Source organism: Thioclava sp. DLFJ4-1, assembly GCF_002020145.1.
In the GTDB taxonomy this organism is placed as follows: Bacteria; Pseudomonadota; Alphaproteobacteria; order Rhodobacterales; family Rhodobacteraceae; genus Thioclava; species Thioclava sediminum.
The window spans coordinates 669,871-892,648 of sequence record NZ_MPZT01000002.1 but is presented as its reverse complement, the minus strand read 5'-3'; the positions used below and the strand labels follow the sequence as shown (position 1 = coordinate 892,648).

221 protein-coding genes and 1 tRNA gene (1 of these 222 cut by a window edge) are annotated in these 222,778 nt (G+C 64.6%); 135 read left to right on the top strand and 87 right to left on the bottom strand.

All coding sequences use genetic code 11. The features are described from left to right. A protein-coding gene (locus BMI85_RS09490; RefSeq protein ID WP_078542496.1) for a glutathione S-transferase family protein crosses the window boundary here: on the top strand, positions 1–305 show its 3' portion. The gene continues 292 nt to the left of window position 1, outside the view; only the last 305 of its 597 coding nucleotides appear in the window; its start codon lies off the left edge, out of view; the stop codon is at positions 303–305. A gap of 52 nt (positions 306–357) precedes the next feature. Here BMI85_RS09490 and BMI85_RS09485 read toward each other — a convergent pair whose 3' ends face one another. The 7 genes from BMI85_RS09485 to BMI85_RS09460 all read right to left on the bottom strand — a co-directional run bounded on the left by BMI85_RS09485 (position 358) and on the right by BMI85_RS09460 (position 9,621). Then, the gene (locus BMI85_RS09485; RefSeq protein ID WP_210402329.1) at positions 358–1,716 is read right to left on the bottom strand and encodes a cytochrome c peroxidase; all 1,359 of its coding nucleotides are present in this window, start codon (positions 1,714–1,716) and stop codon (positions 358–360) included. A gap of 25 nt (positions 1,717–1,741) precedes the next feature. Further along, the gene (locus tag BMI85_RS09480) at positions 1,742–3,376 is read right to left on the bottom strand and encodes an alkaline phosphatase family protein (RefSeq protein ID WP_078600943.1); all 1,635 of its coding nucleotides are present in this window, start codon (positions 3,374–3,376) and stop codon (positions 1,742–1,744) included. A gap of 297 nt (positions 3,377–3,673) precedes the next feature. Beyond that, on the bottom strand, positions 3,674–4,861 hold the full coding sequence (locus tag BMI85_RS09475; protein WP_168174761.1) for a TIGR03862 family flavoprotein: 1,188 nt from the start codon (positions 4,859–4,861) through the stop codon (positions 3,674–3,676). Continuing rightward, positions 4,858–5,880 carry a DNA polymerase III subunit delta gene (gene holA / locus BMI85_RS21130; protein WP_093477030.1) on the bottom strand — a complete coding sequence of 341 codons (1,023 nt, stop codon included), beginning with the start codon at positions 5,878–5,880 and terminating at the stop codon, positions 4,858–4,860. Before holA ends, BMI85_RS09475 begins: the two co-directional genes overlap by 4 nt. After that, positions 5,877–6,374: an LPS assembly lipoprotein LptE gene (gene lptE, locus BMI85_RS09470; protein WP_078549513.1), complete on the bottom strand. Its 498-nt coding sequence runs from the start codon at positions 6,372–6,374 to the stop codon at positions 5,877–5,879. The genes holA and lptE overlap by 4 nt, the downstream gene beginning before the upstream one ends. Next, positions 6,361–8,919, bottom strand: a complete 2,559-nt coding sequence (gene leuS, locus BMI85_RS09465; protein ID WP_078600939.1) for a leucine--tRNA ligase — start codon at positions 8,917–8,919, stop codon at positions 6,361–6,363. The genes lptE and leuS overlap by 14 nt, the downstream gene beginning before the upstream one ends. Before the next feature lie 153 nt (positions 8,920–9,072). Next, entirely contained in the window at positions 9,073–9,621 is a 549-nt protein-coding gene (locus BMI85_RS09460) for a DUF3576 domain-containing protein (RefSeq protein WP_078600937.1), read from the bottom strand. A 350-nt stretch (positions 9,622–9,971) separates the two neighbouring features. Between BMI85_RS09460 and BMI85_RS09455 the strand changes: the two genes are divergently transcribed. Further along, positions 9,972–10,994, top strand: coding sequence for a porin (locus BMI85_RS09455; RefSeq protein ID WP_078600935.1), 1,023 nt, complete (start codon positions 9,972–9,974; stop codon positions 10,992–10,994). A gap of 99 nt (positions 10,995–11,093) precedes the next feature. After that, entirely contained in the window at positions 11,094–11,747 is a 654-nt protein-coding gene (locus tag BMI85_RS09450) for a YggS family pyridoxal phosphate-dependent enzyme (protein ID WP_078600933.1), read from the top strand. On the opposite strand, the gene BMI85_RS09445 is transcribed toward BMI85_RS09450, so the two are convergent. Then, the gene (locus tag BMI85_RS09445) at positions 11,744–12,298 is read right to left on the bottom strand and encodes a L,D-transpeptidase family protein (protein WP_078600931.1); all 555 of its coding nucleotides are present in this window, start codon (positions 12,296–12,298) and stop codon (positions 11,744–11,746) included. The two genes, BMI85_RS09450 and BMI85_RS09445, sit on opposite strands and share 4 nt — an antisense overlap. Continuing rightward, positions 12,298–13,374 (bottom strand): GTP cyclohydrolase II, encoded by a 1,077-nt coding sequence (gene ribA / locus BMI85_RS09440; protein WP_078600929.1) that lies wholly within the window; start codon positions 13,372–13,374, stop codon positions 12,298–12,300. The genes BMI85_RS09445 and ribA overlap by 1 nt, the downstream gene beginning before the upstream one ends. A 142-nt stretch (positions 13,375–13,516) precedes the next feature. Here ribA and BMI85_RS09435 point away from each other — a divergent pair, with 142 nt between their 5' ends. Next, positions 13,517–14,203 carry a response regulator transcription factor gene (locus tag BMI85_RS09435; protein ID WP_078521549.1) on the top strand — a complete coding sequence of 229 codons (687 nt, stop codon included), beginning with the start codon at positions 13,517–13,519 and terminating at the stop codon, positions 14,201–14,203. Between the two features lie 112 nt (positions 14,204–14,315). Here BMI85_RS09435 and BMI85_RS09430 read toward each other — a convergent pair whose 3' ends face one another. The 12 genes from BMI85_RS09430 to BMI85_RS09375 form a co-directional block, all read right to left on the bottom strand. Beyond that, positions 14,316–14,660, bottom strand: a complete 345-nt coding sequence (locus BMI85_RS09430) for a DUF3775 domain-containing protein (RefSeq protein WP_078549499.1) — start codon at positions 14,658–14,660, stop codon at positions 14,316–14,318. Between the two features lie 67 nt (positions 14,661–14,727). Further along, on the bottom strand, positions 14,728–15,345 hold the full coding sequence (locus tag BMI85_RS09425; protein WP_078600928.1) for an aminotransferase class IV family protein: 618 nt from the start codon (positions 15,343–15,345) through the stop codon (positions 14,728–14,730). Further along, positions 15,318–16,430, bottom strand: a complete 1,113-nt coding sequence (locus BMI85_RS09420; protein ID WP_078600926.1) for an aminodeoxychorismate synthase component I — start codon at positions 16,428–16,430, stop codon at positions 15,318–15,320. Before BMI85_RS09420 ends, BMI85_RS09425 begins: the two co-directional genes overlap by 28 nt. A 61-nt stretch (positions 16,431–16,491) precedes the next feature. After that, positions 16,492–17,670: a DNA recombination protein RmuC gene (gene rmuC, locus BMI85_RS09415; RefSeq protein WP_078600924.1), complete on the bottom strand. Its 1,179-nt coding sequence runs from the start codon at positions 17,668–17,670 to the stop codon at positions 16,492–16,494. After that, the gene (mutL, locus tag BMI85_RS09410; protein WP_078600922.1) at positions 17,667–19,565 is read right to left on the bottom strand and encodes a DNA mismatch repair endonuclease MutL; all 1,899 of its coding nucleotides are present in this window, start codon (positions 19,563–19,565) and stop codon (positions 17,667–17,669) included. The genes rmuC and mutL overlap by 4 nt, the downstream gene beginning before the upstream one ends. Before the next feature lie 65 nt (positions 19,566–19,630). Next, positions 19,631–20,956: a pitrilysin family protein gene (locus BMI85_RS09405; protein ID WP_078600920.1), complete on the bottom strand. Its 1,326-nt coding sequence runs from the start codon at positions 20,954–20,956 to the stop codon at positions 19,631–19,633. Beyond that, a complete protein-coding gene (locus BMI85_RS09400; RefSeq protein WP_078542513.1) occupies positions 20,953–22,335 on the bottom strand; it encodes a pitrilysin family protein in 1,383 nt (460 codons plus the stop codon). The genes BMI85_RS09405 and BMI85_RS09400 overlap by 4 nt, the downstream gene beginning before the upstream one ends. Positions 22,336–22,428: 93 nt before the next feature. Beyond that, positions 22,429–22,980, bottom strand: a complete 552-nt coding sequence (locus BMI85_RS09395; protein ID WP_078542514.1) for a DUF3035 domain-containing protein — start codon at positions 22,978–22,980, stop codon at positions 22,429–22,431. A gap of 71 nt (positions 22,981–23,051) precedes the next feature. Next, the gene (gene lspA, locus BMI85_RS09390) at positions 23,052–23,531 is read right to left on the bottom strand and encodes a signal peptidase II (RefSeq protein ID WP_078600918.1); all 480 of its coding nucleotides are present in this window, start codon (positions 23,529–23,531) and stop codon (positions 23,052–23,054) included. 84 nt (positions 23,532–23,615) lie between these two features. Next, on the bottom strand, positions 23,616–25,202 hold the full coding sequence (gene purH, locus BMI85_RS09385; protein WP_078600916.1) for a bifunctional phosphoribosylaminoimidazolecarboxamide formyltransferase/IMP cyclohydrolase: 1,587 nt from the start codon (positions 25,200–25,202) through the stop codon (positions 23,616–23,618). A gap of 64 nt (positions 25,203–25,266) precedes the next feature. After that, positions 25,267–26,988 carry a heparinase II/III family protein gene (locus tag BMI85_RS09380; protein ID WP_078600914.1) on the bottom strand — a complete coding sequence of 574 codons (1,722 nt, stop codon included), beginning with the start codon at positions 26,986–26,988 and terminating at the stop codon, positions 25,267–25,269. A gap of 86 nt (positions 26,989–27,074) precedes the next feature. Then, positions 27,075–28,346 carry a transcription antitermination factor NusB gene (locus tag BMI85_RS09375; protein ID WP_078600912.1) on the bottom strand — a complete coding sequence of 424 codons (1,272 nt, stop codon included), beginning with the start codon at positions 28,344–28,346 and terminating at the stop codon, positions 27,075–27,077. An 80-nt stretch (positions 28,347–28,426) separates the two neighbouring features. Between BMI85_RS09375 and BMI85_RS09370 the strand changes: the two genes are divergently transcribed. Further along, on the top strand, positions 28,427–28,612 hold the full coding sequence (locus BMI85_RS09370; protein ID WP_078542519.1) for a DUF1674 domain-containing protein: 186 nt from the start codon (positions 28,427–28,429) through the stop codon (positions 28,610–28,612). A gap of 78 nt (positions 28,613–28,690) precedes the next feature. Here the strand turns inward: BMI85_RS09370 and dapB are convergent, their stop codons facing one another. Further along, entirely contained in the window at positions 28,691–29,500 is an 810-nt protein-coding gene (gene dapB / locus BMI85_RS09365; protein WP_078600910.1) for a 4-hydroxy-tetrahydrodipicolinate reductase, read from the bottom strand. A 97-nt stretch (positions 29,501–29,597) separates the two neighbouring features. On the opposite strand from dapB, the gene rbfA reads away from it, so the two are divergent. From rbfA to putP, 7 genes are all read left to right on the top strand, one after another. Then, a complete protein-coding gene (gene rbfA, locus BMI85_RS09360; RefSeq protein ID WP_078521678.1) occupies positions 29,598–30,029 on the top strand; it encodes a 30S ribosome-binding factor RbfA in 432 nt (143 codons plus the stop codon). Further along, positions 29,998–30,759 (top strand): phosphodiester glycosidase family protein, encoded by a 762-nt coding sequence (locus BMI85_RS09355; RefSeq protein WP_078600908.1) that lies wholly within the window; start codon positions 29,998–30,000, stop codon positions 30,757–30,759. The genes rbfA and BMI85_RS09355 overlap by 32 nt, the downstream gene beginning before the upstream one ends. 51 nt (positions 30,760–30,810) lie before the next feature. Next, the gene (gene truB, locus BMI85_RS09350; RefSeq protein ID WP_078600906.1) at positions 30,811–31,713 is read left to right on the top strand and encodes a tRNA pseudouridine(55) synthase TruB; all 903 of its coding nucleotides are present in this window, start codon (positions 30,811–30,813) and stop codon (positions 31,711–31,713) included. A gap of 79 nt (positions 31,714–31,792) precedes the next feature. After that, a complete protein-coding gene (locus BMI85_RS09345) occupies positions 31,793–32,323 on the top strand; it encodes a DUF1643 domain-containing protein (protein WP_078600904.1) in 531 nt (176 codons plus the stop codon). A gap of 87 nt (positions 32,324–32,410) precedes the next feature. After that, positions 32,411–33,433 carry a calcium-binding protein gene (locus BMI85_RS09340; RefSeq protein ID WP_078600902.1) on the top strand — a complete coding sequence of 341 codons (1,023 nt, stop codon included), beginning with the start codon at positions 32,411–32,413 and terminating at the stop codon, positions 33,431–33,433. Between the two features lie 125 nt (positions 33,434–33,558). Continuing rightward, the gene (gene rpsO, locus BMI85_RS09335; protein WP_075776826.1) at positions 33,559–33,828 is read left to right on the top strand and encodes a 30S ribosomal protein S15; all 270 of its coding nucleotides are present in this window, start codon (positions 33,559–33,561) and stop codon (positions 33,826–33,828) included. 254 nt (positions 33,829–34,082) lie between these two features. Further along, positions 34,083–35,528, top strand: coding sequence for a sodium/proline symporter PutP (gene putP, locus BMI85_RS09330; RefSeq protein WP_078600900.1), 1,446 nt, complete (start codon positions 34,083–34,085; stop codon positions 35,526–35,528). 61 nt (positions 35,529–35,589) lie between these two features. Here the strand turns inward: putP and BMI85_RS09325 are convergent, their stop codons facing one another. Further along, positions 35,590–36,273: an NYN domain-containing protein gene (locus tag BMI85_RS09325; RefSeq protein WP_078601133.1), complete on the bottom strand. Its 684-nt coding sequence runs from the start codon at positions 36,271–36,273 to the stop codon at positions 35,590–35,592. A 264-nt stretch (positions 36,274–36,537) separates the two neighbouring features. Between BMI85_RS09325 and pnp the strand changes: the two genes are divergently transcribed. Further along, positions 36,538–38,682, top strand: coding sequence for a polyribonucleotide nucleotidyltransferase (pnp, locus tag BMI85_RS09320; RefSeq protein WP_078542526.1), 2,145 nt, complete (start codon positions 36,538–36,540; stop codon positions 38,680–38,682). Between the two features lie 139 nt (positions 38,683–38,821). Here the strand turns inward: pnp and BMI85_RS09315 are convergent, their stop codons facing one another. After that, a complete protein-coding gene (locus tag BMI85_RS09315; RefSeq protein ID WP_078521505.1) occupies positions 38,822–39,475 on the bottom strand; it encodes a peroxiredoxin in 654 nt (217 codons plus the stop codon). Between the two features lie 179 nt (positions 39,476–39,654). On the opposite strand from BMI85_RS09315, the gene BMI85_RS09310 reads away from it, so the two are divergent. From BMI85_RS09310 to BMI85_RS09290, 5 genes are all read left to right on the top strand, one after another. Continuing rightward, complete coding sequence (locus BMI85_RS09310) at positions 39,655–41,091, top strand: aldehyde dehydrogenase family protein (protein WP_078600898.1); 1,437 nt, start codon at positions 39,655–39,657, stop codon at positions 41,089–41,091. A 129-nt stretch (positions 41,092–41,220) separates the two neighbouring features. After that, entirely contained in the window at positions 41,221–42,009 is a 789-nt protein-coding gene (locus BMI85_RS09305; RefSeq protein WP_078601131.1) for an exodeoxyribonuclease III, read from the top strand. A gap of 96 nt (positions 42,010–42,105) precedes the next feature. Further along, positions 42,106–43,023 carry a co-chaperone YbbN gene (locus tag BMI85_RS09300; protein ID WP_078600896.1) on the top strand — a complete coding sequence of 306 codons (918 nt, stop codon included), beginning with the start codon at positions 42,106–42,108 and terminating at the stop codon, positions 43,021–43,023. Between the two features lie 27 nt (positions 43,024–43,050). After that, positions 43,051–43,689: an LON peptidase substrate-binding domain-containing protein gene (locus BMI85_RS09295; protein ID WP_078571183.1), complete on the top strand. Its 639-nt coding sequence runs from the start codon at positions 43,051–43,053 to the stop codon at positions 43,687–43,689. Then, complete coding sequence (locus BMI85_RS09290) at positions 43,686–43,910, top strand: Trm112 family protein (protein WP_078521497.1); 225 nt, start codon at positions 43,686–43,688, stop codon at positions 43,908–43,910. The genes BMI85_RS09295 and BMI85_RS09290 overlap by 4 nt, the downstream gene beginning before the upstream one ends. A 10-nt stretch (positions 43,911–43,920) precedes the next feature. On the opposite strand, the gene BMI85_RS09285 is transcribed toward BMI85_RS09290, so the two are convergent. Next, positions 43,921–45,147 carry an FAD-dependent monooxygenase gene (locus tag BMI85_RS09285; protein ID WP_078600894.1) on the bottom strand — a complete coding sequence of 409 codons (1,227 nt, stop codon included), beginning with the start codon at positions 45,145–45,147 and terminating at the stop codon, positions 43,921–43,923. An 82-nt stretch (positions 45,148–45,229) separates the two neighbouring features. Between BMI85_RS09285 and BMI85_RS09280 the strand changes: the two genes are divergently transcribed. From BMI85_RS09280 to BMI85_RS09265, 4 genes are all read left to right on the top strand, one after another. Next, entirely contained in the window at positions 45,230–46,546 is a 1,317-nt protein-coding gene (locus tag BMI85_RS09280) for an amidase family protein (protein WP_078600892.1), read from the top strand. A 120-nt stretch (positions 46,547–46,666) separates the two neighbouring features. Then, positions 46,667–47,845: an aminotransferase class I/II-fold pyridoxal phosphate-dependent enzyme gene (locus BMI85_RS09275; RefSeq protein ID WP_078600890.1), complete on the top strand. Its 1,179-nt coding sequence runs from the start codon at positions 46,667–46,669 to the stop codon at positions 47,843–47,845. A 12-nt stretch (positions 47,846–47,857) separates the two neighbouring features. After that, positions 47,858–51,022: a DNA translocase FtsK gene (locus tag BMI85_RS09270; protein WP_078600888.1), complete on the top strand. Its 3,165-nt coding sequence runs from the start codon at positions 47,858–47,860 to the stop codon at positions 51,020–51,022. A 229-nt stretch (positions 51,023–51,251) separates the two neighbouring features. Next, positions 51,252–51,848, top strand: a complete 597-nt coding sequence (locus BMI85_RS09265; protein WP_078542610.1) for an outer membrane lipoprotein carrier protein LolA — start codon at positions 51,252–51,254, stop codon at positions 51,846–51,848. Between the two features lie 4 nt (positions 51,849–51,852). Here the strand turns inward: BMI85_RS09265 and BMI85_RS09260 are convergent, their stop codons facing one another. Next, positions 51,853–52,431, bottom strand: a complete 579-nt coding sequence (locus tag BMI85_RS09260) for a lytic transglycosylase (RefSeq protein ID WP_078600886.1) — start codon at positions 52,429–52,431, stop codon at positions 51,853–51,855. A gap of 190 nt (positions 52,432–52,621) precedes the next feature. Here BMI85_RS09260 and hspQ point away from each other — a divergent pair, with 190 nt between their 5' ends. Then, a complete protein-coding gene (hspQ, locus tag BMI85_RS09255) occupies positions 52,622–52,948 on the top strand; it encodes a heat shock protein HspQ (RefSeq protein WP_078542537.1) in 327 nt (108 codons plus the stop codon). Positions 52,949–52,991: 43 nt separating this feature from the next. On the opposite strand, the gene BMI85_RS09250 is transcribed toward hspQ, so the two are convergent. Then, the gene (locus BMI85_RS09250) at positions 52,992–53,507 is read right to left on the bottom strand and encodes an ATP-binding protein (RefSeq protein ID WP_078600884.1); all 516 of its coding nucleotides are present in this window, start codon (positions 53,505–53,507) and stop codon (positions 52,992–52,994) included. Further along, on the bottom strand, positions 53,500–53,844 hold the full coding sequence (locus BMI85_RS09245) for an STAS domain-containing protein (RefSeq protein WP_078600881.1): 345 nt from the start codon (positions 53,842–53,844) through the stop codon (positions 53,500–53,502). Before BMI85_RS09245 ends, BMI85_RS09250 begins: the two co-directional genes overlap by 8 nt. Before the next feature lie 87 nt (positions 53,845–53,931). Here BMI85_RS09245 and BMI85_RS09240 point away from each other — a divergent pair, with 87 nt between their 5' ends. The 11 genes from BMI85_RS09240 (at position 53,932) to BMI85_RS09190 (ending at position 61,348) form a co-directional block, all read left to right on the top strand. Then, positions 53,932–55,110 (top strand): acetyl-CoA C-acyltransferase, encoded by a 1,179-nt coding sequence (locus BMI85_RS09240; protein ID WP_078600879.1) that lies wholly within the window; start codon positions 53,932–53,934, stop codon positions 55,108–55,110. Next, a complete protein-coding gene (locus tag BMI85_RS09235) occupies positions 55,107–55,559 on the top strand; it encodes a GAF domain-containing protein (protein WP_078600876.1) in 453 nt (150 codons plus the stop codon). The genes BMI85_RS09240 and BMI85_RS09235 overlap by 4 nt, the downstream gene beginning before the upstream one ends. A gap of 7 nt (positions 55,560–55,566) precedes the next feature. Further along, entirely contained in the window at positions 55,567–55,947 is a 381-nt protein-coding gene (locus BMI85_RS09230) for a GFA family protein (RefSeq protein ID WP_078600874.1), read from the top strand. 39 nt (positions 55,948–55,986) lie between these two features. After that, complete coding sequence (locus BMI85_RS09225) at positions 55,987–56,634, top strand: pseudouridine synthase (protein ID WP_078601129.1); 648 nt, start codon at positions 55,987–55,989, stop codon at positions 56,632–56,634. 76 nt (positions 56,635–56,710) lie between these two features. Next, positions 56,711–57,454, top strand: coding sequence for a pyridoxine 5'-phosphate synthase (locus BMI85_RS09220; RefSeq protein WP_078600872.1), 744 nt, complete (start codon positions 56,711–56,713; stop codon positions 57,452–57,454). Beyond that, positions 57,451–57,909: a hypothetical protein gene (locus BMI85_RS09215; protein ID WP_246832523.1), complete on the top strand. Its 459-nt coding sequence runs from the start codon at positions 57,451–57,453 to the stop codon at positions 57,907–57,909. Before BMI85_RS09220 ends, BMI85_RS09215 begins: the two co-directional genes overlap by 4 nt. Further along, positions 57,906–58,307 (top strand): holo-ACP synthase, encoded by a 402-nt coding sequence (acpS, locus tag BMI85_RS09210; RefSeq protein WP_078521475.1) that lies wholly within the window; start codon positions 57,906–57,908, stop codon positions 58,305–58,307. The genes BMI85_RS09215 and acpS overlap by 4 nt, the downstream gene beginning before the upstream one ends. Before the next feature lie 53 nt (positions 58,308–58,360). After that, positions 58,361–59,149 (top strand): signal peptidase I, encoded by a 789-nt coding sequence (gene lepB, locus BMI85_RS09205; protein WP_078549435.1) that lies wholly within the window; start codon positions 58,361–58,363, stop codon positions 59,147–59,149. Beyond that, positions 59,146–59,838, top strand: a complete 693-nt coding sequence (gene rnc, locus BMI85_RS09200) for a ribonuclease III (RefSeq protein ID WP_078600870.1) — start codon at positions 59,146–59,148, stop codon at positions 59,836–59,838. The genes lepB and rnc overlap by 4 nt, the downstream gene beginning before the upstream one ends. 266 nt (positions 59,839–60,104) lie before the next feature. After that, the gene (gene era, locus BMI85_RS09195) at positions 60,105–61,010 is read left to right on the top strand and encodes a GTPase Era (RefSeq protein WP_078600868.1); all 906 of its coding nucleotides are present in this window, start codon (positions 60,105–60,107) and stop codon (positions 61,008–61,010) included. After that, a complete protein-coding gene (locus BMI85_RS09190) occupies positions 61,010–61,348 on the top strand; it encodes a DUF1491 family protein (RefSeq protein WP_078600866.1) in 339 nt (112 codons plus the stop codon). The genes era and BMI85_RS09190 overlap by 1 nt, the downstream gene beginning before the upstream one ends. Here the strand turns inward: BMI85_RS09190 and BMI85_RS09185 are convergent. Then, entirely contained in the window at positions 61,338–61,961 is a 624-nt protein-coding gene (locus BMI85_RS09185; RefSeq protein WP_078600864.1) for a Pr6Pr family membrane protein, read from the bottom strand. The genes BMI85_RS09190 and BMI85_RS09185 overlap by 11 nt on opposite strands. Positions 61,962–62,047: 86 nt before the next feature. On the opposite strand from BMI85_RS09185, the gene recO reads away from it, so the two are divergent. Then, the gene (gene recO / locus BMI85_RS09180; protein ID WP_078549424.1) at positions 62,048–62,773 is read left to right on the top strand and encodes a DNA repair protein RecO; all 726 of its coding nucleotides are present in this window, start codon (positions 62,048–62,050) and stop codon (positions 62,771–62,773) included. Positions 62,774–62,956: 183 nt separating this feature from the next. Here the strand turns inward: recO and BMI85_RS09175 are convergent, their stop codons facing one another. From BMI85_RS09175 to BMI85_RS09165, 3 genes are all read right to left on the bottom strand, one after another. Further along, positions 62,957–63,460: a GNAT family N-acetyltransferase gene (locus BMI85_RS09175; RefSeq protein ID WP_078521463.1), complete on the bottom strand. Its 504-nt coding sequence runs from the start codon at positions 63,458–63,460 to the stop codon at positions 62,957–62,959. Between the two features lie 57 nt (positions 63,461–63,517). Further along, the gene (locus BMI85_RS09170; RefSeq protein WP_168174760.1) at positions 63,518–64,516 is read right to left on the bottom strand and encodes an NAD-dependent epimerase/dehydratase family protein; all 999 of its coding nucleotides are present in this window, start codon (positions 64,514–64,516) and stop codon (positions 63,518–63,520) included. 120 nt (positions 64,517–64,636) lie between these two features. Then, positions 64,637–66,301, bottom strand: coding sequence for an acyl-CoA dehydrogenase family protein (locus BMI85_RS09165; RefSeq protein WP_078600859.1), 1,665 nt, complete (start codon positions 66,299–66,301; stop codon positions 64,637–64,639). A 217-nt stretch (positions 66,302–66,518) separates the two neighbouring features. Between BMI85_RS09165 and BMI85_RS09160 the strand changes: the two genes are divergently transcribed. Then, positions 66,519–67,268 (top strand): sulfite exporter TauE/SafE family protein, encoded by a 750-nt coding sequence (locus BMI85_RS09160; protein ID WP_244176613.1) that lies wholly within the window; start codon positions 66,519–66,521, stop codon positions 67,266–67,268. On the opposite strand, the gene BMI85_RS09155 is transcribed toward BMI85_RS09160, so the two are convergent. After that, a complete protein-coding gene (locus BMI85_RS09155) occupies positions 67,265–68,365 on the bottom strand; it encodes a Hint domain-containing protein (RefSeq protein WP_078600854.1) in 1,101 nt (366 codons plus the stop codon). The two genes, BMI85_RS09160 and BMI85_RS09155, sit on opposite strands and share 4 nt — an antisense overlap. A gap of 296 nt (positions 68,366–68,661) precedes the next feature. Here BMI85_RS09155 and dapE point away from each other — a divergent pair, with 296 nt between their 5' ends. The 3 genes from dapE (at position 68,662) to rnr (ending at position 72,688) form a co-directional block, all read left to right on the top strand. Then, a complete protein-coding gene (gene dapE, locus BMI85_RS09150) occupies positions 68,662–69,804 on the top strand; it encodes a succinyl-diaminopimelate desuccinylase (RefSeq protein ID WP_078600852.1) in 1,143 nt (380 codons plus the stop codon). After that, complete coding sequence (locus tag BMI85_RS09145; RefSeq protein WP_078600850.1) at positions 69,801–70,217, top strand: GNAT family N-acetyltransferase; 417 nt, start codon at positions 69,801–69,803, stop codon at positions 70,215–70,217. Before dapE ends, BMI85_RS09145 begins: the two co-directional genes overlap by 4 nt. 164 nt (positions 70,218–70,381) lie before the next feature. Further along, positions 70,382–72,688: a ribonuclease R gene (gene rnr, locus BMI85_RS09140; protein WP_078600848.1), complete on the top strand. Its 2,307-nt coding sequence runs from the start codon at positions 70,382–70,384 to the stop codon at positions 72,686–72,688. Between the two features lie 3 nt (positions 72,689–72,691). Here rnr and BMI85_RS09135 read toward each other — a convergent pair whose 3' ends face one another. Next, the gene (locus BMI85_RS09135; RefSeq protein WP_168174759.1) at positions 72,692–74,290 is read right to left on the bottom strand and encodes a phospholipase D family protein; all 1,599 of its coding nucleotides are present in this window, start codon (positions 74,288–74,290) and stop codon (positions 72,692–72,694) included. Between the two features lie 111 nt (positions 74,291–74,401). Then, positions 74,402–76,000: a phosphoenolpyruvate carboxykinase gene (locus BMI85_RS09130; protein ID WP_078542557.1), complete on the bottom strand. Its 1,599-nt coding sequence runs from the start codon at positions 75,998–76,000 to the stop codon at positions 74,402–74,404. 347 nt (positions 76,001–76,347) lie between these two features. Here BMI85_RS09130 and BMI85_RS09125 point away from each other — a divergent pair, with 347 nt between their 5' ends. From BMI85_RS09125 to BMI85_RS09095, 7 genes are read left to right on the top strand one after another with little or no spacing between them, the layout of a single operon-like run. Next, positions 76,348–77,049, top strand: coding sequence for a response regulator transcription factor (locus tag BMI85_RS09125; protein ID WP_078600844.1), 702 nt, complete (start codon positions 76,348–76,350; stop codon positions 77,047–77,049). A gap of 10 nt (positions 77,050–77,059) precedes the next feature. Then, entirely contained in the window at positions 77,060–78,808 is a 1,749-nt protein-coding gene (locus tag BMI85_RS09120; protein WP_078549402.1) for a sensor histidine kinase, read from the top strand. Next, on the top strand, positions 78,809–79,246 hold the full coding sequence (locus tag BMI85_RS09115; RefSeq protein WP_078600842.1) for a serine kinase: 438 nt from the start codon (positions 78,809–78,811) through the stop codon (positions 79,244–79,246). Beyond that, entirely contained in the window at positions 79,237–80,166 is a 930-nt protein-coding gene (gene rapZ / locus BMI85_RS09110; protein WP_078521438.1) for an RNase adapter RapZ, read from the top strand. The genes BMI85_RS09115 and rapZ overlap by 10 nt, the downstream gene beginning before the upstream one ends. After that, entirely contained in the window at positions 80,163–80,570 is a 408-nt protein-coding gene (locus tag BMI85_RS09105) for a PTS fructose transporter subunit IIA (RefSeq protein ID WP_075776867.1), read from the top strand. Before rapZ ends, BMI85_RS09105 begins: the two co-directional genes overlap by 4 nt. Next, the gene (locus BMI85_RS09100; protein WP_075776868.1) at positions 80,561–80,833 is read left to right on the top strand and encodes an HPr family phosphocarrier protein; all 273 of its coding nucleotides are present in this window, start codon (positions 80,561–80,563) and stop codon (positions 80,831–80,833) included. The genes BMI85_RS09105 and BMI85_RS09100 overlap by 10 nt, the downstream gene beginning before the upstream one ends. A gap of 32 nt (positions 80,834–80,865) precedes the next feature. Beyond that, positions 80,866–81,726, top strand: a complete 861-nt coding sequence (locus tag BMI85_RS09095; protein ID WP_078549398.1) for a lysophospholipid acyltransferase family protein — start codon at positions 80,866–80,868, stop codon at positions 81,724–81,726. Between the two features lie 267 nt (positions 81,727–81,993). Here BMI85_RS09095 and BMI85_RS09090 read toward each other — a convergent pair whose 3' ends face one another. After that, positions 81,994–82,869 carry a 3-hydroxybutyryl-CoA dehydrogenase gene (locus tag BMI85_RS09090; protein ID WP_078600840.1) on the bottom strand — a complete coding sequence of 292 codons (876 nt, stop codon included), beginning with the start codon at positions 82,867–82,869 and terminating at the stop codon, positions 81,994–81,996. Between the two features lie 155 nt (positions 82,870–83,024). On the opposite strand from BMI85_RS09090, the gene BMI85_RS09085 reads away from it, so the two are divergent. Beyond that, a complete protein-coding gene (locus BMI85_RS09085) occupies positions 83,025–83,846 on the top strand; it encodes a DUF6473 family protein (protein ID WP_078600838.1) in 822 nt (273 codons plus the stop codon). Between the two features lie 77 nt (positions 83,847–83,923). Here the strand turns inward: BMI85_RS09085 and BMI85_RS09080 are convergent, their stop codons facing one another. The 8 genes from BMI85_RS09080 to BMI85_RS09045 all read right to left on the bottom strand — a co-directional run bounded on the left by BMI85_RS09080 (position 83,924) and on the right by BMI85_RS09045 (position 92,770). Beyond that, positions 83,924–84,850 (bottom strand): electron transfer flavoprotein subunit alpha/FixB family protein, encoded by a 927-nt coding sequence (locus tag BMI85_RS09080; RefSeq protein WP_078600836.1) that lies wholly within the window; start codon positions 84,848–84,850, stop codon positions 83,924–83,926. Beyond that, a complete protein-coding gene (locus BMI85_RS09075) occupies positions 84,850–85,608 on the bottom strand; it encodes an electron transfer flavoprotein subunit beta/FixA family protein (RefSeq protein WP_078600834.1) in 759 nt (252 codons plus the stop codon). Before BMI85_RS09075 ends, BMI85_RS09080 begins: the two co-directional genes overlap by 1 nt. Before the next feature lie 244 nt (positions 85,609–85,852). After that, positions 85,853–85,972, bottom strand: coding sequence for a cytochrome bd-I oxidase subunit CydX (cydX, locus tag BMI85_RS09070; RefSeq protein WP_078521427.1), 120 nt, complete (start codon positions 85,970–85,972; stop codon positions 85,853–85,855). 12 nt (positions 85,973–85,984) lie between these two features. Then, positions 85,985–87,148, bottom strand: a complete 1,164-nt coding sequence (gene cydB, locus BMI85_RS09065) for a cytochrome d ubiquinol oxidase subunit II (RefSeq protein ID WP_078600832.1) — start codon at positions 87,146–87,148, stop codon at positions 85,985–85,987. A 6-nt stretch (positions 87,149–87,154) separates the two neighbouring features. Next, complete coding sequence (locus BMI85_RS09060; RefSeq protein ID WP_078549389.1) at positions 87,155–88,765, bottom strand: cytochrome ubiquinol oxidase subunit I; 1,611 nt, start codon at positions 88,763–88,765, stop codon at positions 87,155–87,157. Between the two features lie 206 nt (positions 88,766–88,971). Next, complete coding sequence (locus tag BMI85_RS09055) at positions 88,972–90,633, bottom strand: ATP-binding cassette domain-containing protein (RefSeq protein WP_078600831.1); 1,662 nt, start codon at positions 90,631–90,633, stop codon at positions 88,972–88,974. Next, positions 90,630–92,318, bottom strand: a complete 1,689-nt coding sequence (gene cydD / locus BMI85_RS09050) for a thiol reductant ABC exporter subunit CydD (RefSeq protein ID WP_078600830.1) — start codon at positions 92,316–92,318, stop codon at positions 90,630–90,632. Before cydD ends, BMI85_RS09055 begins: the two co-directional genes overlap by 4 nt. A 182-nt stretch (positions 92,319–92,500) precedes the next feature. Then, positions 92,501–92,770 (bottom strand): YMGG-like glycine zipper-containing protein, encoded by a 270-nt coding sequence (locus tag BMI85_RS09045; RefSeq protein ID WP_075776878.1) that lies wholly within the window; start codon positions 92,768–92,770, stop codon positions 92,501–92,503. Positions 92,771–92,957: 187 nt separating this feature from the next. On the opposite strand from BMI85_RS09045, the gene BMI85_RS09040 reads away from it, so the two are divergent. Continuing rightward, positions 92,958–94,592, top strand: coding sequence for a glycosyltransferase family 39 protein (locus tag BMI85_RS09040; RefSeq protein WP_168174758.1), 1,635 nt, complete (start codon positions 92,958–92,960; stop codon positions 94,590–94,592). 70 nt (positions 94,593–94,662) lie between these two features. Here BMI85_RS09040 and BMI85_RS09035 read toward each other — a convergent pair whose 3' ends face one another. Continuing rightward, positions 94,663–95,823 carry a Do family serine endopeptidase gene (locus BMI85_RS09035; protein ID WP_078600826.1) on the bottom strand — a complete coding sequence of 387 codons (1,161 nt, stop codon included), beginning with the start codon at positions 95,821–95,823 and terminating at the stop codon, positions 94,663–94,665. Positions 95,824–95,988: 165 nt separating this feature from the next. On the opposite strand from BMI85_RS09035, the gene BMI85_RS09030 reads away from it, so the two are divergent. Together BMI85_RS09030 and BMI85_RS09025 are read left to right on the top strand one after the other, a co-directional pair. Next, a complete protein-coding gene (locus tag BMI85_RS09030; protein WP_075776881.1) occupies positions 95,989–96,660 on the top strand; it encodes a response regulator transcription factor in 672 nt (223 codons plus the stop codon). Beyond that, positions 96,660–98,039 carry a HAMP domain-containing sensor histidine kinase gene (locus BMI85_RS09025; RefSeq protein WP_078600824.1) on the top strand — a complete coding sequence of 460 codons (1,380 nt, stop codon included), beginning with the start codon at positions 96,660–96,662 and terminating at the stop codon, positions 98,037–98,039. Before BMI85_RS09030 ends, BMI85_RS09025 begins: the two co-directional genes overlap by 1 nt. On the opposite strand, the gene BMI85_RS09020 is transcribed toward BMI85_RS09025, so the two are convergent. Next, positions 98,027–99,241, bottom strand: a complete 1,215-nt coding sequence (locus tag BMI85_RS09020; RefSeq protein ID WP_348638971.1) for an ROK family protein — start codon at positions 99,239–99,241, stop codon at positions 98,027–98,029. The two genes, BMI85_RS09025 and BMI85_RS09020, sit on opposite strands and share 13 nt — an antisense overlap. A 186-nt stretch (positions 99,242–99,427) precedes the next feature. Between BMI85_RS09020 and BMI85_RS09015 the strand changes: the two genes are divergently transcribed. The 3 genes from BMI85_RS09015 to BMI85_RS09005 all read left to right on the top strand — a co-directional run bounded on the left by BMI85_RS09015 (position 99,428) and on the right by BMI85_RS09005 (position 102,395). Next, a complete protein-coding gene (locus BMI85_RS09015; RefSeq protein ID WP_078521667.1) occupies positions 99,428–100,438 on the top strand; it encodes a sugar ABC transporter substrate-binding protein in 1,011 nt (336 codons plus the stop codon). Positions 100,439–100,539: 101 nt separating this feature from the next. Beyond that, positions 100,540–101,616 (top strand): ABC transporter permease, encoded by a 1,077-nt coding sequence (locus BMI85_RS09010; RefSeq protein WP_078521410.1) that lies wholly within the window; start codon positions 100,540–100,542, stop codon positions 101,614–101,616. Continuing rightward, complete coding sequence (locus tag BMI85_RS09005) at positions 101,613–102,395, top strand: ATP-binding cassette domain-containing protein (RefSeq protein WP_078521408.1); 783 nt, start codon at positions 101,613–101,615, stop codon at positions 102,393–102,395. The genes BMI85_RS09010 and BMI85_RS09005 overlap by 4 nt, the downstream gene beginning before the upstream one ends. A 302-nt stretch (positions 102,396–102,697) precedes the next feature. Here BMI85_RS09005 and ccrA read toward each other — a convergent pair whose 3' ends face one another. Continuing rightward, complete coding sequence (gene ccrA, locus BMI85_RS09000; RefSeq protein WP_078600820.1) at positions 102,698–103,990, bottom strand: crotonyl-CoA carboxylase/reductase; 1,293 nt, start codon at positions 103,988–103,990, stop codon at positions 102,698–102,700. A 294-nt stretch (positions 103,991–104,284) separates the two neighbouring features. Here ccrA and BMI85_RS08995 point away from each other — a divergent pair, with 294 nt between their 5' ends. The 3 genes from BMI85_RS08995 to BMI85_RS08985 all read left to right on the top strand — a co-directional run bounded on the left by BMI85_RS08995 (position 104,285) and on the right by BMI85_RS08985 (position 108,712). Next, complete coding sequence (locus tag BMI85_RS08995; RefSeq protein WP_281480657.1) at positions 104,285–106,255, top strand: protein meaA; 1,971 nt, start codon at positions 104,285–104,287, stop codon at positions 106,253–106,255. A gap of 145 nt (positions 106,256–106,400) precedes the next feature. After that, positions 106,401–107,945, top strand: a complete 1,545-nt coding sequence (locus BMI85_RS08990; RefSeq protein ID WP_078549375.1) for an AAA family ATPase — start codon at positions 106,401–106,403, stop codon at positions 107,943–107,945. Between the two features lie 50 nt (positions 107,946–107,995). Further along, the gene (locus tag BMI85_RS08985) at positions 107,996–108,712 is read left to right on the top strand and encodes an SDR family oxidoreductase (protein WP_078600818.1); all 717 of its coding nucleotides are present in this window, start codon (positions 107,996–107,998) and stop codon (positions 108,710–108,712) included. On the opposite strand, the gene BMI85_RS08980 is transcribed toward BMI85_RS08985, so the two are convergent. The 13 genes from BMI85_RS08980 to BMI85_RS08920 form a co-directional block, all read right to left on the bottom strand. Further along, a complete protein-coding gene (locus tag BMI85_RS08980; RefSeq protein WP_168174757.1) occupies positions 108,709–109,533 on the bottom strand; it encodes a TIGR02186 family protein in 825 nt (274 codons plus the stop codon). The genes BMI85_RS08985 and BMI85_RS08980 overlap by 4 nt on opposite strands. Then, positions 109,533–110,450: a sulfite exporter TauE/SafE family protein gene (locus BMI85_RS08975; RefSeq protein ID WP_078542579.1), complete on the bottom strand. Its 918-nt coding sequence runs from the start codon at positions 110,448–110,450 to the stop codon at positions 109,533–109,535. The genes BMI85_RS08980 and BMI85_RS08975 overlap by 1 nt, the downstream gene beginning before the upstream one ends. A gap of 78 nt (positions 110,451–110,528) precedes the next feature. Further along, on the bottom strand, positions 110,529–111,329 hold the full coding sequence (locus BMI85_RS08970; RefSeq protein WP_078600814.1) for a purine-nucleoside phosphorylase: 801 nt from the start codon (positions 111,327–111,329) through the stop codon (positions 110,529–110,531). Continuing rightward, on the bottom strand, positions 111,313–112,278 hold the full coding sequence (locus BMI85_RS08965) for an ABC transporter permease (protein WP_078549367.1): 966 nt from the start codon (positions 112,276–112,278) through the stop codon (positions 111,313–111,315). The genes BMI85_RS08970 and BMI85_RS08965 overlap by 17 nt, the downstream gene beginning before the upstream one ends. Before the next feature lies 1 nt (position 112,279). Continuing rightward, entirely contained in the window at positions 112,280–113,377 is a 1,098-nt protein-coding gene (locus BMI85_RS08960; protein WP_078600812.1) for an ABC transporter permease, read from the bottom strand. Further along, entirely contained in the window at positions 113,377–115,059 is a 1,683-nt protein-coding gene (locus BMI85_RS08955; RefSeq protein ID WP_078600810.1) for an ABC transporter ATP-binding protein, read from the bottom strand. Before BMI85_RS08955 ends, BMI85_RS08960 begins: the two co-directional genes overlap by 1 nt. After that, on the bottom strand, positions 115,059–116,048 hold the full coding sequence (locus tag BMI85_RS08950) for a BMP family ABC transporter substrate-binding protein (RefSeq protein ID WP_078521388.1): 990 nt from the start codon (positions 116,046–116,048) through the stop codon (positions 115,059–115,061). The genes BMI85_RS08955 and BMI85_RS08950 overlap by 1 nt, the downstream gene beginning before the upstream one ends. A gap of 152 nt (positions 116,049–116,200) precedes the next feature. After that, the gene (rimI, locus tag BMI85_RS08945; RefSeq protein ID WP_078600808.1) at positions 116,201–116,626 is read right to left on the bottom strand and encodes a ribosomal protein S18-alanine N-acetyltransferase; all 426 of its coding nucleotides are present in this window, start codon (positions 116,624–116,626) and stop codon (positions 116,201–116,203) included. Further along, positions 116,626–117,276 (bottom strand): tRNA (adenosine(37)-N6)-threonylcarbamoyltransferase complex dimerization subunit type 1 TsaB, encoded by a 651-nt coding sequence (tsaB, locus tag BMI85_RS08940; protein ID WP_078600806.1) that lies wholly within the window; start codon positions 117,274–117,276, stop codon positions 116,626–116,628. Before tsaB ends, rimI begins: the two co-directional genes overlap by 1 nt. Then, a complete protein-coding gene (locus BMI85_RS08935; RefSeq protein ID WP_078571230.1) occupies positions 117,269–117,829 on the bottom strand; it encodes a NifU family protein in 561 nt (186 codons plus the stop codon). The genes tsaB and BMI85_RS08935 overlap by 8 nt, the downstream gene beginning before the upstream one ends. A gap of 70 nt (positions 117,830–117,899) precedes the next feature. Further along, positions 117,900–118,358, bottom strand: coding sequence for a DUF2267 domain-containing protein (locus BMI85_RS08930; protein WP_078600804.1), 459 nt, complete (start codon positions 118,356–118,358; stop codon positions 117,900–117,902). Between the two features lie 3 nt (positions 118,359–118,361). Then, positions 118,362–118,817: a universal stress protein gene (locus tag BMI85_RS08925; protein WP_078521378.1), complete on the bottom strand. Its 456-nt coding sequence runs from the start codon at positions 118,815–118,817 to the stop codon at positions 118,362–118,364. A gap of 74 nt (positions 118,818–118,891) precedes the next feature. After that, the gene (locus BMI85_RS08920; protein ID WP_078600802.1) at positions 118,892–119,758 is read right to left on the bottom strand and encodes a branched-chain amino acid aminotransferase; all 867 of its coding nucleotides are present in this window, start codon (positions 119,756–119,758) and stop codon (positions 118,892–118,894) included. Between the two features lie 192 nt (positions 119,759–119,950). Here BMI85_RS08920 and BMI85_RS08915 point away from each other — a divergent pair, with 192 nt between their 5' ends. Then, positions 119,951–120,568: a sugar transferase gene (locus BMI85_RS08915; protein ID WP_078521375.1), complete on the top strand. Its 618-nt coding sequence runs from the start codon at positions 119,951–119,953 to the stop codon at positions 120,566–120,568. Continuing rightward, positions 120,565–122,685, top strand: coding sequence for a polysaccharide biosynthesis protein (locus BMI85_RS08910; protein ID WP_078600800.1), 2,121 nt, complete (start codon positions 120,565–120,567; stop codon positions 122,683–122,685). The genes BMI85_RS08915 and BMI85_RS08910 overlap by 4 nt, the downstream gene beginning before the upstream one ends. On the opposite strand, the gene truA is transcribed toward BMI85_RS08910, so the two are convergent. Continuing rightward, positions 122,647–123,414, bottom strand: a complete 768-nt coding sequence (gene truA / locus BMI85_RS08905; protein WP_078600798.1) for a tRNA pseudouridine(38-40) synthase TruA — start codon at positions 123,412–123,414, stop codon at positions 122,647–122,649. The two genes, BMI85_RS08910 and truA, sit on opposite strands and share 39 nt — an antisense overlap. 142 nt (positions 123,415–123,556) lie before the next feature. On the opposite strand from truA, the gene BMI85_RS08900 reads away from it, so the two are divergent. Further along, on the top strand, positions 123,557–124,393 hold the full coding sequence (locus BMI85_RS08900) for a DMT family transporter (RefSeq protein WP_078601123.1): 837 nt from the start codon (positions 123,557–123,559) through the stop codon (positions 124,391–124,393). Between the two features lie 4 nt (positions 124,394–124,397). Here the strand turns inward: BMI85_RS08900 and BMI85_RS08895 are convergent, their stop codons facing one another. The 5 genes from BMI85_RS08895 to fsa all read right to left on the bottom strand — a co-directional run bounded on the left by BMI85_RS08895 (position 124,398) and on the right by fsa (position 128,092). After that, the gene (locus BMI85_RS08895; protein ID WP_078600796.1) at positions 124,398–124,880 is read right to left on the bottom strand and encodes a hypothetical protein; all 483 of its coding nucleotides are present in this window, start codon (positions 124,878–124,880) and stop codon (positions 124,398–124,400) included. Between the two features lie 59 nt (positions 124,881–124,939). Further along, positions 124,940–125,632 carry a CDP-alcohol phosphatidyltransferase family protein gene (locus BMI85_RS08890; protein ID WP_108722379.1) on the bottom strand — a complete coding sequence of 231 codons (693 nt, stop codon included), beginning with the start codon at positions 125,630–125,632 and terminating at the stop codon, positions 124,940–124,942. A gap of 42 nt (positions 125,633–125,674) precedes the next feature. After that, on the bottom strand, positions 125,675–126,595 hold the full coding sequence (locus BMI85_RS08885; RefSeq protein WP_078600794.1) for a tyrosine recombinase XerC: 921 nt from the start codon (positions 126,593–126,595) through the stop codon (positions 125,675–125,677). Then, positions 126,595–127,299 carry a DUF484 family protein gene (locus tag BMI85_RS08880; RefSeq protein ID WP_078521366.1) on the bottom strand — a complete coding sequence of 235 codons (705 nt, stop codon included), beginning with the start codon at positions 127,297–127,299 and terminating at the stop codon, positions 126,595–126,597. The genes BMI85_RS08885 and BMI85_RS08880 overlap by 1 nt, the downstream gene beginning before the upstream one ends. Positions 127,300–127,441: 142 nt before the next feature. After that, on the bottom strand, positions 127,442–128,092 hold the full coding sequence (fsa, locus tag BMI85_RS08875) for a fructose-6-phosphate aldolase (RefSeq protein WP_078542596.1): 651 nt from the start codon (positions 128,090–128,092) through the stop codon (positions 127,442–127,444). A gap of 137 nt (positions 128,093–128,229) precedes the next feature. Between fsa and BMI85_RS08870 the strand changes: the two genes are divergently transcribed. Next, on the top strand, positions 128,230–130,419 hold the full coding sequence (locus tag BMI85_RS08870; protein ID WP_078601120.1) for a primosomal protein N': 2,190 nt from the start codon (positions 128,230–128,232) through the stop codon (positions 130,417–130,419). 6 nt (positions 130,420–130,425) lie between these two features. Here the strand turns inward: BMI85_RS08870 and BMI85_RS08865 are convergent, their stop codons facing one another. From BMI85_RS08865 to BMI85_RS08850, 4 genes are all read right to left on the bottom strand, one after another. Beyond that, complete coding sequence (locus BMI85_RS08865) at positions 130,426–130,998, bottom strand: cob(I)yrinic acid a,c-diamide adenosyltransferase (protein WP_078600792.1); 573 nt, start codon at positions 130,996–130,998, stop codon at positions 130,426–130,428. After that, a complete protein-coding gene (locus BMI85_RS08860; protein ID WP_078600790.1) occupies positions 130,998–131,201 on the bottom strand; it encodes a twin transmembrane helix small protein in 204 nt (67 codons plus the stop codon). The genes BMI85_RS08865 and BMI85_RS08860 overlap by 1 nt, the downstream gene beginning before the upstream one ends. Positions 131,202–131,262: 61 nt before the next feature. Continuing rightward, positions 131,263–132,102 (bottom strand): SDR family NAD(P)-dependent oxidoreductase, encoded by an 840-nt coding sequence (locus BMI85_RS08855; protein WP_078521360.1) that lies wholly within the window; start codon positions 132,100–132,102, stop codon positions 131,263–131,265. Between the two features lie 121 nt (positions 132,103–132,223). Then, positions 132,224–132,748 (bottom strand): SH3 domain-containing protein, encoded by a 525-nt coding sequence (locus tag BMI85_RS08850; protein WP_078549337.1) that lies wholly within the window; start codon positions 132,746–132,748, stop codon positions 132,224–132,226. A gap of 168 nt (positions 132,749–132,916) precedes the next feature. Here BMI85_RS08850 and parC point away from each other — a divergent pair, with 168 nt between their 5' ends. Continuing rightward, the gene (gene parC / locus BMI85_RS08845; protein WP_078600786.1) at positions 132,917–135,145 is read left to right on the top strand and encodes a DNA topoisomerase IV subunit A; all 2,229 of its coding nucleotides are present in this window, start codon (positions 132,917–132,919) and stop codon (positions 135,143–135,145) included. A gap of 132 nt (positions 135,146–135,277) precedes the next feature. Here parC and BMI85_RS08840 read toward each other — a convergent pair whose 3' ends face one another. Then, positions 135,278–136,651 carry a cytochrome P450 gene (locus tag BMI85_RS08840; protein ID WP_078601118.1) on the bottom strand — a complete coding sequence of 458 codons (1,374 nt, stop codon included), beginning with the start codon at positions 136,649–136,651 and terminating at the stop codon, positions 135,278–135,280. Between the two features lie 167 nt (positions 136,652–136,818). Between BMI85_RS08840 and tuf (BMI85_RS08835) the strand changes: the two genes are divergently transcribed. The 4 genes from tuf (BMI85_RS08835) (at position 136,819) to BMI85_RS08820 (ending at position 140,862) form a co-directional block, all read left to right on the top strand. Then, a complete protein-coding gene (gene tuf / locus BMI85_RS08835) occupies positions 136,819–137,994 on the top strand; it encodes an elongation factor Tu (protein ID WP_078600785.1) in 1,176 nt (391 codons plus the stop codon). A gap of 143 nt (positions 137,995–138,137) precedes the next feature. After that, the gene (locus tag BMI85_RS08830) at positions 138,138–139,013 is read left to right on the top strand and encodes an alpha/beta fold hydrolase (protein ID WP_143595030.1); all 876 of its coding nucleotides are present in this window, start codon (positions 138,138–138,140) and stop codon (positions 139,011–139,013) included. 123 nt (positions 139,014–139,136) lie between these two features. Continuing rightward, entirely contained in the window at positions 139,137–139,805 is a 669-nt protein-coding gene (locus BMI85_RS08825) for a CatB-related O-acetyltransferase (protein WP_078600781.1), read from the top strand. Between the two features lie 70 nt (positions 139,806–139,875). Continuing rightward, a complete protein-coding gene (locus BMI85_RS08820) occupies positions 139,876–140,862 on the top strand; it encodes a zinc transporter ZntB (protein ID WP_078600779.1) in 987 nt (328 codons plus the stop codon). 10 nt (positions 140,863–140,872) lie between these two features. On the opposite strand, the gene BMI85_RS08815 is transcribed toward BMI85_RS08820, so the two are convergent. After that, complete coding sequence (locus BMI85_RS08815) at positions 140,873–141,433, bottom strand: type 1 glutamine amidotransferase domain-containing protein (protein ID WP_078600777.1); 561 nt, start codon at positions 141,431–141,433, stop codon at positions 140,873–140,875. Between the two features lie 163 nt (positions 141,434–141,596). On the opposite strand from BMI85_RS08815, the gene BMI85_RS08810 reads away from it, so the two are divergent. From BMI85_RS08810 to BMI85_RS08800, 3 genes are all read left to right on the top strand, one after another. After that, a tRNA-Trp gene (locus BMI85_RS08810) sits at positions 141,597–141,672 on the top strand. Between the two features lie 127 nt (positions 141,673–141,799). After that, positions 141,800–144,250 (top strand): glycosyltransferase, encoded by a 2,451-nt coding sequence (locus BMI85_RS08805; RefSeq protein ID WP_210402328.1) that lies wholly within the window; start codon positions 141,800–141,802, stop codon positions 144,248–144,250. Further along, positions 144,247–145,416 (top strand): hypothetical protein, encoded by a 1,170-nt coding sequence (locus BMI85_RS08800; RefSeq protein WP_078600773.1) that lies wholly within the window; start codon positions 144,247–144,249, stop codon positions 145,414–145,416. Before BMI85_RS08805 ends, BMI85_RS08800 begins: the two co-directional genes overlap by 4 nt. On the opposite strand, the gene BMI85_RS08795 is transcribed toward BMI85_RS08800, so the two are convergent. Beyond that, positions 145,382–146,179, bottom strand: a complete 798-nt coding sequence (locus BMI85_RS08795) for an ABC transporter permease (protein ID WP_078600771.1) — start codon at positions 146,177–146,179, stop codon at positions 145,382–145,384. The genes BMI85_RS08800 and BMI85_RS08795 overlap by 35 nt on opposite strands. On the opposite strand from BMI85_RS08795, the gene BMI85_RS08790 reads away from it, so the two are divergent. The 4 genes from BMI85_RS08790 to BMI85_RS08775 all read left to right on the top strand — a co-directional run bounded on the left by BMI85_RS08790 (position 146,156) and on the right by BMI85_RS08775 (position 151,004). Further along, a complete protein-coding gene (locus tag BMI85_RS08790) occupies positions 146,156–147,238 on the top strand; it encodes a hypothetical protein (protein ID WP_143595029.1) in 1,083 nt (360 codons plus the stop codon). The two genes, BMI85_RS08795 and BMI85_RS08790, sit on opposite strands and share 24 nt — an antisense overlap. A 9-nt stretch (positions 147,239–147,247) precedes the next feature. Further along, entirely contained in the window at positions 147,248–147,484 is a 237-nt protein-coding gene (locus tag BMI85_RS08785; RefSeq protein WP_078600767.1) for a hypothetical protein, read from the top strand. 5 nt (positions 147,485–147,489) lie between these two features. Beyond that, positions 147,490–148,143, top strand: a complete 654-nt coding sequence (locus BMI85_RS08780; protein ID WP_078600765.1) for an ABC transporter ATP-binding protein — start codon at positions 147,490–147,492, stop codon at positions 148,141–148,143. Positions 148,144–148,277: 134 nt separating this feature from the next. After that, the gene (locus tag BMI85_RS08775) at positions 148,278–151,004 is read left to right on the top strand and encodes a DUF4214 domain-containing protein (RefSeq protein ID WP_078600762.1); all 2,727 of its coding nucleotides are present in this window, start codon (positions 148,278–148,280) and stop codon (positions 151,002–151,004) included. Here the strand turns inward: BMI85_RS08775 and BMI85_RS08770 are convergent. Beyond that, positions 151,001–152,398, bottom strand: coding sequence for a phosphomannomutase (locus tag BMI85_RS08770; RefSeq protein WP_078600760.1), 1,398 nt, complete (start codon positions 152,396–152,398; stop codon positions 151,001–151,003). The two genes, BMI85_RS08775 and BMI85_RS08770, sit on opposite strands and share 4 nt — an antisense overlap. A 145-nt stretch (positions 152,399–152,543) precedes the next feature. Here BMI85_RS08770 and BMI85_RS08765 point away from each other — a divergent pair, with 145 nt between their 5' ends. After that, the gene (locus BMI85_RS08765; RefSeq protein WP_078600758.1) at positions 152,544–153,611 is read left to right on the top strand and encodes a DUF2793 domain-containing protein; all 1,068 of its coding nucleotides are present in this window, start codon (positions 152,544–152,546) and stop codon (positions 153,609–153,611) included. 3 nt (positions 153,612–153,614) lie between these two features. On the opposite strand, the gene BMI85_RS08760 is transcribed toward BMI85_RS08765, so the two are convergent. Together BMI85_RS08760 and BMI85_RS08755 are read right to left on the bottom strand one after the other, a co-directional pair. Beyond that, positions 153,615–155,981 carry a glycosyltransferase gene (locus BMI85_RS08760; protein ID WP_078600756.1) on the bottom strand — a complete coding sequence of 789 codons (2,367 nt, stop codon included), beginning with the start codon at positions 155,979–155,981 and terminating at the stop codon, positions 153,615–153,617. Between the two features lie 108 nt (positions 155,982–156,089). Continuing rightward, positions 156,090–156,584: a DUF4405 domain-containing protein gene (locus BMI85_RS08755; RefSeq protein ID WP_078542968.1), complete on the bottom strand. Its 495-nt coding sequence runs from the start codon at positions 156,582–156,584 to the stop codon at positions 156,090–156,092. A gap of 249 nt (positions 156,585–156,833) precedes the next feature. Between BMI85_RS08755 and secE the strand changes: the two genes are divergently transcribed. From secE to BMI85_RS08650, 21 genes are all read left to right on the top strand, one after another. Beyond that, positions 156,834–157,019, top strand: coding sequence for a preprotein translocase subunit SecE (secE, locus tag BMI85_RS08750; RefSeq protein ID WP_075773824.1), 186 nt, complete (start codon positions 156,834–156,836; stop codon positions 157,017–157,019). 242 nt (positions 157,020–157,261) lie between these two features. Continuing rightward, the gene (gene nusG, locus BMI85_RS08745) at positions 157,262–157,801 is read left to right on the top strand and encodes a transcription termination/antitermination protein NusG (protein ID WP_075773825.1); all 540 of its coding nucleotides are present in this window, start codon (positions 157,262–157,264) and stop codon (positions 157,799–157,801) included. 106 nt (positions 157,802–157,907) lie between these two features. Continuing rightward, complete coding sequence (rplK, locus tag BMI85_RS08740) at positions 157,908–158,360, top strand: 50S ribosomal protein L11 (protein WP_078521322.1); 453 nt, start codon at positions 157,908–157,910, stop codon at positions 158,358–158,360. 3 nt (positions 158,361–158,363) lie between these two features. Next, complete coding sequence (gene rplA / locus BMI85_RS08735; protein ID WP_075773827.1) at positions 158,364–159,062, top strand: 50S ribosomal protein L1; 699 nt, start codon at positions 158,364–158,366, stop codon at positions 159,060–159,062. Positions 159,063–159,320: 258 nt separating this feature from the next. After that, a complete protein-coding gene (rplJ, locus tag BMI85_RS08730; RefSeq protein WP_078521320.1) occupies positions 159,321–159,833 on the top strand; it encodes a 50S ribosomal protein L10 in 513 nt (170 codons plus the stop codon). A 66-nt stretch (positions 159,834–159,899) separates the two neighbouring features. Further along, a complete protein-coding gene (gene rplL / locus BMI85_RS08725; RefSeq protein ID WP_078521318.1) occupies positions 159,900–160,274 on the top strand; it encodes a 50S ribosomal protein L7/L12 in 375 nt (124 codons plus the stop codon). 248 nt (positions 160,275–160,522) lie between these two features. After that, on the top strand, positions 160,523–164,659 hold the full coding sequence (gene rpoB, locus BMI85_RS08720; RefSeq protein WP_078549304.1) for a DNA-directed RNA polymerase subunit beta: 4,137 nt from the start codon (positions 160,523–160,525) through the stop codon (positions 164,657–164,659). A 50-nt stretch (positions 164,660–164,709) separates the two neighbouring features. Further along, a complete protein-coding gene (gene rpoC / locus BMI85_RS08715; protein WP_078571258.1) occupies positions 164,710–168,936 on the top strand; it encodes a DNA-directed RNA polymerase subunit beta' in 4,227 nt (1,408 codons plus the stop codon). A 138-nt stretch (positions 168,937–169,074) separates the two neighbouring features. After that, on the top strand, positions 169,075–169,785 hold the full coding sequence (locus tag BMI85_RS08710; protein ID WP_078600754.1) for a hypothetical protein: 711 nt from the start codon (positions 169,075–169,077) through the stop codon (positions 169,783–169,785). Positions 169,786–169,902: 117 nt separating this feature from the next. Continuing rightward, positions 169,903–170,652, top strand: coding sequence for a glycosyltransferase family 2 protein (locus tag BMI85_RS08705; protein ID WP_078600752.1), 750 nt, complete (start codon positions 169,903–169,905; stop codon positions 170,650–170,652). A 5-nt stretch (positions 170,653–170,657) separates the two neighbouring features. Continuing rightward, the gene (locus BMI85_RS08700) at positions 170,658–170,963 is read left to right on the top strand and encodes a lipid-A-disaccharide synthase N-terminal domain-containing protein (RefSeq protein ID WP_078521308.1); all 306 of its coding nucleotides are present in this window, start codon (positions 170,658–170,660) and stop codon (positions 170,961–170,963) included. Further along, positions 170,938–172,386, top strand: coding sequence for a glycosyltransferase family 39 protein (locus BMI85_RS08695; protein ID WP_078600749.1), 1,449 nt, complete (start codon positions 170,938–170,940; stop codon positions 172,384–172,386). The genes BMI85_RS08700 and BMI85_RS08695 overlap by 26 nt, the downstream gene beginning before the upstream one ends. Next, positions 172,367–173,104, top strand: a complete 738-nt coding sequence (locus BMI85_RS08690) for a phosphatase PAP2 family protein (protein ID WP_168174755.1) — start codon at positions 172,367–172,369, stop codon at positions 173,102–173,104. The genes BMI85_RS08695 and BMI85_RS08690 overlap by 20 nt, the downstream gene beginning before the upstream one ends. A gap of 244 nt (positions 173,105–173,348) precedes the next feature. Beyond that, on the top strand, positions 173,349–173,720 hold the full coding sequence (rpsL, locus tag BMI85_RS08685) for a 30S ribosomal protein S12 (protein WP_038074720.1): 372 nt from the start codon (positions 173,349–173,351) through the stop codon (positions 173,718–173,720). Between the two features lie 12 nt (positions 173,721–173,732). Continuing rightward, positions 173,733–174,203 carry a 30S ribosomal protein S7 gene (gene rpsG, locus BMI85_RS08680; RefSeq protein ID WP_075773836.1) on the top strand — a complete coding sequence of 157 codons (471 nt, stop codon included), beginning with the start codon at positions 173,733–173,735 and terminating at the stop codon, positions 174,201–174,203. Positions 174,204–174,221: 18 nt separating this feature from the next. Then, positions 174,222–176,345, top strand: a complete 2,124-nt coding sequence (gene fusA, locus BMI85_RS08675; protein ID WP_078600745.1) for an elongation factor G — start codon at positions 174,222–174,224, stop codon at positions 176,343–176,345. A 60-nt stretch (positions 176,346–176,405) separates the two neighbouring features. Beyond that, complete coding sequence (tuf, locus tag BMI85_RS08670; protein ID WP_078549290.1) at positions 176,406–177,581, top strand: elongation factor Tu; 1,176 nt, start codon at positions 176,406–176,408, stop codon at positions 177,579–177,581. Positions 177,582–177,794: 213 nt separating this feature from the next. Further along, complete coding sequence (gene rpsJ / locus BMI85_RS08665; protein ID WP_036639457.1) at positions 177,795–178,103, top strand: 30S ribosomal protein S10; 309 nt, start codon at positions 177,795–177,797, stop codon at positions 178,101–178,103. Positions 178,104–178,113: 10 nt separating this feature from the next. Beyond that, positions 178,114–178,980 carry a 50S ribosomal protein L3 gene (rplC, locus tag BMI85_RS08660; RefSeq protein ID WP_078542383.1) on the top strand — a complete coding sequence of 289 codons (867 nt, stop codon included), beginning with the start codon at positions 178,114–178,116 and terminating at the stop codon, positions 178,978–178,980. After that, positions 178,977–179,597, top strand: coding sequence for a 50S ribosomal protein L4 (rplD, locus tag BMI85_RS08655; protein WP_075773839.1), 621 nt, complete (start codon positions 178,977–178,979; stop codon positions 179,595–179,597). The genes rplC and rplD overlap by 4 nt, the downstream gene beginning before the upstream one ends. Next, positions 179,594–179,890, top strand: coding sequence for a 50S ribosomal protein L23 (locus BMI85_RS08650; RefSeq protein WP_078521296.1), 297 nt, complete (start codon positions 179,594–179,596; stop codon positions 179,888–179,890). The genes rplD and BMI85_RS08650 overlap by 4 nt, the downstream gene beginning before the upstream one ends. Positions 179,891–180,005: 115 nt before the next feature. Here the strand turns inward: BMI85_RS08650 and BMI85_RS08645 are convergent, their stop codons facing one another. Beyond that, complete coding sequence (locus BMI85_RS08645; RefSeq protein WP_078600742.1) at positions 180,006–180,311, bottom strand: SH3 domain-containing protein; 306 nt, start codon at positions 180,309–180,311, stop codon at positions 180,006–180,008. A gap of 255 nt (positions 180,312–180,566) precedes the next feature. On the opposite strand from BMI85_RS08645, the gene rplB reads away from it, so the two are divergent. Genes rplB through rplP form a run of 5 tightly spaced genes read left to right on the top strand, consistent with a single transcriptional unit; the run spans position 180,567 to position 183,209 of the window. Continuing rightward, positions 180,567–181,406 (top strand): 50S ribosomal protein L2, encoded by an 840-nt coding sequence (rplB, locus tag BMI85_RS08640; protein ID WP_078521293.1) that lies wholly within the window; start codon positions 180,567–180,569, stop codon positions 181,404–181,406. A 3-nt stretch (positions 181,407–181,409) separates the two neighbouring features. Next, on the top strand, positions 181,410–181,688 hold the full coding sequence (rpsS, locus tag BMI85_RS08635; RefSeq protein WP_078521291.1) for a 30S ribosomal protein S19: 279 nt from the start codon (positions 181,410–181,412) through the stop codon (positions 181,686–181,688). Between the two features lie 5 nt (positions 181,689–181,693). Beyond that, on the top strand, positions 181,694–182,074 hold the full coding sequence (rplV, locus tag BMI85_RS08630) for a 50S ribosomal protein L22 (RefSeq protein WP_078521290.1): 381 nt from the start codon (positions 181,694–181,696) through the stop codon (positions 182,072–182,074). Continuing rightward, complete coding sequence (gene rpsC / locus BMI85_RS08625) at positions 182,074–182,781, top strand: 30S ribosomal protein S3 (protein WP_078521288.1); 708 nt, start codon at positions 182,074–182,076, stop codon at positions 182,779–182,781. Before rplV ends, rpsC begins: the two co-directional genes overlap by 1 nt. Before the next feature lie 14 nt (positions 182,782–182,795). Continuing rightward, positions 182,796–183,209: a 50S ribosomal protein L16 gene (gene rplP / locus BMI85_RS08620; protein WP_078542381.1), complete on the top strand. Its 414-nt coding sequence runs from the start codon at positions 182,796–182,798 to the stop codon at positions 183,207–183,209. Between the two features lie 74 nt (positions 183,210–183,283). Here rplP and BMI85_RS08615 read toward each other — a convergent pair whose 3' ends face one another. Beyond that, positions 183,284–183,817: a flavodoxin domain-containing protein gene (locus BMI85_RS08615; RefSeq protein WP_078600740.1), complete on the bottom strand. Its 534-nt coding sequence runs from the start codon at positions 183,815–183,817 to the stop codon at positions 183,284–183,286. Positions 183,818–183,899: 82 nt separating this feature from the next. Next, positions 183,900–184,535 carry a 2OG-Fe(II) oxygenase family protein gene (locus tag BMI85_RS08610; protein WP_078549284.1) on the bottom strand — a complete coding sequence of 212 codons (636 nt, stop codon included), beginning with the start codon at positions 184,533–184,535 and terminating at the stop codon, positions 183,900–183,902. A gap of 188 nt (positions 184,536–184,723) precedes the next feature. On the opposite strand from BMI85_RS08610, the gene rpmC reads away from it, so the two are divergent. From rpmC to rpmD, 11 genes are all read left to right on the top strand, one after another. Then, positions 184,724–184,924 carry a 50S ribosomal protein L29 gene (gene rpmC, locus BMI85_RS08605; RefSeq protein ID WP_075773849.1) on the top strand — a complete coding sequence of 67 codons (201 nt, stop codon included), beginning with the start codon at positions 184,724–184,726 and terminating at the stop codon, positions 184,922–184,924. A 12-nt stretch (positions 184,925–184,936) separates the two neighbouring features. Continuing rightward, entirely contained in the window at positions 184,937–185,170 is a 234-nt protein-coding gene (gene rpsQ / locus BMI85_RS08600) for a 30S ribosomal protein S17 (RefSeq protein ID WP_078521280.1), read from the top strand. 76 nt (positions 185,171–185,246) lie between these two features. After that, positions 185,247–185,615, top strand: coding sequence for a 50S ribosomal protein L14 (rplN, locus tag BMI85_RS08595; protein WP_075773851.1), 369 nt, complete (start codon positions 185,247–185,249; stop codon positions 185,613–185,615). Further along, a complete protein-coding gene (gene rplX, locus BMI85_RS08590) occupies positions 185,615–185,920 on the top strand; it encodes a 50S ribosomal protein L24 (RefSeq protein WP_078521279.1) in 306 nt (101 codons plus the stop codon). The genes rplN and rplX overlap by 1 nt, the downstream gene beginning before the upstream one ends. After that, a complete protein-coding gene (gene rplE, locus BMI85_RS08585) occupies positions 185,920–186,477 on the top strand; it encodes a 50S ribosomal protein L5 (protein WP_078549282.1) in 558 nt (185 codons plus the stop codon). Before rplX ends, rplE begins: the two co-directional genes overlap by 1 nt. Before the next feature lie 19 nt (positions 186,478–186,496). Further along, positions 186,497–186,802: a 30S ribosomal protein S14 gene (rpsN, locus tag BMI85_RS08580; protein ID WP_075773854.1), complete on the top strand. Its 306-nt coding sequence runs from the start codon at positions 186,497–186,499 to the stop codon at positions 186,800–186,802. Between the two features lie 10 nt (positions 186,803–186,812). After that, on the top strand, positions 186,813–187,211 hold the full coding sequence (rpsH, locus tag BMI85_RS08575; protein WP_152845393.1) for a 30S ribosomal protein S8: 399 nt from the start codon (positions 186,813–186,815) through the stop codon (positions 187,209–187,211). Positions 187,212–187,221: 10 nt separating this feature from the next. Then, the gene (gene rplF, locus BMI85_RS08570; protein WP_078521275.1) at positions 187,222–187,755 is read left to right on the top strand and encodes a 50S ribosomal protein L6; all 534 of its coding nucleotides are present in this window, start codon (positions 187,222–187,224) and stop codon (positions 187,753–187,755) included. Positions 187,756–187,766: 11 nt separating this feature from the next. Continuing rightward, positions 187,767–188,126: a 50S ribosomal protein L18 gene (rplR, locus tag BMI85_RS08565; RefSeq protein WP_075773856.1), complete on the top strand. Its 360-nt coding sequence runs from the start codon at positions 187,767–187,769 to the stop codon at positions 188,124–188,126. A 114-nt stretch (positions 188,127–188,240) separates the two neighbouring features. Further along, a complete protein-coding gene (gene rpsE, locus BMI85_RS08560; RefSeq protein ID WP_075773857.1) occupies positions 188,241–188,810 on the top strand; it encodes a 30S ribosomal protein S5 in 570 nt (189 codons plus the stop codon). 12 nt (positions 188,811–188,822) lie between these two features. Then, positions 188,823–189,008 (top strand): 50S ribosomal protein L30, encoded by a 186-nt coding sequence (gene rpmD / locus BMI85_RS08555; RefSeq protein ID WP_075773858.1) that lies wholly within the window; start codon positions 188,823–188,825, stop codon positions 189,006–189,008. Between the two features lie 90 nt (positions 189,009–189,098). On the opposite strand, the gene BMI85_RS08550 is transcribed toward rpmD, so the two are convergent. After that, positions 189,099–189,638 (bottom strand): hypothetical protein, encoded by a 540-nt coding sequence (locus tag BMI85_RS08550; protein WP_078600738.1) that lies wholly within the window; start codon positions 189,636–189,638, stop codon positions 189,099–189,101. A 254-nt stretch (positions 189,639–189,892) separates the two neighbouring features. Here BMI85_RS08550 and BMI85_RS08545 point away from each other — a divergent pair, with 254 nt between their 5' ends. The 15 genes from BMI85_RS08545 (at position 189,893) to BMI85_RS08475 (ending at position 203,295) form a co-directional block, all read left to right on the top strand. Beyond that, positions 189,893–190,309: a universal stress protein gene (locus BMI85_RS08545; protein WP_078521656.1), complete on the top strand. Its 417-nt coding sequence runs from the start codon at positions 189,893–189,895 to the stop codon at positions 190,307–190,309. A 39-nt stretch (positions 190,310–190,348) separates the two neighbouring features. Next, on the top strand, positions 190,349–191,989 hold the full coding sequence (locus BMI85_RS08540) for a BCCT family transporter (RefSeq protein ID WP_078521273.1): 1,641 nt from the start codon (positions 190,349–190,351) through the stop codon (positions 191,987–191,989). Between the two features lie 105 nt (positions 191,990–192,094). Beyond that, complete coding sequence (locus BMI85_RS08535; protein WP_246832521.1) at positions 192,095–192,841, top strand: ABC transporter ATP-binding protein; 747 nt, start codon at positions 192,095–192,097, stop codon at positions 192,839–192,841. Further along, positions 192,816–193,430, top strand: coding sequence for an energy-coupling factor transporter transmembrane protein EcfT (locus BMI85_RS08530; protein ID WP_078600734.1), 615 nt, complete (start codon positions 192,816–192,818; stop codon positions 193,428–193,430). The genes BMI85_RS08535 and BMI85_RS08530 overlap by 26 nt, the downstream gene beginning before the upstream one ends. 1 nt (position 193,431) lies before the next feature. Next, on the top strand, positions 193,432–193,977 hold the full coding sequence (locus BMI85_RS08525) for a biotin transporter BioY (protein WP_078600732.1): 546 nt from the start codon (positions 193,432–193,434) through the stop codon (positions 193,975–193,977). 10 nt (positions 193,978–193,987) lie between these two features. Next, positions 193,988–194,923 carry an asparaginase gene (locus tag BMI85_RS08520; protein WP_078600730.1) on the top strand — a complete coding sequence of 312 codons (936 nt, stop codon included), beginning with the start codon at positions 193,988–193,990 and terminating at the stop codon, positions 194,921–194,923. Positions 194,924–195,006: 83 nt separating this feature from the next. Continuing rightward, the gene (locus tag BMI85_RS08515; protein WP_078600729.1) at positions 195,007–196,455 is read left to right on the top strand and encodes a DUF2252 family protein; all 1,449 of its coding nucleotides are present in this window, start codon (positions 195,007–195,009) and stop codon (positions 196,453–196,455) included. 79 nt (positions 196,456–196,534) lie between these two features. Beyond that, positions 196,535–197,548, top strand: coding sequence for a LacI family DNA-binding transcriptional regulator (locus BMI85_RS08510; RefSeq protein WP_078542372.1), 1,014 nt, complete (start codon positions 196,535–196,537; stop codon positions 197,546–197,548). Between the two features lie 135 nt (positions 197,549–197,683). After that, positions 197,684–198,352 carry an amino acid ABC transporter permease gene (locus BMI85_RS08505; protein ID WP_078600727.1) on the top strand — a complete coding sequence of 223 codons (669 nt, stop codon included), beginning with the start codon at positions 197,684–197,686 and terminating at the stop codon, positions 198,350–198,352. A 1-nt stretch (position 198,353) separates the two neighbouring features. Next, the gene (locus BMI85_RS08500) at positions 198,354–199,010 is read left to right on the top strand and encodes an amino acid ABC transporter permease (protein WP_078521256.1); all 657 of its coding nucleotides are present in this window, start codon (positions 198,354–198,356) and stop codon (positions 199,008–199,010) included. Between the two features lie 35 nt (positions 199,011–199,045). Next, a complete protein-coding gene (locus tag BMI85_RS08495) occupies positions 199,046–199,873 on the top strand; it encodes a transporter substrate-binding domain-containing protein (protein WP_078600725.1) in 828 nt (275 codons plus the stop codon). Positions 199,874–199,932: 59 nt separating this feature from the next. After that, complete coding sequence (locus BMI85_RS08490; RefSeq protein ID WP_078542369.1) at positions 199,933–200,676, top strand: amino acid ABC transporter ATP-binding protein; 744 nt, start codon at positions 199,933–199,935, stop codon at positions 200,674–200,676. Then, positions 200,673–201,623 (top strand): NAD(P)-dependent oxidoreductase, encoded by a 951-nt coding sequence (locus tag BMI85_RS08485; RefSeq protein ID WP_078600723.1) that lies wholly within the window; start codon positions 200,673–200,675, stop codon positions 201,621–201,623. The genes BMI85_RS08490 and BMI85_RS08485 overlap by 4 nt, the downstream gene beginning before the upstream one ends. A 12-nt stretch (positions 201,624–201,635) precedes the next feature. Continuing rightward, positions 201,636–202,574 (top strand): sugar kinase, encoded by a 939-nt coding sequence (locus BMI85_RS08480; RefSeq protein ID WP_246832520.1) that lies wholly within the window; start codon positions 201,636–201,638, stop codon positions 202,572–202,574. Next, complete coding sequence (locus BMI85_RS08475) at positions 202,564–203,295, top strand: hypothetical protein (protein WP_078600721.1); 732 nt, start codon at positions 202,564–202,566, stop codon at positions 203,293–203,295. The genes BMI85_RS08480 and BMI85_RS08475 overlap by 11 nt, the downstream gene beginning before the upstream one ends. A 114-nt stretch (positions 203,296–203,409) precedes the next feature. Here the strand turns inward: BMI85_RS08475 and tkt are convergent, their stop codons facing one another. Next, a complete protein-coding gene (gene tkt / locus BMI85_RS08470) occupies positions 203,410–205,416 on the bottom strand; it encodes a transketolase (protein WP_078600719.1) in 2,007 nt (668 codons plus the stop codon). 134 nt (positions 205,417–205,550) lie between these two features. Between tkt and BMI85_RS08465 the strand changes: the two genes are divergently transcribed. The 4 genes from BMI85_RS08465 to fba all read left to right on the top strand — a co-directional run bounded on the left by BMI85_RS08465 (position 205,551) and on the right by fba (position 208,862). After that, the gene (locus BMI85_RS08465; protein WP_078600717.1) at positions 205,551–206,336 is read left to right on the top strand and encodes a triose-phosphate isomerase; all 786 of its coding nucleotides are present in this window, start codon (positions 205,551–205,553) and stop codon (positions 206,334–206,336) included. Next, positions 206,333–206,797: an RpiB/LacA/LacB family sugar-phosphate isomerase gene (locus tag BMI85_RS08460; RefSeq protein ID WP_075777653.1), complete on the top strand. Its 465-nt coding sequence runs from the start codon at positions 206,333–206,335 to the stop codon at positions 206,795–206,797. The genes BMI85_RS08465 and BMI85_RS08460 overlap by 4 nt, the downstream gene beginning before the upstream one ends. Before the next feature lie 61 nt (positions 206,798–206,858). Beyond that, positions 206,859–207,827 (top strand): class 1 fructose-bisphosphatase, encoded by a 969-nt coding sequence (locus tag BMI85_RS08455; protein WP_078600715.1) that lies wholly within the window; start codon positions 206,859–206,861, stop codon positions 207,825–207,827. Positions 207,828–207,830: 3 nt separating this feature from the next. Next, a complete protein-coding gene (fba, locus tag BMI85_RS08450; protein WP_078521238.1) occupies positions 207,831–208,862 on the top strand; it encodes a class II fructose-bisphosphate aldolase in 1,032 nt (343 codons plus the stop codon). Positions 208,863–209,023: 161 nt separating this feature from the next. On the opposite strand, the gene BMI85_RS08445 is transcribed toward fba, so the two are convergent. From BMI85_RS08445 to BMI85_RS08430, 4 genes are all read right to left on the bottom strand, one after another. Then, positions 209,024–209,974, bottom strand: a complete 951-nt coding sequence (locus BMI85_RS08445; RefSeq protein WP_078571281.1) for a D-ribose ABC transporter substrate-binding protein — start codon at positions 209,972–209,974, stop codon at positions 209,024–209,026. A gap of 92 nt (positions 209,975–210,066) precedes the next feature. Next, complete coding sequence (locus BMI85_RS08440; protein WP_078521234.1) at positions 210,067–211,101, bottom strand: ABC transporter permease; 1,035 nt, start codon at positions 211,099–211,101, stop codon at positions 210,067–210,069. Positions 211,102–211,112: 11 nt separating this feature from the next. Further along, positions 211,113–212,663, bottom strand: a complete 1,551-nt coding sequence (locus tag BMI85_RS08435; RefSeq protein ID WP_078571283.1) for a sugar ABC transporter ATP-binding protein — start codon at positions 212,661–212,663, stop codon at positions 211,113–211,115. Continuing rightward, positions 212,660–213,301, bottom strand: a complete 642-nt coding sequence (locus tag BMI85_RS08430; protein WP_078549250.1) for a DUF2291 domain-containing protein — start codon at positions 213,299–213,301, stop codon at positions 212,660–212,662. Before BMI85_RS08430 ends, BMI85_RS08435 begins: the two co-directional genes overlap by 4 nt. Positions 213,302–213,830: 529 nt before the next feature. Between BMI85_RS08430 and BMI85_RS08425 the strand changes: the two genes are divergently transcribed. The 6 genes from BMI85_RS08425 to BMI85_RS08400 all read left to right on the top strand — a co-directional run bounded on the left by BMI85_RS08425 (position 213,831) and on the right by BMI85_RS08400 (position 220,897). Continuing rightward, positions 213,831–215,432 carry an FGGY-family carbohydrate kinase gene (locus BMI85_RS08425; protein ID WP_078600713.1) on the top strand — a complete coding sequence of 534 codons (1,602 nt, stop codon included), beginning with the start codon at positions 213,831–213,833 and terminating at the stop codon, positions 215,430–215,432. A 1-nt stretch (position 215,433) separates the two neighbouring features. Further along, on the top strand, positions 215,434–216,942 hold the full coding sequence (locus BMI85_RS08420) for a glycerol-3-phosphate dehydrogenase (protein ID WP_078600711.1): 1,509 nt from the start codon (positions 215,434–215,436) through the stop codon (positions 216,940–216,942). After that, positions 216,942–217,874, top strand: a complete 933-nt coding sequence (locus BMI85_RS08415; RefSeq protein ID WP_078600709.1) for a TIM barrel protein — start codon at positions 216,942–216,944, stop codon at positions 217,872–217,874. The genes BMI85_RS08420 and BMI85_RS08415 overlap by 1 nt, the downstream gene beginning before the upstream one ends. 95 nt (positions 217,875–217,969) lie before the next feature. Then, on the top strand, positions 217,970–218,905 hold the full coding sequence (locus BMI85_RS08410; protein ID WP_078521221.1) for a sugar-binding transcriptional regulator: 936 nt from the start codon (positions 217,970–217,972) through the stop codon (positions 218,903–218,905). 22 nt (positions 218,906–218,927) lie between these two features. Then, positions 218,928–219,695 carry a DeoR/GlpR family DNA-binding transcription regulator gene (locus BMI85_RS08405; protein ID WP_078600707.1) on the top strand — a complete coding sequence of 256 codons (768 nt, stop codon included), beginning with the start codon at positions 218,928–218,930 and terminating at the stop codon, positions 219,693–219,695. Positions 219,696–219,838: 143 nt separating this feature from the next. Next, complete coding sequence (locus tag BMI85_RS08400) at positions 219,839–220,897, top strand: LysR family transcriptional regulator (protein ID WP_246832519.1); 1,059 nt, start codon at positions 219,839–219,841, stop codon at positions 220,895–220,897. 56 nt (positions 220,898–220,953) lie between these two features. On the opposite strand, the gene BMI85_RS08395 is transcribed toward BMI85_RS08400, so the two are convergent. Both BMI85_RS08395 and BMI85_RS08390 read right to left on the bottom strand, forming a co-directional pair. Next, on the bottom strand, positions 220,954–222,210 hold the full coding sequence (locus BMI85_RS08395; RefSeq protein ID WP_078600705.1) for a TRAP transporter large permease: 1,257 nt from the start codon (positions 222,208–222,210) through the stop codon (positions 220,954–220,956). 11 nt (positions 222,211–222,221) lie between these two features. Beyond that, positions 222,222–222,746: a TRAP transporter small permease subunit gene (locus BMI85_RS08390; RefSeq protein ID WP_232621666.1), complete on the bottom strand. Its 525-nt coding sequence runs from the start codon at positions 222,744–222,746 to the stop codon at positions 222,222–222,224. Positions 222,747–222,778 lie beyond the last annotated feature (32 nt).

The following is a 222,778-nucleotide window of genomic DNA, read 5'->3' as shown; positions in this document are numbered from 1 at the left end:
ACGCGAATCTTTGGACCGCGGCGCGGCACAGCTTCATCCTGCCCGAGGAATTGCGGCTGTCGGGCATAAAGAATTCCCTGCGCTGGGAGTTCGAGCGGTCGCAGCGCACGCTGATCCATCGGATGGGCGAGGGAGAGTTCGTGATGGGCGAGGAAATGACCGTGCCCGATATCATTCTGGCGCATTGCCTCGACTGGGCGCTGATGGCGAAATTTCCGATCGTCGAGCATCGGCTGAGCGAATATCACGACCGGATGCGGGCGCGCCCCGCCTACAAACGCGCGGTGGCGATGCGCGACGGGTGAGGGGGCGGCCTACGAGCCCCCACTCCGCACCGGCAATCAGCCTTGACCCAAGTCATTCATCTGAAGGCGAGTAGCCGTCGGTGAGGGTTTGCAGGAAGGCGATGATATCCGCCTGATCGGCCTCGGTCAGCGCGTCGCCATCCTCGGGCGCGCGTCCGAACGGCGCATCGGCGCGGTCGATATTTCCCTGATAGCGGGCGGGCAGATCGTCGAACCGCTCAACCTGACCGTCGCGTATGGGATAGATCGCGCGCGGGTCGCTGTCGCGCTTGGCGTAGAAACGCAGCACCTGTTTCAGGCTCGTATAGACCCCGTTGTGAAAGAAGACGTGCCGGGTCGCGACATTGCGCAGGCTCGGGGTCTTGAACATCCCGCAATTGCCGGGCTGCGTCGAAATCGCATCATGGCGCAGCGGGCCGCAGAGGCCGAGATCGACATAATGCGGATCGGCATTGGCCGGGATCGCCGGGTTGCGCGGCACGCCGAGCGCCTCGTATTCGTAATCGGTGAATTGCGGCGGACGACCGTCGGCGGACCGCGTGTCGAGATGACAGGCCGCGCAATTGCCTTTCCTCGGATCGTCGAAAAGCGCACGCCCGCGGGCCTCTGGGGGCGACAGCTGCGCCTCACCCGCGAGAACGGCATCGTATTTGCTGGTATAGGGGTGAAATTCCACCGCCTCGGTCTGGTAGCGCGACAGCGCGAAGGCAGCCTCGTCGATCAGCATCTTGTCGTCGTCACGCACGGACCCGCCGAAGAGCTGCGCGAAGCGGTCGCCGTAGCGCGCTCGCAGGGTCGCGGCGAGAGTTGCGCGGTCGGGCTCTGCCATCTCGAAATGGGTGAAGAGGACAGCCAGCGCCTGCTCTTGCAGCGTGTCCGCGCGCCCGTCCCAGAACAGACCGCCGCGCGGCACCGGGCTCGCAGCAGGGGGCGCGCCAGCGGTTTTTCGCGGCGCGGGCTGGGTGGAGGCGCTTGGCGCTGCAGTCTCTTTCGCGCCCGTCCCCTGCTGTGCGACCGCCAGCGGCGCGGCCTCGCCCGCCTCCGAGGTCGGGTCGAGCACGCCGAAGGTGAAGGGCGGCGTCTGGCGCTTATAAGTGAGCGAGGGCACCGCGCGCAGCCCCGGCAGGTCGAGATGCGGCCCGCCAAGCTGCACTGCGCGGGCGTTGGCGGGGGCGAAGTGATTTTTCGGGTCGTGGCAGCTCGCGCAGCTCATCTGGCCACTGGCTGACAGCGTGGGGTCGGAAAACAGCGCCTTGCCGATCGCGGCCACGGCGCTCAGATCGACATCGCCCTGAGGGCGCGCACCCGGCGCGGGATCGGTCGCCGCCCCGACGGAGGCGGCCGAAAGGAAAGCCGCGAGCGTGATGCTCGCGGCCCCCTCTGCCGAACGGATCGTCTTGGGAGTGATCAATCGTAGGTTCGGCAATCTCATCGCCTCAACCCTTCGGGGTGCCGGTGGCAGGGTCGAGGATCAGCTTACCATTGGCCGCTTTCGAGAAGTCGAACATGCCGTTGAGCGTGCCCGCCTGTGCGTCGAAGGAGCCCTGACCGATGCGCTGCCCGTTCAGCCAGTTATCCTCGATGAACTTGGTGACCGAGGATTGATCGACCAGCGTGTGATCCACCGCGTTCTTCTTCGCATAGGGCGAGATCACCAGCATCGGGATGCGGGTGCCGTAGCCGCAGCGGCCCTGCGCCGGCTTGCCGTCGAGACCGGGCAGCGTCTTGTCGCTGGCGCAGTTGCTGCCATTGAGCACGTCATAGCCCGCGACCGGGATGTTCGAGCCGTTCACCACCGCCATCGCGTGGTCATACCAGCCATCGGAGTCGTCATAGGTCACGACGATCGCCGTGTCCTTCCAGCCCTTCGATTGCTGCAGCGCGTTGACCGCGTTGACGATGAACTCCTGCCCGTCGAGCGGGTCGGAATAGCCCGCATGGCCGTCCTGATAGGCGGACGCTTTCAGGAACGTCACCGCCGGCAGGTTGCCGTTCTTCAGCGCAGCGTAGAAATCCTTGCTGTCATATTGGTGGTTCGCGCCGCCATCGTCCGAGGTGCCGATTGCATCGACCGAGGCGGGCCGGGTGTGATCGAGGTTCTGGGTCGATTTGTAATACTGGAAGGGCTCGTGGTGGGGGATGTAGTCCTTCGAGGTCTCGCCGGTCACCTGCGAGAGCGAGGAGCGGTCGCAGCCGGTGGTGCCGTTGCCGTTCACCGCGGTCAGATCGAAGCCGCCCTCGAACCAGCCCCAAGTGACGTTCTTCGCGTTCAGAAGATCGCCGATATTCTTGCCGCCCATCAGTGTCGTCGGGTATTTCGGGTTCGAGCAGACATCGCCGGTCGGGTCGAGATCCGAGATCATGGTCCAGCCGCCATTGCCGTCGGGCACGACGCGGCCCTTGTCATAGGTGCCATCGGCCGCGAGTTTGTAGCCCTTGGGCAGCACCGCGCCATTGGTCTGGCCCGAGACGAGGTTGATCGCGCCGGGCGTCGAGGGGCCGAAGGTGCTCGAGAAGGCGTTGTCGTTCATCGTGTAGGCCTGCGCGTAGTTCCACAGCGCGGTGACGGTGTTGCCGTCATAATAGCCCATCACCTGACCCTTGGTGCCGAAGGCGCCCGTGCCGCCCTTGGTGCCCTTGCCGGTATTGGCCGGGAAGGCATCCATCTTGCCGCCGTGGAACGCGGCCTGCTCGGCGGTGTAGCCGTGGTTCTGGTCCGCAGTCGCGGCCTGCGTCCGGTCGAGCCGGAACGGGGCGGCGGCATTCGCGCCATTCGCGGCATTGGTCTTGTTGGGGTTGTTCTTCAGCAGACCGGCGCTTGCGAGCGTATCGGCCTTGGGCGTGTCCTTCGCGGCGGTGAATTGCGGCTCGCCCTTGGGGTTCGCAGCGTTCGGATAGGTCGCGAAGTAATGGTCGAAGGAGACGTTCTCCTGAAAGATCACCACGAGGTGCTTGATCGGGGTGGCGGTCTGGGTGTCGGCGGCGGCGGAGGTGCCCGCTTGGGCGGTCGCGGCGGCGCAAGCCAGCGCGAGTGCGCTGACGGCACCGGTGAGGCGGAGCGTGTCGGTCATCTAAAGTCCCTCATTCAAATGGCAGCTTCCCCGTGAGCTACGGGGCGCGTGGCATCTCGCTAGGAACGGCGTTTGGCAATTTGGTGACAGTCCCGCTCACGCACCATCACCACTGGGTGAGACCCCCGCGGATGCACGCGGATGGGATGCGGCGTGAGCGTTCGGTGATCGGCCTGGGCGGTGGCGATGCGCGACGGGTGAGGGGGGCGCTGCCCCCGGTCGCCGGAGGGCGACAAGCAATGCGGAAAGAGGGGGCTCTGCCCCCGGTCCTACGGACCTCCCCCCGGGATATTTACATCAAGGGGAAGAGAGCCGTTGGGCCGCGGCGCGCCCGGCATGGCGGCCTGAAGCGAGGCAGGCGGTCAGCAGGTAGCCGCCCGTCGGGGCCTCCCAGTCGAGCATCTCGCCCGCGGCGAAGACGCCGGGCAGGGCTGTCAGTTCCAGATCGTCGGTGAGGCTGTCCCATGCGATGCCGCCCGCGCTGGAGATCGCCTCGGCGATCGGGCGCGGCGGGCCGAGCGGGATACGCAGAGATTTGAGCGTTGCTGCAAGCTGCGCCGGGTCCTTGGGCAGCGGGCGGCCCCATTCCAGCGCAAGCGCGAGTTTCACCGGATCCAGCTTCGCGCCTTTGCGCAGGCGGTTCGTCAGGCTCTGTTTCGGCGGGATTTTCGCAAGCCGCGCGGCGAGGTCTTCGGCGCTTTGATCCGGGGCGAGATCGAGGCTCAACGGCGCGCCCTCGCGCAACTCGGTGGAGAGTTCATAGATGCCGCCGCCTTCGAGCCCGCGCTCCGAGATCACGAATTCTCCGCGCGTGCGCCGCGTCGGCGTAATCAGCGCCGCACCTTTCACGGGCTGGCCAAGCTGGTTTGTCATATGCGCCGACCAGTCGATCTCGAAGCCCATATTGGCGGGGGTGAATAGGGTGATCTCCACGCCTTTCGCGCTCAGCCACGGCACCCAGGCCGCATCCGAGCCAAGCCGCGGCCAGCTTGCGCCGCCGAGCGCGAGGATCGTAGCGTCGGGCCTCAGGCTCTGACGGCCTTCGGGCGTGTCGAAGATCAGCGCTGCGCCGTCGAAGCCTTGCCAGCGCCAGCGGGTGTGGATCGTGACGCCGAGGGATTCGAGCCGCGCGATCCAGGCGCGCAGCATCGGCGAGGCTTTCATCACGGTCGGGAAGACCCGACCGGTGGAGCCGGTAAACAGCTCGATCCCAAGATCGCGGGCGAAGCTCTGCGCCGCCTCGGGGCCGAAATCGCGGGTGATCGCGGTGATCTGCGGGTGGGAATAGTGGGACAGGAAGGCGTCGAGCGGCTCGTCCCTCGTCAGGTTCAGTCCGGATTTTCCCGCCATCAGGAATTTGCGCGCGAGCGTCGGTTTGGCCTCTGCCAGTGTGACGGAGACGCCGGCCCGCGCCAGTTCCTCGGCTGCCATCAGGCCCGCCGGGCCGCCACCGATGACGAGCGCGGATTTCGCCGCCGCGCTCACCGCCGGGCCAGCATCGCGAGCCGCATCAGCGCGCGCTCCATCACCGCCATTTGCGGCGCGCGGCTGGCGGAGCGCAACGTCAGATCGGTCTCGACCAGTTCCTTCAGCGCGGTCTCGAGCTTGTACATGCCCCAGCTTTGCGCCTGCCGCTGCATCCTGTCGCGGCGCGGGCCGAAGATCGGCGGGCGCATCCGGGCGATGCCGGCACCCGGGCCCTGCGGGTCGGAAGCGGCGGCATGCAGCGCGCGGAAATGGCGCATCGCGGCGATGGCGAGTTGCACGGGCTGCACCCCTTGGCTTTCCAGCCGCCGCATCACCGGGCCAAGCTCTGGTGCGCGGCCCTCGGCCACGATGGAGAGCACATCATCGACGCCCGCCTCGACCGAAGACGGCGCGCAGGCGGCCACGTCGGCGGGGCCAAGTGGCGTGGTGTCGCCGAATTTGTAGAGCGAGATCTTCTCGACGGTCTGGCGGAAATCGCCCGGATCGAGCGCGCGCGACAGCGCCACGAGGTCGGTCATCGCGTCGTTCGAGATGTCGCGCAGACCGGCGCGGCGCAGGATATCCTCGATCTCCTCGCGGCTCGGCGGGTCGTCGTAAATCCCGACGGAATAGGCGTTGTTGTGGCCCTCGAAGGCTTTGCGCAGCTTCGATTTCGCGGCGAGCGAGCCTGCGGTGACCACGATCTGCGCGTCGCCCTCGCGCCATTCGTCGAGCGCGGTCTTCACCGCGTCCGAGACCGCATCGGTCGCATCCTCGACGAAAGCCACGCGCGGGCCGGGGAAGAAGCCGACCTCCTTAATCGCATCGAGCAGCAGCGAGGGTTGCTTGCGCAGATCGCCGCCCGCGATCCGGCTCAGGCGCATCTCTTCTTCGCCCTTCGGGCCGATCAGTGCGGCGATGACTTCCTGCCGCCGCAGCGCCACGCGCATCGCATCGCCCCCGAAGATCAGCAGGCCGGTGCGCTCGGGCTCGGGTTTGGCGAAATAGCGGGTCGCTGCTACGCCGGTCAGCTTCATTCCGGCAGACCCGGCGCTTGTGACAGCAGGCGCGTCACGATCTGATCGGCGAGGATCACCATCAGACGGCGATGCGCGTCTTCCTGCGCGGCCTGCGAGGCGACCACGGTGCCGGTTGCGGACCACGAGGTGAAGGAGGTCACGCGCCCGGTCAGTAGCACGGCATTATCCGCCGCATCGCGCAGCGTGTAATCCACCGTGCCGTTGAGCTGGTAGCGTGTCGTCGCGTTGTCGGGCGAGATGCCCTGACCGAGCGACTCGGTGTCGATCTTGTAGTCGAGCCGGTAGCGGGTGACCTGCGAGGCCCCCAACCGCGCGTTCAGCTGCTGAACGAGGGCGAAGGCGTCGCGTGTCGTGGGCGCAGCCGGTTCGACCCCTTCGAGCAGCTTCGCAGCCCCGCCCTGAGGCCCGTAGGCCGGGGTGAAGCCGCAGCCCGCGAGCAGGCCTGCGGCCCCCGCGAGTCCCAGAAATCCGCGTCTGTCAGATGACCACATTGACGATCCGCCCCGGCACAACGATCAGCTTCTTGGGCTGGCCACCGGCCAGCGCCTTCACGACAGCTTCGTCGGCCAGAACCAGCTTTTCAACCTCTTCCTTCGGCATGTCCTTGGGTACCGAGATTTCGGCGCGGCGCTTGCCGTTGATCTGGATCGGCAGCGTCACCGAATCCTCGACCAGCAGCGCCGGGTCGGCCTCGGGCCAACGCGCCGCGATCACGAAGCCCTCGCCGCCCAGCATCGACCAGACCTCTTCGGCGAGGTGCGGGACCATCGGTGCCAGCAGTTGCGCCATAAGCTTCATCGCGTCGTGCTTGGTCTCGGCTCCGGCCTGCGATTTCGACATCGTGTTGGTCAGGCCATAAAGCGTGGCGACCGCCTTGTTGAAGGTGAAGCCCTCGATCGACTTGGTGACTTCGTCGATCGCCTTATGGGTGGCCTTCAGGAGCGCCGTGTCCTCCGCCTCATTCGCGGGCGCATCCGAATTGGCGATATCGTCGGCAATGCGGTGCACGCGGGCGAGGAATTTCGAGGTCGCTTCGGCGCCGGCGGCGGTCCATTCGACGTCCCGCTCGGGCGGGCTGTCGGACATCACGAAGAAGCGGGCGGTATCGGCCCCGAACTCGGCGATGATGTTCATCGGATCGACGACGTTCTTCTTCGATTTCGACATCTTGGCCGAGGGGATGGTCTCGACCGCTTCGCCCGTCGCCTTCAGCTTGCCGTCCTCGACCTCTTCGGGGAGGTGGTAGACAGGGCGATTCTTGGCGTCGCGCGTGAGGTAGATCTCATGCGTCACCATGCCTTGCGTGAACAGCGCATCGAAAGGCTCGATCGCTTTCGCGGGCAGGTGGCCGGTCTTGTGCATCGCGCGGGCATAGAAGCGCGAATAGAGCAGGTGCAGAATCGCATGCTCGATACCGCCGATATATTGATCGACGTTCATCCAGTACTCGGCCTCGGCCGGATCGGTCGGCGTGGCGGCACCCGGCGAGGTGAAGCGCGCGTAATACCAGCTCGAATCGACGAACGTGTCCATCGTATCGGTCTCGCGCTGACCGGGCCCGCCGCAATTCGGACAGGTGCAGTCGCGCCAGCTCGGATGGCGATCCAGCGGGTTGCCGGGAATCGAGAAGTCGATCTTCTGGCCGTCCTCATCGTAGGGAAGCTCGACGGGGAGGTTTTCCTTCTTCTCCGGCACCACGCCGCAGGTCTCGCAATGCACGACCGGGATCGGGCAGCCCCAGTAGCGCTGGCGGCTCAGGCCCCAGTCGCGCAGGCGGAACTTGGTCACGCCCTGACCGATGCCGTTTTCCTCGCAGAAGGCGATGGCACTCGCGACGCCCTCTTCGCCGGTCTGCACCTCGTCGCCCGCGAAGCCGCGGATGTAGCTGACTTTCTCGGATTTCAGCGGAACGTATTCGGCCTCGGGGTAGTCGCCCTCGACCGGCTCGAAGACGGGCGTGATCGGCAGCTCGTATTTCGTCGCGAATTCGAAGTCGCGCGCGTCATGCGCCGGGCAGCCGAAGATCGCGCCGGTGCCGTAATCCATCAGGATGAAGTTGGCGATATAGACCGGCAGCTCCCAGCTCGTGTCGAGCGGGTGGCGGACCTTGATGCCGGTATCCATCCCCAGCTTCTCGGCGGTCTCGATGGCTTCTTCCGTCGTGCCGCCCGCGCGGCATTTCGCGACGAATTCCGCGACCTTGGGATCGTGCCGCTCCAGATGCTTGGCGAGCGGGTGATCGGGCGAGATCGCCGCAAAGCTCGCGCCGCGTAGCGTGTCGGGGCGGGTGGTGTAGACTTCCAGCCGGTCGAAGCCTTCCGGCGCATCGACGGTCGAGAAGGCGAATTGCAGGCCGCGCGACTTGCCGATCCAGTTGGCCTGCATCAGGCGCACCTTCTCGGGCCAGTCCTTGAGGTTGTCGAGCGCGTCGAGCAATTCCTCGGCGTAGTCGGAGATCTTGAAGAACCACTGCGTCAGCTCTCGGCGTTCGACTTCCGCGCCCGAGCGCCAGCCCTTGCCGTCGATCACCTGCTCATTGGCGAGCACGGTCATGTCGACCGGGTCCCAGTTCACCACCGCGTTCTTGCGATAGACGAGACCGGCCTCGAGCATGTCGATGAACATCGCCTGCTGCTGACCGTAATAGTCCGGGTCGCAGGTCGCGAATTCGCGCGACCAGTCGATCGAGAGGCCGAGCGGCTTCATCTGGTCCTTCATCACGGCGATATTGCCGTAGGTCCAGTCCTTCGGGTGGCCGTTATTGTCCATCGCGGCGTTCTCGGCGGGCATCCCGAAGGCGTCCCAGCCCATCGGATGCAGCACGGAAAAGCCCTTGGCCATCTTATAGCGCGCGACGACGTCGCCCATCGTGTAGTTGCGCACGTGGCCCATATGGATGCGGCCCGACGGGTAGGGGAACATCTCGAGGACGTAATATTTCGGTTTGGCCGGGTCACGGCGCGCGGCGAAGAGATCCGCCTTGTTCCAAGCCTCTTGCCATTTCGTCTCGCTCTGGCTCGGTTCGTAGCGTGCCATGTCGGGCCCCTCATCACGTCAAATTCTGCGCGAGCTTGCTACACTGGCCTTGGGGGCGAGGTCCAGCCGCCGCGCTCATTTGGACAGAAATATCCCCGCCGGAGGCTGGCTCGGGCGGGGATCTGAATGCGTCCTGCGGTCGCCTTGCGGGAATCAGAGTTGCGAGTCGCGGACCCGCAGCTGACGTGCACGGGTGAGAATCGCGTTCTCCACGGCGCGCTGCGTATCGGCGGAAACTGCGCCACCCCGGGTGCGGATCGACACTTTGAGCGAACGCGCATCGAGCGCCGGGTCGGTCACGTAAACCGTGGCCTTGTAGGCGCGACCGCCGCCCGGCGGGGTGCCGTAGCCGGTCATGATGACACCGGAGAAGGGGTCAACCTCTTGAATCGGCAGGAAGTCGAGCACTTCGAGCGAAGCCTGCCAGAGATACTTGTTCACCTCGACGGTGATGTTCGGATCGCCATTTCCGCCGAAAATATCCCAAACGGTCGATTTCTTCTGAACGCGGCGCGTCGGGCCGTCGATCACGGCTTCGTTCGAGCCGGGGGTGTGGTCGAGCTGATTGGCTTCGCGCTGTGAAGCGGTAGCCCCGCTGCCACCCGAGAAGATGTTGCCGCTCGAGATACCCTTGCCGCAGCCTGCGAGCACGAGGCACACGCCCAGAATTGCCGTGCGTTTCAAAAGGGTTCTGGAAGTCATGCGAAGCTGTCCCCGTCGGCCTGCGTCATTGATTGCCTTTTCTCTAGCTCATGGCCCCCAGCCCGACAAGGTTTTTCCCCTTTGCCCCCGGATTTCGACCGACCGGCGCCTCGGGGGAATGCCGCCCGATGCCGCTATACGCGCGTGTAAGGGGCATTGTAGGGCGGTGTCAGAGGCCAACCGCAATTGCACGCTGACGTTACTGTGACATGTCTGCACCATCAAACACCCTATTCGACCCGGGCGGGCGCTTTGAGTTGCAATGAAAGGGGTGGGGAGAGAAAACACCGTCATACCCAACTTCGGATTCCCCAGGTTGGGGGTTACCTGTAAGACAATGAGGGAAAACGATGAAAAAGGTTCTCTTCGCGACGACCGCGCTCGTGTTCTCGGCTGGCATCGCTGCCGCTGAGGTCTCGGTTGGCGGCGACGGCCGCATGGGTGTCGTCTACAACGGCGACGACTGGAATTTCTCGAGCCGCATCCGCGTCTCGTTCACCGCTTCGGGCACCACCGACGGTGGCCTCGAGTTCGGCGGCTCCGTCCGTGCTGACCAAGCTATCGCTGCTACCCGCGGCACCTCGGCTTCGGTCTACATCTCGGGCGCGTTCGGCAAGCTCTCGATGGGCGACGTTGTCGGCGCTCCGGAAGCTCTGTTCGGCGACTTCTATGAAGTTGGCTACACCGACCTGTCGTCGGCTGGCGGTTCGAACGACATCGGCTACCTGACGGCTGACAACGGCGGCAACGTCGACTGCACCAGCGTCGGTCCGGGCATCAGCGCTTGCGCCAACTCCGGCCCGAACCTGCTGTACACCGGCACCTTCGGTGCGTTCTCGGTCGCAGCCTCGATGTCGGACGGCAAGCTGAACGGCGCAACCATCGGCGGTCTCGGCGTTCCGGTCGCGGTCGGCAACAGCACCGTTGCTACGCTCACCACCGAGACCTCGGTCACCCAAGAGTACGCCATCGCTGGCGCTTACACCTTCGGCAACTACACCGTTGGCATGGGCTACGAGTACTCGAACGGCCGCAACCAGCTCTCGGGCACCGACATGGACGTCGACATGATCTCGCTCGCTGGCGTCGGTCAGTTCGGCAACACCTCGGTCAAAGCCGTGATCGCTCACCGCGGTCAGGATGCTGACGTTGATTGGTACGGCATCGGTGCTTCGTCGGTCTTCGGCGCAACCACCGTTGGCGGCTACATCCAGTACGCTGAAGACAACAACGCCAACACCGACGTGACCTGGTACGGTCTCGGCGCTGAGTACGACCTCGGCGGCGGCGCGTCGATCAAAGGCGGTATCGCTGACTCCGACGTTTCGGGTTCGGACGCGGTTGCTGACCTCGGCGTGAAGTTCTCGTTCTAATCCTTCGGGACAGAACGATGGGAAGAGCGGGCCTTGCGCCCGCTCTTTTCTTTTTTGGCCCGGCGGTGTTTCTTGGGCGCGCTGACGAGGGAGGGCCAGATGGGACTGAGCGAGATTCAGGCGCGGATCGCGAAAGCGGAAGCAGAGGCAGGGCGCGAGACGGGATCGGTGAAACTGATCGCCGTGTCCAAGGTTCAGCCCGCCGAGCGAGTCGAGGCGGTTCTGCGCGAAGGCCATCGGCTGTTCGGCGAAAACTATGTGCAGGAAGCGCAGGGCAAGTGGCCCGCCTGGCGCGAGGAATTTCCCGGCTGCGAAGTTCATATGATCGGGCCGCTGCAATCGAACAAGGCGAAGCTGGCGGTGGAGCTGTTCGAGGCGATTCACACGCTCGACCGGCCCTCGCTGGGCAAGAAGCTGGCCAATCTGGCGCAGACGCGCGGGGCTTCGCCGGACCTTTTCATTCAGGTCAATACCGGGTGCGAGCCGCAAAAGGCGGGCGTGCTGCCCGATGATCTCGACGCTTTCGTCGCGGATATGCGCGGGAAGGACCTGCCGGTCGTCGGTCTGATGTGCATCCCGCCCGAATCCGAGGACCCCGCGCCGCATTTCGCGATGCTGGGCGAGATGGCCGGGCGCAACGGGCTCGACGGTCTGTCGATGGGGATGAGTTCCGATTTCGAGAAAGCGATCGCGGCGGGCGCGACCCATGTGCGTGTGGGTTCGGCGATCTTCGGCGCGCGCGACTATTCCTAAGCTTTGTCGCGGGCGTTGAGCGCCGGGGGCTTTCCGCCCCCGGACCCCCGGAGGATATTTCCGCCAAGCCGAAGGGGAATCTCCAGCGGCTCGCCCGGTGCGATGCGCTGTGCGATCCAGATCAGGTGATCGCGGCGGAAGGCGAGGCAGCCCGCAGTCGGGTAGCCCGCCCGGCGGCGCTGATGCAGGAAGATGGCCGAGCCTTTGCCTGCCTCTGCGGTCGGATAGTTCCAATCGGTCACCAGAACGATGTCGTAGAGGGGATCGGCGCGCCGCATCGCCTCATGCGAAGCGGGGTAGGGGGCGCGAACCAAGTGGTTATAGGCCGAATCCCCGGTCGCGTCGCACCACAGATCGCGCGGACCGACCGGTTCGGCCCAGTCCTGAGGCGCGACGATCCGATCCGCGCGGTAGAACATGCGCAGGATATGCAGCCGTCCCGAGGGGGTCGCGCCGTCGCCCTCCTGCTTGGTACCGGTGACGCCGCCGCGGCCGATCTCGACTGGGAAGCGGCGGCCGCGGAACAGCAGGCCCGTGGGCGTTAGGCGCATCACAGGATATGCCCCGATTTCGCGGCTTTCGTGGCGAGGTAGTTCTCGTTGTGGCGGCTCATGCCGACCTTCAGCGGCACGCGTTCGGTCACGTCGATGCCGTTGGCTTCCAGCATCGCCACCTTGGCGGGGTTGTTGGTCAACAGCCGCACCTGCGAAAACCCGAGCTTGCGCAGCAGCGCGGCGCCGATGCGGAAATCGCGTTCGTCATCCTCGAAACCGAGCCGGTGGTTCGCTTCGACCGTGTCGAAACCCTGATCCTGCAGCGAATAGGCGCGCATCTTGTTGGCAAGCCCGATCCCGCGCCCTTCCTGATTGAGATAGAGCAGGATGCCCGCGCCCTCATGGCCCATCAGCGTCAGCGCCGCGTCCAGCTGCGGGCCGCAATCGCATTTCAGCGAGCCCAGCACGTCGCCGGTGAAGCAGGCCGAATGCAGCCGCGCGAGCACAGGTTTGGAGCGATCCGGACGACCGATCTCGATCGCGTAATGCTCCTCTGCGCCATTATCGGGGCGGAAGATATGCAGCCGACCGGCTTCTGCGGCGCGCATCGGCACGCGCGCGGCGGAGACCGGCGCGAAAGCCTGCGGGATGTCGGCAGCGGCAAGCGCCTCTTCGGCGGTGATGCAGGTCAGATCCGTCGGCGCAGGGTCGGGCGCTGCGACCATCAGCGCTGCGGGCAGAAGCTGCGCCGATTTCGCCAGCCGGATCGCGGCGCGGGCGAGGTCCGCATCGCCGCCGCGGAGCGCCTTGAGCGGTCCTTTCATCGGCACGCGCAGATCGTCTGCCGGATCGGCGAGCGCGCGCAGCCAGAGCAGATCGGCGTCAGAGGGCACCTCGATTCGCGCGATATCGGCGTCGTAGACGCGCGCTTTCAGCGTCTCGGCCCGGCGCGCGGTCAGGACCAGCGTCAGCGGCCCCAGCGCGCGCAACGCCGCCAGCCGCTCGGGCGAGAGCGTCTCGACCGCCACGGTGAGGTGATCGGACAGCAAAACGGGCAGCCCCATGCGCAGATCGGCGCGGGCGCGATTCAGTCGTTCAGCCGGGCTCGGCCCGAGGGAAAAATTGCCGGTCATGCGCTCTGAGATAGCCTCGACTGTAACAAATTGAAATATCTCCCGGTGATTCGACACGTCAGCGTGAGATAGGTTTCACCACCCTTGCCATCGCTGTGAAAGGGCAACAGCTATTCGTCGAACACATATGGAGGCTCAGGACATGGCATCATTGAAGAAGGTCCTTTTGGTTGACGATGACAACGATCTGCGCGAGGCGCTCGCCGAGCAGCTCGTCGCGACCGACGATTTCGAGGTCTTCGAGGCCAGCAACGGTCACGAAGCGGTAGATAAGGCGAAATCGACGCTTTACGACCTCGTCGTGCTGGATGTGGGCCTTCCCGATACAGATGGCCGCGAGCTGTGCAAGAAGCTGCGCAAGAGCGGCGTGAAATGCCCGGTCGTGATGCTGACCGGCCATGACACCGATGCCGACACGATCCTCGGCCTCGATTCCGGCGCCAACGACTACGTTACCAAGCCCTTCAAGTTCCCGGTGCTTCTGGCCCGTCTGCGCGCCCAGCTTCGCACCCATGAACAGTCCGAAGACGCCGTCTTCCAGCTCGGCCCGTATACGTTCAAGCCCGCGATGAAGATGCTGGTGGACGACAAGGACCGCAAGGTGCGCCTGACGGAGAAGGAAACCAACATCCTCAAGTTCCTTTACCGTGCGACCGACGGCGTGGTGCCGCGCGATGTGCTGCTGCACGAGGTCTGGGGCTACAATGCGGGCGTCACCACCCACACGCTCGAGACGCATATCTATCGCCTGCGTCAGAAGATCGAGCCCGATCCCTCGAATGCGCGCCTGCTGGTGACGGAATCGGGCGGCTATCGTCTGGTGGCCTGAACTGAAGCGTTTCGCGCGGCATGGGCTGCGTGACGCGCGCCAAGGTTGGAAATGAGGAAGGCGGCTCCTGCGGGGGCCGCCTTTTTCCTGTCCGGCGCTTGGGATGCGTGGCTCAGACCGTGGGGTAGATGTCTTCCTCGGCCTCTTCGAGCGAGATGCCGAGCGCATTCAGCCCGTCTTCGAGATGATCGGCCAGCATCGGATTGCCCAGCAGATAATCCTCGGTCGGCGCGGTCGCCTCGGCCTTGGCGGTGGCGATCGCCTCGTCGAGTTCCGACGCGTCATAGGTGTCGCGCCCGATCCACATCACCGCGGTCAGCGATGCCTTTTCATCCTCGTTCAGCGCCGCGATGAAGGCGCGCAGCTCGCGGGCCTGACCCGAGCCGGGCACGTCCGCGTCGAACTTGCGGGCGCGGATGATGACATGGGCGATTTTCGCCGGGCTGATGGTGAGCATGGCTGCCTCCGTTCTTGGGCTCATCATCTCGCCATTGCACGACCTGCGCAAGCGTTTGCGTGTCGCATCATAACTGCGCGGGGATCAGGCCGCGCAGGGAGTTACCCATGAAGACCTCGCCTTGCGCCAGATCTTCGGGCCGCAGGACGGCTTCGCGGGCGGCCCCTGTCTCCAGCATCTCCTCGCGCAGGATGCCCGGCAGCAAGCCGCAGGCGCGTGGCGGGGTCAGGTAGATTCCACCGCGTTTCAGGAAGAGATTGGTGATCGTGCCTTCGCAGAGCTCGCCCCGCTCGTTGAGCAGGATCGCCTCGTCCACGCCCTCGGGTAGGGCGGCGCGGGCGGCATCGTAGGGCGCGCGCGCCGTGGTCTTGAGGCGCAGCATCGGGTCCTGGCTGTCGAGGGTGACGCCCGAGATATGGAGGCGCCAGGCGGTGGTTGGCGTCAGGGGGGCGGAGGCGATCTCGATCGCGCCCTGGGCGTCGAGGGTCAGGCGCACCCGCAGCGGGCTCTCGCCGGAAACTGCCGAGAGGGCTGCCGTCAGTTTCTCTCGGTCGAGCGGATAGCCAAGCTGCTCGGCGCTGCGCGTCAGCCGCGCGATATGCCGGGCGCGGCGGCGGATGCCTTCGCCGGGATGCCAGCCGAAGGTCTCGATCAGCTTCAGATCTTCAGGAACCGGGTTTTCCAAAGCGCTTCCTCATATTCGCCATGGGCGGTGGAATCATAGACCAGCCCGCCGCCGACATTCACTCGCCATTGGCCGGGGCCGGTCTGCATCAGCGTGCGGATCGCGACGTTGAACTCCATCCGGCCATCGGGCGCGGCCCAGCCGATCGCGCCGCAATAGATGCCGCGCGGCTCGGGTTCCAGCTCGTGGATGATCTCCATCGCGCGGATCTTCGGCGCGCCGGTGACAGAGCCGCAGGGGAACATCGCGCGCAGGATCTCGGGCAGGCCGGTGCCGGGGACCAGTTCGCCCTCGATCTCCGAGATCATCTGGTGAACCGAGCGATAGGTCTCGACCTCGAACAGGCGCGGCACCTTGACCGAGCCCGGCGCGCAAATCCGCGAGATGTCGTTGCGCAGCAGATCGACGATCATCAGGTTCTCGGCGCGGTCTTTCTCGGCCCCCATCAGATCGGATTTCAGCGCGGCGTCCTCATCGGGCGTCGCCCCGCGCGGGCGGGTCCCCTTCATCGGCCGGGTGACGATCTTGCCTCCCTCGACGCGGAAGAACAGTTCGGGCGAGCGCGACAGCAACCGCACCCCGGCCAGCGCGACATCGGCCCCGTGCGGCACTTGGCCCGCGCTGGACAGGGCCGCGTATAGCGCATCGGGCGCGGCGTCGCTTATCACGGGGATCGGGAAAGTCAGGTTCACCTGATAGCAGTCGCCCGCGCCGATATAGTCGTGGACGGCCTCGAACGCCTCGGCATAACGCGCCTCCGACCAGAGCGGCTCGCCCAGTTCGATCTGCGGCGTGTTCTCCGAGACCGGCGGCGGCAGACCCTCGGGCGCGTCGTAAACCCCGAAGGCCAGCAGCGGCAAATCCCGGTTCTCGGGTAGGAGCGGTGCGAGGCGTTCGCTCAGACAATAGCCCAGCTCGTAGGACGCGAACCCCGCCAGCCATCGCCCGTCGTCCTGCGCGCGCGTGATCGCCGCGAAAGCTGCGGGCAGATCCTCCGGCGCATCGGCGCGGATGACCTCATGGGGCTCGCGGAAGCGGCAGGGCCGACCGTCCGGCCCCCTGTCGAAACGGACCTCGTCACTCATGGGCGCACTCTATGCCAGTCTCCGAAGGGTCACGCAGCCGAAAAGCGACGCTTGGCGCCGCTTAGGCCTTCTTTTCGGCGGTCGAGACAAGCAGCGGCTGTGCGGCCGTATCGGGGGCCAGCTCCTCGAAATCGAAATTGTCGAGCCGACGCGCGCGTTTCCCGGCCTTCTCGGCGGAGATCTTGATCTCGGAGATGTCTTTCGCCGCCTGCCCGAAATGCCGGTCGAGGTTTTCGACACGGGTGCCGAGCCGGTCGACATCGGAATAAAGCGCGGCCAGTTCTTTCCGGATCGCGCCCGCCTGTTCGCGCATCCGCGCATCTTTCAGCACGGCGCGCATCGTGTTCAGCGTCGCCATGCAGGTCGTGGGCGAGACGATCCAGACCTTCGCGGCAAAGCCTTCGCGCACCAGCTCGGGGAAATTCGCGTGCAGCTCGGCATAGACGGCTTCGGAGGGCAGGAACATCAGCGCGCCGTCCGCCGTCTCGCCTTCGAGGATGTATTTCTCCGAGATCGCCTTGATATGGGCGCGCACCGCCGTTTTCATCGCGCGGGTGGCCTCTTGGCGCTCCCATTGCGTGTCGGCGCGGCGCAGCGCCTCATAGGCTTCCAGCGGGAATTTGCTATCGATCACGATGGGGCCGGGCGGGTTCGGCAGATGGATCAGGCAATCCGCGCGCTTCCCGTTCGAGAGCGTCGCCTGCATCGTGAAACTGTCCGAGGGCAGCGCCTTGCCGACGATATCGTGCAGCTGAATCTCTCCGAAAGCGCCACGGGTCTGCTTGTTCGACAGGATGTCCTGCAGGCCCAGCACATTGCCGGAAAGCTTCTCGATATTGGCCTGCGCCTTGTCGATCGCTTCCAGTCGCTGATGCAGGTCTCCCAGCGAGCGCGCCGTGCGGGTCGCGGTGCCATGCAGGCTTTCCGACATGCCGCGCGAGACCTCGGCCAGGCGCTGTTCCATCAGAGCGAGCACCTTGGTCTGGCTCGCGGCCTGCGCCTCGGAGACGTGATGCAGCCCGCCGGACAGCTGCTGCTGTCCGTCCGAGAGGCTTTGCACCCGCTGAGCGAGAAGGTTCATCTGGCCAACCATCGGGTCCATAGCACGGGTCTGACGGCCCGCAGCACGCAGCATGGCGACCATCAAGATTAGCAGGATAACAAGCGCCGCGCTGCCGAGCAGAAGGCCGAGCGTCAGCGGGTCGTTCAGGGTCAGGGTCATATCGCCAAGCTGGATCATGTGCGGCCAAACAGTCTTTCAATATCGCTGAGCTTCAATTCGACATACGTCGGACGCCCATGGTTGCACTGGCCGGAATGGGGCGTGGCCTCCATCTGGCGCAGCAGCGCGTTCATTTCGTCGGCGCGCATCTGGCGGCCCGAGCGGATCGAGCCGTGGCAGGCCATGCGGCTGAGCACCGCTTCGATCTTGGCCTGCACCAACTGGCTGTCGCCGAGATCGGACAGCTCGTCGAGCACGTCGCGCAGCAGCCCTTCGGCATTGATCTCGCCCAGAACGGCGGGGGTTTCGCGCACCGCGATCGCGCTGCCGCCGAAGGGTTCGATGGTGAGGCCAAGGCGGGCGAGCGCGTCGGCATGTTCCAAAAGCAGCGCGGCGTCGCCTTGGCTGAGTTCGACGATCTCGGGGATCAGCAGCGCCTGCGCGGGCACCCCATTCTCGGCCATCTGGCCTTTCAGCTTCTCATAGACGAGCCGCTCATGCGCGGCGTGCTGATCGACGATGACGATGCCGCGCTCGGTCTGGGCGATGATGTAATTCTCATGCACCTGCGCACGCGCCGCGCCCAAGGGCCTCTCGGTCAGCGCGGGTTCGGCGGGGGCCGGGGCCTCGGCGCGGGCCGAGGGCGCATAGTCGAAGCTCGGCGCGGGGGCCTCCTGGAAGGACGGCTGCTGGTAGGAGGGGGGCTGGTAGCCCGGATCGGGCAGCGGCGCCTGCGCGGAGTAGGACGACCGCATCGCGCCGAGGCTCGGGCGATCCATCTGATAGATGCGCGGCGGCTGATCGGCGGTGGGTTCGGGGCGCATCGCGCCAAGCGTCGCATCCGAGACGGTCGAGGACGCCCGGTGCCCGGCTTGCGCCAGCGCATGGCGCAGCCCGGTCACGATCAGCCCGCGCACGGTCGCGGCCTCGCGGAAGCGGACCTCGGCCTTGGCGGGGTGGACGTTGACGTCGACGCGATCGGGCTCGCTGGTCAGGAACAGGCAGGCGGCGGGGTGACGCTCGCGGCTGAGGAAATCCATGTAGGCCGCGCGCAGCGCCCCGGTCAGCTGTTTGTCGCGCACCGGGCGGCCATTGACGAAGAGGAACTGCTCCACCGCCGCGCCACGCGAATAGGTGGGCAGCGCCGCGTAGCCGGTCAGGCGGATATCTTCGCGCTCGGCGTCGATCCGCACCGCGTTATCCGAGAAGGCGCGCCCGATCACCCGGGCCAGACGTTCCGAGAGCGCGTCGAACAGCTCGCCCTGCTCGCCATCGGCGCGGAAAATCTCGCGCGATTTGCCGTTCGAGACATCGGTGAGGGTGAAGCTGACATAGGGCTCGGCCATCGCCAGCCGCCTCATCACATCGGCGATCGCCTGCGCCTCGGCCCGGTCGGTGCGCATGAACTTCAGCCGCGCGGGCGTGGCGAAAAACAGGTCGCGCAGTTCGACCACGGTGCCGCGGTTCAGCGCCGCCGGTTTGACCGGTCCGATCTGGCCGCCCGCCACGCTGATCTGGAAGGCGTCGAGACCATCGACACGCGAGGTGATCGTCAGCCGTCCGACCGCGCCGAGCGAGGGCAGCGCCTCGCCGCGAAAGCCGAAAGTGTGGATGTTGAGAAGGTCCGAGCCGTCGATCTTCGAGGTGGCATGGCGCGAGAGCGCCAGCGGCAGATCCTCGGCGGTCATCCCGCAGCCGTCATCGGTCACGCGGATCAGCGTCTTGCCACCATCGCAATATTCCACCGCGACCCGCGAGGCGCCCGCATCCAGCGCGTTCTCCACCAGTTCCTTCACGGCAGAGGCCGGGCGCTCAACCACCTCGCCTGCCGCGATGCGGTTTGCCGCAGCGTCATCGAGCTGCCGGATCACGGGGCGCTCGGTCGCGCCGATATTGCGGTTGTGCTGGTTCATTCCACTAGGGATAGCATGGCGCGGCGCTCATCTAAAGAGATTCGCGCCAGCTATCCCCAGCCAAATCAGTTCAGCCCCTGCGGGCGTCCGACAACCACGAAGGTCAGGTTGTCGGGGTTCAGGATCCGCTTGGCCACGCGCTGGACATCGTCTTTCGTGACCGCGTTCACCTTGTCGTTGCGGGTGTCGATATAGCTCGGCGCCATCTCGTTGAGCTGCATCCCCGTGAGGATGCCCGCGATCGTGCCATTGCCGTCGAAACGCAACGGATAGGCGCCGGTGAGGTAGGTCTTGGCGTCCTCCAGCTCCTTGTCGGTGACCTGGCCGGTCGCCGCTTTCTTCCACTGTTCTTTGACGACCGAGATCGCCTCGGCGACCTTCTCATTGGCGGAGGCGAAGCTGCCCTGCCACGTCTTCGCCAAATCCTTGTCGACGATATAGGAGGCGATGCCATAGGTCAGGCCGCGCTTCTCGCGCACCTCGTCCATCAGCCGCGACGAGAACCCGCCCGCGCCGACGATCTGGTTGAGCACATAGGCCGCGAAGAAATCCGGGTCTTTCAGCCCGATCCCCTTCTGGCCGAACATCACCACCGATTGCGGGCTGTCGAAATCGACCGTGGTCACGCCGCCCTTGAAGGAGGGGTCGGCGGGGGGCGGCATGTCGGCGCCCTTGGCGGGCAGGTCGCCCAGCAGCTTGTCGAGCATCGGCCCGAGCTCTTCCGGGGTGATGTCGCCCACGGCGGAGACTACCAAGTGATCGCGGCTCATCACGCGGTCCTTGGCCTCGAACAGGTCCTCGCGCGTGAGGCCCTTCACGCTGTCGACGGTGCCGTTGAGCGAGCTGCCATAGGGGTGATCGCCATAGGTGATCTCGCGGAATTTCTCGGCCGCGATGTCGTTGGGATTTTGCTTGTCAGACGCGATCACGGCCAGCACCTGCTGGCGCACGCGTTCGATCGCGCTTTGATCGAAGCGCGGATTGACCAGCGCCTCGCGCAGAAGGTCGACGGATTTGTCGCGGTTCTCGGTCAGCATCCGGGCCGAGATATCGAGCGAGTCGTCGCCCACGTCGAAGCCGAATTGCGCGGCCAGCGCCTCCTCGGCCTCGGCGAATTGCTGCGAATTCTTCTCGCCCGCGCCCTCTTCGAGCGTGGCGGTCATCAGGTTGATCGCGCCGCGCTTGCCTTCGGCATCTAGGCTCGCGCCGCCGCGAAAGGCGATGTCGAGCGCGGTGAAGGGGATGTCGTGATTCTCCACCAGCCACGCCTTGATGCCGCCGGGCGAGGTGACCTGCTGAATGTCGATCGCACGGGCGGGCAGGGCCAGCACGAAGGCGAAGAGCGACGCCATCACGAGGCGCGCTGTGATCGGGAAACGGGTGTGGATCATTGGGTGATCTCCTGCGCAGGCGCGGGCGGTGCGGCGGGGGCCGCAGCTTCGGTGGGGGCGTCATCGGGGCGCTTGGCATAGCCCGTCACCGAGTCCTTGTTCTGGAACAGGTCGCGGGCGGCGGCCATCACGTCCTCTTCCGTCACCGAGGTCAGAACATCCGGCCAATCCTCGACATCTTTCACCGAGAAGCCGGAGGCCAGCGCCTCGCCATAGCGCCGCGCGAGCCCTTGCGTGTTGTCGCGCGAATAGATTTCGGCGGCCTTCACCTGCGTCTTGATGCGGGCGAATTGCTCGGGGTCGATGCCTTCCTTCAGGAATTGCTTCAGCGCCGTGTCGAGCGCCTTTTCGGCCTCGGGGAGGCTCACATCCTTGGCGGGCATCACCGAGAGATTGAAGGTCGTCGCATCGATCGACATGCCGTCATAATAGCTCGACGCATAGATCGCGGTGCCGTCGCCGTAGATCAGCTTGCGGCCCAGCACGGAGGTCGCCTGATTGCCGCCGAGAATCTCGGACAGCACAGTCAGGGCGGCGGCGCGCTTCTGGTCGCCCGGATTGCGTTCGGGGGCGAGGTAGCTGCGTACCAGATAGGGCTGGGCGATCTGCGGGTCCTCGAAGGTCAGGTGCCGCGAGGCGCGTTGCGGCGGCTCCTGCGGGCGGGCGCGGGGGCTGAGGTCCTCGGTCGGTTTCAGCTTGCCGTAATACTTCTCGGCCAGCGCCTTCACCTCGTCGGGCTTCACATCGCCCGCGACCACGAGGATCGCGTTATTGGGGGCGTAATATTCGTGATACCAGTTGAGCGCGTCCTGCCGGGTCAGCCCTTCCATCTCCTTGCGCCAGCCGATGACCGGCGTGCCGTAGGGCGAATTGAGGAACTGGGCGGCGCGCTCCTGCTCGTTGAACAGCGCCCGCGGGTTGGAATCGGTGCGTTGCGCGCGTTCTTCGAGGATAACCTGCAGTTCGGTCTTCGCGTCATCGGGCGAGATCCGCAGATTGCGCATCCGGTCCGCTTCCATCTTCATCACCAGCGGCAGCCGGTCGGCCGCGATGCGCTGGAAATAGGCGGTGTAGTCGTAGCTGGTAAAGGCGTTGTCCGAGCCGCCATTGGCCGCGACCGTCTTCGACAGCTCACCGGGCGCCATCGTGTCGGTGCCCTTGAACATCAGGTGTTCGAGGTAATGGGCGATGCCGGATTTACCGCGCTTCTCGTCGGCCGATCCGGCCTTGTACCAGACCATATGGACCACGACCGGAGCGCGGTGATCCTCGATCACGACGCCTTTCAGGCCATTTTCCAACTCGAAGGTAGAGACGTCACCGGCCACCGCCGGGCTCAGACCTGCTAATGTCAGCAGGGCGAACAGGAATGCACGCAATGCCCAACTCCTCACAAGACACAGTTTGGGCGAAGATAAGCACTCTCGCCCGACGTGCAAACGCCGGTGACGTTCTCGTGATGATTTTTCGGATTACTTGACCGCGCGCTGCGCTTCGCCCGAGGGCGGTGCGCCGGGCGTGACGACGCCGAGACGACGCCAGCGCTCGAGCTCTGCCGACTGGTCGAGCTCCATCGGCTTGTAGGCTTTGTAATAGACCGAGACCTGGAACAGACGCTCCAGCAGGCGGCCGTCGTGATCCTTGCGCCACTGGTAATCCTCGGCGGCGAGGGTCTGGCGGATGCCCGACTGGCTGCCGTAGCGCGACGCGGCGGAGACCAGCGCGCGATCCGAGGTCGGGACCTGACCGGTTTCGTCAAGGCGGCGCGGATTGCCACCAAGAGCGGCGACGGCATCGGCCTCGGGCGTGGGATCGGTGATGTTCTTGCCGCCCGGCGTGGGCGGCGGCAGCGCATCGAGGTTCTCCGGCATCTCCAACGGCTTCGTCGGAATCACGCCGAATTCGTCCGGGCCTTGGTGCGAAGAGCGCAGATTCATAAGGCTGGGGTCGCGGGAATTGCCGCAGGCAGCCAGCGTCAGTACCGCTGTAAACGCGAGTCCGAGCGTGCCGATCTTCGCCTGCATGAACCACTCCCTTGCCAGTTCCGCCCCCGTCTTAACGCAACATTGGAGCGTCGTCACCTGCGAAAAACAGGCTAGCCGTCGTTGGCGCGATGGTCCTTGCCGGTGAACAGCACCAGACCGACCGCGCCGAGGAAAATCGCCACATCGGCGACGTTGAAAGAATAGGGGTTCTGCCAACCCGGTAGCGACATGTTCAGAAAGTCCGCCACCGCGCCATAGACGAGCCTGTCGACCACGTTGCCAAGCGCACCGCCGACCAGCAGCCCTGCCGAGATATTCACCCGCGCCGAATGCGGCTCACGCGCGATCCAGGCCCAGACCCAGAGCGAAATCACAAGCGCCACGATAATCAGTACCCAGCGCATCCAGTCGGTTTCGCCGGAGAACAGGCCGAAATTCACGCCGCGATTCCATGCCATGCGAAAGTTGAGATAGGGCGGCACCACGTCGATCGCGCCGCGCTGATCGAGATGCATCCCCTGCACGACGATATATTTCGACACTTGGTCGAGGAGCAGGACGCCCGCTGTCACTTTCGCTGCTAGCCGCATCTGGCCCTCGTTTGTTTCTCGTCACGTCTTCATGCCAGAAGGCGCAGCCCGGTATCTACCGGGCTACGCAAAGATACCGGCAGATCAGTGGCGGAAATGGCGCATTCCGGTGAAGACCATCGCGAGCCCGCGCTCGTTCGCCGCGTCGATCACTTCCTGATCGCGCATCGAGCCGCCGGGCTGGATGATCGCGGTGGCGCCGGCCTCAGCCGCGGTGATCAGACCGTCTGCGAAGGGGAAGAAGGCGTCGGACGCCACGACCGATCCCTTGGTGGGCGTCTCGGTCAGGCCAGCGGCTTCCATCATGTCTTCAGCCTTGCGCGCCGCGATCCGGGTCGAGTCGACACGGCTCATCTGGCCCGCGCCCACGCCGACGGTCGCGCCGTCCTTGACGTAGATGATCGCGTTCGACTTGACGTGTTTCGCGACTTTCCACGCGAAGAGCAGGTCTTTGAGTTCCCGCTCGGAGGGCTGGCGCTCGGTCACGACTTTCAGATCGTCGAGCGTGATCACGCCGTTGTCCTTGTCCTGCACGAGGAAGCCGCCCGCGACCTGACGATAGGTCGTGATCGGTGCGGTGATGTCGGGAAGGCCGCCGGTTTCCAGCAGGCGCACGTTCTTCTTCTTCGCGATGACTTCTTTCGCGGCGTTGTCCACGGAGGGCGCGATGATGACTTCGGAGAAGATCTTGGTGATCTCTTCGGCGGTCGCCGCGTCGAGCGTCTGGTTCAGCGCGATGATGCCGCCGAAGGCCGAGGTCCGGTCGCAGTCGAAGGCGCGCTTATAGGCCTCGATCACCGTCTCGCCGGTCGCCACGCCGCAGGGGTTCGCGTGCTTGATGATCGCGACGGCGGGTTTTTCGGTGCCGAATTCCGAAACCAGCTCATAGGCGGCATCGGTGTCGTTGATGTTGTTGTAGCTCAGTTCCTTGCCCTGAAGCTGCTTGGCGGTCGCGACGCCCGGACGGTTCGTGCCGTCGAGATAGAAGGCAGCCTGCTGGTGCGGGTTCTCGCCATAGCGCAGGGTCTGCGCGAGCGTACCAGCGAAAGCGCGGCGGCGCGGGGTCTCTTCGCCGATCGCGCCAGCCATCCAGGTCGAGACGGCGGCGTCATAGGCCGCGGTGCGCGCATAGGCGATCTGGGCGAGGCGCTGGCGGAACGGGTAGGAGGTCGCGCCGTCATTCGCGTCGAGCTCTTCCAGAACGGCGGCGTAATCTTCGACATCCACGACGGTCGAGACGAAGGCATGGTTCTTCGCCGCGGCCCGGATCATCGCCGGGCCACCGATATCGATATTCTCGATGCAGGTGTCGTAATCGGCGCCCTTCGCGACCGTTTCCTCGAACGGGTAGAGGTTCACCACCAGCAGGTCGATCGCCTCGATCTGGTGCGCTTCCATCGCGGCCAGATGCTCTTCGTTGTCACGCAGCGCCAGCAGACCGCCATGCACTTTCGGGTGCAGCGTCTTCACGCGGCCGTCCATCATCTCCGGGAAGCCCGTCAGATCGGCGACGTCGCGCACGCTGAGGCCAGCTTCGCGCAGGGTCTTGGCGGTGCCGCCAGTCGAGAGAAGTTCGACGCCGCGCGCGGCAAGAGCCTGGGCGAAGTCGACCAGTCCGGTCTTGTCGGAAACGGAAATCAGCGCACGGGTCAGGGGGATCGGGCGGGTCACGGGCAGCTCCTCGCAAGGCTCAGGTCAGGGGCGCCCAGGGCCATCCTCGGGATCTGCCCCAAGGTCAGGGCGCGTCGATGGCCGTGGAGTTATCGCGTGCTTGCGAAAAGGTCCAGCCAATCTGGCAAGCCCGGTCCAGAACCTTGCTCGAAAGCACGATCTGTTGTGCAGGACGCGGGCGGATACGCCCTTTTTCGAGGTAAACGGAGGGTTCCAGCGCCAGATCGGCGACCCCGTCATGGCGGAAAATCCAGATTTCCCCGGTGCGCAGCGCAACTGAGACGGCGGTACCGCCCAGATCGAGCGCCGCGTCGCAATCGGGATGCAGGTGGAAGCGGATGTCGAAGGGAATGCCGCGCAGGCCTTCGCGCTCGAAAATCTGGTCGAAGCGCTCGATGTCGTCAGGGGTCATCGCGCCCAGCGTGTCGCGGCCGCGCAATTCGCGCCCGTCGACGGAGAGGTCCAGTTCGCGGATATGCGACATGCCGTGGGTCTCGGCATAGCCGTCATGGCCGAAGATCATCCCGGTCTCCGACAGATCGTCCTGCTTGAACCAGACGGTTTTCGGCGTCTTGTCGAGATAGGCGCGCGGGGCCCGCCCGAACAGACGCTCGGGGCCGAGGCGGGACGAGGAATAGCCGTAGATCGAGAGGGTCGAATGGCTGGCAGTGGCGCGGCCTGCGCGGTGCCAGTCAGATCCGAACTGCGCACCCGAGCCGCAATTGACGATCAGCGGGCGACGTCCCGAGGTCAGCTCGAAGGCCAGCGTCGAGGCATGGGCATTGGCCGAGGCCTCGCCCTGCGGCGGCCGTGCCGCGTCGATGATCAGCGAGCCGCGCCCGCCCTGCATCCGCACGAAACCCATCGCGATTGGCTCGCGCCGGACGCTGCGGATGCCGGTCGCCGAAAGCGCCGTGTCGAGCCGCCCTTCGGGTCCGCGCCCGCCACCGTGAAACCGCGCCAGTGCCCCATCGGAGTGGCGCAGCGCGCGCAGGGTCGGCGCGATCCGCGCGATCGCATCGAGGATCGGACCGGGCGGCGTGCGTCCTGCCGTCTGCAACGCCTCCGCTGCCCAGTTCAACAGCGTCAGAATTTCCAGCAATTCCTCGGGATTTCGGGTCGCGATCCCGCCCTCGGGGTCGATCTCCGCCGCGCAATCGCGCGACAGGGCCTCCAGCGCGGGGTCGGCATGGCGCTCCATCCCGGTCAGCGCGAGCCCCGCATAGACAAGCCCGGTTAGCGCCTCAAACCGCGGAAGCCCGCAGGCCGCGCCCGCCCAGCGTTTCGATAGGAAGATCGTCTGTTGCCCCAGCGCGCGGAAGAAACGGTCGGCATCCTCGCGTTCGCGTCCGTTCAGCAGCAGGATCGCATGGTTGATCCAGCGGATCAGGCGGCGCCCCGTCAGATCGGGCGTCCAGCCCGGACCGCTGCCGTCGCCGAAGCGGTCGATCCAGCCGAAGACCCAATCCTGTGCGCGCAGGCGCGCCTCGCGGGTGCCCAGCGCCGCGAGATCGTCGAGCCAGCCGCAGCCCTGCAGCGCATCCTCGAAAGCCGGGCCGGGTATCGGCAGGTCCCAGATATTGACCCCGGGGCCTTCGATCAGAGAGCCCGCAAACAGGAAGTTGCCCTGAACGAGTTGCCGTCCCTTGGCGTAAGAGCCGATCGTGCGCGGCTCGGGCTGGCTGACGAATCCGGTCGCCGTCTGCGCACGGCCTGCGCGCGCAGCAGCAAGGCGGTTCAGCGCCGTGCCGAGTTTTGCCGATGATCGGGTTCTGTCCTTACCCATTCCGTTGCCGCTTGCATGCCCTTCTGTCGGGGAATGCGGTCACGTTACTGGGAGGCAGGCGCGCTGTCACCGCCTCGGCGGTCGGTTCACGCAGAGCGTTGCAGTCGCGCCATGTAGAACCCGTCCATCCCCCCGAGATCAGGCCAGAAATCGGGCCGCAGCCGCAGCCCGCCCTCCTCGGTGATCCAGTCCGGCGCGATGCCGGGCAGGTCCGGACGGATCACGGTGAGGTCCGGATGCCGGGCAAGCGCGGCCTTGATCTGCGCCTCGCCCTCTTCGGGCAGAAGCGAGCAGGTCGCATAGACCAGCGTGCCGCCGGGTTTGAGCCATTTCAGCGCGCGGTCCAGAAGCTGTTCCTGCAACGCGAAGAGCGGCTTGATCGACGCGCCGTCCTTGATGAAGGGCAGGTCGGGATGGCGGCGGATCGTGCCGGTGGCCGAGCAGGGCGCATCGAGCAGGATCGCGTCGAAGGGCGCGTTAGGATCCCATTCGAGCGCATCGGCGGCGATGATCTCGGCCTCCATCTGCGTCCGGTCGAGGTTTTCCGCCAGCCGCTCCAGCCGCGCCTCGGAAATATCGAGCGCGGTGACATCGGCCCCCATCGCAGCGAGTTGCAGCGTCTTGCCGCCGGGGGCCGCACACAGGTCGAGCACGCGTGCGCCAGATGCCGGGGCCAGCAGCTTCGCGGGCAGCGCGGCGGCAGCATCCTGCACCCACCAAGCGCCGTCTTCGAAACCGGCCAGCTCGGACACCTTGCCCGGATCGGTCAGCCGCAGCGATCCCGTCGGTAGAAGCGTCGCCCCCAGCGTCTCGGCCCAACCGGCGGCATCGTCCTTTACGCTCAGATCGAGCGGCGCGCCCGCCAGATGCGCAACCTCCATCGCTTGCGCGGCCTTCTTGCCGAAAGACGACATGACGCGCCCGCGCAGCCAGCCCGGCATTTCGGGCGCGGGCGTCGCGGCCCATTTCTCGCCTTCCTCGGAGACCTTGCGCAGCACGGCATTCACCAGCCCCGAGAAGCTTTGCAGCTTCGGCCCGGCCGATTTCACCAGCGTCACGGCAGCATCGACCACGCCATGCGGGGCTTGTTTTTCCTCCAGCAGTTCGACCGTGGCCAGCCGCAGGATCGCCATTACATCCGTTGGCGTGCGGCGGCGCAGATGCGGTTTGATGATCCGGTCGGCGCGGCCCAGATGGCGCAGCGTCGTCGTCGCGAGGCGCTGGGCGCGGGCACGCTGTGCAGGCTCCAGCCCGTCGAGCGCCTCCGCACCGATCTGCTCGGCGAGGCTCTCATGATCCTCGAGAACGCCCACGATCAGGCCAAGGGCTGCGCGGCGCGCGGGGTCGGGTCTGGACATGGGCTGCGGCTTCCTGGCTTGTTGCGGCTTAAGCACGGGCCTATATCATGCCCCGATCCACAGACAAGAAAGGACGCGCCATGTCCGATCAGCCCAAAGAGACCCGCGACCTGCCGCCCGCCGCGATCCGCGCGCTCGCCGAAGCCGAAGAGCGCCGCAGGAACGCGCAGGCGGCGGAACTGCCGACCGAGCTTGGCGGTCGCGACGGACCCGAGCCCGTGCGTTATGGCGATTGGGAGAAGAAAGGCCTCGCGATCGACTTCTGATCGCGGTGGGGTCTCAGAGGCCGGGGGCGCTGCCCCCGGACCCCCGGGATATTTGAACCAAGAGGAAGGGGGCGCCTTTTAGAGCCCCAGCACGTCGAGCATGTCGTATTCGCCCGGCCGCTTGTCCTGACCCCAGAGCGCGGCCTTGAGCGCGCCGCGTGCGAAGATGGCCCGGTCGGTGGCGACATGGCGCAGGATGATCCGCTCGCCCATGCCGGCAAACAGCACGTCATGCTCGCCCACGATATCGCCGCCACGAATGGCCGAGAAGCCGATCGCGCCATGCTTGCGCGCACCGGTGATACCGTCGCGGCCCGACTCGCGATTGTCTTCGAGCGAGATGCCACGGCCTTCCGCCGCCGCCTCGCCCAGCATCAGCGCGGTGCCCGAGGGCGCATCGACCTTCTTGTTGTGATGCGCTTCGATCACCTCGATATCCCAATCGGTATCGAGCGCGGCTGCGACTTTCTTCGTCAGCTGCGTGAGAAGGTTCACCCCAAGGCTCATATTCCCCGCCCGCACGATCACGGCGTGCCGCGCGCAAGGTGCGAGCGCCGCGATGTCGTCCTCGTCCATGCCGGTCGTGCCGATCACATGGGTCAGGCGTGCCTGCGCCGCGATCTTGGCGAATTCGCGGGTAGCGGCGGGCGCGGTGAAGTCGATCACCGCCTGCGCGCCGGAAAACGCCTCGAGCGGATCGTCGGTCACGATCACCCCGTTCGGCGCGCCGCCCATCGCCTCGCCCAGATCCTTGCCGACCCAGTCATGGCCCGTGCGTTCGACGGCGCCCACAAGGCGCGCCTTGTCGCTCTCGCTCACGGTGCGGATCAGCATCTGGCCCATCCGGCCCGACGCTCCGGTGATCACGATGCCCGGCAGGTCGCTCATGTCTTTCTCCTTCACGGTTTCGCGCTATCTAGCTTGCACAGGCGGGCTTGGCAAAGCCCCCGTTGCGCAAAACCCGCAGACGCCCTATGTGAGCGCCATGGCAAAGAACCGTTTCTCCTCGGGCGATGGCCCTTCGCAACGTCAGCTTCGCATGGGCGAGTTGATCCGACGCACGCTGTCGGACCTCCTGATGCGGGGCGATGTGCATGATCCCGATCTCAACCGCGTCTCGGTGACGGTGGGCGAGGTGCGCTGCTCTCCCGACCTGAAGGTCGCGACCGCCTATGTCACGCCCTTGGGCGGCGAAGGCGGCAAAGAGCTGATCGCGGCGCTTGCGCGCAACAAGGGCGAGCTGCGCCGCTTGCTCGGCAAGGAAATGACTGCGAAGTACAGCCCCGATCTGCGCTTCCGGCTGGACGAGACCTATGACCGTCTCGATGAGACGCGTCGGATTTTCTCGGACGAGACGGTGCAGCGCGATATCGCTGCGCGCGACGATGACGAAGACGATGAAGACGATCGCGACTAATGCTGCCGCGCTGATGCTGCTGGCCGCGCCTGCGCTGGCCGACGCACCCTGCGCAGATCGCAGCTTCGACGGAACGACCTACACGGTTTGCGAAGCGCAGCTCGGGCAGGACCTAAAGTTGTTCCTCGACGACCCCGACGGCAATCTGATCGGCACGCCCGAGCGGCTCTCGGAAGTCGTGCCCAAGGGTGACCGTGTCGTCTTCGCGATGAATGCGGGGATGTACCATCCTGATCGCAAGCCGGTGGGTCTGTTCATCGAGAACGGCAAAGAGCTGCATTCGATCGTCACCTCGGAAGGGCCGGGCAATTTCGGCCTGCTGCCCAACGGGGTCTTCTGCATCGGCGAGACGTTCTCGGTGACGGAATCGCGCGCTTTTGCCGCCGATCCGAAGGACTGCACCTATGCGACGCAATCGGGGCCGATGCTGGTGATCGACGGCGCGCTGCATCCGAAATTCCTCGCCGATGGCACGTCGAAGAATATCCGTAACGGGGTCGGGGTCTCGGCCGATGGCAAGACCGCCTATTTCGCGATCTCCGATGCGCCGGTGAGCTTTCACGAATTCGGCCGCTTCTTCCGTGACGAGATACAGGTGCCGAATGCGCTCTATCTCGACGGCAAGATCTCGCGGCTGACCGTGCCCGGTCAGGGGCGCGAGGATATGGGCCTGCCGATGGGACCGATCGTCGCGCTGATCGCGCCTGCCGCCCCCACCGCTGGAGATTGACGGTTCGCGCCGCTTGGGCTAGCAGGCGCACCCTTGGAATATGGAGGCCTCATGGCACGCAAGAAGGGTCGCGACATTTCCGGCTGGCTGATCGTGGATAAGCCCGCGGACATCACCTCCACCTCGGTGGTGAACAAGGTGCGCTGGGCGCTGGGCGCCAAGAAGGCGGGCCATGCGGGCACGCTCGACCCGGCGGCGACCGGGGTTCTGGCGGTCGCGCTGGGCGAGGCCACGAAGACCGTGCCGTTCATCACCGATGCGCTGAAATGCTACCGGTTTCAAGTGCGGCTGGGCGCTGCGACCAAGACCGACGATGCCGAGGGCGAGGTGATCGAGACATCCGATCTACGCCCCACGGATGAAGAGATCGCCACTGCGCTGACCGCCTTCGAAGGCGATATCGAACAGGTGCCGCCGCAGTTTTCCGCCGTGAAGGTCGATGGCGAGCGCGCCTATGCGCTGGCCCGTGCGGGCGAGGAAATGGAACTGGCCGCGCGGCCTCTCTATGTCGAAAGCCTCGTGATGCTGGGCCGTCCCGATGCCGACACGGTCGAGCTGGAGCTGGTCTGCGGCAAGGGCGGCTATGTGCGCTCCATCGCGCGCGATCTGGGGCAGAAGCTGGGCTGCCTCGGCCACGTGCTCTGGCTGCGCCGCGAATGGTCGGGGCCCTTCGAGGCGAGCGACGGGATCACGCTTGCGGAGATCGACGAGCTCGCCAAGACGCCCGAGCTCGATGAGAAACTGCTGCCCGTGGAACTGGGCCTTGATGATTTGCCGCAGCTGAAAGCGACGCCTGAAGGCGCGGTGCGGCTGAAGAACGGCAATCCGGGGATGGTGCTGCCGGGCGAGGTCGAATGGGGCGAAGAAGTCTGGGTCAGCCATGAGGGCAAGCCGCTTGCCGTCGGTATCTATAAATCCGGCGAGGTCCATCCGAGCCGCGTCTTCAACCTTTGACGCGCCCCTTCCCCTTGGTCCAAATATCCCCGCCGGAGGCATCCGCCCTCTGTCACGCACATAACGGTCAGGACGAGAGATGATCACCCGCGAGCATATCAAAGGCGACGCCCCCTCCATCGCGGTCTATTCGGATTGCGAGAATTACCGCTATCTGCTCACGAGGGTTTGGGATGACAGCAAACCGCGGGCGCTGTTCATCATGCTCAACCCCTCGACCGCGACCGAGGTGCAGAACGACCCGACCGTGGAGCGCTGCGAGCGCCGCGCGCGGGCGCTGGGCTTCGGGGCGTTCCGGGTGACCAATATCTTCGCCTATCGTGCGACCGATCCGAAGGTGATGCGGGCGCAGCCGGACCCGGTCGGGCCCGAGAACGATGCGGCGATCCGCGAGAGCGTCGACTGGGCGGGCGGTCCCGAGGACCGGATCATCTGCGCCTGGGGCGCGCATGGCGCGCATCTCGCGCGGGGCGCTGCGGTGGAAGACCTGCTGCGCGAAAGCGGTCGGGCGCTGCATCACCTCGGGCTGACCAAGGCGGGCGCGCCGAAGCATCCGCTCTATATCGCCTATGAGCATCAGCCCGAGCTGTGGTTCACCCGCGAAGACTGAGCGAACCGTTAAGCATTTAACGCTTGTTTCCTAGGGTATCCGCGCCGGCAGCGGTAGATTTCTCGCATCTTCACGGGGGTGAGAGAGATGTTGTTTCTGTCGGGTGTTCTGGGCCTGCTGATGGCGGGCGCCACGGCGGGTCTCATGGTGGCTTCCTCCGAACCCGAGGAGGAGACGCCGGACGATCTCGAGACCGCTGATGCCGAGGCTGGGGAGGTCTCTCTGCTGGCCGAGGTCAGTGCTGGAGAAATCGCACCCGAGCCGCTCGCAGCGTCCGAGCCGGGGCCGGGCGATGACATCACTTGGGGCGATGCGTCCGACGATGCGATCGCCGGGGAGGCGGGTGACGATCAGATCAACGGCTATGATGGCGATGACAGCCTTTGGGGCGGGGACGGCGACGACCAGATCCTCGGTGCGTCCGGCAACGATACGCTCTGGGGCGATGCGGGGACCGACACGCTGATCGGCGGCGACGGCGAGGATGAACTCGTCGGCGGCATGGAGGCGGATCTCCTATCCGGCGAGTTCGGATCGGATCGGCTCTTTGGCGAGGCCGGGGAGGACACGCTGATCGGGGGCGCGGGCGACGATATGCTCGCGGGCGGCGCCGACGACGACACGCTAATCGGGGCCGAAGGCGCGGATGTGCTGAGCGGGGATGCCGGGCGCGACGAGCTGAACGGCGATGCCGGGAACGATGTGCTGTTCGGCGTCACGCCGGAGACGCGCGATGCGGGGGCGGCCGATGCCGATACGCTCAATGGCGGGGCAGGGGAGGACGTGCTGCTAGGCGGCTCGGGCGATTGGCTGCATGGCGGCGAAGGGGGCGATAGCTTCGCGCTGGGCGATTGGATCGATCCGAACGCCCCTGCGACAATCGCAGATTACACGGCCGGGCAGGACCGGCTGGCGGTCATCTACGATCCGCAGGGCACCGCCACGCCGCAGATCAGTATCGAGCCTTCCGAGGCGCATCCCGGTGCGGCGTGGATCCTGCTCGACGGCATCCGGCTGGCCGAGGTGCTGGACGCGGCGGGGCTGAACGCGCAGGACGTGGCGCTGCTCACGCCCGCGCAATTCGCGGCGCAGCAGGCCATAGCGCTTTGAAATAAGGCTTTTCAACAAGACGATTCGCGTCTATACGCGCGCATCTGTTCCGAAAGGGGCAGTCTATGGACCTTGCTGGACGACATCCCGGCTTGCGCCCGAACCCTCAATGTAAGGAGATCCCGATGTCGATCACTGTCGAAGACAAGAACGCGCTTATCAAGGAATACGGCACCAAAGAAGGTGACACCGGTTCCCCGGAAGTTCAGGTCGCAGTTCTGACCAAGCGCATCGCGAACCTGACCGAGCACTTCAAGGAGCACAAGAAAGACAACCACTCGCGTCGTGGTCTTCTGATGCTCGTCGCGCAGCGCCGCAAGCTGCTCGACTACCTGAAGGCGAAAGACGTCGCACGTTACCAGTCGCTGATCGAGCGTCTCGGCCTGCGCCGCTAATCCGCCTCGGATTGGAATTCGAAACGCCCGTGCCTTTGGTGCGGGCGTTTTCATTTGCACTATTCCGACTGAATTGCGCAAATTGGCAATAACAGCCCTTCTGCCTGCAAAATTTAAAACTTTTGGGTGAATGGTCTTCCCGCTAAAAAACTTTGGTCGGTTCGACTTCTTGTCCTCCTGTATCGTCCGCTCCAAACGGGAAAACGCGAGCACCTGCCCTACCTTGCAGGTGCGTTAACAGGGAGGATTGAGATATGCAGATCGGAGTCTGGATCAGCTTGGCACTGTATTTCGTGCTGATGCTGGCCATCGGGGTCTATGCGTGGCGGAAGTCCACGTCGAGTTCCGAGGAATATATGCTGGGCGGACGTAACCTGCCGCCCGCGGTTGCCGCCCTGTCGGCAGGCGCATCGGACATGTCGGGCTGGCTGCTTCTTGGCCTGCCGGGCGCGCTCTTCGTGTCGGGCCTGACGCAAAGCTGGATCGGCATCGGCCTTTTCGTCGGCGCTTTCGTGAACTGGATCGTCGTGGCGCCGCGCCTGCGCGAGCAGACCGAGCGCTATGACAACGCTCTGACCATCCCCGGCTTCCTCGCCAATCGCTTCCCGAGCCACGCGACATTGCTGCGGATGGTTTCGGCGGTGATCATCGTGGTGTTCTTCGCGGTCTACACCGCGTCGGGCCTCGTCGGCGGCGGCAAGCTCTTCGCCAGCGCCTTCGGTGGCAGCTACATGACCGGTGTGATCCTGACGCTGGGTGTCGTTCTGGTCTACACCGTGATCGGCGGCTTCCTCGCCGTGTCGCTCACCGATTTCGTGCAGGGCTGCATCATGATGCTCGCGCTCGTCATCATGCCGATCGTGATCCTCACGACCGGTCAGGGCGACGGGGTGGACGCGGCTGCGAGCCGGCTGAGCAATATCGACCCGAATTTCCTGTCGATGACGAACGGGCTGACCTTCGCGGGCTGGCTCTCGGCGGTCGCCTGGGGTCTGGGCTATTTCGGCCAGCCGCATATCATCGTGCGCTTCATGGCCGTGCGCTCGGTCGCCGATGTGCCGAAAGCGCGGAATATCGGTATGGGCTGGATGGCGATCTCGCTGATCGGCGCGATCTCGGTCGGTATCTTCGGCCGCGCCTATGCGCAGCGTAACGGGCTCGACGTGCAGGATCCGGAGACGATCTTCATCATCCTGTCGAACCTGCTGTTCCATCCGCTGGTGACCGGCTTCCTCTATGCTGCGCTTCTGGCAGCGATCATGTCGACCGTGTCGAGCCAGCTTCTGGTGTCGTCCTCGTCGCTGACCGAAGACTTCTACAAGATCGTCTTCAACAAGGACGCCTCGGACCGCACGTTGGTGAATGTCGGCCGTCTTGCCGTGCTGGCAGTGGGGATCGCGGCGATCATCATCGCGTCGAACCCCGACAGCAAAGTGCTCGGCCTCGTGTCGAACGCATGGGCCGGTTTCGGTGCCGCTTTCGGTCCGCTGATCATCCTGTCGCTGACCTGGAAGCGGATGACGGGTCTGGGCGGCGTGGCTGGCCTCGTCGTCGGTGCGCTGACCGTGATCGTCTGGATTTCGCTGGGTTGGGGCTCGTTCCTCTACGAGATCATCCCGGGCTTCATCGCGGCCTTCATCGCCATCGTGGTGGTGAGCCTAGCGTCCGAAGACAGAGGCGAGTTCCGTCCGATCGAATGATCGAAGAGCTTACGAGCATCATTGCGCCCGTCCCGAAAGGGGCGGGCGTTTTGCATTCTGGCTATTTCGCTGCGGCGGAAAGTTGAGAAAATCCATTAGGACGGCATCGCACGCGTGCCTTGGGCCCCTTTGGATCAAGCGCGAAGAGGTTCGGACGGTTCGAAAAATAGGGGCGCCACTTTTTATCTGGCAAGTTCCCGATCAAGACCCCGTGGTCTTTCTTCATGATCGTCGCCAGTTCCGCGAGGGGCACTCCAGCGCCGTCCTTGCTGTGTGCCTCGATCGCTGCGCGAATTTTTTCATCGAGACTGGCAGATTTCTTGACTGCTGGCGGTCGTGCCGGAGCTGCGGTCGTTTTTGACTTCAGCAGATGAAACACTGAACAGCTTTCACGAAATGCCTTCGGCGCTTTCTCCTGTCCGACGCCGAGCACTTCCATCCCTTTTTCGCGGAGCCTGGTCGCGAGGTGGGTGAAGTCACCATCGGAGCTTGCGATGACGAACCGTTCGGCGCGTCGTTCCAAAGCGAGCTCGAGTGCGTCGAGGGCGAGCAACACGTCTCCTGCGTTCTTGCCGCTTCCGGAATGCACCAGCCGGATCGAAGGGCTGTCGCCCCACGATCTAATCTGCGCAACATCACCGTAGGCACGCCGGATGAAAGCGCCTGGCGCGAACTTGAGGATCTGGGAAGCAAAAGTGGCGGAGATATTCTCGCCGTCGATGAAAAGGGCGGTGGGTTTGTTCATGGGGTCACAATAATCAATGTTAATAACTACCGGCTGAGGATGGCGCGCCAATCTGGCCAGAATTGGGCGTTGGCCGTTTCTTTCCCTAAGGACTCTTCGCTTCCCAAACCCCTTCATTTCCTGTATTGGCAGGCCCATCTGAGACGTGACGCCTCGAGCCCCCGGGCGCGTGCAACAGGATAAGGGGGCGGCGGCAATGGGGCCGCCATTCAAATCGGGAGACACGGGATACGCCCGTGAGAGCTCCCAGACAGGATACGCTGAATGTTCAATGTTGTGAAAAAATCCATCCAGTGGGGCGAAGAAGAGCTCACGCTGGAAACCGGCAAGGTTGCCCGTCAGGCTGACGGTTCGGTCATCGCCACTCTGGGCGAAACCTCCGTCATGGCCAACGTGACCTTTGCCAAGGAACCGAAGCCGGGCCAGGACTTCTTCCCGCTCACGGTTCATTACCAAGAGAAATACTATGCCGCCGGTAAAGTGCCGGGCGGCTTCTTCAAGCGTGAGGCTCGTCCGTCCGAAAAAGAGACGCTCACCTCGCGCCTGATCGACCGCCCGTGCCGTCCGCTCTTCGTGGAAGGCTTCAAGCATGAAGTGCTCGTGATGTGCACCGTGCTGTCGCATGACCTCGTCAACGAGCCCGACATCGTCGCGATGATCGCCGCTTCGGCCGCGCTGACGATCTCGGGCGTGCCGTTCATGGGCCCGATCGCCGCTGCGCGCGTCGGTTTCTCGGATGGCGAATACATCCTGAACCCCGAAGTCGACGACATGCAGAAGCTGCGGGAGAACCCCGAGCAGCGTCTGGACCTCGTCGTCGCGGGCACCAAGGACGCCGTGATGATGGTGGAATCGGAAGCTTACGAGCTGTCCGAAGCCGAGATGCTGGGCGCGGTCAAGTTCGGCCATGACGCGATGCAGCCGGTGATCGACATGATCATCGATCTCGCCGAAGCCGCCGCGAAAGAGCCCTTCGACTTCAAAGCGCCGGACTACTCGGCGATGCTCGAGACCGTCAAAGGTCTGGGCGAAGAGAAGATGCGTGCCGCTTACGCGATCTCGGACAAGCAAGAGCGCGTCGCCGCCGTCAACGCCGCCAAGGAAGAGATCAAAGCGCAGCTCACCGAAGAGCAGCTCGAAGATCCGACCCTCGGCACCGCGATGAAGAAGCTGGAATCGGCTGTTCTGCGTGGTGACGTCGTGAAGAACGGTCGCCGCATCGACGGTCGTGCGCTGGACGAGGTTCGCCCGATCGTGGCGGAAACCGGTCTGCTGCCGCGCACCCACGGTTCGTCGCTGTTCACCCGCGGCGAGACGCAGGCGCTGGTCGTGACCACGCTGGGCACCGGCGACGATGAGCAGATCATCGACGCGCTGCATGGCAACTCGCGCTCGAACTTCCTGCTGCACTACAACTTCCCGCCCTACTCGGTCGGCGAAGTGGGCCGCGTCGGTTCGCCCGGTCGTCGCGAGATCGGCCACGGCAAGCTCGCATGGCGCGCGCTGCAGGCGGTTCTCCCGGCTGCGACCGACTTCCCCTACACGATCCGCCTCGTCTCCGAGATCACCGAGTCCAACGGCTCGTCCTCGATGGCGTCGGTCTGTGGTGGCTCGCTGGCAATGATGGATGCGGGCGTTCCGCTGAAATCGGCCGTGGCGGGTGTCGCGATGGGTCTGGTGCTGGAAGAGGATGGCTCCTGGGCCGTTCTGACCGACATCCTTGGCGACGAGGATCACCTCGGCGACATGGACTTCAAGGTCGCAGGCACCGAAGAGGGCATCACCTCGCTGCAGATGGACATCAAGGTCGCCGGCATCACCGCCGAGATCATGGAGAAAGCTCTGGAGCAGGCACGCGCTGGCCGCATGCACATCCTCGGCGAGATGAACAAGGCGCTCTCCGCGGGCCGCACGGAATTCTCCGCCCACGCTCCGCGCATCGAGACGATGACCGTTCCCACCGACAAGATCCGTGAAGTGATCGGTTCGGGCGGCAAGGTCATCCGCGAGATCGTGGAAGTTTCGGGTGCCAAGGTCGACATCAACGACGACGGCGTGATCAAGATTGCTTCGGCCAATGCCGAGGCCATCAAGAAAGCGCATGACATGATCCACGCCATCGTGGCTGAGCCCGAAGAGGGCCAGATCTACACCGGCAAGGTCGTGAAGCTCGTCGATTTCGGCGCCTTCGTGAACTTCTTCGGCAAGCGTGACGGTCTCGTCCACGTGTCCCAGATCGCCAACAAGCGCCTGAACCACCCGAGCGATCTGCTCAAGGAAGGTCAGGAAGTGAAGGTGAAACTTCTGGGCTTCGACGATCGCGGCAAGGTGCGCCTTGGCATGAAGATGGTCGATCAGGAAACCGGCGAAGAAATCGCGCCGGAAAAGCGTGAAGAGAAAGCCGACTGATCGGTTTGATCCGCTGGAAGATTGAGAAAGGCCCCGGAGCGATCCGGGGCCTTTTGCTTCTTGCGCTTCGGGTGGGGCGCGCGGATATGAAAAAGCCCCGGACGCTGCCGGGGCTCTCTCGTAAACGGGTAAGCTGGGCTCAGCCCTGCGACTTGACGGTGCGCAGGTAGGGCAGCTTGACGTCGACTTCGCCGAACTTCTCTTTCGCCTCGTCGGTCGAGACCGAGAGCGCGACGATCACGTCCTGACCCGGCACCCAGTTCGCGGGGGTCGCGAAGGGCTTGCCGTCGGTCGCCTGAACGGCGTCCAGCGCGCGGATGATCTCGGCGAAGTTGCGGCCGACCGACATCGGATAGGACATGGTCAGGCGGACTTTCTTGTCCGGGCCGATGATGAAGACGGTGCGCACGGAGGCCGAATCCGCGGCGGTGCGACCGTCGGGCATGTAGGCATCGGCGGGCAGCATGTCATAGAGCTTCGACACGTTCAGCGAGGTGTCGTCGATGATCGGGAAGTTCGCGGGCGCGCCGGCGACCTGCTCGATGTCCGATTTCCACTTCACGTGCTCTTCGACGCTATCGACCGAGACACCCATGACCTTGGTGTTGCGCTTCTCGAACTCGGGGGCGAGCTGCGCCACGGCGCCGAATTCGGTGGTGCAAACCGGGGTGAAGTCTTTCGGGTGCGAGAACAGGATGGCGTAGCTGTCGCCGATCCAGTCGTGGAACTTGATCTCGCCAGCGGTCGAGTCGGCGGTGAAATCGGGAGCGGTGTCATTGATACGCAGGCCCATGAAAAACCTCCTGTGTTTGCGTAAAATCACGTCTTTCCGGGATATAAGCCCTCGCCGGGGTCCGTTCCAGCCAGTTTAGAACCTTTTTAAACTCGGAGCCTGCGACCTTTCGTCAGGCCTTGCGCAGGACGGGGAGTGGTGAAACGCTCGCGCGCAACATCTGTGTGCCGGAGGCTGATATGATCGAGAAACGGAATTTCTACATCGACGGGGCGTGGGTCGCTCCCAAGGCGGCGCGCGAGTACGAGGTGATCGACCCGTCCACTGAGGATCCCTGCGCGGTGATCTCGCTGGGTGACCAAGCCGATACGGATGCGGCGGTCGCCGCGGCGAAGGCCGCGCTGCCCGGCTGGAAGGCCACGGACCCGGCAGAGCGGATCGCGGCGGTCGAGCGGATCGCGAAGGTCTATGCCGAGCGCGCCGAGGACATGGCGCAGGCGATGAGCCTCGAGATGGGCGCGCCGATCGATCTGGCGCGCAAGAACCAGTGGGGCGCGGGCGCCTATCACATCAAGAACTTCATCGACGCGGCGAAAGCGTTCGACTGGGTGCATCCTCTGGGCGACGGCACGCCGGGCGCGATGATCGCTTATGAGGCCGTGGGCGTCGTCGGTCTGATCACGCCGTGGAACTGGCCGATGAATCAGGTGACGCTTAAGGTGATCCCGGCGATCCTCGCAGGCTGCACGATGGTGCTGAAACCGTCCGAGGAAGCGCCGCTGTCCTCGCTGCTGTTTGCGGAAATCCTCGACGCGGCGGGTCTGCCCAAGGGCGTGTTCAACCTCGTGAACGGTGACGGCGTTGGCGTCGGCACGCAGCTTTCGACCCATCCCGATGTCGAGATGATTTCCTTCACCGGCTCGACCCGGGCCGGCAAGGCCATCTCGAAGGCGGCGGCCGATACGCTCAAGCGGGTGACGCTGGAGCTGGGCGGCAAGGGCGCCAACCTGATCTTCGCCGATGCGGATGAAGATGCGGTGGCGCGCGGCGTAAAGCACTGCTTCCAGAACTCGGGCCAAAGCTGCAACGCGCCGACGCGGATGCTGGTCGAGCGTTCGGCCTATGACAAGGCCGTGGAAATCGCGCGCCAGACCGCCGAGGCGACGCAGGTGGCCAGCCCGCGCGAGGAAGGCAAGCATATCGGGCCGGTCGTGAACAAAGCGCAGTTCGACAAGATCCAGGGCCTGATCGAGACAGGCATCGCGGAAGGTGCGAAGCTCGTCGCGGGTGGTCCCGGACGGCCCGAGCATCTCAATCGCGGCTTCTATGTCCGTCCGACGGTCTTTGCCGATTGCGATCCCTCGATGACGATCATGAACGAGGAAATCTTCGGCCCCGTCCTGTCGATCATGCCGTTTGACAGCGAAGAGCAGGCAATCGAAGTGGCCAATGCTACGCCTTATGGTCTGACCAATTACCTGCAATCGGGCGATGGCGCGCGGCGCAACCGTCTGGCGCGGCAGCTGCGCTCGGGGATGGTCGAGATGAACGGCCAGGACCGAGGCGCAGGCGCGCCGTTCGGCGGCGTGGGTTCCTCTGGCCGGGCGCGCGAGGGTGGCCGCTGGGGCATCGAGGAATTCTGCGACGTGAAGTCGATCTCGGGCTGGGCGGAGTAAAAGGGGGCGCTGCCCCTCTTGGCCTATCGGCCAATTCACCCCGGGATATTTTGAAAGAGCGAAGAGGGGCGGTTGCGCAAGCGGCCGCCCTTCGACATGATCGCGCGGCTTTTGGAACGGGAGAATGAGATGAGCTTCACGCTGGCGACCTGGAACATCAACTCGGTGCGGCTGCGCGAGGGGCTGGTGCGCAAGCTGATGGAGGAAGAGGCGCCCGACGTGCTCTGCCTGCAGGAGTGCAAGAGCCCCGTCGAGAAGATCCCGCTCGAGGGATTCAAAGAGCTCGGCTACACCCACATGGTTGCGCGCGGCCAGAAGGGCTATAACGGCGTCGCGATCTTCTCGAAAATCCCGATGGAAGAGAACTGCGCCCATGATTTCGCCGATCTCGGCCATGCGCGTCACGTCGCGGGCACGCTCGAGAATGGCGTGACGATCCACAACTTCTATGTCCCCGCAGGCGGCGACGTGCCGGACCGCGAGGTGAATGAGAAGTTCGGGCAGAAGCTCGATTACCTCACTCAGATGCGCGATTACTTCAAAGCGGAAACGCCGCAGAAATCGATCCTCGTGGGCGATCTGAATATTGCTCCGCGCGAGGATGACGTCTGGAGCCACAAGCAGCTTCTGAAGATCGTCAGCCACACGCCGATCGAGGTCGAGCATCTGCACGACACGATGGAAGCGGGCAAATGGGTGGACATCACCCGGCAGGACATTCCCGAGGGGCTTTTGTATTCGTGGTGGTCCTATCGGGCGCGCGACTGGGATGCCGCCGACAAGGGGCGCAGGCTCGATCACATCTGGGCGACGCCGGATATTTCGAACGCGGCCCATGGCAGTCGTGTGCTGCGGGCTGCGCGCGGTTGGGAGAAGCCCTCCGATCACGCGCCGGTTTTTGCGACCTTCGATCTGTAATCGCTTGCGGCAGCGCGCCGCGGTCAAACGGGTTTGCGTTCGGCCCATCCGAGGCCATATAGGAAAGCAAATCCTCCGCAATTTCGGGAGACGGACATGCTGGAACTGGGTGGCGGCGCCAAGGCCGCAGGCAAGAGCGAATACGTCAAGGACGTGACCGAAGCCAACTTCATGGCCGAGGTGATCGAGAAATCGCAGACCGTGCCGGTCATCGTCGACTTCTGGGCGCCGTGGTGCGGCCCGTGCAAGCAGCTCGGCCCGGCGCTGGAGGCCGAGGTCGAAGCTGCGAAAGGCGCGGTCGTGATGGCCAAGGTCAATGTCGACGAAAACCAGATGATCGCAGGCCAGATGCGGGTGCAGTCGATCCCGACAGTCTACGCCTTCTGGCAGGGCCAGCCGATCGACGGTTTCCAGGGCGCGCTGCCGCCTTCCGAGATCAAGAGCTTCGTGGCCAAGCTGATCGAAGCGTCCGGCGGTGAGGCCGGCAACGGTCTGGGCGACGCGGTCGAGGCGGCGGAAGCGATGCTGGCCGAAGGCGCGGCGGAAGACGCTGCGGAGACCTTCGCAGCGATCCTCGAAGAAGATGGCGAGCTGGCGGAGGCCCATGGCGGCCTGATCCGCGCGCGCATCGCGCTGGATCAACTGGACGCGGCAGGCGCGGCTTTGGCGGCTGTGCCCCCGAAACTGTCCGACAGCGCCCCGGTGGAGGCTGCGCGCGCGCAGCTCGATCTGGCGAAACAGGCGCAATCGGCGGGGCCGCTCGACGATCTCAAAGCCAAGGTCGAGGCCAATCCCGACGATCATCAGGAGCGCTTCGACTATGCGCAGGCGCTTTATGCGGCCGGCAATGCCGAGGAAGCCGTGGACCAGCTGCTCGAGTTGTTCCGCCGCGATCGCGAATGGGACAACGAGGCCGCGAAGACGCAGCTTTTCACCATTTTCGACGCGCTCAAGCCGAACGATCCGATCGTGGCGAAAGGCCGCCGTCGTCTGTCGTCGATGATATTTGCCTGAGGGCATGGGCGCGCTAGTTTCATCCGCATGATGAAGAAAGGCGACTTGCCCGAAATCCTTCCGCTTTTTCCGCTGCCCGGTGCGCTGCTGCTGCCCCGGGCGCGGCTTCCGCTGCATATCTTCGAGCCGCGCTATCTGCAGATGATCGAAGATTGCATGAAGACCAAGTCTCGGCTGATCGGGATGATCCAGCCGATCAAGGGGCCGGAGGGGCAAAACCACCTCAACGCGATCGGCTGCGCGGGCCGTCTGACCGGGTTCTCTGAGACCGAGGACGGGCGCTACATGATCACCCTGTCGGGGATCTCGCGCTATCGCATCGTGAAACAGATCGAGGGCTTCACCCCCTATATTCGCGCCGAGGTCAGCTGGGCCGGGTTCGAGCGGGATCTTGGTGCGGCCGAGCATGACAACGGCTTCGACCGCGACGAGTTTCTCGACCTGCTGGCGAAGTTTTTCCATGCGCAGGGGCTGGATACCGATTGGGAAACCTTGAAAGATGCCGATGACGAGTTGCTGATCAACTCGCTCGGGATGCTGTTGCCGCTGGAGCCGGAGGATAAGCAGGCGCTGCTGGAGGCGCCCTGTCTGGCCACCCGGCGCGAGACCTTGGTGACCCTGATCGAATATGCGCTGCATGGCGGCGGAGAGGAGCGGTTGCAATGAGCGACGAGACTGAGAGCGCACCGGCGCCCGAGACGGCTCGCGAGAAGCCGCTGTTCGACCGGCACATGCTGGAGGCGCTCGTGTGCCCTCTGACCCATGCGGTGCTGAAATACGATGCCGAGAAGCAGGAGCTGGTTTCGCAGCCCGCGAAGCTGGCCTTCCCGATCCGAGGCGGCATTCCGATCCTGCTGGCAGACGAGGCTCGCCGGATCGACGAGTAAGGCGCGTCGCTTACAGCGCGCGGCCCTGTAACAGGCGGGGCAGGGAGCCTGACAGGCCCGCCGCTTGCTGCATGAATCCGCGCCGCAGCCCCGGGATCGCCTGCACCAGACCCATCCCCAGATCGCGCCCCGCTTTCAGCAGCGGATTGTCGTTCGAGAACAGCTTGTTCACGGTATCCATGCCGAGCGCGAGCGAGGTCGAGTCGAAGCGCCGCCAGCCCTGATAGCGCTCCAGCACGTCCTCGGCGCCGATATCCTCGCCGCGGCGCATCGCTTCCACGACGATCTCCGCCAGCGCCGCCACATCGCGCAGCCCGAGGTTCAGACCTTGCCCGGCGATCGGATGCACGCCATGCGCCGCATCGCCCACCAGCGCCACGCGCGGCGCGACATAGGCTTTCGCAAGCGTCAGGTTCAGCGGGTAGGAGAAGCGCGGCCCGGCCAGTTTGATCTCGCCCAGGAAATCCCCGAAGCGCGGGCGCAGCACGGCGAGGAAATCCTCGTCATCCAGCGCCGAGATTGTCTTCGCGTTTTCTTCGGTCTCGCTCCAGACGATCGACGACCGGTTGCCCTTCAGCGGCAGGATCGCCAGCGGCCCGGTCGGCATGAAGAACTGCTGCGCGATGCCGTTATGGGGCTTCTCGTGCTCGACCGCCGCGACCAGCGCAGTCTGGCCGTAGCCCCAGCCCTCGCGGGTGATCCCGGCGCGTTCTGCCACGCCTGAGCGGCGACCATCGGCCCCGATCAGCAGCTTCGCGGTCAGGGTCTTGCCGGTGGACAGGCTCACTTCTACGCCGCCCGGCACGACCTGCTGCCCTGTCACCTGCGTCTCGTGCAGCAGCGTGATCTTGTCGCTCGCCTCCATCGCATCGAGGAAGGCGCGATAGAGGTAGCGGTCCTCCAGCATGTAGCCGACCGGCGCCTGATCCAGCTCGCGCGCGTCGAAATGCAGGAAGAAAGGGGCCGCACCTTCGCCTGCGTGACCGTCGGCGGCTTTTACTTCCATCATCGGCTGCGCCTGATCGGCCAGACCGTCCCAGACGCCGATCGCGCGCAGCAGTTTCTGCGACGCGATCGCCAGCGCATAGGCGCGGCCGTCGAACGTGTCGGTCGCACGTTGGCGCGCCGGAGCGGCGTCGACAAGGGTCACGGAAAGGCCGGCGGAGGCCAGTGCAAGCGCCAAGGCGGGGCCGTTGAGCCCGCCGCCCGCGATGATGACGTCTGAATCGTGTTTCATGGCGCTTACTATGGCGCTGGAAGCGGGATTGTCCATGCGCGGGACTGTCGCTAGCGTGGCGGAAAGAACGAAGGAGGCGGGCATGGAATGGCGGTTGGCAGGGGCTGCGGAACAGGGGCGGGCGATTGCCGCCGGTCAGCTCGATCCGGTGGAGCAGACCGAGGCCTATCTGGAGGCGGCTGAAGCCTCGGAGGACATCTATGCGCGTCTCACGCCGCAGCGGGCGCGCGACGAGGCGATGGCCGCGCATCAACGCGCCAAGCAGGGAACCAGACGCGGGATGCTCGACGGGGTCGCGCTGTCTTGGAAGGATCTCTACGACACCGCCGGGGTCGCGACCGAGGCGGGCTCGCGGCTGCTGGCCGGGCGCGTGCCCGAGCGCGATGCGGATGTGCTGACCGAAGCCACGCTGGGCGGCTCGGTCTGTCTGGGCAAAACGCACATGACCGAGCTGGCCTTCTCCGGGCTTGGCGTGAACCCGATGACGGCGACGCCGCCGAATATTCATGATCCCGAACTCGCGCCGGGCGGTTCGTCCTCGGGTGCGGCGCTGTCGGTGGCACGCGGCTTGGCGGCGGCGGCGATTGGCTCGGACACGGGCGGCTCGGTGCGTATTCCGGCGGCGTGGAACGATCTCGTGGGGCTCAAGACGACGCATGGCCGGATCACGACGAAAGGTGTCGTGCCGCTGTGCCGGACCTTCGACACGGTCGGGCCGATCACGCGCAATGTCGAGGATGCCGCGCATGTCTTTGCGCTGCTCGAAGGGCGCAGCGCGCCCGATCTGCGTGACGCGAGCCTCAAGGGCAAACGGCTGCTGGTGCTGGAAGGGCTGCCCTTTGAGGGCACCCGCGAAAAGCCGGTGCAGGGCTTCGAGCGGGCCGTCGAGGTCTTCGCCAAGGCGGGCGCGGTGATCGAGCGCCGGGGCCTGCCGATGGTGCGCCCGGCGATGGACCTTTCCGGTGTTCTCTTCGCCCCCGAAGCCTATGGCGAATGGAAGCACGAGATCGAAGCCGCGCCCGAGAAGATGTTCGCGGCGATCCTCGAACGGTTCCGCAGCGGGCGCGACGCGCTGGCCTCGGATTACGCGAAAGGCTGGCATGAACTGGCGGGCTATCGCGCCGCCTATCTGGAGGCGACCGCGGAATATGATGCCGTTCTGGTGCCGACCTCGCCGATCCTGCCGCCCGATGTCCGCCGCCTTCTCAGCGACAAGGCCTATTTCCAGGAAGAGAACGTGCTCGCGCTGCGCAACACCCGGATCGGCAACGTGTTGGGGCTATGCGCGCTCAACCTTCCGACGGGCATCCCAAGCTGCGGGATTTCGCTGATGGCGCCGCCGATGACGGAGGATCGGTTGCTGCGTTTGGGCATGGCCGCCGAATCGTCGCTGGCCTGAAAACCACATTTCTTGTGGTCAACCCGCTCTGGAGCTTGTCTTTTTCTGGACGAAACGGCGGAGCTTTTGTAACCTCGTCGGCAATAAGGGGCGACATAGACCCCATTCGATGAGGCACAGATGGACTTTCCCGAGCGGTTTTCGAACCTGCCCGAATACGCATTTCCGCGTTTGCGCGCGCTGCTCGATTCGCATGAACCGGGCGGCGACGTCTTGGCTATGTCCATCGGTGAGCCGCGCCATCCCATGCCCGAGTTCGTCGGCGATGTGATCGCGCAAAGCCTTGGAGAGTTTGGGAAATATCCCGCCAATGACGGCACGCCCGAATTGCTGGACGCGATCTCTGGCTGGCTGAAACGGCGCTATTCGGTCGAGATCGGACCCGAGCGGATCATGGCGCTCAACGGCACCCGCGAGGGTCTCTACAACGCCGCGATGGCGCTTTCGCCCGAGACGAAACGCGGCAAAACGCCCGTGATCGCGATCCCGAACCCGTTCTATCAGGTCTACGCGGTGGCGGCGGCAGCGGTCGGCGCGGAGCCGATTTTCGTGCCTGCAGGCGCTGATACGGGGTTTTTGCCTAATTATTCGGCACTTGCGCCCGAGGTGCTGGACCGCATCACCGTGGCCTATCTGTGCTCGCCCTCGAACCCGCAGGGTGCAGTCGCGAGCCGCGATTATCTGGCCGATCTGCTGCATCTGGCCGAGAAGCACGATTTCATCGTTTTCGCCGACGAGTGCTATTCCGAGATCTGGCGCGAGGCCCCGCCGCCCGGTGCGGCACAGGTCGCCGCCGAGGAGGGCATCGACCCCGAGCGCGTGGTGATCTTCCATTCGCTGTCGAAGCGGTCGAACCTGCCGGGTCTGCGCTCGGGCTTCCTCGCCGCCGGGCCGCAAAGCATCAAACATATCCGTCGCCTGCGCGCCTATGCCGGCGCGCCGCTGCCGCAGCCGCTGCAGCGCGTGGCCGAGCGCGCTTGGGCGGATGAGGCCCATGTCACGGAAAATCGTCGCCTCTACGCCGAGAAATACGAGATCGCGGGACAGATCTTCGACGGCGTCGATGGCTTCCAGCTGCCGCAGGGCGGCTTCTTCCTCTGGCTTCCCGTCGAAGACGGGGAGGCGGCGGCGCTCAAGCTTTGGACAGAGACCGGCATTCGCGTGCTGCCGGGCGCCTATCTCGCGCGCGAGGTGAACGGGGAAAACCCCGGCCAGAAATATATCAGAGTGGCTCTGGTCGCTCCAAAAGCAGAAACGCAGCGCGGGCTGATGCAGCTCCGTGACTGCCTATACGGTTGAGGACGGTAGGTTATGGCATCTTATCAGGTTCGACAGCGCGATCCGCTTTTCGATCAGGACACGCAAGCCGTTCTGGAACGGCGTGGCAAGGAATTGGTGGGGGGGCTGCTGGTCGTCTTCGGCCTGCTCGCCGCGATGATGCTGTTCTCCTATCACCCCGAAGATCCAAGCTGGATGGCGTCCTCGGATGAACCGGTGCAGAACTGGCTGGGCCGGATCGGTGCCGGGATCGCCTCGCCGCTCTTCGTGATCGTCGGGCATGGCGCGTGGCTGCTGCCCGCGGCGCTGGTGGCCTGGGGCCTGCGCATGATCACCCATCGCGGCGAGGAGCGCCTCGTATCGAGGATGATCTTCTTCCCGATCGCCGTGGCCGTCGCCGCCGTTTACGCAGCCCTTCTGGTGCCGGGCGACCAATGGGGTCAGGCCTTTGGCCTCGGCGGGCATTTCGGCGACATGATCGCGGGCGCGATGCTGGGGATCGTTCCGATCTCGGGCGTGGTCGGTCTGAAGCTTCTGTCGCTGGTCCTCGCCGCGGCAATGCTGGCCATGGCGACCTTCGTTCTCGGCTTCACCAAGCCCGAGCTGCAGGCGATCACGCGCTTCATGTGGCTGGGCACGGTCGCGATCTATGTCGGCGCGATGAACATTCTGGGCCGTGGGGCGTCGGCCTCGGTCACGGGGGCTCGCTCGGCCGCAGAGCGTGCGCGTCAGCGCCGCGCCGAAGCGGCCGAACGCGCCGCAGAGCTGGCAGCTTGGGAAGAGCAGCAGGCCTATGCCGCACATGACTGGGCGCCCGAGGTCGAAGCGGCACCGGCGGCACGCCCGTCCTTCCTGTCGCGCATCCGTCGCCCGGTGGAACCCGATTACGATCCCTATGATGCCTCGCCCGAACTGTTCGAGACCGAGCCCTATTGGGACGACCAGCCGCAGCCTGCGGCGCCGACCGAGGACCGCATTCGCGCCCGGATCAGCCAGGCGGTGCAGAACCGCAAGTCGGCGCCGATCGTGACCGATTACGCGCCCGAGCCCGAGGCTCCGCTGCATCACGATATGCCCGAGACCTTCGCCGACCCCGAGCCGGAGCCGCCGCGTCCTTCGGCCTCGGTGCTGGCGGCCGTCGCCAAGCGCCTCGCGCGCGCGCCGCGTCAGCCGCAGGTCGTGCATCAGGAACCGCCGCTGCGGGCCGAGCCGCAACTGCGCGCCGAGCCGCCGCTCAAGGCCAAACCGCGCTTCATGCCGGGCTTTGGCGCACCTGCCGCTGCCGCCGAGCATGCGCCCGAAATGGCCTATGCCGGTGCCGACGAGCCGCAGATGACGGCGGCTGAGCAGGTCGCGCAGGGTTATGACTACACGGACGATGACAGCCGCGACTGGACCCACCCGGATTACGAAGGCTTCGAGGCCGATCCCCGCGACATGCGCACCGAGCATTTCTACGCAGGCGAGCCGCACTCCTTCGACGAGTCGGGCGCTGCGCAATGGATCGAGGAAGACGTCGTGCCGGAGATCCCGGCCTCCGCGCGTGGTCTCGACCGTCAGGTCATCAAGCAGCCCGAGCCGAAGCGCGTCGTGCAGCCTGCGGCGAAACCCGCAGCCCCCTCGCGTCGTGCGATCGAAGAGGCGCAGCCGAAGATGGCTTTCGAGAAGCCGAAAACCGCGCCCTTCGAGATGCCGCCGCTGTCGCTGCTGACCAACCCCACGACGATCCAGCGTCACCAGCTTTCCGACGAGGCGTTGGAAGAGAACGCGCGGATGCTCGAGACCGTGCTCGACGATTACGGCGTGAAGGGCGAGATCGTCTCGGTCCGCCCCGGCCCCGTCGTCACGATGTATGAGCTCGAGCCCGCGCCGGGTCTGAAAGCCAGCCGTGTGATCGGTCTGGCCGACGATATCGCCCGCTCGATGTCGGCGCTGTCGGCGCGCGTTTCGACCGTGCCGGGCCGCTCGGTGATCGGCATCGAACTGCCCAACGATCACCGCGAGAAGGTCGTGCTGCGCGAGATCCTCTCGGCGCGCGATTTCGACGACAAGAACATCAAGCTGCCGCTGGCTCTGGGCAAGACCATCGGCGGCGAGCCGATCGTCACCAACCTCGCCAAGATGCCTCACCTGCTGATCGCGGGGACGACCGGCTCGGGTAAATCGGTGGCGATCAACACGATGATCCTGTCGCTGCTCTACCGCCTGACGCCGGAAGAGTGCCGCTTGATCATGATCGACCCGAAGATGCTCGAACTCTCCGTCTATGACGGCATTCCGCATCTGCTGTCGCCGGTTGTGACCGACCCGAAGAAGGCGGTCGTCGCCCTGAAATGGGTCGTCTCGGAGATGGAAGAGCGTTACCGCAAGATGTCCAAGATGGGCGTGCGGAACATCGAGGGCTACAACGGGCGCGTGAAGGAAAGCCTCGACAAGGGCGAGATGTTCAAGCGGACCGTGCAGACCGGCTTCGACGAGGAAACCGGCGAGCCGATCTTCGAGACGGATGAATTCCAGCCCGAGCCCTTCCCCTATATCGTCGTCATCGTCGACGAGATGGCCGACCTGATGATGGTCGCGGGCAAGGAGATCGAAGCCTGCATTCAGCGTCTGGCGCAGATGGCGCGGGCCTCGGGGATCCACCTGATCATGGCCACGCAGCGCCCCTCGGTCGATGTCATCACCGGCACGATCAAGGCGAACTTCCCGACCCGGATCTCCTTCCAGGTTACCTCGAAGATCGACTCGCGGACCATTCTGGGCGAGCAGGGCGCCGAGCAGCTTCTGGGCATGGGCGACATGCTCTACATGGCGGGGGGCGGCAAAATCACCCGTTGCCACGGGCCCTTCGTGTCCGACGAGGAAGTCGAGGAAATCGTCAACCACCTCAAGAGCTTCGGTCCGCCGGAATACATGTCGGGCGTGGTCGAAGGCCCCGATGACGACACAGCGAGCGATATCGACGCGGTGCTCGGCCTCAACACCGGCGGCAATACCGGCGGCGAGGATGCGCTCTACGATCAGGCGGTGGGCATCGTGATAAAGGATCGCAAATGCTCGACCTCCTATATCCAGCGCAAGCTGGGCATCGGCTATAACAAGGCCGCGCGCCTCGTGGAGCAGATGGAAGATCAGGGCATCGTGTCCTCGGCCAACCATGTCGGGAAGCGCGAAATCCTCGTGCCCGAGCAGCAGTAAGCCGGTCACAGTCAGAAATTCGACGCGCCCCGGGGGAGACCTCGGGGCGCTTTGCATTTTAGGGGGCTCTTACTCGGGACGACCGCCGGGCGCAGTGATCGGATACGGGGGCGCTGTTATTGAATGACATCCCCTGTTAGGCGCAAATGCGCTCAAGACGGACCCGCAGCGCGATTGGCGCGTTACGGCGGGACTTCCGCTTTCGCAAGGAGTGCCTAAATCTATGGTCATGAAACAGATCCGCATCCTGCTCGCCGCGATCTTCACGCTGGCGCTCGCCCTTCCGGCTTCGGCCGGGAAAGTCTCGCTGAATCAGATATCGTCCTATCTGAACTCGCTGACCTCCGCCTCGGCGGATTTCACGCAGGTCAATTCGGACGGGTCTATCTCGACCGGCAAGCTGTTCATCAAGCGGCCTGGTCGGGCGCGCTTCCAGTACAATAACGACAAGACGCTGGTGCTGGCCTCGGCCAACCGGGTCGCGGTGTTCGATCCGAAATCGAACCAGCCGCCGGAGCAATATCCGCTGGTGAAGACGCCGCTGAACCTGATCCTCGGGCGCAATATCGACCTGAACCGCAACGGTATGGTCGTGGGCTACACGACGGACGGGCCGAAGACGATCGTGACCGCACAGGATCCGCAGCATCCCGAATACGGGAATATTCAGCTGGTCTTCACCGACGGGCCGGTCGAGCTGCGCCAATGGGTGATCACCAACCAGTCGGGCGAGAAGACCACGACGATCCTGAACAACCTGCAAAAGGGCGGCAACTTCGCCACGTCGATGTTCTCCATCGATCAGGCATTGGCCCAGCGGCGCTGATTTCTCAGCGCCGGCAGGATTGCAGTTGGATTTCGTACATCTGCGCGCGGGATGCGACGCGGTCGGCCACGGCGAGAAGCCAGGATTTCGACCGGTGTGACCCGCGCGAGTAGCCGCCGCGCCCTTCGTGATAGGCCAGATACTGGTTGCGCGCGTCGGCCTTGGAGATGCCAAGCTTCTTCTGCGTGCCGTCCATGTACCAACCCATGAAATCGGTGGCGTCGGCGATGCGGTTGCGCCTTGCGCCGAAGCGATGGGTGTCTTCGCGATACTCGTCCCAGGTGCCGTCCAGGGCCTGGCTGTAGCCATAGGCGGAGCTCTGGCGGCCAAGCGGGATGATCCCGAGCGCGAAGCGCTGCGGCGTCTTCGCATTGCCGTCGAACTTGCTTTCCTGGTGGATCGTGGCCATCTGCACGGCGACCGGCACGCCCCAGCGGGCCTCCGTCCGGCGCATGGCGTTGAAGTATTGCGGGCGTTCTTTGATGATCGCGCAGGCGTCATCAAGATTGCGCGGGGGCTTGGACGGTCCGCCTCCGCAGGCGGCCACCGCAAGCACTACGCCGAGGGCGAGGTATTTCTTCATAGCTGCTCTTCTTTGCTCTGACGGCCTTGTTTTTTGTCAGTCTATGCGTAATTGGCCCGTTCGAAAACCGGGAAACGCACAGGATCAGCGGACTGTCGCGACGAATCGGACAATCTGTTTCCGGCGGAAATGAGGCGAAAACGTGGACCTGAGCGGTTTCACGATTTAGAATTAAGGTATGAGGATAGATATGCATACCACGCACGCGAAATATCACATCGGCCAAGTGGTGCGGCATCGCAACCACCCGTTCCGCGGGGTGGTGTTCGATGTCGATGCGATCTTCTCCAACTCGCAGGAATGGTATGACGCGATCCCCGAGGAATCGCGCCCGTCCAAGGATCAGCCCTATTACCACCTGCTCGCCGAGAACGACGAAAGCTATTACGTGGCCTATGTGTCCGAGCAGAACCTCGTCGCGGATTTCTCCGGCGAGCCGGTAAGCCATCCCGATCTCGAGGACCTCTTCGGCGAATTCGGTAACGGGTCGTATCAGCTGCAATTCCAACTGAACTGAACCGCGCCGGGCATGGCGCAAAGCCACAAGTCGGGCAGGGGGCTTATCCCGCCTGTCGCATCTCGATCGGGTCTAGCGGCATGCGGAAGGCGAGTAGATTGCGCCCCTCCTCGCGGTGGTATCCCAGATCGGTCGCAAGATCGCGGATCAGGAACCAGCCGAAACCGCCTTCGGGCAGGCTGGTCGGGTCGGGCCGCTCCGGGTCGCGGTCTTCCAGGTCGAGGCAGGCCGGAGGCAGCGCGACCCCATCGTCGCTGACCGAGCAGGTGAGCCCCTTTCTGTCGCGCGCGATGGAGAGCGAGATCGTGCCTTTGCCGCTATCGCCGTAGCCATGCTCGACGATGTTGTTGAGGATTTCCGCGAGAATCAATTCGAGCGTCCCGGCCTCTTCCTCGGTCATCAGACGGATGAAACGCGCCACGGCGGCCCGCAGCGCGTCGCGCACCGCGATCGGTGTCGCCGCGAAGCTGAGGTTGAAGACCCGCACTTCCGCCTGCTGCGGGTGCGGGCTTGGGCGCGGGGTGCTGGGCGGCGATTTCGGTCTCACACGCTCACGCATATTTCCGGCCCTCCCCCAGCGCGGCTTCGAGGTCGGCGTGGATCGGCAGCACCGAATCCATGCGGGTCAGGCGGAACACCTTCGCGACATTCGGCGTCAGCCCGCAAAGCTCCAGCTGTCGGTTTGGCGCGAGCGATTTCATCACCGCCACCACCGCACCCAGCCCGGAACTGTCGAGAAACTCCACCCTGGAGAGGTCCAGCAGCACCCGCGCCGCCGGTTGCACGGTCACATCGCGCATTCTTTCCTTGAACCGGATCGCGATGGCAGCATCCAGCCGCGCCTCGGCCAGATGGACGACAAGCGCGCCTTCCAGCGCTTCGGCAGTGAGGTTCATGTCCGACTCCCACGGTTGATCTGACGGGAAGGCTAGACGGCAATGCTTACCATTCGGTATCCGTGGGACAGAATTTTGGAGGGTATCATGGAAAACGTGGTGATCGTCGGAGCCTCGCGCACGCCGATGGGCGGAATGCAGGGCGTGTTTGCAGCTGTGCCTGCGTCGGAACTGGGTGGGGCCGCCATCAAGGCGGCGATGGAAGGTGCGGGCGTTGCGCCTGCGCGGATCGAGGAAGTGCTGATGGGCTGCGTGCTGCCCGCAGGTCAGGGGCAGGCGCCCGCACGGCAGGCAGGCTTCGCGGCGGGTCTTGGCGAAGAGGTGCCCGCGACGACGCTGAACAAGATGTGTGGCTCGGGCATGAAAGCGGCGATGGTGGCCTATGACCAGATCGCGCTCGGCCAGACCGGGGTGATGGTCGCGGGCGGCATGGAGAGCATGACCAACGCGCCCTACATGCTGCCGAAGATGCGCGCAGGGGCGCGGCTCGGGCATGCTCAGGCGCTCGATCATATGTTCCTCGACGGGCTGGAGGACGCCTATGACAAGGGGCGTCTGATGGGGACCTTTGCCGAGGATTGCGCGCAGGCGATCCAGTTCACGCGTGAGGCGCAGGACGATTACGCGATGGCGTCGCTGAACCGGGCCGTTGCAGCGGAGAAATCCGGGGCCTTCGCCGACGAGATCGCGCCGGTGACCGTGAAAACCCGTAAGGGCGAGACCGTGGTCGCGATCGACGAGCAGCCGGGCAATGCGCGCCCCGACAAGATCCCGCATCTCAAGCCCGCCTTCCGCAAGGACGGCACGGTGACGGCGGCGAATTCGTCCTCGATCTCGGACGGGGCGGCTGCGCTGGTGCTGGCCTCGGAGGCTGCGGCGAAGGCCGAGGGCCTGCCGATCCGCGCCCGCATTCTGGGCCATGCGAGCCATGCGCAGGCGCCCGCCGATTTCCCGACGGCGCCGGTTCCGGCGGCGGAGAAGCTGCTGAAGAAGCTCGGCTGGACGGTCGATGACGTCGATCTGTGGGAGGTCAACGAGGCCTTCGCGGTCGTGCCGATGGCCTTCATGCATAAGCTGGGCATTTCGCATGACAAGGTGAATGTGAATGGCGGCGCCTGTGCGCTTGGCCATCCGATCGGGGCGTCGGGCGCGCGGATCATCGTGACGCTGCTCAATGCGCTGGAAAAGGCCGATCTCAAGCGCGGCGTGGCCGCGATCTGTATCGGTGGGGGCGAGGGCACGGCCATCGCGATCGAACGGGTATGAGCGTGGATTACGACGATCTGGCGAAACGCATCGCCGCGCTGACCGAAGGCGAGACCGACGAGGTCGCGTTGATGGCGACGCTGGCCTGCGAAATCCATCATGCGGATGACCGCTTCGACTGGACCGGGTTCTACCGGGTCACCGAGCCGGAACTGCTGAAGATCGGCCCCTATCAGGGTGGGCATGGCTGCCTCGTGATCCCGTTTTCGCGCGGGGTCTGCGGGGCGGCTGCCCGCGAGGGAGCTACCCAACTGGTGCCCGACGTCGAGGCCTTCCCCGGTCATATCGCCTGCGCCAGCTCCACCCGCTCGGAACTGGTGATCCCGGTCCATGCGCAGTGTGGTATCATCGCGGTGCTCGATATCGACAGCGACCAGCCGGATGCCTTCACCGAAGAGGATGCCGCGGCGCTGGAAGCAATCCTGAAAGACGTGTTCGGACATTTGTGAGGAAGCCATGAAACATACCGGCGCGTGCCTTTGCGGGGCGGTCAGCTACGAGGTCGAGGGCGACATGCGGCCTGTGGTGGCCTGCCATTGCTCCCAGTGCCGCAAGACCTCCGGCCATATCTGGGCCTCCTCGCAGATCGATGACCATCAGCTTGTGCTGATCAACCGCGACGGGCTGCGCTGGTATCGTTCGTCAGAGACGGCGGAGCGGGGCTTTTGCGCGGTCTGCGGCAGCTCCGTGTTCTGGCGGCTGGACGGGGAGGGGCGCATCTCGATCGCGGCGGGCACGCTCAACCTGCCGACGGGGCTTTCGATGGCGGAGCATATCTTCGTGGCCGATAAGGGCGATTACTACGAAATCGAGCCGGGGCCGCCGCAATCGCCCTGAGGCTTGACCCGACAGGCGGCGCAGTGCATCTCGCAGCGCATGAGTTACGTCTATGACCCGCCACAGGATGCCCCGCGCATCCTTCATGCCGATCACGAAATTCTCGTGGTCGACAAGCAGGCGGGGTTGCTGTCCGTGCCGGGCAAAGGGCCGGACAAGGCGGATTGCCTGATTGCGCGGCTGCGTGCGCTTCACCCCGAGGTGCTGCTGGTTCACCGGCTCGATACCGATACCTCGGGCGTGATGGTCTTCGCGCTGACGCCCCACGCGCAGCGCCACCTTGGCCTGCAATTCGAGAAACGCCAGACGAAGAAAGCCTATCAGGCGCGGCTCTGGGGTGAGCTGGCCGAGAAGGAGGGGCGGGTCGATCTGCCGCTGTGTGTCGACTGGCCGAACCGTCCGCGCCAGCATGTCGATCACGAGAACGGCCGCCCCGCCCAGACCGACTGGCGGGTGATGCGCCATGAGGACGGCACGACGCGGGTGCGGCTGATGCCGATCACCGGGCGTAGCCACCAGCTGCGGGTGCATATGGCCGAGCTTGGCCACCCGATCCTCGGCGATCCGCTTTATGCCGAAGGCCCGGCGCAGGCGTTCGAGCGCCTGATGCTCCATGCCGAGACCCTGCGCTTTCGGCATCCCGATGGCGGGATGCATATGACCTTCACCGCGCCCGTTCCGTTCTGAAACCGATACAATCGCAGGTCTTTTCCCCGCCTGCGCGCGCAGGCATACTCCTGCGAGACTTATTGCGGAGAGCCCGATGCCCAAACCCTTGCGCCTTGGTGTCAATATCGATCACGTGGCCACCGTGCGGAATGCCCGCGGCGCGGCCTATCCCGACCCGCTGCGCGCCGCGCGTCTGGCCGAGCAGGCCGGGGCCGACGGAATCACCGCGCATCTGCGCGAAGACCGCCGCCATATCCGCGACGCGGATATCGACGCGCTGCGCGGCGGGCTCGACATCCCGCTGAATTTCGAGATGGCCGCAACGCCCGAGATGCAGGAGATCGCGCTGCGCCATCTGCCCCATGCCTGCTGCATCGTGCCGGAAAAGCGCGAAGAGGTGACGACCGAAGGCGGTCTCGACGTCGCGGGCGATCTGTCGCGGCTGACCGATTACGTGGGGCCGCTCGTCGAGGCGGGCATCCGCGTGTCGATGTTCATCGGCCACGACCCGGCGCAGATCGAAGCCTCCGCCAAGATCGGCGCGCAGGTGATCGAACTACATACGGGCCATTTCTGCGACATGCATTACGCGGGCGATTTCGCCGCCCGCGATGCCGAGCTGGAGGCGCTGAAAGCAGGGGCGGCCTATGCCGACAGTCTCGGGCTGGAGGTGCATGCGGGCCACGGTCTGACCTATGAGACGGTCGAGCCGATCGCCGAGATGAAGCAGATCCGCGAGTTGAACATCGGCCATTTCCTGATCTCCGAGGCAATCTTCGTGGGGCTCGGGCCCGCGATCGTGCATATGCGCAAGCTGATGGACGCGGCGCGGGGATGAAGCTGCGCGGCGTCATGCTGACCGGTGCGTTGCTTGGCGCGGCTTGCGCGGCGCAGGCAGGTCCGGCCTATGTCGGGCCCTGCGATTTCACTGCGCGCGCCGATAATATCGTCGAGCCTTGGTCGGAGAATACCGCGACTTTCGCCAAGGGCGCGGTGCGGCTGGCGCTGATGGATACGATCGAGCCGGCTGCGGCGGCGTTCCATATTCTCGTCCTGTCGCCCCCCTATGACGAGGTCGGCGGGCGGCAATGCCGGGTCATCTCGGCTGCAGAGGGCACCGGCTTCGGCGGGGTCGATTTCGCGGCGCTCTCGGCCAGCTACGATCCCGCGACCGGGTTGAGCCTCACCCTGCCGGTCTCCACCTATGACGGCACGGGTGACGCAATGTCGCATCAGTTGCACATGACGCTCAATCAGGCGACGGGCGCGATCACCACCGAGGTCACCCCATGATCCTCGGTATCGGCACCGATCTCGCGAATATCGAGCGGATCGAGCGCACGCTCGAACGCTTTGGCGACCGCTTCCGCAATCGGGTCTTCACCGAGACCGAGCAGCGCAAGGCCGAGCGCCGCAAGGATGTGGCCGGCACCTATGCCAAACGCTGGGCGGCGAAAGAGGCCTGTTCCAAAGCGCTTGGGACCGGGTTGCGCATGGGCATCGCATGGAAGGATATGGCGGTCACGAATCTGCCAACGGGGCAGCCGGTGATGCAGGTCACGGGCTGGGCGGCGGACCGGCTTAAGGAAATGACACCAGAGGGTTACGAGTCCGTCATCCATGTGACGCTGACCGATGACCACCCCTGGGCGCAGGCCTTCGTCGTGATCGAGGCCCGCAAGCTTTCTTGACTCGGGCGCGAGGCCGCGTATTGAGGCCAAGGAATTTTGAGGCAGGGTAAGAGATAATGGCGAAGAACAAGGCCGAGGGCGGTATCCTCGACACGATCAAGACGATTGTCTGGGCACTGGTGATCGCGGGGGTGTTCCGCACGCTGTTCTTCCAGCCCTTCTGGATTCCCTCCGGCTCGATGAAGGACACGCTGCTGATCGGCGACTTCCTCTTCGTGAACAAGATGGCCTACGGCTATTCGCGTTACTCCTGCCCGTTCTCGGCCTGCCCCTTCGACGGGCGCTTGCTGGCCAGCGACCCCGAGCGCGGCGACGTGGTGGTGTTCCGTCACCCGACCAAGAACGTCGATTTCATCAAGCGTCTGATCGGCCTGCCGGGCGACAAGATCCAGATGATCAACGGCGTGCTGCAGATCAACGGCAAGGCCGTCGAGATGAAGCCCGAGCCCGATTTCGAGGAAGTCATGCAACCGCAGGGTCCGCAGGGGCTGCTGCCGCGCTGCTCGAACTCGCCGGTGGGCATGGGCGATACCTGCATCAAGAAACGCTATGCCGAGACGCTGCCCAATGGCGTCACGCATGACATTCTGCAGATCAACAATGACGGCCCCGTGGACAACACGCCCGTCTACACCGTGCCCGAGGGCATGTATTTCTTCATGGGCGACAACCGCGACAACTCCGAGGACAGCCGCTTCCCGCAATCGGTGGGCGGTCTCGGCTTCGTTCCGAAAGAGAACCTGATCGGCCGGGCCGACCGGGTGATGTTCTCCTCGGCGGGTCGCTCGCTGTTCTACTTCTGGACCTGGCGTCCGGATCGGTTCTTCAAGGCGATCAATTGAAGCTAAGCGCGGAGATCAAGGCATTCGAGCAGCGCCTCGGGCACAAGTTCAAACGGCCCGAGCTGCTCGCGCGCGCGCTGACGCATAGTTCGATCTCCACGCCGACCCGGCCCGACAACCAGCGGCTGGAATTTCTGGGCGACCGCGTTTTGGGCCTCGTGATGGCCGAAGCGCTGTTCCTGGGCGACCGCGCCGCTTCCGAGGGCCAGATGGCGCCGCGCTTCAATGCGCTCGTGCGCAAGGAAGCCTGCGCCGATATCGCCCGCAAGATCGACCTCGGTGCGGTGCTCAAGTTAGGTCGGTCCGAGATGATGACCGGCGGGCGGCGCAAGCTGGCCCTGCTGGGCGACGCGATGGAGGCGGTGATCGCCGCGGTTTATCTCGATGGCGGGTTCGACGCGGCGAAGGTGCTGATCCTGCGGCTTTGGGAAGACCGGCTCGACAGTGTCGCGGAAGACGCGCGCGACCCGAAAACCGCGCTGCAGGAATGGGCGCAGGCCCGCGGCCTGCCGCCGCCGCGCTACGAGATCATCCATCGCGACGGTCCCGATCACGCCCCCAATTTCACCATCGAGGTGCGTCTGGAAAACGGCGCGCGCGAAACGGCGAAGGCCGGATCGAAGCGTCAGGGCGAGATGACGGCGGCGAAGACGCTGCTGAAACGTCTGGAAGAGGGCACCGAGGGCTGAGCCAATGCCTTGGCGCGGGGCGACTAGCCCCGGGCCGCGCCCGACCCTCCCCATGGGAGGGCGCATTGGCGATGTCGTCGCGGGCATATCCGCCACTCGAGCTTGAAAGATAAACTGCCCGGCCACGAACGGGGCGAAGCGCCCACCCAAGGATCGGGCGCGGCCCTCGTCGCACAAGCGACATGACAAGATGACTGGCAACGCGCGCCGTTATAAGCTACCCCGCGCCCCGTATCGCTTTCGCGTATCGCCAAAAAGGAACACCCATGACCACACGCGCCGGTTTCGTCGCCCTGATCGGAGAGCCCAATGCGGGCAAATCCACGCTGCTCAACGCGATGGTTGGCGCGAAGGTCTCGATCGTCACCCATAAGGTGCAAACGACCCGCGCCCGCATCCGTGGCGTCGCGATGGAAGGCCAGAGCCAGATCGTCTTCGTCGACACGCCCGGCATCTTCCGCCCGCGCCGTCGTCTGGATCGCGCAATGGTCAACGCGGCTTGGGGCGGGGCGGCCGATGCCGACATGATCGTCCTGCTGGTCGAGGCGCATCGCGGACTGACGCCGGGTGTCGAGAGCATCCTTGAAGCCCTGCGCGGTCGCGAAGGCACGCAGCCGGTGGCGCTTGCGATCAACAAGATCGACAAGGTGAAATCCGAGGAGCTTCTGGGTCTGACCGCGAAGCTCAACGAGGCGTATCAGTTCACCAAGACCTTCATGATCTCCGCCGAGCGCGGCTACGGTGTACAGGACCTCAAGGAATGGCTTGCTGGCGAGATGCCCGAGGGGCCGTGGCTTTATCCCGAAGACCAGATCGCCGATCTGCCGATGCGCATGATCGCGGCCGAGATCACCCGCGAGAAGCTGACCCTGCGCCTGCACGAAGAGCTGCCCTATCAGCTCACCGTCGAGACCGAGAGCTGGGAAGAGCGCAAGGACGGCTCCGCCCGGATCGATCAGGTGATCTACGTCGCGCGCGACGGTCACAAGGGGATCATCCTCGGCAAGGGCGGCGAGACGATCAAGGCGATCTCGAAAGCCGCGCGCGAGGAGCTGATCGAATTTCTCGACCGGCCCGTGCATCTGTTCCTGCAGGTGAAGGTGCGCCCGAACTGGCTGGAAGAGGCCGAGCGCTATTCCGAGATGGGTCTCGATTTCAAGGACTCGAAGTGATGAGCGAGGGGCGTCTGACCACGGATTTCTGGGTCCGCGCCTATCTCAAGCGGCTGGAGCTGGCGAATATCCCCGCCTACGTCACCGCGCATGGGCAGGCGTCTTCGGGGGCCGTGCTGGTGAAATGCGCGCGGCTCGACGGGACCGCGCAAAGCTACGAGCGGCGCGCGGACCTGATGACTGGCAAAAGCGCGTGGATGCTTTTGCATGATGGTCCCGAGGCCGAAGTCGATGCCAGTATCCGCAAGCAACGCGGCTTCGACCCCGACCTTTGGGTGATCGAAATCGAGAGCCGCGAGGGGCGCACGATGCTTGAGGAGGACGGCCTCAGCGGCTGATCCCGAGCCGGTTGAGCCCGCGGCCCAAGGTCACGATCACCAGCCCGCCGATCCAGAAGGCCACGAGGAACTTCACGCACCACAGGCCCAGCCCGCCCCATCCGAGCTTGTCGAGGTTGAGGAAGAAATACGGGTAGAACCCGGTTTCCAGCCCCCGGATCACCGCATAGACCAGATAGACCAGCGGCCAGGCCAGCCAGATCACGGCGTGATGGCTCGTCAGCCCGCCTTTCGGCGCGAAGGCCAGCCACCAGACCGGCACGAGGATCGGCGCTGCGGTGTGGTAGAGCAGGTTCGAGACGTAATCGAGCCCGTGCAGCGGCGTATCTCCCGCCAGCAGCAGGTGATAGACCACGCCGACGATCAGGATCCACAGCACCAGCGCCGCGAGGAACGGCTTGGCCAGTGCCCGCTTGCGCCACGCCATCCAGCCGAAGGCGAGGCCCACCAGCGTGTTCGTCCAGATCGTGAAATAGCGAAACATCAGCCACAGGATGCCCAGCGGCACGGCGGCATGGGGGTGTTCGGCCATGTTGTTGACGAAGCTCGCGCCGAAGGCCGCCAACTCGACGAGGGCGATCAGGACGGCGAAAAGGATCGAGGCGCGTTTCATGGGTGTGAAGCTAGTGCGGCGCGCGACGTCTGCGCAATTCACGAAGCCGCTTGCGCCGCAACGTCACGGCAAGGATAGTCCCTCGCATGGACTGGCAAGACCTCGGCACGATCCTCTCGGCACGACCGCATGGCGAAAGCTCGATGATCGTCGAGCTGTTCACTTCGGCGCATGGGCGACATGCGGGCGTCGTGCGCGGTGGGGCGTCGCGCAAGATGACGGGGATCTTGCAGCCGGGAAACCGGGTCACGGCGACGTGGCGCGCGCGGCTGGAAGATCACCTTGGCAGCTACACGATCGAGCCATTGCAGAGCCGCGCGGTGATCCTGTCGGACCGGCAGGCGCTGGCCGGGCTGAACGCGGCGACGGCGCTTCTGAGGTTCACGCTGCCCGAACGTGAGGCGCATGACGCGTTGTTCATGGCCTCCGAGGCGCTGTTCGATGCGATGGCCGAGGGCGGCGACTGGGTGCCGACCTATCTGCGCTGGGAGCTGGGGTTGCTGGAGGAGATGGGCTACGGGCTCGACCTGTCGCGGTGTGCGGTCACCGGGTCGCGCGACGATCTGGCCTATGTGAGCCCGCGGTCGGGGCGTGCGGTGAGCCGTCAGGGCGCCGGGGAATGGGCGCCCAGACTTCTGCCGCTGCCGCTCTGCCTGTTGGGGCAGGGGCCTGCGAGCCTTGGCGAGATCGTGCAGGGGCTGCGGCTGACCGGGTTCTTCCTTGGCGAACGGATGGCGCCCGATCTGGGGGATCGGCCCTTGCCCGAGGCGCGGCAGCGTTTCGTGGATTTGCTGGGGCGAAGTGCGCGCTGACGGAGGCCCGCGCCCGAGCCTCGGGTGGGCGCTTTGTTCGGCTCGTGGCTGGGGGCTTTATCTCGCAAGCCCGTAGGTCGGTCGTGCCTGCGCTGTCTTCGCCAATGCGCCCTCCCGGGGGGAGGGTCGGGCGCGGCCCGGGGCTGGTCGCCCCGTGCTATAGCTAGAAAACCGCAGTGGTGCTCAAGGCCGCTCGCGATCGTCCAGCAACAACGTCAGCAGCGCCAGATCCAGCCAGCGCCCGAACTTCTTGCCGACCTGCGGCATCAAGCCGACCTGCGTGAAGCCCAGCCGCTCATGCAGCCGGATCGAGCCCTCATTCGCGGCGTCGATCGCGCCGACCATGACGTGGAAGCCGCCCTCTTTGGCGCGCGCGATCAGCGCTTCCATAAGCTTCGCGCCCTTGCCGCCCGCGCGGTGGTCGCGGTGGACGTATACGGAATGTTCGACGCTTAGGTGATAGCCGTCATGGGGGCGGAACGGGCCGAAGCTCGCATAGCCCACGGCGCGCCCGTCTTCCTCCCAGACCAGCACCGGATAACCCGCCGCCTGCCGATCCGCGATATAGGCGCGGCGGTTCTCGGGGCCGACCTCGATCTCGTTCCAGATCGCGGTCGTGTTGCGCACCGCGTCATTGTAAATCTCGGTAATCGCCTCTGCGTCTTGCGGTCTTGCGTCGCGGATCATCTGTGCCCCTCCAGTCTGTCGCGCCAGATTTGGCCGCGAAACCGGGCGAGCGCAACGCTATTTCTGCACGATGAAATGTCCGGTGCGGCGCACGGCCTCGGCGGCGGACACGAACTCCACCCCAAGATCGCGGGTCGCGGCCTCGTGGCTGAGGTGCATCTTCATCCCGAGCATCGGCTTGATCAGCGCGATCTGCTCATCGAACAGCGCGAGGATGGAGACGATCCAGTTCGGTGCCTTCCGCGTCGGGATCTTGCGGTCGGGGAACTCGGCCTTCAGCACCTTCGCCATCTCGAGGAAGGACATGAAGCTTTCCGCACAGATGTAGCGACGGCCGATGCTCTCGGACCGGTCGAGCGCCGCGACATGACAGGCGGAGACATCGGCGACATCGACCACCGGAATATCGAATTCCGGCGCCATCGGGTCCTTGCCCGCCATCAGCCGCTCGATCACCGCGACCGACGATCCGGTGTGACGATCCATCGGGGTGCCGCAGACGAGGCCGGGATTGATCACGGTCAGCCGCATCTCGTGATGATCCTCGATGAATTCCCACGCCGCTTCCTCGGCGAAAATCTTCGAGCGCGTATAGGGGCTGCAGGTCGGCGCGCGCGGGTTCGACCAATCGCGCTCGGTCATTGGGTCAGAGGTCACGCCATGCATCACCGCCTCCATCGAGGAGGTCTGGATCACCCGGTTCACACCGGCGGCCTGTGCCGCAGCCAGCACCCGCTTGGTGCCCTCGACCGCAGGCTGGATCACCTCGGCCTCGTTCTTGGGCTTGCTGAGCGGGAAGGGGGAGGCGGTGTGGATCACGGCGTCGACCCCCGCCATCGCCGCGTCCCAGCCCTTGTCCGCCATCAGATCGGCCTCGACGAAGCTCAGCCGTTCCAGCGCTTCGGGGCCGAGGTCACTCAAGGCGGCTTTCACCTCCTCGCCGCGGCTGGCCTTGCGCAGCGTGCCGCGCACGATCTCGCCCTGCGCCAGAAGGTCATAGGCAATGCGTTTGGCGATGAAGCCGGTGATGCCTGTGACCAGAATTGTGCGAGCCATGCGCCCTCCATTGTGCTGAACCTCGTCGTTCAGCTTGCGGGGGCGTTGGGCGGGTGTCAAATCAGAACGGGGCGATGCGAGGTTCGCCCGCATCGCCCCGTTGAATAGAGTTTCTCTGGCTCAGCCGAGGAGACGCCGCGCGATCACCTGCGCCTGAATCTCGGCGGCACCCTCGAAGATGTTCAGGATACGCGCGTCGCAGAGGATGCGGCTGATCTGGTATTCCAGCGCGAAACCGTTGCCGCCATGGATCTGCAGCGCGTTGTCGGCAGCGGCCCACGCCACCCGCGCACCCAGCAGTTTCGCCATACCGGCTTCCAGATCGCAGCGATGGCCGTGATCCTTTTCCCAGGCCGAGAAATAGGTCAGCTGGCGGGCGATCATCGTCTCCACCGCCATCATCGCGAGCTTCGACGACACGCGCGGGAATTCGATCAGCGACTTGCCGAATTGCTTGCGGTCGATCGCGTATTGCATCCCGATCTCCAGAGCCGACTGCGCCACGCCCACGGCGCGGGCGGCGGTCTGGATGCGGGCGGATTCGAACGTCTCCATGAGTTGCTTGAAGCCCTTGCCCTCTTCGCCGCCCAGAAGGTTCTCGCCCTTCACGCGGAAATTATCGAAGCCGAGCTCGTATTCCTTCATGCCGCGATAGCCGAGCACTTCGATCTCGCCGCCGGTCATGCCCTCGGTGGGGAAGGGGTTGTCATCGGTGCCCGGCGTCTTCTCGGCCAGGAACATCGACAGACCTTTGTAATTGTCGGTTGCGGGATCGGTGCGCGCGAGCAGCGTCATCACATGGGTGCGCTGCGCATGGGTGATCCACGTCTTGTTGCCGGTCACCAGCCAGTCGTCGCCATCCTTGACCGCGCGGGTGCGCAAGGAGCCCAGATCCGAGCCGGTATTGGGCTCGGTGAAGACGGCGGTCGACAGGATTTCACCCGACGACAGGCCCGGAAGCCATTTCTGCTTCTGCTCCTCGGTGCCGCCGCAGATGATCAGCTCGGCTGCGATCTCGGAACGGGTGCCGAGCGAGCCCACGCCGATATAGCCGCGCGAAAGCTCCTCGGTCACGACAACCATCGAGGCTTTCGACAGGCCGAGCCCGCCATATTCTTCCGGAATGGTCAGGCCGAAGACGCCCAGTTCGGCCAGTTCCTCGATGATTTCCATCGGGATCAGCTCGTCCTTGAGGTGCCATTCATGCGCATTCGGCTTCACGCGGTCCTCAGCATAGCGGTAGAACTGCTCTCGGATCATTTCGAGGTCTTCGTCGAGACCCGAATTGCCGAAGATCGAGCGGCCCTGAACGTCGCGCATCAGCTCGACCAGACGCATCCGGGCGGCGTTGGAATTGCCCTCGGCGATCAGTTTCGCGGCGGCCTCGGACGGGGTCCAGCTGACGTCCATATCGGCCAGGCGCACCATCTCGCCCTGGTTCATCTGGATGCCGCCCGCGATCTGCGCGAGATATTCGCCGAAGCCGATCTGCACGATCAGCTTCTCCATCTCGCCCAGCTTGCCGTCTTCGGCCAGACGCGTAGCCCAGCCGTGCAGCTGCTTGAGCGACTGCTGATAGGTGGTCAGCCAGGCAAGGCCGTGGGCGCGATATTGGTTCGCCTCGAGAGCGGCGCCGGAAATGCGGCCGTCTTTCTCGGTCGCGGCGCGCAGGCTCGCGGTCGCGTCGGAGACCAGCGTCTCCAGTTCGGGCAGGCTCGCCTCCGCAAGGCCCATCAGGTCGTCCAGAATGATCGTCGTCGGCATATCGGCCCCGTCATGTGCCATGAGTCGGCTCCTTATTCTGCAGTTGCAGCCTGTCTAGTTACTTCGCAACCGCAGCGCAATAAAAATTCGCCAGTAGCGACAATTGCGACGGATAATGTCGCGGAGGTTGTCGGCGCGGTCGGGTATCCGCCTGATTTCACGTCGCTTCACGGCTGCATCCCGCCGCGTAACCCGGTAGAAGCGACGCGGGACAGGAAAGGGAACGCGCATGTTCGGGATGGAAGTTTGGCAAATATTCGCGGCGCTTGGCGTCACGCTTTTCGCAGGTTTCGTGAAAGGCGCGGTCGGTTTCGCGATGCCGATGATCATGCTGTCGAGCTTCGCGTCCTTCCTGCCGCCGCATCAGGCGCTGGCGCTTTTGATCCTGCCGACGCTGGTGACCAACGTGATGCAGGCCTTCCGTCAAGGGGTCGGCGCGGCGGTGGGGTCGATCAAGAATTACCGGCTGTTCATCGCGATGATCATCGTCTTCATCCCGATTAGCGCGACCCTCGTCGACGTGATCCCGCAGCCGGTGATGTACGCGCTCTTGGGCGGGCCGATCGTCGCCTTCTCTATCTGGCAGATCTCGGGGCGGCAGATCCCGATGCCGACCCGCCACCGGGCGGTGACCGAGACGGGTCTGGGCATCGTCGCGGGGCTCTATGGCGGGATTTCCGGGATTTGGGGGCCGCCGCTGATCATCTACCTGATCTCGATCGACGCGCCGAAACAGGAGGCCGTGCGCATCCTTGGCGTCGTCTTCCTGACCGGGGCGATCATCCTGACCGGCTCGCATCTGGTCTCGGGCGTGCTGAACGCGCAGACGATCCCGCTGTCGCTTTTGATGATCCTGCCCGCGCTGGCAGGGATGAGGCTGGGCTTCAAGGCGCAGGACCGGCTCGACCCGGTGCGGTTCCGGTGGTGGACGCTGATCCTGCTGGGCGTGGCCGGGCTGAACCTGCTGCGCCGTGCGCTGATGGGTTAAGCCACGAAGGGGCGCAGCCCCTGACGGCGGGCGGAGGCCAGCGTCTTCGCCTCATAGCCCGAGACGATCTTGCGCACCGGCTTGCGATGGAGCGGCACCCCGCCTTCGCGCACCAGCCCCGCAAAGGCCGTCGTCGCCGCCAGAAGCGGTTGCCGGGCGAGCCGCCCGATATGCAGGCTCTCCAGCTTGCAGCCATCCGCCATCAGCAGGTGATGGCCGCCCAGCAGCAGCCCGTGCCATTCCAGAATGCCCGGGCAATCGGGTTGCAGCGCAGCGCAGCCATCGGCCAGCGAGCGCGCCTCGATCAGCACCTCGTCCTCGCCAAAGATGAAATCCACCGACGGCCCGCTGAGCGCCACGCGGTGCTGCGGCATAACCCAGAGGTCCTGACGCGCCGAGAAGACCGGCGCACAGAGCTTCACCGGACGCAGGTTCCCGATCGCAGGCAGGCTGACCCGCCCCGACCAGAGCACCGGCTGCGGTCCGGCATCGACGGTCTCGACCAGATCGCCCTCGCGCAGCCGCGCGGCAGGCACCACGCCCTCCGGCGTCTGGATCGGGGTCGCAGGGGCGAAACAGCCCGCCGGTCCCATCGGTTGCAGATGATCGCCAAGCGCCAGCCAGTCGACGCGCGGCCCGATCCGCGCGGGCCCGGCCGGATCGATCAGGGCCGCGGCCTCGTCACGGGTCAGCGGCAGCGGCGCCACGCCCGTCTGCTGCCGGATCGTGCGCTGATCGAGCGCCTCCAGCGTCAGCAGGCTCTCGCGTCCCGGACCGTCCCAGCGCCATGTGAGCCGCATCCGCCCACCGGTCAGCCGCTCCTGCGTGGCGTCGATCGAGATCGCATGGACCGCCGAGCCGCGCCGCTGCGCCAGCACGATGCGCCCGTCGACATCGAGATTGAGCGAGAGGAAATTCCGCCAGCCTTCGCGCTGATGCAGATGGATCAGCGGCAGGGGCGATTGCTCGCCGCGCATCAGGGTGAATTCCAGCATCAGGCTGCCGCGTGCGAGCAGCTCCGGCAACCTGCGCTCGTCGAACCTGACCGCGCCGCGATGTGCGATCTGCGCACCGATCCAGCCCTGTTGCGCCCTCATCCGCGACGCTCCGAATGCTGCCTTGATCCCATGCCTATCTCCGCGCCCGGGGAAGCCGACACGGACAACGCACGCCGCCTGAATGGGCCGCGCGTGGGTTTGTTGCGTCTGACTCCGGGCTTTGCCCTGCTCGATATGCCCGATTTCGGGCTTTTGCTTTTGACATATCATGACACCGCGACCTGCCTTTGGGTAGCCCCTGTCTCCGCGTCACTTGCGCCCGGTGTCGAGCCTGCAACAGCCATTGCCCCGAAGGCCTCGGCGCTCTAAGCCTGTAGCGCTGAAAAGGAGTGCCCATGACGACCGATCCCATCCGCCTGAGCGCCGATCTGATCCGCTGCCCCTCGGTGACCCCGGAGGAGGGCGGCGCGCTGGTCTTGCTCGAGACGCTGCTGACGGAGGCGGGCTTCACCTGCACGCGCGTCGATCGCAATGGCACGCCGAACCTTTATGCGCGCTGGGGCGCGAAGGGGGCGGCGAAAAGCTTCGGTTTCAACGGGCACACGGATGTCGTGCCGGTGGGCGATGCGAGCGCCTGGACGCATGACCCGTTCGGCGCCGAGATCGTCGACGGCGTGATGTGGGGGCGCGGCGCGACCGACATGAAGACCGCCGTGGCGGCCTTTGCCGCGGCAGCGGTGGATTTCGTGACCGAGACGCCGCCCGACGGGGCGGTGATCCTCGCCATCACCGGCGACGAGGAAGGGCCGGGCCGCGACGGCACGCGGGCGCTTCTGGATTGGATGAAGGCCGAGGGCGAGGCAATGTCGGTCTGCCTCGTGGGCGAGCCGACCTGCCCCAATGAAATGGGAGAGATGATGAAGATCGGGCGGCGCGGCTCGCTCAGCTTCTATATCGAGGCTGAGGGCGTGCAGGGCCATGCCGCCTATCCGCATCGCGCGAAGAACCCGCTGCATGCGCTGGTCGATCTGCTGGGCCGGATGACCGCAGAGCCGCTCGATCACGGCACGGATCATTTCCAGCCCTCGAGCCTGCAGATCACCACCATCGATTGCGGCAACCCGGCCAATAACGTGATCCCGGCCAAGGCGCGCGCGACCGTGAATATCCGCTTCAACGATGCGCATACCGGCGAGGGGCTGATCGCCTGGGCCGAGGCGATGGCCTCCGAGATCGCCGCCGAGACCGGCATCCGTATCGCGCTCAACCCCGATATCTCGGGCGAGAGCTTTGTCACGCCGCCCGGTCCCTTCGTCGATCTCGTCGCGAAATCGGTCCAGGCGGAAACGGGCCGCGCGCCGGAGCTGTCCACCTCGGGCGGCACCTCGGATGCGCGCTTCGTGAAGGATCACTGCCCGGTCGTGGAATTCGGCCTCGTCGGCGCGACGATGCATCAGGTGGACGAGCGCGTGCCGCTCGATCAGATCGAAGCGCTCACGCGCGTCTATGCCCGCATATTGAGAGACTATTTCGCATGATCAAGATCGAGCCGGTCACCGATTACACGCCCTGCCACGCGCTGCGCCGCGCCGTGTTTATCGAAGAACAGGGCATCCCGGAGCCCGAGGAATGGGACGATCTCGACGATCAGGCGGTCCATCTTCTGGCCAGCGAGGATGGCACGCCGCTCGGCACCGCGCGGCTGATCCGCAAGGGTGAGACCGGCAAGATCGGTCGCATCTGCGTGGCGAAATCCGCGCGTGGCACCGGGCTCGGCGCGGCGCTGGTGCGCGACGCCTGCGCGCGGTTCGCCGAGATGGGCTGCACCCGCGCCTATCTCTCGGCCCAGAGCTACGCGATCCCGTTCTACGAGAAGCTTGGCTTCGTGCCCTACGGCGAAGATTACGACGACGCGGGCATCCCGCATCGCGATATGGAAAAGACGCTCTGAGCTTCCTCTTGATCCAAGTATCCCGGGGGGCGCGTCAGCGCGGGGGCAGAGCCCCCTCCGCCCAAGCCATGCGCGCCTACGCGCGGGGGCAGCACCCCTCGACACCACTCATTCGCGCCACACTCTTTGAGTGACGCCCCTCACGCCCCATGTTAGGCAAACCCATGAGCAAACCCGCCCCCATCCCCTCGCGCCAGCAGATCCTCGACTGGCTGAACGACAACCCCGACCAAGGGGCCAAGCGCGACATCGCGCGGGCCTTCGGTGTGAAGGGGCAGGCGAAGATCGAGCTGAAGCGCATTCTCAAGGACATGGCCGACGAAGGTCTGATCGAGAAGCGCCGCCGCAATTTCCGCGACCCCAACGTGCTTCCGCCGGTGTCCGTGCTGCGCGTGATGCGGGAGGACAGCCAAGGCGACCAATGGGCCGAGCCTGCGGAATGGACCGGTGACGGGCTCGCGCCTTTGGTGCTCTTCGTTCCGAAGGACGGCGATCCGACGCTGGCCGAGGGCGACCGTATCCTCGGCCGCCTGACCCCGGTCGAGGATGAGGATTACGGCTACGAGGCGCGGCTGATCCGCAAGATCGGGCAGGCCTCGCATCGCATCGTCGGCATCTTCCGCAAGAATGCCGAGGGCGGGCGGATCATGCCGATCGACAAGGGTGTCGGCAACGAATGGCAAGTGCCCGCAGCTGTCACGCAGGGCGCCAAGGATGGCGAGCTGGTCGAGGCCGAACAGACCGGGCCGCGCGGGCGCATGGGCCTGCCCAAGGCGCGCGTGATCGAGGTGCTGGGCGATCCGTCCGCGCCGAAAGCCGTGTCGCTGATCGCGATCCATCAGCATGGCATCCCCGACGATTTCCCCGATGCGGTCGTGGCCGAGGCCGATGCCGCCAAGCCCGCGCCATTGGACGATCGCGAAGACCTGCGTAAGCTGTCTTTCGTCACGATCGACCCGGCGGATGCGCGCGACCGCGACGACGCCGTTCTGGTGATCCGCGATGACGATCCGAAGAACGATGGCGGCTTCCTGATCTGGGTCGCGATTGCCGACGTGGCGCATTACGTGACGCCGGGCTCCGAGCTGGACCGCGAGGCGCGCAAGCGCGGCAATTCCACCTATTTCCCCGACCGCGTCGTGCCGATGCTGCCCGATAGCCTCTCGGGCGATCTGTGCTCGCTGCACGAGAATGTGGACCGTGCGGTATTGGCGGTGCGGATGAAGATCGACGCGCAGGGGCGCAAGGTCTCGCATCGCTTCACGCGCGGGATGATCCGTTCGGTCGGCTCGCTGGAATACGGGCAGGTGCAGTCGGCGCGCGACGGCAATCCGGACGAGAAGACCGAGGATATGGTCGAGGAGATCATCGACCCGATCTACGAGGCTTACGAGGCGCTCAAGCACGCCCGCGCGATCCGTCAGCCGCTGGAGCTGGACCTGCCCGAGCGGCAGATCGTGATCGGCGACGACGGACATGTCGCCTCGATCCGGTTCAAGGAACGGCTCGACGCCCATAAGCTGATCGAGGAGTTCATGGTGCTGGCCAATGTGGCCGCCGCCGAGGAACTGGAGAAGCTGCGCCGTCCGCTGCTGTATCGTGTCCACGAAGAACCCAGCCTCGACAAGATCGAGAGCTTGCGCGAAGTGGCGCAGGCGTCGGGCTTCACGCTGGCGAAGGGGCAGGTGCTGCAAACCGCGCATCTCAACAACCTGCTCAGCCAGTCAGAGGGCTCCGAGTTCGACGAGCTGATCAATATCTCGACGCTGCGCTCGATGACGCAGGCCTATTACGCGCCGACGAATTACGGGCATTTCGGCCTCGCGCTGCGCTCCTATGCGCATTTCACCTCGCCGATCCGGCGCTATTCCGACCTGATCGTGCACCGCGCGCTGATCCTCGGGCATGGCTGGGGCAAGGACGGGCTGAGCGTGTGGGATATCGAGAACCTCGAGGACACCGCGAAGCAGATTTCCGATACCGAGCGGCGGTCGATGGTGGCCGAACGTGACACGACCGACCGCTATCTGGCCGCCTACCTGTCAGACCGCGTGGGCAGCGAGTTTACGGGCCGCATCTCGGGCGTGCAGAAATTCGGCGCCTTCGTGAAGCTCGACGAGACCGGCGCGGACGGGCTGATCCCGATCCGCGAGATCGGGCGCGAGTTCTTCCATTTCGACCGCGAGGCGCAGGAGCTGGTGGGTTCGGACACCGGCATGGTCATCACCATTGGGCAGCGCGTCCGGGTGCGGCTGTCCGAGGCCGTGCCGATCACCGGCGGGCTGATGCTGGAGCTGCTGGAAGTCGAAGGGCAGGGGATGCCCTCGGGCGACGGCAAGCGCCGCAAGGGCCGCCGCCCCGGCACGCGTCCGCCGCGGAAAGGTCCCGGTAAGGGGCCGCGCAAACCGGCCCGCGACGCAGCCAAGAAGAAGGCGGTCGCGCGCAAGGTGAAACGCACGCGCAAGAGCTGAGGCTTACAGCATCCACTCGATCGGCAGGCGCTGCGCAATCCACAGGAAGATGCGGTGCGAGAAGGGCACGCCCGGCTCGCGCTTGCGCACGCCATGCCCGGGCCGCGACCAGCGCAATTGCTGCGCACGGGTGAGGCGCAGCCGCCATGCGCGGGCGGGGATAAATTCCTTGAAGGTCTCGGAGATTTCCGTCGCGATCTCGGGCGCGTCGATCACGATGCCCAGCTCGGTATTCAGGCGCATCGAGCGCGGATCGAAGTTGAACGAGCCGATGAAGACGCGCGCGCGATCCACCGCGAAGACCTTCGCGTGCAGCTTGTTGCGCGAAAACGGCGAAGTGCCGCGAATGTCGGAGCCCAGCAGCCGCTCGCGCCGGTTGCGCTCGCTCGGGCGGCGGTCTTCGGCATCGGCGGCGTATTCGTAAAGCTCGATGCCTGCGCGCAACAGCCCCTTGCGGCGATGCGCATAGCCGGAATGGACCAGCGCCACATCGGTCGCGGCATAGGAATTCGTAAGCACCTTGATCGTCGCGCCGGACTTGGCGATCCGCTTGAGGTATCGCACCCCCGTCCGCGTCGGCACGAGGTAGGGCGTCACCAGCACCAGTTCTTCCAGCGGTTGCCCCAAGGCGCGCACCAGATATTGCCAGAGCAGTTTGCGCCCCTGCAAAAGCCCGTGGATTTTCGACGGGTGGTCGTAGATCAGTTGCGCCTCGGCGAAGATCACCCGCGCCTTGCCCGACAGCAACCGCGACAGCCGGTCGGGATGCTGAAGGTCGTCGGCATAGCGCTTCGCCTCGGGCTCCGAGAGGCGGAGCTCTTCGGTCTTGATGATGGTCTCGGCCTCTTTCGCCTCGCAGCCGCCCAGCATCTTTTCCGCCGGGATCGCGGGGGGCGCGTTCCAATAGAGGTCGAACTGCTTGCCGATCTGCGCCAGAACCGGACCCGCGACAGCGACGTCGAGATCCATGTAGAGGCCGCTCTCGGAGAGGCTGTTAAAGTAGTCGTCGCCGATATTGCGCCCGCCAAGGATCGCCATCCGCCCATCCGCGATCATCGCCTTGTTGTGCATCCGGCGGTTAAGGCGGCGGAAATCGGAAAGGTAGCCCAGGAAGCGCGCGGTCCTGATCGGGAAGGGGTTGAACAGGCGCACGTCGACATTGGGCAACTGGTCGAGCGCGGCCAGCGTGCGGTCCATCCCCGCCGTGCCGTTATCGTCGATCAGCAGACGGATATGGACCCCGCGTTTGGCGGCCTTGCGCAGCGCGCCGAGCATGATCGCGCCCGCGGTGTCGTTCTGCCAGATGTAGTATTGCAGATCGAGCGAGACCTCCGCCGCGTCGATCAGTTCCAGCCGCGCCGCCAGCGCGTCGAGCGGATCTGCGAGCAGCTGGACCGCGCTCTTTGTCTCAATTCCAGCGAGCCGGTTCTGCAACGCCATCGCGAAGCGCCCGGTTTCGGGGGCGAGTTGCATATGGGACTTGGGGAACGGGCCTTTCGGACGCCGATGCGACAGCCGTGCGACGATCAGCGTCAGACCGGCCAGCGCGATGAGGCCAGCGATCAGGGCGAAGCCCAGAATATGAAGCAGTTCCAGTTTCATGGCTGGCATCATGTAGGCGGTTCAAGGGTTTAGGAAAGTGGGCTTCGCGCATGAAAAAGGCCGACGTGATCGCCGGCCTTCTTAAAAATGTCGTGTTCCGCGTTCGGCGAATCAGCCGATCGCCGCGGCTTTCACGTCGTCGTCGATATAGGGCACGTATTGCGCGAAGTTGTCCGAGAACATCTCCACCAGCTTCTGCGCCTGCGCATCATAGGCCGCCGCGTCGTCCCAGGTGCGGCGCGGGTCCAGAAGCACGTCCGAGACGTTCGGGACCGAGACCGGAACTTCGAAGCCGAAGTTGGGGTCCTTGCGGAACTGCACGTCATGCAGCGAACCGTCGAGCGCGGCTTTCAGCAGCGCACGAGTCGCGCGGATCGGCATCCGCGAGCCGGTGCCGAAGGCGCCGCCGGTCCAACCGGTGTTGACCAGCCAGCACGACGCGCCGGTGTTGCGGATCTTTTCCTGCAGCAGCTTGCCATAGACCTCTGGGCGACGCGGCATGAAGGGCGCGCCGAAGCAGGTCGAGAAAGTCGGGAGCGGCTCGACCACGCCGACCTCGGTGCCCGGGGTCTTCGAGGTGAAGCCCGACAGGAAGTGATACATCGCCTGCGCCGGGGTGAGCCGCGCGATGGGCGGCAGCACGCCGAAAGCGTCACAGGTCAGCATGATCACGTTCTTGGGCTGGCCCGCCATCGCGGTATCCGAGGCGTTCGGGATGTAATGCAGCGGATAGGCGCAGCGCATGTTGTCGGTGATCGAGTTGTCGTTGAAGTCCAGCTCGAGCGTCTCTTCGTCGAACACCATGTTCTCGACCACGGTGCCGAACATCGAGCAGGTGTTGTAGATCTCCGGCTCGGCTTCTTTCGACAGGTTGATCGTCTTGGCGTAGCAGCCGCCTTCGAAGTTGAAGATGCCGTTATGCGACCAGCCATGCTCGTCATCGCCCACGAGGATGCGCGAGGGATCGGCCGAGAGCGTCGTCTTGCCGGTGCCCGAGAGGCCGAAGAAGACCGCCGCGTCATCGGGGTCGTCGATCGCGTGGTTGGCCGAGCAGTGCATCGCCATGATGCCTTCGCCGGGCAGGATGTAGTTGAGAAGGGTGAAAACGCCCTTCTTGTTCTCACCCGCATAGGCCGTGTTGCCGATCAGGATCGTCTTCTTCTCGAAGTTCAGCGCGATCACGGTTTCCGAGCGGCAGCCGTGCTTCTCGGGATCGGCCTTGAAGCTCGGGCAGTTGATGATCGTCCATTCCGGGTTGAACGCGTCGAGCTCCTCACGCTCGGGGCGGCGCAGCATGGTGCGCAGGAACAGCCCGTGCCAAGCCATCTCCGCCACGAGGCGCACGTCGAGACGATGCTCGGGATCGGCGCCGCCGAAGAGGTCCTCGACGAAGTAATCCTTGCCCTTCATGTGCTCCAGCATGTCGGCATGGAGGCGGTCGAAGGCTTCGGGCTCCATCGGGGAGTTGTTCTCCCACCAGATGCTGTCTTCGACCGAGGCGGTGCGCACGACGAACTTGTCTTTGGGCGACCGGCCCGTGTGTTTCCCGGTGGTGCAGTAGAAGGCGCCACCCTTGCCGAGCGTACCTTCGTCGCGCTTGATCGCTTCTTGGATCAGCGCCGGTTCCAGCAGGTTATAATAGACATTCCCGAGACCTTCGATGCCTTGATCTTCCAGCCGTTTCGCGGGGTTAACGCGTCCAATGTCCATTTGATGCTCCCGATGCCGTCGCGCGGCGTTCACAGGGTTATTCCCGGCGCCTCGGGGCCTCGAAGCGCCGATCCGCGTAACAATGTTACCCGGATGGATCGCCTATAGCATGACAATTTTGCGAAGGAACAGAATGGATAGGGGGAGTTAGCGCAACCATTTCTAGGTTTAGCGCAATCACGGCAAAATGTCGCGGAAAGGTGAGGCAAATTAGTCAAAGATTTGGAAATTCTGGCTCTGATGATTCGGGAAACCTTGGTGATTCGCAGCTTTTTGTTGATTTGAAGGCAACGAACGCGGAATATGCGTCTAATAACTATAAAGTAGCAGTGAAGGGGTATTCCGACATGTCGAGAATCGCGCTGGTCGACGACGACCGCAATATTCTGACCTCTGTCTCGATGACGCTCGAGGCGGAAGGTTACGATGTCGAAACGTATAACGATGGACAGGCTGCATTCGACGCATTCACCAAGCGTCTCCCGGACATGGCGGTTCTGGATATAAAGATGCCGCGGATGGATGGCATGGAGCTGCTTCAGCGGCTTCGCCAGAAGACCGCGATCCCGGTGATCTTCCTGACCTCCAAAGACGACGAAATCGACGAGGTTCTGGGCCTGCGCATGGGCGCGGACGACTACGTCAAGAAACCTTTCTCGCAACGCCTTCTGGTCGAACGCATCCGCGCGCTGCTGCGCCGGCAGGAAGCGATCTCGACCGGTGAGGTCGCCTCGACCGAAGACACCAAAGTCATGGTGCGCGGCTCGCTCGAAATGGATCCGCTGCGCCACGCGGTGACCTGGAAGGGCAAGGACGTCACGCTGACCGTGACCGAATTCCTGCTGCTTCAGGCGCTCGCGCAGCGGCCCGGTTTCGTGAAATCGCGCGATCAGCTGATGGACGTGGCTTACGACGATCAGGTCTATGTCGACGACCGCACGATCGACAGCCACATCAAGCGCCTGCGTAAGAAGATGCGCAGCGTCGATGATGATTTCACGGCGATCGAGACACTCTACGGCATCGGATACCGGTATAACGAAGAGTGATGCTACGTAGATGAGTATTGCCGGGAAGATCGGATTGGCTCGTAAGCGCTCCTCAAACTTCGCCCGTCGCGCGCCGGAAACGGAAGTCGTGCTCGGCGAGGATTGGATCGGCCCGGCCGATATCGTCGACGACGATCTGCGCAAGGGTCGCGCACGGCGGTCGATGTTCTCGCTCAACCGCTCGCCACTGGCGCGCAAGATCATCACCTTCAACCTGTTGGCGATGATCGTCCTGGTGACCGGCGTGCTCTACCTCAACCCGTTTCGTGACAGCCTCGTGCTGCAGCGCGAAGGCGGGTTGGTGAACGAGGCGCAGCTGGCCGCCGACGTGTTCGAGGCGCAGCTTCCGGCGGGCGCTCCGGTCAATCTGGCGGCGGGAGACGGGCTCGACCCGCTCGCGACGATCCGCGGGATGGAGCTGCCCGAAGGTGCCGATCTCTACCTGTTCGATCCCAGTGCGGCGCTGCTCGGCACCACGACCACGGGCGACCGCGCGCCGGTCGAAGAGGTTGACGGTCTCAATTTCGACAAGCGCTCAACCGTGCTGAGCGATTTCCTCGGTCAGATCTGGGACTCGGTCGCGGGTCTGTTCGAGCGCGGTGGCGGCACCGCCGCCGATAGCGCGCTCGACATGGTGCGCGATCTGGTGCCCTCGGCGCTGGATGGCCGCACCAAGATCGCCTCGCAGAAGAATGCCGCCGGAGAGACCATCTTCGCCGTCGCCACGCCGATCCGGCAGGGCGATCGCGTCGTGGGCGTGGTCGGGCTGATCTCCGTCGCGGGGCAGATCGACGCGCTGGTCCGCGTCGAGCGCGAGCAGGTGCTGCAGATGTTCGTGATCGCGATCATCGTCTCGATCGGGCTGTCGCTGGTGCTGGCCTCGACCATCGCCAACCCGCTTTCCGATTTGGCCGCCGCTGCCGAAATCGGGCGCGACAAGAACGCGCGCAAGATGGCGCCCGCGCGGGTGCGCATCCCCGACCTGACCGCGCGACCTGACGAGATCGGGCGACTATCGGGCGCGATGCGCGGCATGGTCGGCGCGCTTTACGAACGTATCGACGCGAATGAACAGTTCGCCGCCGACGTCGCCCACGAGATCAAGAACCCGCTGGCCAGTCTGCGCTCTGCCGTGGCCTCGCTGCATATGGTCAAGAAAGACGAACAGCGCACCCGTCTTCTCGAGGTCATCGATCACGACGTGCGCAGATTGGATCGTCTGGTGAGTGACATTTCCAATGCATCGCGGCTCGATTCCGAGCTGGTGAAAGAAGAGGAAGAGCAGTTCGACCTGATCAAGATGGTGTCGAATCTCAGCGAATTCCTCGGGCAGCAGGCGCGCGAGAAAGGCGTCGATTTCATCACCGATCTGCCGTCGCAATCCGTGGTCATCTCGGGGCTGGAAGCGCGTCTGGCGCAGGTCTTCGTCAACCTGATCACCAATGCGACCTCGTTCTGCGAAGAGGGCGACGCGGTGCGGGTCTGGGCACGTCAGCGCGACAATCGCGTGCTGGTCGTGGTCGAGGATACCGGGCCGGGTATTCCCGAAGAGGCGCTGACCAAGGTGTTCAAGCGCTTCTATTCGGAACGCCCCGAGGGGCAGTTCGGCGATCACTCGGGCCTCGGGCTCGCGATTTCCAAGCAGATCGTCGAAGCCCATGGCGGCGTGATCTGGGCCGAGAATATCCGCCCCACCGATGCCGACCGGACCTCCGATCCTCTGGGCGCGCGTTTCGTCGTGGGCCTGCCGGTCAGCTGAATGACCGGGTCGGACGACCTCTCGACCAATCTCCATGCCAGTGCCGTCGCGCTCGACCCCGAGCGCGGCGTTCTCATTCGTGGCGCCTCGGGCAGTGGCAAATCGCTTCTCGCGTTGCGGTTGATGGCGCTGGGGGCGTCACTCGTCGCCGATGACCGGGTCGACCTGCGCGCCGAAAATGGGGCGCTGATCGCAAGCGCACCGGAGGCGATCGCGGGCCGGATCGAGGCGCGCGGCATGGGTATCCTGCGCGCTGATCACCTGTCGCAGGCCCGCATCACCTTGCTGGTCGATCTCGATCGGGAAGAGGTCGAACGCCTGCCAACCTGTCGAAAAGACAGGGTGTTGGGGGTCAATCTGCCCCTTGTGCTGCGCGTGCAGCATGGTCATCTTGATGTGGCAATCTTGCAATGGCTGAAAGGGGGCCGATGGGCGTGACCCGATCCGATCCGGTATGGGCACAGGCTGGCCAGCGCGTCGTGCTGGTGACCGGCCCGTCAGGTGCGGGCCGCACCACCGCAATCGGCGCTTTGGAGGATCTGGGCTACGAGCCGATCGTCAACCTGCCGCTGAGTCTCGTGCCGCGCCTTCTCAAGGGGCATCTGACCGGCCCGGTCGCGCTTGGCGTCGATGTACGCGGGCGCGATTTCTCGGCCGCGGCGCTGATCGAACTGGTCGATATGTTGACCAAGCGCCCGGATCTGCATCTCGACCTGCTCTATCTCGATGCGCGCCCCGAAGTGCTCGAACGGCGCTATTCCGAGACCCGTCGCCGCCATCCGCTGTCGCCCGAGGAAGACCCCGGCGCGGGCATCGCGCAGGAGATGGATCTGCTCTCGCCGATCCGGATGCGCGCCGATGTTCTGATCGACAGCTCCGAGATGAGCCCGCATGATCTGCGCGCCGAGGTCGGGCGCTTCTTCGACACGGGCCGCACCGAGGCGCTCTCGGTCACGGTGAATTCTTTCAGCTACAAGCGCGGGGTGCAGCGCGGGCTCGACCTGATGTTCGATTGCCGCTTCCTCGCCAACCCCCATTGGGAGCCGGAGCTGCGCGCGCTTGACGGGCGCGACGCGGCGGTCGCGGATTATGTCGCCGCCGATCCGCGCTTTGCGGAGTTCCACCAGCGCGTGCTCGATCTGCTGTTGTTCCTGCTTCCCGCCTATGTCGCGGAGGGCAAGGCTTACCTCTCGGTCGGCTTCGGGTGTACCGGGGGGCAACACCGCTCGGTCGCAATGACCGAGAGCATCGCCAAAGCGCTTGCGGAAGCAGGGTGGCGCGTGTCTAAACGTCATAGGGAATTGGAGCGTCTCGGCCATGCCGAGAACGAAGAAACGAAGGTGAGGTCGGGCGCGTGATCGGTATCGTGATCGTGGCACATGGTGGTCTGGCGCGCGAATATCTCGCCGCTATAGAGCATGTCGTGGGCCCGCAGCGCGGCATTCGTGCCATCACGATCGAGGACGATCACGACCGCGCGGGCAAGCAGGCGGAGATTCGCGCCGCCGCCGATGCGGTCGATGACGGCACCGGTGTCGTGGTTGTGACCGACATGTTCGGCGGCTCTCCGTCCAACCTGTCGCTGATGGCCTGCGAGGCGCGAGACCGCGAAATCATCTACGGTGCGAACCTGCCGCTGCTGATCAAGCTGGCGAAATCCCGCAGCCTCGCGGTCCATGCAGCGGTCGAGGCCGCGCTCGATGCGGGACGAAAATATATCAATAGTTACAATGCCCAAGCGGGAGTGGTGAAATGTCCGTGACCCGCGAGTTGGAGATCGTGAACGAGAAGGGCCTGCATGCGCGCGCCTCTGCCCGTTTCGTCGAGGTTGTCGAGGATCATGACGCCCGTGCGACGGTGGCGAAGGATGGCCAGTCGGTCTCTGGCGACTCGATCATGGGGCTTTTGATGTTGGCAGCTTCGCGTGGAACCACTATTGAAGTGACGACAAGCGGGGCCGAGGCAGAGAAGCTCGCCGATGCGCTTCAGGCATTGGTGGCCGATAAATTCGGCGAAGGTATGTGACGCGCTCCGCACCCAGCGAGGGGGTTCGCCCAATGAACCAAGAGAGCGAGATCGCAATCGAAGCCGCGCAAGCCGTATCGAAGCCGTATGATAAGCGTCGCCTGTCCTATGCGGGGACGTTTTCCAACCCGTTCAAGGTTGGTACGATCCGCACTTTGGAATGGCTGACCGCGAAAGCGCAGCTTCTGCATCTGATCCGCAAGTTCGAGAAGCGCGGCGCGCCGGTCGGGGCCGAGTTCTGGCCGCAGGCGCTCGATGTGATGGGGATCGATGTCACCACGCCGCCCGAACAGATCGCCCATATCCCGAAAGAGGGCCCGCTGGTGGTCGTGGCCAACCACCCGCACGGGCTGGTGGACGGGATGGTGCTGGCCTATCTGATCGGGCAGGTGCGCGATGATTTCCTGATCCTCACCCGCTCGTTGCTGACCGGCATTCCCGAGGTCGAGCAATACATGCTGCCTGTGCCCTTCCCGCATGAGCCCAATGCCCGCGAGGACAGCCTCAAGATGCGCGCCGCCTGCATGGCGCAGCTCAAGCGCGGCGGCGTGGTGGTTCTGTTCCCGGCGGGGCAGGTGGCGCATTCCGAGACGCTGATGGGCCCGGTGATCGAGCAGGAATGGAACCCCTTCACCGCGAAAATGCTCGCCCGGTCGAACGCCTCGGTGCTGCCGATCCACTTCCCGGGGCAGAATTCGCGCGCCTATCAGATCGCCAACAAGCTGAGCGCGACGGTGCGGCAGGGCCTGCTGCTCTATGAGATCAAACGTGCGCTGAACAAGCCCCAGAGTCCCGCGATCGGCCCTGCGAAGAGCGCAGACGAGATCGCCGAGGCGCTGCAGAACCCGCGCAAGTTCCTCGCGGACCTGCGGGCGGAAACGCTGGCGCTGTAAGGCGACTGGTGGAGGGGGCTCTGCCCCCGCGGCTCCGCCGCCCCCCGGGATATTTGACGCAGTTGGAAAGAAAAACGCCCGGTTATGCCCCTTAAGTGGCGGCGAACCGGGCGCTTCCAACTGCACGGTCATCGGCGTCCCCGCCTGTTCCGTGAGACCATTTAAGGGGATCAGGGTTTAGAAAACCTTACCGGTCTTCCAACTGCCCGAAATATCCCGGGGTGAGCGGCAAAGCCGCGAGGGGCAGCGCCCCTCTACCCCTTCGCCTCAGCGCGTCGGCACCGGCTCGTCGCCACGATAGTCGTAGAAGCCGCGCCCGGTCTTGCGACCGAGCCAGCCGGCTTCGACATATTTCGTCAGAAGCGGGCAGGGGCGGTACTTGGTATCGGCCAGCCCGTCATGCAGCACGTTCATGATCGCGAGGCAGGTGTCGAGCCCGATGAAATCCGCCAGTTCCAGCGGCCCCATCGGATGGTTCGCGCCGAGCTTCATCGACTCGTCGATCGAGCGCACATTCCCGACCCCTTCATAGAGCGTATAGACCGCCTCATTGATCATCGGCATCAGGATGCGGTTCACGATGAAGGCCGGGAAATCTTCGGCAGACGCGGCGGTCTTGCCGAGCTTTTCCACCACCTCGTGCAGCGCCTTGTAGGTCTCCTGATCGGTCGCGATGCCGCGGATCAGTTCGACCAGCTGCATCACCGGCACCGGGTTCATGAAGTGGAAGCCCATGAATTTCTCGGGTCGGTCGGTGCGCGAGGCGAGCCGGGTGATCGAGATCGACGAGGTGTTCGAGGTCAGGATCGTCGTCGGCTTGAGATGCGGAAGCAGGTCTTCGAAGATCGCCTGCTTGACCGTCTCGCGCTCGGTCGCGGCCTCGATGACCAGATCGGTCGGGCCGAGATCGCTCAGTTTCGTGGTCGTGGTGATCTTCTTCAGCGCGGTGTTCTTCTCGTCCTCCGAGATCTTGCCGCGCGACACCTGTCGATCGAGGTTCTTGGTAACCGTGGAGAGCGCCTTCGTCAGCGCGTCTTCGCTGATGTCGTTCAGCAGAACGTCATATCCGGCCAGCGCGAAGACATGGGCGATCCCGTTGCCCATCTGCCCTGCACCCACGATGCCCACTTTCTCGATCGCCATAATTTTCCCTCTCACGCTTTGCGCCCTGACCATAGTTCTCCGCTCGGTCCATGCAAGCGAAACGCAGGGCTGAGATCATTTTAACATTAGCCGTTTGGCAAGAATTTGGGCGCAATCTGGCCTCGGGTGAGTCGAACACAGACTGAGGTGGGAAAATGGCTTTCGAATATACGGGCGATGGAGCCCTCGATTACTTTCCGTGCCGATACGGGAAATCCAAACTTCTGTTCCGCGGGCCGCGCCGTGCGCTGCAGGGGGATTTCATTGCCGCGATGGGCGGGACGGAGACCTATGGTAAATTCGTGGAGCATCCTTGGCCCGCGCTGCTCGAGGCGCGGCTGGAGATGCCGGTGGTGAATTTCGGCTATCTGAATGCCGGGATCGACGTGTTTCTGCACGAGCTGCAACTGGCCGCCGCATCGGAGGCCGCGAAGGTCACGGTGATCCAGTTGCTCGGCGCGCAGAACATGTCGAACCGCTTCTATGCGGTGCATCCGCGCCGCAATGACCGCTTCCTGCGCGCGTCGAGCCTGATGCGCTCGATCTTCCGCGGCGTGGATTTCACCGAGTTCAACTTCACGCGTCACATGCTGAGCGCATTGAAAGAACGCGAGCCCGAGAAATTCGCCTTGCTCGAGGTCGAGTTGCAGGAGGCGTGGCTGCAGCGGATGACCGCGCTTCTGGCCAAGATCAAGGGGCGCAAGCTGCTGCTTTGGCTGGGCGAATTCCATGATCCGGCCCATAGCGACACGCTCGGGCACGAGCCTCTGATGGTGACGGAGGCGATGGTGGAGACGCTGCGACCGCTCGTGGCCGATATCGTGCGGGTCGAGCCGTCGGTGACGGCGCGCAGTGCGGGCACGACGGGGATGCATTTCTCCCCGCTGGAAGAGCCTGCGGCGGAAATGGTGCCGGGGCCGCTGGTGCATGAGGAGATCGCCGCGGCGCTCGCGCCTGCGCTGCAGCCATTTCTCTAAAAGGAAAGGGCGGGGAAATTCCCCGCCCTTTCGACTTGGTTCAACTCTCCCGGGGGGGGCAGCGCCCCTTACGTGGATCAGAGCTTTTCGGTCAGCGCCGGAACAGCGTCGAAGAGGTCCGCGACCAGGCCGTAATCGGCGACCTGGAAGATCGGCGCTTCTTCGTCCTTGTTGATCGCGACGATGATCTTCGAGTCCTTCATGCCGGCGAGGTGCTGGATAGCACCCGAGATGCCGCAGGCGATGTAGAGTTCGGGGGCCACGACCTTACCGGTCTGACCGACCTGCCAGTCGTTCGGCGCGAAGCCCGAGTCGACGGCGGCGCGCGAGGCACCCACAGCAGCGCCAAGCTTGTCGGCCAGCGCTTCGATCACCTTGAAGTCCTCTTCCGAGCCGACGCCACGGCCGCCCGACACGACGATCTTCGCCGAGGTCAGCTCCGGACGATCGCTCTCGGCGACCTTGTCTTCGATCCAGCTCGACAGAGCCGGCGCGTCCGACATGGCGACGGTCTCGACCGAAGCCGAACCGCCTTCACCGGCGGCGTCGAAGGTCGAGGTGCGGAAGGTGATGACCTTCTTCTCGTCCTTCGATTTCACGGTCTGGATCGCGTTACCCGCGTAGATCGGGCGCTCGAACGTGTCGGCATCGACAACGCCGGAGACATCCGAGATCACCATCACGTCGAGCAGGGCCGCCACGCGCGGCATCACGTTCTTCGCATCGGTCGTGGCAGGCGCCACGATATGCGAATAGTCGCCCGCGAGCGACACGATCAGCGCGGCGGTCGGCTCCGCCAGACGGTGGCTCAGCGAGGGATCCTCGGCCACGAGCACCTTCGCGACACCGTCGATCTTGGCGGCGGCTTCCCCCGCGGCGGCAGCAGACGCGGCCGCGCAGAGCACGGTCACATCGCCCAGCGATTTTGCGGCGGAGACGGCCTTGGCGGTCGCGTCGACCGACAGTTCGCCATCATTCACTTCACCCAGCAGCAGAACGGCCATCACACGACCCCCTTCTCTTTGAGTTTCGCAACCAGCGTGTCGACGTCCGGCACCATTTCGCCAGCCTGACGCGCTTCCGGCTCGGTGGTCTTCACCACTTCGAGGCGCGGCGAGACGTCGACGCCGTAGTCGTCGGCTGTCTTCTCTTCGAGCGGCTTCTTCTTCGCCTTCATGATGTTCGGCAGCGAGGCGTAGCGCGGCTCGTTCAGACGAAGGTCGGTGGTGACGATCGCGGGCAGCTTGACCTCGATGGTCTGCAGACCGCCGTCGACTTCACGGGTGACCTTCGCGGCCTCGCCCTCGACCACGACTTCCGAGGCGAAGGTCGCCTGACCCCAGCCCAGAAGCGCCGCCAGCATCTGGCCGGTCGCGTTCATGTCGTTGTCGATCGCCTGCTTGCCGAGGATCACCATGCCGGGCTGCTCTTCCTCGACGACCTTGGCGAGGATCTTGGCGACGGCCAGCGGCTCGATATCGGTCTGCACGTCATCGGCGGCGACCACGAGAATCGCACGGTCCGCACCCATCGCAAGCGCGGTGCGCAGCGTTTCCTGCGCCTGCTTCACGCCGATGGAGACCGCGATGATCTCTTCGACGGCGCCCTTCTCCTTCAGACGGATCGCCTCTTCGACAGCGATTTCGTCGAACGGGTTCATCGACATTTTGACATTGGCGAGATCGACACCGCTTCCGTCCGCTTTCACGCGAGCTTTCACGTTATAGTCGATCACGCGCTTCACAGGCACGAGAACCTTCATGGCGTGTCTCCCTTGTGTAGTCCGCCAAATTGCGGCGAACGGATTCATTCGGCAATTTTGTTACAAGAGCAAAGGGCGAAGGGACAGGGGGAAAACGCCTCGTTTTGGCCCTGAAACGTCACGTCTTTTCGACTGTTTGCGCTTGCGGTGCGTGCAGATTGCCCTAGCGTCGCGCTGTGTCCGCGATCCGCCCATGAAAAAGGCCGCCCGAAGGCGGCCTTTCGCGTTTGTCTGCCGGGCAAGGTCAGTCGTCCTTGCACTCACCGGCGATCTTGCAGTCGTTCTGCATCTCGAGCCACATCGCGTTGGCGACGGCGACCAGAGCGGCCAGCGGAAGCCCGAGGATCCATGCGAAATACCACATCTGTCTGTCTCCTTAGTAAACGGTATGGCTGTCGCGCTCGACATCTTCGACCGTCACCTTGCCCCACAGGACCTTATAGACCCATGCGGTATAGGCGAGGATGAGCGGCATGAAGATGAGCGCGCAGACGAGCATGATGAACAGCGTCTGGTGCGAGGACGAAGCGTCCCAGACCGTCAGCGACGCGTCGGGCATTTTCGAGCTCGGCAGGATGAAGGGGAACATCGTCAGGCCGACCGAGGAGATCACGCCGAAGATGCCCAGTTTCGACCACAGCAGCGTCGAGACTTCGCGCCCGGCGCGCAGCCCCCGCACCGCCATCGCGATACCCGCGAGGCCAAGGATCGGCGCAATCGCGATCCACGGGCGGTCCGCATAGGCCTGCATCCAGCTCCCGCTATGCTCGACCGTCGAGAAGAGCGGGTTGGAGGGGCCGTTGTCCGGCACCACCGAAGTGATGTGGTAGCCCGTGATCCCAAAAGCGAGCCAGATCCCCGCAAGGATATAGGCGACGAAGGCCACCATGCCCGCAACGGAGCCGATCTCGGTCGCGCGGACTTTCACCGCGCCTTCGGTCTTCACCGAGAGCCACGCCGCGCCATGCATCATCAGCATCGACAGCGACACCACGCCAGCCAGCAGCGCGTAGGGGTTCAGAAGGCCCAGCAGCTTCATGATGAAGTTGCCCGGATAGAGCGGCATCAGCATGTCGTTGAGCTCGAAGGGCACGCCTTGCAGGACGTTGCCCACGGCGACGCCGAAGATCAGTGCCGGCACCCCGCCGCCCACGAAGAGCGCCCAGTCCCAGCCGTTGCGCCAAGCCGCCGAGTCGCGCTTCGAGCGATACTTGAAGCCGACCGGGCGCAGGATCAGCGCCGCGAGCACGAGGAACATCGCGAGGTAGAACCCCGAGAAGCTCACCGCGTAGAGGGGTGGCCAGGCCGCGAAGATCGCGCCCCCGCCGAGGATGAACCAGACCTGGTTGCCTTCCCAGACCGGGCCGACCGTGTTGATCGCCACGCGGCGCTCGCTGTCGGTCTTGCCGACGAAGGGCAGAAGGGCACCCACGCCCATATCGAAGCCGTCGGTGAGCGCGAAGCCGATCAGCAGGACGCCCAGCAGCAGCCACCAGATGACGCGCAGAACGTCGAGGGGGATGAGTTCATAGAGGATCATTGGTTCTTACTCCGCAGGCATGGTGACAGGGGCATTGCCGTCGCGACCGGACAGGCGGTCGTCATGGCGCTGCAGCCACTCTTGAGTGACCTCGACATCCTGATACGGGCCTTTTTTGATGTATTTGATCATAAGGCCCATCTCGATGACGAAGAGCACGGTGTAGAAGGCCACGAAGCCCAGCAGGGTGAACAGCAGGTCGCCCACCGACAGGTGACTGACCGAGAGTGCCGTCGGCAACACGCCGTCCACCGTCCAGGGTTGGCGTCCGAACTCGGCGGTGAACCAGCCCAGTTCCGCGGCGATCCACGGTGCGGGGATGACGATCACGGCCAGACGCAGCGCCCAACGCGGATATTGCATGCCCTTCCAGTTCGAGACGACGAAGAAGTAGACCATCAGCGCGATGAAGGAGAAGCCAAGCGCCACCATCAGGCGGAAGGACCAGAAGATCGGCCAGACCGTCGGCACGGTGTCATCCGCGGCCATCTTGATCTGCGCATCGGTCGCCTGACGCGGGTCGTCCACGTAGCGTTTGAGCAGATAGGCATAGCCCAGATCGCCGACATTCTCGTTGAACTGCTTCTCGACATCGGCGGACACGTCGCCCTTGGCTTCGCGGATCTTCAGCAGGTCGTCATAGGCGACGATACCGTTGCGAATCCGCTCTTCCGAGCCTTTGACGAGCTCGTCGATCCCGGTGATCTGCTCGGTCAGCGAGCGGGTGCCGATCAGGCCCATCACCCACGGGATGTGGATCGCGTATTTGGTCTCGCGATCTTGCTGGTCGGGAATGCCGAAGAGGGTGAAGGAGGCGGGGGCCGGTTCGGTCTCCCACATCGCTTCCATCGCGGCGAGTTTCATTTTCTGGTTGTGAGTCGTCTCGTAGCCCGACTCGTCGCCGAGGATGACGACCGACAGGGCCGAGGCGAGACCGAAGGCCGCCGCGACCGCGATCGAGCGGCGGGCGAGTTCGAAATGACGGCCCTTGAGCATGTACCAGCTCGACACGCCCATCACGAAAACAGCCGCCGTGACGTAGCCTGCCGACACCGTGTGCACGAACTTGGCTTGTGCGACGGGGTTGAACACGACGTCGAAGAAGGAGGTCATCTCCATCCGCATCGTCAGCGGGTTGAAATGCGCCCCGACCGGGTTCTGCATCCAGCCATTGGCGATGAGGATCCAGAGCGCCGAGAAGTTCGACCCGATGGCGACGAGCCAGGTGACGACCATGTGCTTGACCGGCGAGAGTTTCTCCCAGCCGAAGAACATCAACCCGACGAAAGTCGCTTCCATGAAGAAGGCCATCAGGCCCTCGATCGCGAGCGGTGCGCCGAAGATGTCGCCGACGTAATGCGAATAGTAGCTCCAGTTCATGCCGAACTGGAATTCCATCGTGAGGCCCGTGGCCACGCCCAGCACGAAATTGATGCCGAACAGCGTGGCCCAGAACTTGGTCATTTGCCGCCAGATGGGGCGGTTGGTCATCACATAGACCGTCTCCATGATCGCCACGATGATCGACAGACCAAGCGTCAGCGGCACGAAGAGGAAGTGATACATGGCGGTCATGGCAAATTGCAGCCGTGACAGCTCAACGATCCCGAAATCCATTCTCGTTCTCCGTTTCCCTACTTGCACCCGACCTCGCCAAAAGCCGAGTTTCTCGGAAATATTATTCCTGGATGCAGCTTATGGGCGGGCGGTCTGCGCCTGACATTGAGCCAAATCAAATTGACGATGTGTCGCACGGAGGTGTGAAGAGCCGTGAACGACAATATGTCACATAAAATTAAGGACTTATTGTCGCAGGTCGTGCGTCATTTCAGCGCGATGGTGCCCGTGGCGGCGCTCTGATCGGGCTGTCTGTGAGACACCAGAAGGAAGCCTGCATCGGGCAAAAGCGCGCGCAATCCGGAGAGAGTCGCGGCGGCCGTCGGCGCGTCGAGCCCTTCGGTCGGCTCGTCCAGCAGCAGGATGTCGGGCTGGCGCAAAGCCGCACGGGCCAGCGCCAGACGTTTCGTCTGACCGCCCGAAAGACCGGTGCCGCCTTCGCCAAGCCGCGCCTCGAGACCACCGCGCGCGGCGATCACCTCATCGAGCGCGACGGCGCGCAGCGCGGCCCAAGCCGCGTCTTCATCGAGCTGCGCCTCGGGCGGCAGCGCGAGCGCGAGGTTTTCGGCGATGGTGCCGCCGATCAGCTGGCTGCGCTGCGGGACCATGGTGAGCACATCGCGCAGGTCGCCCTCCGGCCAGTCGGCCAGCGCGCGGCCCTTCACCGTGATCTCACCGCCGGACGGTTTGAGAAGACCGGACAGCACGGCGAGCGCGGTGGATTTCCCCGCGCCCGAAGGTCCGGCAAGCATCACCGTCTCGCCACGCGCGAGGCTGAAGGTCAGATCGGAGAAGAGCGGCGCGGCGCTCTTGGCACGGGTGAAGGCCACGTTGCGCGAATCGATCAGCGGGGCGTCCGTATTGATGGGCGCGTGGCCGTCGGGCTGGGGGCGCTCGGGCGTATCGGTCAGGTCCATGACCCGCGCGCCCGCCTCCTGCATCCTTCCGATCTCGGCCATGCCGCGACGGAGCAGCATCAGCGACTCGGCCAGCGCCAGTGCGACGAACAGGCCCATCGCAGCGCGGGCGGGGGTGATCTGCCCGGCAAGCGCCATTTGCCCGGCGATGGCCAGGGCGGCGGCCCCGGCTAGCGCGGTGGTGGCCGAAATCACGGCCCCCACGCGCCGGTCGAGCGCCTCGAGATTGCGCCGCGCGAGCGCCTCGGCCTCGACCTCGGCCAAGGTCTGCTCCGTGGCAGCCTCCAACTGTCCGGCCACTGCCAGATCAGCCCGCGCACGCATCGTTTCCAATGCGCGGCGGCGGATGTTTTGCAGCGCGGTCTCGGCCGCGCGGGCATCGTGGCGGGCGGCGCGGGCCACCCAGATCAGCCCGAGCCCGCCGCCCAGCAGGTAGATCAGGAAGACCGCCAGCCCGATCGGCAGCCCTTCGAGCCACCACAGCATCAGAAGAGCCGCAATCTGCACCATGCCGCCTGCGAGGAAGGGGATGACCAGCCGCAGCAGCACGCCGTCGAGCGCATCCACATCCGAAGTGATCCGGTTCAGCGCCTGCGCACCGCGCAGTCGTGCCTGCTCCTCATGCGGGCGGCGCGAGACGCCATCCATCAGGTCGATGCGCAGCTTGGCCAGCGCGCGCAGCGTGGCGTCATGGGTCAAGAGCCGTTCGCCATAGCGTGAAACCGCGCGGCCAAGCGCGAGGCCGCGCACGCCTGCCGAGGGGGTGAAGAAATTGAAGTTGAGGCCCAGCCCCGTGATCCCGGCCAAGGCCGAGGCGGTGATGAACCAGCCCGACAGGCCGAGCAGTGCCGCCCCCATTGCGAGCACGAGGAAGGACAGCGCGAGCCCTCGGCTGAAGGCCCATTTCTGATCGGCGATCAGGCGGGCGGTGAGGGTCAGAAGCGTTTTCATGCTGCACCCTCCAAGTCGATCTGGCGGTCCATCGCGGCAACGAGGGCGGGGTCGTGGCTCGCGACGATCAAGGTGGTGCCGTGGGCGCGCAGCGCCAGCAGCGCCGCGATCACCTTGGCGCCCGTCTCGGCATCGAGATCGGCGGTCGGTTCGTCGGCCAGCACGATCGGGCGGCCCGCGTAATGGGCACGCGCGATCAGCAGACGCCGTGCCTCGCCGCCCGAGACGCCGCCGCCCATGTCGCCCAGCCGGGCGTCGAGCCCGCCGGGGAGGCCCGCGACGACCTCGGTCGCCTGCGCCGCGTCCAGCGCCGCATCGAGATCGCCGGGACGGTTGAGCGTGATCAGCTCGCGCAGGCTCGCATCGGCAAAGCGTGGGCTTTGCGGAATCCAGCCGAAGGCCGCGCGCCAGTCATCGGCGTTTTGTTCGGTCAGCGCGGTGTCGCCCAGCGTGATCTCCCCCGCCTCCGGGTGGATCAACCCGACCAGCGCGGTCAGAAGCGTCGTCTTGCCTGCGCCCGACGGCCCGGTGATCGCCACCGCCTCGCCCGGCGCGATGTCGCCATCGGGCAGGGCGATCGGATCGGCGGCCTCGCCGGGGCGGATTTGCAGACCGTGCCAGTGCAGCGGCCCAAGCTGCGGCGCCGTGCCTTCGCCCCCGGTGCCCATCAGCGTGTTGGCCTTGGCGATTTCGGTCTCGGTCGTCTCCAGCTCGGAGGCGACGGCGAGTGCGGCGGCTCGGTCATGCCACGCCGCTGCCAGATCACGCAGCGGCTGGAAGAACTCGGGTGCGATCATCAGCAGGAAAATCCCCTCGGCCGGGGTCATCTTGCTGCCCCATGTGCCGAAATTCATCCAGCCGATCAGCGAGAAGCCGACATAGACCGCGACCAGCGCCACGCCGATCGCGGCGAACAGTTCCAGAAGAGTCGAGGAGAGGAAGGCCACCCGCAGAACCGCCATCGTGCGGACGCGCAGGTCTTCGGATTTGGTCTCCAGATCGGCGCGCGAGCGGGCCTCCGCGCCCAGAAGCCGCAGATCTGTGATCGCGGCGATCCGATCAATCAGCAGCCGGTTGAGCGAGCCGATCTCGACCATCTGCTTTTCCGAGGCGTCCTGCGCGGCCATGCCCACAAGTGCCATGAAGAGCGGGATCAGCGGCCCCGCGATCAGCAAGATGCCCGCGACCGCCCAGCTTTGCGTGGCGGCGAGCAGGATGAAGGCGAGGGGGATGATCCGGGCGCGCAGGAAGGCGGGCTGGTAGCGCGTGGCCCAAGGACCGAGTGCGCCGAGCTTCTCCGCCGAGAGCGAGGCCAGTTCCGCAGGCGACAGCGCGGCGGCCCCGCTGGCCTGACGCAGCGCCTTTCGGATCAGTGTCTCGCGGCTCTCGCGCAGCACGACCTCGGCGGCATCGGCGGAAAGCTTCTGCGAAATCCAGTCGAGCGCGATCCGCACGAGCGCCAGCGCCACGAAACCCGCGGCCCCGGCAAGCGGCGAAAGCGCGGGGCTCACCCCGGGCGCGACCAGATCGCCAAGGACCAACCCGATCAGTGCGGCCTGTGCGGGCCAGATCAGCGCCGAGGCTACGCCGAGCCACCCGGCGAGCTTCAACTTCCCCGCCACCGGCTGAGCGATACGGGCAAGAACGGCTTTCGGCTTCGGCGCTTCGGTCGTGGCGTCTGTCATAGGGATTTTGGGGTCTTTTCCTCTGTCGCGCTTGGCTGTGGAGATAGCCGGGCAGAGGGTCTGCGGCAATGGCGTGCGACAATCCGCGCTTGTCACGTCTGCGGGACATCCCGCCATGCGCGCATGAAAAAACCGTTCGGATGAGGGTCCGAACGGTTTTCGAGGTTACCTGTGGCGGGGCCTTAGCAGGGCGCGATGTACTCGCGGCCATAGGAGTCGCGATAGCGGCACTGACCCGGCTGGTTGGCTTTGCCGATCAGAGCGCCGGCAACGGTGCCGACTGCGCCGCCGATCGCGGCGTTCTGCACGCGGTCGCCGTCATCCGAAACAGCAGCGCCGATCGCGGCACCGGCAACACCGCCGGTCGCGGCAGCGCGGTCTTGTTGCGACATCTGGCAGCCTGCAACGGCAACGGTGGCGCTGAGCGGCAGGATGAGGAACATCTTCTTCATGGTACGTGTCTCCCTTCTGTATCTTCGGACATCCAACGTCGCCCCTCTCCGAGCAGTTCCAAGTTTTTATTAATTAGTTTTGAGCGCCTATCCTGAAGCCGTGATGGTCGTGCGCCTTGACACGCGAGGTCATTCGGGGGTCAAGCAGTATGGAACCCTTCGACACAGACGACAGAAAGACACGCCTATGAGTTCGACCGCTTGGCGCGTTCCCCTGATCGGGGCGCTTTTCCTTTTCGCGCTGAGCGCGGTGGTGTTGATGATCATGCGTCCGCTGATGGCGATCGACGAGACGCGTTATGTCACGGTCGCCTGGGAGATGTGGCAGGGCGGCTCCAAGCTGGTGCCGCATCTCAACGGCGCGATCTATTCCGACAAGCCGCCGCTTCTGTTCTGGCTCATCAATATCGTCTGGAGCGTCACGGGCCCCAGCGAATGGGCGGCGCGGCTGGTCGCGCCCGCCTTCGGGCTGCTGTCGGTCGGGCTGGTCGCGATGCTCGCGCGCAGGCTCTGGCCGGAGGAACCCGAGCGCGCCGGGCTCGCCGCGCTGATCCTCGGGACGAGCGGAGTGTTCCTGCTGTTCGGCTCGACGACGATGTTCGACACGATGTTGACGGCGGCGACGCTGCTGGGGATGCTCGCGGTCTGGGCGATGCGCGACACGGAGCGCTTCGCCCCGGTGATCGGGCTTGGTATCGCGCTGGCCTTCGGCGTCTTCGCCAAGGGGCCGGTGATCCTGGTGCATGTGCTGCCGACCGCGCTTTTGATGCCGCTTTGGGCGACGGGGGCGGAGCGGCCCGCGCTCAAGCAATGGTATGCGCGGATCGGGTTCGGTTTTCTGATCGGGTTCGGCATCGTGCTGCTGTGGCTCGGCCCGGCGATCATCTTCGGCGGGGCGGAATATCGCGAGCAGATCCTGTGGAAGCAAAGCGCCGGGCGGATGGTGGAAAGCTTCGCCCACGGCCGCCCGGTCTGGTTCTTCGTGGCGCTGCTGCCCTTCTTCCTCTGGCCGTGGGGCTGGAGCCGCGCGGGGCTGGCCACCTTCAAACCCTCGCGGCTCTGGGAGGATGCGGGTTCGCGGTTGGCGACGGTCTGGTTCGTCACCGCCTTTGTCGCCTTCTCGCTGATTTCGGGCAAACAGGCGCATTACCTCGTGCCGGAACTGCCTGCGCTGGCGCTGATCCTGTCGGGGCTGCTGCCCACGGCGGAGCGTCGGATGCGTTGGCTGCGGCTGCTGTGGCTCCTGCCCGGCGTGGCGACGGCGATCGCTGCCGCGGCGGTGCATTTCGGGGCGTTCCCGGATCTGCCCGAGGGCACCGGCTCGTGGCTCTTCGTGATCGCGGGTGTGGCGCTTCTCGTGGGTGGTGCGCTGATCGTGCTCAAGGCGCGGCAGGGCTGGTTCGCCGAGGCCTTCGTCGCACCGCTCGTGCTGATCGCCATTCAGATCATGGTCTGGCCGATCCTTTGGAAAGTCTATGATCCGGCCCCGATCGCGAGCCTGATCGCCGCGCATTCCGAAAATGGCGTGGCCACCACCGATCGCGGCTATGCGGGACAGTTCTCGTTCGTCGCGCGGCTTGAGAAACCCGTGACGGTGCTCGACAACAGCGCCGATCTGGGGCGCTGGATGGCGGATCATCCCGGCGGTCTGATCCTCGCAGCGAAGCCGATCGAGGGCGCCGACGGTCTCAGCCAGATCGCGGAGCGGCATTTCCGGCAGGACGACTGGCGGCTTTATCAGGTGGCGGAGACGATCGCGCCGCCGACCTCCGACGCTGCGCCCGCGCCCGCATCGACTGCCGCGCCCAACGGCGCAAACTGACCCTCCAAACTAAAAGACACGCCCGAAGCAGATGCTCCGGGCGTGCCTTCTAACCGATAGACGTCAAGTATTATGACTTGGTCTTCTCGGTGGGCCGCTCATCAAGAGTGACGGAGAGCGTGAGCGGCTTGTTCGCGCGCAGCAGCGAGAGCTGCACTTCGGTGCCCGGCGCGTCGGACCCGATCGCACGGGTCAGATCGCGGGGCTCTTTCATCGGCTTGCCATCGACGCCGACGATGATGTCGCCGCGCTTCAGGCCAGCTTTCTTCGCGGGCGTATCGGACGACACATCGGCCACGAGCACGCCTTCGGGCTTGTCGAGACCCAGCGCCGCCGCGATGTCCTCGCTGACCGGCTGGATCTGCACGCCGAGGAAGCCGCGCTTGACGGTGCCGTCGTTCTGCAGATCGGCGACGACGCCCTTGATCGTGTCGGAGGGCACCGAGAAACCGATTCCGACGGAGCCGCCGGTGGGCGACAGGATCGCGGTGTTCATGCCGATCACTTCGCCTTGGGCGTCAAAGAGCGGGCCACCCGAGTTGCCTTTGTTGATGGCTGCATCGGTCTGGATGTAGTTATCGAACGGGCCCGATTTCAAGTCGCGGCCCTTGGCCGAGACGATGCCGGTCGACACGGAGGTGCCAAGGCCGAACGGGTTGCCGATTGCCACGACGGGCTCGCCGACCTGTGCGGTCTGGCTGTCGCCGAAGCCCACGGTCGGCAGGTCCTTGTCGGTATCGACCTTGATCAGCGCGATATCGGTGGCCTTGTCTTCGCCGATCACTTTCGCATCCGCGGTCGAGCCGTCGGAGAAGGTAACCTTCACGCTCTCGGCACCGTCCACGACATGGGCGTTGGTGACGATATGGCCGTCTTTCTGGATGATGAAGCCGGTGCCGAGGCCGGTGATCTCAGGACGTTGCATCTGCTGGCCCTGACCGTTGGGACCCGGACCCATGTCGGGCATGCCGAAACGACGCTGGAAGAACTCGAAGGGGAAATCCTGCGGCATCCCCATCTGGGCCATTTCCTGATCGTTGGCCTGCTTCTTGATCTCGATGGTGACCACGGCGGGCATCACCTTCTTCACCAGATCGACGGTGTTGGTGAAGGTTTCGGCGGCGGCCACGTTCGGGACCAGTGCCAGACCGCTCGTCGCAACGGCGCCTGCGCCGAGCATGGCGGTGGTGGCGAGGGTGCGCAGCAGGGGGGCTTTGCGGAAGTCCTGCATGTTTCTCTCCTTGTTGACAGGTATGCACCCTATGTGAGGGCCTAGCCTGTCAGGGACTCTGCGGGAAGATTGCAGACCTGTTATCCTTTTCACCTTTAGGGGAGGGGTGCGTGACTTGTGCGGTGGCATCGGCCACATATGTCGCGAACCGAGAAAGCGAGTGCGATGAAACTGCTGTTGATCGAAGACGACGCGACCACCGCCGATTACGTGCTGCGGGGCCTGCGCGAAGAGGGCCATACGGTCGACCATCTCGCGAATGGCCGCGACGGGCTGACCCAAGCGCTGGGCGGCAGCTATGACGTGATGATCATCGACCGGATGCTGCCCGAGCTGGACGGTCTTTCGATTACCCGCGCGATCCGCGCCGCAAAGGTCACGACGCCGATTATCTTCCTGACCGCGATCGGCGGGGTGGATGACCGGATCGAGGGGCTCAACGCAGGCGCGGATGATTACCTCGTGAAACCCTTCGCCTTCGGCGAGCTCTCGGCGCGGCTCGCCGCATTGGCGCGCCGCCCGCAGGCGCAGTCGGAGCAGGTGATGCTGGAGGCAGGCGATCTGAAGATGGACCTGATCGCGCGCAAGGTAACGCGCGGCGGGCAGGAGATCGACCTTCTGCCTCGGGAGTTCTCGCTGTTGGAATTCCTGCTGCGCCGCAAGGGCCGGGTGCAGACCCGGACGATGTTGCTGGAGGGCGTGTGGGATCTGAATTTCGACCCGCAGACCAATGTGGTGGAGACCCATATCTCCCGGCTCCGGAACAAGGTCGACAAGCCGTTCGACCGTGACCTCATCCACACCGTGCGCGGTGCGGGCTACCGGATCGAGGGCTGATGAAGACACGTCTGAACCGCGCGGAAATCCTTGCCTCGACGCCGCTGCGGCAGGCGCTGGGGCTGATGGGGATCGTCTTCGCGATCCTTCTGGTGACGCTCGGCTTTGCCTATGTCGCGCTGCGTTCCTCGACCGAGGATTCGATCCGTGCCGATCTCAAGCAGCAAACGGCAGTATTTCAGGTGGCCGCCAACCCCGAGACGCTCTCGGTTATCGTCTCGGCGGAGGCGCGGGCCTCGGACCCGTCCGAGCGGGCGATCGCCTTCGTGATGTCGGATGGGCGGCAGGTCGGCAATGTGCGGGTCACGCATCAGGGCGACCGCTGGGTCATCTCGCGGCATCCCGAATATGCGCCGCTCTCGAAACATGGCTATTTCACGCTGACGATGCCGCTTGCGGGCGGCTTGCTGGTGATCGGCGAGAGCCGCGCGCCGATTGCGGAACTGACCTCGACCTTCCTCGCGATCCTCGTTTTCTCCTTCGTGCCGTCGCTTTTGGTCTCTGCCGCCTATGGCGCGTGGGTCGGGATGCGGGCACGCAAACGGGTGAGCGCGATCGAAGAAACGCTCGACGATCTGACCGAAGGGCGGTTGGAGGCGCGGGTGCCGCGCGACGAGGTGAAGGCTCGGAAGGGCGACGACCTCGCGCGGATCGGGGCGCGGCTGAACGTGATGGCCGAGACGCAGGAGGCGACGGTCGCGGCGCTGCGTCAGGTCTCCGCGGATATCGCCCATGACCTGAAAACGCCGATGCAGCGGATCTCCGTGCTGCTGTCGGAGCTGCAAGAGGCTTTGCCCGAGGACACGCCGCCCCGGACGCTGGCCGAGCAAGCGGGCACCGAGGCCGAACGCGCGGTGGCAGTGTTCCATTCTCTCCTGCGGATCGCGCAGATCGAGGGCGGCAGTCCGAAGGCGCGGTTCGCGCGGGTCGATCTGGGCGCGCTCGCGGCCGATATCACCGAGCTTTACGAGGCCAGTGCGGAAGAGGCGGGCGGGGCGCTGACCTTGCAACGGCCCGATGCGCCTCTGATGGTGCACGGCGACCGGGGCTTGCTGGGGCAGATGCTGTCGAACCTGATCGAGAACGCGATCCGTCACGGTGGCCCTGCGCCGCAGATCGCGGTGCGCCTGTCGCGCGAGAACGGCGCGATCATTCTCAGCGTGGCCGATCATGGCCCCGGCATTCCCGAGGCGGAGCGCGAGAAGGTTCTGCGTAGGCTCTATCGGCTGGAACGCTCGCGCACGACGCCGGGCAATGGGCTGGGGCTTGCGCTGGTGCATGCGGTGGCGGGGCTGCACGAGGCGGAACTGGAGCTGTCCGACAATCGGCCCGGTCTGATCGTGTCGCTGCGCTTCGCCGCGCCGGGTCAGTCGGCCTGATCGGGCAGATCGATTTCGGTCAGGAAACGCAGGCTCAGCGGCAGGGTCGCGGCCCCCAGCGCGCGGGCATCGGGGCCCACCTGCCCCTCGCGCACGATCGGAACGCCCGCGCCCGAGAGGTTGATCTTCGCCAGTTCCGCTTCGGTGGCGGCGACGAGCCGCGCGCGCAAATCGTCAGGCATCCAGCCATCGATCACGATCGCATCGAGATCGCACAGCGCAGCCGAGGAGGCGGCGACAGTCGCGAGACCGCGCGCCGCTTTCGCGAGCCAGTCCTCGACGATGTCTTCGGGAAGGTCCCACACATCGCGCCGCTCCCAGAGGAAGCTCGCATTGAGACCGCGCTCGGCCATGGCCGTCTCGATGGCTGAGAGCGAGGCCACGTCGAGCAATTGGCACTGGCCGCCGTGACCGTCGGGCACCGGCATCGAGGCAAGCGCGCCCGCATTGTTGTTGGGACCGGTCACAAGCGAGCCGTTCATCACCAGTCCTCCGCCCACGAAGAAGCCCACGAACGCATAGAGGAAATCGTCCGGCAGGGTCTGATCGCCCAGCAAAAGCTCTGCCGAACAGGCGGCGGAGGCGTCGTTTTCCAGCACCACGGGGAACGGGTAGATCGCCTCAAGCTCGGCGCGGATGTCGCGCTCGCGCCAATCGGCCATCGCGCTTTCTTCCAGTCCGAGCGCGACGCCCCAGTCCCACATCCGGAACGGCGCGCCGATGCCGAGGCCCGAGATGCGCTCGCGTTTCGAGGCGGGCAATTCCGTCACCATCCGGGCGATCGCGTCGATGGCGAAGGCGATGGTGTCGGCGGCGGTGGGGTAGTCGTGGCGCGAGACGCTGCGCGAGATCGGTGTGCCCATCATGTCGATCAGGATCACTTCGCTGCGGCGACGTCCGACTTTCAGGCCTAGAAAATAAGCGCCCTCGGGGTTCAGGCGCATCGGAACCGTGGGCTGACCGACCTTGCCGCGCACCGGGTCGCAGCGCAGCAGAAAGCCTTCATCTTCGAGCGCACGCATGATGACGGAAACGGTCTGCGCCGAGAGGCCCGTCATCCGCGCGATCTCTGATTTCGCCAAGGCGCCACGGCGGCGAATCAGCGACATCACCAGCCGTTCGTTGCGGTTGCGCATCGAGGAATGATCCGTGCCAATTTTCACCGGGGCGGTCTTGATCATTTCCATCACGCGCTGGGGCACAGTTCATTCTCCGAGGCTGCTCGCGCTTAAGTTACGCTGAGTATTTATCGGCTTCCAGAGGGTGTTCTGTCAATTAATAAATCCACGTGATTTATCTATTGACGAGTCGCCCCGTCTTCGCACATGATTTGCCTCGAAGCCGATCGGAGAGACGGCTGAATTGTTTCTGGGAGGAGACCTGACATGATGAAGAAAACCGCAATTCTCGGTGCGACCGCGCTTGGCCTGATGGCGACGGGCGCTTGGGCGGAAACCACCGCCTGCCTGATCACCAAGACCGACACCAACCCGTTCTTCGTGAAGATGAAAGAGGGTGCCTCGGCCAAGGCCAAAGAGATGGGCATCACGCTCAACACCTATGCCGGCAAGCTCGACGGCGACGTGGAAAGCCAGGTCGCGGCGGTCGAAAGCTGCATCGCGGCAGGCGCCAAGGGTATCCTGATCACCCCGTCCGACAGCCGTGCGCTTGCGCCTGCGGTCACGAAGGCGCGCGAGGCCGGTGCGCTGGTGATCGCGCTCGACACCCCGTTCGAGCCCGCCGACACCGCGGATGCGACCTTCGCCACCGACAACTTCAAGGCAGGCGAGCTGATCGGTCAGTGGGCCAAAGCGAAAATGGGCGACAAGGCTGCGGATGCGAAGATCGGCTTCCTCGACCTCAACCCGAGCCAGGTCTCGGTCGATTACCTGCGCGATCAGGGCTTCATGAAGGGCTTCGGCATCGACATCAAAGACGAGAAGAAGATCGGCGACGAAGACGATCCGCGCATCGTCGGCCATGACGTGACCAACGGCAACGAGCAGGGCGGCCGCACCGCGATGGAGAACCTTCTCCAGAAAGATCCGGGCATCAACGTCGTTTACACGATCAACGAGCCCGCTGCCGCCGGTGCCTACGAGGCGCTGAAATCGGTCGGCATGCAGGATCAGGCGATCATCGTTTCGGTCGACGGCGGCTGCCCGGGCGTACAGAACGTCAAGGAAGGCATCATCGGCGCGACCTCGATGCAGTTCCCGCTGAAGATGGCCTCGATGGGCATCGAAGCGATCGCGGCCTTCGCCAAGGACGGCACGAAGCCGCAGAACTCCGAAGGTCTCGACTTCTACAACACCGGCGTGACGCTGATCACCGACCAGCCGGTCGATGGCATCGACTCGATCTCGTCGGAAGAAGGCCTGAAGCAGTGCTGGGGCTGATCCCCGCCTGAAAGACCGGAAGGGCCGCCCCGCGCGGTGGCCCTTTCCTTTGGGCCGCGTGACGGCCCTTCACCCCACATTGCACAAAGAGGATGACGGACATGACCCAGACCGTTCCGCCTCGCGGCCAGTCCTTCGAGCACGGCCTCGACCAAAGCGACAAGACCGTCGCGGCCTTCAAGAGTAAGAAACGCGGGCTTCTCGGCACGATCCAGCACGGGCTGCACGGCAATCCGACGATGGTGCCGGTGATCGTGCTGCTGTTGTCCGTCGCCGTGTTCGGCCTGGTCGCAGGGGGCAAGTTCTTCTCGGCCTTCAACCTGACCCTGATCATGCAGCAGGTCTCGATCATCGGGATGCTGGCTGCGGCGCAATCGCTGATCATCCTGACCGCAGGCATCGACCTTTCGGTGGCCGCGATCATGGTGCTGATGTCGGTCATCGCCGGCAACCTTGCCGTCTACATGGGCGTGCCCGCACCGATCGCGCTGCTGATTTCCTTCGCAGGCGGCACCGGCGCCGGTTTGCTGAACGGCTTCCTCGTCACCAAGGTGAAACTGCCGCCCTTCATCACCACGCTCGGCACCTGGTCGATCTTCTACGCGCTGAACCTGTGGCTTTCGGGCGCGCAGTCGATCCGCTCGCAGGATATCGACAAGTTCGCGCCCCTTCTGAAATTCTTCGGCAACACGATCACCGTCGGCAATGCGCGACTGACCTATGGCTCGGTCCTGATGGTCGTGGTGTTCCTAGTGCTCTGGTATCTGCTGAACAAGACCGCCTGGGGCCGCCACGTCTATGCCGTGGGCGACGACAAGGAGGCGGCGGAACTCGCGGGTATCCGCACCGACCGCACGCTGCTGTCGGTCTACGGTCTGGCGGGTCTCGTCTGCGCGATCGCAGCCTGGGCGTCGATCGGCCGCGTGGGATCGATCTCGCCGCAGGCCTTCTACGAGGCGAACCTGCATTCCATCACCGCCGTGGTGATCGGGGGCATCTCGCTCTTCGGCGGGCGCGGCTCGATCCTCGGCGCATTGTTCGGGGCGCTGATCGTGGGCGTGTTCCAGTCGGGGCTGCGGCTCGCGAATGTGGACGTGCTCTGGCAGGTCTTCGCCATCGGCTGGCTCATCATCATCGCGGTCGCTATCGACCAATGGATCAGAAAGGTTTCGGCATGACGCAAGAGCCCATTCTCACCGCACGCGGTCTGGTCAAACGCTATGGCCGCGTCACCGCCCTCGACGAATGCGACTTCGATCTCTACCCGGGCGAAATCCTTGCCGTGATCGGCGATAACGGGGCCGGGAAATCCTCGCTCATCAAGGCGATCTCCGGGGCCGTTACGGCCGACGAGGGCGAGATCAAGCTCGAAGGCAAGCCGATCTCCTTCAAGAGCCCGCTCGAGGCGCAGGATGCCGGGATCGCGACGGTCTACCAGACGCTCGCGCTCTCTCCCGCGCTGTCGATCGTGGACAACATGTTCGTCGGGCGCGAATTGCGTCGCGCCGGTCCGATGGGCAAATGGCTGCGGATGCTCGACAAGCCCGCGATGCGCGCCTTCGCCCGCGAGAAGCTCAACGATCTGGGGCTGGCGACCATTCAGGACATCGATCAGGCGGTCGAGACGCTGTCGGGTGGTCAGCGTCAGGGCGTGGCGGTGGCCCGCGCGGCGGCCTTCGGGTCGAAGGTGATCATCATGGACGAACCGACGGCGGCGCTGGGCGTGAAGGAGAGCCGTCAGGTGCTGAACCTGATCCTCGACCTCAAGGCAAAGGGTCTGCCGATCATCCTGATCTCGCACAACATGCCGCATGTGTTCGAGGTGGCGGATCGGGTCCACGTCCACCGGCTGGGCAAGCGGCTTTGCGTGATCGATCCGAAGAACCATTCGATGTCGGATGCGGTGGCCTACATGACCGGCGCGAAGCAGCCCGAGGATGCGAACGAAGCCGCTTGAGAGCAGGCAAGTGAGCCCTAAGCGCCCGGTCGGATCGGCCGGGCGTTTTTCGTTTGGGGGGTGAGGGGCGCGCCCGAGCCTTGGGTGGGCGCTTTGATCGGTGCGTGGCTGCGCGCTTTATCTCGCAAGCCCGCAAGTCATTCGTGCCCGCGATGACCTCGCCAATGCGCCCTCCCGGGGGGAGGGTCGGGCGCGGCCCGGGGCTGGTCGCCCCGCGCCAAGGGCGCCCCCCCCCCTTCAACCCCCAAAAGAAAACCCGCGCCCTCCCGAGCGCGGGTTTCCCGTGAAACAACAATGGGTGGTCAGTTACGGCGGCCCGCTTCCAGCGCGTCCTCGAAGGTACGCAGCCCGGTTTTCGGGGCCTGAACCAGCACGGCCATGTTGCCCGGCTTATGCTCGTTGCGCAGCATCTTGGTATGGGCCTGCGGGATCTGATCCCACGGGAAAACCTCGGACATGCAGGGGTCCAGACGCCGCTCCACCATCAGCTTGTTGGCCGAGGCCGCCTGCTTGAGGTTGGCGAAGTGCGAACCCTGAAGGCGCTTCTGGTGCATCCACATGTAGCGCACGTCGAAGGTGCAGTTGAAGCCCGAGGTGCCGGCGCAGATCACGACCATGCCGCCCTTCTTCACGATCAGCGTCGAGACCGGGAAGGTCGCCTCGCCGGGGTGTTCGAAGACCATGTCCACGTTCACGCCCTTGCCGGTGATGTCCCAGATCGCCTTGCCGAACTTGCGGGCCTCTTTCAGCCACTCGTTATATTCCGGCGTGTTGACGGTGGGCAGCTGCCCCCAGCACTTGAAGTCCTTGCGATTGATCACGCCCTTGGCGCCCTGATCCATCACGAATTGACGCTTGCTCTCGTCCGAGATCACGCCGATCGCGTTGGCGCCTGCGGTGTTCGCAAGCTGGATCGCGTAGGAGCCAAGACCGCCCGAGGCGCCCCAGACCAGCACGTTCTGGCCGGGCTTGAGCTCATGCGGATGGTGACCGAACAGCATCCGGTAGGCAGTGGCCAGCGTCAGCGTGTAGCAGGCGGCCTCTTCCCAGGTCAGGTGCTTCGGGCGCGGCATCAGCTGTTGCGCCTGCACGCGGGTGAACTGCGAGAACGAGCCGTCATGCGTCTCGTAGCCCCAGATCCGCTGGGAGGGAGAGAACATCGGGTCGCCGCCGTTGCACTCCTCGTCGTCGCCATCGTCCTGGTTGCAGTGGATCACCACTTCGTCGCCGACTTTCCAGCGTTTGACCTTGTCGCCCACCTTCCAGACGATGCCCGCGGCATCCGAGCCCGCGATGTGATAGGGTTGCTTGTGGCCGTCGAAGGGCGAGATTGGCACGCCGAGACCGGCCCAGACGCCGTTATAGTTCACGCCCGCGGCCATCACGAGAACCAGCACTTCGTGGCTGTCGATCTCCCAGGTGTCGACGACTTCCTGCTGGAACGACTGCTCAGGCTCGCCATGGCGTTCGCGACGGATCGCCCAAGCGTACATTTTCGGGGGGACGTAGCCGAGGGGCGGCATCTCGCCGATCTCGTAAAGGTCCTTCTCCGGCGCATCGTAGGGCGCGATACCGGTTTCCTGATCAAGGGCCATGGCTTTCTCCTGTCTGTCCTTGCCGCGCCGCAGAATCGGGCGGTGTTCGTTCAGAGGGATACGCATGGCTGCGCAACTTTTCAATCCCTGACGTTCCGTTTTTGTAATTTTATGTCCCTCTCGATTTTCGAGCGGCGAGCAAACTCCTATTTATAAAGCTTCGCGTCGCGGACGCTGCATGAAACCAGTCACGCCGCGTTGCAGCGAATTGACAGGATCACAAAATTCAATTTAAACCATCCCAACGCGCAACAATATTGCGCAACGAAGATTCGTATTCCGATGGAGGCCGCCATGACCGACACGATGCCCGCCAAAGACCGCCCCTGGCTGTTTCGCACCTATGCGGGCCATTCCACGGCCTCCGCCTCGAACGCGCTCTATCGCAACAACCTCGCCAAGGGGCAGACGGGCCTCTCCGTGGCTTTCGATCTGCCGACCCAGACCGGCTATGACAGTGACCATGTCCTGTCGCGCGGCGAGGTGGGCAAGGTCGGTGTGCCGGTCTGCCATCTGGGCGACATGCGTGCGCTGTTCGATGAGATCCCGCTCGAGCAGATGAACACTTCGATGACGATCAACGCGACCGCGCCGTGGCTCTTGTCGCTCTATATCGCTGTGGCCGAGGAGCAGGGTGCGGATGTGTCGAAGCTGCAGGGGACGGTTCAGAACGATCTGGTGAAGGAATACCTCTCGCGCGGCACCTATATCTGCCCGCCGAAGCCCTCGCTCGCGATGATCACCGATGTCGCGGCCTATACCCGCGAGCACCTGCCGAAATGGAACCCGATGAACGTCTGTTCCTATCATCTGCAGGAAGCCGGGGCGACGCCGCAGCAGGAGCTGGCCTTCGCGCTCGCGACCGCGATTGCGGTGCTGGACGATCTGAAAACCAAGGTGCCGGAAGAGGCCTTCCCCGCGATGGTCGGGCGCATCTCCTTCTTCGTGAATGCGGGCATCCGCTTCGTCACCGAGATGTGCAAGATGCGCGCCTTCACCGAGCTGTGGGACGAGATCTGCCGTGACCGCTACGGCGTCGAGGACGAAAAATTCCGCCGTTTCCGCTATGGCGTGCAGGTGAACTCGCTCGGCCTGACCGAACAGCAGCCCGAGAACAACGTCTACCGCATCCTGATCGAGATGCTGGCCGTGACGCTGTCGAAGAACGCGCGCGCCCGCGCGGTGCAGCTGCCCGCCTGGAACGAAGCGCTCGGCCTGCCGCGCCCCTGGGATCAGCAATGGTCGCTGCGGATGCAGCAGATCATGGCCTATGAGACCGACCTTCTGGAATATGGCGATCTGTTCGACGGCAACCCGGCGGTGAGTGCGAAGGTCGAGGCGCTGAAGGACGGCGCGCGGGCCGAGCTGGAAACGCTCGACGGTATGGGCGGGGCGATTGCCGCGATCGACTACATGAAATCGCGTCTGGTGGAATCGAACGCCGCGCGGATCAACCGGATCGAAGCCGAGGAAACCATCGTCGTCGGTGTGAACCGCTGGCAGCAGGGCGAACCCTCGCCGCTGACCGCAGGCGATGGCGGCATCATGGTCGTCGACCCGGCGGTGGAGCAGGAGCAGATCGACCGTCTGAACGCCTGGCGCGCCGAGCGTGACGAGGCCGCGGTGCAGGATGCGCTCGCGCAACTCAAGGCGGACGCGAAGGCTGGCAAGAATATCATGGAAGCTTCGATCGCTGCCGCGAAAGCGGGCGCGACCACCGGCGAATGGGCAGGCGTGATGCGCGCCGTTCATGGCGAGTATCGCGGCCCCACGGGGGTCTCGCGCTCGCCCTCGAACCAGACCGAAGGGCTCGACGATATCCGCGAGGCCGTGGATGCGGTGAGCTCGCAGCTGGGCCGTCGTCTGAAATTCCTCGTCGGCAAGCCGGGCCTCGACGGCCACTCGAACGGCGCCGAGCAGATCGCCTTCCGCGCCCGCGATTGCGGCATGGACATCACCTATGACGGCATTCGCCTGACGCCGGAACAGATCGTCGCCAAAGCCATCGAGGACGAGGCGCATGTGGTGGGGCTGTCGATCCTGTCGGGCTCGCATATGCCCCTGATCGAGGAGTTGATGGAGCGGATGCGCGCCGCTGGCCTCGACCATGTCCCGGTCGTCGTCGGCGGGATCATCCCGGATGAGGACGCGAAGAAGCTCCTGAGCTTCGGCGTCGCGCGCGTCTATACGCCCAAGGATTTCGAGCTGAACCGGATCATGATGGATATCGTGACGCTCGCGACCCCGGCCGAAAAAGCCGCCTGAGCAAGCAGCCCGTTTGGGATCGGGAAGGAGCAGGCGTCTTCTTCTCGACCCAAATATCCCCGCCGGAGGCTCCCGGCGTCGGACCCCGCGAAAACCGAGCCCTTTCGCCCTTCCGCCCGCCAAGGCGCGCAGGTAAGGTCGCGCCATGACGACCCCCATGATCCAGTTTTCCGAGGACCAGGCCGAGGCTTGGGATGCCGTTGCTTCCGCGCTCGAGGCGGCAGGGGTCGATATTCTCGAAGGCTCGATGACGCCGGAAAGCGGCAGCAATCGCGTGCTTTCGGTGATCGGCAAGGCGGGGTCGGGCAAGACGCTGCTTCTGGCGGAGCTCTATAAAGCGTTGGAGGCGGCAGGCGTCGATCTGGTCTCGGGCGATTTCGAGGGCAAGCGGCGCCGCGAAAAGCGCACGCTGGCGATCCTCGCGCCCACGAACAAGGCGGCGAGCGTGTTGCGCTCGCGCGGCGTGCCCGCGACGACGATCCACCGCATTCTCTACACGCCGGTCTACGATCCCGAATATGAGCGGATCGCGGAATGGCTGACCGGGCAGGGCGAGCGGCCCAAGCCCGAATTGCTGATCGAGATGGGCCTGACCGAAGCGACGCTCGACCGGGCGAAAGCCTTCTACGATCTGCACAAATCGATCCCGGCGGCGCTGGCGTCGGCGGGGCTGCGCGGCTCGGATTTCATCAATGGCTGGAAGCGTCGCGAAGACCCGCTCGATATCGGGTTTGTCGATGAGGCCTCGATGCTGGATGAGCGTCAGTTCGACGATCTGCGCGAAATTTTCCCGACGCTTGTGCTGTTCGGCGATCCGGCGCAGCTGGCGCCGGTGAACCAGTCGGGCGAGATGGTCTTCGAGCGTCTGCCCGACGAGCGAAAACACATCCTGCACCGCATCCACCGGCAGGCCGAGGATAACCCGATCCTCGATCTGGCGCATATGCTGGGCGATGAGAGCGTGACCTTCGAGCAGTTCGAGCGTGAGATCGAAAAAGCCGCCGCCAAGGACGACCGCGTCGTCTGGGCCGAGCGGGTGGAGAGTGATCTGATGGCGCGCTCGCCGGTGCTGGTCTGGCGCAACGCCACGCGCATCCGGCTGATCCATGCCTTCCGCGCCGCCCATTCCGCGCCGGCCGACATGATGCTGCCGGGCGAGCCCTTGATCTGCGACGGGATCGAACTGCCGGTGAAGCACCGCAAGAAGCGGATCGATCTGGAGGCGCGCGGCCTGATCAAGGGCGCGCAGGTGATCTATCTCGGCCCCGGCAAGAAACCCGGTTTCTCGCGGCTGCATGTGATGGGGGCGGAAGACCCGCGGCTCTCGGCGGCCTCGATCGTGAAGATCGAGATGCCCGACGAGGAGGAGCCGTTCATTCCTTTCGCGGCCCGGATGGGCGCGACCTTCCTGCATGGCGCGGCGGTGACGATCCACAAGGCGCAGGGCTCGCAATGGGAAGACGTGCAGGTCTTCGCGCCCGATATCTACGCCGCCTACCGGGCAGGGCGCATCGAGGCGGGCATCCCGCTGTGGAAGCGCCTCGCCTATGTCGCGATCACCCGGGCGCAGCATCGACTCTTGTGGGTGGTGCGGGCGCGGTTGGCGCGGCCCTCGGCGCCGCTGACCATTGACGACCTGCCGAAAGGCGGCGGTAAGCTGGAACTGAAAGCCGAACCGCAGGACGGATAGGGCAGGAGCCTCCGGCGGGGATATTTGAGCCAAGGCGAAGGAGGGGCGAGATGGGCGTGATGGTGGTGACCGGGGCGAGCGCCGGGATCGGGCGCGCAGTGGCAGAGGCCGCGCTGGCCGAAGGCTGGCAGGTCGCCTGTCTGGCGCGCTCGGAGGACAAGCTGGCGGAGGTCGCCGCGCAAGGCGACGGGCTGGCGGTGGCTTGCGATGTGAGCGATGCAACAGCGGTGGAGCGCGCCTTTGCCGAGGTCGTCGCGAAGTTCGGGCGGATCGACGTGCTGTTCAACAATGCCGGGATGTTCCCGCCTGCGGCCTTGCCCGACGAGGTCACGCTGGAGGATTGGGACGCCTGTATCGCGGTGAACCTGACGGGGATGTTTCTCTGCGCCCGGGCCGCTTTCGGGCAGATGCGGGGGCAGGCGCCGCGCGGCGGGCGGATCATCAATAACGGCTCGATCTCGGGGCAGGTGCCGCGCGCGAAATCGCTCGCCTATACGACCACCAAACACGCGATCAACGGCATGACCAAGCAGATCGCGCTGGACGGGCGCGATTTCGACATCGCCTGCGGACAGATCGACGTCGGCAATGCGCGCACGGGGCTTCTGGCGAACATGGATTCGGCGGCGACAAAGACGGCGGAGCCCACGATGGACGTGGCCAATGTCGCGCGCTCGGTGCTGCACATGGCCTCGCTGCCGCTCGAGGCGAATGTGCTCAACATGACGGTGATGGCGAGCGCGATGCCCTTCGTCGGGCGCGGTTAACGCACGAAGCGGAAGATCGCGGCGGCCGCCCAGCCTGCGAAGACCGCAAGCGCTAGCGACAAGAGCCCGTAGAGCGCCGCGTTCTCATGCGCGAGCGTGTAGAGCCAGCGCTCCAGCCCGACTTTGCGCACCTCGATCGCGGATTGGTATTTGTCCACCAGCTTGCCGTCGCGCAGCAGGAAGATACGCGTCTTGTAATCGCCCTCGGTGAGGTTCGCAGGCAGCGCGAAATCGGCGCGGAACAGCGTGTTGTCCACGATATGCACGCCGCCGGTCTCGAGTTTGTAGAGCCCCTGCTCCTTTCGGATGTCGACCAGCGCTTCGGTGAAGGGGATCGAGTCGTCGACGGTGATCGGACCCGAGAAGGCGCGCATCGCGAGCGGAATCGAGATCCGCTGCTGGGTGTCGGTGCGCCGATCGAGGATATCGCCGAGCGGGCCGGAGGTGGCGACGGCGTAATAGCTGGGGGCAGCGGCGACGCCGACCGAAGCCGTGTTCACCCAGATCCCGAATTCACGCGATTTCTTGCGGATGGTGACGGGGCCGAGCGGCCCTTCGAGCGTCACGATCACCGCGAGTTTCTGCCCTTTGGGCTCCGGCGTTTCGCGTTTGATCGCGCCATAGATCAGGATTTGCGACCCGTCGAAGGAGGTCGTGATCCCGATATTGTCGCGGCTGAGACCGGCCACGATCTGCTCGTCGGGTTCGGGGCGATTGGTGATCGGCATTCCCGGACGCGCGGGCAGAACCTGTTGGTCCTGTGCCAGAGCGGGCAGGGCGACAGCGCAGAGGCCGAGGGCGAGGAGGGCGGTACGGATCATCATTCGCCCCCCGTCGCGATGGAGTAGAGGTTGCTCGGATGCAGCACGAGGTCGAGGCCGAGCTTGCCGGCGACGAGGATCACGAGAAGCGCCAGCAGAATGCGCAGCTGTTCCGCCTTCAGTCGCGCGCCCAGCCGCGAGCCGATCTGTGCGCCGATCACGCCCCCGACGATCAGCAGGAGCGCCAGCATCACGTCCACCGTCTGGTTGGTGATCGCGTGCATCAGCGTGGTGAAGGCCGAGACGAACAGGATCTGGAACAGCGAGGTGCCGATCACGACCTTGGTCGGCATGTTCAGCAGATAGATCATCGCCGGGACCATGATGAAGCCGCCGCCGACACCCATGATCGCCGCGAGGATACCGACCGCGACCCCGACCAGCAGCGGCGGGATCACCGAGATATAGAGGCCCGAGGCGCGGAACTTGAACTTGAAGGGCAGCTTGTGGACCCAAGTGTGCTGCACGCGTTTCTTGCGCACGCCACCGCCCTTGCGCTGCTTTTGGATGGTGCGGATGCCCTCTTGCAGCATCAGAAGGCCGATCAGGCCGAGGAAGACGACGTAGCAAAGCTGCACCGCGAGATCGATCTGGCCCAGCTCGGTCAGCAGGTTGAAGACGTAGATGCCGCTGGCCGAGCCGAGCAGGCCGCCCACCAGCAGCACGAGCCCCATCGGAATGTCGACCGCCTTGCGTTTGAGCTGCGCCAGAACGCCCGACACGGACGAGGCGACAACTTGGTTCGCGCCGGTGGCCACGGCGACGGAAGGGGGGATGCCGATGAAGAACAGAAGCGGGGTGATCAGGAAGCCGCCGCCCACGCCGAACAGGCCCGAGAGCAGCCCCACGATGCCGCCGAGCCCCAGCAGGGTGAAGATATTGACCGAGACTTCGGCGATGGGCAGGTAGATCTGCATGAGCTGCACCCGCTGAGGAGGTTGCATCGTTAGTGTCCCCGAAGGGCAGGCGAAGTCAAACCCCGCCGTGCCGCGGGGTTACAACTGTTGCAGATATCGTCGCAAAACCTGTTCGAGCTTGGCCGCGCCCATCGGCGCGATCGCCTTAGTTTGCTCGTGGCTGATATTCTCCTGCGCCATGCCCGCCCCCATATTGGTGATGACGGAAACGGCGGCGACGCGAAGGCCGAGGAACCGGGCGAGGATCACTTCCGGCACGGTCGACATGCCCACCGCATCGGCGCCGAAGACTTTCGCGGCGCGGATTTCGGCGGGGGTCTCGAAGGTCGGGCCGGAGAACCAGCAGTAGACGCCTTCGGGCAGTTCGATCCCTTCGGCCTGAGCTGCGGCTTTGAGCCCGGCGCGGATCTCCGGGTCATGCGCCTCGGTCAGCGGCACGAAACGCGCATCCGAGGGTTCGCCGATCAGGGGATTGTTGCCCGAGAAGTTGATGTGATCGTTCAGCATCATCAGCCCGCCGGGCTGGATGTCCTCGCGCAGGCTGCCGGCCGCATTGGTCAGCAGCAGGCTCTCGCAGCCGAGTTCCTTGAGGATCTCCAGCGGCAGGCGCATCTCGGCAGGGTTGCCGTGTTCATAATAGTGAACCCGACCGCCGAAGACGGCCACACGGACGCCCTCGAGCGTGCCGATCACCAGCTTCGGATTGTGGCCCGAGACGCCCGCATGGGGAAAGCCCGGCAGTTCCGAATAGGGGATCGCCACGCCCTCGATCTCCTCGGCCAGATGGCCGAGGCCGGAGCCGAGAATCAGGCCGAGGCGCGGGGCCTCGTCGCCTGCGCGCGCGCGGATCAGTTGCGCGAGTTCAGCGCTCTTTGACATAGGGCTGCCCCCCTGCACGCGGCGGGATCGCCTTGCCGATGAAACCCGCGAGGATGATCACGGTGAGGATGTAGGGCACCGCCTGCATGAACTGGATCGGCAGGGTTACGACGCCCAGATCGATATTCGGATAGCGGTTCGAGATCGCTTCCAGCAGGCCGAAGAGCATCGTGGCCCCAAGCGCCGGAACGGGCCGCCATTTCGCGAAAATCAGAGCCGCGAGAGCGATATAGCCGCGCCCGGCGGTCATTTCCTTCACGAAGCCAGCCGCCAGACCGGTTGCCAGATAGACGCCGCCCAGACCCGCCAGAACGCCGGTGATGGCGACGGCGGTGTAGCGCATCCGAATGACCGAGATGCCTGCGGTGTCGACCGATTCCGGGTTCTCGCCCACCGCGCGCAGGCGCAGGCCGAAGCGGGTGCGGAACAGCACCCACCAGGTGATCGGCACCATCGCGAAGGCGACATAGACGAGGATCGAGTGTCCCGAGATCAGGTTCGAATAGATCGGACCGAGGAAGGGTACATCTTGGACCGCGTCGGCGCCGGGCAGGGTGATCGGATCGAAGCGCCCGTTGCCCGACAGTTGCGGCGTGCGACCGCCCTGATGGAACCAGCTTTGCGCGATCAGAACGGTAAAGCCCGAGGCAAGGAAGTTTACCGCGACGCCGGAGATCAGCTGATTGCCGCGGAAGGTGATCGAGGCGAGGCCATGCACGAAGGCGAGGCTCATCGAGCCGCCGACGCCCGCCAGTAGGCCGAGCCACGCATTGCCCGTCACCGCCGCGACCGCGCCGGAAAAGAAGGCGGCCATCAGCATCTTGCCCTCAAGGCCGATGTCGAAGATGCCCGCGCGTTCCGAGAACAGACCCGCGAGGCAGGCGAGCAGCAGCGGCGTGCCGAGGCGAACGGCGCTATCGAGAATTTCGATGATCGTTCCGAAATCCATCTCAGGCCTCCTTCCGGGCGTTGGCGCGCGCGACGAAGAAGCTCTCGATCGGTGCGCGCAGCATGTTGTCGAAGGCCCCGGTGAACAGGATCACGAGCGCCTGGATCACGGTGATCAGCTCGCGCGGGATCGTGGTTTCCAGCGCCAGCTCGCCGCCGCCCTGATAGAGGAAGCCGAAGAGAAGCGCGGCGAGGAACACGCCGAACGGGTGGTTGCGGCCCATCAGTGCGACCGCGATCCCGATGAAGCCCGCGCCCTCGACCGAGTTTAGCACGAGGCGATGCGCCTCGCCCATCACGTTGTTGATCGCCATGAGACCGGCGAGGCCGCCCGAGATCAGCATCGCCGCCATCACGATTTTCACCGGCGAGATGCCTGCATAGCGCGCTGCCGACTCCGACCGCCCGAAGGCGCGGATCTCGAAGCCCAGCTTGGTGCGCCAGATCAGCACCCAGACTAGGTAGCAGGCGAGGATCGCCACAAAGAAGGACACGTTTGCCGGGACCGATTTCGAGAAGAACTGACCGACGAGCGGGAAGTCATGAAAGGTCGGCAGATGCGTCGAAGCGCCGAAGCGCGCGGTGGCCGGGTCCATCGAGCCGCGCGGACGCAGCACGTTGACCAGCATGTAGTTCAGCACCGCCGCGCCGATGAAGTTGAACATGATCGTGGTGATCACGATATGGCTGCCGCGCTTGGCTTGCAGATAGGCCGGGATCGCCGCCCATGCCGCGCCGAAGATCGCGCCGCCCGCCATCGCTGCGATCAGCGCGATGGTCCAATGCGGCCACGGGAACGCGAGCAGCACCAGCGCCACGCCAAGCCCGCCGAGCGTCGCCTGACCCTCGCCGCCGATGTTGAACTGACTGGCGTGATAGGCGACCGCGACCGCGAGGCCGGTGAAGATGAAGTTGGTCGCGTAGTACAGCGTGTAGCCCCAGCCATAGGGCGAGCCGAGCGCGCCCGAGACCATGACCTTGATCGCCTTGATCGGGTCTTCGCCGATCAGCAGCACCACGATCCCCGAGATCACGAAAGCGATCAGCAGGTTGAGGAGCGGGATCAGGGCCACATCGACCCATCTCGGTGTCTTTTCCATTATTGGCTCTCCTCGGGCGCGGCGATGGTCCAGCCGTCCATGCCGCGCACGTCCTCGCCGCCCATGCCCGCCATCAGGCAGCCCATGCCGGTCTGGGTGGCGGTCTCGACGGGGCCGATGCCCATGACCTGCCCGTCGAACATGACCGCGACCCGGTCCGAGAGCGCCCGGATCTCGTCGAGCTCGACGGAGACCAGCAGGATCGCGGCGCCCTGGTCGCGCAGTTCGATAATGCGTTTGTGGATGAATTCGATCGCGCCGATATCGACGCCGCGGGTGGGTTGGCCCACCAGCAGCAGCGCCGGATTCCGTTCGATCTCGCGGGCCAGCACGATCTTTTGCTGGTTGCCGCCCGAGAAGCTCTTCGCGGGCAGGGTCGGGATCGGCGGACGCACGTCGAAGCGTTCCATCGCCTCGGCCGTGTGGGCGACGATCCCCGCATTGTCCATCACGAAGCGGTTCTTCTGATAGGCCGGATCGGAGTGATAGCCGAAGACCATGTTCTCCCACGCGGCGAAATCGAGGATCAGCCCGAGACTGTGGCGGTCTTCGGGGACGTGCGAGATGCCCCGGCGGCGGCGGGACTGGCCGTCGCTATGTTTGCCGGTGAGGTCGATCTCTTCGCCGTTGATGCGGATGTTGCCGGTGCCCTTGGCGAAACCGCCGAGGATTTCCAGCAATTCGGACTGGCCGTTGCCCGCCACGCCCGCGATGCCGAGAATCTCGCCCGCGCGGATTTCGAGATTGATGCCCTTGAGGCGTTCGATCCCGTCTTCGTCCTTCACGCGGAGGTTCTCGACCTCCAGTACGGTCTTGCCGGGCTGCGCAGGCGTCTTGTCGACGTTCAGCAGAACCTTGCGGCCGACCATCAGCTCGGCCAGCTGCTCGGGCGAGGTCTCGGCGGTCTTCACCGTCGCCGTCATCTCGCCGCGACGCATCACGCTGACCGTGTCGGTGATCTCCATGATCTCACGCAGCTTGTGGGTGATCAGGATGATCGTCTTTCCTTCCTTGCGGAGGAAATCGAGGATCCGGAACAGGTGATCGGCCTCGGCGGGCGTCAGCACCCCGGTTGGCTCGTCGAGGATCAGGATATCCGCCTGACGATAGAGCGCCTTGAGGATTTCCACGCGCTGCTGGTGGCCGACGGAGAGCTCTTCGATCTTCTCGTCGGGATCGACGTTGAGTTCGTATTCCTCGGCGAGGCGCTTGAGTTCCTTGCGGGCCTTGGAGAGCGAAGGGCGCAGCAGCGCGCCATCCTCGGCCCCAAGGATGATGTTCTCGAGCACGGTGAAATTCTGCACCAGCTTGAAATGCTGGAAGACCATGCCGATGCCGGCGCTGATCGCAGCCTGGCTGTCGGGGATATGGGTGTGCTTGCCCTTGATCCAGATCTCGCCCGCATCGGCCTTGTAGAAGCCGTACAGGATCGACATCAGCGTGGATTTCCCCGCGCCGTTCTCGCCGATGATACCGTGGATCGTGCCGGGCATGACCCGGATCGAAATGTCCTTGTTGGCCTGCACCGTGCCGAAGGCTTTCGAGATGCCTTTCAGCTCGATCGCGGGCGCGCCCGTGGGCGTGGCGGCAGCGTGGGCCGCTTCGGCCGCATCGCTGGCGTTTTCAGTGGCAAGGGCGGCAGTTGCCTGCCGCCCCGCGTTGTTCGACTCTGTTGTGCTCATCACTCGACCGGGCAGCTGTCGTCCGACATGTAGTCATGCACTTCGATCTTGCCCGACGCGATGTCGGCTTTCGCCTGCTCAACGGCTTTTTCCATCTCGGGCGTGACGAGCGACTTGTTGTTGTCGTCCATCGCGACGCCGACGCCGTTCTGGGCCAGACCCATCACCTTGATGCCCGGCTTCAGATCGGGGCCCGCCGAGAACGCGTCATAGACGGCGTTGTCGACGCGCTTGAGCATCGAGGTCAGGACCTTGCCCGGGTGCAGGTAGTTCTGGTTGCTGTCCACGCCGATCGACAGGACGTCGCCATCCGCGGCTGCCTGCAGAACGCCGATGCCGGTGCCGCCAGCGGCTGCGTAGATCACGTCCGCGCCCTGGCTGATCTGGGCCTTGGCGATCTCGCCGCCCTTCACCGGGTCGTTCCAGGCTGCCGGGGTGGTGCCGGTCATGTTCTGGATGACTTTCGCGTCGGGGTTCACGGCTTTCACGCCCTGAACGTAACCGCAGGCGAATTTGCGGATCAGCGGGATGTCCATGCCGCCGACGAAGCCGACGGTGCCGGTTTTCGACGCCATCGCGGCCATCATGCCGACGAGGTAGGAGCCTTGCTCTTCCTTGAAGACGATCGACTCGACGTTGGGCTGGTCGACGACCATGTCGACGATCGCGAACTTGGTGTCGGGGTAGTCGGGGGCGACGGTGTTGAGCGTGTCGCCGAAGGCGAAGCCGGTCATCACGATCGGGTTGGCGCCCGACTCGGCGAGTTTGCGCAGGGCCTGCTCACGCTGAGCTTCCGACTGCATTTCCAGTTCCTTGTAGGAGCCGCCGGTCTCTTCGGCCCAACGCTTGGCGCCGTTGAAGGCGGCCTCGTTGAAGCTCTTGTCGTATTTGCCGCCCAGATCGTAAATGATCGCGGGATCGGCCAGCGCGGCCCCGGCGCTGAGCGCGAGCGCGGTCGCGGCGCCGAGGAACTTGGTGAAATAGGTCATGGATTACTCCCGAACGTTATGGCCCTGTTGGATAAGCCTGTTGGCGCGCTCGGTTCAGCGCGCGGACCCAGCGATTTGGGCAGAGCTTGCCAAAGGGGTCAAGCGTCAAGTTGTGGATGACGCGGGGTCGCAAGACAAATTTGATTGAACGGTCAGCTTGTCGCTCTAGCGAGCGGCAAAGTGAGAACCATCGCGTCGATGCGATCGCCCTCCGGGCTGCGGTAATACCCCTTGCGACGCCCCGATTCCTTCCAGCCGGTCGCGGCATAAAGCGCGCGCGCGGCGTCGTTCTCGGCGGAGACTTCGAGGAAGGCGCTTTCGGCCCCAAGCGCCTCGGCTTCCTGTGCGAACCGCTCCACGAGCGCGCGGCCGGTGCCGTTGCGCCGCGCTTTCGGGTCGACGGCGAGGGTCAGAAGCTCGGCTTCGCCCGCGATGACGCGTCCCAGCAGGAAGCCTCGGTTTTCGTTCAACAGGAAGGTGCCGGGGCCGCGCATCAGATCCCGGAATTCGGCCTCGTTCCACGGGCGCGGTGTGGTGAAGCAGGCGGCATGCAGCTCGGCGAGGGCTTCGGCGCGCATCAGTCGAGGATCCTCGGCGGCGGGTCGGAGGGCGGGGCGGCATCGGCCGCGCGCAGGTAGAGCGGCGCGGGGCGCTCTCCGGGGATGAATTCGCGAGAGGCCGCGATCCGTGCGATGGCTTCGGCAGGCGCGAAAGCCGCGGGTGCGGCGGCGGCCCCGATCCGTTGGGCGACCTCCTCGGCGGCAGTGCCGATGCAGGTCAGGCCGGGTTCGGTCAGACCTTCGGGCAGCGCGTCGAGCTCATGCAGATCCAGCGGGATGGCCTGTGCGGTACGGAAGCCCTCGAGATAGACGCGTTCCCGAGGTGCTGCGACGGCGGCAAGCACCGGACCTTCGCTGCCGAATTGTGCGGCGTCGGTGATCGAGACGCCGAGCGCCGGGGCCCGCAGGCTCAGCGACAGCCCACGCGCGGCGGAGACGGCGATACGGACGCCGGTGAAGTTTCCCGGCCCGATCCCGACGCCGATCCGCGTCAGGTCGCGCCAGCCGACGCCCGCCTCTGCGAGCACCTCTTCGAGAAGCGGCATCAGCCGTTCGGCCTGTCCGCGTCCCATTTCCTCGTGTCGCGAAACGAGGCAGTCTTCACCCGACAGCAAAGCGGCCGCGCAATGCGCGGCCGATGTGTCGAAGCCTAGCGTCAGATCAGGCATTGACCGGACGCACCTCTGAAACCTCAGGAATGTAGTGTCTGAGCAGGTTCTCGATCCCCATCTTGAGCGTCAGCGTCGACGACGGGCAACCAGCGCAGGCGCCCTGCATGTGCAGGTAGACCACGCCACGCTCGAACCCGTGGAAGGTGATGTCGCCACCGTCCTGCGCCACGGCCGGGCGCACGCGGGTGTCGAGCAACTCTTTGATCTGCGAGACGATCGCGCCGTCCTCGCCGTCATGCTCGGCATGGCCCGAGGGCGCGGCTTCGCCTTCGATCACCGGGGCGCCGGACTGGAAATGCTCCATGATCGCGCCGAGGATCGCCGGTTTCGCGTGATCCCAGCTAGTCGCGTCATCTTTCGTCACGGTCACGAAGTCCGAGCCGAAGAACACGCCGGTCACGCCGGGCACTGCGAAAACGCGCTTGGCCAGCGGCGATTTGGCCGCCGCTTCGGCGGAGGGGAAATCAGCGGTGCCGGTCTCCAGCACGGTCTGGCCGGGCAGGAATTTCAGCGTCGCGGGGTTCGGGGTCGTCTCGGTCTGAATAAACATCGCGTGCCTCCTTGGCTTGCCGCTCATATGCGCCTTCCGACTGAATTAATCAAGTAATCGCGGCTATGCGCTAGATGATGCGCGGCGCGATCTGGGCGGGATCGGTGACCTCCGGGCGCCAGAACGCCTCCGCTTCCGGCCCGATCCGCGCAAGAGCGGCCTCGAAGTCACGACGATTGACATGGCGCCAGAGCGCAAAGGCGGTGGCCTCGATGGCATTGTCGGGGGTCAGGTTGTGATGCGGGCGCAACGCCTGCGCTTCGCGGGTCATCTCGGTCCGGCTGCCGAACGGGCGCGGCGCCGCCATCACATCCCAGTGATACAGGAAGATCGCGCGCAACACCGCAGGCAGGCAATCGGCGAAGGCGATCGCCTCGACAGGGCGCAGCCGCGCACGGAAGGTGACGAAGACGCCCTCCACCGCCGTGTAGGTCATATTGTCGGAGTCGAGGCTCATCCGATCGCGCGCATCGGCGAGGAAAGAGGCGAACTCCTTCTGCGCATGGCGATAGGTCCAGGGCATCGGCATCGGTCAGGTGATCTGTTCGAGCTTTTCCTTCGACATCTCGCCCGGCACGATCGTCAGCGGGCAGGGCAGCGTGCCCGCCTGCTTGACCATCTGGCTGACCAGCGGCCCCGCACCGCCCTTGCCGGAGCCTGCTCCAAGTACCAGCACGCCGATCTCGGGATGTTCGTCCATCACGGCGATGATCTCGGGCACGGGTTCGCCCTCGCGGATCACCAGCTCCGGCTCCACGCCCTGACGGTCGCGCATCCATTTCGCGAAGACCTCGAAATGCGCCTCGATCCGCTCGCGGGCTTCTTCGCGCATGATCTCGGCCACGCCGATCCAGTGCTGGTATTCGTCGGGCGGGATCACCGAGAGGATAATGACGCCGCCGCCGGTATGGTTCGCGCGCATCGCCGCGAACCGCATCGCGTTGAGGCATTCGCGGGTATCGTCGAGCACAACCAGAAACTTGCGCATGGCTCCTCCGGGACGGGGTGTGCGTGGATCATCGCCCGGCGCGAGGTCTTTGGCAACCGCGGGGGTGTCGAGGCTCAAAGCGGTGACCCTTGCGCCCAGTCCATATAGGCCTCGCGCGCCCGCTGGGTGCCCTTGCCGGGCGTGTAGCTGACATCGTCGAAGCCCGCGACCGGGGTGACCTTGGCGAAGTTGCCGGTCAGGAAGACCTCGTCGGCATTGCGGAAATCGTCGAGCGTCAGCACCGCTTCATGCACCGTCTCGCCGCCCTCGCGCAGAAGGCCCATGATCCGCTTGCGCGTGAGCCCCGCGAGGAAGGTGCCGTTCGGCATGGGCGTGAAATACTCACCATCTTTCACCATCCAGACATTCGCGGTCGCGCTTTCGGCGACATTGCCCATCGCATCCTGCACCAGCGCGTTGCCAAAGCCCTTGCGCTGCGCCTCGACCAGCATCCGGGCGTTGTTCGGATAAAGGCAGCCCGCCTTCGCATCCGTGACGTTATCGGCCAGAACGGGACGACGGAATTGCGTGGTGGTCAGCGTCGTCGATTTGCCGGGATCGGGCATCGCCACCTCTTCGAGGCACAGTGCGAATCCGGTCTCGCCGGGCTTCGGCGCGACTCCCAGATCGGAACCCGCAATCGCCCAATACATCGGGCGAACGTAGACGGCAGCACCCTTGTCGTATTTCCGCAGGCCCTCGCGCGCAATCTCGACAATCTCCTCGGCGGCGAGGGTCGGCGTGATCATCAGCGCCTCGGCGGAGCGGTTGGTGCGTGCGCAATGCAAGTCGAGATCGGGCACGACCCCGTCGAAAAGCCGCGCCCCGTCAAAGACCGAGCTGCCTTGCCAAAGCCCGTGATCGGCGGCGCGCATCACGGCGATATCGCCCTCGTGCCATGCGCCTTCGAACCATGTGCGGATGTTTTTGCCGAATGCCATCGGTGCCTCCTTCGTATCGGGCGCGATCCAACCACTCGCGCCCCGCGAAGTCCATACGACCGATTGTATCGGTGTCAGGTGTCGTGAGGTCCGGTCATGGGAGCGGGGCTGCGTTAACCGCATCGCAACTGCGACCTGCCTAGGCTTGCGGAAGTTTCGCCCCTTGTGGCTACCCGTAACTGGAGATTTGGCATGACCCCGGCCCGGCGCAGGCGTAAACGTCTCTTCGATCTGACGCTGGCGGTGCTGGCGCTGCCCGTGGTCTTGCCGCTGATCGTGCTTGTTTGGTTGGCGGTTGCACTGGTGCAGGGGCGACCGTGGTTCTACGGCGGCGAACGGATGCACAGTCCCACGCGCAGCTTTCAGATGTGGAAGTTCCGCACGATGGAGGCGGAGGCGGGCGATCACGGCATCACCGCCGGGCATAAGCGCGCGCGGATCACCCCGCTTGGGCAGATCCTGCGCCGGTGCCACGCGGATGAGTTGCCGCAAATCTGGAACGTCCTGCGCGGCGATATGAGCTTCGTCGGACCGCGCCCTCCGCTGCGCGAGGTGGTTGCGCGTTTCCCGCAGCTCTACGCGCAGGTGCTCGCAAGCCCCCCGGGGATCACCGGCCTCGCGAGCGTGCAGTTTGCACAAAAAGAGGCGCGTCTGCTGGCGCGATGTCGGACGGCGGAGGAGGCGCGGCGGATCTACGATCAGGCTTGCGTCCCCGAGAAAGCACGGCTCGATCTGCTTTACCAAAGACAGGCCTCGTGGCGGCTCGATCTGGCGCTGATCTGGCAAACCTTGCGCGGAGGGATCGCGTGAGGGAAGCGCTCACCGACAAGATCGCGACGCGCCTGATTGCGCTGTCGCGTCCGCGCAAGGCGGCTGTCATCGCGACGCTCGATGCGCTGCTCGCGATGGCGTGCCTTGCGTTGGTGTTGCAACTCACGCCTGCCTTGAGCCGCTGGAGCCTCGAAATGGATGCTTGGCTCCTGGTCCTGATCGGGAGCGGTCTCGCCGCGGTGGCAAGCCTTGGCACCGGCTTGGCGCGCCTGCCCCTGAAGGACTTCGCCATGCTGGGAGCGGGAAGGGCGGTCGTCCTCTCCTGTTTCCTTGCACTGGCCCTCTGGGCCGGCCTCGGATGGCAGGGTGGCGGCACTGCGCTCTTCTTTGGTTGCGCGTTTCTATCGGGCATCGTGGTCCAGCGCTGGGCGCTTCTGGTGCTGACGGGATGGCTCTATCGACGCTCGAACGTCGTCTCGCGCATCGCGATCTACGGTGCTACGCCGGAGGGGATCGCGCTGGCACGGGCGTTGCGCGACAGGTCCGGGTTCTTGACCTGCGCCTATCTCGACGACAGCCCGGTTTTGCGCGGCGCGACGTTGGACGGGGTGCCGGTTCTGGGTCCCGCGGCGCGCGAGGCGCTGATTCGCAAGTTCAATGTCGATCGCGTCGTCCTCGCCGATCCGCGCCTGCCCGAGCCGCGCAAGGCAGCGCTGGCGCGTGACCTCTCGCGCCTTGGATTGCGTTGCGAGGCGCTGCCGGATTTCGCCCTGCTGGTCGGCGGCGCGGATCTTGCCGCGCGGCTCGAACCGGTGCGCCCCGAGCGCTGGCTGGGCCGCTGCGAGATCACCGGGGGCGACCCGCCTGAGGCAGAGTTCTACCGCGGAAAATCCGTGCTCATCTCGGGGGCGGGCGGCTCCATCGGGGCAGAGCTTTGTCGTCAGATTCTCGCCTGTAGCCCGGCGAAACTCGTTCTGCTCGAACTCTCGGAGCCGGCGCTGTTCGCCCTCCTGTCCGACCTGACGCCGCTCGCCGCACGCGCGGGTGTCGACCTCGTCACCCGGCTCGGCTCCGCTGGGGACGCGGCGCTGGTGCGGGAGATCTTCGCACGCGAGGCGATCGACGCGGTGTTCCACGCCGCCGCCTACAAGCACGTCGCTCTGGTGGAAGAAAACCCGCTTTCCGGATTCGCGAATAACGTCACCGCCACGGTCTGTCTCGTACGGGCTGCGCGGGCCGCGAAAGTTGCGCGGTTCGTGCTGATTTCCAGCGACAAGGCGATTGCACCGAGCTCGGTCATGGGCGCGTCGAAACGAATGGCCGAGCTGGTGGTGCAGGATCTTGCTACCCGCGCGGGCGCGACGGTTTTCTCGATCGTGCGCTTCGGCAATGTGATCGGCTCGTCGGGATCGATCGTGCCGATTTTCGAGCGGCAGATCGCGCAAGGCGGGCCGCTCACGCTCACCGATCCTGACGCCACACGCTATTTCATGACCATCGCCGAAGCGGCGCGGCTCGTGCTGATCGCCGGGCGCTGGGAGGTTTCGGGGCGGGTCTACGCGCTCGATATGGGCGCACCGATCCGGATCGGCGATCTCGCCCGGCAGATGGTCGAGGCGCGCGGGTTACGGCTGCGCGGGCCGGACTGCCCCGACGGCGAGATCGAGTTGTTGCGGATCGGTTTGCGGAGGGGGGAGAAGTTGCACGAGGCCCCCGTGACCGGCGCGCATAGCTGCGCGACTGCGCATCCGAAGATCACGCATGCGCCAGTGGCCCACCTCTCGGAACGCGAGACCGCCCTGCTTCTGCGTGATCTAGATGTGGCTGTGGCGCAGCGTTGCCGAGAGCGGCTTGAGGAACTCATATCGACGCTGCGGCGAATTGAGGGCGATGCCCTAGCGCCGCTCGTTTTGGACGAAGCGTCGCGTCTACAAAGCGCGGACGCGCGGGAAATCGATGTCACCGCGAAGGGCTGGCGCCGGCAAAACGGAACGCCCGGAAGCGAAGTGGCAAGCGCCGTGAATGAGGACGCGGCGTTCGTCCCTGCGGACACGCGCGGCGTCGCCGTGCCAACACGAATGCCGTTTCTTCCCGCCCCGCCCGGCGCGCGGGGCGCGTCAGGCGAAGGGGTCGCTCGGATAGCCGACCGCGCTTAGATAGAGCCCCTGCGGCGGGCAGACCGGTCCGCAAGCGGCGCGGTCGCGCGCGGCGAGCGCTTCGCCCACGCGCTCGGGCGGCCAGGACCCGGCGCCGACGCGCTCCAGCGTGCCGACGATCGAGCGGACCTGATTGTGCAGGAAGCTGCGCGCGCGCAGGTGAAACCGGACCTCGCGCCCATGCGGGATGTCGATCGCCTCGACCCTGATCTCGTCGAGCGTTTTGACCGGCGAGTTCGACTGGCACATTGTCGAGCGGAAGGTGGTGAAGTCATGATGCCCGATCAGATGCGCGGCCCCTTCGCGCATCGCCTCGATATCGAGCGGGTTGAGGACCTGCCAGACCAGTCCGCGGTCATGGGTTGCCGGCGCGCGGCGTTGCACGAGCCGGAACAGGTAGCGCCGCTCCTGCGCCGAGAATCGAGAGTGGAATTCGTCTTCGACCCGGGCACAGGTGAGGATCGCGACCGGCGCGGGGCGCAGGTGATAGTTCAGCGCCTCCGACAGCCGGAACGGGTCCCAATCCTTCGTCAGATCGGCATGGGCGACCTGCCCCGCCGCGTGAACACCCGCATCGGTGCGACCGGCCGCCGCGATCGTGTGGGGGCCGGGTTCGAGCTTCGCCAAAGCGGCCTCGACCGCGCCCTGCACCGAAGGCTGATCGGCCTGACGCTGCCACCCGGCAAAGGGGCCCCCGTCATATTCGATTTTGAACGCGTATCTCGGCATGGAGCGGCCATAGCCCGAGCGCGCCCCGTTTCGCAATCCCCTCCGGGCCACGCGCCGCGATTGCGGGCCCCTGCACGGGGCGGCTTGCCCTCCTCATGGCCCGGAGCTACCGATGGCCGGTCGGGCAGAGAAGGGCGCGGATATGAGTTTGACGATCATGGCGGCGGTGCTGGGCGCGGCCTTCCTGCATGCCCTGTGGAACGCGCTGATCCGTCTGGGCGGCTCGAAAATCCGCGCCATGGTGATGCTGTCCATTGCCGAGGCTCTGATCGGGCTTGTCGTCGCTTTGTCGCGGCCCATGCCGGACAGCGCCGCGCTGGGCTGGATCCTTGCCGCGGGGGTGATCCATTTCGGCTACAAGTTCTTCCTCGCCCATGCCTATGAGCAGGGCGATCTGAGCCGGGTCTACCCGATCGCGCGCGGAACCGCGCCGATGATGGTGGCGATCGTCTCCGCCGCACTGGCGATCGATGCGATCAGCGGGCTCGAATATGCGGGGATCGCGGTGCTGGGGCTCGGGATCGCCCTGATGGCGCGCGGGGTGTTCACCGATGGCGAAAGCCGCCGCCTGCTGCCCTATGCGCTGGGCTCGGCGCTGGCGACCGCGAGCTATACGCTGGTCGACGGGATGGGCGCGCGCATCTCGGGCGAGCCCGTGGGCTATGTCGGATGGATCATGGTGCTGGGCGGGGTGTTCTTCGCGACGGGCATGCTCGGGCTGCGCGGGACCGCGATGTTGCGCGCCGCGCCACGCGAATGGGGGATCGCGACGCTAGGGGCAGCGGCTTCCTACGGGGCTTATGCGATCTCTATCTGGGCGATGACCCGCGCGCCGATCGCGCTGGTCGCAACCCTGCGCGAGACCTCGATCCTGTTCGCGGTGCTGATCGGCTGGCTCGTCTTCGGCGAGAAAATGCGGATGACGAAGGCGCTGGCGGCGTTGTTGATCGTCTCAGGCGTGGTGCTGACGCGGGTCTGAGCGATTAAAATCGCGGCTGGCCTTGGTCGTCGCAGCTGGTAGGCATGGCATCGTCCGCCGGGCGCGCGATCAGGTGTCCCGTCACGATATGCAGCGGCGTGAAGGGCGGTTCCTGAATCGCGGGCTGGATCTGGCGGGTCACATAGCAGCCGCCGAAGCTCTCGGTTTTGCCGTCACCCGTCCGGGCGCTCACCGTCACCCCGAGCGTGGTGTAGATCGAGCCTGCCGCGCCTTCCGATGTCACTGGGCCGATCGTGACCGAAGCCTCGGCGGTGTCTGCATAGCCTTTCGCGAAATCCGCATAATCGCCGTTCTTTTCGGGATCGGCGAAATAGCTCCAGGCGCGGGCGTAGTGATGCAGCGAGATCGCGTTATAGAGCGAGCGGATCAGCGCGGACGGGGTCGAGCGGTCGTCGAGATAATCCGGCGCGGCCATGGCTGCTTGCGCGGAAAACACGAGAGCCAGAAGTGCGAGACTGCGGCGCATGCGACCTCCGTTTCGCGGCCCGTGCGGCATGGGGCGCCGCGCCGGGGCCGCAGTTCGAGTCAGCTTCGCTCGGGCACGAGTTGTTGCACGATGCCGACGAGCAGCAGGTAGATGGACGTGACCACCAGCCCCCAATGCGCCCAGCTTGCCGGATCGAAATCGACCCATGCGGCCCAGCCCGCGAAGAAGGTCCACAAAAGCGCCATCGGCAAGGAGACTACGCGCCAGCGCTTCGTGCGCACCGGGTGAATGAACTTGAGGGGCAGGAACATCGCGATGGCGAGCGCCACGACGACGAGCAGGATTGTCCAATAGCCGGGCTTGAGTGCGAACAGCACCAGTACCAGCATGTTCCACGCCCCCGGGAAGCCCTGGAACGAGTTGTCCTTCGTCTTCATCCGGGTGTCGGAGAAATAGACGACGCTGCCATAGGTGATCGCGATGATCGCGAGCCAGCCCGTCCATCCCGGCAGCAGGCTCGACTGGAACAGCGCGAAGGCGGGGATGAAGACATAGGTCAGATAGTCGATGATCAGGTCCATAAGGACGCCGTCATAGAGCGGGAAATTCGCCTTCACATCGTAGCGCCGCGCGAGCGGGCCATCGATCCCGTCGACGAAGAATGCGGTGACGAGCCAGAGGAACATCAGCGCCCATTCGCCCTCTGCGGCCGCGAGAAGCGCGAGCATCGACAGCACGGCGCCGGTGGCGGTCAGGAGGTGAACGAACAGGGCTTTGATGCGGATATCCATCTGCCCGTGATGCCGGATTTGCGACGCAGGGGCAAGCGAACTTCAGGCGCGCGGATGGCTCTTGTCGTAGATTTCCATCAGCCGCGCTGCATCGACGGCGGTGTAGATTTGGGTCGTTCCGAGGCTCGCATGGCCCAGCAGTTCCTGAATGGCGCGCAGGTCGCCGCCGGCCGCCAGCAAATGCGTCGCGAAGCTGTGGCGCATTGCGTGCGGCGTCGCCGTGGAGGGCAGGCCCAGCGACATGCGCGCCCGCTCCATCGCCTTGGAGATCATGCGCGGATTGAGCGGCTTTCCGCGTGCGCCGTAGAACAGTGGGGCATCCGGCTCGGCGGGGTAGGGGCACAGGCGCATGTACTCCGCGACGGCATCGCGGGCGGCGGGCACGACCGGCACGAGCCGCTCCTTGTCGCCCTTGCCGCGGATGCGCAGCACCTCGGGCAGAGGATGAGCCTCGGCGCGCAGGGCGAGCGCTTCGGAGATTCGCAGCCCGCAGCCGTAGAGCAGCGTCAGCACGGCGGCGTCGCGCGCGGCGATCCACGGCTCCATCGCCTGCGTGTCCACCTGTTCGATCATCCCGGCGGCAGCGTCCTCGTTCAGCGGGCGCGGCAGTTTGCGCTGATATTTCGGGCTGCGGGTCGAGAGGATATGGCTCGCATCGAACCCGTCGCGATCGGCGAGCCAACGGATGAAGCTTTTCACCGAAGAAAGCGCGCGGGCGAGCGAGCGCGACGAGACCTCGCGAGAGCGTTCATGCGCCATCCACGCCCGCATATCGGAGGGCCCAAGTTCTGCGATCCGGGCGGTGCCCAAGCTCTCGCCGTGATGGGTTTGCAGAAAACCCAAGAAGCTCGCCACGTCGTGCCGATAGGCGGTAATCGTATGATCGGAGGCGTCGCGCAGCCCGCGCAAATGGCTCAGCCATTCGGCGAGCGCGTCTTGCAGTCCTGCGGACGGCTCCGCCATCAATCCAGCCAGCGGCGCATCGTGCGTTCGAACACGCCCGCGAAGAAGGCCAGAAGATCGGTGCCTTGGGAAGGCTTGAACTGATGCGGGTCCTCGGCGGCCATGACCAGCATGCCGGGCAGGCGGCCCTCGCCCAGATCGAGCTGCATCAGCGCCTCGGAACGCACCCAGTTCGCCGTCTCGCCGAAAATCGCCTCGGAGCCTGGCACGGTCTGGCGCAGCACGACCTGTCGCGGCTGTCCGCCACGCCCGCCGCGCATGTATTCGGTGATGAAGCCGGGTTCGGCCACGCAGAGAACCTCGCCCAGCTGGCGCAACGCCGGGTCGTTCTCGTTTTGGTGGCTTTCCAGCACGAGGCGGACGGCGTCGACGCGCAGAATCTCGGCCACTTCGGTCGCGAGGTTGGACAGGAAAGACTGGAAGTCATGCGGGTCGAGCATCCGCAGCACGGCGCGGTGAATCTGGTTCGTGCCCGCGAGGTTCTCATAGGCCGCCGCGATGACCGAGCGGTGGGTATCTTCCAGCCGGTCGAGCCGCGCCTCCAGCCGGGACATTGCCGCGCCGCGCAGATCGACGATATTGCCGCCCATCGCGGCCTCGTTCGCAGCGATCAGCGCCCGCATCAGGTCGCGGTCCTCGAGAATCACGTCAGGGTCGGAAATGATCTTGTCGCGGAGTTGCTCCACGAGGGCCGGTTCGGTCATGCCTGTCTCGTCGCTGGTCGATGCATCATTTTTTCCAAGCATACACGATGCGCCCCGCGACGCAGTTGAAAAAATCGGCCCGCTCGACGAAAAAGGCCCGCCGGAGAGGCGGGCCTTTGTTGTATCGGACGCGGGCGGAAGGTCAGATCTTCTGGCCGGTCGCTTCCCAGTCCTTGAGGAACTGGGCCAGACCCTTGTCGGTCAGCGGGTGGTTGACCATCGACTTGATGACCGCCGGCGGTGCGGTGATCACGTCGGCGCCGATGCGGGCAGCATCGCTGATGTGGTTCACCGAACGGATCGACGCGGCGAGGATCTGGGTCGTGAAGTCGTAGTTGTCATAGACCGTGCGGATGTCCTCGATCAGGTTCATCCCGTCGAGGTTGATGTCGTCGAGACGGCCGATGAAGGGCGAGATGAAGGTCGCGCCCGCCTTCGCGGCGAGGATCGCTTGCGCGGTCGAGAAGCACAGCGTGACATTGACCATGTGGCCTTCGGATGCGAAAGCCTTGCAAGCGGTCAGGCCGTCCCAGGTCAGCGGAACCTTGATCGCGATATTGGGGGCGATCTTGGCGAGCTTCATACCTTCTTCGATCATGTCTTTGGCTTCGGTGGCCACGACTTCGGCCGAGACCGGCCCGTGGACCATGTCGCAGATTTCTTTGGTGACTTCGAGAATGTCGCGGCCCGATTTCAGGATCAGCGACGGGTTGGTGGTCACGCCATCGACCATGCCCAGATCGTTGAGTTCCTTGATCGCGGCGGTGTCGGCGGTATCGACGAAGAATTTCATGGCAGCTCTCCTTGGCAGCAGTCGCGAGCGTGTTAGCGCAAAAGTGGCGACGGCGAAAGAGGTCGCAGCAGGACGGGGGCTCCGCCCCGCGGCTTCGCCGGTCCCCGAGATATTTAGTGCAGTTGGAAGGCATGGCGATGTCTGAACCCGGTTGGTTCGAAGAGGGCGCGCGGGTCGCGGTGCTGACGGCGGAGCCGATCGGGCGGCCGCTCGATTATCGCGCGCCGGAGGGTGGCTGCTACAACGGGGCTTTCGTCGAGGTGCCTCTGGGGCCGCGCAAGGTGCTGGGCGTGGTCTGGGGGCCGGGCGAAGGCGGTTTCGATGCCGCCAAGCTGCGTGCGGTGAACCGGGTCTTCGACGTGCCGCCGATGCGCGACGAGCTGCGGGTGTTTCTGGAGCGGATGGCGGAGTACACGATGACGCCCTTGCCGCAGGTGCTGCGTCTGGCGACGCGCGCGCCGGGCTTGGGCGATCCGCCGGGGATGCGCAAGATTTACCGGTTGGGCGACCGGGAGCCGTCGCGGATGACCGATGCGCGGGCGCGGGTGCTCGAGGTGCTGGAAGAGCATGGCGGCGCGGGCTTCTACCTAAGCGAGTTGGCGCATCTGGCCGGGGTGACGACGCAGGTCGTGAAGGGGCTGGTGAAGACCGGCGCGCTGATCGAGGCGGAGGTGCCGCGCGATCAGCCGTTCCCGCGGCTCGATCCGGCGCGGCCCGGCAAGGCGCTGTCGGAGGCACAGACCACGGCGGCGGAGGCTTTGCGCGCGGGCTCCGGGGCCTATTCGACGACGCTTCTGAAGGGCGTGACCGGATCGGGCAAGACGGAGGTCTATCTGGAGGCGGTCGCGGAATGTCTGCGCAAGGGGCGGCAGGCTTTGGTGCTGCTGCCCGAGATCGCGCTGAGTTCGGAATTTCTCTCGCGGGTCGAGGCGCGGTTCGGCGCGCGCCCCGGCGAATGGCATTCCGGCGTCACGCAGAGCGAGCGGCGCAGGCTGTGGAAGGCCTGCGGGGCGGGCGAGGTGCAACTTGTCGTCGGCGCGCGCTCGGCGCTGTTCCTGCCGTTCCGCGATCTGGGGCTGATCGTGGTCGATGAGGAGCATGACAGCTCCTACAAGCAGGAGGAGGGCGTTCTCTATAACGCCCGCGACATGGCGGTGCTGCGCGCCTCGGGCTGTTCGGCGCAGGTGGTGCTGGCCTCGGCGACACCCAGCCTCGAGACATGGGCGAATGCAGAGGCCGGGAAATATCAGCGGCTCGATCTGGGCGCGCGGTTCGGCACGGCGGAACTGCCCGAGATGGGCACGATCGACATGCGCGACGAAGCGATCGAAAGCGCGCATTGGATCGGGCCGACGCTGGTGAAGGAGGTTCTGGCGCGGGTGGCCGAGGGGCAGCAGGCGATGCTGTTTCTCAACCGTCGCGGCTATGCACCGGTCACGATCTGCCGGGCCTGCGGCCATCAGATCGGCTGCGATCATTGCGACGCGCGGATGGTGGAGCATCGTTTCCTCAAGCGGCTCGTCTGTCACCAATGCGGCGAGACCAAGCCGATCCCGGTGAAATGTCCGAGCTGCGAGGTGGAGGGGAAACTCGCGCCTGTCGGGCCGGGGGTGGAGCGGCTGGCCGAGGAGGTCGCGGAGCGCTTCCCCGAGGCGCGTCTGGCGGTGCTGTCTTCGGACCTGTTCGGCTCGGCCCGCGCGCTGAAGGAAAAGATCGCGGAGATCGCGCAGGGCGAGGCGGATATCATCATCGGCACGCAGATCGTGGCGAAGGGACATAACTTCCCGCGCCTGACCTTGGTGGGCGTTATTGACGCCGATCTTGGTTTGCAGGGCTCGGATCTGCGCGCGGCGGAGAAGACGTTCCAGCTGATGCGGCAGGTGGCGGGCCGGGCGGGCCGGGCCGAGGAGAAGGGCGCGGCGCTTTTGCAGACCTATCAGCCCGAGCATCCGGTGATCCGCGCGATTCTGGGCGGCGACGAGGAGGCGTTCTGGGCGCAGGAGGCCGCCGCGCGGCAGGCGCAGGGCGTGCCGCCTTACGGGCGGATGGCGGGGATCATCCTGTCGGGGCCGGATTTGCAACCGCTCTTCGAGGTCGGTAATCACCTCGCGCGGAACGATGCCGCGCTGCGCCGGATTGGGGCGCAGGTCTTCGGGCCCGCGCCTGCGCCGATCGCGCGAGTACGCGGGCGGCACCGGGTGCGGCTCTTGGTGAAGGCAGAGAAAAGCGCGCCGCTACAGGGCGCGCTCAAGGCTTGGCTCAAGGGGCTGAAGCTGCCGACGAATGCGCGGCTCGCGGTCGATATCGATCCGCAGAGCTTCCTTTGACCGCGCTTAGCGGCTCGCTCCTGGAACCCAGAGCACATCGTCCTTGCCGTCGTCATTCGCGATCCGGGCTGCGACGAAAAACCAGTCGGACAGGCGGTTGAGGTATTTCACCGCCCATTCGTTGACACCTTCTATCGCGGCCAGCGAAACGGTTTCACGCTCGGCGCGCCGTGCCACGGTGCGCGACATATGCAGGTGCGCGGCGAGCGGCGTGCCGCCCGGCAGGATGAAGCTGCGCAGCGGCTCCAGCTTCTTGTTCATCGCGTCGATCTCGGTCTCGAGCCGGGTAACCTGGGACTCGACCATGCGCAGCACCGGGTAGCCCGCCTCGTCGTCATGCTCCATATCCGGGCGCGCCAGATCGGCGCCCAGATCGAAGAGGTCGTTCTGGATCACGGAGAGCTGCTTTTGCAGCGCCTCATCCGCATGCAGGCGCGCAATGCCCACGGTCGCATTCAGCTCGTCCACGGTGCCATAGGCGGTCACGCGCGCGGAATGTTTGGCGACACGCACCCCGTTCGAGAGCGCGGTTTCCCCGGCATCGCCGGTGCGCGTGTAGATGCGATTGAGAACGACCATCAGCCACCCCTTCTAAGATAAACGAACAACAGGATCAGCGCGATCGCGACCGCCTGGGCGGCAATGCGCAACCGCATCAGCTTGTTGGCATGTTTCTTGTTGAAATCGCCCCCGCGTCCGAAGCCCGCGATGCCGATCATCAAGATCACCAGAACCGCCAAACTCGCCACGGCGACGATATAAAACAATGGGTCGTTGCGCATGTAGTCTCTCTCCCTCTGGGCTCAAGACATAGCTGGAGATCACGAAAATGCGAAAGGATTTTCAGCCCTTGTCCAGCACCCAGTCGAGCATCCGGTCGGGCAGGAAGCGGCGCACGACGCTGATTGCCTTGGTCGGCGTGGTGATCTTGTAGCGCGGCTTCGGGTTCGGGGCCTCCAGCGCCTTGAGGATCGCCTTGGTCACCTCGGAAGGGGGCAGTTCGAACGTGTCGGGCTTGCCGCGGCTTTGGTAGAGGCGCTTGAGCAGGCTGCCCTCGTATTGCGCGCGGCGAGCGGAGTTCTCCCAATCCACCCATTTCTCGAAAGGCGGGATCGAGTTGACCCGGATTTTCGAAGTGATCGGGCCGGGCTGGATCAGCACGATCTTGATATTCGTATCGGCCATTTCGAGCCGCATCACATCGGTCAGTCCTTCCAACGCGAATTTCGTCGAGGCATAGGCCGCGCGCCATTTCAGCCCGACGAAGCCCAGCACCGAGGAGCATTGCAGGATGCGCCCCTCGCCATTGTCGCCCTGCGCGCGCATCACCTTGATCGCGCGGGTCGTCAGGTCGTGCAGGCCGAAAAGGTTGGTCTCGAAGATCTCGCGCAGTGCGCCGGGGGGGATGTCCTCGGCAGCGCCGGGGCAGGCGAAGGCTGCGTTGTTGTAGAGCGCGTCGAGCCGACCGTGCCCGCGCGCGAGAGCCTCGTTGAAGCCCGCCTCGATGCTTTCGGGATCGGCCACGTCGAGCTGGAACGAGATCAGCCCTTCGGAGCGCAGGCGCTCGCAATCTTCTTCACGGCGGCAGGTGGCGAAGACTTTCCAGCCCGCGGCTTTAAGCCCGTGGGCCGCGTCATAGCCGATGCCCGAGGAGCATCCAGTGATAAGGATCGTCTTGGCCATGCGCGCGCCTTCCCTCTGATCCGGCGACGCAAAGAAAAACCCGCCGGAGATTTGCCTCCGACGGGGGTATTTCGAGCCATTTGAAAAGGCAAGATTTTAGCGGCTGGCAGGCCGGTTTAGGTCAATTTGCCGGGCGCAGGTACTTCTTGGAGACCCAGCCTTCGGTGCCGTCGCCCTCGATCTTCACATTCGCCCAGCCGCCGATCTCGGCCACGACGAGCACATCGTCGCCCTTGCGGACGCGGTCGATCGCGGCGTTGCTGGTCGAGGGGCCCGAGCGCACGTTGAGCGCATTGGCTGTCACGCTCCAGAGCGTGCCGCCTTCGACTTTCGGCGCCGAGGTGTCGCGATATTCCGGCGACGGTTTGAGCTCGGGGCCCGGCATCCGCGCGTTCGGCGTGACGCGGGTGATCAACGAGGCTTTCTCGATCTTCGGCGTGTTGGCTTGTGATGCAGCAGCCTTCGCGACAATTTGAGGGGCCTCGCTGGCCGAAAGCTCTTGATTATCGCTCGCGGCGCGTGAGACCTGTACGGTGTCATTCGACGTGGCCGCAGAGGCCTGTTCGACGTTCCCGGGAACGTCGCGTCCGGCGATGGCCATAACGGCGTAAATACCCGCCAAAGTGGTCAGCAACAACTTGCCCATGATCAACCCCCTGATTCCGATTGGCAGCTGGGGAAGCGTGAAAATATTAACACGATTCTCTCTGCTCTAGGTCGGTGAAATTCCGCCGACGGGGGAAAAGTTCCATGGAAATTCCTATTCCTGCTTTTCCCGCTGGACCGGGATCGGGTGCGGCTTTAGTAAATCCGTATGAGCAGTGACGAAGAAAATCCCCTCTCCACCAGTTCCGAACCGCTGAGCCGCGCGATCGGCGAGCGCTATCTGACCTATGCGCTCTCGACGATTATGCACCGGGCGCTGCCCGATGCGCGTGACGGGTTGAAGCCGGTGCATCGGCGCATCCTCTTCGCGATGCGCGAGCTGAAGCTGTCGCCCACCGGCGGTTTCCGGAAATCCGCGAAAATCTCGGGCGACGTGATGGGGAACTACCACCCCCACGGCGATGCCGCGATCTACGACGCGATGGCGCGTCTCGCGCAGGATTTCGCGATGCGCTACAAGCTCGTCGACGGGCAGGGCAATTTCGGCAATATCGACGGCGATAACCCGGCAGCTTCGCGTTACACCGAGGCGCGTCTGGCCTCCCCGTCTGAGGCGCTTTTGCAAGGTCTTGCCGAAGACGCAGTCGATTTCCGCCCGAACTACGACGGCACGCTGACCGAGCCGGTCGTGCTGCCCGCCGCCTTCCCGAATCTCCTAGCCAATGGCGCAAGCGGCATCGCGGTCGGCATGGCCACGAATATCCCGCCGCACAATCTCGGCGAGCTGGTCGAGGCGCTTTTGGAGATGATCAAGCGCCCCGGAATCACCGATGACGAGTTGGTCGAGCATATTCCCGGCCCCGATTTCCCGACCGGCGGCGTGCTGGTCGAGCCGCCCGACAATATCCGCGACGCCTATCGCACGGGCCGCGGCGCGTTCCGCCTGCGGGCGCGTTGGGAGAAAGAGGAACTGGGCCGCGGTCAATGGCAGATCGTTGTCACCGAGATTCCTTACCAAGTGCAGAAGTCCAAGCTGATCGAGCGTCTGGCCGAAGTCATCCAGACCCGTAAGGTTCCTGCACTCGCCGATGTGCGCGACGAGAGCGCCGACGATATCCGCATCGTGCTGGAGCCGAAATCGCGCACCGTCGAGCCCGAGATGCTCATGGGGATGCTGTTCAAGAACTCCGATCTGGAGGTCCGGTTCTCGCTCAACATGAACGTGCTGATCGACGGGCGGGTGCCGAAGGTCTGCTCGCTCAAGGAGGTGCTGCGTGCCTTCCTCGATCACCGGCGCGAGGTGCTGCTGCGCCGCTCGCAGCACCGGATGGACAAGATCGACGCGCGTCTCGAAGTGCTCGAAGGCTATATCATCGCCTTCCTGAACCTCGACCGGGTGATTGAGATCATCCGCTACGAGGACGAGCCCAAGGCGATGCTGATGGCCGAGTTCGAGCTGTCCGACGTGCAGGCCGAAGCGATCCTCAACATGCGCCTGCGCAGTCTGCGCAAGCTCGAGGAAATGGAGCTCAAGCGCGAGCGTGATGCGCTGATCGAAGAGCGCTCGGGGCTCGAAGACCTGCTCGCCTCCGAAAAGCTGCAATGGAAGACGATCGGCGGTGAGCTGCAGGACATCGACAAGAAATTCGGCCGCAATGCCGAAGGCGGCGCGCGGCGCACCGGCTTCGCCGAGGCCGGCGAGGTCGAGGAAGTGCCGATCGAGGCGATGATCGAGCGCGAGCCGATCACCGTTATCCTGTCGAAGATGGGCTGGATCCGGGCGATGAAGGGCCACAACGCGCTCGATGCCGAGGTGAAGTTCAAGGATGGCGACGGGCCGATGTTCGCCATGCATGCCGAGACCACGGACCGGATCGTCGCGATGGGCTCGAACGGTCGTGCCTATACCGTGCTGGGGGCAAACCTGCCCGGCGGGCGCGGCATGGGGGAGCCGCTACGGCTGATGGTCGATTTGCCGAACGAGGCGGAGGTGACCCATCTGCTGCTGCCGAAGGCGGGCGAGAAATATCTGCTGGCCTCCTCGGATGGCGACGGCTTCGTCTGTCCGGGCGAGGAGCTCGTGGCGCAGACCAAATCGGGCAAGCAGGTTCTGAACATGAAGGGCGCGGCGAAAACCACCGTCTGTTCGAAGATCGACGGCGATACGGTCGCCTGCGTCGGTCAGAACCGCAAGCTGCTGGTCTTTGCGCTTGAAGAACTGCCCGAGATGGCACGCGGCAAGGGCGTCCGGTTGCAGAAATACAAGGATGGAGGGCTGAGCGATGCGAAGACCTTCACCCTGGCCGATGGTCTGAGCTGGAAGGATCCGGCGGGCCGCACCCGGACCGAGACCGATCTCGCCGAATGGACCGGCAAGCGGGCTTCGGCGGGCCGCATGGCGCCGCGTGGCTTCCCGCGGGACAACAGGTTCACCTGAGGCTTTGCCTGAGGGATCGTCCGGGCAGGCCCGGGCGATCCGGCAGGGGGCGCTGCCCCCTCTTGCCCTGTCGGGCAATTCACCCCCGGGATATTTTTGCCAAGGCGAAGGGTGAGTGTTTGCTCTCGCCCGTCACGCGCGCTCCGCTGTCAGCCAGATGCCGCCCTTTGCGCGCGTGGTCAGGATCATCTCCGGCACAGGCTCGCGCCCCGGCACGGCGGTGAAGCGGAACCGGGCGAGGAGCGTGGCGAGGATGATCTGCGCCTCTTGCATCGCGAAGCCCGCGCCGATGCAGATGCGTGGCCCGGCCCCGAAGGGCAAGAAGGCGAAGCGGTCATGCGTCGGGTTGGCGAAACGATCCGGGCGGAACGCATGCGGGTCTTCCCATAGCGCATGGTGGCGGTGCAGCGCGTAGATCGGCAGCATCACCGTGTCGCCCGCGCGCACCTCGCGCCCCAGAAGGCTGTCGGGTTTGCGCGCCGTGCGCGACAGGAAGCCCGCAGGCGGGTAGAGGCGCAGGCTTTCGTTCACGATCTGCGCGACGAGGGGCATCTTCGGCAGGTCGTCGACGGTCGCCGCGCGCGCGCCGAGCGCGGCCTGCGCCTCGCTGCGGGCGGCCTCCTGCACCTCCGGGTCGAAGGCGCAGAGATAGAGCGCCCAGGCGAGCGTCAGCGCGGTCGTCTCGTGGCCTGCGACGATGAAAGTCAGCAGGTTGTCGCGCAGCTCGGCCGGGCTCATCTCGCGGCCGGTTTCGGGGTCCTGCGCGCCGTCGAGCAGGTCCAGAAGGTCGGGCACCGCTTTCGCCTCGCCCGCGCGCCGGGCCTCGATCGCGCGGTCGGCATGGCGCTTGAGGTCGCGCACGACGCCCGAGGAGATCACCCGATGCGGGCGCGGCACCCAGGCGGGCAGGGCGAAGAGGTCGAGAAGCGAGACCTTCGCCGTCTGCGCGATATAGGCGTCGATCGCCCGGTGGATCGCGGCGCGGTCGAAACCCTCGTCGCCGGAGAAGGTCACGTCCGAGATCACCTCGAAGGTCGCGGCCACCATTTCCTGATGCAGGTCCACCGCGCGGCCGGTGTCGGCGGCGGTGCTGATGCGTGCGGCAGAGGCCTCCGCTGCGGCGCCCATGACGGGGGCGAGCGCCTCCATGTTGCGCGCGGCGAAGACCGGAGAGGCGGCGCGGCGCTGCCACCGCCATTCGGCCCCTTCGGCGACGAATAGTCCTTCCCCTACGGCAGGGCCGAGAATGAGCTTGGTCACCACCGATTTCGGATAATCCTCGACGCGGGTCTTGAGGATGTGGCGCAGGCTGTCTGGGTCCATCACCATATGCCAGCGCGCCCCGGTATTGCCCGAGATGATCGGCGCATGGGTCGCCAGTTCCGGTATGATTTCCAACAGGTTGCGCCGCGCGGCGCGGAAGCTCGCGAAGATGCCCAGCGGATGCTCGGCAAGGGGCGCACGGGCCGGAAGGCGGTGGGTGTCGTCTGTCGCAGCGTAATCCATGGAGAGATGGTAGTGCGGCGCCGGTCGCTGCCCAAGCGAAACCGCGAACACAGACAGGGGAAACCCTGCATTCCGGGCTTGATTTTTCCCCGCCAGCGCAATAGGTAGCGCGCGATATTGACTCGGGCTCGCTGCTAGCGGCCCCCTAACCAGAGGCGCCCCGCGAGATGGCAAAGGAAAAGTTTGAACGTAACAAACCGCACGTCAACATCGGCACGATTGGCCACGTTGACCACGGCAAGACGACGCTGACGGCTGCGATCACGAAGTATTTCGGTGATTTCCGCGCGTATGACCAGATCGACGGCGCGCCGGAAGAGAAAGCCCGCGGCATCACGATCTCGACCGCACACGTGGAATACGAGACCGAGTCGCGTCACTACGCGCACGTCGACTGCCCCGGCCACGCCGACTACGTGAAGAACATGATCACGGGTGCCGCGCAGATGGACGGCGCGATCCTGGTTGTGAACGCAGCTGACGGCCCGATGCCGCAGACCCGCGAGCACATCCTGCTCGGCCGTCAGGTCGGCATCCCGGCGATGGTCGTGTACCTGAACAAGGTTGACCAGGTCGACGACGAGGAGCTGCTCGAGCTCGTGGAAATGGAAGTTCGCGAACTTCTGTCGTCCTACGACTTCCCCGGCGACGATATCCCGATCGTCAAGGGTTCGGCTCTGGCCGCGATGGAAGGCCGCGACCCGGAAATCGGCGAGAACTCGATCCGCGCGCTGATGGAAGCTGTCGACAGCTACATCCCGACGCCGGAGCGCGCCGTGGACCAGCCCTTCCTGATGCCGATCGAAGACGTGTTCTCGATCTCGGGCCGCGGTACGGTTGTGACCGGCCGCGTCGAGCGTGGCGTGATCAACGTCGGCGTGGAACTGGAAATCGTGGGTATCCGCGACACCACGAAGACGACCTGCACGGGCGTCGAGATGTTCCGCAAGCTGCTGGACCGTGGTGAAGCTGGCGACAACATCGGCGCGCTGCTGCGCGGTGTGGACCGTGACGGCGTCGAGCGTGGTCAGGTTCTGTGTAAGCCGGGTTCGGTGAAGCCGCACACGAAGTTCGAGGCAGAAGCCTACATCCTCACCAAAGAGGAAGGTGGCCGTCACACCCCGTTCTTCGCGAACTACCGTCCGCAGTTCTACTTCCGCACGACGGACGTGACCGGCACCGTGACGCTGCCCGAGGGCACCGAGATGGTGATGCCGGGCGACAACCTGAAGTTCGAAGTCGAACTGATCGCCCCGATCGCGATGGAAGACGGTCTGCGCTTCGCAATCCGCGAAGGCGGCCGCACCGTCGGCGCCGGCGTCGTCTCCAAAATCATCGCGTGATCCTCGGATCATAGCGAATTGCGAAGGGCCGCCCGGTTGGGCGGCCCTTTTGCTTTGCGTAGGGGGTGTGTGCGGGTGGTCGTAATCGCGGGCATGTCGCGCTAGGTCTTCTGCAGGGCGGACCATGGGGGAGGATGCGGGACATGGCAGAGGCAACTGCGGCACGCGCGTGCCATTGGGATGTGGACGGGCTGCGGATCGCGGGGCTCGAATGGGGCTCCGGGGATGGCCTGCCGGTCTTGGCGCTGCACGGCTGGATGGATCATGCGGGAAGCTTCGCCGAACTCGCGCCGCGGCTCGAGCGCTGCCACGTCGTCGCGCTCGATCTGAGCGGGCAGGGCCTGAGCGGGCATCGCGCGGCCCATGCGAGCTACAATATCTGGGACGACCTGCCGCAGATCCAGCGGGTGCTCGACGCTCTGGGCTGGGAGGACTGCGTGCTGCTGGGCCATTCGCGCGGCGCCAATATCTCGGCGCTGCTGGCGGCGGCGATGCCGGAGCGGGTGCGCGGGGTCATCGCGCTCGATTCGCTGGTCCCCGAGCCGGTGGCGCAGGATTTCGTCACAACGCTGCGCGCCTATCTGACCGAGGTGCCAACGCAGGCGGCGCGGCCCGCGCGCAGTTTCCCGACGCGTGAGGACTATATCGCGCGCCGCGCGGGGCAGGGCAATGCGCGCGCGGTGGCCGAGGCGCTGGCGGAGCGTGCGCTGGAAGAAGGTCCGGAGGGCTGGCATCTGCGCGGCGACCGGCGGCTGTTCGCGAGCTCGGCGGTGAAGCTCGACCGCGACGATGTGGAGGCGGTGCTGCGGGCGATCCGGGCGCCGGTCCTTAACATCTGGGCCGGGGACGGGATCCGGGCGCAGCGCGAGGGCACGGCGGAGCTGGCGCAGTGGGGGGGCGAGCTCATCGCCGATTACGAGAGCAACGAGATCGCGGGCGACCACCATTTCCACCTCGACCCGGAGGCGGCGGAGCAGATCGCGGAGGCGGTGAAGGGCTGGCTTGCGCGCAAGCTGTAAGCGGGCGGCTGGCGCGGCCCCGTCGCTTGCGCTAGACTGATGAAGCGCATGATGGAGGCTCCGATGGACAAGACCCTTTTCTGATCCCGTTTCCCTGAAACTCTGATCGAGAGAGGTCTCTCCATGTCTGCCTATCCGCTGCCGCGGCGCTTTCCTGCGCCCGATACCCGTAATCCCGTTCTTCTGCCCGATGGCACGCCGCATGAACCGACCGTGTTCCTGCAGGCGGTGATCGATCATCCCAATATCGAGGTCGGTCGCTATGCCTATTACAGCCCGCTTGTCCCCGTGACGGACGCGGCGGCGGAGCTTGCGCCCTACCTCTATCCCGGCTGCCCCGAGCGGCTGGTGATCGGGCCCTTCGCGCAGATCGCGCATGGGGTGCGCTTCATCACCGCTTCGGCCAATCACCCGATGGGCGGGATCACCACCTATCCGTTTCGGATTTTCGACATGGAGACGGCCGGGAAATATCTCGAGGAGAATGCCGCGATCGGCAACACCGTGATCGGGCCGGATGTCTGGCTCGGCTTCAATGCGATGGTGATGCCTGGTGTGCGCATCGGGGCGGGGGCGATCGTGGCGGCTGGCTCGGTTGTCGCGCAAGACGTGCCGCCCTTTGCCATCGTCGCGGGCAATCCGGCGCGCGTGGTGCGGTCCCGGTTCAGCACCGATGAGATTGCACGATTGCTCGATCTGGCATGGTGGGACTGGCCGGTGGAGGCGATCCAGAGGGCGTTGCCCGCGCTGGAGGCGGGCGATGTGGCGGCGCTGGCCGAACACGCACCTTGAGCGAGAGGCTTGCCGCTGCGCGCAACGACGCTAGGCTCTGGGCAACGCGACGAATTCTCCCGGAGCCCGGATGACCAACAGCCCGATCCTCTTCTCGCATATCCTGACGGGTGCGCCCGATCCCGACGGGCCTGCCGACATCGTCGAGGCGTTGCGGGACGAGCGGCTCGCCTGGGCGCATCTGGACGGGACGCATCCGCAGGCGCAGCGCTGGATTCGCGAGGAGCTGGATTACCTGGACCCGCAAGCGGTGGAGGCGTTGCTCGACGTCGATACGCGCCCGCGGATGAGTCAGATCGGCGAGGGGCTTCTGGTGATCCTGCGCGCGATCAACTTCAACGAGGGCGAAGACCCCGAGGATATGGTCTCGCTGCGGATGTATCTCGACCGGCAGCGCATCCTGACGATTTCGCGCAAGCGGGTGCGCGCGATCGAAGGAATGAACGCGGCGATCCGCGACGGCAAAGGGCCCAGCGATGCGGGAACGTTCCTCGTGCGACTGACCGAGGATATCGTCGGCAATATCGGGGTGTTCCAGACCGAGTTGGACGAGCGTGCCGAGGCGTTGGAAGATCAGGTCTATGGCGGGCAGGCCGATCACATGCGCCACGATGTTCTGGATTTGCGGCTGCAGGTGATTGCGGCGCGGCGTTACCTCGCGCCGCAACGCGAGGCGTTGATCCGTCTGACACAGGCGGCGAGCCCGATCATCGACGAGGTCACGCGGCGCGAGATCGAGGAAGAAGCGCTGAAGATGACGCGGATTTCGGAAGATATGGACGAGCTGCGCGATCAGGCGCAGGTGCTTCGCGAAGAACTGTCGAGCCAACTCTCGGACCGGGTCAACCGCAACACTTTCGTGCTGTCGGTCGTGTCGACGATCTTCCTGCCGCTCGGGTTTCTTACCGGTCTGTTCGGGGTCAACATTGGCGGGATGCCGGGGCTGAACTCCGACAATGCGTTCAATTATCTGGTAATCGTCTGCGTGGTGATCGTCGCCGCGCAGTTGATCGTAATGGGCTTCCTGCGCCTTTATTCGAAGCGCAGGAAGCGATAGTCTCTCGAGATCAGGCGGCCTCGCGCATGTGGCGGCCTTCCTGAATCTCTTCGATGATCTTGGCGACGAAATCGTCCAGATCGTTCGGGTTGCGCGACGTGACGACGCCATTGTCGGACACCACGGATTCGTTCACCCAGTCGCCGCCGGCGTTTTCGACATCGGTGCGGACCGAGTGATACGAGGTCATTTTGCGCCCCTTGGCGATGCCGGTCTCGATCAGGAGCCATGGCGCGTGGCAGATCGCGGCGACCACCTTGCCTTGGTCGTAGAAGCTGCGCAGGAGATCCAGCGCGCTTTTTTCGACGCGAAGAAGGTCGGGGTTGATCTGACCGCCGGGGAGAACGATCGCATCGTAGTTGGAGGCGACGACGTCCGAGATCTTGCACTGCACCGAAACGGTCTCGCCCCAGTCGGTCTCGTCCCAGCCTCGAATGTCTTCACCGTCGAGAGAGGCGAGGTCAATTTGCGCGCCAGCCTCGGTCAGCTTGTCGCGCGGAACGGTCAACTCGGCTTGCTCGAAACCGTCGGTAGCCATGATCAGAATACGGGCTTCGGAAATCTTGGGCATTTGCTTTCCTTTCCTTGAGGCGCAGCTTGCGCAGGTTCGGGAGAAAAACGATCTGCGCCCGGCATGCGTTCCACGGCGATTTCTTCGGCGGGGAAATGCGAAAGATCGGTGGAAAGGCACTTGATTTCGGTCGCGTGAGACTTTAGCACCCACGCCACGGCCTAGGGGTATAGCTCAGTTGGTAGAGCATCGGTCTCCAAAACCGAGGGTCGCGGGTTCGAGTCCCTCTGCCCCTGCCAGCCGTTTCCTGAAAATTTACGTTCGTTCGCGTAACGTTCCTGAAGTGGCGTCCTCCGACGCCGGTTTTGGGCGCTGTCGCGAGGAACCGTCGTGCTTGGCAGAATTTTCCGGGTCTTTCAGCGATATGTGGATGCGAATCTCCGGATTTCGCGAAGGGTGCCGGATCTGGGGCCGCGCGCGGCGGCTCGGGGGCTGCAGGTCACGCGCTACGATTTCCGCGGCAACCGTCTTCGTCTGGAAGGGCGAATCGATGCGCGCGAGGTGATTTTGCGGTTGGGGGGCGTGGCGCAGCGCTGCGCGCTCGAACCTGATGCGTCGGGGCCGGCGAAGTTTGCCTTCGACGTGCCTTTCTGGCCCGGCAAGGTGGAACTGGCCATTCCCGATACGGATGCCGATGGGCAGGGTGAGGAAAGCTGGGTTTTGCCGCCGATCGGCAGGGTTCGCCTCGCATGGGGGCAGCTGCGTCTTGCCCCGGTGTTCCTGTGGCGAATCGCCCGTCATGCCCGCGATATCTGGCGCTGGCGACACCATGGCGACAGTGCCGCGGGGGTTCGCGTGAAATCCGCGCTCGGTTTCGTGGGGCAGTCGCGGGGCGTGACCCTGCCGCCCGACCTGCTCCGCGCCACGGCGCCGACTGAGCCGTCCACGTTCCCCGCGATCGTAATCGTGGTGCCCGTGTTCAATGCGCGGGCGCTGCTGCGCGAGGCGCTCGCCCGCGTCGTGCAGCACACCGATCTCGACTGGCATCTGATTGTGATCGAGGATCGCTCGACCGATCCCGAGATGCGGCCGTTTCTGCGCGATTGGTGTGCTGGCCGGGCCAATGTGACGCTTCTGGAAAATGACGCAAATCTCGGCTTTGTCGCGTCGGTCAATCGCGGGTTCGAGGTGGCGCTCAGGCGCTTTCCCGAGCGCCCCGTAGTCTTGCTGAATTCCGATGCCCTCGTGCCTGTGGGCTGGGCGTCGCGGCTTGTTGCTCCGCTTTCCGATCCGCAGGTCGCAAGCGTCACGCCAATGTCGAATGACGCGCAGATATTGTCCGTGCCGACAGCCGGAGCGCGGAGCGATTTACCGCCCGGGGCCGTCGATCAGATCGATGCAGTCGCCGCGCGCATGAACCCGGTGCAGGCGCGCGCCGAGCTGCCGACAGGGATCGGCTTTTGCATGGCGCTCGCACCGCGCTTTCTTGTCAAGCTTCCGCAATTCGACCCTGCGTTTGGGCGCGGCTACGGGGAGGAGACGGATTGGTGTCAGAAAGTAAGGCGGCTCGGGGGGCGGCATATCGGGATCGGCTCGCTCTTCGTGGAGCATCGCGGTAGCGCCTCCTTCGGTGCGGCGGCGCGGCGAAAGCTACTGGACGCCAATCAGGCGAAGATCGAGAGGCGCTATCCAAGCTATCCGCGCGCCGTCGATCGTTTTCTAACCAGCGATCCGCTGGGGGCCCCGCGTTTCGCGCTCGCCCTGGCCCGAGCGGGAGCACTGCAAACCGAGCCGATCAAGATCTGGCTCGGACATTCCCTCGGGGGTGGGGCGGAGATGTGGTTGCGCAAAGAAATCGCCTCGGAGCTTCGCGCCGGCCGACGGTGCGTCGTTTTTCGCGTCGGTGGGCCCGTGCGCTGGTCCATCGAGCTTCACGACCCGCTAGGCCTGAGCACGGTCGAGACATCGGATCGCGCGGTAGTGCTATCCCTGCTGAAGCTTCTGCCGGATCGCCACGTCATCTATTCCTGCGGCGTTGGCCATCCGAGCCCGCTCGAGATACCCGCGCTGCTTACGGAACTATCCGCGGGGCAGCGGCTCGATATCCTGTTTCACGACTACTTGCCCCTAAGCGAGGCCTACACGCTCCTGCGTGCGCCAAACAGCTTGCGCGAGATCCCCGAGTACATCGGCCCTCGGGCCAAGTCTCGAAAGTCGTCTCGGCGCTCTTCAACCGACGAACTCTCGGATTGGGAAAGCGCGTGGGGCGCGGCACTGACCAGCGCAACGCGATTGCAAGTTTTCTCGCGCAGCTCCGCAGAAATTGTGGCTTCGGCCCGCCCCGATCTCGCGCATAAGATCGAGTGCAAACCGCATGATGTGGCTCGGCCTGCGGCTCTCATCCGGCCGCCTCCTGGCCCCCAGGCAGTTTCCTGCGCTGCGGGCTCTGTTGTCGGCGTGCTTGGTCATATCGGCGTCCACAAAGGTGCCGCAGTTGTCGAAGCTCTGGGCGAGACCTTCGCCGCCAATGGCCGCGCGCGGCTGGTCCTGTTGGGAAATCTCGACCCGCGGTTTCATTTGAGCGCGCCGAACCACGTGCACGGCCCGTTTGAGCTCCTAGATTTGCAGATGCTGATCGTGCGCTACGGAATTGAGCGATGGCTGATCCCATCGCTCTGGCCGGAGACCTTTTCCTTCACCACGCATGAGGCGCTCGCCACCGGCCTGCCCGTGTATTGTTTCGACCTTGGCGCTCAAGCTGAAGCGGTCAGAGCTGCAGGCGCACAGGGGGATGTCTTGCCGGGGCCACGGTGGCCATCGGATATAGACATCGATCGTCTCCTCGGGGCGCCCGCTATGCAGAGGTGGGTGGCATGACGTTCGAAGACAGTCATGCGATCTTCCATATAGGCGCCCCGAAATGCGGCAGTTCGGCCCTTCAATCAGCATGGAGCGCGGAACCGGACCGACCATCGCGCACCGGTTTGCGTGTGCGCTATATCGGCGCGGTGCGGGTGGGCGGCAAACTCATGCCGTTGCGTGGGAGGGCCGTGCGCCGCGCCGCAGCGCTATCTCCCTATGGCTATGTCTCGATGCCCGATCCCGGCCGCGAGGTCGCGGCGAAATCTCTCGGCGATTTCGTCTTGCGCGAGATCGCACGCGCGCGGCGGCGCGGCTATATCCCGTTCTTCTCGAATGAGGGCTGGATTCGTCGGCCCGATTTCTTCACGCAGTTACTTTCTGACCTCGGCCATCCGCCCGTGACCGTGCTGGCCTTTCTGCGTCCGCCCCTAACGTGGATGAACGCGGCGTTCTGGCAATGGGGTGTCTGGAGCCGGCCCCGCTTCGACGATTGGCTTTCGTCCCGCCGTGTCCCGTTCAGCTTTGGCGGAGATCTCGCAGCCTGGGCGCGCATTCCCAACGTAGGACTGCAGGTCACACCGGCAAAGCAGGATGTGGTCACCTTCGCCGACGCTTTGCTGGGAACGCCGGGCTACGCGATCGGACTGTGCCACAGCACGGGCAGCGCAGCACAGTTTGGTTTTTTGCTGCGCAATCGTCGTTTTCGGCCGGACAGCCATCGCGCGGAGATCGAGTTTGTATTGCAACGGCAAATGGCGAACGGCCCCACGCTGCGCCGCGCGTGGGCGATCGCGCCACATCACGTCGAGACACTGCAGCGGCTTGCACAGAGCCATCGTCGAGAGCTCAAGCGCGTCTTACCCGCCGTTCAAGCGGAGGAAATATTCGACGACCCGCTCTGGACGGCGCCATATCCGTATCATCCTGAAATCGAACGCGGACCAGCGCCGCTTGATGATCTCGGTGAATTGCGCGCGTTTGCGGGACGACTTCTTTCAAAACCGTTGTCCGAGGGTGCCGAGTTCGTTGCACTCGACGCGTCCATAGCGGAGCGGCTCGGTGTCCTTCTGGGCGAGGACCGTTCTCATCGGTGGCGGACCGCGCTCCTTGGAGCGCCGCGAGATCAAACGCCGCGGCCCAGATCGTTCACCTTGCGAGAAGATCCAGGTAGCTCATCCTGAGGGCCAAAAGGCCAAGGGCCAGCGCCACGAGCGACACGCCGATGACGTAGAACCCAGAGAGATAGTCGGGCTGATAGGTCGGGAAAAAGCCGCGCCGCAGATAGCCGATCACATGGACCAGCGGGTTAAACCAAAGGGTATCCGCGGCCCAGCGCGGCAACTGGTCGGTGAGAAAAAAGACTCCGGAAATCAGGAACATCGGTCGCATCAGGATCGACCATATCTGCTGCCAGACCGGCGCGCGCAGAAAGAGGTAGCAATTAAGGGTGCCGATCCCGAAGGACAGTAATACGGCGAGACCTGCCGCTTCGAAGATACGCAGCGGATCTGGGCTCGCGCGGGTGTCGAGAATCAGGAGGCATCCGTGAAGGACGAGGTAAGAAACAACAAGTTTCGTCAGCGCATTCAGAACGAGCCGTGCGATGAGCGCGTCGGCAAAGCTCACAGTCGGATAAGCGAGGAGCGCGCGCGAGTAGGTGAGTGCGTTGGCGACCTTCGACTGAACGTCTGAAAACAACATGAATGGCAGTAAGCCCGTCGCGTAGAAAAGGGCGAAACTGGCCCCGAGCGGCGGGGCGTGAAAGGTCAGCGAAAAGAACAGCGTCAACAATGCGACGCCGCCGATCGGCTCGAGCAACGCCCAAAGATAGCCCCCCGGTGAGCGACCGTAGCTTGCCGAGATCTCGCGCAGAATGAGCGCGCCGATGGCACGAAGCGCCGGAAAGGACCGGGCCGGGATGTGCGCCGCGCGGGAGGAGAACATTTCGAGCCTCGTTTACCGGTTTTCAATTCGGATCGTGTTCGCTGGAACCTGACGCGACCGATAGTGGAGCCAATTGTGAAACACGCGGTTAACGAGCCTGCGCAGCCGACGCCCGTCCTCGCGAAGGGGGCCGGATTGCGCGAAGTGCCAGTGCCGCTCCGGCCGATGCCGAGCGCATACGCGCCCCCCGCACGCAAGGCGCGCTGGCGGCGGCGGCACCAGACTGTGGCGTTAAGCTTCCTGGCGCTGGTGATCGCGCCGGTTCTGGTGGCGGCGTATTATCTTTACGCGCAGGCGGCGGATCAGTTCGTTTCACGCGTCGGCTTCACGGTTCAGCGGGAGGAAATGGCGCCGGCGCTCGATCTTTTCGGCGGTCTGTCCAGCCTGTCGGGCGCGTCTTCGAGCGACACCGACATTCTCTATGAATTCATTCAAAGCCCGAGCCTTGTTGCGCAGATCGATGATGCGCTCGATCTGACGGCCATCTGGTCGCGCGATCGATCCGATCCGGTGTTCGGGCTTCCTGGCGACGCCACTCTGGAGGAGCTTGTCGCCTATTGGAACCGCATGGTTCATGTGCGGCACGGGGCGGGCGCGGGGCTGCTCGACATTGAGGTGCGCGCTTTCGATCCGGGCGCGGCACAGCGGATCGCGCAGACCTTGATGGCACAAAGCTCTGCGATGATTAACCGGCTCAGCAACGCGGCGCGCGAGGATGCGATTCGCCATGCGCGCGGAGAGTTGCGGCGCGCCGAGGCGCGTCTGACGACGGCGCGAACGGCGCTCACCACTTTCCGCAATCGCCACCAACTGATCAGTCCGGAGATGGATTTGCAGAGTCAGGCGGGGGTGCTGGGGTCGCTGCTCGAACAGCAGGCGCAGGTGATGATCGAGAGTGATCTGCTGCGCGGCACGGTGCGCAGCGGGACGGACCCGCGGTTGAAGCAGGCGGAGCGGCGACTTGCGGTGATCGAGGACAGAATCGGGGCGGAGCGCCGCAAGCTTGGGATCGATGGCGGCTCCCAGGAAGAGGCTTTCGCGAGCATCGTCGGCGAGTAAGAGCGGCTTATGGCGGAGCGCGAATTCTCAGAGCGTGCTTATGCGGCGACGCGCGCAAGCTATGATGCGGCGGAGGCCGAGGCGCGCCGGAAAAGCCGCTTTCTCGCAACATTCATGGCGCCGACCCTTGCGGAAAGTGCCGAATATGCACGGCGCGAAACGCTTCTGGCGCTGATCGCGGGTAGCCTCGTTTTGCTTTGGGCGATTGGCATCCTGGTGGGCTACGCGATCCGGGACCGTCGGTAACGGCGATGATCCGGCTGCAAAATCTCAGCAAGAGGTTCCGCGTTCCCGGTGGCGAGAAGGTCGTGGCGCGCAATATTTGCACGAGCTTTCCAAGCGGGCGATCCGTCGCTTTGCTGGGGAGAAACGGGGCCGGAAAGTCGACGCTGCTGCAGATGATCGCAGGTACCGCGCGTCCGGATCGCGGGAGGGTGATTGCGCGGGGCAGCGTGTCGTTCCCGGTGGGCTTCGCGGGCTCGTTTCACAATGATCTGACGGGCGCGCAGAATTGCCGCTTCATCGCGCGGATCTACGGGGTGGATACCGATGAGATGGTGGCTTTCGTAGAGGCGACCGCCGAGCTCGGGGCGCATTTCCGGATGCCGCTGCGCAGCTATTCTTCCGGGATGCGCGCGCGATTGGCGTTTGCGGCGTCGATGGCGATCAGCTTCGACACCTATCTCGTCGGCGAGATTACGGCGGTCGGCGATGCCGCGTTTCGCGAGAAGAGCGCGGCCCTGTTTCGCGACCGTCTGAAAGACGCCGGGGCTGTCGTGGTCAGCCACTCGATGAACCAGTTGCGCGAGATTTGCGATTGCGGCGCGGTGCTGGAGCGTGGGCGGCTTGAGTTTTTCGACGATCTCAACGCCGCGATTACCTGCCACGAACGCAACATGCTTTGAGCTGGGCGCTGTGAGCCGTCGCATTCTATTAAAATATTGAGAGAAAGCCCTTTTTGGGCCGCTTTTCCTCCGCGCTCCGTGCCCAGCCACGCCTCACATTTGAGACAGTGTGAACATGGAAAGCGGAGGTGACTATGCCTCAATTGGTGCCGGTCGCGACTGTTACGAATGGCGCGGAAAATTTCCTGACGTCGATCACCGACCTGCTTCTCGTGCAGGGCGAGACGGGGCCGACGCTCTATTCGATTTCGAATGCGCCGGGCGGTATCTCGCAGATTCCGCTGACTGCGCGGCTGAATTCGAGCGATCTGGCTTATCTGAGCGAGAGTGCGGGGCTGGATGCAGCCGGGACGCTGACCGAGGTTTCGATCGATGGCAGCCCTGCCTTGATGGTGACCGGTTCGGCGTCGGGCGCGTTTCAGGCGGTCTGGCTGAACCAGAATGACGGCGGAATCAGCGATGTATTCACGCTGCCGGGGGCGGTCGCGCCCGGTGCGGTGCTTGCGATCGCGCCGCTGAAACTCGACGCGCAGAGCTTTTTCGTCGGGGCCCTGTCGCATGGCAGCGGGCTGCATGTCTGGCAGATGGGTGCTGGAGGCCGGATGACCGAGATCGCGCAGGGCATCGCGGGCGAGGTCTGGTCAGAGAATGACGTCCATGCGCTCGACACGGTCGAGATCGAGGGCGCGCAGTATATCCTTGCGGCGTCGGTGACGGATAATTCGCTGACCACGCTCGCGCTCGATGCGCAGGCACAGCTGCAAATCGCCAGTCAGATCGATGCGCGCGACGGCCTCTTCATCAACACACCGAATTCGATCGAGACGATCCAGGTGGGCGGACAGGCCTACGCGCTTCTGGGGGCGGCGGGCACAAGCTCGATCTCTGTCGTGGCGCTTGGTCCGGGCGGGCGGATGGAGGTCACCGATCAGATCAATGACGATCTGGGCACGCGGTTCGACGGCGTGACGACGCTCGAAACCGTGACGATGGGCGATCAGGTTTATGTGCTGGCCGGAGGCGCCGATGACGGGGTCAGCCTGCTCACGCTGCTGCCCGGCGGCAAACTGGTCCAGATCGGGACGCTGGCGGACGGGCTAGCAACCGCGCTGTCTGATCCAGCTGCGGCGGCGATGATCGCCGGTGCGACCGGGCTCGATATTTTCGTGGCGGGCGACGTGCCCGCGAGCGTGAGCGATCAGGGGATGGGGATCAGCCATATCAAGGTGGAGTTGGGCCCTGACGGTCTGGCGCTGAAGCTTGGCGATGGCGGCGACACCGCGAACGGAGGCGTCGAAAACGATCAGATTTCCGGTGGCGCTGGCGATGACCAAATCCGTGGCGGGGCGGGGGCGGACATACTGCAAGATGGCGGTGGCGCCGATTCTCTCTGGGGCGGCGAGGGGCAGGATGTGTTCGTGCTCGACGCGGACGGGCGAACCGATTTCATCATGGATTACGAGCCCGGCATCGATCGGCTCGACCTCTCGAGCATGGCGTGGTTCTACACCAAGGAGGCTCTGGATATCGCCCCGACCGCGACGGGGGCGGATATCCGGATCGGCGATGAGCGGGTGATCGTGAATACCGCGGACGGCTCAAGCCTGAGCGCCGCGGATTTCGAAACCTCGGAGCTGCGCGATCTGTGGCATTCCGCGATCAACCCGCTCGAGGTTGGCGATATCCACAAGGAAGGTACCGCGCAGGGCGATCTGATCGACGGGCGCGGCGGCGATGATCTGCTCGTCGGCAATGACGGGTCGGATATCCTGCAAGGCATGGCGGGCGATGATCTGCTCAATGGCGGGCGGATCGATCGCAGCTACGACCCGTTCGCGGCACAGGTGTTCCGGGTCTATCAGGCGACGCTTGACCGGGCGCCCGATGGGAACGGTCTGCACTATTGGACGGACCTTCTGTCGAGCGGCGCGGTCGAACTGCAGGAGGTTGCGGATCGGTTCATCAACTCGCCGGAATTCCAGTCGAACTACGCGGAGACGAGCGACGCGGAGTTCCTGACGCTGCTTTACCAGAATGTTCTGGATCGGGACCCCGATGACGGGGGGCTGACCTATTGGCTCGACCAGCTGGATCAGGGGGTAAAAAGTCGGGAGGAGATTGTTTTGGGATTTTCGGAAAGCCCGGAATTTCGGGATTCGACAGAGATCGACACGCTCATGCTGAGCCATGCCAGTGCGCAGACGGATTTCACCGATGACGTGTTCCGTTTGTATCAAGCGACGCTGGGGCGCGAGCCGAACCTTGGCGGGATGATGTATTGGAGCGAGATGCAGGCGGACGGGATGGAGTTTCTCGATGTCGTCTCCGGCTTCGTCAATTCGCCCGAATTCACGTCGACCTATGGCAATCTCGACGATGCCGGTTTCGTCTCGCTTCTCTATCAGAACGTCTTGGGGCGCGCGCCGGATAGCGAGGGGCTGACATGGTGGGTCGATCAGCTCGACAGCGGGGGCTACACCCGCGAGAAGGTGGTCGCCTCATTTGCGCAAAGCCCCGAGATGATCACCCAGACGGCGCAGCCGCAGATCGATTGGTTCCGCTCTTTCGGCTTCGAGGATCAACTCGATGGCGGCGAGGGGTACAATCTGCTGCAGGGCGGTGCGATGGCGGATCAGTTCGTCTTCCGCGCCGATGAGGACGGGCATCACGTCATTATCGACATCGAGCCCTGGGATCGGCTGAGCTTCGATGGCTTCAACTACAGCTCTGCCGCCGAAGCCCGCAGCCATATGGTCGAGGCGGGCTCCGGCGTGACCTTCACCGATCAGGGCGTCACGGTCGAGTTCATCGATGCCGATCTCGGCCTGTTCACCGACGGGATGTTCGACGTCTCGGGCTAGGCGAGTTCAGTTCGTAGCGCTTCAAGATAGCGCGCCACGAGGGCCTGTGCGCGCTCCGGTGTTGCGGCTTCGGCATAGCAACGGCATTCGGGGGCGTTGCCCGAGGGGCGCAGATGGACGATCTCGCCCGAGGGGAAGGTCAGGCGCAGCCCATCGGTGCGGTCGATCTGTTTGGCCGGGGCGAAATCGCTGAAGAATTCTGCCCGGGCGGTTGGGTCGTCGGCAAGGCGGTCGATGAAGGCGCGCGAGCGGTCCGTCGGGACTTCGGCGACCCGGTCGGCAGCGGTGAAACGGGCGGGAAGCTGGGCGACGAGGCCGCTGAGGGCGGTGCCGGCCTGTTTCGCTGCAACAAGCGGCGCGATGATCGGCAGCAGGCAATCGCGCGTCGCGAGCGGCGCAATCGGCCCCGCTGGACCCGTTGCGGTGAAGCCCAGGAGGAAGCCGCCATTGGGCTCGTAACCCACGACCTTCGCGGTGGGATTGGCATCGCGCGCGGCCTCCATCGCGGCGATCACGAAGGGCGAGCCGATCTTCGTGCGCTGGATGCTGTCGAAATCGGGCATCGTATCGACCATCGTATTGGCGGAGACCGGCGTGCAGAGGATTTTCGCCCCGAGAAGCCGCGCGGTCAGCGCGCCCAGCACGTCGCCGGGGATCAGCGTGCCGGTCTCGTCGCTCAGCATCGGACGGTCGGCATCGCCATCGGTCGAGATAACCGCATCGAGCCCATGTTCCGCGCACCAGCCTTGCAGGGTTTTGCGGGTCTCGGGATCAACCGCCTCGGTATCGACGGGGATGAAAACGTCAGAACGTGCGAGCGGCACAGCCGTCGCGCCCATCGCCTTCACCGCGGTGACGAGGATGTCGCGCGCGACCGAGCTGTGTTGATAGACGCCGATGCGCAGCCCTGCGAGGGCGTCCGCCCCGGACCCGTCGACATAGCGCGCGATGTAGCGTGCCGCGCTGTCCGTCCCCGGGATTTCGGAGCCGGGCTTCTCGGCTGCTGGATGGTCCTGACCGAGCCGGTCGAGGATCGCGGCCTCGTCTTCCTTCGCGATCTCGCCATGCGGGACATAGAACTTCAGCCCGTTGCGATCGGCGGGAATGTGGCTGCCGGTGACCATGATCGCCGAATTGCCCGCTCCCATCGAGGCGAGCGCCAGAGCGGGCGTGGGAAGTGCGCCTTCGCGAATGGCGGTGAGGCCAGCGGCGCGGATCGCGGCGATGACGGTCTCGGCGATTGCGGGGGAGGAGGGACGCAGGTCCCAGCCGACATGGACGGCTTCGCCCTGCGGACAGGCCGAAATGAAAGCGCGGGTGTAATCGGTGACCAGCGCGTCGGTCAGTTCGGTGACGAGGCCGCGCAGGCCGCTGGTGCCAAATTTCGGTGCCATATGTCCTCGAATGCTGCGCCGTTGAAATTGGGCCGAACCTAGGGGGAGGGGGGCGGACAGGCAAGCACCGTGCGCCGCTCTCAAACACGGTTAACGCCGGGTTCCTATCGTCGGCCTCCATCGCAACCCAGCGCAGGAACTCCCGATGTCCGATCAGACCGCCAATCTCGCGCTGCCGCTTATCCTTGGCAGCCAGGCCCAGAAACACGTCACCCATAACGAGGCGCTGCAATGGCTCGACGCGCTCGTGCAGCTTGCGGTGATTGCGCGCCGCGTCACCGAACCGCCGATCGGTCCGTCCGAGGGGGCGCGGTATCTGTTGCCGACCGGGGCGCTGGGCGCATGGGCGGGGCAGGACGGGGCGCTCGCGATCTTTGCGGCCGGGGCGTGGCAATTCCTGACCCCGCGCGAGGGCTGGCGCGCGTTCGTGCTGGATGAGGCGGTGGAGCTGGTTTTCACCGCGGGCGCTTGGGGCGTGCCGCCGTTGCCGGAGTTGAGCCAGCTCGACGGGGTCGGGATCATGACCGGCTATGACCCGATGAACCGGCTTTCCGTCGCGGCGGAGGCCACACTTCTGAGCCATGCCGGGGCAGGCCATCGGCTCAAGCTGAACAAGGCGGCGGCGGGCGAGACGGCGAGCCTTCTGTTCCAGTCAAACTGGTCGGGCCGGGCCGAGATGGGGCTGGCGGGCAGCGACGATTTCGCGATCAAGGTGAGCGCGGATGGCGCGACATGGTTCGAGGGGCTGCGCATCGACGCGGCCACCGGGCGCGCGGCGATGCCGCAAGGCGCGGTGATCGACGGGACGCTGACGGGCAGTGGTGTCGTCGGCACGGTCGCGCAGGTCGGCGGCGTGTCGACGGGCGCCGTGATCGAGCAGGGCAGCACCGCCTCGGGCGATTACATCCGCTTTGCCGATGGCACGCAGATTTGCTCGTCCCAGGTGAGCCTTACTTACGTCGCGAATTGGGCGCTCAAGCAGGATTGGGCCTATCCGGCGCAATTCGCGCAGGCGCCCTCTCTGAGTGTCGCGCTCGATGCGGATAGCCTCGCGGCGGGCAGCGCCATTGGCGCGGGCGCGATCTCTTTCGCGGGGGTCGAGGGCGTCACAAGCTCGGGCGCGCGCGCCGTGGTCTACGCCGCGAATGGCGCGAGTTTCCTCAGCGGTGAAAGCTGCGACCTGAGCGTCACCGCGATCGGGCGCTGGGTGTGACGCTTATTCGGCGGGGCGGGCGAGCGGTTTGCGCGCCCCGTCGAGCCGGGTGAAAATCTCGGCCAGGCGGGTACTGTAGCGCGCGGCAATCGCATCGGCAGAGAAGTGGCGGCGCACGAAGGCTTCGGCCTGCGCCGCCTTTTTCTTGCGCGCCTCCGGGCCGCTGCGCGCCGCGCGGAACTGGGCGACCGCGGCGGCGTGATCCGGCTCGCCCCAGTGCATTCCGGGCTCGACATAGAGATAGTCCTGCGGCGCGACCTCGACCTCGGACGCGGGCACGAGCCACGCAGTGTCCTCGTTGCAAAATTCCAGATTGCCGGAATAGCCCGTGCACAGGACCGGCACGCCAAGCGCCATCGCCTCGAGCATGCCGAACCCCCAGCCTTCGGAGCGATGCAGCGAAACGTATAGGTCCGCGCCCGCCATCAACTCCAGCACCCCCGCGTGATCGAGCGTCTCGTCGAGCAAAGCGATGCGCGGGTCGGCTGCGACGAGCCGGTCGATCTCGGTCCAGAGCGTGGCCTGCGCCGGATCGCAGACATGGCCACGATTTTGCGTCTTGATCAGCAGGCGCGCCTCCGCATCCTCGGCGAAGGCTTCGCGGAAGGCGTGAATCGTGCCAAGCGGGTTTTTCCGCTGCACGAAGGAGAAGCTGTCGAAACTGGCGAGGCAGACGAAGCTTTCCTCGGGCCAATCGTTGCGTTGGCGCAGGGCGCTGCGGGCGTGCCCCCGGTCGATGCTGGGCGGTTCGGGATAGCACATCCCGACATTCACCACAGGCGTGTCGGTCTCTTTGCGGTAAATCTCGGCGCAGTATTCCGAGGGCACCCAGACCTCGTCGACAAGGTCGAGCGCGAGGTGGTGACAGGCAGGGGCGCGGTCCAACTCCCAATGCATATAGGCGATGTTGTAGGCGCCGGAGTAGCAGTCGGCATCGAAGGCGTAGGCCGGGGGCACCGCGTCGCCATTCAGGTGCAGCAGGTTGATGCGCGCAGGGCGGGGCGCAGCGGTCTTGGTCCCATCTTGCGCGGGCGTCGGATTGTCGCGCGCGCTTTCCACCGCGTTGAGCGTGACGTCGCAGTGGGACAAAATGTCATGTGACAGCCGCGTCGATTGGCCCAACCCGGAGGCTTTCGCGAAGGGGCCGTGGATTTGAACGTCGACGGGGATGCCCTCGGGGGCGGGGCGCGTGGCGGCGGTGATGCGGTGACCACCGGGGGCGCGTAGGAAGGACATGCTCTCGAGGTCGAAACCTTTCTCGCGCAGCGCCGCAGCATAGCGCGCGCGTGTGATCGGCGGGCCGGGATGCAGTTGCGAGCAGACATCCGAGAGGCGGCCACCTTCGAGCAGCGTTTTCGTTTCGCTGCGGGGCAGGAATAGAAGGATCTCGGGCCGCTCGACCGCGAGGATCATCGCGAGCACATGCAGCATCCGGCGCTGGCGCTCGGTCTTCGGCGAGAATTGCGCGAGCGGCGGGATCGCCTCGCGCAGGCCCAGAAGCCCGCGGGTCATCGGCCAGGGGCTGGAACCTTTCGTCTCTGCCAGCGCCTCCATCAGGCTGTCGGGGAGGAGACAATCGCCGAGCCCGAGCGACGGGGCGTCGCGAAGCGCCCATGCGGTCGCGTCCGGGTCGCCGGCCTTACCGAAGAGGTCCATCGCGCGGCTCGGTCCGCCGGGGCGGGTCTGCGCATTGAGCCAGTCGATCGCGGCGCGGCTCAGCGGGATTTGCTGCGACGGGTGCTGCGCGGCGTAGCTGTCGAGATACCAGCGCAGGATGTCCGACACTGCCGCGTCGCTGCCATCGAGGGGCAGCTGTTCTGCCATGCCCGCGCGATGGCGCGCGTAATCGATGTAGGAAAAGAGAGGCGCGGGCAGGTCTTCGCCATGCGCTGACCGCGCCGCAAAAAGCGGTTGCTGCGCGGTCAGGTCGGGCATATCCGCCTGCGCGGTGGACGCGGCGCGCAGCGAGATGATCGGGCCATGCATATAGCGATGCAGGGCGTCTTTCTCTTTCGGAAGCGGCGTCGCGTCGGCGTCGAAGCACAGCGTGGCGATTGGGCCGCCGCCGGGGATATGGAGGCTGATTTCGCCGCCCGCGGCCTCTTGCAGGGCCGCCGACAGCGGCAAGGCGAAGCCGTGATTGCCCGAGCCGATGCCAGCCTGTGCAAGGTCGGCGCGGAACATCGCCGCGCGTCCCGAGATGAGCCGCCCGGCATTGCAATGAATTTCGATATCGAGCGGGGTGCCGTCGCCTTTCTTTGCGATCCAGCCGACCACCCTCCCGTTCTCGATCCGCTCCAGCGCTCCGCGATAGCCGCGCAGGCGATGGAGCAGGGAGACGGCTGACGGCGGCGGAACGAAAGTCGACATGCAATTCCTTGATGAAAAACAACCTTTGGTAGAGTCACCCTAGTCGATTGCGTGACAGTCGCAACCGTCTTGCGCCGCCCGAGATGCCCCGCACGGCGCGACGGGCCGTTATTGCGGCTGCCCCATCAGTTGCTGAGCAAGCGTCGCGGCGGAGCTTTCGCGCGCCGAGGCGATTTCCGTCAGGCTTTGCGTCACATCGGCGTCCAGCTTGGCGGCGGCGTCGGTGCCAGAGAGGCCGAGCACGGGCGCGGCCTCCGACAAAGGTGCGTCGAACAGCGCCTGCGCGATCGCGAATTGCGGAGGGCCACCACGCGCGCCGCTTTGAGAGCTCGTCGCGGCGGGAAGGACGAAGGCCAGCGCCGCCACGACGGAAAGCGCGAGCGCCAGCCCCATCGGCGCGCGTTTGAAGTAGGTGGTCATTGGCCGCCAGTTCTTCCAGATATGCAGTACGAACGGCACGATCAGCACCATCGAGAGCCATTCATGCATGCCGTGGAACCATGCGCTGCCCCAATGGAAGAACAAGGCGATTCCTGAAATCAAAGAGACGAGGAAAAGGCCGGTGATGAACGGCGTGGCGTAGCGGTTGAGGATGGCGGGCATCGATGGCTCCTGTCGAATCGCGGCTGTGCTGACCGCGCGGGTTGTCGGATGTTAAGTTGCACGCGCATCGATGGATTTTCCGTTATCAAAGCCGGCTTGCAGTGGGCGCATGGCGTCTGCTCGCGCGCATAGCGCTGCAACAGCCTTGAAATCCGCGAGGGGAGCAAGTATCTGGCGGCAGTTGCGCCGAAAGCGGCGCGGTATTTTCGGCTCAAGGGCGCCGCATTGGGCGCGTAAGGAACGACGACGATGGCAAACCCACTCCAGTTTCTCCAGCAGGTGCGCTCGGAAGCGGGCAAAGTGGCTTGGCCGAGCCGCCGCGAAGTTCTGCTGACGACCGGCATGGTGCTGGCGATGGCTGCGCTGACGGCAATCTTCTTCTCGCTCGTGGACTGGGTCATCCGTCTCGGCGTGACGCAGGTGATCGGGAGCTGATAGGCCCCCGGCGCTCTTCGCCAGACCTCATTCGCAGTTGCGGCAAGGAAGTGATCGCGCTCCGGCCTTACGCTCTTGAAATCACAGGGCTCCGGCGGTAAAGGGGCGGGACTTTCCCAGAGGCGGCGTGCATCGATTCGCGTGGTGCGCGCTGTTTTTTATTCTGGGAGACACGGGTAATCCCGTGAAATAACAGGAATTTTCGGCGCTCCGGCGTCGTCGGCAAGGGGCAAAGAATCGGCATGGCGAAGCGTTGGTATTCGGTGAGCGTTCTCTCGAACTTCGAGAAGAAAGTGGCCGAGCAAATCCGTCAGGCCGTGATCGATCAAGGTCTGGAAGACCAGATCGAGGAAGTTCTGGTGCCGACCGAGGAAGTGATCGAGGTGCGTCGCGGCAAGAAAGTGACCTCCGAACGTCGCTTCATGCCGGGCTACGTGCTGGTGCGGATGGAGATGACCGACAAGGGTTATCACCTGATCAACTCGACGAACCGGGTCACCGGTTTCCTCGGGCCGCAGGGCCGGCCGATGCCGATGGGCGATGCGGAAGTGAACCGCATCCTCAGCCGTGTCGACGAATCGGGTGAACAGGCCGCGCCGCGCAGCCTCATCACCTTCGAGGTCGGCGAGAACGTGAATGTGACCGACGGGCCCTTCGAGGGCTTCTCGGGCATGGTCGAGGAAGTGGACGAGGCGGCGAGCCGTCTGAAAGTCACCGTCTCGATCTTCGGCCGGCCGACGCCGGTCGAACTGGAATACACGCAGGTGCAGAAAACCGCCTGAGTGTGAGCCGTGGGAGGCGAGGGGCCCTGCGCGACAGGGACGCCCGGACCGAACCACTAAACTTCGCGACCCCCTAGGGGCGTGACAGTGATAAGGAGAGGGCCACATGGCCAAGAAAGTTGTTGGGCAGCTCAAGCTGCAAATTCCGGCAGGCGGCGCGAACCCGTCTCCGCCGGTCGGTCCGGCGCTGGGTCAGCGCGGGATCAACATCATGGAATTCTGCAAGGCGTTCAACGCCAAGACGCAGGAAATGGACAAGCAGGCGAAGATCCCGACGATCATCACCTACTACGCCGACAAGTCGTTCACCTTCGAGATCAAGCAGCCCACCGCGAGCTTCATGATCAAGCAGGCAGCCGGTCTCAAGCCGGTCGGCAAGCGTAACCGTCCGAAGGGTTCGGAAGCTCCGGGCCGCGTCGTCGCCGCGACCATCACCGCCGCTCAGGTGCGTGAGATCGCCGAAGCGAAGATGAAGGACCTGAACGCCAACGACATCGAAGGCGCGATGAACATCATCCTCGGCTCCGCGAAGTCGATCGGTATCGAGGTGAAAGGCTAAGTCATGGCAAAGCTCGGTAAACGCACCAAAGCCGCCCGCGAAGCCTTCGCCGGCAAGTCCAACGTCTCCGTCGAGGAAGCCGTTTCGCTGATCAAGTCGAACGCGAACGCGAAATTCGACGAGACCCTCGAAATCGCAATGAACCTCGGTGTCGACCCCCGTCACGCCGACCAGATGGTTCGTGGCGTCGTCGCTCTGCCGAACGGCACCGGCAAGACCGTCCGCGTGGCTGTCTTCGCTCGTGGCGCGAAAGCGGACGAAGCCAAGGAAGCCGGGGCCGATATCGTCGGCGCCGAGGACCTGATGGAAACCATTCAGGGCGGCACGATCGAATTCGATCGCTGCATCGCGACCCCGGACATGATGCCGATCGTCGGCCGTCTGGGTAAGGTCCTGGGCCCGCGCAACCTGATGCCGAACCCGAAAGTCGGCACCGTGACGATGGACGTGAAAGCGGCTGTCGAAGCGGCGAAAGGTGGCCAGGTTCAGTTCAAGGTCGAGAAGGCCGGCGTCATTCATGGCGGTATCGGCAAGGTCTCCTTCTCCGAGGAGCAGCTGGCCGAAAACATCCGCGCCTTCGTGGATGCCGTGACCAAAGCCAAGCCCGCCGGCGCGAAAGGCACCTACATGAAAAAGGTGTCCCTGAGCTCGACGATGGGCCCGGGCGTCGCCGTCGACATCACGTCGGCGACCGGCAACTAAGAGAATTCCACCGGGGGAAACCTCGGTGGGTGGTAGGGCGGCGGCCTAATGCTTCCGCCCTGACCTGTCCGAGACGGAGGGTGCCTGATCCCGCAAGGTGACGGCTTAATTTCCTTCCTGAGATGGGGATCGAGACCAATTCCGGGTTTGGGCCTTCGGGCCGATCTCGGGCGATCTGGCCTCGGGCCCTTCGGACCCGACCCCGGGAAACCGGGACAATGAGAGCCGGGGGGAAACCCCCATACTTGGAGTGTAACTGTGGATAGAGCCCAAAAAGAGAAAGTGGTCGAGGAACTCGGCCAGATCTTCGCAAGCTCTGGCGTCGTAGTGGTTGCTCACTACGAAGGCATGACGGTTGCTAACATGCAGGACCTCCGCGCACGCATGCGTGAAGCGGGTGGTTCGGTTCGTGTTGCCAAGAACAAGCTCGCCAAGATCGCCCTTGAAGGTCAGCCCTGCGAAAGCATCGCTGAATACCTGACGGGCATGACCGTGCTTTCCTATTCTGAGGATCCTGTCGCTGCGGCGAAAGTGGTCGTCAAATATGCCAAAGAGAACGAGAAACTCTCGATCCTCGGTGGCGCAATGGGAGACTCGGCACTCGACATCGCTGGTGTCAAAGCTGTCGCTGACATGCCGTCGCGTGAAGAGCTTATCGCTCAGATCGTGTCGCAGATCGGCGCACCCGCTTCGAACATCGCCGGTGCCGTTGGCGCGCCTGCTTCGAACATCGCGAGCATCCTTTCGACCATCGAGGAAAAGGCTGCGTAAGCAATCGACTTGTCCCGTAGCGGCTTGAAACCGCGACGTTGGAAACCCAAATCTAGGAACTGAAAAATGGCTGATCTGAAAAAACTCGCCGAAGAAATCGTGGGTCTGACCCTCCTGGAAGCCCAGGAACTGAAAACCATCCTGAAAGACGAATACGGCATCGAGCCCGCCGCTGGTGGCGCTGTCATGATGGCCGGTCCGGCTGCTGGTGGCGAAGAAGCTGCTGAAGAGAAAGACGAATTTGACGTCGTTCTCGTCGAAGCTGGCGCTCAGAAGATCAACGTGATCAAAGAAGTCCGCGGCATCACCGGCCTGGGCCTGAAAGAAGCCAAAGAGCTCGTTGAAGCTGGCGGCAAGGTCAAGGAAGGCGCTGCGAAAGCGGAAGCCGAAGAGATCAAGAAAAAGCTCGAAGACGCTGGCGCGAAAATCGAGCTCAAGTAAGCGAGCCGGATGCGACTGCATCCGATCTGAAAAAAGGGCTGGGTCCGGGGTTTTCCCGGGCCCAGCCGAACCTGTCTCGGAGAGGGCTTTGGCGTCCTGAAGCCTTCTCCAAGGCGGTGTTCGCGGTTCGGGAGCCTTTCGGTGGGACGAAAGGCAGGTATGGAACCGCCCCCCCTTCATTCGCCTTGCGGCGTGCAATGGGCCCCGACATTGCATGTGCCGCGAAGAGACGAAAGGTCACGCAGAGCATGGCTCAAGCTTACGTTGGTCAGAAACGCATCCGTCGCTATTACGGCAAAATCCACGAAGTCCTCGAAATGCCGAACCTCATCGAGGTTCAGAAATCCTCCTACGATCTGTTCCTTCGCTCCGGCGAAGTCGATCAGCCCACCGATGGCGAGGGTATCCAGGGCGTTTTCCAGTCGGTCTTCCCGATCAAGGATTTCAACGACAACGCCATCCTGGAGTTCGTGAAATACGAACTCGAAAAACCGAAATACGATGTCGACGAGTGCCAGGCTCGCGACATGACCTATTCGGCGCCGCTGAAGGTGACCCTGCGCCTCATCGTGTTCGATGTGGACGAGGAAACCGGCGCGCGTTCGGTCAAAGACATCAAGGAACAAGACGTGTTCATGGGGGATATGCCCCTCATGACCAAGAACGGTACGTTCATCGTGAACGGCACCGAGCGGGTCATCGTGAGCCAGATGCACCGCTCGCCGGGCGTGTTCTTCGACCATGACCGCGGCAAGACCCACTCCTCGGGCAAGCTGCTCTTCGCCTGCCGCATCATTCCCTATCGCGGCTCGTGGCTGGACTTCGAATTCGACGCCAAAGACCTCGTCTTCGCGCGTATCGACCGTCGTCGGAAACTGCCGGTGACCACGCTGCTCTATGCGCTGGGTCTCGATCAGGAAGGCATCATGGATGCCTATTACGACACCGTCACCTACACTGCGAAGGGCAAGTCGGGCTGGGTCACCAAGTTCTTCCCCGACCGCGTGCGCGGCACCCGTCCGACCTTCGACCTCGTCGATGCGGCGTCGGGTGAAGTGATCCTGAAAGCGGGCGAGAAAGCGACCCCGCGCATGGTCAAGAAATGGCGTGACGACAACTCGGTCCCCGAGCTGCTCGTGCCGTTCGACCACATCATGGGCCGCTTCTGCGCCAAGGATATCGTCAACGACGAAACCGGCTTCATCTACATCGAAGCGGGCGACGAGCTGACGGCGGAATACGACAAGAACGGCGAGCTTTCGGGCGGTTCGATCAAGACCCTGATCGACAACGGCATCACCGAGATCCCGGTGCTCGACATCGATAACGTCAATGTCGGTCCCTACATCCGCAACACCATGGCGTCGGACAAGAACATGAACCGCGAAACCGCGCTCATGGATATCTATCGCGTCATGCGCCCGGGCGAGCCGCCGACCGTCGAGGCTGCGGACACCCTGTTCAACAGCCTGTTCTTCGACTCCGAGCGCTACGACCTTTCGGCCGTGGGCCGCGTGAAGATGAACATGCGTCTCGACCTCGATGCGCCGGACACCCAGCGCACGCTGCGCAAAGAGGACATCATCGCCTGCATCAAGGGCCTGGTGGAACTGCGCGATGGCAAGGGCGAGATCGACGACATCGACCACCTCGGCAACCGCCGTGTGCGTTCGGTCGGCGAACTGATGGAAAACCAGTATCGCGTCGGCCTGCTGCGCATGGAGCGCGCCATCAAGGAGCGTATGTCCTCGGTCGAGATCGACACGGTCATGCCGCAGGATCTGATCAACGCGAAACCGGCCGCGGCTGCGGTGCGTGAATTCTTCGGCTCCTCGCAGCTGTCGCAGTTCATGGACCAAACCAACCCGCTGTCGGAAGTCACGCACAAGCGTCGTCTCTCGGCGCTCGGCCCGGGCGGTCTGACCCGTGAGCGTGCCGGTTTCGAGGTGCGCGACGTTCACCCGACCCACTACGGCCGGATGTGTCCGATTGAAACGCCGGAAGGTCAGAACATCGGTCTGATCAACTCGCTGGCCACCTTCGCCCGCGTGAACAAGTACGGCTTCATCGAAACCCCGTATCGCAAGGTCAACGACGGTCAGGTCACCGACGAGGTGGTCTACATGTCCGCGACCGAGGAAATGCGTCACACCGTGGCGCAGGCGAACGCGACGCTCGATGAGAACGGCAAGTTCATCAACGATCTCGTCTCGACCCGCCAGTCCGGCGAATACGCGCTCAACCCGCCGGAAACGGTGGACCTGATCGACGTGTCGCCGAAGCAGCTGGTCTCGGTCGGTGCGGCGCTCATTCCGTTCCTCGAAAACGACGACGCGAACCGCGCTCTGATGGGTGCGAACATGCAACGTCAGGCCGTGCCGCTGCTGCGCTCGGAATCGCCCTATGTCGGTACCGGCATGGAAGCGACCGTCGCACGCGACTCCGGCGCTGCGATCATGGCGAACCGCGGCGGCATCATCGACCAGGTCGATGCGCAGCGTATCGTTATCCGCGTGACCGACGATCTCGAAGCGGGCGACGTGGGCGTGGACATCTATCGTCTGCGCAAGTTCAAGCGTTCGAACCAGTCCTCGACCATCAACCAGCGTCCGATCGTGAAAGTGGGCGACCGGGTGGTGAAGGGGCAGATCGTCGCTGACGGTCCGTCGACCGACATGGGCGAACTGGCTATCGGCCGTAACGTGGTCGTCGCCTTCATGCCGTGGAACGGCTACAACTACGAAGACTCGATCCTGATCTCCGAGCGGATCCACCGCGACGACGTGTTCACCTCGATCCATATCGACGAATACGAAGTGGCGGCCCGCGACACCAAGCTCGGCCCGGAAGAGATCACCCGCGACATCCCGAACGTCGGCGAGGAAGCCCTGCGCAACCTCGACGAAGCCGGTATCGTCTATATCGGCGCCGAAGTGGGGCCGGGTGACATCCTCGTCGGTAAGATCACGCCGAAGGGCGAAAGCCCGATGACGCCGGAAGAGAAACTCCTCCGCGCCATCTTCGGCGAGAAGGCATCGGACGTGCGCGACACCTCGCTGCGTCTGCCGCCGGGGGCTTACGGTACGATCGTGGAAGTCCGCGTCTTCAACCGTCACGGCGTCGACAAGGACGAGCGTGCGCTGCAGATCGAGCGTGAGGAAGTCGAACGTCTGGCCCGTGACCGGGACGACGAGCTCGCCATTCTCGAGCGCAACATCTACGCGCGTCTCAAGACCCTGATCACCGGCAAGACCGCCGTGAAGGGGCCGAAAGGCGTCAAGGCTGGCTCGACCATCGACGAAGAACTGCTGGGCACCCTGTCCAAGGGCCAGTGGTGGCAGCTTGCGCTCGAAGACGAGGGCGACGCCAAGGAAGTCGAAGCCCTCAACGACCAGTTCGAGGCGCAGAAGCGCGCGCTCGACCTGCGCTTCGAGGACAAGGTCGAGAAGGTCCGTCAGGGCGACGATCTGCCTCCGGGCGTGATGAAGATGGTCAAGGTCTTCGTGGCTGTGAAGCGCAAGCTTCAGGCTGGCGACAAAATGGCTGGCCGTCACGGCAACAAGGGCGTCGTGTCGAAAGTCGTTCCGATGGAAGACATGCCGTTCCTCGCCGATGGCACCCCTGTCGATCTCGTGCTGAACCCGCTGGGCGTGCCGTCGCGCATGAACGTCGGTCAGATCCTCGAGACGCACATGGGTTGGGCTTCGCGCGGTCTGGGGAACCAGATCGACGAGGCGCTGAAAGCCTATCGTCGTAACGGCGACCTGACCCCGGTTCGCGAGGCGATGAAGATCGGCTATGGCGACGAGACCTACGGCGAGATCATCGAAGGTATGGATGACGAGGCGTTCATCGAGAGCGCCGAAGCCGTCCGCACCGGCGTTCCGATCGCGACCCCGGTCTTCGACGGTGCCAAAGAGGCCGACATCAACGACGCGCTCAAGCGTGCGGGCTTCAACGAATCCGGTCAGTCGATCGTGTTCGATGGCCGCACCGGCGAGCAGTTCGCGCGTCAGGTCACGGTGGGTGTGAAGTACTTCCTGAAGCTTCACCACCTCGTCGATGACAAGATGCACGCCCGTTCGACCGGTCCGTACTCGCTCGTCACGCAGCAGCCGCTGGGTGGTAAGGCGCAGTTCGGTGGTCAGCGTCTCGGGGAGATGGAGGTCTGGGCTCTGGAAGCTTACGGTGCCGCCTACACCCTGCAGGAGATGCTGACGGTGAAGTCGGATGACGTGGCAGGCCGGACGAAGGTCTACGAGTCGATCGTCAAGGGCGAGGACAACTTCGAAGCCGGCGTGCCGGAATCGTTCAACGTTCTCGTCAAAGAGGTCCGGGGCCTCGGCCTCAACATGGAACTCCTGGACGCGGAGGATGAGGAGTGAGGGCTTCGGCCCTCCTCTAAGCCCTTCCGCCCTCATTCAAGGATTTACAGATGAACCAGGAACTGACCCAAAACCCGTTCAACCCGCTCGCGCAGCCGAAGGCGTTTGACGAGATCAAGATCTCGCTCGCCTCGCCGGAGCGGATCCTGAGCTGGTCCTTCGGTGAAATCAAAAAGCCGGAAACCATCAACTACCGTACGTTCAAGCCCGAGCGTGACGGTCTGTTCTGCGCACGCATCTTTGGCCCGATCAAAGACTACGAATGCCTGTGCGGCAAATATAAGCGCATGAAGTATCGCGGCGTCGTCTGCGAGAAATGTGGCGTGGAAGTCACCCTCCAGAAAGTGCGCCGCGAGCGTATGGGCCACATCGAACTGGCCTCGCCCGTCGCTCACATCTGGTTCCTCAAGTCGCTGCCCTCGCGCATCGGCCTGATGCTGGACATGACGCTGCGCGACCTCGAGCGTATCCTCTACTTCGAAAACTTCGTGGTGATCGAGCCGGGGCTGACCGACCTGCAATACGGTCAGCTGATGTCCGAAGAAGAGTATCTCGACGCGCAGGACACCTACGGCGCGGATGCCTTCACCGCCAATATCGGCGCCGAGGCTATCCGTGAAATGCTTGCCGGCATCGATCTCGAAGCCACGGCCGAGCAGCTCCGCGAAGAGCTGAAGGAAGCCACGGGCGAGCTGAAGCCGAAGAAGATCATCAAGCGTCTGAAGATCGTCGAGTCGTTCCTCGAGTCGGGCAACCGTCCCGAGTGGATGGTGCTGACCGTGCTTCCGGTGATCCCGCCGGAACTGCGTCCGCTCGTCCCGCTCGATGGTGGCCGTTTCGCGACTTCGGATCTCAACGACCTCTATCGTCGTGTGATCAACCGGAACAACCGTCTGAAGCGTCTGATCGAACTGCGTGCGCCCGACATCATCGTGCGCAACGAAAAGCGGATGCTGCAGGAATCGGTCGATGCGCTGTTCGACAACGGCCGTCGCGGCCGCGTCATCACGGGCACCAACAAGCGCCCGCTGAAGTCGCTCTCGGACATGCTGAAAGGTAAGCAGGGTCGCTTCCGTCAGAACCTTCTGGGTAAGCGCGTCGACTTCTCGGGTCGTTCGGTCATCGTGACCGGCCCGGAACTCAAGCTGCACCAGTGCGGTCTGCCGAAGAAGATGGCGCTCGAACTGTTCAAGCCCTTCATCTACTCGCGCCTCGAGGCCAAAGGCCTGTCGAGCACCGTGAAGCAGGCGAAGAAGCTGGTCGAGAAAGAGCGTCCCGAGGTGTGGGATATCCTCGACGAGGTGATCCGCGAGCACCCGGTTCTGCTGAACCGTGCGCCGACGCTGCACCGTCTGGGTATCCAGGCGTTCGAACCGATGCTGATCGAAGGCAAGGCGATCCAGCTGCACCCGCTCGTCTGCTCGGCGTTCAACGCCGACTTCGACGGTGACCAGATGGCCGTCCACGTTCCGCTCTCGCTGGAAGCCCAGCTGGAAGCGCGCGTGCTGATGATGTCGACGAACAACGTCCTGTCGCCCGCCAACGGCGCGCCGATCATCGTTCCTTCGCAGGATATGATTCTGGGTCTCTACTACGTGACCATGGAACGCGAAGGCATGAAGGGCGAAGGCATGTCCTTCTCCTCGGTCGAGGAAGTGGAGCACGCGCTCAACTCGGGCGAAGTGCATCTGCACGCCAAGATCACCGCGCGGATCAAGCAGATCGACGAAACCGGCAACGAGGTCTACGAGCGTTTCGAGACCACGCCCGGCCGAGTGCGCCTCGGCGCGCTGCTGCCGCTGAACGCGAAAGCGCCGTTCGAACTGGTGAACCGTCTTCTGCGTAAGAAAGACGTGCAGAACACGATCGACACCGTCTACCGTTATTGCGGTCAGAAAGAGTCGGTCATCTTCTGTGACCAGATCATGGGCATGGGCTTCAAGGAAGCGTTCAAGGCTGGCATCTCGTTCGGCAAGGACGACATGGTGATCCCGGATAACAAGTGGGACATCGTCGAAACCGTCCGCGACCAGGTCAAGGACTTCGAACAGCAATACATGGACGGTCTGATCACCCAGGGTGAGAAGTACAACAAGGTCGTCGATGCATGGTCGAAGTGTAACGACAAGGTCACCGACGCGATGATGAACACCATCTCCGCGCCGAAATACGACGAGAACGGTGCCGAGCAGGAACCGAACTCGGTCTACATGATGGCCCACTCGGGCGCTCGTGGCTCGGTGACGCAGATGAAGCAGCTGGGCGGCATGCGTGGCCTCATGGCCAAGCCGAACGGCGAGATCATCGAGACGCCGATCATCTCGAACTTCAAGGAAGGTCTGACCGTTCTTGAATACTTCAACTCGACCCACGGCGCCCGTAAGGGGCTGTCGGATACCGCACTGAAGACGGCGAACTCGGGTTACCTGACCCGTCGTCTGGTGGACGTCGCTCAGGACTGCATCGTGCGCACGCATGATTGCGGCACCGACCGCGCGATCACCGCGTCTGCGGCTGTGAATGACGGCGAAATCGTCGCTCCGATCTCGGAGCGCGTGCTGGGCCGTGTCGCAGCTGACGACGTGACGGTTCCGGGCGAGGACGAGGTGATCGTCCGCGCCGGCGAGCTGATCGACGAGCGCAAGGCCGACGCGATCGAGCAGGCGGGCGTGCAATCCGTCCGTATCCGCTCGGCGCTGACCTGTGAGGCCGAAGAGGGCGTTTGCGCGCTCTGCTACGGTCGCGACCTCGCACGTGGTACGCTGGTGAACCAAGGCGAAGCGGTGGGCATCATCGCGGCGCAGTCGATCGGTGAACCCGGTACGCAGCTGACGATGCGGACCTTCCACTTGGGCGGTGTTGCTCAGGGTGGCTCGCAGTCGTTCCTCGAGGCCAGCCAGGAAGGTAAGATCGAGTTCCGCAACGCCAACATCATCCTCAACGAGATGGGCGAGCAGATCGTCATGGGCCGGAACATGCAGCTCGTGATCGTGAACGATCAGGGTGACGAGCTTGCCTCGCACAAGATCGGCTACGGCACCAAGGTCTTCGTGAAGGATGGCGAGGCAGTCGGTCGCGGCGACAAACTGATCGAATGGGATCCCTACACCCTGCCGATCATCGCCGAGAAGCCCGGTAAGGTTCGCTTCGTCGACCTGATCTCGGGTATCTCCGTGCGCGAGGATACCGACGATGCGACCGGCATGACCCAGAAGATCGTGTCCGACTGGCGCGCTGCGCCCAAGGGCAACGAGCTGAAGCCGGAAGTTCTGATCCTCGGCGAGGATGGCGAGCCGGTCCGCAACGAAGCGGGCAACCCGGTGACCTATACCATGTCGGTGGACGCGATCCTCTCGGTGGAAGACGGTCAGGACGTGAAAGCGGGCGACGTTGTCGCACGTATTCCGCGCGAAGGCGCGAAGACGAAGGACATCACCGGCGGTCTGCCGCGTGTGGCCGAACTCTTCGAAGCACGTCGTCCGAAGGATCACGCGATCATCGCCGAAATCGATGGCTATGTGCGCTTCGGCAAGGACTACAAGAACAAGCGTCGGATCGCGATCGATCCGCGTGATGATGGTCTGGAGCCGGCAGAGTACATGGTGCCGAAAGGCAAGCACATCCCGGTGCAGGAAGGCGACTTCGTGCAGAAGGGTGACTACATCATGGACGGCAACCCGGCGCCGCATGACATCCTGCGCATCATGGGGATCGAGGCTCTGGCCGACTACCTCATCAACGAGGTGCAGGACGTCTATCGACTGCAGGGCGTGAAGATCAACGACAAGCACATCGAGGTGATCGTTCGCCAGATGCTGCAGAAAATCGAGATCCTCGATTCCGGCGATACGACGCTCCTGAAAGGCGAGAATGTCGACAAGGCAGAGTTCGACGAGGAGAACGACAAGGTCGCAGCCCGTGGTGGGCGTCCGGCGCATGGCGAACCCGTGCTGCTCGGCATCACCAAGGCCTCGCTGCAGACCCGGTCCTTCATCTCGGCGGCCTCCTTCCAGGAGACGACCCGCGTTCTCACCGAGGCTTCGGTGCAGGGCAAGCGCGACAAGCTCGTGGGCCTCAAGGAGAACGTCATCGTCGGCCGTCTGATCCCGGCGGGTACCGGTGGCGCGACCACCAAGGTCCGCAAGATCGCGACCGAGCGCGACTCCAAGGTCATCCAGCAGCGTCAGGCCGAGGCGGAAGCCGCGGCAGCGCTGGCGGCTCCGGCCGAGGCAGAGGCTGATTTCGGTCCGGTCGAGACGCCGGAAAGCCGCGATTGATCCACCTCCGGTTGGAGACGATCTGAAACATCCCCCTGCGCGAGAGATCGCGCGGGGGTTTTTCTTTGCGCGAACCCGATCTCTGGGGCAGGGTGACGTCGAAAAGGCGAGAGCCTGTTTGCCGGAGGAGGGACCCCGATGATCCGCTTTGTCACCCCGTTCGCGCTGAGCGCGCTGATCGCCATGCCTGCCTTTGCGGGCGCCTATCAGGATGCGGAGGCGCAGCTGCGCAAGGCCTATGGCGACTACCGCGCGGCGCTGTTCCTGTCGAACCAGGGCAAGCAGCCGGAAACCAAGGCCGCGCTCGATCGCTTCGTTGGCGAATGGCAGTCGCTGTCCGACGCCTGGACCGCCGAGCCGCCGCCGCAATATGCCGATGACGCGGTTCTCGGCGCGACTTTCGACAAGGTCAGCGAGCTTGCGGCAAAGGCCGAGGAAGAGGTGGCCGCCGGGAACCTGCCCGAGGCGCATGAGACCCTCGAAGGGGTGCGCGACAGCATCGGCGATCTGCATATCCGCAATGGCATCGTGGGCTTCTCGGACCGGATGAACGCTTATCACGCGGAGATGGAAGAAGTGCTCGCGCGCGATTACGCCGGGATGGGCGGCGAGGGCGCACGCCAGTTGATCGCGGATGCCTCGCTGCTGAGCTACCTCGCGGCGCAGATCGTCAAGCATCCTGCGCCGGAGGCCGACACCGACATGGCCTATCAAAAGCTCGTGGACGGCTTCGCGGTCTCCGTCGCGTTCTTCTACGATGCGGCGATGGCGGGCGACATGGAACGTGCAATGGAGATGCGAAACGCCCTCAAGCCGAGCTATTCGAAGCTTTTCGCGAAATTCGGCTGATCCGCCACAGGGGCGCGGCTGCCCCGGGATGATCCGTTTACAAGACCGGGTGGCGGGTCTAATAGAGCCGCACCTTCGGCGCCATCCCGGCCCAGCGACAAGAGAGTTCCGGCACCCATGCCCGAGATTTCAATCGTGATCCCCGCGAAGAACGAAGCGCCGAACATCGCGGGGCTTCTCGACGAGATCGACACCGCCTGCGCGCCGGTCTGCGATTACGAGGTGATCGTGGTCGATGACGGTTCGGATGACGGGATGGACCAGATCCTGCGCGAGCGGATGAAGACCCACCCGAACCTGCGCCTGCTGCAGCACAAGAACGCCGCCGGTCAACGTGCTTCGGGCGGTCAAAGCGCGGGCGTCCATTCGGGGGTTCGGGCCGCGAAGGGCAGCATCATCTGCACGCTGGACGGCGACGGTCAGAACCCGCCCTCCGAGCTTCCCGCTCTGATGGCGCCGCTGCGCGCGGCGAATTCCGAGAAGATCGGTCTGGTCGCAGGCCAACGCGTCGGGCGGCAGGACACGATGTCCAAGAAGCTCGCCTCGAAGCTCGCGAACAAGATCCGCGGCGCGATCCTCAAGGATGGCACCCGCGACACCGGCTGCGGCCTCAAGGCCTTCCGGCGCGAGGCGTTCCTCGCGCTGCCCTATTTCGACCATATGCACCGCTACCTCCCCGCGCTGTTCTCGCGCGACGGGTGGCAGGTGGCCCACGTCGACGTCGCTCACCGTTCGCGCGGCGGCGGCAGCTCGAATTACAACAACCTGCAGCGCGGTCTCGTCGGCATCGTCGACCTGATGGGCGTCGCGTGGCTTCTCCGTCGGCGCAAGAAAGCGCAGCCCGGCGAAGTGACGCGCGAGGAGTGACGCCTATGGACTGGCTGATGGATGTGCTTCACGCGGATAGCGTTCTCGAGCTGTGGTGGGTCCTCTTCGGCCTGCTCGCGCAGCTCATGTTCACGGGGCGGTTTCTCGTCCAGTGGATCGCGTCCGAGCGCAAAGGCGAATCCGTGGTGCCGGTCGCATTCTGGTATTTCTCGCTCGCCGGCGGCGTGATGCTGCTGACCTATGCGCTCTATCGCAAAGATCCGGTCTTCGTTCTCGGCCAGTCGCTCGGCGTGTTCATCTACGGGCGCAATCTGTGGCTGATCCATGCCAAGCGTAAACGCGAAGCTTGAACGCAGGGGCGATCGGGACGGCTGGCTCGTCCCGGCCCTGATCGTCGTCGCCGCAGTCACCGCGCTGCGGCTGGTACTTCTGGCGTTCAACAAGACCGATCTCTTCGTCGACGAGGCGCAATACTGGCTCTGGGGCCAGCATCTCGATTTCGGTTACTACTCGAAACCGCCGCTGATCGGCTGGCTGCTCCGGGCGGTGACCGATCTGGCGGGTTCGGACGCGCCGTCTTGGGTGCGGATGCCGGGCGCTGTGTTGCATGGTATTACGGCGCTGGTGCTTGGCGCCTTGGGCGCGCGGATCGCGGGCCGTTCGGTCGCGATCTGGTCGGCGGCGATCTATGTCACGCTGCCCTTCGTCGCGGTCGGCTCGGTGCTGATCTCGACCGACACGGTGATGGCGCCGTTCTACGCGCTGAGCCTTCTGTTCCTGCATCGCACCGGCGAGAGCCGCCGCTGGTCGGACGCGCTCGCTGCGGGCGTGGCGGCGGGGCTGGCCTTCATGGCGAAATACGCCGCGATCTACCTGATCCCCGGTCTGGCGCTGGCAGCCCTTGTCGCGCCTGCTTGGCGGATCGGCTGGCGTAATATGGTGATCGCGACGCTGGCTTTCGGGCTGGTGATCGCGCCAAACGTGGTCTGGAACCTGAATAACGGGCTGACGACCGTCTCGCATACGATGGACAATGTCGGTTGGGTCCGCGAAGGGGCCGCGCTGAATTTCGGCTCGATGTCCGAGTTCGTCGCCTCGCAATTCGCGGTCTTCGGGCCGGTGACCATGGTGGCGCTGCTGATCGGTTACGCGGGCTTGGGAGACCCGGACAAGCGCGGGCTGGCGATGCTCTCGGTGCCGCCGCTGGTCGCGGTGACGATCGAGGCGCTGCTCGACCGGGCCTATGCCAATTGGGCGGTCGCCGCCTATTTCGCCGGGACCGTTCTGGCTGTGATGGTGCTGCGTGGCATCTGGCGCTGGATCGCGATCGTGATCAACGGGCTGATCGCGCTGTCGATCCCGCTGCTGACGGTCCTCGCGCCCTATCCGCAGAAGGATGGCGCGCCGCTTCTGAAGCGGTGGCTGGGGCAGGCCGATCTGAGCCGCCAGATCCTGACGCTCGCGAAAGAGGCCGACGTGCCGGTCTACACGGGCAATCGCGCGATCCTCGCCGATCTGTTCTATACCGGACAGGATGCAGGCGTGACCGTCTACGCACCGCAGCCTGTCGTCCGCGCCGACAGCTATTACGAGCAGATGTGGCCCTTGCCACAGGACTATAATGGTCGTTTGCTGGTGATCGCCAATAGCGCGCCCGATTGCGGCAGCGGTCCGGTCGCTCCAGAGGCGCAACTCGACGCGACGGGAACCTGGGCGGGCAAAGGCTATGCAGCTTATCTGGTGGAGGCGCGCTGTGTCCGTTCCGAAAATTGACATGATCTTCGCGGGCCGCTTGTTGCTGGCGGCGTGGATCGGGGGCTTCCTGCTGTTCCGCTTCGTGCCGGAGCTCGACCTCGGCGTCGCCGGGCTGTTCTACCGGGCAGGGGAGGGGTTCTCGGTGATCACCAATCCGCTCTGGGAATGGCTGCGCCAACGGATCTGGGATGTCTCGATCGTGCTGTTCCTCGTCTCGCTCGTGGCCTGGCCCTGGGCGGGGCTGCGTCATCGCACGGTGCTGCGCCTGCCCGCGCGGATCTGGGCATTCATCTGCCTGCTCTACCTGCTCGGCCCGATCGTGGTGGTGAACGGGGTCCTCAAGGCCAATTCGGGACGCGCGCGCCCGGCGGATGTCGATCTCTTCGGCGGCGCGCATCATTTCAGCCTCGCGGGGACTTTCACCGATCAATGCTCGCGGAACTGCTCGTTCGTGTCGGGCGAGGTGGCGGCGGCGGTGGCGCTGGGGCTGCTGATCTGGCTCGGCGCGGAGCTGTCGCGGCTGCGCCTGCCGCGCTGGGGATTGCTCTATCTGCGGGCCGTCGGCGTCTTCGTCGCGGTCTTCATCATCGTGCAGCGAGTCGGCACCGGGCGGCACTTCCTGTCGGATACCTATTTCGCCGGATTGGTGAGCCTTACGGTGGCCTGGCTGCTCTGGGGGATCCTGTTTGCGGGGTGGGGCGCGCAGCTCCTCGCGCGGACCCGCCGCGAGAGTTGACAACCCAAACGACTCCCCCTATACGCCGCGCTACCTGACGGGCGAAGTCTGCCCGAAGGGTCGCCGATTTCTAGTGGTCATGATCCGGGCCTTCGCCCCGATCCTCTGGAATTCAACGCATTCGCCGCGGTCCTCGGGCCGGGGAGGAATGCGATTTGGCGTTTTCGCGAATCCGCGCGGAAACGCGTCGAGAAGTGGCGCCTCCGGAAACGGGGCGAGTATTGACAGCAGAACGGGGAACCGAATGCCGACGATCCAACAGCTGATCCGCAAACCGCGGCAGCCCAAGGTGAAGCGCTCTAAGTCGCAACACCTCCAAGAGTGCCCGCAAAAGCGTGGCGTTTGCACGCGCGTCTACACGACGACGCCGAAGAAACCGAACTCCGCTATGCGTAAGGTCGCCAAGGTGCGCCTGACGAATGGCTTCGAGGTCATTTCCTACATCCCGGGCGAAAAGCACAACCTCCAGGAGCACTCCGTTGTGCTCATCCGTGGCGGCCGTGTGAAAGACCTTCCGGGCGTTCGTTACCACATCCTGCGCGGTGTGCTCGATACGCAAGGTGTCAAAGACCGTCGTCAACGCCGTTCGAAATACGGCGCGAAGCGTCCGAAGTAAGGAGATCTCGAGATGTCTCGTCGTCACGCCGCTGAAAAGCGCGAAGTCCTGCCCGACGCCAAATATGGCGATCGCGTGCTGACCAAATTCATGAACAACCTGATGATCGACGGCAAGAAGTCCGCCGCCGAGAAAATCGTCTACAACGCGCTCAACCGCGTTGAGGGCAAGCTCAAGCGTGAGCCCATCGAGGTGTTCCACGAAGCCCTCGACAACGTGAAGCCTTCGGTCGAAGTGCGTTCGCGTCGTGTGGGTGGTGCCACCTACCAGGTTCCGGTCGAAGTGCGCCCGACCCGCCGCGAAGCGCTGGCTATCCGCTGGCTCATCGCTGCCGCCAAGTCCCGCAACGAGAACACCATGGAAGAGCGCCTCGCTGGCGAGCTTCTGGATGCGGTGAACTCGCGTGGTTCCGCGGTCAAGAAGCGCGAAGACACCCACAAGATGGCCGACGCGAACAAAGCGTTCAGCCACTATCGCTGGTAATTACGGAAGGACGCCACAATGGCTCGCGAATATCCCCTAAAGCGTTATCGCAACTTCGGGATCATGGCGCATATCGACGCTGGTAAAACCACGACGACCGAGCGCATCCTGTTCTACACCGGCAAGTCGCACAAGATCGGCGAAGTGCACGACGGTGCTGCTACCATGGACTGGATGGAGCAAGAGGCCGAGCGCGGCATCACCATCACCTCGGCAGCAACGACGACTTTCTGGCAGTGGCAGGAAGATCCGACCGCCGAAGGTACGGATGATACCAAGTTCCGTATGAACATCATCGACACCCCCGGCCACGTCGACTTCACCATCGAGGTGGAGCGTTCGCTAGCCGTGCTCGACGGCGCTGTTGCGCTGCTCGACGGGAACGCCGGTGTTGAGCCGCAGACCGAGACCGTGTGGCGTCAGGCTGACCGCTACAAGGTTCCGCGCCTCGTCTTCGTCAACAAGATGGACAAGATCGGCGCGGACTTCTTCAACTGCGTGAAGATGATCAAAGACCGCACCGGTGCGACCCCGGTTCCGGTGAACTTCCCGATCGGTGCCGAAGATCAACTCGAAGGCATCGTCGACCTGGTCACCATGGAAGAGTGGGTCTGGAAAGGCGAAGATCTGGGCGCTGCCTGGGTTCGTCAGCCGATCCGTGACGATCTGAAGGCGACTGCGGACGAATGGCGTTCGCACCTCATCGAGAACGCCGTCGAGCAAGACGACGACGCGATGATGGCCTATCTCGAAGGCGAAGAGCCCGATATCGCAACGCTGCGCAGCCTGATCCGTAAGGGCACGCTGTCGCTGTCCTTCGTTCCGGTTCTGGGTGGTTCGGCCTTCAAGAACAAGGGTGTCCAGCCGCTGCTCAACGCTGTGGTCGACTTCCTGCCCTCGCCGCTCGACGTGCCCGCCTACATGGGCTTCTCGCCGGACGACGAGACGGAAACCCGGAACATCGCGCGTCACGCCGATGACGAAGAGCCGCTCTCGGGTCTCGCGTTCAAGATCATGAACGACCCCTTCGTGGGCTCGCTCACCTTCACGCGCCTCTACTCGGGCACGATGAAGAAGGGCGACTCGATCCTGAACGCGACCAAAGGTCGTAAAGAGCGCATCGGTCGTATGATGATGATGCACTCGAACAACCGGACCGAGATCGAAGAAGCATATGCGGGCGACATCATCGCGCTGGCCGGTCTGAAAGAGACCACCACCGGTGACACGCTGTGCGACCCGAACAACCAAGTCGTTCTCGAAACCATGACCTTCCCCGATCCGGTGATCGAGATCGCCGTGGAGCCGAAGTCGAAAGCCGACCAGGAAAAGATGGGCCTCGCCCTTCAGCGCCTGGCAGCCGAAGACCCGTCCTTCCGCGTCGAGACCGACCTCGAGTCGGGTCAGACCATCATGAAGGGCATGGGCGAACTTCACCTCGATATCCTGGTCGACCGCATGAAGCGCGAGTTCAAGGTTGAGGCGAATATCGGTGCGCCGCAGGTGGCCTATCGCGAGACGATCAGCCACGCGACCGAGATCGACTACACGCACAAGAAGCAGACCGGCGGTACCGGTCAGTTCGCGCGCGTCAAGCTCGAGATCACGCCGACCGAGCCGGGCGAAGGTTATTCGTTCGAGAGCCGCATCGTTGGTGGTGCCGTTCCGAAGGAATACATCCCGGGCGTCGAAAAGGGCATCAAGTCGGTCATGGACTCCGGTCCGCTGGCAGGCTTCCCGGTGATCGACTTCAAGGTTGCGCTGGTTGACGGTGCTTTCCACGACGTCGACTCCTCGGTGCTCGCCTTCGAAATCGCTTCGCGTGCCGCGATGCGTGAAGGTCTGCGCAAGGCTGGCGCGAAGCTGCTCGAGCCGATGATGAAAGTCGAAGTGGTGACCCCGGAAGAATACACCGGTGGCATCATTGGCGACCTGACCTCGCGTCGGGGCCAGGTGCAAGGTCAGGACACCCGCGGCAACGCGGTCGTCGTGAACGCCTTCGTGCCGCTCGCCAACATGTTCGGCTACATCAACAACCTGCGTTCGATGTCCTCGGGCCGTGCGGTCTTCACGATGCTCTTCAGCCATTACGAAGCCGTGCCGCAGAACATCTCGGACGAGATCCAGAAGAAATACGCGTAAGGGACGTGCGCCGGGGCAACCCGGCGCCTTTCCAATCCAACGCACTGACAGGAGGCCATCATGGCAAAGGAAAAGTTTGAACGTAACAAACCGCACGTCAACATCGGCACGATTGGCCACGTTGACCACGGCAAGACGACGCTGACGGCTGCGATCACGAAGTATTTCGGTGATTTCCGCGCGTATGACCAGATCGACGGCGCGCCGGAAGAGAAAGCCCGCGGCATCACGATCTCGACCGCACACGTGGAATACGAGACCGAGTCGCGTCACTACGCGCACGTCGACTGCCCCGGCCACGCCGACTACGTGAAGAACATGATCACGGGTGCCGCGCAGATGGACGGCGCGATCCTGGTTGTGAACGCAGCTGACGGCCCGATGCCGCAGACCCGCGAGCACATCCTGCTCGGCCGTCAGGTCGGCATCCCGGCGATGGTCGTGTACCTGAACAAGGTTGACCAGGTCGACGACGAGGAGCTGCTCGAGCTCGTGGAAATGGAAGTTCGCGAACTTCTGTCGTCCTACGACTTCCCCGGCGACGATATCCCGATCGTCAAGGGTTCGGCTCTGGCCGCGATGGAAGGCCGCGACCCGGAAATCGGCGAGAACTCGATCCGCGCGCTGATGGAAGCTGTCGACAGCTACATCCCGACGCCGGAGCGCGCCGTGGACCAGCCCTTCCTGATGCCGATCGAAGACGTGTTCTCGATCTCGGGCCGCGGTACGGTTGTGACCGGCCGCGTCGAGCGTGGCGTGATCAACGTCGGCGACGAACTGGAAATCGTGGGTATCCGCGACACCACGAAGACGACCTGCACGGGCGTCGAGATGTTCCGCAAGCTGCTGGACCGTGGTGAAGCTGGCGACAACATCGGCGCGCTGCTGCGCGGTGTGGACCGTGACGGCGTCGAGCGTGGTCAGGTTCTGTGTAAGCCGGGTTCGGTGAAGCCGCACACGAAGTTCGAGGCAGAAGCCTACATTCTCACCAAAGAGGAAGGTGGCCGTCACACCCCGTTCTTCGCGAACTACCGTCCGCAGTTCTACTTCCGCACGACGGACGTGACCGGCACCGTGACGCTGCCCGAGGGCACCGAGATGGTGATGCCGGGCGACAACCTGAAGTTCGAAGTCGAACTGATCGCCCCGATCGCGATGGAAGACGGTCTGCGCTTCGCAATCCGCGAAGGTGGCCGCACCGTCGGCGCCGGCGTCGTGTCGAAAATCATCGCGTAATCGATGGTTTCGGGGCCCTCTCCGGGGCCCCGAAAACGACAGTTGGAAAGAATTTGAATGGTGCGCCGAAAGGCGCGCCATTCGCTCTTGACAGACTCAGGGTGACGCCATAGAGGACGCGCCTGATCTGCCAAGATTTTCAGGTTCGATGCAGGCGCTACATTCGGTGCCGTCTGCCTCTCAACCTTCACGCCATGCGAAGAGGCATGACATATGACCGGCCAAAATATCCGCATCCGGCTCAAGGCGTTCGATTACCGCGTGCTGGACGCCAGCACCCAGGAAATCGTGAACACCGCGAAGCGCACGGGTGCTCAGGTTCGCGGGCCCATCCCGCTCCCGAACAAGATCGAGAAATTCACGGTTCTGCGTGGTCCGCACATCGACAAGAAGTCGCGCGACCAGTGGGAAATCCGGACGCACAAGCGTCTTCTCGACATCGTCGATCCGACCCCCCAGACCGTGGACGCGCTGATGAAGCTCGACCTCGCAGCGGGCGTCGACGTCGAGATCAAGGTGTAAGGAGGGCATTATGCTGCGGACTGGTGTTATCGCCAAGAAGCTGGGCATGACCCGGCTCTTCCTTGAGGACGGCAAGCAGGTTCCTGTGACCGTTCTCCAACTCGACAAGCTTCAGGTGGTGGCTCAGCGCACTTCCGAACTCGACGGCTACACGGCCGTTCAGCTCGGCGCTGGTGAAGCCAAGGCCAAGCGTACGACCGCCGCTCTGCGTGGTCACTTCGCGAAAGCCAATGTCGCCCCGAAGCGCAAAGTCGCGGAATTCCGCGTCGCTGAAGAAAACCTGATCGAAGTGGGCGAGGAAATCACCGCGAACCACTATTTCGAAGGTCAGTTCGTGGATATCGCGGGCACCTCGATCGGTAAGGGTTTTGCCGGTGCTATGAAGCGTCACAACTTCGGCGGTCTGCGCGCCACGCACGGCGTGTCGATCTCGCACCGCTCGCACGGTTCGACCGGTCAGTGTCAGGACCCGGGCAAAGTGTTCAAGGGCAAGAAGATGGCAGGTCACCTCGGTGCCGTGCGCGTCACGACCCAGAACCTTCAGGTCGTCAAGACCGATGCCGACCGTGGCCTGATCATGGTCAAGGGTTCGGTGCCGGGCGCCAAAGGTGGCTGGGTGACGGTCAAGGATGCGGTCAAGAAGCCGCTCTCCGAGAACATCATCTACCCCGCCGCGCTGAAGTCGGCTGCCGAAGCCGCTGCGAAAGCTGCTGAAGAAGCCGCTGCCGCTGCTGCTGCCGAGGCTGAAGCCGAAGCTCAGCGTCTCGCCGAGGAGCAGGCCGCTCAGGAAGCTGCTGCGCTGAAGGAAGCTGAAGAGTCGATCGAAGCCGACAAAGGCGAAGACGGCGGCGAAGCGCCCGAAGGAGACAAGCAATGAAACTCGATGTGATCAAGCTCGACGCCGGCAAGGCCGGTTCGATCGACCTCGCCGACGAGATCTTCGGGCTCGAGCCGCGTGCGGACATCCTGCATCGCGTCGTGCGCTGGCAGCGCGCGAAGGCTCAGCAGGGCACCCACTCGGTTCTCACCCGCTCGGAGGTCAGCTACTCGACCAAGAAGATCTATCGTCAGAAGGGCACCGGTGGCGCACGTCACGGCTCCCGCAAGGCGCCGATCTTCCGCAAGGGTGGTGTCTACAAGGGCCCGACCCCGCGCAGCCACGCTCATGACCTGCCCAAGAAGTTCCGGGCTCTGGGTCTGAAGCACGCGCTGTCGTCGAAAGCCGCTGCTGGCAAACTGATCGTCCTTGAGGACGCGCAGCTCGCCGAAGCCAAGACCAAGCTGCTGGCGAAAGCCGCCAAGGAGCTGGGCTGGAAGAAGGTGCTGGTGATCGACGGGGCCGAGGTGAACGAGAACTTCGCCCAAGCCGCGCGCAACATCGACGGCATCGATGTGCTGCCTTCGATGGGCGCCAACGTGTATGACATCCTCAAGCGTGACACGCTCGTGCTCACGAAGGCGGGTGTCGAAGCTCTGGAGGCTCGTCTGAAATGAGCGCGAAACCCGAACATTACGACGTGATCGTCAAGCCGATCATCACCGAGAAGGCCACCATGGCCTCGGAGAACGGCGCTGTTGTTTTCGAAGTCGCGAAAGACGCTTCGAAGCCGCAGATCAAAGAAGCTGTTGAGACTCTCTTCGGCGTCAAGGTGAAGGCGGTCAACACCACCATCACCAAAGGCAAGACCAAGCGCTTCCGGGGCACCCCCGGCCGTCGCTCGGACTTCAAGAAAGCCTACGTGACGCTGGAAGAAGGCAACACGATCGACGTCACCACCGGCCTGTAATCCGGTAGGACTGAGACATTGGAAAGGCCCTCGCGATCCGCGGGGGCCTTTTCGTTTGCGGTGGTGGGGGAAGGGGCGCTTGCCTCTCAAGGGGCGCCCGGGCAGCGCCAGCGCCTCATTTCTCGCGCAGGTAGCTTTCCGAGACGTAGCCGCGCAGGTTGCGGGCGACGTCGAGCGAGACGTTGCACCAGCGGGTATTGCCGCTGCGCTCGCAGCTGCGCACATGGACGATCGCGCCGTTGGGAAGGCCCAGGATCACCTTGTAGCCGGTGCCGGGGCCTGCGCGCAGTTTCAGCATGTCCTCGCCTTTTACCCCGGCGACCTCATAGGTGCCGCGCCATGCGTCGGCGAGGGTGGGGGTGGCGAGGGTGGCTGCCGCGCAGAGCGGGGCTGCGAGGAGGATTGCTCGGGTTGGACGCATTGGTTGCTCCTGTTATGTCTTCTGCCTCGAGAGCCATTTTGCCCGCCCGGGCGACGAAGCGCCAGTTGCTTGAACCATCGCGCGCAAAAACAGGCCAAGCCTATAGACTCACCCCCGCATCCCTGCTACATCGCGCCAGTCTCGCGGCCTCGGATTCGTTCCGGGGCCCGTGATTTTTGAATTCGGGGACCTTCGGGGCCCTATACACACAGACAGGCGGGGCAACTCGCCGCAAACCAACGGAAGACAGAAAGCATGGCACTCAAGTCGTATAAGCCGACGACGCCGGGCCAGCGTGGGCTGGTTCTGATCGACCGTTCGGAGCTTTGGAAAGGCCGTCCGGTCAAAGCCCTCACGCAGGGTTTGACCAAGTCGGGTGGCCGGAACAACACCGGGCGGATCACGATGTGGCACAAGGGTGGTGGCGCGAAGCGTCTCTATCGCATCGTCGATTTCAAGCGTCGCAAGTTCGATGTTCAAGGCACCGTCGAGCGGATCGAATACGATCCGAACCGGACCGCCTTCATCGCGCTGATCAACTATGAAGATGGTGAGCAGGCCTACATCCTCGCACCCCAGCGTCTCGCTGTCGGTGACAAGGTCGTTTCGGGCTCGCGTCACGACGTCAAGCCGGGCAACGCGATGCCGTTCTCGGGCATGCCGATCGGTACCATCGTCCACAACGTCGAACTGAAGCCCGGCAAGGGTGGCCAGATCGCACGCGCCGCGGGCACCTACGCCCAATTCGTCGGCCGTGACGGTGGCTACGCTCAGCTGCGTCTTTCGTCGGGCGAACTGCGCCTCGTGCGTCAGGAATGCATGGCGACCATCGGTGCCGTGTCGAACGCCGACCACTCGAACCAGAACCTCGGTAAAGCCGGTCGTAAGCGCCACATGGGCGTCCGTCCGACCGTCCGCGGTGTCGCGATGAACCCGATCGACCACCCGCACGGTGGTGGTGAAGGCCGTACCTCGGGTGGCCGTCATCCGGTTACGCCGTGGGGCAAGCCCACCAAGGGCAAGCGCACGCGCGTCAACAAGAAGACGGACCAGTATATCCTGCGTTCGCGTCACGCGAAGAAGAAGGGTCGCTAACATATGTCTCGTTCTGTTTGGAAAGGCCCCTTCGTTGATGCCTACCTGCTGAAAAAAGCAGAGAAGGCTCGCGAGTCGGGCAAAGGCGACGTCATCAAGATCTGGTCGCGTCGCTCCACCATCCTGCCGCAATTCGTTGGTCTGACCTTTGGGGTCTACAACGGCCACAAGCACATCCCGGTGAACGTCACCGAGGAAATGATCGGTCAGAAGTTCGGTGAATATTCGCCGACCCGCACCTATTACGGGCATGCGGCCGACAAAAAAGCCAAGAGGAAGTAATCGTCATGGGTAAGGAAAAGAATCCGCGCCGCGTGGCGGAGAACGAAGCGATGGCGAAGACCCGCATGCTTCGCACCTCGCCGCAGAAACTGAACCTCGTCGCCGCGATGATCCGTGGCAAGAAGGTCGACAAGGCCCTTTCGGACCTGACCTTCTCGAAGAAGCGCATCGCGCTCGACGTGAAGAAGTGCCTTCAGTCGGCAATCGCCAACGCTGAGAACAACCACGGCCTGGACGTGGACGAGCTCGTCGTGGCGGAAGCCTGGGTTGGCAAGAACCTGGTGATGAAGCGTGGCCGTCCGCGGGCACGTGGTCGCTTCGGCAAGATCATGAAGCCGTTCTCGGAAATCACCATCAAGGTGCGTCAGGTTGAGGAGCAAGCGTAATGGGTCAGAAGGTTAATCCGATCGGCATGCGCCTCCAGGTCAACCGCACCTGGGATAGCCGCTGGTATGCCGACAGCAAAGACTATGGCGACCTGCTGCTCGAGGACATCAAGATCCGCGAGTTCATCCACGAGGAAGCCAAGCAGGCCGGCATCAGCCGTGTCATCATCGAGCGTCCGCACAAGAAGTGCCGTGTGACCATTCACGCTGCACGTCCGGGCGTCATCATCGGCAAGAAGGGCGCTGACATCGAAGCGCTCCGCAAGAAGCTGGCGAACTTCACCGACAGCGAGCTGCACCTGAACATCGTCGAAGTCCGCAAGCCGGAACTCGATGCGCAGCTCGTCGCCGAGTCGATCGCACAGCAGCTCGAGCGTCGTGTCTCGTTCCGTCGCGCCATGAAGCGCTCGGTGCAGAACGCGATGCGTATGGGTGGTCTTGGTATCCGTGTGAACGTCGCTGGCCGTCTGGGCGGCGCCGAGATCGCACGTACCGAGTGGTATCGCGAAGGTCGCGTTCCGCTGCACACCCTGCGTGCCGATATCGACTATGCGCTGTCCGAAGCGTCGACCCCCTACGGGATCATCGGCGTGAAGGTCTGGATCTTCAAAGGCGAGATCATGGAACATGATCCGCAAGCTCGTGACCGCAAGCACGCTGAAGCCCAAGAGGGCCCGGCACCGCGCGGCCCGCGTCGCGATCGCTGAGGGAGTAGATAGTTATGCTGCAACCGAAACGGACGAAGTTCCGCAAGATGCACAAAGGCCGGATTCACGGTGAAGCCAAAGGTGGTTTCGACCTGAACTTCGGTCACTTCGGCCTCAAGGCAGAGGCGCCCGAGCGCGTCACCGCCCGTCAGATCGAAGCTGCGCGTCGTGCGATCACCCGCCACATGAAGCGTCAAGGTCGTGTCTGGATCCGGATCTTCCCGGATACCCCGATCACCGCGAAACCTACCGAAGTCCGTATGGGTAAAGGTAAGGGTTCGGTCGACCGTTGGGCCGCCAAGGTCAAGCCCGGCCGCGTGATGTTCGAGATCGACGGCGTCAACGAAGAGACCGCTCGCGAGGCTCTGCGCCTCGGCGCGGCCAAGCTTCCGGTCGCCTGCCGTATCGTCGAGCGTCAGGACTGGTAATCCCGGTCTGACTGCTGAAGACAAACGAAAGCCCCGCCAGAGATGGCGGGGCTTTTGCGTTGTTGGCGGTATGATCAGGCGCCGTCGGAAATCCAGCCGTCGATCAGCGCATCGAGTGCTTCCCAGTCGGTATATTCGATATCGGCGTCGAGATCGGCATCGGGATCCTTCTTCGCCACGATCCGGCGCATTACGAACCGCCGGAAGATATCGTATTTCGACGGCAGGTAGGCGCCCGCGATCTGCTCGGTCAGATCCGGCGTCCAGCCAGTCGCCTCTTCGAAGTCCTTGAGGATCTTGTCGAGGGCGCGCCAATCCTCCGCGTCGTGGCCCGCGGCGGCCAGGGACACGGAGAGAAAGAGGCTCGGGCGGTTCCGGATGATGTCGCGTTGCTCTGCGACGAAATCGGCGAAGCGGCCCTGATAATGTCCGACATGGATGGAGGCCGCGAGGATGATCCGGTCGAACCGGTCGAGGTTCATCCCTTCGGCCTCATCAGTGGAAATCAGTTCGGCGGCGTGGCCCAAATCGGCGATGCGGTCGGCGACGTGCCGCGCGATCTTGCGAGTTTGCCCCTCGCTGGAGGCATAGGCGACGAGTGTTTTCATGCTGCGCTCCCGTTGTCTGGTTGCGCAGCAAGAAAATCAGGAGAGACGCGGTTTGGCTATGATTGCGATCAAAGCGCCGGGCTCAATCCACCCATTTGTAATTGAAGCTCACCGAGATGCGCTCGTCCTCGGCCATGTTCATCGGCACCTCGTGGCGCAGCCAGCTTTCCCAGAGCAGCACCTCGCCCGGTTCGGGGGCAATGTAGATGAAGGGCTGCAGCTCGCGCCGGGCGGTCTTGAGGCGGGTAGGGGCCGCCATCATCCGGGCGCTGCGCGGGTCTTCCAGCTTGAGCGCGGAGGCGCCGTCGGGCATCGCGACATAGGTCGTGCCCGAGATCACCGAATGGGGGTGCAGGTGCGAGCTGTGGGTGCCGCCTTCGGGCAGGATGTTGATCCAGAGGTCTTCGAGCACCAGCTTGCCCTCGCCCAGATCGAATTGCAGATCTTCGGCGAAGGCCGCGACATGCTTGTCGAGCGCCTTCACCATGTCCGCGAAGATCGGGAAGCGCCAGGGCAGGTCGGTGAGCGAGGCGTAGGAGGTGTAGCCCGGATAGCCGTTCTCCTCGCACCAGTCCTGACCGGCCTCGTCATCCTCGGCGATGGCATAGCACGAGGCTTCCAGTTCGCCCGTATCGACCTTGGGGCCGAATGCGGATAGAGAGGCGCGGTAGAGGCGGGTGACGAAGAGGGACTCGATCTGGGTCTTGGGCTCGGACATAAGGGCTCTCGCAACTGGGCGTGGATTTATCCCCCTGTTACGCCAAAGCGGCCCGAAGGCCAAACAATCCTTGCCATATTCGATTCGCTCTGATATTGGCCCCAAGTTCCTGAAATCAGGACCGACATAACCCATCAGAAAGCAGGGTCACCCGCGAGGGGCCCTCTGATGCCAAGAAAGGACCCGGGATGAACGCCCAAGAACTCAAGGCGAAGACGCCTGATGAGCTGCGTGACCAGCTCGTCTCGCTGAAGAAAGAAGCCTTCAACCTCCGCTTTCAGCAGGCCACGAACCAGCTCGAGAACACCGCGCGCATGCGCACCGTTCGTCGGGACGTTGCACGTATCAAAACCGTGCTGAACCAAAAAGCCGCTGAAGCCGCGAAGTAAGGAGAGCTTCCTATGCCCAAACGCATCCTGCAAGGTACCGTGACGTCGGACAAAAACGACCAGACCGTAACCGTTTCGGTCGAGCGCCGCTTCACGCATCCGGTTCTCAAGAAAACGATCCGGAAATCCAAGAAATACCGCGCCCATGACGCGGAAAACCAGTTCAAGACCGGTGACATTGTTCGCATCGAAGAGTGCGCACCCGTCTCGAAGACCAAGCGCTGGCGGGTTGTGGTTTCGGCGTAAGCCGGGGCCATCCGTCAGTATTCGAAACCCTGGGGCCCTTACTGCATAGGCGTCCCCAAAGGTCGGGAGTAACCCCATGATCCAGATGCAGACCAATCTGGATGTTGCTGACAACTCCGGCGCTCGCCGGGTTCAGTGCATCAAGGTCCTCGGCGGCTCGCACCGCCGTTACGCATCCGTGGGCGACATCATTGTGGTGTCGGTCAAGGAAGCGATCCCGCGCGGCCGCGTGAAGAAAGGTGACGTCCGTAAGGCCGTCGTCGTGCGCACCGCCAAAGAAGTTCGTCGCGACGATGGCACCGCCATCCGTTTCGACCGCAACGCCGCCGTCATCCTGAACAACGCGGGCGAGCCGGTCGGCACCCGTATCTTCGGGCCGGTCGTGCGTGAGCTGCGTGCGAAGAACTTCATGAAGATCATCTCGCTTGCTCCGGAGGTGCTGTAATGGCTGCTAAGCTCCGCAAAGGCGATAAGGTCGTCGTTCTCGCTGGCAAGGACAAGGGCAAGCAGGGTGAGATCACCTCTGTTGACCCGAAAGCCGGCAAAGCTGTCGTCGACGGCGTGAACGTTGCGATCCGCCACCAGCGTCAGACCCAGTCCAACCAAGGCGGTCGCCAGCCCAAGGCTATGCCGATCGACCTGTCGAACCTGGCTCTGATGGACGCAAACGGCAAAGCCACCCGCGTCGGCTTCCGCGAGGAAGACGGCAAGAAGGTGCGTTTCGCCAAGACCACGGGGGATGCGATCTGATGCTCGATCAAGCAACCTACACTCCGCGTCTTCGCGCTCTTTACCGCGACACCATCAAGGCGGCGCTGAAAGAAGAGTTCGGCTACAAGAACGACATGATGATCCCGAAGCTCGACAAGATCGTGCTGAACATGGGCGTCGGCGAAGCCGTGAAAGACACCAAGAAGGTCAAGCAGGCCGCCGAAGAGCTCTCGCTCATCGCTGGTCAGAAGGCCGTGATGACCAAGGCGAAGAAGTCGATCGCTGGCTTCCGCGTCCGGGAAGAGATGCCGCTGGGTACGAAAGTGACCCTGCGCGGTGACCGGATGTACGAATTCCTCGATCGCCTGATCAACGTTGCTATGCCGCGCGTTCGCGACTTCCGCGGTGTGAAGCCGTCCTTCGACGGTCGTGGCAACTTCGCAATGGGCCTCAAGGAGCACATCGTGTTCCCCGAGATCGACTTCGATAAGGTCGATGAGGTTCTGGGTATGGACATCATCATGGTGACCACGTCTGACGTGGATGCCGAAGCGAAGGCGCTGTTGAAGCATTTCAACATGCCCTTCAACGCCTGATCGCGGAGGAACGAAACTTATGGCTAAGAAATCCATGGTTGCGCGCGAAGCGAAGCGCCAGCGTCTTGTGAACAAGTACGCTGACAAGCGGGCCGCGCTCAAGGAAATCATCAACGACCAGGAGCGCCCGATGGAAGAGCGCTTCAAGGCGTCGCTGAAACTCGCGGAACTCCCGCGCAACTCGTCGGCGGTCCGGCTGCACAATCGTTGCCAGCTCACGGGTCGTCCCCACGCTTACTACCGTAAGCTCAAACTCTCGCGGATCATGCTGCGTGACCTGGCCTCCTACGGTCAGATCCCCGGCATGGTGAAGTCGAGCTGGTAAGGAGGGCGACATGTCTGTGAACGATCCTCTCGGCGATATGCTGACCCGCATCCGCAACGCACAACTGCGTGGCAAATCCACCGTCCGCACCCCGGCCTCCAAGCTCCGCGCTTGGGTTCTCGACGTGCTGGCTGACGAAGGCTACATCCGTGGTTACGAGCAGGCGACGTCTGCTGCCGGCCATCCGGAGCTGGAAATCAGCCTCAAGTACTACGAGGGCACCCCGGTCATCCGCGAGCTGCAGCGCGTCTCGACCCCCGGTCGCCGCGTGTACATGGCCGCGAAAGACGTACCGTCGGTCCGTCAGGGCCTCGGCGTCTCGATCGTCTCGACCTCGAAGGGCGTGATGTCGGATGCAAACGCACGATCCGCCAATGTTGGCGGCGAAGTGCTCTGCACCGTGTTCTAAGGAGGGCTCAATGTCTCGTATTGGTAAGAAACCGGTCGAGCTTCCCAGCGGCGTTTCTGCGCAGCTGTCGGGCCAGACCATCGAAGTGAAGGGGCCGAAAGGCACCCGTACCTTCACCGCGACCGACGACGTGACCCTCGCTGTCGAGGACAACGCCGTCACCGTCACCCCGCGTGGCCAGTCGAAGCGCGCGCGCCAGCAGTGGGGTATGACCCGCTCGCAGGTCGCGAACCTCGTCCAGGGCGTGACCGAAGGCTTCAAGAAGGAGCTGGAGATCCAGGGTGTTGGTTATCGTGCGCAGATGCAGGGCAACGTCCTGAAGCTGTCGCTCGGTTATTCGCACGAAGTCAACTTCGAGGTTCCGGAGGGCGTGACTGTCACCGCTCCGAAGCAGACCGAGATCGTTGTGGAAGGTTCTGACCAGCAGCAGGTGGGCCAGGTCGCGGCAAATATCCGCGAATGGCGTGCTCCCGAGCCCTATAAGGGCAAGGGCATCCGCTACAAGGGTGAGTATATCTTCCGCAAAGAAGGTAAGAAGAAGTAAGGAACGCGAAAATGGCAAACAGCAAACGGGATCTGTTCCTCAAGCGCCGCCTGCGCGTCCGGAACAAGCTTCGCAAGATGGCCGCTGGTCGCGCCCGTCTTTCGGTGCATCGTTCGTCGAAAAACATCAGCGTTCAGCTGATCGACGACGTGAACGGTCGCACTCTGGCCGCCGCTTCCACGCTCGAGAAGGATCTCGGTGTGGTCGGCAAGAACAACGTCGAAGCGGCAGCCAAAGTTGGCGCCGCGATCGCCGAGCGTGCGAAGAAAGCCGGTGTCGAAACCTGCTACTTCGACCGCGGTGGCTTCCTGTTCCACGGGAAGATCAAGGCGCTCGCCGACGCAGCCCGCGAAGGCGGTCTGAAGTTCTAAGACTGGTGGGGGACGTTCGCGTCCCCCCGATGATCCGGGCCGCGCCCTTCGGGGTGAGGCACCTGGATTGAGACAAACGGCGTGAAACCACGCCATCACGAGAAGGAATGCCTCATGGCAGAACGTGACAACCGCCGGGGCCGCCGCGACGACCGCGACGAAAACCCGGAATTCGCCGATCGCCTCGTCGCGATCAACCGCGTGTCGAAAACCGTGAAGGGTGGTAAGCGCTTTGGCTTCGCAGCCCTCGTGGTCGTCGGCGACCAGCGTGGCCGTGTCGGCTTCGGCAAAGGCAAGGCCAAAGAGGTTCCGGAAGCGATCCGCAAAGCCACCGAGCAAGCGAAGCGCAACCTGATCCGCGTCCCGCTGCGCGATGGCCGCACGCTGCACCATGACATCGAGGGCCGTCACGGCGCTGGTAAGGTCGTGATGCGCACCGCACCGGAAGGTACCGGGATCATCGCCGGTGGTCCGATGCGTGCCGTGTTCGAGATGCTGGGCGTGAAGGACGTCGTGTCGAAATCGACCGGCACCCAGAACCCCTACAACATGATCCGTGCCACGCTGAACGGTCTGACCCGCGAAGCAAGCCCCCGTCAGGTGGCTGCGCGCCGCGGCAAGAAAGTGGCCGACATCCTCAAGAAGCCCGAGGCTGAGGCACCTGCCGAAGCCACGGAAGCGTAAGGAGAGCGATCAATGGCTACCATCGTCGTCAAGCAGATCGGTTCGCCGATCCGTCGCCCCGCCATCCAGCGTGCCACGCTGAAAGGTCTGGGTCTGGACAAGATGAACCGTACCCGTGAGCTGGAAGATACCCCGGCCGTCCGCGGTATGGTCGCGAAGATCCCGCACCTCGTCGAAATCGTCGAAGAGCGCGGCTGAGCCGACCGGTTCGTCTGAATACCGAAACGCCCCGACCGAAAGGCCGGGGCGTTTTGCATTCGTGGGGTGCGTCTTCGGGGGCAGGGCGCTTCAGTTCCAGGCGGGGCCTCTGCCGCCGCCATAGCCGCGCCCTTGGCCGCCCATGCCGCGCCCCTGCATCTGCCCACCGCCGCCGCAGCGCTGAAAGGCAGGCAGGTGTTTGGTCTGAGAGGCATCGCGCAGGCGCGTCAGGATCTGGGTAAGCTGCGCATTCCCGGTGACCGCCGGCAGGAGCCGCCCGTCATAGAGCCCGGAATTGGCCATCTCCGCCTGCACGCCAAGCGCACAAGCCTCGGCCAATGTGCCCGGCACCGGGGCCAGAGGCTTCGCCCCACTCAGATAGGGGTTCGCGGGGACGGATAGCCCGTTCTGGCGCAGCACTCCGATCAGCGCCGCAGCATGCGAAATCTCGGCCCGCTCGATATTCGAGAAGGGGCGCACGGCGCCAAACCTCTCCATGATCGCCCGATAGGTGGCCTGCGCGTGATACTCGTCATCCAGCGCCGCGAGCACCGCCCTATGTTCCGCGGAGGTGAGCGCCGCGTGCGCGGGCAGGGCCGTACCTGCCACGACCGCGAACACGGCAATCATCGCGCCAAGTCTTGTTCCAAGTGAGCCGTGAAAACGCATCGCTCTACCCTTCCTGAGCCAACTGGAGGTGATACGGCCGCGCCGGACAGAGTCCGGCGCGGATGTGACCGCGCGTCGCAGGCCCCTAGGCGGGCATGTCATTTCTTTAATTTTTCTTCACGAAATCCGGAACCGAATGTGACACACTGGGTTGGTTGGATATCGTTGCATCCTGCAATAGGGTGCCGCGCTTCAAGACTGAGGGACGGATCGATATGTTTGAAAAAATCATGGTTCCGGTCGACCTGCGTCATGTCGAGAAGATGGGCAAGACGTTGAAAGTCGCTTCGGAAATCGCAGCGAAACACGACGCAGAAGTTGTTTTCATAGGTGTCACTAGCCAAGAGCCGAGCGAATTCGGCCACAATGCCAAGGAATATGCCGCGAAACTGGACGATTTCGCGCAGAGCCATGCCAACGAGTTTGGGCATAAGGGGTCGTCGAAGGCAGTCATCGTGCCCGACCCGGCCGTTGATCTCGACAAGACGCTGCTGAAGACGGCTGATGATCTCGGCGCTGATCTGGTGGTGATGGCCACGCATGTGCCCAACGCGGCCAACTATCTCTTCGCCTCGCATGGCGGCCACCTCGCCGCGCACAGCGATGCGTCGGTGTTTCTCGTACGCGGATAACGCGGACCAATATAACCAATAAGGACAGGAGGACGGCATATGGCCGAACCTGAAGAAGTTCAGGGCATCCCTGCCCCCGAAGGGGACACACAACTGATCGAGACCGACTATGAGATCGGTCAAGACAACCTCGAAGGGCAGGTAGGGCCCTTCGGTTTCGACATTCACAACCCTGTTTTCATGATCTCGGCGTTGTCCATCGTGGCCTTCGTCTTCTATGCGCTGGCTCTGCCTGAGCAGGCGAGTTCGCTGTTTGGCGCGATGCGCCCGTGGCTGACCTCGACCTTCGACTGGTTCTTCATGAGCGCCGCGAACATCTTCGTCATCTTCTGCCTTGCCCTGATCGTCTCGCCCTATGGCGCAGTGCGTCTGGGTGGCACGGATGCGGAGCCGGACTTCACCTATATGGGGTGGTTCGCGATGCTCTTCGCGGCCGGTATGGGTATCGGCCTGATGTTCTTCGGCGTGCTTGAGCCGGTCTATCACATGGCGGTCTCGCAGCCTCTGGGCACGCCTTCGCCCTTCGATGCGGATGGCAACCTGATCCCGGAGAATGTCGCACGGGCCAAGGAAATGGGCCTCGCCGCGACGATCTATCACTGGGGTCTGCACCCTTGGGCGATCTATGCGGTCGTGGCGCTCGCGCTGGCGCTGTTCTCCTATAACAAGGGTCTGCCGCTGACGATCCGTTCGGCCTTCTATCCGATCTTCGGCGAGAAGGTCTGGGGCTGGACCGGCCATATCATCGACATCATCGCGGTGTTCGCGACGCTGTTCGGCCTTGCGACCTCGCTCGGCTTCGGCGCGCAGCAGGCGAATGCGGGTCTCAACCACGTGTTCGGCGTTCCGATCGACACGACGGTGCAGGTCATCCTGATCACGCTGATCACCGGCGTTGCGCTGTTCTCGGTGCTGCGTGGCCTCGATGGCGGCGTGAAGCTTCTGTCCGAGATCAACATGGGGATCGCGGCGCTGCTGCTGCTCTTCGTGCTCTTCGCGGGCCCGACGCTGATGATCTTCACCGATTTCGGTCAGGGTCTTCTGGCCTATGCGAAAGACATCATCCCGCTGTCGAACCCGATCGGGCGCACGGATGACAGCTATCGCGACGGCTGGACCGCGTTCTACTGGGCATGGTGGATCTCCTGGTCGCCCTTCGTCGGTATGTTCATCGCCCGCGTTTCGCGTGGCCGTACCGTGCGCGAGTTCATCATCTGCGTTCTGCTGATCCCGTCGCTCGTCTGCGTGTTGTGGATGGCGGTCTTCGGTGGTGTTGCGATCGATCAGGTGATCTCGGATCCGTCCGGCTCGCTGGTGAAGGCGCAGGTCATCGATAGCTACAACCCGCCGCTGTCGCTCTTCGCGATGCTGGAGGGGCTGCCGCTGGCCTCGATCACCTCGGTCATCGCGATCGTCCTGGTCATCGTGTTCTTCGTGACCTCGTCGGACTCCGGCTCGCTCGTGATCGATACGATCACCGCAGGCGGCAAGGTCGACGCACCGGTTCCGCAGCGTGTGTTCTGGGCCACTTTCGAGGGCGCGGTCGCGATCGTGCTGTTGATCGGCGGCGGTCTGAGCGCGCTACAGGCGATGGTCATCTCGACCGGTTTGCCCTTCACGCTGGTTCTGCTGGTGATGTGTTGGGCGATCTGGAAGGGTCTGCGGACCGAGCCTCGGTAAGCTGACCAAGATTTGAGACAAAGGCGCGCGGGGGGGACCTCGCGCGCCTTTCGCTATTTGCAGGGCGTCTGGAAACGCGGCGCGTCTGCGTATATGACCCGGCGCATGTCTGACGGTGCGACCCAAACCTCCGCGAGCCATATCGCGATCTCCGATCTCGGCCACGATCTTGACGGTCGCCCGGTGCTGGAGGGGATTTCGCTGGAGACCCGCGCCCGGCGCATCGGCGTGGTGGGGCGCAACGGGTCGGGCAAATCCACCCTCTCGCGACTGATGGCGGGGCTGATCGCGCCAAGCCGGGGCAGTTTGCGGATCAACGGTCACGATCTGGCCGCCGACCGGAAGGCAGCGCTGCGCGAGGTCGGTATCCTGTTCCAGAACCCCGATCATCAGATCATCTTCCCGACCGTGATCGAGGAGATTTCCTTCGGGCTGCGTCAGCAGGGGATGAAGAAGCCCGAGGCCGAGGCTACGGCCGATCGCACCCTGGAGCAGTTCGGCAAGGCGGCGTGGCGCGATGCCTATGTGACGACGCTCAGCCAAGGCCAGAAGCAGCTTCTGTGCCTGATGGCGGTGAGCGCGATGGCCCCGAACCTGTTGATCCTCGACGAGCCCTTCTCCGGCCTCGACATCCCGACCAAAGCGCAGCTGGGGCGGGCTCTGACGCTCTATCGCGGGACGCTGATGCAGGTCACGCACGACCCGCGCGAGCTGGAGCATTACGACGAAATCCTCTGGCTCGACCAAGGGCGGCTGCGGATGCATGGCGCGGCGCGCGAGGTGCTGCCCGTTTACGTCGAAGAGATGACCCGCGCGGGAGAGGCCGATGATATCGCTCAGCTCTCCCGTTAAGACAGCCGCCCATGACTGGCCTGCGGGTCTGAAGCTCGCAGCGCTCTGCGTGGCGACCGTGGGCCTGTTCTATATCGAGAGCCCCCTGATCCTTGCGGGCGTCGTCACGGCGATCCTGATCGCCTACACCTTGCCGGGCCGCGCCTTCCTGCGAGCGGGGCTGGCGGCGCTGAAACTGCTCTGGCCCTTCATCGTGATCGTCGCGATCTGGCAGGCGGTGATCGGCGAGCTGGTGCAGGGCGCGGTGATCGTGATGCGGATGGTCTCGGCCGTGGCGCTGGCGAACCTCGTGTCGATGACGACGCGGCTGAGTGATATGATCTCGGTCGTGCGCTGGCTGACGACACCGTTGCGCCGCTTCGGGCTGTCGACCGCTGCGCTGGAGATCGCAATCGCGCTGGTGATCCGCATGGTGCCGGTGCTGACCAACAAAGGGGGGCGCCTCACCGAGAGCTGGCGCGCCCGCGCCACCCGGCGGCCAAGCTGGCGGCTGGTGCTGCCCTTCACGCTTCTTGCGCTTGACGATGCCGACCATGTCGGCGATGCGCTACGGGCCCGGGGAGGGCTCACATCCGAGAGGGAGACTTGAGATGGAAAAGAATGTCGCGCTGATCGCGCTGTTTGCGGCCCTGATTGCAGTGCTCGCGCTGATCCCGAAAATCACGCTGGGCTTCGGGGTTCCGATCACGGCGCAGAGCCTTGGGATCATGCTGGCGGGCGCCGTGCTGGGATCGAAGCGCGGTGCGCTCGCGGTTCTGCTGTTCCTGCTTCTGGTGGCCGTGGGGCTGCCGCTGCTGGCCGGTGGTCGCGGCGGGCTTGGCGTCTTCTTCGGCCCGACGGGCGGCTTCCTGTTCAGCTGGCCGCTGGCGGCGTGGCTGACCGGCTTCATCGTCGAGAAGTGGCGCTCGGTGCCGCTGGGTGCCTCGGTCTTCGTGGGGGCGATCCTTGGCGGGATCGTGCTGTCCTACGCGATGGGGATCGTCGGGCTGTCGCTGGCACTCGGCAAGAGCCTGATCGAGAGCACCTCGCTGATGCTGGTCTTCATTCCGGGCGATCTGATCAAGGCGGCGGTCGTCGCGGCGCTCACCGTGTCGCTGGCGCGCGCCCGGCCCTCCAGCGTTCTGTCGCGCAACTGAGGGACGCGGCGTGGCGCTGCTGCTGATCCATACGGGCGGCACGATCGGCATGGTCGCCTCGGATGCGGGCTTCGTGCCGCAGCAGGGCGTGGTCGAGGAGTTCCTCGCCACCTTGCCCGAAGGGCGCGAGGTCGAGACCCTGCGCCTCGATCCGCTGATCGACAGCGCCAATGCCACGCCCGCCGACTGGGACCGGATCGCCGAGACCATCGCCGCGCATCACGACCACTACGACGGCGTGATCGTGACCCACGGCACCGATACGCTGGCCTATACGGCGGGGGCTTTGTGCTTCGCGCTCGAAGGGCTGGGCAAGCCGGTGATCGTGACCGGCTCTATGCTGCCGCTGTCGATCGAGGGCAATGACGGCGCGCGCAACCTGCGCGATGCGATCGCGGCGGCTGGGCATGCGCAGCCCGGCGTCTGGGTGCAATTCGCAGGGCGCCTGCTGCATGGTGCGCGGGTTCGCAAGAGCCATTCGCGCGCCTTCGACGCCTTTGCCGCCGATCCCTCCGACATCCCGCCCCGCCAGCCGGGGGAGCGCCTGACGCGCCGCCCGATCCGGACCGCCCGGATCGCCGTTCTGGCCGTGGCGCCGGGGGCGGAGGAGAGCATTCTCGAACATGCCGCCAAGACCTGCGACGGTCTGGTGCTGCGCTGCTACGGCTCTGGCACCGCGCCCGACACGCCCGGGGTGCGGGCGGCTCTTGCCACGGCGCAAGAGCGCGCGATCCCCGTCATCGCGGTCAGCCAATGCCCCGAAGGCGGCATGGCGCTTGGCACCTATGCGGCGGGGGCGGTGCTGCGCGATCACGGGGTGATCGACGGGCGCGACATGACGCCGGAGGCGGCCTATACCAAGCTTTCCCATGTCCTCTCGCTCGACGATCCGCAGGAGCGGGCGGCCCGCCTGTCCCGCGCGCTCTGCGGGGAATATACGCCCTGATCTTTGGTGCTCACGCTGGTTTTTCGGAACGTCTTCGCCCGCCTTTCCGTTAGGAGAGCGAACCCCGAAAAGGAGCACCTCCCATGGCCGAAGGCAACAACAAGCCGAAATCTTCCAATTCGAAAGCGCAAAGCCCGAAGCGGTCGCGCAAGGCCACCGGGGTCGCGCCCGTCGAACAGCTCCAGAGCCGGGTCGAGGCCTATCGCGAGCTTGCTGAGGCCTATGTGAAATACCCCTGCGTGATGCGTCCGGGCGACCTGACCGGGCTCGCGCGCCGCCTGCATGTGCGCTCGACGATCATCGAAGATCACGCGGTCCGCATCGACGAGAAGGCCGAGGGCGCGGGCGAGAAATTCGAGGAGCTGGCGGATTCGCTCTTCTCCTTCTTCCGCGGCACCTCGCTTCTGTTCCACCGCGACATGCTGGGCGAGGACGAGCGGATGCCGACGGTGCTGGCGCTCGGGGATGTTCATCCCGAGAATTTTGGGATCATGCCGAATGCCGATAACGTGCCGATCTTCGGCGTGAACGATTTCGACGACGTGCTTTACGGCCCCTTCACCTGGGATCTGAAGCGCGGGATCACGGGTTTCCTGATCGCGGCCAAGGAAGAGGGCGATCAGAAGAAAAAGCACCGCGAGAAGATCGTGCGAAAATTCGTCGAAGGCTATCGCGACGGGATGGAATTCTACGCCCGCCACGACAAGGAGGCGAGCCAGCAGATGCGCCCCGATAACAGCCCGAAGGTGATCCAGCGGATGTTCAAGAAGGCGCGTAAGAGCCGGAAGAAATGGCTCTGGGATCGCTATCTCAACGAGACCGGGCGGGGCTTCCGGGCGAATGACGAACTGACGCCGATCTCCAGCCGGATCTCGGAGTTCCAGGGCTACATCAATGACGTGGCCAAGCAGAACGGGATTGATCCGGGCGGTCGCGCGGGCGAGTTGAAGGTGAAGGATGTCTGCATCCGCCACGGGCAGGGCACCGCGTCGCTGGGTCTGCCGCGCTACTATTGCCTGATCGAAGGGCCGAGCAAGGATGCGAGCGACGATCTGATCATCGAGTTCAAGCGCGCCCGCCAATCCGCGCTGGAAGGCCTCGTGCCGGAGAATGATTTCGTCGCTGGCGACAAGGGCGACCGGATCGCGCATGGCCAGCGGGTTCATCTGGCGCAGGGCGATGTGTTCTACGGCAGCGTGGAGATCGACGAGATGAGCTTCATGTCGCGCGAGCGCGCGCCCTTCCGCGACGATATCGACCTCGACGATCTGTCGAAGAGCGGCTGGCGCGACTATGCCCACGCCTGCGGTCAGGCGCTGGCGCAGGCCCATGCGCGCTCTGACGATGCGGGCGAGCTGGACTACCGGATCGAACCGCGCATCATCGAGGCGATGCAGCCCTTCGACCTGTTCGTCGATGATCTGCTGTGTTTCGGGCGCGAGGCGGTCAAGCGGCTCAAGCGCGATCACAAGTTCTTCAAGATGGATCTGAAGCGCGGCGCCTTCGACATGACGCAGAAGCATTACCGCTAAGGTCTCGCGTCTGGGCAGCGGTCGGCGCGGCGAATCCGTCGTGCTTGCGTGATCGCCTTCGTGTCGTTACTCCGCGATTATGGCGGTCAAGCGTACGACATTGATGGATGTGGCGCGGGCGGCGGGCGTGTCCCGCGCGACCGCCTCTCTCGTCATTCGTGGCTCCGATCTGGTTGCGGACAAGACGCGCGAGAAGGTCGAGAAGGTCATTGCCGAGCTCGACTACGTGCCCAATAGCGGGGCAGCCCGACTGCGCGGCCAGAAAAGCCGCACGGTCGGCGTCATCATCCCGAACCTGGTGAACAGCTTCTTCTCGGAATTCGTCGAGGGGATCGAGGCCGAGCTGGACGAGCAGGGCTATCAGGTGATGCTCGCGAGCTCGCGCGATGATCCCGAGCGGCAGTCGGGGTTGCTGCGCCGGTTGCGCGAGCACGATGCCGAAGGGATCATTCTCTTTCCCGCCGAAGGGACCGAGCCGGACACGATAGAGAAACTGGTCGCAGCAGGCGTGCCGCTGGTGCAGGCGATGCGCCATGTCGGGCGCGATCTGAGCGATTTCGCGGGGTCCGACCACGGCCTCGCGGTGCGGCTGAGCGTGCGGCATCTGCGCGATCTCGGCCACCGGCGGATTTCTTTTGTCTCGCTCGCCGGGAAGGTGTCGACGCGTGAAGAACGTCTCGGGGCCTTCGAAGAGGAGTTGCGCGCGCAGGGGCTCGTCAATGCCGGGGTGATCGACGTGCCGCTGGAATGGGATGGCTCGCCGCAATCCGCCGCGATGCTGATGGCGCTGGAGCCGCGCCCGACCGCCGCGATCTGCTTCAACGATATTCTCGCCTCGGGTCTGCTGCGGGGGCTGTTCGACCTCGGCCTGATGCCGGGGCGCGACCTCTCGGTGGTGGGGCACGACAACCTGTCCTTCATCGATCTCGGCGCGCCGCCGCGCCTGACGACGGTGCAGGTCTTTCCGCGCCAGATCGGGGCGGCCTCGGCCAAGCTGCTGCTGCGGCGGATCAAGGACCCGAGCGCAGAGCTCAAATCCGAGATCGTGACGCCCCGCCTGCGGGTGCGCGACACCACCGGCCCCGTCGACTGATACCCAATAAAGACCATCACGCATCCGTGATTTGCGACTCAGGATTTAGATCGTTCTAATTGGATCGATCTAAAAATGCATATGTCCGATCGTTGAGGAGCGGAGGGGCATGTGGTTACACGCAGGGGAGGCGACGTGTATCACTTCAATTTCACGCCCGTATTCGAGAATTTCGACCTGCTGCTCTATGGCGCATGGTTGACCATCCGCCTGTCTTTCGCGGCGATGATCCTGGGGCTGATCGTGTCGGTTCTGGGGGCTGCCGCGCGCACCTCGCATTCCAAGGTGCTGCACGCGATTGTCGGCGCCTATGTCGAGATCATCCGCAACACGCCTTTCCTCGTACAGATCTTCTTTCTGTATTTCGGGCTGCCCGCGATCGGGATCTCGCTCGATCCCAATGTCGCGGCGCTGATAGCGCTGGTGATCAATGTCGGCGCCTACGGGACCGAGATCACGCGTGCCGGCATCGAATCCGTGCCCCATGGCCAGATCGAGGCAGGGCGCGCGCTGGGGCTCGGACCGATCCAGATTTTCCGCTACGTGATCCTGAAACCGGCGCTGCGCAACGTCTATCCGGCGATGACGAGCCAGTTCATCTACCTGATGCTGACCTCGTCCGTGGTCTCGACGATCTCGGCGAACGATCTGGCCTCCATCGGCGCGGATCTGAACGCCAAGACCTTCGCCAGCTTCGAGATCTACCTCGTCGTGACCGGCATCTACCTCGTCCTTTCGCTGCTGTTCTCGGGCCTCTTCAAGCTCATCCAGAACGCCGTATTCAACTATCCTGCGAGCCGCTGACATGATCCGCCAATTCGGACCCTCCGACATCCTGTTCATCATCGAGGCCGTACGCTGGACGCTTCTGCTTTCGGCCATCGCTTTCATCGGCGGCGCAATTGGTGGGCTGTTCGTAGCACTCGCGCGCAGCTCTGGCTCGAAAGCGCTGCGCCGGATCAGCGCCGGGTTCATCCGCATCTTCCAGGGCACGCCGCTCCTGATGCAGCTGTTCCTGTTCTATTTCGGCCTGACCGTGCTGAACCTGCCGATCAACCCGCTTCTGGCTGCGGCGATCGCGCTGACCTTCCATGCCAGCGCCTATCTGGGCGAGATCTGGCGCGGCTCGATCGAAGCGGTGCCGTCCGGGCAGACCGAGGCCGCGACCGCGCTGTCGCTGAGCTATCGCGACCGGATGCAGCATGTGGTTCTGCCGCAGGCGGCGCGGATCGCCGTGGCCCCGACCGTCGGCTTCCTCGTGCAGCTGATCAAGGGCACCTCGCTGACCTCGATCATCGGCTTCACCGAGCTGACTCGCGCCGGTCAGATCGTCAACAACGCGACCTTCGACCCGTTCGTCGTCTTCGGGCTGGTGGCCGCGATCTACTTCATCATCTGCTGGCCGCTGTCGCTGTATGCGCGCCGGTTGGAAGGGCGGATGCGCCTCGCATTCACCCGCTGATTTTTCACCCGCTTCAGGTTTAGGAGGAGTAATCCATGAAGTTTCTCAAGACAGTTGCAACGGCGGCCCTGACGGTCGGCGCATTGATGGCAGGCCACGCGCAGGCCACCACGCTCGATCAGGTCGAGAAGGCCGGCGTGCTCAAGGTCGGCATGCTCGTCGATTTCCCGCCCTTCGGTCTGATGGGCACCAGCGGCAAGCCGGAAGGCTATGACGCCGATACCGCCAAGGCGCTCGCCGATTACCTCGGCACCAAGATCGAGATCGTGCCGGTGACCGGCCCGAACCGCATCCCCTACCTGCTCTCGGGGCAGGTCGATGTGCTGGTTGCTTCGCTGGGCATCACGCCCGAGCGCGCCAAGCGGGTCGATTTCTCGCGCCCCTATGCCGGGATCGAGATCATGGTCTACGGCAAGAAGGACGAGAAGGTCTCCAAGCCGGCTGATCTGTCGGGCGAGTCGGTCGGCGTCGTGCGCGCCTCGACGCAGGATGCGGGCGTCACCAAGGTCGCCCCCGATGACGCCACGATCCGCCGCTTCGACGACGACGCGGGCGCGGTTCAAGCGCTGCTTTCGGGTCAGGTGCCGCTGATCGGCGTGTCGAACGTCGTGGCAGCCCAGATCGAGAAGGCCGCGCCGGGTCGCTTCGACGAGAAGTTCCCGCTCTCGAGCCAGGTTCAGGGCATCGCGGTCGAGCCGGGCGCAGACAAGCTTCTGGCGAAGATCAACGCGTTCGTCGGTTCCGCGATGAAAGACGGCACGATGGACAAGATCTCCGAGCAGTGGCTCGCGACGGACATCCCCGATTTCGTCCGCAACGGCTCGGCTGAGGAAGCCGCGACGCCGAAAACGGCCACGAACTGATCTCACTTCATATCCGGCGCAGCCCCCGCGCTGCGCCGGATCACCCTACAAGGCATCCCATGACACAAGCACAGCAGCCCGCCGTCGAGATGCGCGGCGTCACCAAGTTCTTCGGTGCGTTTCAGGCGCTGAAGTCGATCGATCTGACGGTCGAACAAGGCGAGCGGATCGTGGTCTGCGGTCCGTCCGGCTCCGGCAAATCGACCCTGATCCGCACGCTTAACCAGCTCGAAGAGATTCAGGACGGCAAGATCACCGTCGATGGGATCGAATTGACGGCTGGCGGCGAGAACGTCGCCAAGGTGCGTCGCGATGTCGGGATGGTCTTCCAGCAATTCAACCTGTTCCCGCATCTGACTGTTCTGCAGAACTGCACGCTCGCTCCGCTTAAAACGGGACGTGCGGATAAGGCCACGGCAGAGGCGACCGCGCGCAAATATCTGGAGCGCGTGAAGATCCCGGAGCAGGCCGACAAGTTTCCCGCCCAACTCTCCGGCGGCCAGCAGCAGCGGGTCGCGATTGCGCGAGCGCTCTGCATGGAGCCGCGGATCATGCTGTTCGACGAGCCGACCTCGGCGCTCGATCCCGAGATGGTCAAGGAAGTGCTCGACACAATGATCGATCTGGCCCGCGAAGGCATGACGATGCTCTGCGTGACTCACGAAATGGATTTCGCCCGCGCCGTTGCCGACCGCGTGATCTTCATGGAGCAGGGCGCGATCATCGAAGAGGGGCCGCCGGCGGAGTTCTTCGGCAATCCGAAATCCGAGCGGCTGCGCAACTTCCTGGGGCAGATCTCATGAAGGACGAGGCCAAATCGAACCCGTCGATCCTCGCGCTGATCGAGTTGAAGCCCGCCGACATGATGGAGGCGTTCTGCGCCGAGCATCCGGTCACCCGCGATGCAGAGGCCCGCGACGGCATCGAGGTCGTGCTGACCAGCGGCGCGCGCGGTCTCTCGGGCGAGGAGATCTCCGAATTTCCCGACCTGCGCCTGATCGCGGTCAATGGCGTTGGAACCGATGCGGTCGATCTGGATGCGGCGGCCACGCGCGGCATCCATGTGACGACGACGCCGGATGTGCTGTCGGAGGCGGTGGCTGAACTGGCACTGGGTCTTGCGATTTCGGTGCGGCGCCGGATCGGCGAGGGCGAGCGGTTGCTGCGCTCCGGCGGATGGTCGAACGGGCAGAAACCCCGGCTGGGTCAGGCGCTGACCGGATGCCGGGCGGGTGTCCTCGGCTATGGCCGGATCGGGCGGGCGCTGGCGGATATGCTCCGCGCGCTGGGGGTCGAGGTGATCTACCATGCCCGCAAGCCCCATGATGACGCCCCCGAGGCATGGCGCCCCGACGCCCGGACGCTGGCCGCCGAAAGCGATGTCCTGTTCGTCACGCTCTCAGCCACGCCCGAGACGCGGTATATCGTCGATGCGCCGGTGCTCGAGGCGCTCGGCTCCGAGGGCACTCTGGTCAATGTCGCGCGCGGCTCGGTCGTCGACAGCGCAGCGCTGGCGGCGGCCTTGCATGGCGGCACGCTGGGCTCTGCCGCGCTCGATGTGTTCGAGGTTGAACCTGTCGCGCCCGATGGGGCGGAAGACGGTCTTCTGCGCGCGCCCAATACGCTCTTCACGCCGCATATCGCCTCGGCGACGAACGAGGCGCGGCGCGCGATGGCGGAGCTGGTGATCGCCAATATCGACGCCTATCTGGCCGGAAGCCCGCTTCCGAGCCCGGTAACGCCTGCCTGACCGGAGCCTTACATGCTGGACTTTCTCTGCATCGGCGAGCCTCTCGCCGAATTCACCAACGATCCCGCAACGCCCGATCTGTTCCATCGTCGCCTCGGCGGCGACACGCTCAACGCGGCGATCTATCTCGCGCGGCTCCGGCCCGATCTGCGGGTCGGCTATCTCTCGCGGCTGGGCGAAGACGGGATGAGCCGCTGGATGCGCGAGACGATTGCGCAGGAGGGTGTCGAGATCGAGGCTATCGGGGCCGAGGCCAATGGCAGCCCGGGGCTGAGCTTCATCGCCACCGATGCCACGGGCGAGCGCAGCTTCACCTATTGGCGCGATCAGGCGCCTGCGCGCCGGATGTTCGGCGCCGACGGGACTGAGGTCGCGGCGCTCGGTCAGGCGCGCGTTCTGCTGTTCTCCGGTATCACTCTGGCGATCCTTCCCGAGGAGGCGCGCGCGCGGCTGCTGGCGGAGCTCGATGCTCTGCGCCAGCGTGGCGTCACGGTCGCCTATGACACGAATTACCGCCCGCGGCTCTGGCGCGACCGGGCCGAGGCGGCGGAGTGGACGGAGCGCGCCTTGGCGGTGACGAGCCTCGCGTTGCCCTCGCTCGACGATCTGGCTGCGCTTTGGGAAGAGGTCGACCCCGAGGCGGTCATGAAGCGCTGCGAGACACATGCGCCGGGAGCAATCGTGCTGACGACGGGGGGCGGTGCTGTGCTGGCGCGCGACGCATCGGGTGCGGCGCTGCGGGTTGCGCTGCCCGAGCCCGTTGCGGCCGTCGACACCACCGCTGCGGGCGACAGTTTCGACGCCGCGCTTCTCTCCGCCCTGCAACGCGGCAAGCCGTTGGAGGCGGCAATTCTCGATGGCGCACGGCTTGCAAGCTGCGTCGTCCGTTATCCCGGCGCGATTATCCCGCGCGACGCTATGAAAGAAGAGGTTGCACATCATGCAGCGTGACCAAATCGCAAGCGCAGCAGAAGCTCTGGCCGCCGCGAATGACGGCGAGACGCTCGATGCGCTGACCCCGCTCCCGGAAAGTCCGGCGGAGGCCTATGCGGTGCAGGCCGAAAGCCTGCGCCATCTCGGTCCGGTGGGCGGCTGGAAACACGCGCTTCTGGGCGGGCGCGACCTGTCCTGCGCACCGGTTCTGGACCGAGCGATCCACCCGACGGGGACGACCCTCGCCGTCGCGCCCCATGCCCGGCTCGAGCTGGAGATCGCGGTGCGACTGCGCGCCGATATTTCGCCCAAGGCCAAGCCCGCCGAGATTTTGGATGCGATCGGCAGCGTTCATGTCGCCTTCGAGGTGCTGCAGTCGCGCTTCACCGCGCTCGAAAAACAGCCGCCGCTGGCGCAGATGGCGGACCGGTTCTCGAACCAGGCGATCGTTTTGGGCGACGAGGTCCCTGATTGGCAGAGCCGCGATCTGACGCGCCTGCCGCTTGTGATCGGCACGCCTTCCGATCCGCCCACGATGGCCGCGGGCATGTCGCTCTCCGAGATCGTGTGCTTCCTCAGCTTCCTCGCCGAGCGAGCCGCCGTCATCGGGCCGGGGCTGCTGGCGGAGCATTGCATCGTCACCGGCGCGCGCATCGGCCCGCAACCTCTGCCCGCGGGCGCGGAGGTGCGTGGCGGGCTCGAGGGCTGTCAGGTTTCGATGACCACGCGGGCGCTCTGAAAGCCCAAGCACGCTGTGGTTTGTCGGCGGCAAAAAAGCCAGCCGCCGGGGATCGAGCGCGGCCTCAACGGCTGAAGAAAAAGCGCGGGCCCGTCGCTCAGGCCCGCGCCAACTTTAGCCCGCGATCAGCGCCTTGGCGCGCGCAACGATCGCATCTTTGGTGATGCCGAACTCGGCATAGAGCCGCTCTGCCGGGGCGGACGCACCAAAGCCCGGCATGCCGATCACATCCGCCTCGCGCGCGACGTAGCGGGTCCAACCGAAGGCCGACGCGGCCTCGACCGCGATCCTCGGCGCGGTGCCGAGAACTTCGGCGCGGTAGTCCTCGGACTGCGCGTCGAACAACTCCCAACTTGGCATCGAGACCACAGCGACATTGACGCCGTCCGCATGCAGTGCCTCTGCGGCTTCGACGGCCAGCGACACCTCGGTCCCCGTCGCGAGAAGCGTTACATCGCGGCCCTCCCCGAAGGAGCGGATCACATAGGCACCGCGCGCGGTCAGGTTCTCATCCCCCGCGCCGCGCAGCTGCGGCACCCCTTGTCGCGACAGCGCCAGCAAAGACGGCGTGCCCGTCGACCGGATCGCGATATCCCACGCCTCCAGCGTCTCCACCGCATCCGCGGGGCGGAACACGTTGAGGTTCGGGATCGCGCGCAGCGAGGCCAGATGTTCGACCGGCTGGTGCGTGGGGCCGTCCTCGCCCAGCCCGATGGAGTCGTGGGTCATCACATAGGTGACGCCAAGCCCCATCAGGGCCGACAGGCGGATCGCGTTGCGCGCGTAATCGGAGAACACGAGGAACGTGCCGCCATAGGGTTTGAAGCCGCCATGCAGCGCGAGACCGTTCATTGCCGCCGCCATGCCGAACTCGCGCACGCCGTAGCCGATGTAGCGGCCCGGTTTGGCGGCGGTATAGGACGAGTCGACCGCAGCGACGCGGGTCAGGTTGGAGCCGGTGAGATCGGCGCTGCCGCCGATCATCGCGGGCACCGCCTTGGCGAGATGCTCCAGCGCGATCCGCGAGGCTTTGCGGGTTGCGACCGATTGCGGTTTCTCGAACAGCTCGGCACGCGCAGCCTCGACGGCGGCGGTGTAGCCTTCGGGCAGCTTGCCCTCGACGCGGGCGGTGAATTCGGCAGCCTTGCCCGAGGCGGCGAGGGCGTCTTCCCATTCCGCACGGGCTTGCGTGCCGCGGGCTCCGATGGCGGCCCAGGCTGCAGCGAGGTTCTCGGGGATATCGAACGGCGCGGCGTCCCAACCGAGCGCCTGCTTGGCCAGCGCGCCTTCCTCGTCCCCGAGCGGGGCGCCATGCGCCTTCGCCGTGCCCGCCCGGTTCGGCGAGCCGAAGCCGATCACCGTCTTCATCGCGATCAAGCTGGGACGCGCGGTCTCGGCCTTCGCGGCCGCCATCGCCTCGTCGAGCGCCTTGGCGTCATGCCCGTCGCAGCGGATCACATGCCAGCCACAGGCCGCAAGCCGCGCTGGGACATCTTCCGAGAAGGACACCGAGGTCGGCCCGTCAATGGTGATGTCATTGTCGTCGTAAAGCAGGTTGAGCTTGCCCAGCCCGAGATGCCCCGCAAGCGAGATCGCTTCTTGCCCGATCCCTTCCTGCAGGCAGCCGTCGCCCAGCATCACCCACGTGCGGTGATCGACGAGGCCGGGGAACTCGGCGGCCAGCGCGCGCTCGGCCAGTGCCATGCCGACGGCGGTCGCCAATCCCTGACCCAGCGGGCCGGTCGTCGTCTCGACACCCTTCGCATGGCCCCATTCCGGGTGGCCTGCGGTGATCGACCCCCACTGCCGGAAATTGCGAATCTGGTCGCGCGTCATGTCTTCGTAGCCGGTCAGATGCAGCAACCCGTAAAGCAGCATCGACGCATGGCCGTTGGACAGAACGAAACGGTCGCGATCGGGCCAGTCGGGGGCCGAGGCGTCGAATTTCAGATGGTTGCGAAACAGCACGGTGGCCGCGTCGGCCATGCCCATCGGCGCACCGGGATGGCCGGAATTGGCAGCATTCACCGCATCGATGGCCAACGCCCGCAGGCAATTGGCGAGGGCAAAGTTTTCAGGGTCGATAGCAGCTTTGGCCGCGACTTGAGCGTGATCGAGCATGGGATCCTCCTATGCCGCGAACGCTAGCAGCGGTCACAGGTTCTAACAATTAAAAATCACAAAGTAACAAAAATAATGTTGAAACTAACGTGGCGCATGTTATTTAACCTCAACACGACGGAGGAGCGTTCGACATGCCCGAGGTTTGGATCGGCACCAGCTGGAAGATGAACAAAACCCTGTCCGAGGCGCTGGCCTGGGCGGATGGCCTCGCGGCTGCGACCTTGTCGCCGCGTATCCAGAGCTTCGTCATTCCGCCCTTCACCGCGACCCGGCAGGTCAAGGCCGCGCTGGCTGACACGCCCGCGCTGGTCGGTGCGCAGAACATGCATTGGGCCGATGCCGGCGCCTGGACGGGTGAAGTGTCCGCGCCGATGCTGGTCGATTGCGGTCTCGACATTGTGGAGCTCGGCCATTCCGAACGCCGCGCTCATTTCGGCGAGACTGACGAGACGGTCGGCCTCAAGACGGAGGCTGCGGTGCGCCATGGGTTGATCCCGCTCATCTGTATCGGCGAGACGCTCGAGGATCGCGAAGAGGAGCGGGCCGCGGAAGTGCTGGCCACGCAGGTGCGCGGCGCGCTCTCGAAGCTGTCGGACGAACAGAAACAGGCCGAGATCTGGCTCGCCTACGAGCCGGTCTGGGCGATCGGCGAAAACGGTATCCCCGCCACGGCCGATTACGCCGATGCGCGCCAGGCCGAGATCATCGCGGTCGCACAAGAGGTAACGGGCCGCCGCGTGCCCTGCCTCTACGGCGGCTCGGTCAATCCCGACAACTGCGCAGAGCTGATCGCCTGCCCGCATATCGACGGGCTGTTCATCGGTCGCTCCGCTTGGAACGTGGCCGGATATCTCGACATTCTCGCGCGCTGCAACGCCGCGCTGGACGCACAAGTCAAAACGGAGGAACTGTCATGAAAATCGCAGTGGCCGGCGACAGCGCCGGCGAACCGCTCGCCAAGATCCTGGCCGAATATCTTAGCCAGAACCCGGATTACGAGGTGACCGAAGCTTCGCGCACCGAGGCCGGGCCGGACGATTTCTACGCCAATCTCGCGGATCGCGTCGCATCGGGCGTCAAGGACGGAACCTACGACCGTGCGATCCTGTGCTGTGGCACCGGGATCGGGGTCTGCCTCTCGGCCAACAAGGTGCCGGGCATCCGCGCCGCGCAAACCCACGACACCTATTCGGCGGGCAAAGCGGCGACCTCGAACAACGCGCATATCATCACGATGGGCGCGCGGGTCGTGGGCGCGGAGCTCGCGAAAGACATCGCCGATGCCTTCCTGTCCTCGTCCTTCGACCCCGAGGGGAAATCGGCGGGCAACGTTCAGGCCATTGACGCGGTCGACGCCAAGTATCACACGACGGCCTGAGCGAACTCCCGAGGGTCGGGCGGTTCGCCGCCCGGTCCCAACTCACTGACGGAATTCCCACATGCTGACCTTGCCGAACGACCGTCCCTCGCAGGCGGCGTACCTGCGTGACTGCCTGCCTGCGGGCGGGCTTGGAGAGATTATCGCCGCGCTGGCGGATGCCTTGCCCCCGATCGAGCAACGGCTCGCGGCGGGTCGGTTGCCCGGCGATCCGGCCGCGCCCTGCGGTCAGAACGAGAGCGGCGATGTGCAGAAGGCGCTCGATGTCGGCGCGCATGACCACATCCTTGCGGCGCTCGTGGGGCTGGGCGTGCGGCACATGCTGTCGGAAGAGGCCGAAGAGGTCGAGCTGCTCGACCCGGAGGGCCAATTCGATCTCGCGATTGATCCGATCGACGGGTCGGGCTCCATCGGTATCGGCGCGCCGCTCGGGATGCTGTTTGCGATCTATCCGACCGGCCCCGCCGATTTCCGGCGTCCGGGCTCGGAGGCGATCGCAGCAGGCTACGCCTCCTTCGGGCATTCGCTGGATTTCGGGTTCACGGTCGGGCAGGGGGTGCAGATCGCGACCTATGATGGCAGCGATTTCCGCATGACGGCGCAGGATGTCCGGCTGTCGGCCAAAGCGTCGACCATCGCTTATAACGCCTCGAACGAGCGCCATTGGAGCCCGGGGCTGCAACGCTGGGCCGCCGAGTTGCGCGCCGGTGCGGATGGTCCGCGCGGGCGTGATTTCAACATGCGCTGGCTGGCGGCGGCGGTTGGTGAACTGCACCGTATCCTGCTGAAAGGTGGCGCGTTCCTTTATCCGGCGGACCGGCGCGAAGGCTATCGCGAAGGGCGGCTGCGGCTGGCCTATGAGGCGGTGCCGATCGCCTGCCTGATCGAAGCGGCGGGCGGGCGCGCCACCGATGGCACCAAGCGTATCCTCGATCTCGTGCCGGAGGCGCCGCACCAGAACGTGCCGCTCGTGTTCGGCGCATCGGAAGAGGTCGACATCATCAAGACATATCTTTCGGAGGAGACCTGACCTATGGCCCGCATCACCTTGCGCCAGTTGCTCGATCACGCGGCGGAGAACGGCTATGCCGTGCCCGCGTTCAATATCTCGAACATGGAGATGGGTCTCGCGATCATGACCGCCGCGCGCGAGGCCGATGCGCCGGTGATCCTTGCCGCCTCGCGGGGCGCGCGGGCCTATGCGGGGGACCGCCTGCTGGCGCGGCTGATCGATGGGCTGGTCGAGACCTTCCCCGAAGTGCCGGTCTGCATGCATCTCGATCACGGTAGCGATCTGGCTACCTGCGCCACCGCGATCCAGCATGGCTTCACCTCGGTGATGATGGACGGCTCGCTGCTGGCCGATGGCAAGACACCCGCCGATTACGCCTATAACCGCGATATCACCGCGCGCGTGGTCGAGATGGCGCATGCCTGCGGTGTCTCGGTTGAAGGCGAACTGGGCGTGCTCGGCTCGCTCGAGACCGGCATGGGCGATCAGGAAGACGGCCACGGTGCGACCGAGAAGCTCTCGGAAGAGCAGCTGCTGACCGACCCCGAAGAAGCCGAACGCTTCGTGCGTGAAACCGGCGTCGATGCGTTGGCTGTGGCGATGGGCACCAGCCACGGCGCCTACAAGTTCACCCGCCAGCCCGATGGCGATATCCTCGCGATGAATGTCATCGAAGAGATCAACCGTCGCCTGCCCAATACGCATCTGGTCATGCATGGCTCGTCCTCCGTCCCCGAGGATCTGCGGCAGATGATCAACAGCTATGGCGGCGATATGCGCCCGACCTGGGGCGTGCCGGTCGAGGAGATCCAGCGCGGCATCCGCTCGGGCGTGCGCAAGGTGAATATCGACACCGACAACCGCATGGCGATGACGGCAGGCGTGCGCAAAGTCCTGTCCGAGACCCCCGGTGAATTCGATCCGCGGAAATATCTGACTGAAGGCAAGGCGCTGATGCAGCAGCTCTGCAAGGCCCGGTTCGAAGCGTTTGGCACCGCCGGTCACGCCTCGCGCATCACGCCGCTGCCGCTGGAGGCGATGGCCGCGCGCTAAGCGTGTCCCGTCTGCAGAACACAGAAAAAGGGCGCCCGCGCGGGCGCCCTTTCTTCGTTGCGAGGTCGCGTTCTACGTGACGCCCCCGAAATCCCCACGCGCCTGTCAAAACGAAAAAGGGGGCCGCGCGGCCCCCTTTCCCAGTGTCCCGTTGCGCCGGATCAGGAGGATTGATCCAGGGTGAACGGGCCGGTGTAGGCGTCGACATTGCTCGAGTCGATCAGCATGCAGTCGAAGAGTTGCTTCTCTTCCGAGACTTCCAGCTCGCCGGTCTGGATGAAGTGATCGGCCTGACGCACGGCTTGCTCGGCGAAGATCGCGACCGGCTGCAGCACGGTGTAGGTCATCTCGCCTGCCTTGACCGCGTCGACCGCATCGGGCGAGCCGTCGAAGCCGCCGACGACCATGCCGTCGAGCTTGCCTGCCTCCTTGAGCGCGGCGATCGCACCGAGGGCCATTTCGTCGTTGCCCGAGATCACGCCGGTGATGTCCGGGTTGGCCTGCAGCATCGACTGCATTTTGGAATAGCCCTGCGTGCGGTCCCAGTTGGCGACTTCCTGCGCCTTCTTGTCGAGGTCGGGATACTGGCTCAGCACCGTCTCGAAACCGTTCGAGCGGGTCTGCGCGTTGTTATCCGACGGGGCGCCGAACAGCTCGACATAGGAGCCTTTCTCGCCCATCGCCTCGACCCATTTCATCGCGCCGAGCGCCGCACCTTGCGCGTTGTTCGACACCAGCTGTGCCTTGGCGAGACCCGACTGGTTGATCTCGGCGTTGACGATGAAGACCGGGATACCGGCTTCGACCGCTTTCTTCACGGCGCCGACCGAACCGTCCGCGTTCGCCGGGTCGAGGATGATCGCCTTGGCCTTGTTGGTGATCGCGGTGTCGACGAGGTTGCTCTCGGTGTTGGTGTCACCCTTGTGAGCGGAGACGTTGGCGTCATAGCCAAGCTCTTCGGCGGTCGCCTTGGCGACCTCGCCCTCGGTGTACCAGTAGGGGTTCGAGGGATCGTTGACGATGATCGAGATCAGACCGTCAGCCATCGCGGCCTGTGCCATCAACGGCATCATTGCGACGGTCGCGAGAATGGTGCGCCTGGTGAATTTCATGTTGGGTTTCCTCCCGTTGGGTTGTTGTAGATGCCGGATAGGTCCGGCGGGTATTCGGGCGCGGAACCTCCCTGTCCCGCGTCCTCGAAGTCTCAGCGCCGCGCGCGGCCGTATTGCAGGCTGTTGAGCAGCACGGCGAGCACGATCACGGCGCCGGTGAAGACGGTCTGCCAGTAGGCAGAGACGCCGATGATGACGAGCCCGTCGCTCAGGAAGCCGATGACGAAGGCGCCCAGCATCGTGCCGCGCACGTTGCCGCGCCCGCCGGTCAGGGCGGCCCCGCCGATGACGACGGCCGCGATGGCGGTCAGTTCGTAGGTGGTGCCTGCGGTGGGGCCTGCCGAGGTCAGCTGCGACGACAGCACGAGGCCCGCGATGGCGGCACAGATGCCCGAGAGCACGTAGACCGAGATTTTCACGCTGCGGGTCGGCACGCCGGAGAGTTCCGCTGCGCGCTCGTTGCCGCCCGAGGCGTAGAGCCAGCGGCCGAAGGCGGTGCGCGCCAGCACGAGGCCTACCGTCAGCGCGACCAGCGCCAGCACGATCACCCCGATCGGCACCCCCGCGATGCGGTTGAACCCGAGCCAGTCGAAGCCGGTATTGCCCAGAGCTTCCGCGCCGCCAAGGTTGTTGTAGGTCAGACCGTTGGTCATAAGCAGTGCGACACCGCGCGCCACATAGAGCATCCCCAGCGTCGCCACGAAGGCGGGCACGTTGAAGAACGCGATCAGCACGCCATTGATCAGCCCCACGAAGGCGCCCAGACAAATCGTCAGCACCACCACGGCCCAGACTGGCGGGTAAAGCACGACACCGGCGGCCGGTATCTCGACGCCTTGCATGAGGTAGCCCGCGACGACCCCGGCCAGACCCAGTGTCGAGCCCACGGACAGGTCGATGCCGCCGTTCAGGATCACCAGCAGCATACCGATTGCCAGCAGCCCGAAGATCGCGACATGCGACGACATGATCAGGAAGTTGCCGATGCTAAAATATACCGGCGACAGGATCGAGAAGACGGCGATGATCGCGACGAGGGCGAAGAATGCGCGGCCCTCCAGAAGGATCTTGCCGATGTTCAGGCCCATGCCGCCCGATCCGGGCTTGGAATTCGTAACGTCCGCCATGTTGGCCTCCCTTAGTGGTGCACGGCTTCGCCAGAGGCGGCCATGATCTGTTCTTTGGTTGCGGTGTGATCGAACTCGGCCGCGATCCGGCCCCTGTTCATCACGATGATACGGTGGGCGATGCTCAGGCATTCGCCGACTTCCGAGGTCGAATAGAGTACGGCCAGCCCACGCTCCTGCGCGGTGCGCGCGAGCAGCTTGAAGACCTCGGCCTTCGCGCCGATGTCGATGCCGCGCGACGGCTCGTCGAGCAGGATCACCTCGGGCCGGGTGGCGAGCATCTTGCCGATGACCACCTTTTGCTGGTTGCCGCCCGAGAGCGAACCGATCATCGCGCCGCCGCCATCAGTCTTGACGGTCACTTCGCGGATCGAGTCGTCGATCACCTTGCGCTCGTCCTTGCGGCTGGTGAACAGGCCGCGCGTGAAGGCGCCGATCGAGGACAGCGACAGGTTCTGACCGACGGTCATGGTCTGCACCAGCCCGTCGCGTTGACGGTCCTCGGGGACGAGCACCAGCCCGGCCTCAATGCGTTCGGCGATCGACATATGCGAGATGTCGCGCCCGTGCAGTTTCACCGCCCCGCTTTTCGCGCGCAAACGCCCGGCGGCGCATTCCATCATTTCGGTGCGCCCGGCGCCCATCAGACCGTAGATGCAGACGATCTCGCCTGCGCGCACGCTCAGGCTCATGTGATCGACCACCAGCCCGTGACCCGATGGGTCGGGGACGCAGAGGTCTTCGACGATCAGCGAGGGTTCACCCATCTTGCTGTCGGGAGGCGTGCCGAGGTCGAACCCTTCGCCGACCATGTTGCGCACGATCCATTCGAGGTCGATCTCGTTGCGTGGCGCGTAGGCGGTCATTTCGCCATCGCGCAGCACCACCGCGTGATCGGTCACTTCCAGCGCCTCTTCGAGGTGGTGCGAGATATAGACGATGCTGACGCCCTTCGCGGTGAGGTCGTTGATCACCTTGAACAGCACTTCCACTTCCGAGGCCGACAGCGCCGAGGTCGGCTCGTCCATGATCAGGATGCGGCTTTTGGCCTGAAGGGCGCGCGCGATCTCGACGATCTGCTGCTGCCCGAGACGCAATTCCTCCACCGGGGTGAGGGGGTCGATCTCTTCTTCCAGCTCTTCCATCAGCGCGCGGGTGACCCGCTCTTCCTCGGCGAAATCGACGCCGCGGCGGGTGCGGATTTCGCGCCCCATGAAGATGTTGTCGCGCACGTTCAGGTTCGGCGCGAGCGCGAGTTCCTGGTGGATGATCGAGATGCCCTGCGCCAGCGCGTCATTCGCGCCGTTGAAGGTCACCGGTTCGCCGTCGAGCAGAATCTGCCCCGAGGTTGGCGTCACGATGCCGGCAAGGATCTTCATCAGCGTCGATTTTCCCGCGCCGTTCTCGCCGAACAGCGTCGTCACCTGACCGCGATGGATGTCGAAATTCACGCCCTTGAGCGCTTTCACCGCACCGTAATGCTTGGCGACGTGGCGGGCCGACATGACGACCTCGCCGGTCCCTCGCGGCGCCTCGGGGCGGATGCTTTGCTGCACGGTCATTGGACTTTCACCTCGACCGGCGTGATCAGCCACATCTTCGGATTGATCAGCTTGAAGGCGCCGGTGACGGTCACCGTCTTGCCGGTCAGGTTGGAGGTGTCGATCCCGTCGAGCACCTCGGCCTTCATCGCGCGGTTAATGCCCGCGCCCGCATCCTGGTATTCGATCTGGTTCTTGAAGGCGCCGAAGGAGATGTCGCCGGGGGCGTCGCGCAGGTCGGTGCCGTTGATCGCGGGGCCGGTCTGGACGCGGATGCGCACATTGTCGAGCCCATCGACATTGATATCGTAAATGCCCGATTTGCCTTCGCCGACGGTGCCGGTCACGCGCACGGGCAGCACAGGCATCGCGCCGCCGGTGCCGTATTTCTTGGCGGCTGCGGATTTGTCCTCGGCCAGTGCGGCGGCGAGCGTCTTGGCGTCGACGGCGCGCTTGCTCACATCGTCGCGGATGCGGGGGAATTCCTTGGCGCCATAGGCATCGGGGGAGAACCCGTCGACGCGGGTGTCCTGTTCGGAGCCGATGGTGACGACGGTGGTGTCGAGCCCGATCGCGACGAGGGTGCACAGCGCCACGGCGCCGACAATGACGCCCCGCCGGCCGATACGCGGTTTCATGGAAATATCGGTGGCATTCATGGCCTGTCGCTCCTCCCCTCGGGCCCCGGCGGGGCCTGTTGATCCTATGTCGGGAGATGTTGACCCGGGCGCCAAACGACACCGGCTCGCTCGATCCCGGCGCGCTTGAGATCAGCACCTGTCGCGCACCGCGCGGGCGGCGGCGTCAGGGTGCGTGTCGCGGCTGAGATCTCGCGCGGCCTATCCAAGGTGCAGGCCGCCATCCTCCCGTTTCGCAAGACGAATCGTGCCGATGCCCATTCCGCCTGCCACTTGCCGAATCCACTGAATTTGCCAGCCTTTTCCTCCGTTTGGCGGGCAGTGGCGTTCGGTTCGTGCTGATCACCATACCTGAAAAAAATTACAAAGAAAGAAAAAAAATACACTCGACATGTGGTCGGGCTTGGGTATGCTTGATGCGTCTCGAGGGCAGATTTGTTCCCGAGAAGACCGCATTGGCTGGAGGGGCCGCGGTCGCAAATCAAGGGAGGAGGTCGCATGGCTCAAGCGCCTTGCGTGGCTCGCCATCTGCGTCCCGAAACGGTGCAGCATGGCTGATCGCGACATTATTATCGGCATCGATGCGGGAACCTCCGTCATCAAGGCCGTGGCCTTCGATCTGTCAGGGCGGCAGATCGCGGCGGCGGCTGTGCCGAACCGCTACGACAGTGGCCCGAACGGGGCCGCAACTCAGAACATGGACCGGACATGGGCCGACTGCGCAAGCGCGCTGCGCAGCCTTGGCGAGCGTGTCGAAGGGCTCGCCCGCCGGACCGCTGCGCTTGCCGTGACCGCGCAGGGCGACGGTACGTGGCTCGTAGGGCAGGGCGATCGCCCGGTCGGTGATGCCTGGCTCTGGCTCGATGCGCGCGCGGCGGAAACCACCCGCAGGCTGGCCGGGCATGGCCGGGACGCGGCCCGCTTCCGCGCCACTGGCACCGCGCTCAATACCTGTCAGCAGGGTGCGCAGATGGCGCATATGGATCGCCATTGCCCCGAGCTTCTGGATCGCGCCGAGGTGGCGCTGCATTGTAAGGACTGGCTCTATCTGAACCTCACGGGCGTCCGCGCGACCGATCCCTCCGAGGCGAGCTTCACCTTCGGTGATTTCCGCACCCGTAGTTATTCCGACCTCGTGATCGAGGCGCTGGAGCTGCGCGGCCGCAGCCATCTTTTGCCGCCGATCCTCGATGGTAGCCGCGATACCCATCCGCTGAGCAACGCGGCCGCCGAGGCGACGGGCCTGCTGGCTGGCACGCCGGTCAGCCTTGGCTACGTGGATATGGTGATGACCGCGCTCGGTGCGGGCGTGCATACCGGCACGCCGGGGGCGGCGTGCTCCACCATCGGCTCGACCGGGGTGCATATGCGCGCGGTGCGCGACGAGGACGTCACGCTCAACGGGCGCTCGGGCTATGTGATCTGCCTTCCCTCAGAGGGCATGGTCACGCAGGTGCAGACCAATATGGCCGCCACGCTGAACATCGACTGGGCGCTGCGCGTCGCGGCCGATCTTATGAGCGAGACCGGCCATCCGCATGACTACGCCGATCTGGTGGCGCGGATCGATGGCTGGCTGGCCCGGTCCGAACCGGGCGCGCTGCTCTATCAACCCTATGTCTCCGAGGCGGGCGAGCGCGGGCCGATGGTCAACGCGAATGCCCGCGCCGGGTTTATCGGCCTCTCCGCAGGCCACCGGTTCCCGGACATGATCCGCGCCGTGGTCGAAAGCCTCGGCATGGCCGCGCGCGATTGCTACGGCGCGATGGGAGAGTTGCCGCGCGAGTTGCGACTGACCGGCGGTGCCGCGCGCTCCGGCGCGTTGCGTGGAATCCTTGCCGCGTCCGTCGGCGCCCCCGTGCGGGTGTCGGCGCGCGAGGAGGCCGGCGCTGCTGGCTGCGCCATGATGGCCGCCGTCGCGATCGGCGCCTATCCGGACATGGAAAGCTGCGTTGCCGAATGGGTCACGCCGCTTCTGGGCGAGGCCGAGGCCCCCGACCCGGCGCTTCAGACCACCTATGCAGACCTTTACCCCGCCTATGCCGAGGCCCGCGAGGCGCTCGAACCGGTCTGGGACCGGCTCGCAGAGCATCGCGACCGGCGGACCACCCCCGAAATCGATGCGCCGCGCACTGCGCAAGGAGGATCGTGACATGAGCACGCAGGAACTGGATCTTTTCGTTATCGGAGGCGGCATCAACGGCGCGGGCATCGCGCGCGACGCGGCGGGCCGTGGCCTCAAGGTGGCGCTGTGCGAAAAGGACGACCTTGCCGAGGGCACGTCGTCGCGCTCGGGCAAGCTGGTGCATGGCGGGCTGCGCTATCTCGAATATTACGAGTTCCGGCTGGTGCGCGAGGCGCTGATCGAACGCGAAGTGCTGATGAATGCCGCGCCGCATATCATCTGGCCGCTGCGCTTCGTGCTGCCGCATTCGCCGCAGGATCGCCCGGCTTGGCTCGTGCGGCTGGGGCTGTTCCTCTACGACCATCTCGGCGGGCGCAAGAAGCTCCCGGGGACGCGCACGCTCGACCTGCTTCGCGATCCCGAGGGCGCGCCGCTCCTCGACAAATATACGCGCGGTTTCGAATATTCCGATTGCTGGGTCGACGATGCCCGTCTGGTGACGCTCAACGCGCTCGACGCGGCGCAGCGCGGGGCCATCGTCATGACCCGCTCGCCCGCGATCAGCGCGCGGCGCGAGGACGGAAAATGGCGGGTGGTGACGCAGAACACCCTGACCGGAGAAAAGCGCGAATTCCTCGCCAAATGTCTGGTGAATGCCGCCGGGCCCTGGGTGACCGACGTGCTGACCCGGGTCGCCGGGGCCAATTCGACGCGCAATGTCCGGCTGGTCAAAGGCAGCCATATCATCGTGCCGAAATTCTGGGAGGGGCCGCATAGCTACCTCGTGCAGAACACCGACAAGCGGGTGATCTTCATCAACGCCTATGAGGGCGACAAGGCGCTGATCGGGACGACCGATATCGCCTATGAAGGCCGGGCCGAGGATGTCTCGATCGACGACGGCGAGATCACCTATCTGCTCGACTGCGTGAACCGCTACTTCAAGGAGAAGCTGCGGCGCGAGGATATCCTCGAGACCTTCTCAGGCGTGCGACCGCTCTTCGACGACGGCAAGGGCAACCCCTCTGCGGTGACCCGCGATTATGTCTTCGATCTCGACGAGACCGGGGGCGCGCCGCTCCTGAACATCTTCGGCGGCAAGATCACCACTTTCCGCGAGCTGGCCGAACGGGGCATGCACGAGATTCGCCATGTCTTCCCGAAGATGGGCGGCGACTGGACCGAAGAGGCGGCGCTGCCGGGCGGCGACATGCCGGGGGCGGATTACGATGCGTTCCGCGAGACGCTGAAGGCCGAATATCCGTGGATGTCCCGGGACTTGCGCGAATATTACGGGCGCCGCTACGGGACCCTCACGCACCGGATCGTGGGCACGGCCAATGACCCCAAGGGGCTCGGGCGTCATTTCGGCGGGCATCTTTATGAGGCCGAGGTGACGTGGCTGGTCGAGAACGAATGGGCGGCCACGGCGGAGGATATCCTCTGGCGGCGCACCAAGCACCGGCTGACCATGTCCGAGGCCGAGATCGCGGCCTTCACCGAATGGTTCGACACGGCGCATGCGGTGGCCGCCTGATGGGACTGACGCTGTCTTTGAACACGAATCCGCTGGTGAACCGCTTTGCCGATCCGGACGACCTGATCGATTGCGTCGCCCGCGATTTGCGGATCCGCGACCTGCAGCTGACGCATGAGTTCATCAACCCGTCCTGGCCCGCGCCGGTGATCCGACGTCTGACGCGGCAGATGGCGGCGGCGCTGTCGCGCACCGGGGTGCGAGTGACCTCAGGGATGACGGGGCCTTACGGGCGGCTGAATCATTTCGGCCATCCCGACCGAGACGTGCGGCGCTATTATGTCGACTGGTTCAAGACCTTCGCGGACATCACCGCGGATCTCGGCGGCACGTCTGTGGGCACGCAGTTCGCCATTCTGACCTATCGCGAGCAGGACGACCCGGCCAAGCGCGAAGAGATGATCCGGATCGCCATCGACTGCTGGGCCGAAGTGGCCGAGCACGGCAAAGCCGCCGGGCTGGACTATGTCTTCTGGGAGCCGATGAGCGTGGCGCGCGAATTCGGCGAAACCATCTCCGAATGCATGGCGCTGCAGGACCGGCTGACCGCGGCGAATATGGCGATCCCGATGTGGATGATGGCCGATATCGACCATGGCGACGTGACCTCCGAGAACCCGGACGACTTCGACCCTTACGCCTGGGCGCGGGCCGTGCCGAAGGTTTCTCCGATCATCCACATCAAGCAAAGCCTGATGGACAAGGGCGGGCATCGGCCCTTCACGGCGGAGTTCAACGCGCGCGGCCGCATCCAGCCCGAGCCGCTGCTCAAGGCCTTTGCCGAGGGTGGCGCGGCGGACAATGAAATCTGCCTCGAGCTGTCCTTCAAGGAGCGCGAGCCCAACGACCGCGAGGTGATCCCGCAGATCGCCGAGAGCGTGGCGTTCTGGGCGCCGCATATCGACACCGGAGCCTCTGACCTCAAGGTCTGAGGTCCGGGCAACGCGGCGGGGCTTCCCTAGGTCTCGCCTGCGCCTTATCAATAACGCCGCGCAACGATCTTGCGCGGCCCGAGCCGAAGGACAGCATGAACGACACCGATGAAACACTCGCCATCCGCGCAGCGTGGATGCACTACGTGGGCGGGCTCACGCAGGCCAAGGTCGCCAAGCGGCTGGGGCTGCCGTCGGTCAAGGCCCACCGGCTGATCGCCAAGGCGGTGGCCGACGGTAGGGTGAAAGTGTCGATCGAGGGCGATATCGTCGAATGCGTCGAGCTGGAGACGCGGCTGTTCGAGACCTACGACCTCAAGCTTTGCGAAGTCGCGCCGGATATCGGCGAAGAGGGCTTGCCGCTGCGCGCATTGGCACTGGCGGGCGCGGCCTATCTCAAGCGTCAGTTCGAAGCGGGAGAGCATTCGATCATCGGGTTGGGACATGGCCGTACCTTGGCCGAAGTGACCCGGCAACTGCCGCGTACCGATGCCAAGGGGCTGCATTTCGTCTCGCTGCTGGGCGGGCTGACCCGCAATTTCGCGGCCAACCCGCATGACGTGATGCATCGCATCGCGGAGAAGACCGGCGCGCGCGCCTATGTCATGCCGGTGCCGTTCTTCGCCAATACGGTCGAGGACCGCGAGGTGCTGCTATCGCAGCGCGGCGTCGACGAGGTCTTCCGCATGGCGCAATCCGCGACGCTCAAGATCGTCGGTATCGGCACTGCCACGGCGGATGCGCAGCTGGTTTCCTCGGGGATGATCGAACCGGGAGAGATCGAGGCGATTGCAGCGGCGGGCGCGCAGGGCGAGATGCTTGGCGATTTCTTCGACGCCTCCGGAAATGTTGTAGAAACCACGCTTTCCGCCCGAACGCTCGCAGTGGGCTACGATCCCGAGCGCGAAGAGGATATCGTCGCCATCGCGGGCGGGCCGGACAAGGTCGAGGCGATCCGGGCGGTTCTGCGGTCTGGCAGGGTGGCCGGGCTGATCACCGACGAGCGGACCGCACGCGCGCTACTGAGCTGACGGCACGCAAAGGACGACCCTGATGAAACGAGACGACCGGAGGCAGAGCATCCTCGACGCACTGGTACGCGACGGGGCGGTGCAACTCGACGAGTTGGCCGAACGGTTCGGTGTCTCGAAGATGACGATCCACCGCGATCTCGACGATCTCGAAACGGAAGGGCTGCTGCGGAAGATCCGGGGCGGCGCCACGATCGAGCCCGGCTCGCAATTCGAGAGCGATTTCCGGTTCCGTCAGTTGCAGGGTCATGACCTCAAGGAACGAATGGCCCGCGCCGCGCTCGAATGGGTGGAGCCGGGAATGACCGTTATGGTCAACGATGGCTCGACCGCGTCCGTGTTGGGCAGCCTGTTGCCGGAGAAGCGTCCGCTGACGGTGATCACCAACAACGACGCGGTGATGGAGGCGCTGAAAGCCGAGCCGGGGATGACCGTCATCGCGCTGGGCGGGCGCTATTCGGCGAAATACAACGCTTGGATCGGGCGGGTCACGGAAGGCGCGCTCGCGACGCTGCGCGCCGATCTGGCCTTCATCTCGACGCCGGCGGCGGGGGACGGGCGCGCCTATCACATGGACGACGACATCACGCGCGCGAAGCGGGGCATGATGGACGCCGCGGCGCAATCCGTGCTGCTGATCAACCATCTGCGTTTCGACCGGACTGCGCTGCACGTCCTGGCTGACTTCTCGGAATTCGCGGCGGTCATCACCGATGCAGAGCCGTCTGAGGCAGCTCGGGCGCAGATCGAAGCCACGGGGGCCGCGCTCAAAGTCGCGAAAAGCGGGTAGGGCGTCTCTGTTTCCGCCCATTGTCACGACGGCTGGCCGATTGCGCCATCGAGAAAGCGCAGTGAATTGAAGCAGCGCTTCACAGGGTTTGCATCTGCCATTAAAGTTCATGGAAAGACTTGCCGCGATGCCGGGCAGCATCCGTGACGGCTTCCGCCACGCGATTTGCGCGCGATCGTATCCGGCACGGTGGTATTTCCAAGGCGCAGGACATGCTCAAAGACATCAACCTCAACGCGATGAACCACTTCGAGGCCGTCGCTCGGCTCGGCGGCATATCGAAGGCGGCCGAGGAGCTGGGCGTGTCGCCTTCCGCCGTCAGCCAGCAGATCCGGCAGTTCGAGCAGCAAATGGGTGTGCGTCTGTTCAAACGTGAGAAACGGCGACTGTCACTGACACTGGATGGCGAGCGGCTGTTCCAGACGACGACGCAGGCATTCCGGATGATGCGCGACGTGCGCTCCGCGATCCAGCGACAGCGCGAGACGCGCCATTTCATCCTGCGGGTGTCGCCCTCTTTCGCGGTGCGCTGGCTCTCTCCGCGGCTCAAGTCGTTTCTCGAGCTTGCGCCGAACTGGGACATGCGGATCGACGCCGCGCCCGACTTCTCCGACTTCGAGACGGAGGTCGTCGATCTGGACCTGCGCTACGGCGAAGGCGGCTGGACCGGCCTGCATCAAGAACCGGTGGTCCATGACCTCGTGCTGCCGATGTGCTCGCCCGGCTATCTGGAAGAGTTGCGCGCGCTGTCCGACGATCCGATAGGACAGTTGCGACAGGCGCGGCTGATCGACTCGGTGAAGACGCATTACCGGTGGGATTTCTGGCTGGCGCGGCATGGCATCATGGGAGAGCGGATGATCTATCCGATGCGGTTCGACCGCTCTTCGATGGCGATTCAGCTGGCGACCGACGGGGCAGGGGTCGTTCTGGAAAGCACGACGCTCGCCCTGAACGAGCTGGAGCGCGGCGCGCTTGTCCCGCTGTCGACCGCGTTTGAAGCGATCCGTTTCCCTGCCTACTGGCTCGTCTCTCCGGCGCGCCATACCAGCCGCCGGATCGTGCGAATCTTCTCGGACTGGATGCGAGAGGAGGGCGCCGCCCATGATGCGCGCGCCTCGGCGCTGATCACTGGCTTTGGCTGTCGCATCCGGGAGCAGCGCGGGCGACAGCTACCGGGTGAGGAATACCTGCCCGAATGAGACGCGCGCGCCTTGTTGCCAAGGCGCGCGCGCTGGATGTGGATGCCGGATGCGGGTCAGTAGATGGTCAGCGCCGGCACGTAGGAGATCAGCGCCAGCACGAGGATCGCCACGAGGTAGAAGGGCGCCAGCGCGCGCACCACCTCCATCACGCCAACCCGTGCGATCGCGGCTGAGATGAACAGCGTGGTTCCCACCGGTGGCGTATAGAGACCGATCGACAGGTTCACGACCATCATCAGGCCAAGCTGCACCGGATCGAGACCGATCGTATGCCCGATCGTCACGAAGAGCGGGCCAAGCAGCAGCACCGCTGCGGGCAGATCGAGGAACGCGCCCACGATCAACATCACCACGTTCAGCGCGAGGATCACCAGCCAGCGCTCCTGAATGGTCGCAGCCACCCATGCGGCGAGCTCTTGCGGTACGCGCTCGGCGGTCAGGAGCCACTGGATCGTGGAGGACGCCATGATGATGAACATGACCGCGCCGGTCATCATCGCCGTGTCGACCACCGCCTCCCACAGGGATTTGGGATTGAGGTCACGATAGATGACACCGCTGACCAGAAGGGCATAGGCGACCGCCATGACGCTGACCTCGGTGGGGGTCGCCACGCCGAAGCGGAGGGTGCCGATCACGAAGACGGGCATCAGCAGGGCCGGGATCGCGCTGAAGATCTGGCTGCGGAAGGCGGCGAAGCCTCCTTCCAGCGGCGAGCGCGGCAGATTGCGGCGGCGCGCCACGATCGCGACGGCAATGAACATGCCGACACCCAGCATCACCCCGGGCATGATGCCCGCGACGAAGAGGTTGATGATCGAGGTTCCCGAGACCAGCCCGTACAGAATGAGCGGGATAGACGGCGGGATCAGGACCGAGACGGTCGACGAGGCAGAGTTGATCGCCCCCGAGAAACCGCCCGGATAGCCTTCGGCTTTCTGCACCGGGATCAGCGCGTTACCCATCGCCGTCGCATCGGCCACAGCCGAGCCCGAGACACCGCCGAACATCACCGATCCAAGGATCGAGACCTGTCCCAGGCCGCCCTTGAAGTTCCCCACGACGAGGCGGGCGATATTCACCAGATAGGTGCCGAACCGCCCCGCCATCATCAGGTTGCCCGCGAGGATGAAGAACGGCACCGCCAGCATCGGAAAGCTTTGGGTGGGCGTGTAGAGACGCTGCACGATCACCGCCAGCGGCTTGTGGTCGAGCCACAGCGCGGCGGCGACGCCGCCCAGCATCGCATGTGCCACCGGTACGGCAAGCGCGAGCAGCACGAAGAAGACGAAGATCATGACACCGGCCATTGCGGGTCTCCTCAGCTCAAGCTTGCATGGGCGGGATCGTCATCCATCACGGACTTGCCCCCCAGCAGCAACACGATGTCGAGCGCGGCGATGATGGCCATCGCTCCGAATGAATAGACCATGCTGGAATAGCCCCAGATCGCCTTGACCCCGAGGGTCGACAGCGTCTGGAAGGTCGAGGCGCGCAGGATCGGCTGGCTTGACCAGAGGACCGAGATCGAGATCACGATGATCGCGGCTTCGACAAACAGCATGAAGGCGCGCCGAACCCGGGCTCCGGCCAACTCCGGCAACAAAGTGATCGCGATGTTGCGCGAGCGCGCGGTGGCGATGACGATGCCGCCCGCGACCAGCCACGGCAGCAGGATTGCATGGATTTCATAGGCCCACGGGATGCCCTTGCCGGCCCCGTAGCGCAGGATCACGTTTGTCAGGAGCGCCACGAACAGCACCGAAAGCGTGCCCGCAGCGATCAGCTTTCCCGACCATTCCAGCAGGTCGATCACGCCTTGCGCGAGGCGCAGGAAGGGGCGCATACGCCCCCTCCCTTCGCCTGATCCCGCGGCGT

What these genes read in the sequence shown, in the direction of transcription:
- BMI85_RS09480 (WP_078600943.1), bottom strand. Translation starts at nt 3,376, where the DNA reads ATGACCGACACGCTCCGCCTCACCGGTGCCGTCAGCGCACTCGCGCTG.
- holA (WP_093477030.1), bottom strand. Translation starts at nt 5,880, where the DNA reads ATGAAGCTGACCGGCGTAGCAGCGACCCGCTATTTCGCCAAACCCGAG.
- lptE (WP_078549513.1), bottom strand. Translation starts at nt 6,374, where the DNA reads ATGTGGTCATCTGACAGACGCGGATTTCTGGGACTCGCGGGGGCCGCA.
- leuS (WP_078600939.1), bottom strand. Translation starts at nt 8,919, where the DNA reads ATGGCACGCTACGAACCGAGCCAGAGCGAGACGAAATGGCAAGAGGCT.
- BMI85_RS09460 (WP_078600937.1), bottom strand. Translation starts at nt 9,621, where the DNA reads ATGACTTCCAGAACCCTTTTGAAACGCACGGCAATTCTGGGCGTGTGC.
- BMI85_RS09455 (WP_078600935.1), top strand. Translation starts at nt 9,972, where the DNA reads ATGAAAAAGGTTCTCTTCGCGACGACCGCGCTCGTGTTCTCGGCTGGC.
- BMI85_RS09450 (WP_078600933.1), top strand. Translation starts at nt 11,094, where the DNA reads ATGGGACTGAGCGAGATTCAGGCGCGGATCGCGAAAGCGGAAGCAGAG.
- BMI85_RS09445 (WP_078600931.1), bottom strand. Translation starts at nt 12,298, where the DNA reads ATGCGCCTAACGCCCACGGGCCTGCTGTTCCGCGGCCGCCGCTTCCCA.
- ribA (WP_078600929.1), bottom strand. Translation starts at nt 13,374, where the DNA reads ATGACCGGCAATTTTTCCCTCGGGCCGAGCCCGGCTGAACGACTGAAT.
- BMI85_RS09435 (WP_078521549.1), top strand. Translation starts at nt 13,517, where the DNA reads ATGGCATCATTGAAGAAGGTCCTTTTGGTTGACGATGACAACGATCTG.
- BMI85_RS09430 (WP_078549499.1), bottom strand. Translation starts at nt 14,660, where the DNA reads ATGCTCACCATCAGCCCGGCGAAAATCGCCCATGTCATCATCCGCGCC.
- BMI85_RS09420 (WP_078600926.1), bottom strand. Translation starts at nt 16,430, where the DNA reads ATGAGTGACGAGGTCCGTTTCGACAGGGGGCCGGACGGTCGGCCCTGC.
- rmuC (WP_078600924.1), bottom strand. Translation starts at nt 17,670, where the DNA reads ATGATCCAGCTTGGCGATATGACCCTGACCCTGAACGACCCGCTGACG.
- mutL (WP_078600922.1), bottom strand. Translation starts at nt 19,565, where the DNA reads ATGAACCAGCACAACCGCAATATCGGCGCGACCGAGCGCCCCGTGATC.
- BMI85_RS09405 (WP_078600920.1), bottom strand. Translation starts at nt 20,956, where the DNA reads ATGATCCACACCCGTTTCCCGATCACAGCGCGCCTCGTGATGGCGTCG.
- BMI85_RS09395 (WP_078542514.1), bottom strand. Translation starts at nt 22,980, where the DNA reads ATGCAGGCGAAGATCGGCACGCTCGGACTCGCGTTTACAGCGGTACTG.
- lspA (WP_078600918.1), bottom strand. Translation starts at nt 23,531, where the DNA reads ATGCGGCTAGCAGCGAAAGTGACAGCGGGCGTCCTGCTCCTCGACCAA.
- BMI85_RS09380 (WP_078600914.1), bottom strand. Translation starts at nt 26,988, where the DNA reads ATGGGTAAGGACAGAACCCGATCATCGGCAAAACTCGGCACGGCGCTG.
- BMI85_RS09375 (WP_078600912.1), bottom strand. Translation starts at nt 28,346, where the DNA reads ATGTCCAGACCCGACCCCGCGCGCCGCGCAGCCCTTGGCCTGATCGTG.
- BMI85_RS09370 (WP_078542519.1), top strand. Translation starts at nt 28,427, where the DNA reads ATGTCCGATCAGCCCAAAGAGACCCGCGACCTGCCGCCCGCCGCGATC.
- dapB (WP_078600910.1), bottom strand. Translation starts at nt 29,500, where the DNA reads ATGAGCGACCTGCCGGGCATCGTGATCACCGGAGCGTCGGGCCGGATG.
- rbfA (WP_078521678.1), top strand. Translation starts at nt 29,598, where the DNA reads ATGGCAAAGAACCGTTTCTCCTCGGGCGATGGCCCTTCGCAACGTCAG.
- BMI85_RS09355 (WP_078600908.1), top strand. Translation starts at nt 29,998, where the DNA reads ATGACGAAGACGATGAAGACGATCGCGACTAATGCTGCCGCGCTGATG.
- truB (WP_078600906.1), top strand. Translation starts at nt 30,811, where the DNA reads ATGGCACGCAAGAAGGGTCGCGACATTTCCGGCTGGCTGATCGTGGAT.
- BMI85_RS09345 (WP_078600904.1), top strand. Translation starts at nt 31,793, where the DNA reads ATGATCACCCGCGAGCATATCAAAGGCGACGCCCCCTCCATCGCGGTC.
- BMI85_RS09340 (WP_078600902.1), top strand. Translation starts at nt 32,411, where the DNA reads ATGTTGTTTCTGTCGGGTGTTCTGGGCCTGCTGATGGCGGGCGCCACG.
- rpsO (WP_075776826.1), top strand. Translation starts at nt 33,559, where the DNA reads ATGTCGATCACTGTCGAAGACAAGAACGCGCTTATCAAGGAATACGGC.
- putP (WP_078600900.1), top strand. Translation starts at nt 34,083, where the DNA reads ATGCAGATCGGAGTCTGGATCAGCTTGGCACTGTATTTCGTGCTGATG.
- BMI85_RS09325 (WP_078601133.1), bottom strand. Translation starts at nt 36,273, where the DNA reads ATGAACAAACCCACCGCCCTTTTCATCGACGGCGAGAATATCTCCGCC.
- pnp (WP_078542526.1), top strand. Translation starts at nt 36,538, where the DNA reads ATGTTCAATGTTGTGAAAAAATCCATCCAGTGGGGCGAAGAAGAGCTC.
- BMI85_RS09315 (WP_078521505.1), bottom strand. Translation starts at nt 39,475, where the DNA reads ATGGGCCTGCGTATCAATGACACCGCTCCCGATTTCACCGCCGACTCG.
- BMI85_RS09310 (WP_078600898.1), top strand. Translation starts at nt 39,655, where the DNA reads ATGATCGAGAAACGGAATTTCTACATCGACGGGGCGTGGGTCGCTCCC.
- BMI85_RS09305 (WP_078601131.1), top strand. Translation starts at nt 41,221, where the DNA reads ATGAGCTTCACGCTGGCGACCTGGAACATCAACTCGGTGCGGCTGCGC.
- BMI85_RS09300 (WP_078600896.1), top strand. Translation starts at nt 42,106, where the DNA reads ATGCTGGAACTGGGTGGCGGCGCCAAGGCCGCAGGCAAGAGCGAATAC.
- BMI85_RS09295 (WP_078571183.1), top strand. Translation starts at nt 43,051, where the DNA reads ATGATGAAGAAAGGCGACTTGCCCGAAATCCTTCCGCTTTTTCCGCTG.
- BMI85_RS09290 (WP_078521497.1), top strand. Translation starts at nt 43,686, where the DNA reads ATGAGCGACGAGACTGAGAGCGCACCGGCGCCCGAGACGGCTCGCGAG.
- BMI85_RS09285 (WP_078600894.1), bottom strand. Translation starts at nt 45,147, where the DNA reads ATGAAACACGATTCAGACGTCATCATCGCGGGCGGCGGGCTCAACGGC.
- BMI85_RS09280 (WP_078600892.1), top strand. Translation starts at nt 45,230, where the DNA reads ATGGAATGGCGGTTGGCAGGGGCTGCGGAACAGGGGCGGGCGATTGCC.
- BMI85_RS09275 (WP_078600890.1), top strand. Translation starts at nt 46,667, where the DNA reads ATGGACTTTCCCGAGCGGTTTTCGAACCTGCCCGAATACGCATTTCCG.
- BMI85_RS09270 (WP_078600888.1), top strand. Translation starts at nt 47,858, where the DNA reads ATGGCATCTTATCAGGTTCGACAGCGCGATCCGCTTTTCGATCAGGAC.
- BMI85_RS09265 (WP_078542610.1), top strand. Translation starts at nt 51,252, where the DNA reads ATGAAACAGATCCGCATCCTGCTCGCCGCGATCTTCACGCTGGCGCTC.
- BMI85_RS09260 (WP_078600886.1), bottom strand. Translation starts at nt 52,431, where the DNA reads ATGAAGAAATACCTCGCCCTCGGCGTAGTGCTTGCGGTGGCCGCCTGC.
- hspQ (WP_078542537.1), top strand. Translation starts at nt 52,622, where the DNA reads ATGCATACCACGCACGCGAAATATCACATCGGCCAAGTGGTGCGGCAT.
- BMI85_RS09250 (WP_078600884.1), bottom strand. Translation starts at nt 53,507, where the DNA reads ATGCGTGAGCGTGTGAGACCGAAATCGCCGCCCAGCACCCCGCGCCCA.
- BMI85_RS09245 (WP_078600881.1), bottom strand. Translation starts at nt 53,844, where the DNA reads ATGAACCTCACTGCCGAAGCGCTGGAAGGCGCGCTTGTCGTCCATCTG.
- BMI85_RS09240 (WP_078600879.1), top strand. Translation starts at nt 53,932, where the DNA reads ATGGAAAACGTGGTGATCGTCGGAGCCTCGCGCACGCCGATGGGCGGA.
- BMI85_RS09235 (WP_078600876.1), top strand. Translation starts at nt 55,107, where the DNA reads ATGAGCGTGGATTACGACGATCTGGCGAAACGCATCGCCGCGCTGACC.
- BMI85_RS09230 (WP_078600874.1), top strand. Translation starts at nt 55,567, where the DNA reads ATGAAACATACCGGCGCGTGCCTTTGCGGGGCGGTCAGCTACGAGGTC.
- BMI85_RS09225 (WP_078601129.1), top strand. Translation starts at nt 55,987, where the DNA reads ATGAGTTACGTCTATGACCCGCCACAGGATGCCCCGCGCATCCTTCAT.
- BMI85_RS09220 (WP_078600872.1), top strand. Translation starts at nt 56,711, where the DNA reads ATGCCCAAACCCTTGCGCCTTGGTGTCAATATCGATCACGTGGCCACC.
- BMI85_RS09215 (WP_246832523.1), top strand. Translation starts at nt 57,451, where the DNA reads ATGAAGCTGCGCGGCGTCATGCTGACCGGTGCGTTGCTTGGCGCGGCT.
- acpS (WP_078521475.1), top strand. Translation starts at nt 57,906, where the DNA reads ATGATCCTCGGTATCGGCACCGATCTCGCGAATATCGAGCGGATCGAG.
- era (WP_078600868.1), top strand. Translation starts at nt 60,105, where the DNA reads ATGACCACACGCGCCGGTTTCGTCGCCCTGATCGGAGAGCCCAATGCG.
- BMI85_RS09190 (WP_078600866.1), top strand. Translation starts at nt 61,010, where the DNA reads ATGAGCGAGGGGCGTCTGACCACGGATTTCTGGGTCCGCGCCTATCTC.
- BMI85_RS09185 (WP_078600864.1), bottom strand. Translation starts at nt 61,961, where the DNA reads ATGAAACGCGCCTCGATCCTTTTCGCCGTCCTGATCGCCCTCGTCGAG.
- recO (WP_078549424.1), top strand. Translation starts at nt 62,048, where the DNA reads ATGGACTGGCAAGACCTCGGCACGATCCTCTCGGCACGACCGCATGGC.
- BMI85_RS09175 (WP_078521463.1), bottom strand. Translation starts at nt 63,460, where the DNA reads ATGATCCGCGACGCAAGACCGCAAGACGCAGAGGCGATTACCGAGATT.
- BMI85_RS09170 (WP_168174760.1), bottom strand. Translation starts at nt 64,516, where the DNA reads ATGGCTCGCACAATTCTGGTCACAGGCATCACCGGCTTCATCGCCAAA.
- BMI85_RS09165 (WP_078600859.1), bottom strand. Translation starts at nt 66,301, where the DNA reads ATGGCACATGACGGGGCCGATATGCCGACGACGATCATTCTGGACGAC.
- BMI85_RS09160 (WP_244176613.1), top strand. Translation starts at nt 66,519, where the DNA reads ATGGAAGTTTGGCAAATATTCGCGGCGCTTGGCGTCACGCTTTTCGCA.
- BMI85_RS09155 (WP_078600854.1), bottom strand. Translation starts at nt 68,365, where the DNA reads ATGAGGGCGCAACAGGGCTGGATCGGTGCGCAGATCGCACATCGCGGC.
- dapE (WP_078600852.1), top strand. Translation starts at nt 68,662, where the DNA reads ATGACGACCGATCCCATCCGCCTGAGCGCCGATCTGATCCGCTGCCCC.
- BMI85_RS09145 (WP_078600850.1), top strand. Translation starts at nt 69,801, where the DNA reads ATGATCAAGATCGAGCCGGTCACCGATTACACGCCCTGCCACGCGCTG.
- rnr (WP_078600848.1), top strand. Translation starts at nt 70,382, where the DNA reads ATGAGCAAACCCGCCCCCATCCCCTCGCGCCAGCAGATCCTCGACTGG.
- BMI85_RS09135 (WP_168174759.1), bottom strand. Translation starts at nt 74,290, where the DNA reads ATGAAACTGGAACTGCTTCATATTCTGGGCTTCGCCCTGATCGCTGGC.
- BMI85_RS09130 (WP_078542557.1), bottom strand. Translation starts at nt 76,000, where the DNA reads ATGGACATTGGACGCGTTAACCCCGCGAAACGGCTGGAAGATCAAGGC.
- BMI85_RS09125 (WP_078600844.1), top strand. Translation starts at nt 76,348, where the DNA reads ATGTCGAGAATCGCGCTGGTCGACGACGACCGCAATATTCTGACCTCT.
- BMI85_RS09120 (WP_078549402.1), top strand. Translation starts at nt 77,060, where the DNA reads ATGAGTATTGCCGGGAAGATCGGATTGGCTCGTAAGCGCTCCTCAAAC.
- BMI85_RS09115 (WP_078600842.1), top strand. Translation starts at nt 78,809, where the DNA reads ATGACCGGGTCGGACGACCTCTCGACCAATCTCCATGCCAGTGCCGTC.
- rapZ (WP_078521438.1), top strand. Translation starts at nt 79,237, where the DNA reads ATGGGCGTGACCCGATCCGATCCGGTATGGGCACAGGCTGGCCAGCGC.
- BMI85_RS09100 (WP_075776868.1), top strand. Translation starts at nt 80,561, where the DNA reads ATGTCCGTGACCCGCGAGTTGGAGATCGTGAACGAGAAGGGCCTGCAT.
- BMI85_RS09095 (WP_078549398.1), top strand. Translation starts at nt 80,866, where the DNA reads ATGAACCAAGAGAGCGAGATCGCAATCGAAGCCGCGCAAGCCGTATCG.
- BMI85_RS09090 (WP_078600840.1), bottom strand. Translation starts at nt 82,869, where the DNA reads ATGGCGATCGAGAAAGTGGGCATCGTGGGTGCAGGGCAGATGGGCAAC.
- BMI85_RS09085 (WP_078600838.1), top strand. Translation starts at nt 83,025, where the DNA reads ATGGCTTTCGAATATACGGGCGATGGAGCCCTCGATTACTTTCCGTGC.
- BMI85_RS09080 (WP_078600836.1), bottom strand. Translation starts at nt 84,850, where the DNA reads ATGGCCGTTCTGCTGCTGGGTGAAGTGAATGATGGCGAACTGTCGGTC.
- BMI85_RS09075 (WP_078600834.1), bottom strand. Translation starts at nt 85,608, where the DNA reads ATGAAGGTTCTCGTGCCTGTGAAGCGCGTGATCGACTATAACGTGAAA.
- cydX (WP_078521427.1), bottom strand. Translation starts at nt 85,972, where the DNA reads ATGTGGTATTTCGCATGGATCCTCGGGCTTCCGCTGGCCGCTCTGGTC.
- cydB (WP_078600832.1), bottom strand. Translation starts at nt 87,148, where the DNA reads ATGATCCTCTATGAACTCATCCCCCTCGACGTTCTGCGCGTCATCTGG.
- BMI85_RS09060 (WP_078549389.1), bottom strand. Translation starts at nt 88,765, where the DNA reads ATGGATTTCGGGATCGTTGAGCTGTCACGGCTGCAATTTGCCATGACC.
- BMI85_RS09055 (WP_078600831.1), bottom strand. Translation starts at nt 90,633, where the DNA reads ATGAAAACGCTTCTGACCCTCACCGCCCGCCTGATCGCCGATCAGAAA.
- cydD (WP_078600830.1), bottom strand. Translation starts at nt 92,318, where the DNA reads ATGACAGACGCCACGACCGAAGCGCCGAAGCCGAAAGCCGTTCTTGCC.
- BMI85_RS09045 (WP_075776878.1), bottom strand. Translation starts at nt 92,770, where the DNA reads ATGAAGAAGATGTTCCTCATCCTGCCGCTCAGCGCCACCGTTGCCGTT.
- BMI85_RS09040 (WP_168174758.1), top strand. Translation starts at nt 92,958, where the DNA reads ATGAGTTCGACCGCTTGGCGCGTTCCCCTGATCGGGGCGCTTTTCCTT.
- BMI85_RS09035 (WP_078600826.1), bottom strand. Translation starts at nt 95,823, where the DNA reads ATGCAGGACTTCCGCAAAGCCCCCCTGCTGCGCACCCTCGCCACCACC.
- BMI85_RS09030 (WP_075776881.1), top strand. Translation starts at nt 95,989, where the DNA reads ATGAAACTGCTGTTGATCGAAGACGACGCGACCACCGCCGATTACGTG.
- BMI85_RS09025 (WP_078600824.1), top strand. Translation starts at nt 96,660, where the DNA reads ATGAAGACACGTCTGAACCGCGCGGAAATCCTTGCCTCGACGCCGCTG.
- BMI85_RS09015 (WP_078521667.1), top strand. Translation starts at nt 99,428, where the DNA reads ATGAAGAAAACCGCAATTCTCGGTGCGACCGCGCTTGGCCTGATGGCG.
- BMI85_RS09010 (WP_078521410.1), top strand. Translation starts at nt 100,540, where the DNA reads ATGACCCAGACCGTTCCGCCTCGCGGCCAGTCCTTCGAGCACGGCCTC.
- BMI85_RS09005 (WP_078521408.1), top strand. Translation starts at nt 101,613, where the DNA reads ATGACGCAAGAGCCCATTCTCACCGCACGCGGTCTGGTCAAACGCTAT.
- ccrA (WP_078600820.1), bottom strand. Translation starts at nt 103,990, where the DNA reads ATGGCCCTTGATCAGGAAACCGGTATCGCGCCCTACGATGCGCCGGAG.
- BMI85_RS08995 (WP_281480657.1), top strand. Translation starts at nt 104,285, where the DNA reads ATGACCGACACGATGCCCGCCAAAGACCGCCCCTGGCTGTTTCGCACC.
- BMI85_RS08990 (WP_078549375.1), top strand. Translation starts at nt 106,401, where the DNA reads ATGACGACCCCCATGATCCAGTTTTCCGAGGACCAGGCCGAGGCTTGG.
- BMI85_RS08985 (WP_078600818.1), top strand. Translation starts at nt 107,996, where the DNA reads ATGGGCGTGATGGTGGTGACCGGGGCGAGCGCCGGGATCGGGCGCGCA.
- BMI85_RS08980 (WP_168174757.1), bottom strand. Translation starts at nt 109,533, where the DNA reads ATGATCCGTACCGCCCTCCTCGCCCTCGGCCTCTGCGCTGTCGCCCTG.
- BMI85_RS08975 (WP_078542579.1), bottom strand. Translation starts at nt 110,450, where the DNA reads ATGCAGATCTACCTGCCCATCGCCGAAGTCTCGGTCAATATCTTCACC.
- BMI85_RS08970 (WP_078600814.1), bottom strand. Translation starts at nt 111,329, where the DNA reads ATGTCAAAGAGCGCTGAACTCGCGCAACTGATCCGCGCGCGCGCAGGC.
- BMI85_RS08965 (WP_078549367.1), bottom strand. Translation starts at nt 112,278, where the DNA reads ATGGATTTCGGAACGATCATCGAAATTCTCGATAGCGCCGTTCGCCTC.
- BMI85_RS08960 (WP_078600812.1), bottom strand. Translation starts at nt 113,377, where the DNA reads ATGGAAAAGACACCGAGATGGGTCGATGTGGCCCTGATCCCGCTCCTC.
- BMI85_RS08955 (WP_078600810.1), bottom strand. Translation starts at nt 115,059, where the DNA reads ATGAGCACAACAGAGTCGAACAACGCGGGGCGGCAGGCAACTGCCGCC.
- BMI85_RS08950 (WP_078521388.1), bottom strand. Translation starts at nt 116,048, where the DNA reads ATGACCTATTTCACCAAGTTCCTCGGCGCCGCGACCGCGCTCGCGCTC.
- rimI (WP_078600808.1), bottom strand. Translation starts at nt 116,626, where the DNA reads ATGCGCGCCGAAGCCCTCGCCGAGCTGCATGCCGCCTGCTTCACCACA.
- tsaB (WP_078600806.1), bottom strand. Translation starts at nt 117,276, where the DNA reads ATGCCTGATCTGACGCTAGGCTTCGACACATCGGCCGCGCATTGCGCG.
- BMI85_RS08935 (WP_078571230.1), bottom strand. Translation starts at nt 117,829, where the DNA reads ATGTTTATTCAGACCGAGACGACCCCGAACCCCGCGACGCTGAAATTC.
- BMI85_RS08930 (WP_078600804.1), bottom strand. Translation starts at nt 118,358, where the DNA reads ATGCCGATGCCCTGGACCTATCGCCATGCGCAGAAGGAGTTCGCCTCT.
- BMI85_RS08925 (WP_078521378.1), bottom strand. Translation starts at nt 118,817, where the DNA reads ATGCGCAAGTTTCTGGTTGTGCTCGACGATACCCGCGAATGCCTCAAC.
- BMI85_RS08920 (WP_078600802.1), bottom strand. Translation starts at nt 119,758, where the DNA reads ATGGCATTCGGCAAAAACATCCGCACATGGTTCGAAGGCGCATGGCAC.
- BMI85_RS08915 (WP_078521375.1), top strand. Translation starts at nt 119,951, where the DNA reads ATGACCCCGGCCCGGCGCAGGCGTAAACGTCTCTTCGATCTGACGCTG.
- truA (WP_078600798.1), bottom strand. Translation starts at nt 123,414, where the DNA reads ATGCCGAGATACGCGTTCAAAATCGAATATGACGGGGGCCCCTTTGCC.
- BMI85_RS08900 (WP_078601123.1), top strand. Translation starts at nt 123,557, where the DNA reads ATGAGTTTGACGATCATGGCGGCGGTGCTGGGCGCGGCCTTCCTGCAT.
- BMI85_RS08895 (WP_078600796.1), bottom strand. Translation starts at nt 124,880, where the DNA reads ATGCGCCGCAGTCTCGCACTTCTGGCTCTCGTGTTTTCCGCGCAAGCA.
- BMI85_RS08890 (WP_108722379.1), bottom strand. Translation starts at nt 125,632, where the DNA reads ATGGATATCCGCATCAAAGCCCTGTTCGTTCACCTCCTGACCGCCACC.
- BMI85_RS08885 (WP_078600794.1), bottom strand. Translation starts at nt 126,595, where the DNA reads ATGGCGGAGCCGTCCGCAGGACTGCAAGACGCGCTCGCCGAATGGCTG.
- BMI85_RS08880 (WP_078521366.1), bottom strand. Translation starts at nt 127,299, where the DNA reads ATGACCGAACCGGCCCTCGTGGAGCAACTCCGCGACAAGATCATTTCC.
- fsa (WP_078542596.1), bottom strand. Translation starts at nt 128,092, where the DNA reads ATGAAATTCTTCGTCGATACCGCCGACACCGCCGCGATCAAGGAACTC.
- BMI85_RS08870 (WP_078601120.1), top strand. Translation starts at nt 128,230, where the DNA reads ATGTCTGAACCCGGTTGGTTCGAAGAGGGCGCGCGGGTCGCGGTGCTG.
- BMI85_RS08865 (WP_078600792.1), bottom strand. Translation starts at nt 130,998, where the DNA reads ATGGTCGTTCTCAATCGCATCTACACGCGCACCGGCGATGCCGGGGAA.
- BMI85_RS08860 (WP_078600790.1), bottom strand. Translation starts at nt 131,201, where the DNA reads ATGCGCAACGACCCATTGTTTTATATCGTCGCCGTGGCGAGTTTGGCG.
- BMI85_RS08855 (WP_078521360.1), bottom strand. Translation starts at nt 132,102, where the DNA reads ATGGCCAAGACGATCCTTATCACTGGATGCTCCTCGGGCATCGGCTAT.
- BMI85_RS08850 (WP_078549337.1), bottom strand. Translation starts at nt 132,748, where the DNA reads ATGGGCAAGTTGTTGCTGACCACTTTGGCGGGTATTTACGCCGTTATG.
- parC (WP_078600786.1), top strand. Translation starts at nt 132,917, where the DNA reads ATGAGCAGTGACGAAGAAAATCCCCTCTCCACCAGTTCCGAACCGCTG.
- BMI85_RS08840 (WP_078601118.1), bottom strand. Translation starts at nt 136,651, where the DNA reads ATGGATTACGCTGCGACAGACGACACCCACCGCCTTCCGGCCCGTGCG.
- tuf (WP_078600785.1), top strand. Translation starts at nt 136,819, where the DNA reads ATGGCAAAGGAAAAGTTTGAACGTAACAAACCGCACGTCAACATCGGC.
- BMI85_RS08830 (WP_143595030.1), top strand. Translation starts at nt 138,138, where the DNA reads ATGGCAGAGGCAACTGCGGCACGCGCGTGCCATTGGGATGTGGACGGG.
- BMI85_RS08825 (WP_078600781.1), top strand. Translation starts at nt 139,137, where the DNA reads ATGTCTGCCTATCCGCTGCCGCGGCGCTTTCCTGCGCCCGATACCCGT.
- BMI85_RS08820 (WP_078600779.1), top strand. Translation starts at nt 139,876, where the DNA reads ATGACCAACAGCCCGATCCTCTTCTCGCATATCCTGACGGGTGCGCCC.
- BMI85_RS08815 (WP_078600777.1), bottom strand. Translation starts at nt 141,433, where the DNA reads ATGCCCAAGATTTCCGAAGCCCGTATTCTGATCATGGCTACCGACGGT.
- BMI85_RS08800 (WP_078600773.1), top strand. Translation starts at nt 144,247, where the DNA reads ATGACGTTCGAAGACAGTCATGCGATCTTCCATATAGGCGCCCCGAAA.
- BMI85_RS08795 (WP_078600771.1), bottom strand. Translation starts at nt 146,179, where the DNA reads ATGTTCTCCTCCCGCGCGGCGCACATCCCGGCCCGGTCCTTTCCGGCG.
- BMI85_RS08785 (WP_078600767.1), top strand. Translation starts at nt 147,248, where the DNA reads ATGGCGGAGCGCGAATTCTCAGAGCGTGCTTATGCGGCGACGCGCGCA.
- BMI85_RS08780 (WP_078600765.1), top strand. Translation starts at nt 147,490, where the DNA reads ATGATCCGGCTGCAAAATCTCAGCAAGAGGTTCCGCGTTCCCGGTGGC.
- BMI85_RS08775 (WP_078600762.1), top strand. Translation starts at nt 148,278, where the DNA reads ATGCCTCAATTGGTGCCGGTCGCGACTGTTACGAATGGCGCGGAAAAT.
- BMI85_RS08770 (WP_078600760.1), bottom strand. Translation starts at nt 152,398, where the DNA reads ATGGCACCGAAATTTGGCACCAGCGGCCTGCGCGGCCTCGTCACCGAA.
- BMI85_RS08765 (WP_078600758.1), top strand. Translation starts at nt 152,544, where the DNA reads ATGTCCGATCAGACCGCCAATCTCGCGCTGCCGCTTATCCTTGGCAGC.
- BMI85_RS08760 (WP_078600756.1), bottom strand. Translation starts at nt 155,981, where the DNA reads ATGTCGACTTTCGTTCCGCCGCCGTCAGCCGTCTCCCTGCTCCATCGC.
- BMI85_RS08755 (WP_078542968.1), bottom strand. Translation starts at nt 156,584, where the DNA reads ATGCCCGCCATCCTCAACCGCTACGCCACGCCGTTCATCACCGGCCTT.
- secE (WP_075773824.1), top strand. Translation starts at nt 156,834, where the DNA reads ATGGCAAACCCACTCCAGTTTCTCCAGCAGGTGCGCTCGGAAGCGGGC.
- nusG (WP_075773825.1), top strand. Translation starts at nt 157,262, where the DNA reads ATGGCGAAGCGTTGGTATTCGGTGAGCGTTCTCTCGAACTTCGAGAAG.
- rplK (WP_078521322.1), top strand. Translation starts at nt 157,908, where the DNA reads ATGGCCAAGAAAGTTGTTGGGCAGCTCAAGCTGCAAATTCCGGCAGGC.
- rplA (WP_075773827.1), top strand. Translation starts at nt 158,364, where the DNA reads ATGGCAAAGCTCGGTAAACGCACCAAAGCCGCCCGCGAAGCCTTCGCC.
- rplL (WP_078521318.1), top strand. Translation starts at nt 159,900, where the DNA reads ATGGCTGATCTGAAAAAACTCGCCGAAGAAATCGTGGGTCTGACCCTC.
- rpoB (WP_078549304.1), top strand. Translation starts at nt 160,523, where the DNA reads ATGGCTCAAGCTTACGTTGGTCAGAAACGCATCCGTCGCTATTACGGC.
- rpoC (WP_078571258.1), top strand. Translation starts at nt 164,710, where the DNA reads ATGAACCAGGAACTGACCCAAAACCCGTTCAACCCGCTCGCGCAGCCG.
- BMI85_RS08710 (WP_078600754.1), top strand. Translation starts at nt 169,075, where the DNA reads ATGATCCGCTTTGTCACCCCGTTCGCGCTGAGCGCGCTGATCGCCATG.
- BMI85_RS08705 (WP_078600752.1), top strand. Translation starts at nt 169,903, where the DNA reads ATGCCCGAGATTTCAATCGTGATCCCCGCGAAGAACGAAGCGCCGAAC.
- BMI85_RS08700 (WP_078521308.1), top strand. Translation starts at nt 170,658, where the DNA reads ATGGACTGGCTGATGGATGTGCTTCACGCGGATAGCGTTCTCGAGCTG.
- BMI85_RS08695 (WP_078600749.1), top strand. Translation starts at nt 170,938, where the DNA reads ATGCCAAGCGTAAACGCGAAGCTTGAACGCAGGGGCGATCGGGACGGC.
- rpsL (WP_038074720.1), top strand. Translation starts at nt 173,349, where the DNA reads ATGCCGACGATCCAACAGCTGATCCGCAAACCGCGGCAGCCCAAGGTG.
- rpsG (WP_075773836.1), top strand. Translation starts at nt 173,733, where the DNA reads ATGTCTCGTCGTCACGCCGCTGAAAAGCGCGAAGTCCTGCCCGACGCC.
- fusA (WP_078600745.1), top strand. Translation starts at nt 174,222, where the DNA reads ATGGCTCGCGAATATCCCCTAAAGCGTTATCGCAACTTCGGGATCATG.
- tuf (WP_078549290.1), top strand. Translation starts at nt 176,406, where the DNA reads ATGGCAAAGGAAAAGTTTGAACGTAACAAACCGCACGTCAACATCGGC.
- rpsJ (WP_036639457.1), top strand. Translation starts at nt 177,795, where the DNA reads ATGACCGGCCAAAATATCCGCATCCGGCTCAAGGCGTTCGATTACCGC.
- rplC (WP_078542383.1), top strand. Translation starts at nt 178,114, where the DNA reads ATGCTGCGGACTGGTGTTATCGCCAAGAAGCTGGGCATGACCCGGCTC.
- rplD (WP_075773839.1), top strand. Translation starts at nt 178,977, where the DNA reads ATGAAACTCGATGTGATCAAGCTCGACGCCGGCAAGGCCGGTTCGATC.
- BMI85_RS08650 (WP_078521296.1), top strand. Translation starts at nt 179,594, where the DNA reads ATGAGCGCGAAACCCGAACATTACGACGTGATCGTCAAGCCGATCATC.
- BMI85_RS08645 (WP_078600742.1), bottom strand. Translation starts at nt 180,311, where the DNA reads ATGCGTCCAACCCGAGCAATCCTCCTCGCAGCCCCGCTCTGCGCGGCA.
- rplB (WP_078521293.1), top strand. Translation starts at nt 180,567, where the DNA reads ATGGCACTCAAGTCGTATAAGCCGACGACGCCGGGCCAGCGTGGGCTG.
- rpsS (WP_078521291.1), top strand. Translation starts at nt 181,410, where the DNA reads ATGTCTCGTTCTGTTTGGAAAGGCCCCTTCGTTGATGCCTACCTGCTG.
- rplV (WP_078521290.1), top strand. Translation starts at nt 181,694, where the DNA reads ATGGGTAAGGAAAAGAATCCGCGCCGCGTGGCGGAGAACGAAGCGATG.
- rpsC (WP_078521288.1), top strand. Translation starts at nt 182,074, where the DNA reads ATGGGTCAGAAGGTTAATCCGATCGGCATGCGCCTCCAGGTCAACCGC.
- rplP (WP_078542381.1), top strand. Translation starts at nt 182,796, where the DNA reads ATGCTGCAACCGAAACGGACGAAGTTCCGCAAGATGCACAAAGGCCGG.
- BMI85_RS08615 (WP_078600740.1), bottom strand. Translation starts at nt 183,817, where the DNA reads ATGAAAACACTCGTCGCCTATGCCTCCAGCGAGGGGCAAACTCGCAAG.
- BMI85_RS08610 (WP_078549284.1), bottom strand. Translation starts at nt 184,535, where the DNA reads ATGTCCGAGCCCAAGACCCAGATCGAGTCCCTCTTCGTCACCCGCCTC.
- rpmC (WP_075773849.1), top strand. Translation starts at nt 184,724, where the DNA reads ATGAACGCCCAAGAACTCAAGGCGAAGACGCCTGATGAGCTGCGTGAC.
- rpsQ (WP_078521280.1), top strand. Translation starts at nt 184,937, where the DNA reads ATGCCCAAACGCATCCTGCAAGGTACCGTGACGTCGGACAAAAACGAC.
- rplN (WP_075773851.1), top strand. Translation starts at nt 185,247, where the DNA reads ATGATCCAGATGCAGACCAATCTGGATGTTGCTGACAACTCCGGCGCT.
- rplX (WP_078521279.1), top strand. Translation starts at nt 185,615, where the DNA reads ATGGCTGCTAAGCTCCGCAAAGGCGATAAGGTCGTCGTTCTCGCTGGC.
- rplE (WP_078549282.1), top strand. Translation starts at nt 185,920, where the DNA reads ATGCTCGATCAAGCAACCTACACTCCGCGTCTTCGCGCTCTTTACCGC.
- rpsN (WP_075773854.1), top strand. Translation starts at nt 186,497, where the DNA reads ATGGCTAAGAAATCCATGGTTGCGCGCGAAGCGAAGCGCCAGCGTCTT.
- rpsH (WP_152845393.1), top strand. Translation starts at nt 186,813, where the DNA reads ATGTCTGTGAACGATCCTCTCGGCGATATGCTGACCCGCATCCGCAAC.
- rplF (WP_078521275.1), top strand. Translation starts at nt 187,222, where the DNA reads ATGTCTCGTATTGGTAAGAAACCGGTCGAGCTTCCCAGCGGCGTTTCT.
- rplR (WP_075773856.1), top strand. Translation starts at nt 187,767, where the DNA reads ATGGCAAACAGCAAACGGGATCTGTTCCTCAAGCGCCGCCTGCGCGTC.
- rpsE (WP_075773857.1), top strand. Translation starts at nt 188,241, where the DNA reads ATGGCAGAACGTGACAACCGCCGGGGCCGCCGCGACGACCGCGACGAA.
- rpmD (WP_075773858.1), top strand. Translation starts at nt 188,823, where the DNA reads ATGGCTACCATCGTCGTCAAGCAGATCGGTTCGCCGATCCGTCGCCCC.
- BMI85_RS08550 (WP_078600738.1), bottom strand. Translation starts at nt 189,638, where the DNA reads ATGATTGCCGTGTTCGCGGTCGTGGCAGGTACGGCCCTGCCCGCGCAC.
- BMI85_RS08545 (WP_078521656.1), top strand. Translation starts at nt 189,893, where the DNA reads ATGTTTGAAAAAATCATGGTTCCGGTCGACCTGCGTCATGTCGAGAAG.
- BMI85_RS08540 (WP_078521273.1), top strand. Translation starts at nt 190,349, where the DNA reads ATGGCCGAACCTGAAGAAGTTCAGGGCATCCCTGCCCCCGAAGGGGAC.
- BMI85_RS08535 (WP_246832521.1), top strand. Translation starts at nt 192,095, where the DNA reads ATGTCTGACGGTGCGACCCAAACCTCCGCGAGCCATATCGCGATCTCC.
- BMI85_RS08530 (WP_078600734.1), top strand. Translation starts at nt 192,816, where the DNA reads ATGATATCGCTCAGCTCTCCCGTTAAGACAGCCGCCCATGACTGGCCT.
- BMI85_RS08525 (WP_078600732.1), top strand. Translation starts at nt 193,432, where the DNA reads ATGGAAAAGAATGTCGCGCTGATCGCGCTGTTTGCGGCCCTGATTGCA.
- BMI85_RS08515 (WP_078600729.1), top strand. Translation starts at nt 195,007, where the DNA reads ATGGCCGAAGGCAACAACAAGCCGAAATCTTCCAATTCGAAAGCGCAA.
- BMI85_RS08510 (WP_078542372.1), top strand. Translation starts at nt 196,535, where the DNA reads ATGGCGGTCAAGCGTACGACATTGATGGATGTGGCGCGGGCGGCGGGC.
- BMI85_RS08500 (WP_078521256.1), top strand. Translation starts at nt 198,354, where the DNA reads ATGATCCGCCAATTCGGACCCTCCGACATCCTGTTCATCATCGAGGCC.
- BMI85_RS08495 (WP_078600725.1), top strand. Translation starts at nt 199,046, where the DNA reads ATGAAGTTTCTCAAGACAGTTGCAACGGCGGCCCTGACGGTCGGCGCA.
- BMI85_RS08490 (WP_078542369.1), top strand. Translation starts at nt 199,933, where the DNA reads ATGACACAAGCACAGCAGCCCGCCGTCGAGATGCGCGGCGTCACCAAG.
- BMI85_RS08485 (WP_078600723.1), top strand. Translation starts at nt 200,673, where the DNA reads ATGAAGGACGAGGCCAAATCGAACCCGTCGATCCTCGCGCTGATCGAG.
- BMI85_RS08480 (WP_246832520.1), top strand. Translation starts at nt 201,636, where the DNA reads ATGCTGGACTTTCTCTGCATCGGCGAGCCTCTCGCCGAATTCACCAAC.
- BMI85_RS08475 (WP_078600721.1), top strand. Translation starts at nt 202,564, where the DNA reads ATGCAGCGTGACCAAATCGCAAGCGCAGCAGAAGCTCTGGCCGCCGCG.
- tkt (WP_078600719.1), bottom strand. Translation starts at nt 205,416, where the DNA reads ATGCTCGATCACGCTCAAGTCGCGGCCAAAGCTGCTATCGACCCTGAA.
- BMI85_RS08465 (WP_078600717.1), top strand. Translation starts at nt 205,551, where the DNA reads ATGCCCGAGGTTTGGATCGGCACCAGCTGGAAGATGAACAAAACCCTG.
- BMI85_RS08460 (WP_075777653.1), top strand. Translation starts at nt 206,333, where the DNA reads ATGAAAATCGCAGTGGCCGGCGACAGCGCCGGCGAACCGCTCGCCAAG.
- BMI85_RS08455 (WP_078600715.1), top strand. Translation starts at nt 206,859, where the DNA reads ATGCTGACCTTGCCGAACGACCGTCCCTCGCAGGCGGCGTACCTGCGT.
- fba (WP_078521238.1), top strand. Translation starts at nt 207,831, where the DNA reads ATGGCCCGCATCACCTTGCGCCAGTTGCTCGATCACGCGGCGGAGAAC.
- BMI85_RS08445 (WP_078571281.1), bottom strand. Translation starts at nt 209,974, where the DNA reads ATGAAATTCACCAGGCGCACCATTCTCGCGACCGTCGCAATGATGCCG.
- BMI85_RS08440 (WP_078521234.1), bottom strand. Translation starts at nt 211,101, where the DNA reads ATGGCGGACGTTACGAATTCCAAGCCCGGATCGGGCGGCATGGGCCTG.
- BMI85_RS08435 (WP_078571283.1), bottom strand. Translation starts at nt 212,663, where the DNA reads ATGACCGTGCAGCAAAGCATCCGCCCCGAGGCGCCGCGAGGGACCGGC.
- BMI85_RS08430 (WP_078549250.1), bottom strand. Translation starts at nt 213,301, where the DNA reads ATGAATGCCACCGATATTTCCATGAAACCGCGTATCGGCCGGCGGGGC.
- BMI85_RS08425 (WP_078600713.1), top strand. Translation starts at nt 213,831, where the DNA reads ATGGCTGATCGCGACATTATTATCGGCATCGATGCGGGAACCTCCGTC.
- BMI85_RS08420 (WP_078600711.1), top strand. Translation starts at nt 215,434, where the DNA reads ATGAGCACGCAGGAACTGGATCTTTTCGTTATCGGAGGCGGCATCAAC.
- BMI85_RS08415 (WP_078600709.1), top strand. Translation starts at nt 216,942, where the DNA reads ATGGGACTGACGCTGTCTTTGAACACGAATCCGCTGGTGAACCGCTTT.
- BMI85_RS08410 (WP_078521221.1), top strand. Translation starts at nt 217,970, where the DNA reads ATGAACGACACCGATGAAACACTCGCCATCCGCGCAGCGTGGATGCAC.
- BMI85_RS08405 (WP_078600707.1), top strand. Translation starts at nt 218,928, where the DNA reads ATGAAACGAGACGACCGGAGGCAGAGCATCCTCGACGCACTGGTACGC.
- BMI85_RS08395 (WP_078600705.1), bottom strand. Translation starts at nt 222,210, where the DNA reads ATGGCCGGTGTCATGATCTTCGTCTTCTTCGTGCTGCTCGCGCTTGCC.
- BMI85_RS08390 (WP_232621666.1), bottom strand. Translation starts at nt 222,746, where the DNA reads ATGCGCCCCTTCCTGCGCCTCGCGCAAGGCGTGATCGACCTGCTGGAA.